We start from the raw sequence: 225271 nt of genomic DNA on the forward strand, positions 1-225271 counted from the left end.
GGGCTCGTCCTGCAGCGCGGGTTCGACGACGGCTGCTGGCCGTCGTCGAACCCGCGCTGCAGGACGAGCCCTCTCCGCCGCGCGCCGCCCGCGTCTCCGCGCTCGGCCTCACCGACACGCGCGCGGAGGGGCGGCTGTGCGAGACGCTCGAGGACGAGGGCGTGCCGCTCGCGACGGCCGAGGAGCGGGGGTCGACGGCGGTCGCCGTCGTCCTCGTCCCCGGCGCGGCGGCCGCCGTGCAGTTCGCCCCGATGCTGCGCGCCGACCACCCGCACCTGCCCGTCGCGGTCGAGCCCGCGCGCATCACCGTGGGGCCGCTCGTGATCCCCGGGGTCACGCCGTGTCTGAGCTGCCGGGACGCCGAGGACACCGCTCGCGATCCGGCCTGGCCGCTCCTGCACGGTCAGCTCGTCGGCCGCGACCCCGGACGCCTCACGCTCGCCAGGGTGGCCGCCGCCGGGGCCGTCGCCGCGCATCTCCTGCGCGCGGCCGATCCGGCGCGCATCGCCAGGGTCAGCGCGGACGGCGGGATCGCGTGGCGTTCGGTGCGGTTTCGCGCAGAATGCCTGTGCCGCGCGCCGTCGTGCCCATCTCCGCCAGGAACCGCGACGGCGCCCGCTCGCCGCGCCCCGCCGTCCGTGCCCACGACAGCTCCAGCGTGCGCGCAGCCCGCGTGACCCCGACGTAGGCCAGACGCCGTTCCTCATCGACGGCCTCGAACGTCGTGGCGTAGGAGATGGGCAGAGACCCCTCCGCCCATCCGGCCAGGTACACGTGCGGCCACTCCAGGCCCTTCGCGGCATGCAGCGTCGACAGCGTCACCGTCCGCATCGTCGGCTCGTGCTGATCCTTCGCGCGGGCCATGAGCTCGTCGCTGAAGGACCGCAGAGTCGTCTCCGGCCCCGCCTCCTCCGCGAGACGGAGGATGGCACGCCGCGCCTCCCACCCGTCGCGCTGGGCTCCCCCGGCCGCCGGAGGCTCCTCGGTGAGTCCCAGCTCGCGCAGCACCCGTCGCACCCCGGGCAGGAATCCGTGCTCTGTCGGCGCCACCGCCGCCGCACGGAGCGCGAGGATCGCCTGGCGCACCTCCGGCATGGCGAAGAACCGCGTGCCGCCGAGCACCGAGGTGGCGATGCCCTCGGCGGCGAGCGCCTGCTGGAGCACCGCGGACTGCGCATGGGCGCGATACAGCACGGCGATCTCCGCCGGGGACGCGCCCCCGGCGATCCGTGCCGCGACGCCGGCGGCGATGCCCGCGGCCTCCTCGGCCTCCGTGTCGTACGCGGTGACCGTCGGTGGCTCCGCCGTGAACTGCTCCCGGGCCGGGACCAGCTCCAGCGCGCCGGGCCTGCCGTGCATCAAGGCGTTCGCCGCCGTCAGGATGGGGGCCTGGGACCGGTAGTTCGTCTCGAGACGGATGACGGTCGCGTCGGGGTGCCGCCGCTCGAACTCGAGCAGGAAGCGCTGCTCCGCCCCGGCGAACGAGTAGATCGTCTGGCTGGCGTCGCCGACCACGCAGATGTCGTGCCGATCGCCCAGCCAGAGCTCCAGGAGCCGGTTCTGGAGCGGCGACACGTCCTGGAACTCGTCGACGGTGAAGTGCCGGTACTGCTCGTGGACGGCGGCCGCGACCCGGGGCTCGGTCTCCAGCATCCCCGCGCAGGCGAGCAGCACGTCCTCGAAGTCGAGTTGATGACGCTCGTCCTTGAGCGCCTCATAGCCGCGCATCAGCTCCACGAGCTGCGTGGGGTCGATCCCGCTGATCGGGCGACCGAGCTCCGCGTACCGGTCGATCGAGATCATCGAGACCTTCCGCCACTCGATCTCCGCGGCGATGTCGCGCAGGGTCGCCGTACTCGGACGCAGGCGGATGGCATCGGCGGCCTGGCCCAGCAGGCGCACCTTGTTGTCGATGATCGACGGCGCGGGCGCACCGGCCAGGGTGGGCCAGAAGAAGTTGAGCTGTGCGAGGGCCGCCGCGTGGAAGGTGCGGGCGGCCACGCCCTCGACGCCGAGCGCACGGAGGCGTCCGCGGAGCTCGCCGGCGGCCTTCGCGGTGAACGTGACCGCCATCACGCGCGACGGCGAGTAGGCACCCGTGTCCACCCCGTGCGCGATGCGATGCGTGATGACCCTGGTCTTGCCCGTCCCGGCCCCCGCGAGCACCGCCACCGGGCCCCGCAGGACCGAGGCCGCCGCTCGCTGCCGCTCGTCGAGGGCATCGAGTGCGCTCACGGGCGCTCCTCGAACCAGTCGACGATGAGGGCCCGCGCGATCGAGGCCGGCCCCGGGAGTCCGACCGGACCGTTCCCCGCGAGCGCGGAGCCGATCTCCGTCCGCGTGAACCACCGGACGTCGATGATCTCCTCGCCGTCCGGGCGCGCCGCCGCGTCGTCCTCGACGACCGCCCGGAAGCCGACCATGAGCGACCGCGGGAACGGCCACGGCTGCGAGGAGACGTAGCGGAGGGCCGACAGCCGCACGCCGGACTCCTCCTCGATCTCCCGGTGCACGGTGGCTTCGAGGGACTCGCCCGCCTCGGTGAATCCCGCGAAGCAGGAGTACATGCGTCCGCCCCAGTTGGCGTTGGCGCCGAGCAGCAGCCGCTCGCCGTCCGCGCTCTCGACGGCGACGATCACGGCGGGATCGGTCCGCGGGAAGTGCTCGCGCCCGCACACCAGGCACCGTCGAGACCAGCCCGCGTTGCGCAGCTCCGTCCCTCCGCCGCAGGTGGGGCAGAACGGGGCGTCGCGGAGCCAGCCGGCCAGGGCGACGGCGGCGACCAGGACCTCGGACTCCCCCGCGTCCAGGCGCCCGCCGAGGTCGCGGAGCCCGAGCCAGATCTCGTCGGGCGCGGTGTCGAGGGCATCGGTCTCCGGCGGCAGCGCGGCGAGCAGGAGCGCCGCGCCGTCGGCATCCCGGCCGAGCAGCGCCCATGTCCCGTCCGCGACCTCGTCCGGCGAGACGCGCAGCAGCGCGGAGGCCGCCACGCGCACACGTCCCTCCCGGACGACGACGACGCGCGAGCCCGCGTCGTCGCGCAGACGCTCGAGCACGCCCTCCTCCTCGCGGAGTTCGGCGGCGCGGTCGAAGAACGGGCGCGGAATGCTCATCGACTCCCCCTTTCACGGGCGTGGCGGAGGCGGGACCGCCCCTGAGCCGACCTACCCTGGGGGCATGGGACGCTCTCCATTCACTCTAGCCGCGGCGGTGACGGCCGCACTTCCCGGCGCGGAGGTCACGGGCACCCGGGCGCTCACCGCGGACGGCGACGGGCGCTTCGACTCCGCCGTCGCCTCGCTCGCCGACGGCCGGGAACTCGCGATCCGCGTGGCTGACGACGATGACGCGGCGCGGGAGCTGGCGGCGGAGGCCCTGGCGCTGCGCGCCCTCACCGACGGTGCGCGTGCCATGCTGCCGTTCCGCGCCCCCGGCTACATCGGCGAGACCAGGGTGGGCGAAGGGCGTGCGCTCGTGACCGAGCTGCTCCCCGGCTTCCAGATCGAGGCGTCGATGGTGCCCGCCGGACGCGGCGCGGCGGAATCCATGGGAGCCGCGATCGCCGCCGTGCACGGGCTGCCGACGTCGGTCGTCCGCGGCGCCGGGCTCGTGATGCGCAGCGCCGAGGAGAGCCGCGCCGAGCTGGAGCGGCTCGTCGACACCGCGGCCGCCACCGGACGCGTCCCTGCCCGCCTCACCGTGCGATGGCGGGACGCCGTCGCCGACGACGACCTCTGGCGCTTCGAGTCGACCGTCGTGCTCGGCGGCGTGCAGGCGACGTCCTTCCTCTTCGACGACCACCCCGAGCGCGGCCCCGAGGTCACCGGCGTGATCGGCTGGCACGGTCTCGCGGTCGGCGATCCGGCACTCGATCTCTCCTGGCTGTCCGCGGCTCCCGACGCGGCGGCCGACGTGCACGGCGCCTACGCCCGTGCCATGGACCGCACTCCCGATGCCGGGCTCGAGGTCCGCGCGCGTCTGCTCGCCGAGCTGGAGTTCGCGCGCTGGCTCGTCCACGGCGACGCGCTGCGGCGCGAGGACATCGTGGAGGACGCTGCGGCGCTGCTCGAGGCTCTCGCCGACGGCCTCCGCCATGACGACCTCGGCGTGCCCGGCGACCGACGTTCGGACGTGGACTCCGCCATGGACGCGCTCGACCGCGTGCCGGTGGCGGCCGCCCCCGAGGTGGACACCTCGATGCAGACCGACGCCTACAACCCCGAAGAACTCTGGGCGGCGGAGGCGGACGACGCCGACCGCGACGCCCCGGCGGCGGCGTCGACGGACGCGGAGAAGCCCGCGGATGCACCGTCGCAGCCGGACGCGGAACGCCGCGCCGCGGTGGCGAGCATCGAGACCGAAGACATCTCCGGCGTCGCCCAGGCGTTCGCCGAGACGCGCGGGAGCGGACGAGCTGAGCACTCCGCCCCCTCGTCCTCCCCCGCAGCCGACGACGACTCCGAGGAGGCTCAGCGCGCGGCGCGGGCAGCGCTCCAGCGCTGGAAGAGCTCCTCCTCCGAGTAGACGCGATCCCCGCGGATGACGAGGTCGTCGGCCACGTAGTACAGCGCCACGTCGATCTCCTCCAGCGGGACACCGAACCGTCGGTGGTACGCGAGCCGATAGAGGGCGAGCTGCAGCATGCGCTCCTCGCGCTCCTGCGGCGTCCGCGGCGCGCGCCCGGTCTTCCAGTCCACGATCTCGATCCGTCCGCCGCGGTCGGCGCGTCGGTACACCGCATCGAGCTTGCAGATCACGATGTGCGCGTCCGCGGCGCCGGCACCCGTCCCCGGAAGGCCGGCGCCCAGCGCGAAGTCGATCTCGATCTCCACGGCGAGGGGCTGCAGCGGCCCCCACTCGCTCCGCTCGAAGGTCTCCTGCAGCGCCGCGAGGTCGGCGGCATCCGCCGCTGCCCCTGACCCCGGAGCGCCCGGCACGCTTTCGCCCTCCGGCTCGTCCTCGTCGATCTCCCAGAGCGCCTCATCGACCCGGGTCCCGACGCCGACGAGCTCGGAGCGCTGCTCCACCCACGCGTGGAACAGGGTCCCCAGACGGGTCTGGCGGTACGGACGCTCCGGCATCGGACGCACGAGCGAGGACAGGGTGCCGGTGTAATCCGTGACGTAGTCCTTGAACCGGGAGGCGGGAACGCGGGTGGGAGCCTCGGCGTCCGTTCCGCGCTGGCGGGCCGCCCGCTCATCGAGGAGCCGGCGCAGCTCCTCCGTCGGAACGGCGGCGTCGTCGTGCAGGGCCTCCTCGACGAGCGCGGCCGCGGCGGTCACCACGGCACGCCTCCCGCCGAGGGGATCGAGCGGCCAGTGGAGCGTGGCCCCGGGACCGTCGTACGGGTTCTCGTCGGGATCGACCGGCGGGACCTCGTCGAGGCCGAGGACGTCGATGGCCTCGAGGAGGTACGGGCTCGGTGTGCGCGGCGCCTTCTGGCCCGCCCAGTGGGCTCCGCTGAGCAGAAGATCGCTCTTGGCGCGGGTGATCGCCACGTAGGCGAGGCGACGCTCCTCCTGGCGCTGATACTCCCGGTAGGCGTCCTTGAAGCGCTTGAGCGCGCCACCGTGCGGATTCGCCTTCGTCACACCGCCCGACAGCGACGCCTGGGCGCGCTTCTGCCGCATGCCGGGGTCGGTCTCCCCCGCCATCGCCTCCTCCGGATCCCAGACGAAGCGCGGGAGCGCATCGCGGTCTCCGCGCAGCGCGAAGGGAACGACGCCGAAGCCGAACCAGCCGGAGGTGTCGGACACGCGTCCCGGCAGCTCGTCGACCACGAGGCGCACGACGGCGACCGCGTCCCACTCCAAGCCCTTCGACCCGTGGATCGTGAGGAGCTGCACGACGCCGGGCTCCGGCGGCTCCGGGCGCGGCATCAGCTCGTCGGTGCTCTCGGCCTTGTCGAGCCAGGCCAGCAGACTGCCGATCGTGCCGCGCTCGTCGGCGGCGAGGAACGCGCGCACCTCGTCGGCGAACGCCCGCAGCTGGGTCGCTGCGACGCGCGCGGGACCTCGGGTCTCGTTGGCGGCGAGCTCGATGTCCAGCCGCAGCTCCAGCTCGATGAGCCGGATGAGCTCCGGGATGGGCTGGGACGACGCGCGACGCAGACGCTCCAGCATCTCCCCTGCCGCGCGGATCCGGGCGCGTCCCTCCGGCGTGATCCCCTCCAGCAGGCGGTAGTCGTCCCGGACCGCGCGCACGATGTCGACCGCGTCCACGATGGAGACGGCCTCGTCGGCACCGCGGGAGGAGCGGAGCCGCACCCTGACCTCCTCGGGCAGCGGCATGAGGGCGGTGTCGCGCTCCGCGAGTGCGCGCCCCAGCTCGTAGAGCGCCGCCATGTCCGCCACCCCGACGCCGAAGCGCGGGCCGGTGAGGAGCCGGATCAGCGCCGAGCCCGCCGTCGGATCGTGCACCACCCGCAGCGTCGAGACCACATCGACGACCTCGGGCGTGGCGAGCAGGCCGCCCAGGCCGAGGATGCGGTGCGGGATGCCCCGCGCGGCGAGCGCGCCGGCGAAGGTCTGCATGTGGCGCTTGGACCGGAACAGGATGGCGCCGGTGTGCGGGGAGGCCGAGGTCGCCTCGTGGGCGGCGCGGCGTTCGGCGAACCAGGCCGCGACCTCGGCGGCCTCGTCGTCGACGGTGAAGGGATAGCGCACGGCGACCGTGCCCTCCCCCGCGCCCGGCCGCGGCTCCAGCGGCGGCACATCGAGTCCGCGGCGCTGCAGAGGCTCGAGCACCCGGTTGGCGACGTCGAGGATCCTCCGGTCGTTGCGCCAGCTCGTCATGAGGCTGTAGGTGCGCACGCCGCCTGCACTCGAGAACGACCGGGGGAACGCATACAGGTTGTCGGCGCTGGCCCCGCGCCAGCCGTAGATCGACTGGTGCGGATCGCCGACGGCCATGACGGCCGTGTCGCGGAACAGCTCCGCGAGGAAGCGCGTCTGGATCACGGAGGTGTCCTGATACTCGTCGAGCAGCACCACGCGGTGCTGCTCGCGCAGCTCGGCGCGGACGTCCGGCGCGGACTCGACGATGTCGTACGCGCCGGAGACCTGGTCGGCGAAGTCGAGCACGCCGCGGCGATCCTTCTCGGCGATGTAGTCCCGCACGAGGCGGGTCAGGGTCGGGAGGGTACGCAGGTTGACCGCCGCCTTCTCGACGTCGGCGTGGGAGCGGTAGGGCTCGAACGCCGCGGCCTGCGCCGCGGCGAGGCGCTCCGCCTCCGCGAGGTCGACGCGGTGGTCGAGGGCCTCGCCGGCGAGCCGCTGCACGGCGTCGATGACCGTCCCCAGGGCGTAGTCGACCTCCTCCAGTTCCGGCAGGTCGCTGCGGAGCACGACCTCCCGCGCCAGCATCCAGGAGGCCGCTTGGCTCAGCATCGCCACATCCGGATCCCGGCCGATGCGGGCGGCGTGCTCGCGGACGATGCCGTCCGCGAAGGCGTTGTAGGTGGACACGCGCGGGCGGATGAGGAGGTCGTCGGCGGTGCGGACCGCCGGCTCTCCGCCCGTGCCGTGCTGCCGGGCGAGGTCGTCGAGGACCTGCGCGCGGACGAGCTCCCGCTGGCGCCCCGGCGCGGCGTCCGCCACCCGGCGCAGCGCTCCTCCGGCGACGATCTCCGGGAGGTGCGGGAGCAGACCCCGCCGCCCGTACTCGTCGACGACGGCGAGGCGGGCGCCGATGCGCTCCGCCAGCTCCCCCGCCGCCTTGCGCGTGAACGTGAGTCCGAGGACCTCGTCCCGGCGGACGAGCCCGTTCGCGACGAGCCAGACGACCCGGGCCGACATGGTCTCCGTCTTGCCGCTGCCGGCTCCGGCGACGACGAGGGCGGGCTCGAGCGGGGCCTCGATCACCTGCTGCTGGGCGGGCGTCGGGGTCGGGAGTCCGAGCGCGGCGGCGATATCGGTCGCCGAGAGCACGGCGTCCGCGGGTCCTGCGGTCATGCGCTCACCGCCGGGACGGTGTGGATGCGGCACGGATGCACCCGGCGCTGGGTGTCGGCGCAGTGCGCCTCGACCTGAGCCGTGAAGCGCGCCGCCGACATTCCGCGGGCGACCTCCGCGACCCGGCGCAGGAACTGCGATCGGGCCTCGGCGTCCAAAGCATGCTGATGCGCGACGCGGTAGTCGCTCTTGGCCAGCGTCTTCGAGACGATGACGAGCCGCGCGCCCCCGAGCGAGCCCGGCGCGGCACCGGGCACGAGGCCCTCCTGCACCGCGATCTGATACGCCGCGAGCTGGGCGTGCTGGACGACGCCGCCGTCCGACTCCGGATCGGTCTTCCCGGTCTTGAGGTCGACGACCACCGTGGTCACCTCCGGCCCGCCGGCCATCGTCTGCCAGCCGCGGCCGCGCGCCGGGCCGTGTTCGCCGGCACCGGGCGGGTACGCCTCGACCCGGTCGATGTAGCCGTGCACGATGGCACGGTGCCCGCGGTCCTCTCCCACCGGGTGCACCGTGGGCTCGGCGGTCGCACCGGACACGTCGACGGCGAACCGGAACTCCACCTCGCTGCCGAGGACGCGCCCGCCGTCTCTCCTCACCTCGCCGAGGTAGCTGTGCAGCCGGTCGACGAACAGGTCGGCGCGGCGGCGCTCCTTGCGTCCGATCCACGCCGTCTCGAAGTCGAGTTCCGGCCAGTGCTCCTCGACGATCTCCCGCATGCGCGCGAGATCGCCGTCCGGTACGCGCTCCATCGCCTCGTGGACGATCGTGCCGATACCGGCCGTCGGCGGCATGACCGTATCGCCCCCGAGGGCCGAGACGACCCAGTTGAGCCCGCACTCCTCATACGACTCCACGGCCGAGGGCGACACCCGTGCGCCGTTCGCGGCGAGATCGCGGAGCGGTGCCGCGGTCGACGGCGCCGTCACTCCGTACCAGTCGTGCGGATGCGCACCGGGCACCCCCTCCCTGGCCAGGACGGCGAGCTGGGCGGCGGCCTCGCGCCGCGCCTGCTCGGCGGGGGCCGTGGTGAGCACGCGACGGTGCCGCGCGACGAGCCCGCGCAGCGTGAGGGGGTGTTCCGCCGAGGCATGGCGCTCCGGCGGCTCCGGCGGCGGCAGGAATCCGAAGAACGCGCTGGGCGACAGGTCGTCGTCGTCCACGGCGGTGATGAGCAGTCGATGGCGCGCCCGAGAGAGCGCCCGCACGAACAGGCGCAGCTCGTCGTGCAGAGCGGCGCGACGCCGGTCGAGCACGCCGGGCACCTCCGCCGGCAGGCCAGAGCGCGCCGCGATCAGCGCGTCGGCGAGCCGCCAGGTCTGGAGCAGCCCGCCCCGCAGCCGCACGTTGGGCCACACGCCGTCCTGCACCCCGGCGACGACCACGGCGTCGAACTCCGTGCCGAGCGCTGTGGCCGGCGTGAGCAGCGTCACCGTGCCCGGCCGCTCGGGCGACGACAGCGTGTCCTCGGGCACCTCGCTGTCGAGGATGTCGCGCACGAAGACCTCGGGACGCTCGTTCGGGGTGCGCTCGACGAAGCGCTTGGCCGCGTCGAAGAGGGCCACGAGGGCGTCGAGCGACCGCGCCGTCTCGGCGCCGGTGGGCAGCAGCGAGATCTCCCGCCATGCGACGTGCAGCCGCCGCCCGTCGACGGCCCTGGCCTGCTCCCAGATGCGCCACAGGAGGTCGTGGATCGTCTCGCCCTCCGCCGCCGCACGGGCGACGCCGGCGACCGTCTCGGCGAAGCGCTCGGCGGTCCGCGACTCCGGCGCATCGATGAGCGTGAGGGTGGCCGGCGCCGACATCGCCGCGCGCAGCAGCTCGCGCGCCGGGGTCGACCCGCCCTGCCCGAGCTCGAGGTGGCGGAGCCGCGCGCGCAGCCGCCGCAGCGCGATCGCATCCATGCCGCCGAACGGTGTGCGCAGCGCCTCCTCCCAGGCCTGCACCGTGCGCTCGTCGTCCGGGGTCAGCGCGAGCCGGACGATGCCGACGATGTCGCGCACGATCCCCTCGCTGCCGAGCGGGCGCTGCACACCGGCGGCCCTCGTCGGGATCTCGCGCGCGGCGAGCTCGGTCTCGAGGGCTGTGACCTGACGGGTGTCATGGGCGATGACCGCCATCCGCTCCCACGGGATCCCGGCGCGGAGATGCCAGTCGCGCATGACCCCGGCGATGCGGTCGAACTCCTCGTAGGGCGACGGGGCGAGGAAGGTCGACACCTCGGCTTCGTCGTCCTCCGCCGCGGGCGCCGGCGCCCGCCGGTGCTCGACCCGTCCTGACGCCCCGATCGCCTGCGTCACCGTGCGCGTCAGCGCGGTCAGCAGGGGGCGCTGCCGGTGCGCGCCGTCGAGCACGTGCACGGTGCCGAGCGCGCCGGTGAGCTGCGCGAACAGCTCGGGACTGGCACCGCGGAAGGCACCGGAGGAGATGTCGGGATCGCCGAACGCCTGCACCGCGACGCCCCGCTCCCGGAGCGCGCGCACCACGCCGATCCCGCCGCGCGTGAGCTCCTGGGCGTCGTCGATGAGCACCACCCGCAGGGGTGCGAGCGGCCCGAGGGTGGCGCCGTCGGCGGTGCGGAGGATCCCCGCCGCCTCGCTGAGGAGGTCGGCGGTGTCACGGTGCGCGGCCCGCAGGGCGTCGAGCACCGCGCGGTACTCCTCCACGAAGTCGGCGGCCGCTGTCCACACCGCGTCGCCCGTGGCGCGCAGCTCCGCCGGGCTCGCCCCCAGCTCCGTGCATTCCGCGAGGAAGGCGCGCAGCTCGGAGCGGAAGCCCTTCGAGGCGCGGACCGGCTCGCTGAGCGCCGGAGGCCAGGAGATGCGGGCGTCCTCGGCATCTCCGGCCAGCAGTTCGGCGATGATGCGATCCTGGTCGGCGCCGGTGAGCAGCGCCGGCGGCTCGGCGCCTTCGCGGACCATCGCCCCGCGGACCAGCTGGAACGCGAACGACCCGAGCGAGCGTGCCAGTGGCCCTGGCGTCGCCTGGCCGATGCGCACGCCGATCCGGTCGCGCAGCGCGGTGGCCGCCTGCCGGCTCGGGGTGAGCGCCAGCACCTCCTCCGGACGCAGCCCCTCGACCTCGAGGAGCTGCACGACCCGGTCGACGAGCGTACGCGTCTTACCCGTGCCGGGGGCGCCGATCACGACGCCGGACGCGGTCGGCCGCGCCGTGATCACAGCTCGCTGCGCGGCATCCGACATCATCCCTCCACGCTATCGGGAGGCGCGGACATCGGCGTCGAGGGCGGGTCTCCTCACGGGTTGTGCGCTCAGGGCGAAACGGCCCGCGTCACCGGTCTCCGCCGCCGGCTGCGCGATAGAGTTGGGCGAGTCCGACGACCTGCAAGGAGCACCCGTGGAAATCCGCATCGGCATCATCAACACCGGCCGCGAGCTGAGCTTCGACACCGCTGCCACGGCGGACGAGGTCCGCACCCAGGTCTCCGCGGCACTCGAGCAGAGCGCCTCGCACCTGAGCTTCGCCGATGTGAAGGGCAACTCCTACATCGTGCCGACCGCGAACCTCGCCTACATCGAGCTGGGCACCGAGGAGTCGCGTCGCGTGGGCTTCGTCGCCTGACCCGCGCATGTACATCCTCCTCGCCCTCGTCGGTGCCTGCGTGCTGGGGATCGCCGCGCACTTCCTAATCGGCGGTCGCGAGCTGCGCGGCGTCGCCCTCGCCCCGGCGATCGCGACGGCCGTCTCGGCGATCGTCTACACGAGCCTGCAATGGGCCGGCGTGGGCGAGGACAGCGTCTGGCTGTGGCTCGCGAGCATCCTCGGCGCGGTGGTGGTCGCGGCCCTGGCGACCGGGGCACTCACCGCGGCACGTCGACGCGGTGACGCGCAGACGAAGGCCGCGCTCGGGATCTGAGCTACGACGCGAGTCCCATCGCATCCATGCGGCGGGCGTGCGCTCCCATGAGCTCGGTGTACACCGGCTCGATCCGGGCCTCCTCCACGGCGAGGAGCTCCGGCCGCAGGGCCGCACGGCAGACGAGGATCGTGTCCCCCACGAGGCGCCGTGCCCACATGGACAGCAGCGAGCGCCACTCCTCGTCGCTCTCGATCGTCTCCTGGATGATCGCGACGATCTCGTGGCGCGCATCATCCTCGCGCAGGATCTCGGCGACCCGCCGCCCCGTCTCGCCGTAGCTCGAGGCGAGCGCGAGGTAGAAGTCGTCGAGCATGCCCGCCGTGATGTAGACCGCGAGCAGGGTCTCGCGCGGGCGCGCCCCGATGGTCTTGCGCCGGAACGCATCCAGGTGCTCGCGGAACGGGAGCATGAGCTGCGTCGGGTCCTGGCCGCGCGCCGCGATGATGTCGACGATGCCACGGTGCTTGGTGAGCGCGGCACCGGCGGCCCGGGACAGCGACTCCTTCTCGGCCAGCTCGGGAGTCGCGCGGATGAGCCGCGTCAGCGTCTCGAAGTACCCGAGCTGGAGGTAGGCCGCCTGGCCGAGGAACCGGTCGAGCTCGGGCGCCAGCTCCGCGAAGTCGACACGCGTCGCATCGCTCTGCTCGCCGCGGCTGCGCAGCGCCAGGGTGCGTCGCGGCGCGGCATCGCGCTGCCAGAACCACTTAACCACGAGGTGTTCCTCCCGAGTCGGCCACGTCGTTCACAATACTCGGGCGACGGCGTCCTCCCTGTCCGGAGCCACCCCTCCGGTAGGCTGGGCGTGTCCCCGCCGTCGGAGCGGGGCCCCGCGCCTGTGGCACACGAGACGGCGTGGCTCCGTTTACGAGGCGATCGCGAGGTCGCCGGACAGGCATCTGAACACAGTGACAAGTTTCGCCGAACTCGGCATCGACCAGGACATCGTCGACGCACTGGCAGCGAAGGGCATCGTCGATGCCTTCCCGATCCAGGAGCAGACCATCCCCCTCGGCCTCCCCGGCCAGGACATCATCGGGCAGGCCAAGACCGGTACCGGCAAGACCTTCGGCTTCGGCATCCCGGTCGTGCAGCGACTCGGGACGGACCCGGAGCCGGGCGTCAAGGCCCTCATCGTCGTCCCCACCCGCGAGCTGGCGGTGCAGGTCTACGAGGACATCGACCTCCTCACGAGCAACCGCTCCACGAGCGTCGTCGCCATCTACGGCGGCAAGGCCTACGAGGGGCAGATCGACCAGCTCAAGGCCGGCGCGCAGATCGTCGTCGGCACGCCGGGTCGTCTCATCGACCTCGCCGGCCAGCGCCTGCTCGATCTCTCGAACGCGACCGAGGTCGTGCTCGACGAGGCCGACAAGATGCTCGACCTCGGCTTCCTCGCCGACATCGAGAAGATCTTCCAGAAGGTGCCGGCGGTGCGGCACACCCAGCTGTTCTCCGCGACCATGCCCGGCCCGATCGTCGCGCTCGCGCGGCGGTTCATGACCAACCCCATCCACATCCGCGCGAACGATCCGGACGAGGGTCTGACGCAGGCGAACATCAAGCACCTCGTCTACCGCGCGCACTCGCTCGACAAGGACGAGGTCATCGCGCGCATCCTGCAGGCCGAGGGGCGCGGCAAGACCGTGATCTTCACGCGGACCAAGCGCGCGGCCCAGCGCCTCGTCGACGAGCTCACCGACCGCGGCTTCAACGTGGGCGGCGTGCACGGCGACATGGGCCAGGACCAGCGCGAGCGCTCCATGGCCGCGTTCAAGGCCGGCAAGAAGGACGTGCTCGTGGCGACGGATGTGGCCGCGCGCGGTATCGACGTGGATGACGTCACGCACGTCATCAACCACACGATCCCCGACGAGGAGAAGACCTACCTGCACCGCGCGGGACGCACCGGCCGCGCGGGGAAGACCGGCATCGCCGTCACGTTCGTCGACTGGGAGGACCTGCACAAGTGGGCCCTCATCAACCGCGCCCTCGAGTTCGGCCAGCCCGAGCCCATCGAGACCTACTCCTCGAGCCCGCACCTCTACACCGACCTCGACATCCCCGAGGGGACGAAGGGCCGGCTCGTGAGCGCGCCGAAGAAGGAGGCGGTCAAGACCGAGCGCTCCCGTCGCCCGGAGCGCGCTGCCGACGCCGCCGCCGAAGGGACCGGGGAGGGCGGCACGCGCCGCCGTCGCCGCCGCCGGACGGGTTCCACGCCCGTCGGCTCGACCTTCGCCGAAGGGGCGACCGAGGGCGGGTCCGCCGAGGGCTCGACCGCGCAGACCGCCGACCGGGGCGCCGAGGGCGCCGGCACGCACGACGGCGCCGGCAAGGAGCACCACGACGGCAAGCCCGCTCCCGCGCGTCGCCGCCGCCGTCGTCGCGGCGGCTCCGGCAGCGGAGCGGCACCCGTCACGGGCGCCTGATCCGCATCATCGTCGTCCGAGGGGCGCCGCACGGTCTTCCGTGCGGCGCCCCTCGTTCTGCAGGAGCGCAGCCGGGACCTGCGGCGGGTAGACCCAGGCGACGAGCACGACCGAGATGATCATCAGCAGGAACCAGGAACTGAGCTTGCTCAGCGACACCGGCTGCCATCCCTCCGCCTGGTCCGGGTAGGCCCAGGCGCCCGCCCACGTGCCGATGTTCTCGGCGAGGTAGATGAACACCGCGACGCCGGCGAACACGACCAGGAGCGGAAGGCGGATGGTGCGGCGCCACACGCGCGCGTGCAGGATCGTGGGCAGCCAGAGCACGACCACGGCGGCGAGGAGCACCCACCGCGCGTCCCACCACCAGTGGTGGGTGAAGAAGTTGATGTAGATCGCCGCCGCCAGCACGGCCGTCATCCACCGCCGCGGATAGCGGGTGAACCCGAGGTCGAACAGCCGGTACACCCGCACCATGTACGAGCCGACCGCCGCATACATGAAGCCGCTGAACAGCGGGACGCCGCCGATGCGCAGGATGCCGTCCGCGGCGTACGCCCAGGAGCCGACGTCGGTCTTGAACAGCTCCATCGCGGTCCCCGTGATGTGGAAGAGCACGATCACCCAGAGCTCCCGTCCGCTCTCCAGCCGGAACACGAGCATCGCCACCTGGATCAGGACGGCCGCGATCGTCAGGGCGTCGTTGCGGGCGAGCGCCGCGTCGTCGGGATACCAGAGGCGGGCCGCGATGATCACCACCAGGAGCGCCGCGCCGAACACGCACGCCCACGCCTGCTTGAGCACGAACACGACGAACTCGGCGAGTCCGGCGCGGAAGCCCGTCGTCGGCACCGCGCGGAGGAGACGGCGGGCGGCCGCATCGACGCGGCGCTCCAGGGAGGTGGCACGTTGCATGCCTCGGACCGTAGCGGTCGGGGTCGACAGAACGCCGGGAGACCGCCGACAGTCCGCCGGGCTCAGGGACGCCGCGGTGGGGTACCCGTGGCCCGGTCGATGATGCGGGCCACCATGTCCTCCGTGGTGGTGTTCTCCCCCGGCACGTTGGGCTTGCCCGTGCCGTGGTAGTCGCTGGACCCGGTGACGATGAGGTCGTGCCGTTCCGCCAGCTCGCGAAGGAGCCGCTTGCCGGCGGCCGTGTTCTCTCGATGGTCCACCTCGAACCCGGCCAGCCCGGCGTCGAGCAGCCGCTCGATGTACGGCATCGGCATCATCCGATCGCGGCCCGCCGTCACGGGATGCGCGATGATCGCCACGCCTCCCGCCTCGGTGAGCAGTCTCACGGCGGTCAGCGGGTCCGGCGCGTAGTGGGGCTCGTAGTAGCCCTCCCGCGGGTGCAGGATGCCGTCGAAGGCCTCCCCCCGATCGCGCACGATGCCGCGGGCCACCAGGGCATCGGCGATGTGGGGACGGCCGACCGTCGCGTCGAGCGTCGTCTGGGCGAGGACGTCGTCCCAGTGCAGGTCGTAGTCGCGGCCGATGTTGCGGACGATGCGCTCCGCGCGCCCGATCCGGTCGTTCCGGATCCGGTCGGTCTCGGCCCGCAGCGCCGCATCCTCCGGATCGAAGAGGTAGCCGAGCACGTGCACGCTGCGCCATTCGTGCTTGGCGGAGAGCTCCATGCCCGGGAGGAAGGTCATGCCCAGGGCGGCGGCGGCGTCGCCGGCCTCCGCCCAGCCGGTGGTGCGGTCGTGATCCGTGAGCGCCGCGGTCCGCACCCCGTGCCGATGCGCCTGTCTCATGACCTCGGCGGGCGCCTCGGTGCCGTCGGAGTGGTTGGAATGCAGGTGCAGGTCGGCGGGACCGGCGGGCGGAACGGGCATCCTCCGAGCGTACCGAGTGCCGACGCGCGTGGCGCGGAATCCCGGACACCGATCGCGGCGACGAGCCGGTCCTGAGGCAGGGACTTCACAGGCGGCGCTTCTAGGCTGGACGGGATGTTTCGACTCCTGGGGATCCTGCTGACCGTCCTGTTCGCGATCGCGACGGCGGTCGTCGTGTGGCCGCAGTTCTTCCGCCTCGAGCAGACCTACCCGTTCGCTCAGCTCGTCGCCGCCCGCGGCCTCGTGCTCGGCGGCTTCCTGGTCATCGCGGTGCTGGCGCTGCTGCTCCTGCTCGCCCGGCCGTTGCGGGGCTTCGCGGCGTCCATCCTGATCGTCGCGCTGCTCGGTGCCGCCGCGACCGGCGTGATCGGGGCGACGCGGGGGTTCGGCGTGGCTGCCCTCCCCGAGCGGACCGACACGAGCCTGCGAGTGCTCACCTGGAACACGGCGGGTGAGGCCGTCTCCGCCGAGCAGATCGCCCGGGAGATCCTGGAGCAGGAAGCCGACGTGGTGGCGCTGCCCGAGACCACCGAGGAGGTCGGCGAGCGGATCGCGCTCATGCTGCGCGAGCAGGGGCATCCCATGTGGGTGCACCACGTGCAGTTCCGCCCGGACGTGGAGGACGGCCCGCAGTCGTGGCAGACCACCGTGCTCGTGGCTCCGGAGCTCGGCGAGTACTCCGTCATCGAGTCGTCGAAGGACGGGAGCAACAACACCGGATCCGTGCCCAGCGCCGTGCTCATGCCCATCGACGGCGATGGCCCCACGATCGTCGCCGTGCATGCCGTCGCGCCGCGCATGGAGGAGATGCAGCAGTGGCAGAGCGACCTGCAGTGGATCGCCGACCAGTGCCCCGCAGGTGACTTCATCCTCGCCGGCGACTTCAATGCGACCGTGGATCATATGGCCTCCCTCGGCATCGACGGCGGCGACATCGGGTACTGCCGCGACGTCGCCTCCCGGACCGGCAACGGGATGTCCGGCACCTGGCCGAGCTCGTTCCCCGCTCTCGCCGGCGCCCCCATCGACCACGTGATGGCGTCGGCCAACTGGCGCCCCACGGGCTCCGCCGTGCTCGACGACGCCGGGGGCAGCGATCATCGCGCCCTCATCGTGCAGCTCGAGCCGGCCGGCTGATCACGCCGGGGGCCTCCAGGTGAGAGACTGGACGGATGAGCACCGGAGAAAACGACACGATCGCTGACGAGACCGTCGAAGCCCCCGTCGAGAACAGCTCGACCAACCGCAAGCAGCCCTTCCCGCAGGGCTTCCTCGACACCATCTCCACCGGCTGGGCCGAGCGTCCGGAGACGCTGCCCGCGCCGCGCGCCCAGGCTCCGTACGCCGAGCGCCGCCGCGCCGCCGTCTCGGCCGCGTTCCCCGGCAAGCGCCTCGTGATCCCCGCCGGCTCGCTCAAGCAGCGCAGCAACGACACCGACTACGTCTTCCGCGCGCACTCCGCCTTCGCGCACCTCACCGGCTGGGCCTCCGACGCGGAGCCGGACTCGGTGCTCGTCTTCGAGCCGACGTCCGACGGACACGACATCACCCTGTACTTCCGCGAGCGCGCCGACCGCACCACGACCGAGTTCTACGCCGACGCTACCGTCGGCGAGTTCTGGATCGGCCCGCGCCCGTCGCTGGCCGGCGTCGCCGCCGACCTGCAGGTGGCCACGGCGCACCTGCACGAGTTCACCCCGGTCGACGGCGAGCTCGTCCTCGACGAGGACGAGGCCCTCACGCGTTTCGTCTCCGAGCTGCGCCTCATCAAGGACGACTTCGAGATCGCCGAGATGCGCCGGGCCGTGGCGATCACGGCGCAGGGCTTCGACGACATCATCCGTGAGCTCCCGGCCGCGGTCGCGCACGCCCGGGGCGAGCGCGTCGTCGAGGGCGTCTTCCACCGCCGCGCCCGCGAGGACGGCAACGGCGAGGGCTACGACACGATCGCCGCGTCCGGGCCGCACGCGTGCTACCTGCACTGGACGCGCAACGACGGCACGGTCGTGCCGGGAGACCTCATCCTCGTCGACGCGGGCGTGGAGGCGGACAGCCTCTACACCGCTGACATCACCCGCACGCTGCCGGTGTCCGGGACGTTCACGGACGTGCAGCGCCGCGTCTACGAGACCGTGCGCGAGGCCGCCGACGCGGCTTTCGCGGCGGCGAAGGTCGGTGTCCGCTTCCGTGACGTGCACGCCGCGGCGATGGCCGTGATCGCCGAGCGCACCGCGGAGTGGGGCCTGCTCCCGGTCACCGCCGAGGAGGCCCTGGACGCGGACAAGGGCGGCCAGCACCGGCGCTACATGGTGCACGGCACGTCGCACCACCTCGGCATCGACGTGCACGACTGCGCGCAGGCGCGCCGCGAGATGTACTACGACGGCATCCTCACGCCGGGCATGGTCTTCACGATCGAGCCGGGGCTGTACTTCCAGATCGACGACCTCACGGTACCCGCCGAGCTGCGCGGCATCGGCGTCCGGATCGAGGACGACATCCTGATGACCGAGGACGGCCCGGTCAACCTCTCCGCGGACATCCCGCGCACGGCCGACGAGGTCGAAGCCTGGATGGCGCGACTGCAGGGCTGACGACGGGAGGGAGTGGGGCCGCGGCCGCGCTCCTCACCCCCGCAGCGTGCTGACGAAGGCGTCGACCACGGGCGCCAGGTCCGCGGCGACGTCCGCCGGCGGCCGCCGCCGGCCCTTCACCTCGAAGGAGTGGCCGCCACCCTCGACCCAGTGCACCCGCGCGTCGTGACAGGACGCGACGGCCTCCTCGAGCTGGGCGATCGGCTGGATGAACGGGTCCGCGGTGCCCTCCACGAAGAGCTGCGGGACGGTGATCGAGGGGAGATGGGCGATCCGCGGCTTGTCCGGACGCCCCGGCGGGTGGAGCGGGTAGCCGAGGTAGACGAGGCCGTCCACGACGAGCCCCTCTGCGACGGCCAGGGACGCCATGCGCCCGCCGTAGGACTTCCCGGTCGCCCACACGGCCGCATGCGGCGCCCGTGCACGGGCTTCGGCGACCGCGGCCTCCCACGTCGCGACCGCGTGGGCGGCGGGACCGGGCATGCGGCGCCCCTGCTCGGCGTACGGGAAGGAGAAACGCAGCGTCGAGTAGCCGAGTGCGGCGAGGGCCAGGTCGAAGCCGACGAGGAAGGGGTGATCCTTCCCCGCCCCGGCCCCGTGGGCGATCAGCACGACGTCATCGCGGGTGCCCGGCGTCCAGTCGGCGGATACCGGGGTCGCGCCGGCGGGCAGGGCGACCTCGATCCGGACGGCGGAGGGCACCGGGGTCACCGCACGGATCCGGGGGTGCCGGTCTCCGGGTCGGCGGGCCGCGGCGGAAGACCGGGCTCAGGAGCGGGAGCGGGCTCAGGAGCCGGGCCGGGCTCAGGAGCCGGTTCAGGGGCCGGAGCAGGCTCAGGGGCCGGGCCGGGCTCAGGAGCGGGTTCAGGAGCCGGAGCAGGAGCGCCCTGCGGGATCCGCTCGCCGTACTTCGGCGGCTCGTCCAGGTTCACCGGAGGACGCACGGGGGCGACCCGCTGCGCGCCGAGGACCTGCCGCGCCTTCGCCAGCGACCCGGGCTGCACGGTCACCTCGTAGTGATCCGCGGCGAACTGCGTCACACTCGCGAAGTCACGGCGGCGACGCACGATGGCGTAGGTGATGAGGCTCAGCAGCATGCCCACCGCGACGCCGATGAGGACGAAGCCGACGAACAGCTGGATCGGCACCTCGGGGTTGCCCAGGACGAGGATCGCCGACAGGAAGAGGCCGATGAGCACCCCGTTGATCGCGCCCGAGCGCGCGGCCGCGGCGTAGCCGAGCCGTCCGGTCACCCGCTCGACCGTCCGCACGCTCTGCCCGACGATCGCGATGTCGCGCGCAGGGACCTCTCCGGCGATCAGCTTCGACACCGCCTTCTGCGCGCTCTCGTAGTCGCGCATGGAGGCGACGATCTCACCGGTGTCCGTGCCGCTCGCGGGGCGATTCAGCATGCTCATCCGGCTATTCTTCCACGTCGTGCCTCGCGGCCGGCCGAGCGACCGCCCCGACAGCCGCCCCGGCACGCCGCGGGCTACGCTGGTCGGGTGAGCACACAACGGGTTTTCGCCGCGCGCCTGGCAGGGTGCGCCGTCTTCGATCCCGTCGGCGACCGGCTCGGCAAGGTCCGGGACGTCGTCGTCGTGTATCGAAGTACCGCGGCCCCGCGCGTGATCGGACTGGTCGTGGAGATCCCCGGCCGGCGCCATGTGTTCCTCTCGATCGGCCGGGTCACGTCGATCCGGTCCGGGCAGGTCATCACCACCGGCCTCATCAACGTGCGGCGCTTCTCTCCCCGCGCCGGCGAGGTGCGCGTCCTCGCCGAAATGCTGGGCCGGCGGGTGAGTCTGACCGACGGCAGCGGCACCGCGGTGATCGAGGACGTGGCGATCGAGCCGAACCGTCTCGGCGAGTGGGCGATCAGTCAGCTCTTCCTGCGCCGCCCGAAGACCGGCGCGTCGCCGTTCGCCAAGGGCCCGACGACGTTCGCGGCCTGGAGCGAGGTCACCGAGGAGCACGCACCGGGCGAGTCGCAGTCCGCCGAGCAGCTCGTCGCCTCGTACTCCGAGCTGCACGCCGCGGATCTCGCCAACACGCTCCTCGACCTCCCGCAGCAGCGGATGATCGAGGTCGCGGAGGAGCTCTCCGACGATCGCCTCGCCGACGCCCTCGAGGAGATGCCGGAGGACGAGCAGGTGCACATCCTCGACCGCCTCGGCGAGGAGCGCGCGGCCGACATCCTCGATCAGATGGAGCCGGACGACGCCGCCGACCTCCTCGCCCAGCTTCCGCCCACCCAGCTGGAGGAGCTGCTCCAGCGGATGGAGCCGGAGAAGGCGGAAGACGTGCGGATGCTGCTGCGCTACGGTCCCGACACGGCCGGCGGTCTGATGACCCCGGAGCCGATCATCCTGTCCGCCGACGCCACGGTCGCCGAGGCCCTGGCGCTCATCCGCCGCCACGAGCTGCACCCGGCCCTGGCGGCAGCGGTGTTCGTGACGCTCCCACCGTTCGAGACGCCGACCGGGCGGCTGCTCGGCCTCGTGCACTTCCAGCGGATGCTGCGCTATCCGCCGCACGAGCGGCTCGGCGCCATCCTCGACGACAGCCTCGAGCCGGTGCCCGTCACCGCCTCCGCCGCCGAGGTCGCCCGCATGCTCGCCAGCTACGACCTCGTCTCCCTGCCCGTGATCGACGCGGCCCACCGCCTCGTCGGCGCGATCAGCATCGACGACGTCCTCGACTACCTGTTGCCGGACGACTGGCGCACGCACGACAGCGACGACGTCGCCCCGCCCGTGACGGAGGCGCGCTGATGGCACGCAAGGAGCGGGCCGCCCGCCTCGACGCGCCAGGACGGACGAGCACCCGCCCCCGGTCGACCTCGCGCGACCGCTTCGGACGCTTCACGGAATGGGTCGCCCGTGCCATGGGCACGCCGGCGTTCCTCGTCATCCTCAGCCTCTTCTGCATCCTCTGGATCGGCTGGAACACGCTCATGCCCCGCGAGGTGCGCTTCGACGACGCCGCGCTGGGCTTCACCGCGCTCACCCTCATGCTGTCGCTGCAGGCCTCGTACGCCGCACCGCTGATCCTCCTCGCGCAGAACCGCCAGGACGACCGCGACCGCGTGCAGATCGAGCAGGACCGGCAGCGCGCCGAGCGCAACCTCGCCGACACCGAGTACCTCGCCCGCGAGATCGTCGCGCTGCGGATGTCGCTGGAGGAGCGCAACGCGCAGGTGGTCACCCGCGACGTGCTGCGGCAGGAGCTCCGTGCCCTGCTGGCCGAGCTGGGCGACGCCGAGGAGAAGCCCGCAGGCGGCACCGCCTCATGACCGCGGCCGAGAGCGTCAGAGCCGCGGTGGCGGCGGTGACCGACCCCGAGCTGCGGCGGCCGATCGGCGACCTCGACATGGTGCGCGACATCACGGTCGAAGACGGCGTGGCGCATGTGGGCATCGTGCTGACGATCGTGGGGTGCCCCGCCGCCGACCGCATCGAGCGCGACGTGCGCGGTGCCGCCGCCACGGTCCCCGGGGTCACGGGCGTCGAGGTCGAGGTGGGCGTGATGACCCCGGCCGAGCGCAAGGCCCTCACCGAACGGCTCCGCGCGGGTCGCCCCGCCCGGCACATGCCGTTCGGGCCCGATTCCCTCACCCGCGTGATCCTCGTCTCCAGCGGCAAGGGCGGCGTCGGGAAGTCGACGGTCACCGCGAACCTCGCCGTCGCCCTCGCCGATCAGGGCCTCGCCGTCGGCCTGGTGGATGCGGACGTGCACGGCTTCTCGATCCCCGGTCTGCTCGGCATCCCGGCCGGCACGCAGCCGACGCGCATCGACGACCTCATGCTGCCGCCGGTGGCCCACGGGGTGAAGACCATCTCGATCGGGATGTTCCTGCGCGACGGGGAGTCCGTCGTGGCCTGGCGCGGACCGATGCTGCACCGCACGGTCTCGCAGTTCCTCACCGACGTCTTCTTCGGCGATCTCGACGTCCTGCTCATCGACATGCCGCCCGGCACCGGGGACATCGCCATCTCGATCGGGCAGCTCCTCCCCCACGCCGAGGTGCTCGTGGTCACCACGCCGCAGGCGGCGGCCTCCGACGTGGCCATCCGCAGCGGACTCGTCGCCCGTCAGACCGGTCAGCGGGTGATCGGCGTGATCGAGAACATGTCCGCGTACACCCTCCCCGACGGCACCGTCATCGACCTGTTCGGTGCGGGCGGCGGAGCGGCGGTCGCGGAGGCCCTGTCCGCGCCCGACGCGCCGGTCCCCCTGCTCGCCTCCATCCCGCTCAGCCCGGCGCTCCGCCAGGGCGGCGACGAGGGCGTCCCGGTCGTCACCTCGGCGCCGGACGACGCCGCCGCGCAGGCGATCCGCACGATGGCCGCCGCCCTCGCCCGACGGGGCCGGGGCCTGTCCGGCCGCTCGCTGCCCATGTCGATCGGATGAGCACGCGTGGGAGGATGGACGGATGCCGCACCGCTCCGTGACCGTGGATGAGGGACTGCTGCGGAGGATGGCGCGCGACGCGGCCGTCTACGCGCTCACCCGTCCCGTCGCGATCGTGATGTGGGTCGCGCTGGCGGCGGGACTCGTCCTCTCCGTCTTCACCCTCAACGACCTCCTCTCCACGGGAGCCGAGGTCAGCGCGATCGTCGCCTGGATGCCCGTGGTCACGGTGGGACTGGGCGCCTACGCGGTGCTCCTGACCACCTCGAGCGCCCGGCGCGCCGTGCGGGCCGCGATGCCGGTGGAGAGCGTCGTGTGGGTCGCACTCGAAGAGGATCGGCTGCAGCTGGGAAGCGATCGTCGTCGTTCCGAGATCCCCTACGCCACGTTCCAGAGTCTCCGCGTCGGACGGGACGCCGTGATCTTCAAGGTGCGCGACGCCTCCGTCGCCACCGCCATCCCGCGCTCGCTCTTCAGCGACGAGGAGCTGGCGACCCTGCGGACGCGGATCTCCTGACCGGACGGCTCAGGTCGCCTCGCTGTCGAACGGCGGGCGGTCCTCCGCGCTGAAGGTCGGCGGCGCGGTGCGCGGGGCCACCGGCTCGGCGATCGTCGCCGTCGCCTGCGCGGGGGTCGCAGGCTCCGGCTCCTCGAGGAGCGCGTCGCGGATGATGCGCCGGGGGTCGTACTGCCGCGGGTCGAGCTTGCGCCAGTCCACATCGTCGAGTTCCGGTCCCATCTCCTCGCGCACACGGGACTTCGTGTCGCGGATGTACTCGCCGGCCCTGCGCACGATGCTCGCGAAGGCCTCCGCGGCACGCGGCAGACGCTCGGGGCCGATGATCAGCACCGCGATCAGGCCGATGAGCAGCAGCTTCTCGAAGGTGAGGCCGAACGTCATGTGACCAGGCTACCGCCGCGCCTGCGGGCTCTGCGCGCGGTGAGCGAATACCCTGGACACATCAGCCATGCACGCAGGGAGAGGCAGGTCATGAGCGAGCACGACGCCAACGCGCGCTTCCTTCGCGAGTCCATCGTCGAGCCGGAGACCATCGCCCGCGCTCGCGCCCACGCCGTGGAGCTGGGAGCGGCCCCGATCAGCGCGGTCGTCGGCTCGCAGATCGCCGTGCTCGCCGCCGCCGGAACGGCGCGCTCCATCGTCGAGATCGGCACCGGCGCCGGCGTCTCCGGACTCTGGCTGCTGCGCGGGGCCCCGAACGCGGTGCTGACCTCGATCGACAACGAGCCCGAGCACCTCGCCGCCGCCCGTCAGGCGTTCGCGGACGCGAAGGTGCCCGCCACCCGCGCGCGGTTCATCGCCGGCCGCGCGATCGACGTGCTCCCCCGCATGAACGAGGCGTCGTACGACATCGTCCTCGTCGACGCCGACCCCGAGAACGTCATCGAGTACGTCTCGCACGGTCTCCGCCTCGCCCGCACCGGCGGCCTGGTGCTCGTGCCGCGCATCCTCGCCGGGGGCCGGGTGGCCGACCCTGTCCAGCGCGACGACGTCACCTCCGCCTACCGATCGCTCGTCCAGGAGACGCAGGAATCCTCGGCGGTGCTGGCCACGGTCTCGCCCGCGGGCGAGGGCCTGCTGCAGCTGATCCGCCTCGACGACCGGGCCTGACCGGGTCCGCCGACGCGAAGAGGGCGAGGGATCCGCGGATCCCTCGCCCTCTTCGCGTCGCGCTGCAGCGGACCAGGTACGATCAGGCCGGGGCCACGACGGCACCGAGCACGTCGTGAAGCTCCTTGGCCTCGGCGTCGTTCACGGAGACGACCAGGCGGCCTCCTCCTTCGAGCGGAACACGCACGATGATGAGTCGTCCCTCTTTCACGGCCTCCATGGGTCCGTCTCCGGTCCTCGGCTTCATCGCTGCCATCGTGGCTCCCTTTCCTCCGGTGGTATGGGACGAGTTTATCGGGTGCGACCGCGCCGTGGACGTCACGGGACACAATCCGCTCCCCGGCGTCGTCAGGGCACCTGCCAGAACGTGCTGCCGAGGGCATACACGTGATAGATCCACACCCACTGGCCGACCAGGCACAGCGCCAGCACGCCCAGCCGCCACGCTCGTGAGCGCGGTACCGCCACCGCTCCCCACGCCGGGCTGAGCGGCAGCAGCAGGCGGAACGTGCTCGACTGCGGGAAGAACACCGCGAGCAGGTAGAGCAGGTAGCTCGCGCTCCAGAGACGGAGGTCGGGGCCGAGAGCGCGCACCTGCGGGGACAGCAGCAGCGCGGCGGCCGCCGCGACCACGAGCACGATGAGCGCGACCGGCCCCCAGCCGGCTGGCAGGCCCCACAGCTCGAACCAGAACTGCGATGCCTGCACCCAGCCCTCGAAGGGCACGAACCCCTCGACGCCCCCGGTGATCCAGTGCCGGCGCCAGGCGAGCTCGGTGGCGAGGTAGGCGCCGGGGTCCCCGGTCACGACACCGGCGATCACCTGCCACGCGAACCCGGTCGCCGTCGCCAGTGCGCCGAGGGCGACGATGTGCACGACCTCCCTGCCCCCGAGCGGATCCGTGCGACGGTGCGTCCAGCGGAGGATCCCGTGCAGACCGAGGTACAGGGCGAAGGCGAGCACTCCGGGGCGGGTGAATCCCAGCACCGGGATGAGCACGTACAGCCAGGCGTAGTTCCGGCGGATCGTCGCGTCCAGCGCGAGGAAGAGCAGCAGCAGGAAGAGCGTCTCCGCGTAGCCGACCTGGAACAGGGCGCCCAGGGGGCCGGCGGCGAAGAAGACGACGGCCCACAGCGCCGCCGCGTTCCCGATGCGGTCGCGGAGCAGACGATGCAGGGCGAGACAGGCCAGATAGCCGGCGACGAGCGCGAGCACGAGCGCTCCGGCGCCCCAGGAGCCGAACAGGAAGCCCAGCGCCTTCGCGGCGTACGCGAACACGGGCATGAAGGCCCACGCGTTCTCGGCCACCTCCCCCTCGTCGGTCAGCGGGAGGTCGGCGGGATAGCCGTGCACCGCCACCTGCCAGTACCACTGGGCATCCCATCCGAGGACGAAGTCCACGAGCCCGGCGTCGCCGCCGAAGCGCGAGAACACCGTGGACAGGGAGGCCGCGGCGATGAGGAATCCGGTCGTCACGACCCGTGCGAGGACGTAGATGATGCCGATGCGCAGAGCCAGCGGCATCCGCGCCCAGCGCCGTGCGAGCGTCAGTGCGACGTGAGCCATGCGCGCAGACCCCGCTCGACGGCGTCGATCTGGGCGAGCGGCACACGCTCCTCGTCGTGATGGGCGAGATGCGGGTCACCGGGCCCGTAGTTCACGGCCGGGATGCCGAGGGCCGAGAAGCGCGCCACGTCGGTCCATCCGTACTTCGGCTGCGGCTCCGCGCCGACCGCCGCGACGAACCGGCGCGCGATGTCGGCGTCCAGCCCGGGGCGGGCGCCCTCGGCGGCATCCGTGATCTCGACGTCGAAGCCGGCGAGGACCGCCCGGACGTGGGCCTCGGCGTCGGCCGCGGACTTGTTCGGCGCGAAGCGGTAGTTGACCTCGACCTCGCAGGCGTCCGGGATGACGTTCCCGGCGACCCCACCCGCGATGCGGACCGCGCTGAGCCCCTCCCGATAGAGCAGGCCCTCCACCAGCACCTCCCGGGCCCGGTACTCGGACAGCCGGGTGAGGATGGGCGCCGCGCGATGGATCGCGTTCTCGCCGATCCAGGCCCTGGCGCTGTGCGCGCGGACGCCCGTGGTCCGCACGATCGCCCGCAGCGTGCCGTTGCACCCGCCTTCGACCTGGCCGTTCGACGGCTCCCCGAGGATGGCGAAATCGGCCTGGAACAGGTCAGGACGCGCTGCGGCGAGAAGCCCGAGGCCGTTCAGGGAGGCCGCGACCTCCTCGTTGTCGTACCACATCCAGGTCACGTCGATCGCGGGGTCGGTGAGCTCGGCGGCGAGCTTGAGCTGCACCGCGACCCCGGCTTTCATGTCGACGGTGCCGCGACCCCACAGATACGGCACGCCGTCGATCTCGATGTCGCGCGTGGGCAGATTGTCGTTGAGGGGCACGGTATCGATGTGCCCGGCGATCGCGACGCGCTGCGCCCGACCGAGATCCGTGCGGGCGACGACCGTGTTGCCGTGCCGGATGACCTCCAGGTGCGGCAGACCGGACACGGCCTCCTCGATCAGGTCGGCCAGTGTCTTCTCGTCGCCGGAGACACTCGGGACGTCGCAGATCGCGCGGGTGATGTCGGCGGAGGACGCGGTCAGATCGAGCACCATGCCCCCAGCCTACTGATGCCCGTCATGCGGGACGGGACACCGTCGCCGGCGCGATACCGTGGAGGCATGAGCGACGCACGATCTGTCTGGGGACTCGGCCTGACGACCACCGCGAGCGACGGCACGGTCCTCGACGCGTGGTACCCGGAGGTCCGCTCGTCCGCGCCGTCCGAGACCGAGGTCGCCGCCGCGCGCACCGCGCTCGACGCACAGACCGGTCAGGACGAGCGCCGCGACGTCACCCTCGCGGTGGTCGAGCTCACGATCGATCTGGACGCCGCCCCGGTCTCCACCGCGGACGCCTATCTGCGTCTGCACGCGCTGTCGCACCTGCTCGTGCGGCCGAACGCCCTCAACCTCGACGGCATCTTCGGTCACCTGCCGAACGTCGCCTGGACCAATGCCGGCCCGCTGCTCCCCGCCGATGCCGCGCGCCTGCGTCCGCAGCTCCAGCGCGCCGGGATCCAGATCCAGGGCCTGGACAAGTTCCCTCGTCTCACCGACTACGTGCAGCCCGCCGGGGTGCGCATCGCCGACGCCTCGCGCGTGCGGCTCGGCGCCCACCTCGCCCCCGGCACCACGGTCATGCACGAGGGCTTCGTCAACTTCAACGCCGGCACCCTCGGCGCCTCGATGGTCGAGGGGCGCATCTCGCAGGGCGTGGTGGTCGGCGACGGCAGCGACATCGGCGGCGGCGCCTCGATCATGGGCACCCTCTCCGGCGGCGGGTCGCACCGCGTGTCGATCGGCGCCCGCACGCTTCTCGGCGCGAACGCCGGCATCGGCATCTCCCTCGGCGACGACTGCGTCGTGGAGGCCGGGCTCTACGTCACCGCCGGGACGAAGATCGTGCTCGCCGACGGTCCCGCGACGGCCGACGGCGGACGGAAGACCGTCAAGGGCGCCGACCTCTCCGGCCAGGACGGCCTCCTCTTCCGTCGCAACTCCCTCACGGGTGCCGTCGAGGCGGTCCGCCGGGCCGGCGTCGGCGTCACGCTCAACGAGGCGCTCCACGCCTGACAGCCCGCCTGCAGCCTTCGACCGGTCTCCGCTGGTAGACTGGCTCCGTTGCCCGCGCCGCCGGCCGGTCAGCATCGTCGTCGTCTAGGGGTCTCCGAGGACCGAAGCGAGCGCCCGCGCTCCCCTCTCCAGCCCGAACTGGCCATTCGCACGGCGAACGGACGCGCACTCGCTGCGTCTTCGCCCACCTCACCCCACTATCCCGCGCCGTTCTCGTGCGCTGACGGAGTTCTCTGCATGCCTTCCTTCCTCGATCTCGGCGTTCCCGCCGAGCTCGCCACCGTTCTCGCCGCCTCCGGAAAGACCGAGGCGTTCGCGATCCAGCGCGACACCCTGCCCGACTCGCTCGCCGGCCGTGACCTCCTCGGTCGCGGACGCACGGGCAGCGGCAAGACCATCGCCTTCGCGCTCCCCCTCGTCGCCCGCCTGGCGGCCTCCGGCCACAAGCGCCGTTCCGGCCTTCCCCGCGGCCTCGTGCTCGCCCCCACCCGCGAGCTCGCCACCCAGATCGCCGCGACCGTCGCCCCGCTCGCGGAGGCCGTCGGCCTTCGGGTCACCACCGTGTTCGGCGGCGTCAGCCAGCGTCCGCAGGAGCAGGCGCTGCAGGGCGGCGTCGACATCGTCGTCGCCTGCCCCGGCCGTCTGGAAGACCTCATGAAGCAGCAGGTCGTGCGTCTCAGCGCGATCGAGGTCACCGTGCTCGACGAGGCGGACCACATGGCCGATCTGGGCTTCCTCCCCGGCGTCACCCGCATCCTCTCGGCGACGCCCGCCGACGGTCAGCGCCTGCTCTTCAGCGCCACGCTGGACCGCGGCATCGACACCCTCGCCCGCCGGTTCCTCACGAACGCCGTCAGCCACGAGGTCGACGAGGCAAGCGTGCCCGTCGGCGAGATGACCCACCGGGTGCTCGTCGTCGACTCCCCCGAGAACAAGACCGTGCTGGTGCGCGATCTCGCCTCGGGCACCGGCCGTCGCATCCTCTTCACGCGCACCAAGCACCAGGCGAAGAAGCTCGCCAAGCAGCTCACCGCCGCCGGGATCCCCGCCGTCGACCTGCACGGCAACCTGTCCCAGAACGCACGCGAGCGCAACCTCGGCGCCTTCTCCACCGACCCGGCCGACGGGGGCGTCCGCGTCCTCGTCGCGACCGATGTCGCGGCCCGCGGTGTGCACGTGGACAACGTCGACCTCGTCGTCCACGTCGATCCGCCCGTCGAGCACAAGGCCTACCTGCACCGCTCGGGCCGCACGGCTCGCGCCGGCGCCGCCGGCACGGTCGTCACCGTGGTCCTGCCCGAGCAGCGCCGTGATGTGAAGGATCTCCTGCGCAAGGCCGCCATCACCGCACCCCTGGAGAACCTCACCGCCGACGCCGTCACCGAGCTCGTCCCCGAGCGGGCTCCGCACGTGCGCCCCGCTCCCCCGCAGCCGCAGCAGCAGCGCTCTGCGAAGCAGCGGCCCGCGGGCGGCGAGAAGAGCACCGCGACCACCCCGCCCTCCCGCCGTCGTCGCCGTCCGCGCTCTGCCGGCCAGGGCGCGCCGGGTGCGCAGCGCCAGGGCGGCCAGGGCCGCCAGGGCGCGCTCGGCGGCCAGGGACGCTGATCCCGGCTCGCGCCTGACGATGACGAAGGCCCCCTCGCACTCCGGTGCGAGGGGGCCTTCGTCGTCTGCGGCGCCGCGCTCAGCGCGTCGGGAAGGCGCGCTCCGGCGACCCGGTGTAGAGCTGCTGCGGACGGCCGATCTTCGTCTGCGGGTCGAGCTGGAGCTCGCGCCACTGGGCGAGCCAGCCGGGCAGGCGGCCGATCGCGAAGAGGACCGTGAACATCCGCGTGGGGAAGCCCATCGCCTTGTAGATCACGCCCGTGTAGAAGTCGACGTTCGGATACAGGCGACGCTCACGGAAGTAGTCGTCCGCGAGGGCGATCTCCTCGAGCTCCTTCGCGAGGTCCAGGAGCGGGTCGGTGACGCCGAGCGAGCTCAGCACCTCGTCCGCGGCCTCCTTGACGAGCTTGGCGCGCGGGTCGTAGTTCTTGTACACCCGGTGCCCGAAGCCCATGAGCTTCACGCCCTCTTCCTTGTTCTTCACCCGCTCGACGAACCGGGAGACGCTCTGTCCCGAGTCGCGGATCTGGCCGAGCATCGTGAGGACGGCCTCGTTCGCACCACCGTGCAGCGGACCCGAGAGGGCCTGGATGCCGGCCGAGACGGAGGCGAACTGGTTGGCTCCCGTGGAGCCGACGAGGCGGACGGTGGAGGTCGAGGCGTTCTGCTCGTGGTCCTCGTGCAGGATGAGCAGCAGTTCGAGGGCCTTCACCATGGTCGGGTTGATCTCGTACGGCTCGGAGTTCACGCCGAAGTTCAGCTTGAGGAAGTTCTCCACGAAGCCGAGCGAGTTGTCCGGGTAGAGGAACGCCTGGCCGACGCTCTTCTTGTGCGCGTAGGCGGCGATGACCGGCAGCTTGGCGAGCATGCGGATGGTGTTCAGCTCGACGTGCTCGGGGTTGTGCGGGTCGGTCTGCCCCTCGTAGTACGTCGACAGGGCGGCGACGGCGGAGGAGAGCACCGACATGGGGTGCGCGGTGTGCGGCAGCGCGGAGAAGAAGCGCTTGAGGTCTTCGTGCAGCAGCGTGTGCCGACGGATCTTCTCGTCGAACTCGGCCAGCTCTCCGGCGGACGGGAGCTCTCCGTAGATGAGCAGCCACGCGACCTCGAGGTAGCTGGTGCTGCCGGCGAGCTGCTCGATCGGGTAGCCGCGGTAGCGCAGGATGCCCTTGTCGCCGTCGATGAAGGTGATGTCCGACTTCGTGGAGGCGGTGTTGACGAAGCCGTAGTCGAGCCCGGTGTAGCCGGTCTGACGGGTCAGCGTCGAGAAGTCGATGCTGTCGTGACCCGCGGTACCGCGCACCAGGGGGAATTCGGCGGTGGTGTCGCCGATCGTCAGCTTCGCCGTCTGGTCTGCCGCAGCGCTCACGCGGACCTCCTCATTCTGTCTGATCGCCCCGGCATCGCGGGCGTCAGCAAGTTCTTGATCAAGCCGGAACTGGCGATATCTCTGGCGCCGAGCGCCGGGCCGGGTGCCGACCGAATCGCCTTTACAGCCTAGTCGTCACGCAGGCCTACTGTGACAACCGCCAAAGGGATGGCTGCAACAGGGAGGGATCCTACAGATCCGCGCCGCGCAGGCGTCGCGCCGCTTCCGCGACGCGGTCGGTCGGCGCCGTCAGCGACAGCCGCACGTGCGCAGGCGACGAGGCGCCGTAGAAGTGCCCGGGGCCCGCGAGGATCCCGAGGTCCGCGAGGCGCGCCATCGACTCCCAGGCGTCGCGCCCCTCGGTCGCCCAGAGGTACAGCCCGGCCTGGGAGCCGTCGATGCGGAAGCCGGCAGCCTCGACGGCGGGCAGCAGCAGCGCCCGCCGCTCACGGTAGAGCTCCTTCTGCGCCGCGACGTGTGCGTCGTCACCGAGGGCGACGATCATCGCCTGCTGCACCGGCGCGGGCGGCATGAGGCCGAGGTGCTTGCGCGCGGCGAGGAGCTCGCCGACCACGCGGGCGCAGCCGGCGACGAAGGCCGCCCGATAACCCGCGAGGTTGGACTGCTTGCTCAGCGAGTACACGCTGAGGAGATTCGCCCGCGTGCCGCCGGTCACCCGGGGGTCGAGCACCGACGGGATCGCGTCGTCCGCCCAGGGGCCGTCCCAGCCGAGCTCGGCGTAGCACTCGTCGCTGGCCAGCACGGCGCCCAGTTCCCGCGCCCGCTGCACCGCCGCGGCGAGCTCGTCGACCGTCCAGGTGCGGCCGTCGGGATTGCCCGGGGTGTTGATCCAGATGAGCTTGGCGCCCTCCGGCCACTCCGCCGGGTCGTCGACCGCGAGGGGCGTCGCCCCTGCCACCCGCGCGCCGACCTCATACGTCGGGTAGGCGACGCGAGGATGCACCACGATATCGCCGGTGCCGAGCCCCAGCAGCGTGGGCAGGAGCGCGACGAGCTCCTTGGAGCCGATCGTCGGCAGCACGTTGTCGACCCGGAGGTCCGGGACGCCGCGGCGGCGGGCGTACCAGTCGACGATGGCCTCCCGGAGCGCGGGGGTGCCGACGGTCTGCGGGTAGGCGTGGGCGTCGGTCGCCGCGGCGAGGGCCCGACGGATGATCTCCGGGGTGGGGTCGACCGGCGAGCCGACGGAGAGGTCGACGAGACCGCCCGGGTGCCGGGCGGCGCGCTCACGATACGGGACCACGGCGTCCCACGGGTAGTCGGCGAGGTCGCGGACGCTCACGGAGCGCGCCTACTCGCCCTGCGGCGGGAGCGCGGCGATGATCGGGTGGTCGAACGGGTAGACGCCGACCTTGGCGGCGCCGCCGGGCGAGCCGATCTCGTCGAAGAACTCGACGTTGGCCTTGTAGTAGTCCTGCCACTCGTCGGGCAGGTCGTCCTCGTAGTAGATCGCCTCGACCGGGCACACCGGCTCGCACGCTCCGCAGTCCACGCACTCGTCGGGGTGGATGTAGAGCGACCGTTCGCCCTCGTAGATGCAGTCAACGGGGCACTCGTCGATGCAGGCGCGATCCTTGACATCGACGCACGGGAGGGCGATCACATACGTCACCCCCTCAGTCTACGACCCGTGGACCGCGGGTTCCTCCGAGGACGGCGTGGCGGGGCGGACCGGCTGCCGGGAGAACGACGGCCACGCGATGACCAGCAGCACGATGCCGGCGGCGAGATACGTCCAGATGCGCCCGGCGAGGGTGTCCTGCACGACGACGGAGCCGCCGGGGCCGACGCCCGAGATGAGCACGATCATGCCCAGCATCCCCAGACCGGCGGCAACGGCCGCTCCCCGGTCGTGGGTGAGCGCCCGCACGGCGATGAGGATCGCGGCGCAGGCGATGGCGGCGACGATGAGGCCGATCGGGATCGGCCCCCACATGACGCTGTGTGCGATGGTCCCGGCCACGCCGTAGACCCCACCCACCAGGGCAGCAGCTACCCAGGACAGCACCCTCGACAACCACTTCCCGCGCACCCCCCGATCCTACCCGGGCGCTGTCCGGCGGAACGACGTGTCAGGCGGCCAGACCGAACAGCCGCAGCAGCGCGGCGACGAGGGCGGCGGCGGCCACCACCACGAGGAACGACTGCCGCAGCCAGAGGAGTCCCGCGGCGACGAGCAGGGCGGGGACACGCGCGTCGACGGTGATGGCCTGCCCGTCGCCGAGCGACTGCACCGCGACGAGGGCGGCGAGCAGCGCGACGGTGAGGAGATCGGAGATACGGGCGGGGCGCGGCGCTTCGAGCACCTTCGGCGGCACGAGATAGCCCACGGCCTTCAGGGCGAGGCAGATCAGGGCCGCGAGGAGGATGGCGCTCCAGAGGGTCATGCGGTCCCCTCCCCTTCGCCGGCGCCTGCGGGTCGCGGCGTTCCGAGCCAGTTGAACCATCCGACGACGATCGCGACGAGAGCGGCGACGAGCACCGGGAGTCCGGGCAGGAGGAACGGGGTGAGGGCGGCCGCGATCACGGCGGCCGCGATCCCGACGGCGACCGCCTGCCGTTGACGCAGACGCGGCCACAGCAGGGCGAGGAACGCCGCGGCCGCCGCGGCGTCCAGCCCCCAGGCCTTCGGGTCGCCGAGCACGTCGCCGACCAGCGCACCGACGAGCGTGGTGAGGTTCCAGCCGAGGAAGATGCCGACACCCGTGACCCAGAATCCCACCCGGCGCAGGCGCGGATCGTCCTGCGCGATCGCCACGGCGGTGGACTCGTCGATCGTGAAGTGCGCGGCGAGCGCTCGTCGTACCGGTCCTCCGCCGACGACCGGCGACATGCGCATCCCGTAGGCGACGTTGCGCACCCCGAGCAGGGCGGCGGACGCGATCGCCGAGGGCAGGGCGGCCAGTCCGCCGGCGGTGAAGACTCCCACGAAGGCGAACTGCGATCCCCCGGTGAACATCAGGAGACTGAGCACGCATGTCTGCCACACGTCGAGGCCCGCGGCCACGGCGAGCGCGCCGAAGGAGATCCCGTAGGCGCTCGTCGCGAGCACGACGCCGAGCGCCTCGCGCCACACCTCGCGCTCGGCGGTCATCGGGGTCCGCTCCGCCACGACGTTCGCTTCACTGAACACACGATCATCATTCTGAACATGCCTGGATGCATAGTCAAGCGAACGATCGTTTGCCATGATGAACGCATGGACGATCTCCGCACCCGCATCGCCCGCACGCTCCGCCGCGAGCGCGAGGCGGCGAACCTGTCCGTCTCCGAGCTCGCCCGGCGGGCCGGCATCTCCAAGGCGACGGTCTCCCAGCTCGAGAGCGGTGCCGGCAACCCGAGCGTCGAGACGCTGTGGGCGCTGGGCGTCGCGCTCGGCGTGCCCTTCGCGGTGCTCGTCGACCAGCAGGCCAACGCCCCCACCCTCATCCGCGCCGACGACCTCGCGGGGGTGCCCTCCTCTGCCGCCGCCTACAGCGCCACCCTCCTCTCCGCGAGCCCTCCGGGCGCCCGGCGCGACGTGTACCTCATCCAGGCGGAGCCCGGCGACCCCCGACGCTCGGACCCCCACCATGCGGGCACGATCGAGCACGTGATCCTCATCGCCGGACAGGCGCGGGTCGGCCCGCCCGAGGATGCCGTGGTGCTGAACCCGGGCGACTACCTGACGTATGCCGGCGACGCGGCGCACGTGTTCGAGGCCATCGCGCCCGGGACGAGCGCCGTGCTCATCTCCGAGCTGCGCTGAGGATCACTCCCCCGGCCCGGCCGGCGAGGGGTCCGGGATCTCGTGCGGACGGTAGTTCGGCAGGCGCGACGCCGGCAGGATCGCGAGCGCGCTCACCGCGGCGAGGATCAGCAGGCCGAGCTTGAGGGTGCGCAGGCGCGACTCCTCGTTCACGGCGACCGCGGCGTCGACCTGTTCCGGCGTCGCGTCCGTGGTCTCCAGGACCGCACGCAGTTCGTCGTTGCTGACGAAGTTCACCTCGTTCAGGTCGACCTGCGACACCAGCGACGGCGGCAGTTCCGGATGCTCCACGACCGCGCGTCCGACGTTGAGCGCGAGCAGCGAGACCAGCAGCGCCCCGGCGAGCGCCGTCCCGACCGCGGAGGCGAGATTCTGCGTGGTGCCGCGCAACGATCCCACGTCGCCGGCGAGCTCGGGCGGCGCCGCGGTCACGAGCACGTTGAAGACCAGGGTGACGAGCGCGCCCTGGCCGATGCCGAACACGATGAGGCCGGCGATGGTCGGCACGGTCTCCCAGTTGTTCGTCACCACGACGGACAGCCAGACGAGCGCCGCCGTCGTGAGGATGAACCCGAAGACGCCGATCGTGCGCGGCGGGTAGCGCGTGTAGAACCGCACGACGAGCGTCGCCGTGACGAACACCGTGAGGTTGAACGGCATCATCGCGAGGGCGGTGTCGAAGGGCGTCCGCCCCTGGACGATCTGGATGTACAGCGGCACCGTGAAGTTCACGCAGGCTTCCAGCGCCACGACGATGAACATGGCGTACACCGCGGCGCGCTCCCGGGACGACCCCAGCACGCTCAGATCGATCAGCGGCACCTTGCCCTCCGCCATCCGCCGCCGCGTCCACAGGAAGAACCCCTGGCCCAGCATGATCCCCAGCACGATGAAGAGGGGTGCCGGGGAGAGCCCGAAGACCGAGAACGGGGCGGACGGCGCCGCCGCGAGCGCTCCCCAGCTGTTCAGGTTGTTGAATCCGAGGGTCAGCAGCACGATCGCGGCGCCGATGAGGAGGGCCGCGACGAGATCGATGCGGATCGCCGCATCGCCGCGATCGCCGCGCAGCGTGAAGCTCAGCGCGAAGACCGCGACGGCGATCGCCAGCACGATGACGAAGAGCGGACGCCACCCGACGAGCGTCCCGAGCGTCCCTCCGATGAGGAAGGCGCTGACGCCGGAGATCGCGCGTGCCGAGCCGATCGCGCCGATGGCCGTGGCCTGCTGCGGGCCCCGGTAGTTCTCGGCGATCAGAGCCACGATCGAGGGGACGATGATCGCCGCGGCCGCTCCCGCCGCGGCCTGCCCGGCGATGGCCCACCAAACGGTCGGGGCGAGGAGCATCATCACGGCCGACCCCGCGAAGAGCGCGACGACGACGCGGAAGATCAGCACCCAGCCGACGCGCTGCCCGAGCTTGGCCCCGGTCATCACGAGCGCCGCGACGGCGAGGCCGTACATCACGATCGTCGTGCTCGCGACGGTCGGCGGGACGCCGAAGTCGCTCACCATGCCGCCGAGCGAGATCGGCAGCGCTGCGACGTTGAAGGACATGAGCACCTGTGCGAGGAACAGGCTGACCATCGGCAGCCAGGACGTCTTCGCGGGGGCGGGGGCCGTGCGGGTCATGAGCGCTCTCCTTCCGAGGCTGACGAGACACGCGCCTCGCCGGCATGCGCGGGCGCGGGCGCGGAGGCGAAGAGGTTCAGCCCCAGCGACCGCGACAGGTGGCCGATCGCCATCTGCGACCGGATCGAGTTGCCCGCCTCGTCCAGCCGGGGCGAGAAGCCGGCGACGGCGCCCTTGCCGGGAGAGACGGCGACGAGGCCGCCCGAGACGCCCGACTTGGCCGGAAGGCCGATCTCGAACAGCCAGTCCCCTGACCGCTCGTACAGCCCACTCGCCGCGACGACGGCGAGCGTGTCACGGCAGACGTCCGCGGAGACCACCCGCTCTCCCGTCACGGGGTTGACCCCGCCGTCGGCGAGCGTGGCCCCCATGACGGCGAGGTCGTGCGCGGTCACGCTGAGCGCGCACTGACGGGTGTAGACGTCGACGATCTCGTCCGGATCGCCGGCCAGTCGTCCGTAGCTGCGCAGCAGCCATCCGAGCGCGCGGTTGCGCTCGTTCGACCCGGCCTCGGAGGCGTAGACCTCGCCGTCCAGGCTCAGCGGTCGTCCGGCGAACGCGGACAGCCCCTCGCGGACGCGCTCCCACTGCTCCACCGCCGTGGCGCCGGGCATCAGCGCCGTGGTCGCGATCGCCCCGGCGTTGACCATCGGGTTGCGCGGATGCCCGTCGTTGAGCTCCAGCGCCACCACCGAGTTGAAGGCGAGGCCGGTGTTGTTGACGCCCACGATCTCGCGGACCCGCTCGTGGCCGTGCTCCTGGATCGCCAGCGCGTAGACGAACATCTTCGAGATCGACTGGATGGAGAACGCGTGCAGCGCGTCTCCGGCGTCGTGGATGCCGCCGCCCACCTCGATCACCGCGAGCCCGAACAGCTCCGGATCGACCGCGGCGAGGACGGGGATGTAGTCCGCCACCTCCCCGGACACCTCGTCCGCGTACCGGGCGTGCGCCTCCCGCACGAGCTCGTCCACCCGCTCCCATCCGGGAAGCGTGCCCGTGGAGACCTCCTGCGGGACGTCGAGCCAGACGGTGGGGTCGAGCACCATTCCTCCTCGGAAATCGCGACGCCCCCAGCCGTCTCCCTGTCACGGTAGCGTCCGTGTCGGGTGACGGCTAGGGGCAATCGTCCGCGAGGGGGCCCGCTCTGCGGCTCAGTACCAGTTCATGGCCTGGGAGTGTCCCCAGGCGCTGCACGGGGTGCCGTAGGCGTCGGCGATGTACTGCAGGCCCCAGGCGATCTGGGTGGCGGCGTTCGTCTGCCAGTCGGCACCCGCCGAGGCCATCTTGCTGCCGGGCAGCGCCTGCGGGATGCCGGTCGCTCCCCCGTCGTTGTTGTACGCCTGGTAGTTCCAGCCGGACTCCTTGTTCCACAGCGAGTTCAGGCAGGAGAACTGGTCGCCGCCCCAGCCGTAGCGGTCGGCCATCATCTGCTGTGCGGTGGCCCGAGCCCCGTCCGGCGTGTTCGCGGAGGCGAGCGCCGCCGCTGCGGCCGCCGCCTTCTCCTCGGCGGCGCGGGCGGCGTCCTCTGCCGCCTTCTTCTCCTGCGCGGCCGTGAAGGCCTCCTGGAGGTCTGCGGTGGCCGTCACGACCTTCTCGGTCTCGGCTTCGGCCTGCTCGGCCGTCACGGTGATGAGGACCAGCGGGAGGGTGGATCGATCGGCGAGGGTCTCCAGGTCGTCCTCGAGAGCGGTGGTGTCCACGGACGCCGCCGCGCCCACGTCGAGGCCCGACTCGGCGACCTCCGTGGACAGGCTCTTCGCCGCGGCGACCGCATCGGTCGCGTTCGAGACCGTCATGACGGCCTGATCGGCGATACGGGTGAGGGGCTCGGTGCCGAGGTCGTGGCTCGTGACGGCGGAGGTGGCGTCGGAGCGCTCCGCTCCGGCCGCCGGGGCGGAGGCGAGGCCCACGCTGAGGGTGATGCCGACGAGCGCGGCCGTGGCGGCGCCGAGGGCGATGAGGGGTGTACGGGTGACGGTGGCGCGAGCGGCTGCCGCGTCGGAGGCGCGCCGAAGCGCACGGGTCTTCTGAAGCAAGGCTTTGACTTTCGGGTCGTCGTACGCCCATATCGGGGACTCATCGGGAGCTCGCCCCGGGCGCAAGTCAACGAGTCTGCGTCATCAACCTGAACGAAAACTAGCCCTCACCTGGGATTTTCATGAGAGAGGGCCCCACGCGGCCAGGCGGCGGCGTAGGGCCCTCTCGAAAGGAGTGCGGTGCGATCAGGCGTTCGCGTCCTGACGCTTGAGACGCGAGGCCTCGCGACCGCGGACGGTCTGGTCGAGGATCACCTTGCGGATGCGGACCTTCTCCGGAGTCACCTCGACGCATTCGTCGTCGCGCGCGAACTCCAGGCTCTCCTCCAGCGTGAGGATGCGCGGCGGCGTCATCGACTCGAAGTTGTCGGCCGTGGAGGAGCGCATGTTGGTGAGCTTCTTCTCCTTGGTGATGTTGACGTCCATGTCGTCGGCGCGCGAGTTCTCGCCGATGACCATGCCCTCGTAGACCTCTTCGGTCGGCTGCACGAAGAACGACATGCGCTCCTGGAGCGCGATCATCGCGAAGGGGGTGACGACACCCGAGCGGTCGGCCACGATCGAGCCGTTCTGGCGGGTGGTGATCTGCCCCGCCCACGGCTCGTAGCCGTGCGAGATCGCGTTGGCGATACCCGTGCCGCGGGTGGTCGTGAGGAACTCGCTGCGGAAGCCGATGAGACCACGCGAGGGCACGACGAACTCCATGCGCACCCAGCCGGTGCCGTGGTTGGTCATGTTCTCCATGCGACCCTTGCGGTTCGCGAGGAGCTGGGTGATCGCGCCGAGGTGCTCCTCCGGCGTGTCGATGGTCAGGTGCTCGAACGGCTCGTAGACCTTGCCGTCGATCTTCTTGGTGACCACCTGCGGCTTGCCGACCGTGAGCTCGAAGCCCTCACGGCGCATGTTCTCGACGAGGATCGCGAGGGCCAGCTCACCGCGGCCCTGCACCTCCCAGGCGTCGGGACGGCCGATGTCGACGACCTTGAGCGACACGTTGCCGATGAGCTCGCGGTCCAGGCGGTCCTTCACCATGCGGGCGGTGAGCTTGTGCCCCTTGACCTTGCCCATGAGCGGCGAGGTGTTCGTGCCGATCGTCATGGAGATCGCGGGGTCGTCGACCGTGATGGCCGGCAGCGGGCGGATGTCCTCGGGGTCGGCGATGGTCTCGCCGATCGTGATGTCCTCGAAGCCGGCGATGGCGACGATGTCGCCGGGGCCGGCGGATTCGGCCGGGTAGCGCTCCAGGGCGCGGGTCTTCAGCAGCTCGGTGATGCGGGCGTTGCTGGTCGAGCCGTCGGAGCGGACCCACGCGACCGTCTGGCCCTTCTTGAGTGTGCCGTTGAAGACGCGCAGCAGGGCGAGGCGACCGAGGAAGGGGCTGGAGTCCAGGTTCGTGACCCAGGCCTGCAGCGGGGCCTCGTCGTCGTAGGCCGGGGCCGGGACGTGCTCGAGGATGGCCTCGAACAGCGGCTCGAGGTCGTCGTTGTCGGGCAGCGAGCCGTCGGCGGGACGGTTCTGCGACGCGGCACCGGCGCGACCGGAGGCGTAGACCACGGGCACGTCGAGCAGCGCGTCGACGTCGAGGTCGGGCACGTCGTCGACGAGATCGGAGGCCAGGCCCAGCAGGAGGTCGTGCGCCTCCTCCTCGACCTCGGCGATCCGGGCGTCCGGACGGTCGGTCTTGTTGACGAGGAGGATGACGGGGAGCTTGGCCTCGAGTGCCTTGCGCAGCACGAAGCGGGTCTGCGGCAGCGGGCCCTCGCTCGCGTCCACGAGCAGCACGACGCCGTCGACCATCGACAGGCCGCGCTCGACCTCGCCGCCGAAGTCGGCGTGGCCGGGGGTGTCGATCACGTTGATCGTGATCTCCTTGCCGCCGGCGTGCTTGCCCTTGTAGGTGATCGCCGTGTTCTTGGCGAGGATCGTGATGCCCTTCTCGCGCTCCAGATCGTTGGAGTCCATCGCGCGCTCCTCCACGTGCGAGTGTTCGCCGAAGGAGCCCGTCTGGCGGAGCATCGCGTCGACGAGCGTGGTCTTGCCGTGGTCGACGTGGGCGACGATTGCGACGTTGCGGAGGTCAGAGCGGAGGGCGTGCGCCATACAAGGGTCCTCAAAGAGTGTGGGGTTGCGCCGGGAAGCCGACGTTCCAGGATAACGTACGCGCGGATCGGGTTCCTGAACGCACGTCGTAGCATCGTCCCGTGACCCTCCCCGACCCGACTCCCCCGGCGCCGCAGACGCCGTCGACCGCGCCCACTCGGCGGGACGAACCGCGTGAGGGGCGGGCACGCCTGTGGTGGGAGATCGCCATCGTGCTCGCCCTGGGTCTGGGCCAGTCCGCGGTCTACGCGATCGTGCAGCTCGCCTATCGACTCACCGACGACACCCCCCTCGCGGATCAGACCGCCACCCTCAACCCCTCCCGCAGCGACCGGGAGGTGTTCGACCTCATCTATCAGGTGCTGTCGATCGGATTCGCCTTGGTGCCGGTGCTCCTCGTGTGCTTCCTGCTCTGGCAGCGCCGTCGCCCGCACCTGGAGCGCCTCGGCCTCGACGGCACCCGGGTGGCCGGCGACGTCGGCCGCGGCGTGCTCCTCGTCCTCGCGATCGGCGTGCCGGGGCTGGCGCTCTACCTCGGCGGGCGGGCGCTCGGACTGTTCGTGGCCGTGAACCCCGCGGGTCTGGACGCGCACTGGTGGACCGTGCCGATCCTCCTGCTCGCCGCCGCCCGCGCATCGCTCCAGGAGGAGTTCGTCGTGCTCGGGTACCTGTTCGCCCGCCTGCGGCAGCTCGGATGGTCGCCGTGGACGATCATCGTCTCGACCTCCGTGCTCCGTGCGACGTACCACCTCTATCAGGGGCCCGGTGCCTTCATCGGCAACCTCGCGATGGGACTGCTGTTCGGGTGGCTCTACCACCGCACCGGTCGGCTGCTGCCGTTCCTGGTGGCGCACTTCCTCATCGACGCGGCGGCGTTCGTCGGCTATCCCTGGGCCGCGGCGACCTGGCCCGCCCTGTTCGGTCTTCCCGGCTGAGGCGCGCTCAGCCGAGGTTGACGACGACGAGCGCCGCGACGGCCCACAGCACGATGACGGCGAGGGCGATGAGGGCCGGGCCGTCCCAGCTGCGTCGGACCGGGGCGTCCGCCGTCGCGGGCGCCGCGCTCCACAGGTCGCGGATGCCGGTGAGCACCCGGAGCGCCGACGGCACCTTCACCTCGGCATCCTCATCACGGGAGCGACGAGGCGGACGTGCCTTGGCCGGTCCGCCCCAACAGCTCACGGTGCGGCCGTCGTCCAGCGTGAACTCGAGCTGCCAGCGCATGTCGATGTCCTGCACACGCGCCCAGCCGAAGGTCGTGCGACGCAGCAGGTTCTGCACCACGGCCCCCTCCTGATCCACGCGGACGAAGGAGACGAAGGCCGTCTCGTACACGATCCACAGCCCGAGCAGCAGCCAGGGCGCCACGAGAAGCGCCTGCACGATGCTGCCGTTGACGACGGTGTCCCCGAGCAGGAACAGCACCAGCAGGATGCTGAGGACGAAGACGACGGTGCCCGAGGGCGCACGGTGGGTCCGTGCGCCCTCGGGGTGTCCGGGAGGTGCCACCTCAGCGGCCGCCGAGCGGGATCGACGCGCCGGGGATCGCCTTGAGAAGGCGGTCCGTGTACTCCTCCTGCGGGTTCGCGAAGATCTCGTCGACCGTCCCCTGCTCGACGACCTTGCCCTTCTCCATGACGCACACCAGGTCGCTGGAGACCCGGACGACCGCGAGGTCGTGCGTGATGAAGAGGTAGGTGAGGTTCAGCTCCGATTGGAGCTCGGCGAGCAGCTTCAGGATCTGGTCCTGCACGAGCACGTCGAGCGCCGACACCGCCTCGTCCAGCACGACGATGTCGGGCTTGAGGGCGAGAGCGCGCGCGATCGCGACGCGCTGCCGCTGACCGCCTGACAGCTCGTTCGGATACCGGGTGGCCAGCGCACGGGGCAGTGCCACCTGGTCGAGGAGCTCCTCGACGCGCTCGCGCTGCGCGGTGCGGTCGCCCACACCGTGGATCTGCAGCGGCTCCGAGATCGTGTTCCCGATGTTGCGCAGCGGATCGAGCGAGCCGTAGGGGTCCTGGAACACCGGCTGCATGCGACGACGCAACCCGAACGCCTGCGCGTTCGAGAGGCGCGACACATCCTGCCCGTCGATCTCGATGGTGCCGCTCGTGGGCTCCTCGAGCTTCAGCACCATCTTCGCCACGGTCGACTTACCGGACCCCGACTCGCCCACGAGCGCGAGGGTCTTCCCCCGCAGGATCTCGAAGGAGACATCGTCGACCGCCCGGAAGGCTTCGCTGCGGAAGTTCCCCTGACGGATCTTGTAGTCCTTGGTGAGCCCGGTGACGCGCACCGTCGGCGGGATGGCGGCGAGGTCGTCGAGCGTCTCGATGCCCCGGTCCTCCACGACCGCCTGGATACGTTGCGACGCGACGCTGGGTGCGGCCCCGACCAGTCGCTGGGTGTACGGATGCTGCGGGTTCTCCAGGATCTGCCGGCTCGGCCCGGCCTCCACGATATTGCCGTTGCTCATCACGATGATCTTCTCCGCACGCTCGGCCGCGAGGCCGAGGTCATGCGTGATGAGGAGCACCGAGGTGCCCTTGTCACGCGTGAGCGTCGCCATGTGATCGAGGATGACGCGCTGCACCGTGACATCCAGCGCCGAGGTGGGCTCGTCGGCGATGAGCAGCTTGGGGTCGGCCGCGAGGCCGATCCCGATCAACGCCCGCTGACGCATACCGCCGGAGAACTGGTGAGGGTACTGGTGCAGACGCCTCTCGGCATCGGCCAGCCCCGCCTGCTTCAGCACCTCGATCGTCCGCGCCTTCACGGCCTCGCGGCCGCGGGCGATCCCGTTCGCACGGATCGCCTCCTTCACCTGGAAGCCGATGCTCCACACCGGATTGAGGTTGGACATCGGGTCCTGGGGGACGAAGCCGATCTCGCGACCGCGGACGGCCTCCATCTCCCGGCGACCGAGCTTCGTCAGCTCCCGGCCGTCGAGAGTGATCGATCCTCCGGTGACGACACCGGTTCCGGGCAGAAGGTTCACGATGGCGCTCGCCGTGGTGGACTTGCCCGAACCGGACTCGCCCACGATGGCGACGGTCTCACCCGGGAAGATGTCGAAGCTGGCTCCGTGGAGGACCTCCTTCTCCCCTTCCTGAGTGCGGAACGCGACCCTGAGGTCGCGGACGCTGAGCAGCGGGATCTGCGCGGTTGCTCGTGCGGTCATCGCCGTGCCCTCGCCTTCGGGTCGATGGCGTCTCGGATGAGTTCGCCGAGCGTGACGAAGGCGAGCACGGCCAGCGTGAGCGCGATCGACGGATAGATGAGCGCCATGGGCGCCACCCGCAGCGATGCCTGCGCGGCACCGATGTCGTTGCCCCACGACATCACGTTGCTTCCCAGCCCGACGCCGAGGAACGACAGCGTGGCCTCCGCGACGATCGAGGCGGCGAGCCCGAGCGTCGACACCACGAGCAGCGGTGCGAGCGCGTTCGGGATCACGTGTCCCACCAGCGTGCGGAACTTCGACCGCCCGAGTGCACGGGAGGCCACGACGAAGTCGGACTGCCGGACGCGCAGCACCTCTGCCCGCACGACGCGAGCGGTTGCCGCCCACGCGAAGCCACCGATGGCGAGCGCGAGCACGGGCACCGAGCGGTACTGGGAGAAGACCGTCATGACGACGACGGCGGCGAGGATGTACGGGATGGCGAAGAAGATGTCGCCGATCCGCGAGAGCACCGAATCGAGCCAGCCGCCGTAGAAACCGGCGAACGCGCCCATGATGAGTCCGAGGATCGAGGAGATCGCGGTGGCGAGGAGGCCCACGGAGAGTGACGTCTGCGCGCCCCAGACGATGCGGGAGTAGATGTCGCACCCCTGGAACGTGAAGCCCAGCGGATGTCCTTCGGTGGGGCCGGCGTTGCTGTTCCCGAGCTGGCAGTCGGAGTTCGGTGGCGCCGACGTGAAGAGGGTAGGCCAGAGCGCCATCACGATGAAGAACACCGCGAGGACGACGGAGAACCAGAACAGCGGACGCCGTCGGAGGTCCGACCAGGCATCTCGCCAGAGGTTTCGCGGCTTCTCGGCGATCCGCACGGCGTCGACAGAGATGGTCTCGGTCTCGACCGGAGCGACATAGTGGTTCTGCGTGGTGGGGTCAGGCATAGCGGATCCTTGGGTCGAGCAGACCGTACAGCAGGTCGATGATGAGGTTGACCAGGACGTACAGGATCACGAACACCGTGACGAAGGAGACCACCGTCGGCCCCTCATTGCGGATCGCGGCCTGGTACAGGGTGTTGCCGACACCAGGGACGTTGAAGATTCCCTCGGTCACGGTCGCGCCGACGAGCAGCACGCCGAAGTTCGTCGCGGAGTTCGTGATCACCGGGATCAGGGAGTTGCGGAGGACATGCACGGGGATCACGCGACCGCGCGAGAGCCCTTTGCTGTACGCCGTGCGGACCCAGTCCTGGTTGAGCGTGTCGATGACCGAGCTGCGCATCAGCCGCATGCTCACGGCGTACAGACTGAAGCCCAGAACGATGGCCGGCAGCCACAGGCCACCCCAGTCGTTGTCCGACCCGACGGTCGGCTTGAACCAGCCCAGCTTGATCGCCAGGAAGTACTGCGCCAGGAAGGCGACGACGAAGATCGGGATCGCGATCGCCACGAGCGCGACGATGAGCATCGTGTGGTCGAAGAGCTTGCCCTTGCGCAGCGCCGAAACCGTGCCGATGATGATCGCCAGCGTGAACTCGATGGCGATGGCCATCACCGCGAGGCGACCGGTGACCGGAAGCGTCTCGGCGAGTACGGTCGACACCGGCCGGCCGGAGAAGGTGGTGCCCAGATCGCCCTGGAAGACGCCGGTGATGTAGTACCAGTACTGCACCAGGAACGGGTCGTTCAGGTGGTACTGCTCGCGCAGCTGTTCCACCACGGCAGGGTTCGGGGTCCGGTCGCCGAAGAGTGCCAGGATCGGGTCGCCGGGCATGGCGAACACGAGGAAGTAGATGAGCAGGGTGGCCCCGAAGAAGACCGGGATCACCTGCAGGAGACGTCTCAGGATGTAGCCGAGCATGCGTCTGTCCCGTAGTCAGGAGGCGGAGTGAGTGTGACGAACACAGCCTGTGAGGCGGCGACGGAAGACCGTCACCGCCTCACAGGTTCGTGCTGTCAGACTTACTCGCCGTCCTTCGTGACCTGGTAGAGGATCGGCCAGGTGTCCCAGCCGAACTCGACGTTCTCCACCGAGTCGCCCCAAGCGCCCATGGCGTTGGTGTACCACAGCGGGATGGCCGGGAGGTCCTGGAAGAGGATCTCCTGCGCCTCCTGGAACTTGGCGATGCCCGCCTCGACGTCGGAAGCCGCAGAGCCCTCGTCGAGGAGCTTGTCGAACTCCGGGTTCGAGTAGTCGCCGTCGTTCGAGCCGGCACCCGTGCCGAAGAGCGGGCCGAGGCCGTTGAACATCGACGGGTAGTCGAACTGCCACCCGGTGCGGAACGCGGTCTGCGTCTTCTCCTCCGTGATCAGCGTCCGGTGCTCGGCGAAGGTCGGAATCGGGTTGCCCGAAGCCTCGATGCCGAGGTTGTTCTTGATCTGGTTCGCGACTGCGTCGACCCAACCCTGGTTGGGGCCGTCGGCGTTGTACTGGATCTGGAAGGACCCGGTCCACGGCGCGATCTCGTCGGCCTGCGCCCACAGCTCCTTGGCCTTCTCGGGGTCGAACTCGAGCACCTCAGATCCGGGGATGTCCTCGGAGTAGCCGTCGATCACCGGCGACGTGAAGTCCTTCATCGGCGTGCGCGTGCCGCTGAAGACCACGTCGGTGATCTCCTCGCGGTCGATCGCGTGGGAGATGGCGGCGCGACGCAGCTGGCCCTCTTCACCGCTCCAGTGCTCGAGGCGCTCCGGGATGGTGATGGTCGCGTTCGCCGCGGCTGGCTGGTTCACCGTGCGGTCCGGGAAGTCGGTCTCGAACGTCTGCAGAGCGGTGTCCGGGATCTCCTGGATGATGTCGAGCTCGCCACCCTGCAGGTCGGCGTATGCCGCCTCCGTGCTGGCGTACAGTCGCATGTCGATGCCACCGTTCTGCGCCTCACGCGGACCCGTGTAGTCCTCGTTCTTGACGAGCTCGATGCTCTCGTTGTGACGCCAGGCGCCCTCTTCGGCGAAGACGTACGGGCCGTTGCCGATGGGGTTCTCACCGAAGGCCTCGAGGTCGTCCCACGCCGATGCCGGCAGCGGGAAGAAGGCGGTGTAACCCAGGCGGAGCGGGAAGTCGGACTCCGGCTGCTTGAGCTTGACGGTGAAGGTGAGGTCATCCACGACCTCGAGGCCCGACAGCTCCGGCACGTTCTCCTCGTAGGAGAAGCCCTCGATGGACTCGAAGAAGTAGCTCGAGAGCTGCTTGTTGTCGAGCGCGGCACCGTAGTTCCAGGCCTTGACGAAGGACTCGGCGTCGACAGGGTCTCCGTTGGCGAAGGTCTGGTCGGGCTTGATCTTGATCGTGTAGGTCTGGGAGTCCTCGGTCTCGATCGACTCGGCGAGGTCGTTGTGCACGGCGCCCTCGGCGTCGTAGTAGACCAGACCCGCGAAGATGCTCTGCAGCACCAGGCCGCCGCCGACCTCGTTCGTGTTGGTCGGGATGAGCGGGTTCTGCGGCTCGGTGTTGTTGACCGAGATCGTCGCGGTCGGGTCACCCGAGGGCGTCTCCTCCGTGGAGTCGTTGCCGCCGCCGCTGGCGCAGCCTGCCAGGGTCAGGGCGCCGATCACGAACAGTGCGCTGCCCGCGAGGGCGATCTTGTTGCGCTTCACTTTTGTCCTCCTGTGGACGTGGGAATTCTGCGCGGCTCATCATCGAGCGCGCAGGGATACCTGAGCGTAACCCGGTGGTCGCGCGTCCAGGACGTTCAGCTAACGAACTGTTACTGAGTGGTGACCATCTGTCACATGACCGAAACATGGCGCAACGCGAACGGCGCCGCGCCGCCGGGAGGCGGGCGCGACGCCGTTCGTCGTGCGGGTCCGTGTCAGGCGAAGGCCTCGATCGGCGGGCAGGCGCAGACGAGGTTGCGGTCGCCGTACGCCTGGTCGATCCGGCGGACAGGCGGCCAGTACTTCGCCGCCACCAGCGAGCGCACCGGATAAGCGGCCTCCTCGCGGGTGTAGGCGTGCGCCCACTCCCCCGCGATGAGCGAGACCGCGGTGTGCGGGGCGTGCACGAGCGGGTTGTCGTCCGCAGGCCAGCGCCCCGCGGCGACGGCGTCCGCCTCGGCCTTGATCATGATCATGGCCTCGATGAAGCGCTCGATCTCGTCGAGGTCCTCCGACTCGGTGGGCTCCACCATGAGGGTGCCGGCGACCGGGAACGACATGGTCGGCGCGTGGAAGCCGTAGTCGATCAGGCGCTTGGCGACGTCGTCGACGGAGATGCCGGTGGCCTCCTTGAGCGGACGCAGGTCGAGGATGCACTCATGCGCGACCCGTCCGTTCTCCCCCGTGTAGAGCACCGGGAAGTGCCCGCCGAGGCGCTCGGCGATGTAGTTCGCCGAGAGGACCGCCGCGGCGGTCGCGCGCCGGAGCCCCTCGGCGCCCATCATGCGCACGTACGCCCACGAGATCGGGAGGATGCCCGCAGAGCCGTACGGGGCCGCGGAGATCACCGCGCCCTCGAACGTGTGGCCGCCGAAGTGCTCGGCGCGCTGCGCGAGCGGGTGCGACGGCAGGTACGGCGCGAGGTGGGCCTTCGCCGCGACCGGGCCGATGCCCGGGCCGCCGCCGCCGTGCGGGATGGCGAAGGTCTTGTGCAGGTTGAGGTGCGAGACGTCGCCGCCGAGGTCGCCGAATCGCGCGTACCCGAGGAGCGCGTTGAGGTTCGCTCCGTCGACGTACACCTGACCGCCGGCCGCGTGCACCGCCCCGGTGATCTCGACGACCTGCTCCTCGTAGACGCCGTGCGTGGACGGGTACGTGATCATCAGCGCCGCCAGGTCGTCGGCGTGCTGGGCGATCTTCGCCCGGAGGTCGTCCAGGTCGACATTGCCGAGCGCATCGCTCGCCACCACGACGACCTTCATCCCGGCGAGCACGGCGGAGGCCGCGTTCGTGCCGTGCGCGGAGGACGGGATGAGGCACACGACGCGGTGGTCGTCGCCGTTCGCGCGGTGGTAGCCGCGGATCGCGAGGAGGCCCGCGAGCTCGCCCTGGGAGCCGGCGTTCGGCTGCAGCGACACCGCGTCGTACCCGGTGATCTCGGCGAGCCAGCCCTCGAGCTGGTCGATGAGCTCCAGGTAGCCGCGGACGTCGGCCTCCGGGGCGAACGGGTGGATGCCCGCGAACTCCGGCCACGTGATGGCGGCCATCTCCGTGGCGGCGTTGAGCTTCATCGTGCACGAGCCGAGCGGGATCATGCCGCGGTCGAGGGCGTAGTCCCGGTCGGACAGGCTCTTCAGGTACCGCATCATGGCGGTCTCGCTGCGGTGGCTGTGGAACACCGGGTGCGTGAGGTACTCGTCCTCGCGGCGGAGGGCGTCCGGCAGCGCGTCCGCGTCGCCGAGGCCGAAGCCGAAGGCGCGCTCCTGCTTCCCGCCGAAGACCTGCGCGACCTGGTGCAGCTCGGCCACCGTGGTCGTCTCGTCCACCGCGATGCCGATCGTGTCGGCGTCGGCGACCCGCAGGAGGATGCCGTAGCCGCCCCGCGCCTGGTCGGCGTACTCCGCCGCCCGGCCCGGGACGCGCACGGTCAGCGTGTCGAAGAAGTGCTCGTGGACGACCTCGGCGCCGGCCTCGACGAGCCAGTCGCGCAGCAGGGCCGCCTTGGCGGCGACGTCGCGGGCGATCTCGCGGAGCCCGTCCGGGCCGTGGTAGACGGCGTACATCGAGGCCATCACGGCGAGGAGCACCTGGGCGGTGCAGATGTTCGACGTCGCCTTCTCGCGGCGGATGTGCTGCTCGCGGGTCTGCAGCGAGAGGCGGTAGGCCGGCTTGCCCTCGGCGTCGACGGACACGCCGACGAGGCGTCCGGGCAGCTGCCGCTCCAGGCCTGCGCGCACGGCCATGTAGCCGGCGTGCGGGCCGCCGAAGCCCATCGGCACCCCGAAGCGCTGCGTCGTGCCCACGGCCACGTCGGCCCCGAGGGTGCCGGGCGCGGTGAGGAGCGTCAGCGCGAGGAGGTCGGCAGCCGCGACGGCGAGCGCGCCGGCGACGTGCGCGGCGTCGAACACCGCGGACGGATCCCACACACGGCCCGAGGCCCCGGGGTACTGCACGAAGACGCCGAAGAGCTCGGCGGGCAGCTCCTCCCCCACCGCGAAGTCGACCGTGACGAGCTCGATGCCGAGCGCCTCGGCCCGGGACGCGAGCATCGCCTTCGTCTGCGGCAGCGCATCCGCGTCCACTGCGAAGACGTTGGAGGAGGTCTTCGAGGCCCGGCGCGCGAGCAGCATCGCCTCCACGACCGCGGTGGACTCGTCGAGCATCGACGCGTTCGCGGTGGTGAGGCCGGTGAGCTCGGCCACCATCGTCTGGAAGTTGATGAGCGCTTCCAGGCGCCCCTGCGAGATCTCGGGCTGGTACGGCGTGTAGGCCGTGTACCAGGACGGGTTCTCGAGCACGTTGCGCTGGATGACCTGCGGCGTGACGGTGCCGTAGTAGCCGAGGCCGATCATCGAGCGGTTCACCGTGTTCCGCGCGGCGAGGGCACGCAGTTCGGCCAGTGCCTCGGTCTCCGACGCGGCGACCGGGATGCGGGAGTCGGCGACCGCGTCCTCCGGTCCCGTGTAGATCGAGGCGGGGACGGCCTGACGCATGAGCTCCTCGACCGGGCTCAGCGTCCCGTTGCCGGCGGAGCCGAGACCCAGCGCGTCGAGCATCGTGCGCTGGGCGGCCTCGGTCGGTCCGATGTGACGATCGGCGAATGCAACCACGTCCGGGTCAGCCCTCCGTGAGTGCGACGTACGCGTCGCGGTCCAGCAGTCCGTCCAGCGCACCGGCGGCGACGGACACCTTGAGCAGCCAGCCGCCCTCGAACGGCTCGGCGTTGACGAGCGAAGGGTCGTCGACGACGGCGTCGTTGACCTCGACGACCGTGCCGGCGACCGGAGCGTAGAGCTCCCCGACCGACTTCGTGGACTCGATCTCGCCGACCACCGAGCCGGCGGTCAGCTCGGTGCCGACGGCGGGGAGCTCGACGAAGACGACATCCCCCAGTTTCTCGGCGGCGTAGTCGGTGATGCCGATCGTCACGGTGTCGCCGTCACCGGCGATCCATTCGTGCTCGTCGGTGTAGCGGAGTGCGCTGAGGTCGGTCATTTTGTCCTCCGGTAGAAAGGCAGGGCGGTCACGGTCGCGGGGATGCGGGTCCCCCGCACATCAAGGAATACTGCGGTTCCCTCTTCCGCGGAAGAAGGGTCGACGTACGCCATCGCGATGGGATGGCCGAGCGTCGGGCTCAGGGCACCGCTGGTGATCTCTCCGATCGGGGTGCCGTCGGCGTCGACGACCGCGTAGCCGGCGCGGCCGGCGCGTCGTCCTTCGGCCGTCAGTCCGACGAGGATGCGGGCATCGTCGGCGGGCGCCGGAGCGTCCTTGCCGACGAAACGGTCCTTCGCGACGACCACGACGCGGCCGAGGCCGGCCTGGGCGGGTGCGGTGTCGAGGCTGAGCTCGTGGCCGTAGAGCGGCATGCCCGCCTCCAGGCGGAGCGTGTCGCGCGCGGCGAGGCCGGCGGGGACGAGCCCGTGCGGCGCGCCGGCGTCGAGGACGGCGTCCCACAGCGCGGTCGCGTGGGCGGCCGGGACGAGGAGCTCGAAGCCGTCCTCCCCGGTGTAGCCGGTACGGGCGAGGAGCAGCGGCTCGCCGGCGAACGACGCGGTCGCCCACGCGTAGTACTTCTGCTCCGCCCAGGGGATGCTGACGTCGGCGATGCCCGCCGTCGCCGCGAGGATCTCCTCGGCCCGCGGGCCCTGCACGGCGATCAGCGCGTAGTCGTCCGAGACGTCGTCGACCTCCACGGCGCCCGCGTCCGCGTCCGCGATCCGCTCGGTGAGAGCCCGACGCACGGCGTCGCGGTTGCCGGCGTTCGAGATGATGAGGAAGTCGTCGTCGGCCAGCCGGTACACGATCACGTCGTCGACGATGCCGCCCTCCGCCGTCAGCAGCAGGGAGTACTTCGCCTTGCCGACCGCGAGCGCCGACAGCCGCCCGGCGAGGGCGTAGTCGAGGAAGGCCGCCGCGCCGGTGCCGCGGACCGTGAACTCGGCCATGTGCGAGATGTCGAAGACGCCCGCTGCCTGCCGCACCGCGTGGTGCTCGGCGAGGTCGGACGTGTAGCGCACCGGCATCTGCCAGCCGCCGAAATCGGTGAAGGAGGCGCCGAGCGCCTCATGGCGCTCGCGCAACGGGGTGTAGCGGGGGTCGGACATGGAGTTCTCCCGGGCTGGGTCGGGCGGGACGACGACGTCGTCCCTGGGAACTCCCCCTCTGTCATGGGCCTGAGAGCTTCGCCCGCGCGAGCGCAGGGCTTTCACCGTCGGCGGATCCCCCGGTGCTCGGGATCGCTTTTCAGAGCGGCCGGACCTCCGCGGTACGCGTACCTGAGAGATTGGCGGGGAGGCTTGCTCCTTCGGTGCCCGGCTGCATGCGCCGGGGCTCTCCCGCGTCGGTCGTTCGGCCTGTCTTCGATTGTGGGTTCAGTCTAGCGGTCTCCCCCGCCCGCTCAGGAGCCCAGCGCGAGCTCCGCCCTGACCTCGTCGCGGAGCCTGCCGAGGTTCTCCGGTTCGGGGGCCGCCGCCAGGAGCGTCCTGGTGTACTCGTGCTGCGGGTTCAGGATCACCTCGTCGGCCGATCCCCGCTCCACGACGTCGCCCCGGAAGAGGACCATGATGTCGTCGGAGAAGTGCCGCGCGGTCGCCAGGTCGTGCGTGATGTAGAGGACGCCGAGGTTCTCCTCCCGCTGCAGCTCGGCGAGCAGGTTGAGCACGCCGAGCCGGATCGACACGTCGAGCATCGACACCGGCTCGTCGGCCACGATGAACCGGGCGCCGGGGGCCAGGGCCCGCGCGATCGCCACACGCTGCCGCTGTCCGCCGGAGAGCTCGTGCGGGCGCCGTTCGGCGAAGCTCTCGCCCGGAGTGAGCCGCACGCGCTCCAGCAGCTCGATCGCCCGCGCCCGCACCTCGCGACTGTCGAGCTTGGGGTGGTGCAGCCGGATCGGACGCTCCAGGTGGTGCACGATCGTGTGGAACGGGTTCAGCGACGCGAACGGGTCCTGGAAGACCATCTGCACGTCCGACCGGTAGCGCTCGAGGGCCAACCCCCGCGTGCCGGACTCCTCGCCGTCGAGGAGGATGCTGCCCGAGGTCGGCGTCTCCAGCTTCATCAGCATCCGGGCGATGGTGGACTTGCCCGACCCGGACTCGCCGACGAGAGCCGTGGTCCGCCCGGCCTCCAAGGTGAACGACACGTCCTTCACCGCGTGCAGCACGCTCGTGCGGAACCCTGACCGCAGGTGGAAGTCCTTCACGAGGTTCCTCGCCTCGAGGGTGCCGCCGCGCCTCGTCCCGTCCACGCTCATCGGATGACCTCCTGGTTGACGCCGCCGCTGCGGACGAAGTCGCCCCGCTCGCCCGTGAGGGACGGGAAGCTCGACAGCAGGCGCTGGGTGTACTCGTGCTGCGGGTTGCGGTAGATCTCCGCCGCGGTGCCCTGCTCGACGATCCGGCCCTGCAGCATGACAGCGATGCGGTCGCTGATCTCGATGAGCATGGGCAGGTCGTGGGTGATGAAGATGACCGCGAAGCCGAGCTTCTCGCGCAGGCGCATGATCTCCCGGATGATGCCGCGCTGCACGACCACGTCGAGCGCCGTGGTGGGCTCGTCCATGATCATGACCTGCGGGTCGAGCGCCAGCGCCATCGCGATCATCATGCGCTGGCGCATACCGCCGGAGAGCTCGTGCGGGAAGCTCGTCAGCCGCGCGGGGTCCACGCCGACGAGCGTGAGCAGCTCCTCGGCGCGCTCCTGCTTGGCCTTCTTCGACATTCCGGGGCGGTGGGTGTCGAAGATGTCGAAGATCTGCGCGCGGACCGAGATGACGGGGTTGAGGGAGTTCATCGCCCCCTGGAAGACCATCGAGATCTTGTCCCAGCGGAATGCGCGTAGCCCGTCTCCGTCGAGTCCGACGACGTCGATGTCATGGCCGTCGCGGTCGTGGAACACGATCTCGCCGTCGGTCATCAGGGCCGGCGCCTTGAGCAGCCGGTTCATCCCGTACGCGAGGGTGGTCTTCCCGCAGCCCGACTCCCCCGCGAGACCGAGGATCTCGCCGCGGTGGAGGGTCAGCGAGACATCCCGGACCGCCTTGACGGGCGGATCGACCTCGTACTCGATCGAGACGTTCCTGGCGGTGAGCACGGCGTCGCTCATGCGGTGACCCCCTTCTCCTTCGCGGCCTTGCGCAGACGACGGGCCGCATCGGGCGCGTTGCGCAGCTTCGGGTTGATGACCTCGTCGATGGCGAAGTTGATCAGCGCGAGTCCCGCGCCGAGGATCGCGATCATGATGCCCGGCGGCACGAACCACCACCAGGCACCGCGGCCGAGGGCCTGACCGGACTGGGCGTCGTTGAGGATCGAGCCCCAGGTGATCGAGGAGTTCGGACCGAGGCCGAGGTACGACAGCCCCGCCTCGCCGAGGATGGCGAAGATGATCGCGAACAGGAACTGCGCCGTCAGCAGAGGGAGCAGGTTCGGCATGATCTCGACGAGGATCACCCGGAGGGACTTCTCCCCCGCCACCTTCGAGGCGTACACGTAGTCGCGGGTGCGGAGCGAGCGGGTCTGCAGCCGCAGCACATACGCCGCGCCGGCCCACGAGGTAATGCCGAGGACGAAGGCCACGAGCTGCCAGCTGCGCTGCGGCACGAAGGAGGCGATCACCATGACCAGCGGCAGTCCGGGGATGACGATCATAACGTTGGTCAGGAGAGCGAGGACGTCCTCCCGCCAGCCGCCGAGGTACCCGGCCAGGACGCCGAAGAGGAGGGACAGCACGATGGCGATGCCGCCGGCCGTCACGCCGATGAGCAGCGACCCCTGCGCGCCGACGGCGAGCTGCGCGAACACGTCGTTGCCGAGCTTGGTCGTGCCGAGCCAGTGCTCCGCCGACGGCGCGGCGAGAGCGGGGTTGTCCGTGCTGCGCGGGTTCTGCGTGAAGAACGGCGCGATGATCGCGAAGAGCACGATGGCGAGCACGAGCACGGAGCCGACGATGAACTTCGGCGACGTGCTGGGCAGGATCCGGCGGCGCCGGCGCTCCTGACGCTGCGTAGCCAGGGCGACGGTGCCCTCGGGGGCGACGGTGGGAGGCTCCTCCACGAGGAGCGGGTTCTTCGTGTCAGACATTCTGGCGAGCCCTCGGGTCGATGAAGCCATAGACGAGGTCCATGAAGAAGTTGGCGACGAGCACCGTGAGGGTGATCACGAGGAACAGCCCCTGCATCAGCGCGTAGTCGTTGTTGGTGACGGCCTGGAACATGAGCTTGCCGACGCCCGGATAGGTGAACACCTGCTCCATGACGATGGAGCCGGCGACGACGAACCCGAGCGTGATCGAGAAGCCCGCGATCGACGGGATGGCCGCGTTGCGCGCGGCGTACGTCGTCATGATGCGTCGCGGCCGCAGTCCCTTCGCCTCGGCGGTGAGGACGTAGTCCTCGGCGAGCGTGGAGACCATCATGTTGCGCATGCCGAACATCCAGCCGCCCACCGAGCTGATCACGATCGTGATCGCCGGGAGGATCGAGTGCGCGACGGCATCCGAGAAGAACGCCCAGGTCGGCTCCGGGCCGTCAGGGAAGTCGAAGACGTCGTAGCCGCCGAAGATGGGGAACCAGCCCAGGCCCACGGCGAAGACGGCGACCAGGATGAGCGCCAGCCAGAAGTACGGGATGGACTGCAGCACGGTGGTCGCGGGGATGAGATGGTCGACCCAGGTGCCGCGCTTCCAGCCGGCCCACGCACCGAGCACGACGCCGAGCACGAACGAGATCACCGTCGCGGTTCCGACGAGCACCAGCGTCCACGGGAGAGCACCCGCGATGAGCTCCGTGACCGGAGTGGGGAACTTCGTCACCGACACGCCCAGATCGCCCTGGAACATGCGCCCCCAGTAGGCGAGGTACTGCTCCCAGAGGGACGAGTCGTCTCCGCCGAGCAGGAGCTTGATGTTGCGGATGGTGGTCTCGGAGACCTCTCCGCCGGCCCGCTGCATCTTGGCGATCATGATGTCGGCGGGATCCCCCGGCATGAGCCGGGGAAGCAGGAAGTTGATGGAGATCGCGGCCCACAGCGTGAACGCGTAGAACCCGATCCTTCGTGCATAGAACTTCATGTCACCTGTCCTGACTTCCTACTTCCCCGACTCATCGACTCAGCCGGCGGGCTTGATCTGCGTCAGCACGTAGCCGGCCGCGATCGCACCCCAGGACGGCGGGAAGGCGTAGAGGTCCTCCTCCGTCGGCCAGCCCGTGTAGTCCTTCGTGTTGTAGAAGGTCTGCGTCGCGTTGATCACGAGCGGGATGTACGGCAGGTCGCGCACGATCTCGGACTGGATCGTGCCGTACAGCTCCTTCTTCTCCGCTTCGTCGTTCGTGCTGATCGCGGACTGGATGGCGGCATCCACCGTCGGGTTGCTGTAGCGGCTGAAGTTCCAGCGACCGGCCGGGATCTCCGTGCCGACGGGGCTCGTGGACTCGACCTCGGTGCCGCCGAACCAGTCACGGTAGATCTGGAACGGGTCGGCGACCGACGTGCCGACGACGCCGCCGACGATGAGCTGGAAGTCGCCACCCTGTCGGGCGTCGGAGAACTCCTGCCACTGCACGGTCGACGCGGTCACCTTGATGCCCGCGGCCTCGGCCTGCTCGGCGATGAGCTTCGCGGCGTCGTTGTAGTCGGTCCAGCCGTCGACCGAGATCAGGCTGAGCTCGACCGGAGCGCCGTCCTTCTCGTAGATCCCGGAGGATCCCTTGGTGTAGCCGGCGGCCTCGAGGATCTCCCCGGCCTCTGCGGCGTCCGCCTCCTGCGGGCTGACCTCGTTGGCCGGGTCGGCGAGCCACTTCTCGTCGCGCGGCAGCAGCGTGTACGCCGGCGAGATGTCGCCGGTCAGGCCGACGAACGCCTTGTCCTTGATGGTGGCGCGGTCGATGGCGACGTTCAGCGCCTGGCGCACCGCGACGTCGGTCTGCGGGCCCGTGCAGCCGAGCTCGGCGTTCGAGCAGGTGTAGAGGACGGTCGGGTCCTGCGGGGTGTTGATCCACTCGATCTTGCCGTTGCCCGTGACGTCGTCCGGGTTCGGGATGAACATGCCGGTCCAGTCGAGCTTGCCGGCGGCGAGCAGGTCCTGCGCGGTCTGGTTGTTGTCGACCGCGATGTACTGGACCTTCTTGACCGCGAGCTCGTCCGCACCGCGGTAGTTCTCGTTCGCGACCAGCGTGTAGGACTCGCTCGTGGTCTTGTCCACGACGTACGGACCGGAGCCGACGGGATCTTCGTTCGCGAAGTTCGCGAAGTCGGTGACGTCCTTCCAGATGTGCTCCGGGAGGATGTAGCTCGACCCCATCCGCTGGAACTCGGTCGTGTACTGGGCGGTGGCGTAGGTGAGGACGACGGTCGTGTCGTCGGTCGCCTCGGCCGAGACGAGTCCGTTGCCCTCGGGGTTGTTGGCCTCGTACGTGAAGGAGAAGAGGACGTCGTCGGCGGTGAGCGGCTCGCCGTCGCTCCACTTCAGGTCGGGCTTGATCTTCACCGTGATCTGGGTGCCGTCCTCGTTGTACTCGAACGAGTCGCCGATCAGGCCGACGGGCTCGGCGTCCTGCGTCTTGTTGTAGAAGAACAGCGGCTCGTAGATGGGACCGAGCGCACCGTGGAGCACGGTGGGCGCGAACGGGTTGTAGTTCGCGGTGATCGGCGTCTGGCTTCCTGCCCAGACGCGGAGTGCGCGGTCGCCGTCGGCGTTGCCGCCGTCGTCGCCGCCTCCACCGCTGCCGCAGGCCGTCAGGCCCAGGGCGAGGACCGAGGCCCCCGCGACCGCCGTGAGCGCGATCTTGCGCTTTCCGTTACGGATCATTCTTCATTTCCTCTCGGTGCTGCACTGCAGGAGGGATTCTCCGGTTGGAGCCGAACCCCGGGCGGGGTTCACGGGAACCCCGGGAGGTGGCCTGCGGCCGCCCTCGAAGGGGTTTGTTAGGACAGTAACCTAACAAACCCACCCCGGGGGGACAAGCCTTCCCGCGGGCAGGAGATAACGTTTCGGACTCGACGTCTTCCCTCGTCATAGGCGCGCACTAAAGGTCTCGATGACACTAAGATCGAATCCGGAGGTTAAGGTACCTATGACTCGAAGTGCGGACATCGGCGTCGCCGTCTCGACGGTCATCCTCACGCTGCGCCGCGGTGACGACGGTCCGCCCGTGCTCGCGCTCCCCCTCGTCCGCCGCACCCGCGAGCCGTTCGCCGAGCGGTGGGCGCTCCCCGGCGGGTGGCTCACCCCCGAGGAGTCGCCGGTCGACGCCGCCGCCCGCACGCTCGCCGAGACGACAGGCCTCGCGCCCACCTACCTCGAACAGCTCTACGCCTTCGGCGCCGTCGACCGCTCCCCCACGCGGGTCGTCTCGATCGTGTACTGGGCGCTGCTGCGTCAGGACGACGTCGAGGCCCAGATCACCGCGCACCGGGCCTCGGGCCGCGCGCCAGAGAACGTGGAGTGGTTCGATGTCGACGATCTGCCGGCGCTCGCCTTCGATCATCACGAGATCATCGAGTACGCGCTGTGGCGCCTGCGGAACAAGGTCGGGTACAGCCGCGTGGCCCAGGGCTTCCTGCCCGCCGAGTTCACGCTCGCCGAGCTCCGGGAGGCCTACGAATCGATCCTGGGGCGCGCACTCGACCCCGCGAACTTCCGGCGGCAGGTCGAGTCCGCCGGCAACCTGACCCGCACCGACCGCTTCCGGACGGGCAGTCACCGCCCGGCCCGCCTGTACCGCGACGACACCGATCTCGAGCTGGCCGACCGCGGTCCGCTCCGCCCGGAGGAAACGAGAACCCGATGAGCACCACCTTCGTCCCGATGCCCGCCGTCCCGTCGTCGGATCCGTCCGTCGACCACGCCATCCAGGCCATCGTCGGCGGGGTCTCCACCGACACCACCTGCACGACCGACCTCGCCGTCGGCCCCTGGGACTTCGACACACGTCCCGGCTACGGCCCCGGCTCCTCCATGGGCGATGTCATCCCCACCGGGGCTCCCCGGCAGGGAGAGCTCCCCGCGGCCTACCGCGAGGCCGGCGAGGCGGAGCTCCACCGACGCATCGAGGCGGCGAAAGCCGCGCTCGGAGATCGCGTGGTGATCCTCGGGCACTTCTATCAGCGCGAGGAGGTCGTGACGCACGCCGACGAGGTGGGCGATTCGTTCCAGCTCGCCACCGCCGCCACGATGCGGCCGGACGCGGAGGCGATCGTCTTCTGCGGCGTGCACTTCATGGCCGAGACCGCCGACCTCCTCTCGCGTCCCGACCAGGCGGTGATCCTGCCGAACCTCGCCGCAGGGTGCTCGATGGCGGATATGGCCGACATCGACCAGGTGGAGGAGTGCTGGGAGCAGCTCGCCGATGTGCTGGGAGACCTCGACACCCCGGACGCCGACGGCCGCGTGCCGGTGATCCCCGTCACCTACATGAACTCCTCGGCGGCGATCAAGGGCTTCGTCGGGCGACACGGCGGCATCGTGTGCACCTCGTCCAACGCCGCCACGGTGCTGGAGTGGGCGTTCGCCCGCGGCCGCCGCGTGCTCTTCTTCCCCGACCAGCACCTCGGCCGGAACACCGCGAAGGCCATGGGGGTGCCCCTCGACCGGATGCCGATGTGGAACCCGCGGCGAGCGCTCGGCGGCTCCACCGCGGAGGAGCTCGTCGACGCGCAGGTGATCCTCTGGCACGGCTTCTGCTCCGTGCACCGGCGCTTCACCGTGGCGCAGATCGACCAGGCCCGCGCGGAGCACCCGGGGGTCCGCGTGATCGTGCACCCGGAGTGCCCGATGGAGGTCGTCGACGCGGCCGACGAGGCCGGTTCCACGGAGTACATCCGCCGCGCCATCGCCGAGGCTACGGAGCCGACGACGTTCGCGGTGGGGACCGAGATCAACCTCGTGCGCCGCCTGGCCGCACAGTACCCGCAGCACCGGATCTTCTGCCTCGACCCGGTCGTGTGCCCGTGCTCCACCATGTACCGCATCCATCCGGGCTACCTCGCGTGGGTCCTGGAGGAGCTGGTCGCCGGACGCACACCGAACCGCATCACGGTCTCCCCCGATGTCGCCGATCCGGCTCGCCTCGCGCTCGAGCGGATGCTGGCCGCCAAGCCGCCGGTGGCCGCCGGGGCACGATGAACGTCGTCGTCGTCGGCTCCGGTATCGCCGGGCTCACCGCCGCGCTGCACGCTCACGAGGCCGGGCACACGGTGACCGTCGTGACGAAGGGCGACCTCGGGGGTGGATGCACGCCTCTCGCCCAGGGTGGCGTGGCCGGGAGCTACGGGCCCGGCGACAGCGCGGACGCCCATGCCGCCGACACGATCCGCGCCGGAGGGGGTCTGTGCGATCCGGCCGCGGTCGACGCGCTCGTGGCGGACGGCGCGGCCCGGATCGCCGAGCTCCTCGCCCGCGGCGTCACCTTCGACCGGACTCCGGGCGGAGCACTCGCCCGCGGGCGCGAGGCGGCGCACACCCATGCCCGCATCCTGCACGCCGGAGGCGACGCCACCGGAGCCGCGATCTCCGCGGCGCTGTGCGCAGCGGTGCGTCGCGGGCCCATCGCCGTCTGCGAGGGGACGATGCTCCTCGACCTCGTCGTCGAGGAGGGACGGGTCCGCGGGATCACGGTCCTCCGCGAGGGCGACACGACCGAGCTCCGCGCCGACGCCGTGATCCTCGCGACGGGCGGGGCGGGGCAGCTCTACGCGCACACGACCAATCCGCCGGAGGCGACGGGCGACGGCATCGCCGCGGCCCTGCGCGCCGGCGCCGCCGTCGCCGACCTGGAGTTCGTGCAGTTCCACCCGACCGCGCTTCCCGGCAGCCCCGTCTTCCTCCTCTCCGAAGCCGTCCGCGGCGAGGGCGCCGTGCTCCGCGACCAGGACGGGCGACGGTTCGTGTTCGACAGCCATCCCGACGGGGAGCTCGCGCCGAGGGATGTCGTCGCGCGGGCCATCGCCCGGCAGGCCGCCCGGCAGGGGGTGCCCGTGCACCTCGATGCGACGGCGCTGGGGGCGGACGCGCTCGCCCGCCGCTTCCCGACCATCGACAGGGTGACGCGCGCTCGCGGTTTCGACTGGTCCACGGAGCCCGTGCCGGTGACCCCCGCCGCGCATTACCTCATGGGCGGCATCGTCACCGATCGGCACGGACGGAGCACGATCCCGGGGCTGTACGCCGTCGGTGAGACCGCCCGCACCGGGGTGCACGGGGCGAACCGGCTCGCCTCCAACTCGCTCCTCGAAGGCGCCGTGTTCGGGGCCAGGGCCGCCGCCGCGCTGGACGGACCGTGGCCTCCCGTGGTCGACCGCCTCCCCTCCCCGCCGGCGACGACCAGGGAAGACGCCCTTGCGCCACCGGAGCCCCTTCCCCCGTTCGACCGCGCGGCGCTGCAGCGGCTGCTGTGGGACGAGGTCGGTCTGCACCGGACGGGCTCCGGACTGCAGCGCACCCTCGGGACGGTGTGCGCGTGGGCCGTCGGGATGCCACCCGCGTCCGACGTCCGCTCGCACGAGGACAGGAACCTGCTGCGGGTCGCCGAGGCCGCCATCCGCGCCGCCCTGGCCCGCCCCGTCTCGGTCGGCGCCCACCACCGCGACGACCACGCCCCCGCCGCGCCGACCGCGGCACACGCACCGATCCTGGAGACCGCCTGATGCTCACCCGCGCCACCCTGCACCGCGTCGTCGGAGCCGCGCTGGAGGAGGACGCCCCCTGGGGCGACCTCACCAGCACCACCCTGCTCCCCGCGGAGACGACGGCCACGGCCGACCTCGTCGCCCGCGAGGACGGGGTCTTCAGCGGCGGCGAGGCCTTCGCCACCGCGTTCCTCCTCACCGATCCCGACGTCACGGTCGACCTGCACGTGGGCGACGGCGACGCCTTCACCGCCTCCGACGTGCTGGCCACCGTGACCGGACCGGCGCGCGCGGTCCTCACCGCCGAGCGCGTCGCCCTGAACCTCGTGCAGCGGATGTCGGGCATCGCGACCCTCACCGCCGCCTACGTCCGCGAAGTCGAGGGAACGCGGGCGCGCATCGCCGACACCCGCAAGACCACGCCAGGACTGCGGGCGTTCGAGCGGCACGCCGTGGTGTCCGGCGGCGGCCGGAACCACCGGTACTCCCTCTCCGACGCGGTCATGGCGAAGGACAACCACCTCGCGGTGCTCCAGCGGTCCGGGCTCGACCTCGCGACGGCTCTTCGCGAGGCGCTCTCTCGGCTGCCGCACACCGCCCACGTCGTCGTCGAGGTCGACCGTCTCGACCAGATCCCGGCGGTGCTCGACGGCGGTGCCCACACGGTGCTGCTGGACAACTTCTCCCTCGACGACCTGCGCGCCGGGGTGGCCCTCATCGGCGAGCGCGCCACCGTGGAGGCCTCGGGCGGCGTCGACCTGACCACCGTCCGCGCCATCGCCGAGACCGGGGTGGATGTGATCTCGGTCGGAGCCCTCACGCACTCCGCGCGGGCGCTGGATCTCGGACTCGACCTCCGGATCGACTGAGTCCGTGCTGTACCTCGATCACGCCGCGACCTCGCCGGTACGCCCCGAGGTGCGAGCGGCCATGGAGCCCTACCTCACCGCGGTGTTCGGCAACCCCGCCAGCCACCACACCGCGGGCGAGACGGCGGCGCGGGCGCTGGAGGACGCCCGCACCAGGGTCGCCCGCGTCTTCGGGGCGCGGGTGGGCGACGTCGTCTTCACCGGCGGCGGCACGGAGGCGAACAACCTCGCCGTGAAGGGGATCACGCTGGCAGCGCTCGCCTCCGGGCGGCGGCGCGTGGTGGTGTCGCCCATCGAGCACGAGTCGATCCGGGAGTCGGCAGCGTACCTCGCCCGGTTCCACGGGGTGACGGTCGCGATGCCCGCGGTGGACGGGACCGGGCGGATCGGGCCGGACGCCCTCGACACGGTGCTCACCGACGACACGGCCGTCGTGTCCGTCGGACACGCGAACAACGAGATCGGCACCGTCCAGGACATCCCCGCGCTCCGCGAGGTCGTCCGCGCCCGCCGCGTGCCCCTCCACGTCGACGCCGTGCAGTCGGCCGGCTGGCTGCCCCTGCACGATCTGGATGCCGACGCCGTGTCGATCGCCGGGCACAAGCTCGGCGCTCCCAAGGGCACCGGGGCGCTCGTCGTCCGCGGACGCCTCCCTCTGGAGCCGCTCCTGCACGGTGGCGGCCAGGAGCGCGGACGGCGGTCCGGCACGGTGGACGTCGCCGGAGCGGTCGGCCTGGCGACGGCGCTCGAGCTCGCGGAGCACGAGCGCGCGGCCGCTGCGGCCCGAGCGGCAGAGGCCACGGCGCGATTCATCGCCGAGGTGACCCGGCGGGTGCCCGACGCGACGCTGACCGGGCATCCCGCGCATCGGCTCCCCGCGACGGCGAGCTTCACGATCGCGGGTGTGAGCGGCGAGGCGGTGCTGTTGGAGCTGGAGCGCCGCGGGGTGATCTCGTCCAGCGGCTCCGCCTGCGCGGCCGGCAGCGACGAGCCCTCCCCCGTGCTGCTCGCCTGCGGCATCACCCCGGAGGTCGCCCAGACGGCCGTGCGGTTCACCTTCGGGCGCACGGCGCTCCCGGCGGACGCTCCCGAGCGCCTCGCCGCACTGGTCGCGGAGGCGGTCGCCGCGGTCCGCGGCTGACGGACGGCTCTAGACTCGGCGGAGTGACCGCCCCCACCCCGATCGTGACGCTGATCGTGCCAGGACGCGACATCGCCGCGTTCGCCCCCGCCGCTCTCGACTCCCTCCGCGCGCAGACGGACGAGCGGTGGCGTGCCATCCTCATCGACGACGGCTCCACCGACGACACGGGAGCGATCTTCGCCGACGGCGCCGCGAGGGATGCCCGCTTCACCGTGGTGCGGCATGAGGTCTCCGTCGGGCTCGGCGCCGCGCGCAATGTCGGCCTCGCACGGGTCGACACGCCCTTCACGGGCTTCCTCGACGCGGATGACGAGCTGATGCCGGACGCGCTGGCGACCCTCGTGGGCACGCTCGAGCGCACGGAGAGCGACTTCGCCGCCGGCGCCTACGTGCGGCTGCGTCCCCAGGGGCGAGGATACGTGCCCGGCCGCGTGCAGCCGTGGGTGGCCGCGGCGACCTCTCCGGCCCGCCTCGGCACCACTCTGGCGGAGCACCCGCAGGCCGTGTCGAACATCGTCGCGTGGTCCAAGGTGAGCCGCACGGAGATGTGGTCCGACCTGCGGTTCCCCGAAGGGGTGGCCTACGAGGACCAGGTCGTCGCGCAGACGATGTACGCCCGGGCACGCGCCTTCGACGTGCTGCCGGACGTCGTGGTGCGCTGGCGCGTCCGAGCGGACGGCACCTCGATCACCCAGAGCAAGGCGCAGCTCCCCGTGCTCCGCGACTACCTCGCCGCGCTCCGCAGCGGCATCCGCGTGCTGCAGGAGGCGGGCGCACACGCCGCCGTGACCGCCCGGCTCGACCTCATCCTCGCGATGGACGTCGCTCCGCTCCGGGAGATCGCGGACACCCATCCCGATCCCGCCTACGCGGCGGAGGTCTCCGCGTTCCTGGCCGAGCTGCGTGCCCTTCCCGAGTTCGCCGACGCCCGCCCCGACCCCACCCTCGCCGCCGCCCTCGCGTGGTGAGCCCCGCCGGAAGGACCCCCGCATGACCGACTACCTCTCCTCGCTCTTCGCGCTCGACGGCCGCACCGCGGTCGTGACCGGCGGCAGCTCGGGCATAGGCCGCGGCATCGCGACGGCGCTCGCCCGGGCCGGCGCGGCCACGGTGATCGTCGCCCGCGGCGCGGAGCGCATCGCCGAGACCGTCGAGGAGCTGAACGCGCAGGGGTGCCGGGCCGCGGGCGTGGTCGGCGATCTGAGCACGCGCGAAGGCATCCATGCGGTCGCGGAGGCCGCGGCCGTCCCCTTCGGCGAGCCGGACATCCTCGTCAACTCCGCCGGCATCAACATCCGTCCGCCCTACGCCGAGATCACCGAGGCGGATTGGGACGCGACGATGACCGTCAATGCGCTCGCCCCGTTCCTCCTCGGTCAGCGCTGGGCGCAGGGCATGGCGGCGCGCGGGTTCGGGCGACTCATCCACATCAGCTCCCAGCAGGCGCACCGCGCGTTCGTGGGCAGCGGGGTGTACGGCGCCTCCAAGGGCGCGGTCGAGTCGCTCATGCGCTCGGAGGCCGAGGCCTGGGGCGGCACCGGTGTGACGAGCAACTCCCTCGTCCCCGGATTCGTCCTCACACCCCTGAACGCCCGCCTGCAGGAGGATCCCGCGACGATCGCGGCCCTCGCGGCCCGGACGATGATCGGACGCAACGGTCTTCCCGAGGACTTCGCCGCGGCAGCGGTCTTCCTCGCCGGTCCGGGTTCGGCCTACGTCACCGGCCAGTCGCTGTTCATCGACGGCGGGCTCTCCGTGCACTGACCCTCGCGGTCGTCACCCGTCGGTCGGGCGCGGCCGGGCGTCGGTGCTCGATGCCGTCGGCAGCGGGACGCCCGTCGTCAGCGCCACGACGGCATCGGCGGCGGCGGAATCCTCCGGCTCGCGATCCGCACGGCGCGCGGCGAGGCCGGCCTCGACGCCCTCCTCGACACCGCCCCGGATCGCCGCCTCCTCCTCGGCCTCCGCTTCGATCTCCGCGTCGAGCACGCGCGACGCGGCCACCTGCTGCGCCGCCAGCTCGGCGTAGAGGCCGCCCTGCGCGAGCAGCTCGGCGTGGGTGCCGGATTCCACGATGCGCCCGGCCTCCAGCACATGGATGACGTCCGCCCCCATGACCGTCGACAGGCGGTGCGCGATCGACAGGGTCGTGCGCCCCTTGGCCGCCTCGTCGAGGGCCTCCTGCACCACGCGCTCGGACACGGTGTCCAGGGCGGAGGTCGCCTCGTCGAGCAGGAGCACCGGCGGGTCCTTCAGCAGCACACGGGCGATCGCGATGCGCTGCTTCTCGCCACCGGAGAGCCGGTACCCGCGCTCCCCCACGACCGTGTCGTAGCCCTTCTCGAAGCCCGCGATGATGTGGTGGATGTTGGCCGCGGTGCAGGCGGCGACCAGCTCCTCGTCCGTCGCGTCGGGCTTCGCGTAGCGGAGGTTCTCCCGGATGGTCGCGTGGAACAGGTAGGTCTCCTGAGAGACGATGCCCACGTCGTCGATGATCGACTCCTGCGTGAGGGTGCGCACGTCGGCCCCCGCGAACAGCACCGCGCCGCCCTTGGCCTCGTACAGGCGCGGTGCGAGGTACAGGATCGTCGTCTTGCCCGCGCCGGAGGGGCCGACGAAGGCGACGTGCTGCCCGGGCTCGGCCACGAAGGAGACCCCGTGCAGGGTGGGACGCGAGTCGGCCGCGGCATCCGGATACCGGAACACGACGTCCTGGAACTCGATGCGTCCACGCGGCCCGGGGGCCTGGGCCACGGCGATCGCATCGGGGGCGTCGGTGATCTCGGGCACGAGGTCCAGGTACTCGAAGATGCGGGCGAACAGCGCCGACGAGGTCTGCAGATCGAGCGAGACCCGCATGAGACCCATGAGCGGCATGAGCAGCCGCGCCTGGACCGTCGTGAAGGCCACGATCGTCCCCGCGGTGATCGCTCCCGTGCCGCCCGCGATGAGGTATCCGGAGACGAGGTAGATGACGGCGGGGACGCTCGCCATGATGACCTGGACGACCGCGAAGAAGCCCTGACCGCTCATGGCCCGCCGCACCTGGAGGCGCACCTGGTTGCGGTTCTCCTGCTGATAGCGCTCGGACTCGGTGCGCTGGCGGTTGAACGCCTTGGACAGCAGCATGCCCGAGACGCTCAGGGTCTCCTGGGTGATGGAGGTCAGCTCGGACAGCGACTCCTGGGTCTCCCCCGCGATGCGGGCGCGCACCTGTCCCACGCGTCGCTGCACGAGCACGAGGAACGGCATGAGCACGACGGCGATGAGGGTGAGGCGCCAGTCGATGAGGATCATCGCGACGAGTGAGGCGATCACCGTGACCGCGTTGCCGAGGATGCTGGTGACCGTGTTCGTCAGCACGCCCGAGACGCCGCCGACGTCGTTCTGCAGCCGGGACTGGATCACGCCGGTCTTCGTGCGGGTGAAGAAGCCGAGCTCCATGGCCTGCAGGTGCTCGAACAGCCGCACCCGGAGATCGCCCGTGACGCTGTTGCCGACCGTGGCCGTGAGCCAGGTCTGTGCGACGCCGAGGACCGCCGAGAAGAGGAAGAGGCCGACCATCGCGCCGACGAGCACGCCGAGCAGCGAGAGGTGGGGGCCGCCGCCGTCGACGGGGAACAGCGCGTCGTCGAAGATGCGCTGCACGAGGAGCGGCGGGATGACCGCGATGCCCGCGCCGAGCACCACGAGGACACCGGTGAAGAGGATGCGCCACCGGTAGGCGCTGAACAGGGCGACGACCCGGGTGCCGAGTCCGTCGATCTTCGGAGCCTCCGCGTTGAGCCGACGCTGGGCGTCCTCGTCCACGCCGCGGAAACCGCCCCGCGGACCACCGCCCATCCCGCCCATGCTCATGGCGCCAGCGTACTCACCCCCCAGGACACCGGCTCCGCTGTCTCGGCGTTCAGCGATATCCCAGATTTCGGAATGAAATGTCCGTCCGACCCGTTACGCTGAGTGATTCTCGCGAACTCTCGCACCTTCCTCTTCTCTCCGATGCCCTGGAGGCCGCCCATGTCTGCCGTCGATACCGGCTCCATCACGACGCCCCCCGCATCGAGCGGGGGCATCCCCCGCAAGGACATGCGGGTCATCTGGCTGCTGCTCGTCGCCGCCTTCGTCGCCATCCTCAACGAGACGACGATGGGCATCGCGATCCCGCACCTGAACACCGATCTCGGCATCCCGCCCGAGCTCGGGCAGTGGCTGACGAGCGCGTTCATGCTCACGATGGCGGTGGTCATCCCGACCACCGGCTTCATCCTGCAGCGCTTCACGACGCGACAGGTCTTCATCGCCGCGATGACGGCCTTCTCGCTCGGCACGCTCGTGGCGCTCGTCGCGCCCGGGTTCTCCGTGCTGCTCGTGGGTCGCGTGATCCAGGCCGCCGGCACCGGCATCATGATGCCGCTGCTGATGACGACGATCATGAACGTCGTGCCCGCGCAGTCGCGCGGCCGCATGATGGGCCGCGTCGGCCTCGTCATCTCGCTCGCGCCCGCCATCGGCCCGACGCTCGCGGGCGCCGTGCTGGACGCGTTCAACTGGCGCGCGCTGTTCGCGATCGTGCTGCCCATCGCCCTGATCTCGCTCGGCATGGGCGCGAAGTGGATGACGAACCTCGGCGAGACCCGCAAGGCTCCGCTCGACGTGCTGTCCATCCCGCTCGCGGCGCTCGGTTTCGGCGGCATCGTCTTCGGCCTCAGCCAGTTCGGCGGCGAAGGCGGTGCGGGCGGCACGACCGGCGTCATCGCCCTGGTCGTCGGCGCCGTCTCGCTCGCCCTCTTCGTCTGGCGCCAGCTCGTGCTGCAGCGGGTGGACGACGCGCTGCTCGACCTGCGCGTGTTCCGTTCGGCGAACTTCTCGCTGGCCGTCATCATCATGACGATCCTGGCGCTGTCGATGTTCGGCACGCTCACGCTGCTGCCGCAGTACCTGCAGAACGTCGCCGGACTCAGCGCTCTGGAGTCGGGCCTCATCCTGCTCCCCGGTTCGGTGCTGATGGGTCTCCTCGGACCGATCATGGGTCGCGTGTACGACGCGAAGGGCACCCGACCGCTGCTCATCCCCGGGACGATCCTCGTCTCGGCGTCGCTCTTCTTCTACTCGACGGTCGGCGAGCACACCGTGTGGTGGCTGCTGATCATCGTGCAGGCGGCCATGTCGGTCGGCCTCGCGATGTCGTTCACGCCCCTCTTCTCCTCGTCGCTGGGGTCGCTGCACCGTTCGCTGTACTCGCACGGCTCGGCCGTGCTGAACACGCTGCAGCAGGTCGGCGGCGCGGCCGGCGTCGCGCTGCTCACGGTCACGTACTCGGCCATCCTGCACGCCGGCGAGGACGAGGGCCTGTCGCGGGCGGTGGCGGGTGCTCCCGGTGCGCGGACGGCGTTCCTCATCGCGGCGATCATCTCGCTCGCCGCGGTCGCGCTCAGCCCGCTGGTGCGCAAGCCCGCCGACGACATCGGCGACGCGGCGCACGGCGGTCACTGACCGCGCAGAGACACCGACGGCGTCTGCTGCTCACCGCTCCTTCGGGGCGGGGATGTGGCAGACGCCGTTGCTGCAGTAGCCGGCGGCACCGCCGTCGAGCAGCTCGATCGCGCCCGGCAGCGGCTGCAGCCCGAGCGGCGCGTCCTGCCCGGTGCTCTCCTGCTTCGATTCGGTCATCCCTCGATCGTACGCCTGCCAGGAGCACCGGGCGCCGCACGCTCTTCTCTGGGAGGCGACAGCGGCGTATCGTTCCCGGCGGGGGGTGCACGCCCTCGCCGCGCGCCCCGGAGCCGAGGAGGCGCCATGATCATCCACCCGCCCGAACGGGCCACCGCGACCGGGCATGTCGCGGCGATGTACGAGAGCGACCTCGCCGACGACGGGATCGTGTTCGCACACACCCGGGCCATGGCCGTGAACCCCGAAGCCCACGCCGCCTTCGAGGCGCTCGTCCGCGCGGTCGTCCCGTCGATCGGCGTGGGAGTCTACGAAGCCGCGACCCTCGGTGCGGCGCGGGCCCTCGGTTCCGCGCACTGTCTGCTCGCCCACGGCCGCCGCTCCCTCCGCGCCGGAGTCGTCGACGAGGCGGGACTCGCCGCCTTCGCCGCCGGAGACGACCGCGGTTTCACGGAGCAGGAGCAGGTCGTGATCCGCTTCGCCGCACGCCTGTCGACGGATCCGTCGGCGATGACCGATGCGGACACGCAGGAGCTGCGCGAGGCGGGGTTCAGCGACCGGCAGATAGTGGACATCACCCTGGCGGCGGCGGCGCGCAACTACTTCAGCAGGGCATTGCTCGCGCTGGCCGTCCCCGTCGAGGAGGTCTCCGGGCTGGACCCCACTCTCGCCGCGGCGCTCACGCACGCCTCCGCGGCCGAGCCGCCAGGTGATCGATAGGCCGCTCCCCTTAATCTGGACGGATGCTCCGACGATTCCTCGCCCGCGTGTACTGGGCCGTCAGCCGGTGGACCCTCGTCGCCGACGCCGCCCCCACGCGGCCGACCGTCCTGATCGGCGCCCCGCACACCTCGAACTGGGACTTCGTGCTCATGCTCGCGATCGCCTGGCGGCTGGGCATCGAGGTGCACTGGCTGGGCAAGAAGAGCCTGTTCCGCGGCTGGCGCGGCCCGATCATGCGCGGCCTCGGCGGCATCGCCGTCGACCGGGCGGATCCGGCACGCATCGTCGGCGAGGTCGTGGACCAAGTGCACGCCGGGTCCGTGTTCGGCCTCGTCGTCACCCCCGACGGCACCCGCGGCGGCAACGAGTACTGGAAGAGCGGCTTCTACCGGATCGCGCGTGCCACCGGCATGCCGGTCACCCTCGGCTTCGTCGACCGCCACACGATGACGACCGGCCTCGGGCCGACGATCGACCTCACGGGAGACGTGGCCGCCGACATGGACCGGATCCGCGCGTTCTACGCCGACAAGCACGGCGTGCGTCCGGAGCGCCGCACGGAGCCGCGGCTGCGCGAGGAGACGGCCGAGCGGCCGGAGGGCTGACGCCTCACTCCTCCGCGGGCGCGTGGTCTCGGGCGTACGCGAGGTCGTCGTCGGACAGCGACTCGATCATTCCGACCACCGCTCCGGTGATCTCCCTGATCTCCTCGCGGACGTCCTCATCGAGGTGCCGCGAGCCGCTGCCGATGACCGCTCGGCGCGCCTCGTCGGACAGCTCGGGCCACCATTCGTCGATCGGGGGCAGGGTCATCTCGGGTCCTTTCCTGAGGCGTCTCCGCCGGGCCGCGCAAGGTCCTGGACAGCGGCGGATCGTGCCCACGAGACTATCGCCATGAGAGCAGAACCCCGTGGCGCCGCGGACGAGCGCGACGACCGCGACGACGGCCGCGACGAGACCCCGAACGAGCGCGCGGACCGCAACTGGGAGGAGCTGCTGCAGGAGCTGCGGGTCATGCAGACCGGCACCCAGATCCTCACCGGATTCCTTCTGGCGGTGGCCTTCCAGCCGCGCTTCACCGACATGGACGAGTTCCAGCGCGATTTGTACGTCGTCCTCGTGGCCCTCGCCGCTCTCGCGACGATCCTCGCCCTCGCCCCCGTCGGCATCCACCGGGCCCTGTTCGGCAGCCGGCTGAAGCCCGAGCTCGTCCGGACGGCGGCGCGGCTGGTGAAGATCGACCTGTTCGTGATCGGCGCCCTCACGATCGGCGTCACGACCCTCATCATCGACTTCACGGTCAGCCGGACCGCCGGGATCATCGCGCTCGTCGCGTCCCTCGTGCTCGTGGTCGGACTGTGGATGGCGCTGCCCGGCCTGCTGCGGCGCGCCCGAGCGCGGGCGCGATCACACGACGGACCGCCGCCCCCGTCGGCGTGAGCGCGACGAGGGCGGCGGTGGGACAGCGGGTCGATCAGCGACCGGCGGGGCTGCGGTTCTCCGCGCTCACCATCCAGGCGAACTGCTCCAGCCGCTCGATGACGGCGTGCAGCAGATCGGCGGACGTCGGGTCCTCCTCGTCGACGGCGTCGTGCACGTCGCGCATGGTTCCGACCGCGGCCTCGAGGCGCGCGGTGACGAGGTCGATGGTCTCCGTCGTGGACACCTCGCCGGTCGGGAACTCCGGCAGCGTGGTCGTCTTCGCGATCGTGGCGCTGCGGCCGTCGGGGACGGCGTGCAGCGCGCGCATGCGCTCCGCGATGGTGTCGCTGAACGTCCGGGCGTCCTCGATGATCTCGTCGAGCTGACGGTGGGTGTCGCGGAAGTTCCGTCCGACGACGTTCCAATGCGCCTGCTTGCCCTGCAGCGAGAGCTCGAGCAGATCGACGAGCACGGCCTGCAGGTTCGCCGCGAGGGTCGGGGATGCCGTGAACCCCTTCTCCGCGTTCTGCTGGCGCGTGGTCTTGACGCCGGCCTTCGCCGCCCCGTCCTTGCTGCGGGAGCTGCTGGTCTTCTTGGACTTCGTGTCTGCCATGGTGTGACCTCCTGCTGTCACGGTAACTCCGCCACGCGGCCGATTCGAGGGGGTTGACACCCACCGGGCGCACCCCCGAACGTGAGGGAGGCGACACGGCCATCACGAGAGGCGGAACAGTGGGAACAGCAGCACAGGAGGATCGACCCGAGGTGGTCATCGCCCCTCTGACCGCGGCGGATGCCGGCGAGGTGCTCACGATCCAGCGGGCGGCCTTCGTGTCGGAGGCGGCGATCTACGGGAGCGTCGACATGCCGCCGTTGACCCAGACGCTCGCCGAGATGGAGGCCGAGCTCACCTCGGAGCGCGGCCTGGGTGCCCGGATCGACGGCCGCCTGGTCGGAGCCATCCGATTCGTCGAGGACGACGACCTGCTCCTGATCGGACGGATCGCGATCGCCCCCGACATGCAGGGCGAGGGCATCGGCCGGAAGCTCCTCGAGGCGGCCGAGCAGGCCTCCGACGCCCGCGAGTCCGAGCTCTTCACCGGAAGCCTCAGCGAGGCGAACATCCGGCTGTACGAGTCCTGCGGATACGAGGAGCGCGAACGGGTGCCGCAGGGCGACGGCACCGCCCAGGTCTTCCTCCGCAAGCGGCTGCGAGGTTAAGGGCAGCGCCCCCGTCGGCGCAAGGGGGTCGAGGGGATCCGGGGCGATGGGGAATCGTAGCCGGGACATGTCGCGACCGCGTCATGCCCCAACCGGAAAGGAGAGCTCGTGCTCACCCTCACCGACAACGCCACCGCCATCGTGTCGACCCTTGTGAGTCGACAGAACGACGCGCCGGCCGCCGGGCTGCGCATCCACACCGCCGAGGCGCAGGACGATTCGGGCGCGGCCCGGCTCGCCGTCGCCGTGACCGCCGACCCGGAGCCCGCCGATCAGGTCGTCGAGCTGTCGGGCACGCGCCTGTTCCTCGACGAGGCCGCCGCCTCCGCGCTCGACGACAAGGTCCTCGACGCGGGCGTGGACGACGAGGGCTCCGTGTCCTTCGCCGTGCTCCCTCAGGTCGCCTGAGACCTCAGACTCCGGACGCCGCGGCCGCCCCGGCCGCGGCGTCCGTCCGTCTCCGAGCACGGTCTGATAACGAGGTCCGCGCCTTCGGGGCACCCGGCTGCAAACGCTCTAGCATCGGAGCATGCGAAGACCTGCTTCTCTTCTTCTCGCCCTTGCCGCCACCGCGCTCGCGGTGACGGCCTGTGCTCCCGCGAACTCGGCGGAGCCGTCCGCGTCCCCTCGTCCCTCGGAGACCACCAGCGCATCGCCGACGCCGACAGAGACCACGTCCGCGCAGATCGTGGTGACGCTGGACGGTCTGACGGTCACCGGCGCGGAAGACCGGAGCGCCGATTACACGGACTCCGCCGCCCTTCTCGAGCTCCTCCAGGAGGTCACCGGCGAGCTTCCCGAGCCGGAGAGCGTGGAGATCTTCCCCGGCGAGGCCTCCACGCTGGAGGCGTACGACTGGGAGGGCCTGCGCGTCCTGGCCGACAGCACCGGCGAGGCCCCGGCGAGCGTCTCCGTCACCGCCGCCGAGGTGGCGGGCCTCCCCGTCGTCACCGAGGACGGATTCCGCGTCGGCAGCACCCGCGCCGAGCTCCGCGCCGCCGATGCCTGGGCGCTGACGGATGCGGAGGACCCGGAGACGGCGAGCGAACTCGGGCTCGGCGGCCGCGAGGTACCGGACACCGAGTCCCTGACCCGCCCGGGCTCCACCGGGATCATCTACACGATGTTCGTGCTCGACGGCGACACCGTCACGCAGATCATGGTCCCCGCGAACGACTTCAGCGACCTCTGACCCGCGGCGTCACCCTCAGTCCCAGTCCAGGTACTCCTCGAGCACGACGGCCGTCTCGATGGGGTGCGTCATCGGGAAGAGGTGATCCCCGCCCTCGACGACCTTGATGCTGGCGCGCTCCGGAGCCGTGGCGCGCAGGCTCTCGGCGTTCGCGGGCGGGGTGACCTCGTCGGCCGTCCCTTGGATCAGCAGCACCGGGATCACCGGGGCGAGGGGCGTCTCCACGTCTTCCACGCCGAGGAGTGCGAGACCGTTCACGCGCTCCGGATGAGCCAGCGCGAATGACCGTGCGATCGTGCCGCCGAAGCCGTGTCCGCCGATCCACGTGTCGCCGAGGCCGAGGTGGTCGATGACGGCGAGCGCGTCCGCGACGCGGTCGTCGATCGAGACGTCGGCGTCATCCGCGCGATGGCCGATCCGCACCACGTGGAATCCGGCCTCCTCGGCGAGGTAGTGACCGACCACTCCGAGTACGTCGGCGGCCAGGCCGCGCTCCTGGATGAGCACGAGCTTGACCGGCCCGTCACCCTCGTCGACGAAGGGGATGGCGCGGCCCTCGGGCTCGAAGATCTGGGTGTCGGTCATCGGCGTCGTTCTCCTCAAGCCGTCGGTGTCAGGTTCGCAGGCGTCGTCCGCGCCGGGCTCCTGCGACCGGGCACCGGGCGGTGGCGCCTGCGTCCAGCGTAGCCCGCCGGGGGACGAGCCTCCTCCTCGCATCCCCCGGCGGAGTCATGAGGCGGCGGCGAGCTCGCGCCACAGATGCGCGAGGGTCGCGGCGCCGCGGACGAGCATGCGCAGATCGATGCTCTCGTCGCTCGCATGCCAGTGGTCTTCGGGCAGCCCTGTACCGAGGAAGATCACCGGGGCGGCGAGTTCCCGGGACAGCAACTCCGCCGGACCTCCCCCGGCGTTCCCCATCCGCCCCTGCACCGCGTGGCCGTAGCCGCGGGCGAGGGCGCGCTCCAGGGCGTCGCGCATCGGCCCGGGCGGGGAGGCGTACGGTTCCTGCGCGATGTCCTCGTCGACCTCCAAGCGATACGTCGCCTCCGAAGGCATGACATCGGCGACGAAGGCGCGGAGCAGGTCGGCGACGTCGTGATTGCGCTGGCCGGTCACGGTCCGGATGCTCAGCGACGCCATGGCCTCCCGGGGGATGACGGAACGCTCGATGCCCTCGGGGTCTCCGGCGAGCAGCGAGATCACCTCGATGGCCGGACGCACCCAGAGGCGCTCCTTCGGCGTGAAGCCCTCCTCCCCGACGATGACCCTGGTCTCGGTGCGCCGCGCCCAGTCATCCGGGTCGAACGGCACCGCCTCCAGCTCTGCCGCACGCTCCTCGCTGAGCGGCGGTACGTCGTCGTAGAAACCGGGGATCGCGATGCTCCCGTCTTCGGCGTGCAGCTGCGCGAGCACGCGGGACAACACCAGCGCGGGGTTCACCGTCACGCCCGACGCGGCACCGCTGTGCACGTCCCGGTCAGGGCCCTGCACCGTGAGGGTCGCCGTGAGCGTCCCGCGCATGGTGGTGACCGGGGCCGGGGAATCGACCTCCCACTGGAGGGTGTCCGAGAACACCACGAGGTCGCACGCGAACCGTGCGGGGTCTCCCTCCAGCAACCCCTGGAGGTGAGGCGAGCCGATCTCCTCTTCGCCGTCGATGAGCAGCTTGAGGTGCACCCCCGCATCAGGTCCGTCCGCGGCGGCGAGCGCGCGCTGGGCCCAGACGTGCGCGAGCGCCTGGCCTTTCGCGTCCGACGCACCGCGACCGTAGAGCCGCCCGTCGCGGAGCACCGGAGTGAAAGGCGCCGTCTCGCTCCACTCTTCCGGCTTGGCGTGGCGGACGTCGTGGTGTGTGTAGACGAGGACCGTCGGCGCTCCCGGCGCGCCCGACCGCTCGGCGAACACGGTGATCGCGTCACCCGCCGACAGCAGCGTCGTCGTGAAGCCGGCATCGCGTAGCTCTCCGGCGATCCAGTGCGCAGACCGCACACCGTCCATGCGACGCTCGGGGTCCGCGGACACGGAGGGGATCCCGACCCAGGCCGACAGACGCTCGACCATCTCGTCGACGTGGGACCCGAGGAAGGCGCCGATCGCATCCTGCGCTGCCGCCGTCTCCTCCGTCATGGAGGACAGCCTGCCCGGAGGACCGGTTCTCCGGACGGGGCTTGACGCCGTCGCGGCGCACCCGCTAACGGTCGTCGCGGCGCAGCGGGCCGAGAGTGATTGTCCCAGGCGCTTCCGGGTTTGGAAAGGGCCTGAGTGGATCGGCCGACCGGGCGTTGCATGGCCAGCCCATCCCCAGAAGAGAAAGGCTCGATATGTTCTTCCATCGACAGGAGCTCCAATTCTCCGCGACGCCCGAGGCCCCGGACGCCGTGTACGCCCGCAAGCTGCAGGAGGTCCTCGGCGGGCAGTACGGCGAGATCACCGTCGCCCTGCAGTACCAGTTCCAGGCGTGGAACATGCACATCCCCGGCAAGTACCGCGACCTCGTCTTCGGCATCGGGGCCGAGGAGATGGGCCACGTCGAGATGCTCGCGGTCATGATCGCGCAGCTCCTCGAGAAGTCCCCGCTCGGCATCACGGAGGACGCCGTGCAGGACGACCCGACGGTCGCCGCGATCGTCGGCGGTACGGACGTGCAGCAGGGCATCGTCGCCGGTGCCGGCGCCCGCCCGGTGGACAGCAACGGCAACCCGTGGCAGGGCTCGTACATCACCGCGAGCGGCAACCTCCTCGCCGACTTCATGGCCAATGCGAACGCCGAGATGCAGGGCAGGGTGCAGGTCGCCCGGCTCTACCACATGACCGACGACCACGGCGTGCGCGATCTGCTGAGCTTCCTGCTGGCGCGCGACACCATGCACCAGAACCAGTGGCTCGCCGCCGCGGAGGAGCTGAAGGCCGAGGGCGCCGAGAAGCTGCCCGTGCCCAGCAACTTCCCGCTGTCGAAGGAGCACCGCGACGTGTCGTACCAGTACCTCAACTTCAGCGACGGTCCTGCCGCCGCGGAAGGCACGTGGGCCTCCGGACCGACGCCGGACGGACATGGCGAGTTCAGCTACCACGAGGGCCCGACGACCACGGCCGAGATGCCTCCGCCCACGCACCCCGACGCGCGCTTCTACGGCACGACCGAGCTGCCGAACGTCGTGGAGAAGGTGGCCGGCGCCGCGCAGGACGCGCTCCACAAGGAGTGAGATGCCGCCATCGGTCTCGCGGAAGGGGCGGTCGCCGCGCACACGCGCACGGCGGCCGCCCCTCGACGCCCAGGTGGTCGTCGTCACCGGCGGCTCCCGCGGCATCGGCCGGGAGGCGGCCCTCGGCTTCGCGCGAGCGGGGGCATCCGTCGTCCTGCTCGCCCGCGGTGAGCAGGCGCTGACCGAGACGGTCGAGGAGATCGCCGCGGGAGGCGGGGACGTCCGCGGGATCGTGTGCGACGTCTCCGACCGCCGGGCCGTGCAGGACGCGGTCGACCAGATCACGCACGCGTTCGGGCGGATCGACACCTGGGTCGGCAACGCGGGCGTGCTCCTCTATGCCCCGGTCGCCGACACCTCGCCGGAGGAGTTCCGTCGCGTCCTCGACATCAACGTCATCGGACAGCTCAACGGCGTCCAGGCGGCACTGCCGGCGCTCCGGCGTTCGGGAGGGACGATCATCGTCGTGAGCTCGGCCGAGGCCGTGGTGGCGCTGCCGTGGCACGGCGCGTATGCCGCCTCCAAGCACGCACTGGAAGGAGCGATCGACGCGCTGCGCCGTGAACTGCGTGCCGAGCGCGCGCCGGTCACGATCACGGTGGTCCGACCCGCCGTCATCGACACACCGATCTACCGTCATGCCCGCAGCCGGATGGCGTTTCGGCCGAGCGGGCCGCATCCGCATTACCGTCCGCGGTCCGTGGCACGAGCGATCCTCCATGCCGCCGTGCACCCCGCACGCACCACCCACGTCGGTGGCGGCGCTCTCCTGCTCACCGGGCTCCAGCGCGTCACGCCGGGCGTGCTCGATGCCGCCCTCGGCCGGTTCGGTCCTCGGATGATGCACACGGCCGACGCCGCTCCGGCGCAGTTCGGGAACCTCGTCGGTCCGCTCCGCGACACCGACCAGCGCGGCGGGCTGCCGCACCGCGGACGCGGCAGCGTCAGCACCTGGCTGCGGGTGCATCCGGGGTGGCGGACCGCAGCGGTCGTCGCCCTCCTCGGCGCGGTGCTCTCGCCCTGGCGCCGCTCGCGTCGCCGACCGCCTACCTGACCGGGTCGACGCGGCGCAACTCCCTCGTGCCGGTGCATCGGCGCGGATACCGTCGAGGCACACGGTCTCCGGCAGAAGGGAACTCCATGCTCCTCGGCATCCTCAGCTCCTCCGCGGACAGAAGCCTCGGGGCCGGGGCGCGCCGATGACGGCGCGCTTCACGGTCGAGCCGTGGGCCGTCGGCATCGAGAGCGTCGACACGGCCCATCTCGCGCAGGAGGAGTCCGTCTTCGGTCTCTCCAACGGCCACATCGGCTGGCGGGGCAATCTCGACGAAGGCGATCCGCGGGGTGTGGCGGGCAGTTACCTGAACGGCGTGTTCGAAGAGCATCCGATGCCGTATGCGGAGGACGGATACGGCTACCCCGAGACGGGGCAGACGGTGATCAACGTGCCGAACGGGCAGCTCATCCGCCTGCTGGTCGGCGACGAGCCGTTCGACGTCGAGCACGGGACCGTCCATGCGCACACCCGCCGCCTCGACCTGCGCGAAGGCACCCTCCACCGGGAGGTCGACTGGGAGTCAGCGGAGGGACGTCGGGTGCACATCAGTTCGACCCGTCTGGTCTCCCTGGAACACCGGTCGCTGGCCGCCGTGCGCTACCGCGTGCAGGCGCTCGACGCTCCGCTCGCGGTCACCGTGCTGTCCGAGGTGCTCGCGAACGAGCCGCTCCCCGTGACCCATGACGATCCGCGGGTGCAGGAGCTCCTCGCCCGTCCGCTGGAGGCCGTCGCGGCATCGGAGCGCGGCGCGCGGAGCACGCTGTTGCACCGCACCCGCCGCAGCGGTCTGCGTGTGGCGGTGAGCGCGGACCATCTCGTGCAGATCTCCGGAGAGGGGACGCCGGAGGTGACGACCGAGGTGGACGACGATCTGGCGCGCACGCGCATCCGCGTCGACCTCGCCCCCGGCGAGGAGCTCAAGGTCGTCAAGCTCGTCGGACACGAGTGGTCGGCGTCCCTCGCACCGCAGTCGCTGCGTGACCGCGCGGAGGAGGCCGTGGAGGAAGCGGCTCGCCTGGGGTGGGACGCGCTCGTGGCGGGACAGCGTGCCGTCCTCGATCGGTACTGGGAGTGCGGCGACGTCCGTATCGAGGGCGATGCCCGGCTGCAGCAGGCCGTGCGCTTCGCGCTGTTCCAGGTGTTCCAGGCATCGGCGAGAGCCGAAGCCCGCTCGGTCCCCGGCAAAGGCCTCACCGGCTCGGGCTACGAGGGCCACACGTTCTGGGACTTCGAGGCGTTCGTGCTCCCCGTGCTCACCTCGACCGCTCCGGATGCCGCGCTCCAGGCACTGCGCTGGCGTCATGCGACGCTCGATCACGCCAGGGAGCGGGCGCGCACGCTCGGCCTGCGCGGGGCGTCCTTCGCCTGGCGCACGATCGACGGACGCGAGAGCTCCGGGTACTGGCCCGCGAGCACGGCGGCCTTCCACATCAACGCCGCCGTCGCGGGCGCCGTGATGCACTACGTCCGTACGACGGGCGACCAGGACTTCGAGCAGGACGCGGGCACGGAGATCCTCGTCGAGACCGCGCGCCTCTGGCTGTCCCTCGGGCGCCGGGACGACGACGGCGGCTTCCACATCGACGGGGTCACCGGGCCCGACGAGTACACCGCCGTGGTCGACGACAACGTCTACACCAACCTCTCCGCCCGCCGGAACCTCCGCGGAGCCGCGGCAGCCGTCCGGCGGCATCCGGACGTCGCCGCCCGGCTCGGCGTGGATGACGACGAGATCTCCGCGTGGGAGGCCGCCGCCGACGGCATGACCGTGCTCTACGACGAAGAGCGGAAGGTGCACCCGCAGTCGGCGGGGTTCACCGCGCACGCCCGGTGGGATTTCGACGCCACCGGCCCCGACGACTATCCGCTGCACAGTCACTTCCCCTACTTCGACCTCTATCGCAAGCAGGTGCTGAAACAGGCCGACCTCGTGCTGGCGCTCTACACCGCGCACGAGGAGTTCACGTGGGAGGAGAAGGCCAGGGCCTTCGCCTACTACGACGCCCTCACCGTGCGTGACTCCTCGCTCTCCGCGGCCGCGCAGGCCGTGATCGCCGCCGAGGTGGGTCATCTCGAGCTCGCATCGGCGTACCTCGCGGAGCTCGCGGCCCTCGACCTGGACGATCTCCACGGCAACACGGACGAGGGACTCCACATCGCGGCCCTCGCCGGCATCTGGACGGGAGTCACGGCCGGCTACGGGGGCATGCGGGAGGGAGACGACGGCCTGTCCTTCCGGCCGCAGCTCCCGGACGGGGTGACCCGTCTCGCGTTCGGCGTGCGGCTGCACGGCTGCATCCTGCACGTCGACATCACGCCGGCGGAGACGACCTACCGGCTGAGCGCTGGCGATCCGGTGACGATCCGGCACGCGGGCGAGGAGCTCGTCCTGCACGCCGGCGTTCCGTCGAGCCTGCCGACGCCGGACCGCGTCGAGCCGATCACCCCGACCCCGGTGCCGCCACGCTGGCGGGAACCGGGACGACCGCGCGCCGGCGACTGAGGCGGCGTTCGGTGCGTGTGCCATATCGAGGCGGGTCAGCGCAAGGCCCGCGGCGATGTCGGCCGCCCGCCGTAGTGTGGAGCCGTGCCTGATTCCCCCCACCCCGCATCGGATGTCCTCTGGGCGTGCGTCGAGGACGGCTTCCATGTCGGAAGCCGCGGCGGAGACTTCCTCGGCTACGTCGACCGTCAGCCCGACGGCCGCTTCGCCGCGTTCTCCGCGTCCGCGCAGCCGCTCGGTCTGCACGCCACGTTGAGCGACGCGACCACGGAGGTCGTCGCCCACGCCGGCCCCTCGGAGGGCGACGCCGCCCTCGGCGCTCCGGAGCTGGTGCAGGGGTGACGGCGGCCAGGGCCGACGGGCTGCTCCGCCTCGTCTACACCAGCACGGCGGCGCAGCCGTTCCGGGAGACCGCTCTGGAGCAGCTGCTCGAGCAGTGCCGCCGGTCGAACGCGGCCCGCGACATCACGGGCCTCCTCCTCTTCCGCCAGGGGCGCTTCCTCCAGGTCCTCGAAGGACCGGTCGAGGCCGTGCGCCGACTCGTCGACGCGATCGCCGACGATCCGCGTCACCGCGCGATGCGCATCCTGCTGGAGACGCCGATCACCGCCCGGCTCTTCTCCGATTGGTCGATGGGCTATCGGTCGTTCCGCACGGGGAACACCGCCGCCCCCACGGGCTTCCGCGACTCCTTCGACGACCTCGTCGACGGCGCGGACGACTCCACGATGGAGCGCGCCCTGGTCGAGCTCACCCTGTGGTTCCGCACCCGCTCCGGCGCTGCGGTTCCGATTCCGACCGCGAGCGACGAGGGTTCCTCCCTCCGGGTATGAGCGGGCCCGCGGGCGGATTGGAGCCGTCGCTCATCCAGCAGCGCATGGCGCTGGAACGGCGGCGGAACTGGGGCGTCTACGCGATCGTGTTCTCCTCGGTGATGACGGTCGGCTGGACGGTCGCGTTCCTCCTCGATGCGCCCGCCGGGTTATGGCGCGTTCTCAGCATCATCGTGTTCGCCGCCGGGATCATCGTCGGTATCGTCGAGACCCGCCGCGCGAGGCGCGCGCTCCGTGCGTTCGAGGATCGCCATGGGCCGGACGCGGGTGTACGGCGCTGAGCCGTCGCACGTCAGCGACCGAGACCGATGCTGAAGCCGCCCGAGAACAGCACCGCGCCGAGGCCCACGACGGCCATGCCGACCAGGAGCACCCACGCGACGGCGCGGACCCCGCTCCGCCCGTGGCGCCATCCGGACGTGAGAAGCAGGACGGCCGTCGGCACGAGCAGCAGCCCGCCGAAGAGCAGGGCCGGGGCGACACGGACGTCCGGCGTGGGGCAGGGGAACGCGAGGGCGCACACGGTCGGCACTCCCTGAGCCAGCCAGAGGAGCAGCCATGTCACGAGCACGACGACGACCGCCGGCAGGGCTCTCCTCAGGAGCCGCGGTCGACTCGTCTCTGCCTGCTGCATCCCACCACTCTCCCAGGCGAACCGAGTGGGATCCAGACCTCGCTCCGGCCGCGGGTTCGGCGGACTTAGGAGAAGAGCTGGCGCAGCGCGTCGGGGTCCCCGGCGTCGACCACCTTCTGGATGGCCTCGATGGTGGCGGGGTCGGTGAACATGCCCGCCAGGGTGTCGTTCCAGATCGCACGCACGCCGTCGATGTCGCCCGCGTCGACCGCGAGACCCGCCGCGGTCATGGCGTTCTGGTAGGGGATCCGTGCGATTCCGGCCTCGGCATCCAGTGGGCTGAAGTACGGCACCCAGGGCGAGTCGGGATCCGGGGTGAGCCAGAGCACCTGCCCCGGGGAGAGATCGCGCACGTGATTCAGCAAGGCGAGGGACGGGTAGGCGCAGAGCCGTTCGGCGATCACCGCCTCGACGTCGCCGGGCGCGACCGTGTACGTCACGACATGACCGTCGTCATCGAGGGTCACCTCCCCCTGCGCGAACTCCCTGGCGCCGAGGTCGACGAGCGGCTGCCGACGCTCCCACCGCCAGTCGTCGGTGTAGCTGACGACCTCGGACATCCGGACGCAGCGGTCCGTCGTGGTCGGCTCCGGTGCCCCCGCCGTCACGGGCTCGGGCTCGGGCTCGCGGGTCGCGGGCGGGGATGGAGCACTCGACGTGTCCCCGGCTCCTTCTGCGCCGCACCCGACCAAGAGCAGGGCCACCACCCCCACGGACGCGAGCGCTGCCGTTCGTGCTGTCGATCGAGACATAGCCCGCCTTCCGATAAGCCGGAACCTATCAGTCGTCGACGCGGAACTCCACTCCGTCACGTCCTGCATCATGATCATCGAGGAAGACGGTCCCACGAACCTCACATCCAATGGCGGCGAGGTCCGTGATCAGGCTCGCATTGACACCTTCGTCGTCGCCCGTTGAACGTGCGGTCACGTCAAGAAGCCACGTCGTCCGCTGATAGGTCAGATACTCGGGCTTGTACGCTCGTCCTGCTCGGCCGGACCGGGTCTGTTCGCCGATGTTCGCAGCTTCGGTGGGTTCGAGCTGGAGCGAGGCGGTGATCTCCGCGACAGTGCGCGACTCGCTGTAAATCGCCAGCGTTGCTCTGTCGTGATCGATCATCGCTCTCCGAATACCTAGTTGTTGAAGCGGAACTCCACGACGTCGCCGTCCTGCATGACGTAGTCCTTGCCCTCCAGGCGCGCCTTGCCCTTCGCACGGGCTTCCTGCACGGAACCGGTCTCCACGAGGTCGTCGAACGACACGATCTCGGCCTTGATGAAGCCCTTCTCGAAGTCGGTGTGGATGACGCCGGCGGCCTGCGGGGCCTTCGATCCCTTGGGGATGGTCCAGGCGCGAGCCTCCTTGGGGCCGGCGGTGAGGTAGGTCTGCAGACCGAGCGTGTCGAAGCCGATGCGGGCGAGCTGGTCGAGGCCCGACTCGTCCTGTCCCGTCGAGGCGAGGAGCTCGGCGGCGTCCTCGGGGTCGAGGTCCTTGAGCTCGGACTCGATCTTCGCGTCGAGGAAGATCGCCTGCGCCGGCGCGACGAGGGCGGCGAGCTCCGCCTTGCGGGCGTCGTCGGTCAGCACGGACTCGTCGACGTTGAAGACGAAGATGACGGGCTTGACGGTCAGGAGCCCGAGTTCGCGGATCGGCTCGAGGTCGAGGCCGCTCGTGGAGAGCAGGATCCCGCGCTCCAGGGCGTCCTTGGCGGCCTTCGCGGCTTCGAGGACCGACGGGTCGATCTTCTTGCCGCGGACCTCCTTCTCGTACCGCGTGATCGCCTTCTCGACGGTCTGCAGGTCGGCGAGCATGAGCTCGGCGTTGATGGTCTCCATGTCCGACGCCGGGTTCACGGCACCGTCCACGTGCACCACGTCGTCGTCGGAGAACCCGCGCACCACCTGGGCGATCGCGTCGGCCTCGCGGATGTTCGCGAGGAACTGGTTGCCCAGCCCCTCCCCCTCGCTCGCCCCTCGGACGATGCCGGCGATGTCGACGAACGACACGGCGGCGGGCAGGATGCGCTCGCTCCCGAAGATCTCCGCGAGCTTCTGCAGCCGCGGGTCGGGCAGGTTCACCACGCCGACGTTCGGCTCGATCGTCGCGAACGGGTAGTTCGCCGCGAGCACGTCGTTCTTGGTGAGAGCGTTGAAGAGGGTGGACTTGCCGACGTTGGGCAGGCCGACGATTCCGATAGTGAGAGCCACGGGGTATGAGTCTACCTGCGCCGCTCTCCCCCGCCTCGCCCTCGCGAGGGCAGGCGCCCACGCGGAGTCAGGCGGCAGGGTGGGAAAAGTGCCTGATGCGGCGCGGACGCCTGTTCAGTCGCGGACCGCGCGGAACGCCCTGGTGACGTACGGCACCTCGATCGCGTCGTCCCCGTGCAGGCCGAGCCCGTCGAACAGGGCGTCCATCTCACGGCGGATCCGCGCCTTCTCGGCCTCGTCGGCGGTGATCACGGCGCTTCGGGACGCGGCCATGCGGTGCAGGAGCTCCCGCGTCATGGGGCGCGACCACTCCCAGCGCTCCTGCGCCAGAGCGCCGAAGGGCTCCGCCACCACGGGGTCGCCCGCGGCGAGCATGATCTCGGCGTTGCTGCCGTGCATGATGTCGGTGAGCCGGCGCACCCAGTCGACGCGCTCGTCGCGGAGGTTCCAGACGAGCCCGAGCACACCGCCCGGGCGCATCGCGCGACCGATCTCCGCCGAGGCGGCGACCGGCTCGACCCAGTGCCACGCCTGGCCCAACACGACGGCATCCACGCTCGCGTCCGGAAGCGGCAGCTCCTCAGCGGTCCCGACGAACGTGGGCACCCCGGGAACGGCGTCGCGAAGGGCCGCGAGCATCGCGGGGTCCGGGTCGATCGCCACCACCTCGGCGTCGGCAGCCGCGACGAGCGCCCGCGTGAGCTTGCCGGTACCGGCGCCGACATCGGCGACCCGACGCGCACCGTCCGCCATCGGCTCCAGCATCCAGGCGACGGCCTCGAAGGGGTACTCGGGTCGTCCGGCCTCGTAGCTCCCGGCCGCCGCACCGAAGGATCTCGCGAGTTCGTCCGCCATGTGGCCAGCATACGGCGAGCCTGCACAGCGACGTCGGAGGCCCGGGAGAGAGTGAGGACGTGCCACTGGACTTCACTGCGATCGACTTCGAGACCGCGAACTCCAGCCCGGCCTCCGCGTGTTCCGTGGGACTCGTGCGGGTGCGGGACGGGGAGGTCGTCGCCACCGCGAACTGGCTGATCCAGCCCCCGCCCGGCCATGACGAGTTCCAGGAGTGGAACGTCCGCATCCACGGCATCCGCCCCGAGCACGTGCTGTCGGCGACGACGTGGGTCGATCAGTTCGACCGTCTGTGCGGCTTCGCGGGTGCCGACGTGCTCGTGGCCCACAACGCCGGCTTCGACCTGAACGTCCTGCGACGGGCGACCGAGGTCACGGGTCAGATCTGTCCGCCGTACCGGTCGCTGTGCAGCCTCCAGGTGGCGCGGAAGACCTACCAGCTCGACTCGTACCGTCTGCCGCTCGCCGCCGCGGCGGCCGGGTACGCGGAGTTCTCGCATCACGACGCGCTGGCGGATGCCCTCGCCTGCGCCCAGATCATCGTGGACGCGGCCGCGCGGGCCGGAGCCGCGGATGTCTTCGCGCTCGCCGATGTCCTCGGCCTCCGCGTGACCGAGCCCGCCGTGCCGGCACTGGAGCGCGCCGTCGCCTGACGCACCTCGCGTCCTCCCCGCGATGTCGGACGCCCCCGGCATCATGGAGCCATGGATGCCCTGTCGATCGTTCTCCTGCTCGTGGCCCTCGCCGCGGGCGTCGCTCTCGGGTGGTTCCTGCGAGCCGGTCGCAGCGCCGCCGACATCGCACGCACGCAGGCGGAGCTCGCGGCCGCGCGAGACGACCGCGATCGCCAGTACGACCTCTATCGGGACGCAGTCGAGCACGCCCGCTCCGAGCAGCGGGCGGAGGCTCAGCGCGTCCAGCAGCAGAACGCCGTGCTGCAGGCTCTGGCGCCGGTCCGCGAGAGTCTCCAGCAGATGCAGTCCAAGGTCGCCGCGATCGAGAGCGAGCGGCAGGCACAGTTCGGCACGCTCGCCGAGCAGCTCCGGCGTGCCCAGGAGTCGGATGAGGCGCTCCGCGCGACGACCGAGTCACTGGCGGGTGCGCTGCGCTCCACGTCCACGCGCGGCGTCTGGGGCGAGACCCAGCTGCGGCGCGTCGTCGAGGCGGCGGGGCTGACCAGACACGTCGACTTCGACCTCCAGGCGACGATCACCTCCGACCGCGGCCAGGGGCGCCCCGACATGGTCGTCCGCCTCCCGGGGGGCACGTCGATCGCCGTCGACGCGAAGGTTCCCCTCGACGCCTACCTCGAGGCCTCGGCGCTCCCCCTCGGCGACGCCCACGAACCCCAGCGTCGCGCCCACATGCAGAAGCACGTCCGCGCCGTCCGCGCCCACGTCGACGCCCTCGCCAAGAAGGCCTACTGGTCGGGCCTCGACGCGAGCCCCGAGTTCGTCATCTGCTTCCTGCCGAGCGAGTCGCTGCTGGCGGCGGCCATCGACGAGGATCCGACGCTGCTCGACTACGCGTTCAGCCGCCGCGTGGCCCTCGCCTCCCCCGTCAACCTCTGGGCGGTCCTCAAGACGGTCGCCCACACCTGGACCCAGCAGGAGGTGTCCACCGAGGCCCGGAGTCTGCTCGCGCTCGGCACGCAGCTGTACGAGCGCCTCGGCACGCTCGCGGGTCACGCCGACGACCTGCGCCGGGCGATCGAGCGCACGGTCGACAGCTACAACCGCTTCGCAGGATCCCTGGAGTCCAGGGTGCTCGTGACCGCCCGGCAGTTCCCCGGCGTCGATGCGGAGGCCCTGGCACCGGCGTCGCCGATCACCGCGGACGGGCGGCGCTTCACCGCTCCGGAGCTCCTGGCCCCGACCGAGGCCGAAGAGGCCGCCGATGCGATGCAGGCCGACGTCGGCGAGGTGCGCGCGCGTCTCGACCACGCCGCCGCGCTCCACGACCGGGAGCAGTGACGACGGGAGCGACCGGATCCTCCGACCGCGGGAGCGTCAGGCGACGCCGGGCACGCCGCTGAGCAGCAGGATGACGAGGCCGCTCGTCGCGAGGAAGGCACCGATCATCCACCAGGCGCTGACCTCGTGCCCCTCGGCGCGACGGACGCGGAACAGCACGTCTGCGCGGCGAGCCGGATCGACGGCTGGCTGAGCGACGGGTGCCGGCGGGGCCACGGAGGCCGCTTCGGCATCGGCACTCACCCGGAGGATGCGTCCGGTGTTCGTGGTGATGATCTTCGTCGGCGCGGCGCTCTTCGAGCCGGTCGTGTGCTGCGTTGTCATGCGTTCGCCCTCCTGTGCCTGCGGTGCCTGGCGGCTCCGTCGACGGCGACAAACCCAGTGACAATTGTGACACGGCGGCTCGCCGAACCGGGCCCGACCCGTGCAGGAGGCGATACCGGGTCGGTAACGATGGCTGGAGACCTCACTAAAGGTCAGGCTCGCGGGAGAGCCGTCACAGCCACTTCGAGACGAGGTGCTCCGACGCGATGCGGCGCAGGGTGCCGGAGGCTCCGCGCAGGACCACGCTCTCGGTGTACACGTAACCGCGCTCCCGCCGGACCCCGGCCACGAGCTGGCCGTCCGTGACACCGGTCGCGACGAAGATCGTGTTGTTCCCCTGCACGAGGTCGTCCGCCTCGTAGACCTTGTCCATGTCGAGCCCCGCGTCGATACCGCGCTGGCGCTCGTCGTCATCGCGCGGCCAGAGCCGTCCCTGGATGTGGCCGCCGAGGGCCTTGATCGCACACGCGGTGACGATGCCCTCGGGGCTGCCGCCGATGCCGACGCACATGTCGGTACGGGCGTCGTGGCGGGCGGCGTTGATGCCACCGGCGACGTCGCCGTCGCTCATGAGACGTGTACCGGCACCGGCGTCGCGGATCTCCTGGATGAGCTGCTCGTGCCGCGGGCGGTTGAGCACCGAGACGACGATCTCGTCGACCGGCTTGTCCAGCGCGCCGGCGAGCTTGCGGATGTTCTCGCCGATGGGCAGGCGGATGTCGACGACGCCGACACCGGCGGGCCCGGTCACGAGCTTGTCCATGTAGAAGACACTGGAGGCGTCGAGCATCGTGTCGCGGTCGGACACGGCGATCACCGAGAGCGCGTTCTGCCGGCCGGCCGCGGTCAGCGACGTGCCGTCGATCGGGTCGACCGCGATGTCGCACAGCGGGCCGCGTCCTGTGCCGACGACCTCGCCGTTGAACAGCATCGGGGCGTTGTCCTTCTCGCCCTCGCCGATCACCACGCGGCCCTGGAAGTCGACCGTCCCGAGGAACGCCCGCATGGCGTCGACGGCGGCGCCGTCGGCAGCCTCCTTCGCACCGCGACCGATGAACGGAACGGCACGGATCGCCGCCGCCTCGGTCGCGCGCACCAACTCCATCGCGAGGTTACGGTCGGGACGCAGCGGGCTCAGGTCGGCAGTCAGACTCACCATGAGCCCCAGCCTATCCGCGAGCAGGGGATCGATCGGCTCGTTTTCCGCCGGTGCGCGAGGAAGAAATCGCGGTTCTTAACACCACCGAAGGACGGCGCCCACCGACGCGCGACTCCTCCTGCCGGAGCCGGACACCCGCCCCGATAGAGTGGCAGCTGTCCCGGCTTCACCTACCGCAGGAGTTCTCATGCCCGTCGCCACCCCGGATCAGTACGCCGACATGCTCGACCGCGCGAAGGCAGGCGGCTTCGCGTACCCCGCGTTCAACGTCTCCAGCTCGCAGACGATCAACGCCGTCCTCCAGGGCCTGACCGAGGCCGGCTCCGACGGCATCATCCAGGTCACCACCGGTGGCGCCGACTACTTCGCCGGCCACACGGTCAAGGCCCGCGCGACCGGCGCCCTCGCCTTCGCCCGCTACGCCACCGAGGTCGCCAAGAACTACCCGGTCACCGTCGCCCTGCACACCGACCACTGCCCGAAGGACGCTCTCGCGGGCTTCGTCGAGCCGCTCATCGCCGCCTCGGAGGAAGAGGTCAAGGCCGGCCGCAACCCGATCTTCCAGTCCCACATGTGGGACGGCTCGGCCGTGCCGCTCGCGGAGAACATCGAGATCGCCAAGGAGCTGCTCCCCCGCATGAAGGCCATCAACGCCATCCTCGAGGTCGAGATCGGCGTCGTCGGCGGCGAGGAGGACGGCGTGCAGCACGAGGGCTCGAACGAGGCGCTCTACACGACGTTCGCCGACGTGGACCAGGCCGTCCAGGCGCTGGGCCTCGGCGAGCAGGGCCGCTACATCGCCGCGCTCACCTTCGGCAACGTCCACGGCGTGTACAAGCCGGGCGGCGTGAAGCTGCGCCCGGAGCTGCTCGGCGAGATCCAGGCCGAGGTCGCCGCGAAGTACAACACCGGCGAGAAGCCGCTCGACCTCGTCTTCCACGGCGGCTCCGGCTCGACCGATGAGGAGATCGCCCTCGCGGTCGCCAACGGCGTCATCAAGATGAACATCGACACGGACACGCAGTACGCGTACACCCGTGCGATCGCCGACTACATGTTCAAGAACTACGACGGCGTGCTGAAGGTCGACGGCGAGGTCGGCAACAAGAAGCAGTACGACCCGCGCGCCTGGGGCAAGATCGCCGAGTCGGCCATGGCCGCCCGCGTGGTCGAGTCCACCCGCCAGCTGGGCTCGTACGGCCAGTCGAAGAGCTGACACCCGCAGACACAGGAAAGGGGCCCGGCATCATGCCGGGCCCCTTTCGTCTGTCTGCACGGGGTCAACGCACCCCGGTCGCCTGGTCGAGGTAGGCGATGAAGGCCGGGTCGCCCATCATCGGCACGACGAGGCAGAACGAGGCGATGCCCAGCGTGATGACGGCTCCGACGAGCGGGACCCACCAGGTGAGGCGGCCACGACGCAGGCGACGGATCGACAGGGCCGCCGTGACGCACCAGCCGACCGCCAGCACGACGGCCGCGATCGTGCCCCACGTGCGGCCCGCGGCGTAGTTGGTGAACTCCCCCTCGATGCCCAGCATCCCCATGGTCTGATTCATCACCGGGACGATGTCGAGGTAGGACAGGCCGGTGACGACGACGTTCACGAGGCCGTAGGCGAGCAGCGCGATCGTCGCGAAGCGGTCCACCGAGGAGGGGCGCGCCGGAGCAGGAGCCGCGGGCGCGGGGTCCGAGACGGGAGCCGACGGGGCGACCACCTCTGCCACGGGCGGCAGCCCCGCGGCCCTCCGCTGCTCCTCGGGCGTGGCGAGTTCCCCGTAGCGGGGGCGCTGGTCGGTCATCCCGCCATGGTATCGGCCGGCGCTCAGCCGCCCGTTCAGGAAAAGGGGGCCAACCGATAGCGGCCCCGGAGAAGTGGGGACTTCTCGGGGCCGCGGACGGAGAGCGCTGGGGACGCTCCTCATCCCGTTCGGTCGCCGGCGCTGGGGACGCCATGGGCGATCAGTAGCGCGTTGTCAGCCACTACGCCTTCGATCATAGATAAGCGACGTGGCGGGCACCAGGGTCACGAATTCAGATGGTGAACTCGGCGTCCGGCCCGTCGGTGTCGAGCGCATCGGCCCCGAGCTGCACCGACAGCCGACGGGCGGCACGTTGCAGGTTCGAGACGAGCCGCCGGTTGACCACGGCCTGATCGGCCGGGAGGGAGACGGCCAGCGATGCCGTCACACCTGGGGCGATGACCGGGACCGCGACACAGGTCGCGCCGATCGCGTACTCCTCGCGATCGATCGCCCACCCCGGGGTCTGCTCGAGCTGGGTGAGGAGCGCTGTCCGGTCGCTGATCGTCCGCGGCGTGAGCTCCTCGAGCTGATGGCGGGCGAGGTAGTCCAGCCGATCCTCTTCCGAGAGGGCGGCGAGGATCTGCTTCCCGAGGGCGGTCGCGTGCGCGCTGGCGTGCAGCCCGACCCACAGCTCGATCCGAGGGTTCCGCACGGCGTCCACGATGTCGACGAGGTGGATCTCCCCATCCGCGTACCGCGACAGGTAGGCCGTGGCGCCGACGTCCTCGGTCACCGCGCGCAAGGCGGCGCGCACGCGGGCGAGGAACACGCCTCGGGAGCCGATCTGCTGCTGGAAGGACGGGAACCGGTTCCCCAGCACGAGGCCGTCGGGCTCCGCGCTCAGGTACCCCTCGTGCACGAGCGTGCGCACGAGGTTGTAGGTGGTACCCGGCGTCAAGCCCGTGATCGACGAGAGCATCTTCGCCGGCAGGGGGCGCGGGGAGTTCGCGACGATGTCGACCAGGCGGAGCGCGCGTTGCACGGACCCGATGAGGGTCGGCTCCGCCTCCGCGGCGTTCACCGCTACGCACCCCCTCCTGCGGAGGCGCGGCCGCCGAGGGCGCGCGCGTCGCGCTGGCCCGTGGCGTCCTGACGGAGCTCCTTCGGCAGGGAGAACATGAGGTCCTCCTCCGCCGTCTTGACCTCTTCCACGTCGCGATACCCGGCATCGCCGATCGCGTCGAGCACCTCGCGCACGAGCACCTCGGGGACCGACGCGCCACTGGTGACGCCCACCGTCTCCACGCCGTCGAGCCACTCCTGGCGGATCTCCTCGGCGTAGTCCACGCGGTAGGCGGCCTTGGCTCCGTACTCCAGCGCGACCTCGACGAGTCGCACGCTGTTGGAGGAGTTGGCGGACCCCACGACGATCACCAGATCAGCACCCTGGGCGACCTTCTTGATGGCGACCTGCCGGTTCTGCGTGGCGTAGCAGATGTCGTCGGACGGCGGGTTGTGCAGCTCGGGGAACCGGGTGCGGAGCCGGTTCACCGTCTCCATGGTCTCGTCCACGGAGAGCGTCGTCTGCGACAGCCACACCACCTTCGAGGGGTCCTTCACCTGCACGGTGTCGGCCTCCTCCGGGGAGTTCACGACGGTGACGTGATCCGGTGCCTCTCCGGCCGTGCCCTCGACCTCCTCGTGCCCGTCGTGGCCGATGAGCAGGATCTCGAAGTCGTCCCGCGCGAAGCGCACGGCCTCGCGGTGGACCTTGGTGACGAGCGGGCAGGTGGCGTCGATCGCGTGCAGGCCACGGTCGGACGCAGCGTTGACGACAGCCGGGGAGACGCCGTGCGCGCTGAAGACGACGTGCGCGCCCTCGGGCACCTCGTCGACCTCCTCGACGAAGATGGCCCCCTTGGCCTCGAGCTCCGTCACGACGTGGATGTTGTGCACGATCTGCTTGCGGACGTAGACCGGGGCGCCGTAGCGCTCGAGCGCCTTCTCCACAGCGACCACGGCGCGGTCCACGCCTGCACAGTAGCCGCGCGGGGCGGCGAGCAGGACGCGCTTGTGTCCGGGCACCGGGTTATCCTGAAGCCGCCCGGCCGCGGCGCGCACTCGTGGGATGCGAGGAGCGGGAAGATGAACGGCAGTCGAAGTCACCCCTCGATTCTACCGTCGTGCGGCTGGGCGGGGCCGGTGAGTGCGCGGGCAGGAACGGGAGCAGATGACAGTCTTCGAAGCGACGACGGGACCGGGCGAGACCCCGCCGGCGGATGCCGTCGCCCCGCGCGACTCCACGGCCCAGGCACCGACGTCGGTCGCCCGACTGAACGCCACCATCCGCGACTTCGTGGCGCGATGGAACACGGTGTGGGTCGAGGGCGAGATCACGTCCTGGAACGTGCGCGCCGGAAACGTCTTCGCCCGCCTCAAGGACACCCGGTCCGACGCGCAGATCTCCATCCGCGTCTGGTCGAGCGTGCGCGGCCGCATCCCCGCCGACCTGGGCGTGGGCGATCACGTGGTCGCCGCCGTGAAGGCCGACTACTTCGTCCGCTCCGGGGACTTCAGCTTCGCGGTCTCGGCCATGAAGCACGTCGGGCTCGGCGACCAGCTCGAGCGCCTGGAGCGGCTGCGGGTGCAGCTCCGCCAGGAGGGCCTCTTCGATCCCGCACGCAAGAAGCGCCTGCCGTTCCTCCCCCATGTCATCGGACTCATCACCGGCGAGCGCTCCGACGCCGAGAAGGACGTGCACCGCAACGCCGAGCTGCGCTGGCCGCAGGTGCGGTTCAAGACCGCGTACGCCGCGGTGCAGGGCGATCGCTGCGTGCCGGACACGCTGGCGGCTCTCGCCCGTCTGGACGCCGACCCCGAGGTCGACGTCATCATCATCGCGCGCGGCGGCGGCGACCCGCAGACCCTCCTCGGCTTCAGCGACGAACGCCTCGTCCGAGCCGTGGCCGCCGCCTCCACACCGGTGGTCAGCGCCATCGGCCATGAGAACGACCACCCCCTCCTCGACGACGTCGCCGATCTCCGCGCCTCGACGCCGACCGATGCCGCCAAGCGCGTCGTCCCCGACGTCGGGGAGCAACGCGCACTCATCGCGCAGCTGCGGTCCCGGGCCACCACCCGCCTCACGCAGCGCCTCACGCACGACATCGCCCAGCTCGAGCAGCTGCGGTCCCGGCCGGTGCTGCGCTCGCCCGATCCGATCATCGACAGCCGTGCGCAGGAGACCTTCCTGCTTCTCGCTCGCGGTCGCGACGCGGTCACCCGGCAGCTCGACGACGCCGGTCGGCGGACCGGTGAACTGCGCGCCTCGCTGCGCGCCCTCTCCCCCGCCGCCACTCTGGCCCGCGGTTACGCGATCGCGCATCTGGAGGGCGGCGTCATCCTCCGCGATGCGGCCGATGCGCCTGCGGGCAGCGCGCTCACCCTCACGGTGGACCGAGGGTCGCTCGCGGTGCGCTCGGAGGGCGAGATCGCGGAAGGCGCCTGAGCGGGCGGTGTCCGGGGCACGACGTAGGATGGAGGAGTGAGCGCCGTGAACGACACCCCTGTGGACACGCTGTCGTTCGAGGCGGCCCGTGACGAGCTCGTCCGGGTCGTCGCCGAGCTCGAACAGGGGGCGCCCACCCTCGAGCACTCACTCGCGCTCTGGGAGCGCGGCGAGGCCCTGGCCGCCCGCTGCGAGGAGTGGCTGCTCGGCGCGAAGCGTCGCCTCGAAGCCGCGCGCACCGCCACCACCGACGAGAGCGACGCGTCATGAGCAAGGGTCCCGCGATCAACGCCGACCTCGGTCGACCGGAGACGCCCGACGAGACCGCCGCACGCAAGGCCGCGTCGAGCAAGGCCTACCGGTCGAGCCAGACCGTCCGCAACCTCGTCGCCGCGCTCGTGGTGACCCTCACGGTCGTCGTCGTCATCATCGCGCTCGTCCCCCGGGGCGAGCCGGTCGCGGCGAAGCCGATCGACGTCGCCGCCATCGCCGCGGACGTCGAGTCGTCCATGGGCAGCCCGGCGATCGTCCCCGAGACGGACGACTTCTGGCGGGTGAACGCCGCTGAGCTCCAGAGCGGAGCCCCCGTCGTCTGGGAGGTCACCCTCGCCCCCGCGGCCCAGGACGAGCGCGGGTTCATCAAGCTCGCCCAGGCCTTCGACGCCGACGCCTCGTGGGCCCCGCAGCGCCTGAGCGGTGTCGCCCCGACCGACACCGTCCGCATCGGCGACCGGGAGTGGGACGTCTATCGGCCCGGGTCCGCCGGCGCGGAGGCGAACGTCACCTATGCCCTCGGCACCCAGGCCGGCGACGACTACGTGCTTCTCTACGGCTCCCGCTCGGCCGACTCCACCGCCGAGCTCGCGGAGTCGCTCATCCCCCAGATCCGCACCGTCTCGGAGGCCCGATGACCCACCCGCTGACCCCCGCCGCCGCCTGGAAGCAGATGCAGGACGGCAACCGTCGCTTCGTCCGCGACGAGCCCCAGCACCCGAACCAGAACGTCGACCGCCGCAAGGACCTCACCGCGGCCCAGCACCCCGTCGCGACGCTGTTCGGCTGCTCGGACTCCCGCCTGGCCGCCGAGATCATCTTCGACCTCGGCCTCGGCGACCTCTTCGTCGTGCGCAACGCCGGGCAGGTGATCGGGGAGTCGATCGTGGCGAGCCTGGAGTATGCGGTCGCCGTCCTCGAGGTGCCGCTCATCGTGGTCCTCGCACACGACTCCTGCGGTGCGGTGCGCGCCGCCATCGACGGCACGGCCATCGACGCGGACCCGCTCCCCCCGCACATCTGGAAGCTCATCGCGCCGATCGTCCCTGCCGCCCGCAAGGTCCTCGCGGAAAGCGGCGGCGGCACGGTGGCCGACATCGATGCGGAACTCGTCGGACGCGAGCACCTGCGCAACACCGTCAACGACCTGCTGCAGTCGTCCGAGATCATCAGCAACGCCGTCGCCGAAGGCCGTCTCGGCATCGTCGGCGCCAACTATCGTCTGGCCGAGGGTGAGGCAGCGCCCGTCATCACGGTCGGCATCGAAGCCGAGGGGATCGACCCCGCAACCAAGGAGGGTTCGGAATGACCGACACCGAGTACCGCATCGAACACGACACCATGGGTGAGGTGCGAGTGCCCGTGAACGCGCTCTACGGGGCGCAGACGCAGCGCGCCGTGGAGAACTTCCCGATCTCCGGCAAGGGCCTGGAGTCGACGCAGATCGCCGCACTCGCGCGCATCAAGAAGGCGGCCGCGCTGGCGAACAAGGAGCTCGGCACGCTCGACGGCGCCATCGCCGACGCGATCGCCCAGGCCGCCGACCAGGTCGCCGCGGGCAGCCACGACGGCGAGTTCCCGGTCGACACGTACCAGACCGGCTCCGGCACCTCGTCGAACATGAACATGAACGAGGTCCTGGCGACGCTCGCGAGCCGCATCCTCGGCTCGACCGTGCACCCCAACGACCACGTGAACGCCTCGCAGTCGTCGAACGACGTGTTCCCCACCTCGGTGCACATCGCGGTCACCCAGGCACTCATCGACACCCTGATCCCGGCGCTCGACCACCTCGCCGTCGCGCTCGAGGCCAAGGCGGAGCTCTGGAAGGACGCGGTCAAGTCCGGCCGCACGCACCTCATGGACGCGACGCCCGTCACGCTCGGCCAGGAGTTCGGCGGCTACGCCCGCCAGATCCGCCTGGGCATCGAGCGCGTGCAGTCGGCGCTCCCCCGCGTGGCCGAGGTGCCTCTGGGCGGCACGGCCGTCGGCACCGGCATCAACACGCCGCTCGGCTTCCCGCAGAAGGTCATCGAGCTGCTCGCGGCCGAGACCGAGCTGCCGATCACCGAGGCGAAGGACCACTTCGAGGCGCAGGCGAACCGCGACGGTCTCGTCGAGGCCTCCGGTGCGCTCCGCACCATCGCCGTGTCGCTCACGAAGATCAACAACGACCTGCGCTGGATGGGCTCCGGCCCGAACACCGGTCTCGGCGAGCTGCACATCCCCGACCTGCAGCCGGGATCCTCGATCATGCCGGGCAAGGTGAACCCCGTCGTTCCCGAGGCCGTGCTCATGGTGTGCGCGCGCGTCATCGGCAACGACGCCACGGTCGCCTGGGCCGGCGCCTCCGGTTCGTTCGAGCTGAACGTCGCCATCCCGGTCATGGGCACCGCGCTGCTCGAGTCGACCCGTCTGCTGTCGAACGCCTCCCGGGTGCTCGCCGACAAGACCATCGACGGCCTGCAGGCGAACCTCGACCGCGCCGCCGCCTTCGCGGGCATGAGCCCGTCGATCGTGACGCCGCTGAACAAGCTGATCGGCTACGAGGCCGCCGCGAAGATCGCCAAGCACTCCGTCGCCAAGGGCATCACGGTGCGCGACGCCGTGATCGACCTCGGCTACGTCGAGCGCGGTGAGCTCACGCTGGAGCAGCTGGACGAGAAGCTCGACCTCCTGTCGATGACCCACCCGGGCTGATCCACACCGGACACGGATGCCGCGAGGACCTCGGTCCTCGCGGCATCCGTCGTCTCCGGCCCCATCCCGTCTCCGATCCCGTTCTCCGTCCGTCTCCGTCCGTCTCCGTCCGTCTCGGTTCCCGTCTCCGTCCGTCTCAGTTCCTGCCCCGGATGCACGACCACGTTCCGTATGCACGACGGCATCCCCGGATCAGGACTACCCGCGGCTCCGGATCGTGCAGGTGACTTTTCCTCCACGGATCCCCGGACACCCCGACTCGTCCCCATGACGCCCTTCGGGCCCCGCCGAGACACCGGAGGACGCAGAATCGGCGAATGCTCGATCCCGTCTCGACCCTTCACCGTCTCGGAGGCATCGCCCGCGGCCGCGACCTCGGGGCCTTCGGAATCTCCCGCTCCGCCTTGTCCCGCGCGGTGCGCGCCGGCCGGATCCATCGGGTCCGGCCGGGAATCTTCGCCAGTCACGACCTCGACGCGACGGTGCTGACGGCGGCTGCCCACGGAGGGGCCATCAGCTGCGGCACCGCGCTCCGTGCCCACGGAGTCTGGGTGCTGTCGGAGAGCGATGCGCCGCACGTCTGGCTCGGTCGCAACGGCCGCGCGCACCCGCACATCGAGTGCCGGTGCATCCCGCATCATTTCGAGGGACGCACCCGGTTCGGCATCGTGTCTGTCGAGGATGCGCTTCGGCATCTGCACGTGTGCGAGGGTGACGAGGCCTTCTTCGTGTCCTTCGAGTCAGCCTGGCGGCAGGGACTGATCGGGCGGGCCGCACGGGCCCGGATCCGCGCCGCGCTGCCTCGGTCCGCGCGTTGGCTCGTGGACTTCGCCCGTTCCGACGCGGACAGCGGCCTGGAATCTCTCCTGCGCCTCCGTCTCCACATCCTCGGCGTACAGCTCACGACGCAGGTCACGATCTCCGGTGTCGGCCGCGTCGACTTCGTTGTCGACGGTCGACTCATCATCGAGGTCGACGGCCGCGAGCACCACGGTGCCCCGGCGATGCGCCACCGCGACCTCGCCCGCGACGCCGCCGCCTCGCGACTCGGGTACGAGACGCTGCGCTTCGACTACGCCCAGGTCGTGCACGACTGGCCGACGGTCCAGGCCGCGATCGAGGGTGCCCTGCGTCGAGCGCACGACCGCCTCTGACCACGGCTCCGCCCGCACGACCCCGTTCCATCCGCACGACCCCTCGGGCCGCAGCGGCCGGCCGACGGTGCAGGATCGTGCAGGTGTCGCTACCGACGTCCGAGGGGCCGCGGCACGGATGCACGAGCTGGATACGCCTGCACGGCGGAACACCCCTGATCGGCCCACCACTGTCGTCGGATCGTGCATCCGGGAGATCGTGTATCCGACGGGACCGTGTACCCACCCGCTCGTGGGACGCGACGTCTGGATCTCCGGATGCACGAGCCCGACACGGATGCACGATCGGAGAGGCCAGTGGGGCCCACAGCTGGGACGAGGCCGTGCGGGCGGGACGGGATCGGCCCGGGCCGTGCAGAGCCCGCCCGACGGCTCGGGTCAGCTGAGTTCGCCGCCCTCCAGGAGGTCGGTGACGAGGGCGGCGATGGCGGAGCGCTCCGAGCGGGTCAGGGTGACGTGGCCGAAGAGACCGTGTCCCTTGAGGGTCTCGATGACGCTCGCGATACCGTCGTGCCGGCCGACGCGGAGGTTGTCGCGCTGCCCGACGTCGTGGGTGAGGATCACGCGCGAGTTCTGGCCCATGCGGCTGAGCACCGTGAGCAGCACGTTCCGCTCCAGGGACTGCGCCTCGTCCACGATCACGAACGCGTCGTGCAGGGACCGTCCCCGGATGTGGGTGAGGGGCATCACCTCCAGGAGCCCGCGCTCGACCACCTCGTCGATGACGTTCCCCGAGACCACGGAGCCGAGGGTGTCGTACACCGCCTGACCCCAGGGGTTCATCTTCTCGCCCTGGTCGCCCGGCAGGTACCCGAGCTCCTGGCCGCCCACGGCGAACAGCGGGCGGAAGACGATGATCTTCTTCTGCTGCTGGCGCTCCAGCACGGCCTCCAGCCCCGCGCACAGTGCGAGCGCCGACTTGCCGGTACCCGCGCGCCCGCCCAGGGACACGATGCCCACCTCGGGGTCGAGGAGCAGGTCGATCGCGATGCGCTGCTCCGCGGAGCGCCCGTGCATGCCGAAGATGTCCCGGTCACCGCGGACGAGCCGGAACTCGCCGTCACCGGTGACCCGACCCAGGGCGGACCCGCGCTCGGAGTGGATGATGAGGCCCGTGTTGACGGGAAGCCCGTGCACGTCCTCGCTGAGCCCGACCTCGCTCTCGTAGAGGTCGCTGATGTCGTCGCCGGAGAGATCGAGGGCGGCGATGCCGGTCCAGCCCGAGTCCACGGCCTGCTCCGCGAGGTACTCCTCGGCACGCAGCCCGAGGGACGCGGCCTTCACCCGCATCGGCAGGTCCTTCGAGACGATGGTCACGTCCTGGCCGTCCTGCGCGAGGTGCATCGCGACGGAGAGGATGCGGCTGTCGTTGTCGCTGAGGCGGATGCCGGCCGGGAGGACCGAGAGGTCGGCGTTGCCCAGCTCGACGCGGAGCGTGCCCCCCTCGCCGACCTCCACCGGGAAGTCGAGGCGGCCGTGCTCGACGCGGAGATCGTCGAGGTGCCGCAGCGCCTGGCGGGCGAAGTACCCGATCTCCGGGTCGTGCCGCTTGCCCTCGAGCTCGGTGATGACGACGACCGGGAGCACCACGGAATGCTCCGCGAACCGGAAGAGCGCCTGCGGATCGCTCAGCAGGACCGAGGTGTCGAGGACGTAGGTGCGCAGATCCTGAGCGGGTTCTGCGGCCGCGGCCTGACTCGGCGTCTGACGGGTGGACTGCTGCGCGGTGCTGGTGGACTGCTGCGCTGTACGTGTGGTCACGACCCACTCCCGACCCGGGGATTCCCGGCTATTCGAACGAGTCGACCAGGGGGTCACGAGTCGCGAACCTGAGGCCGACCCGACCGGGCGCCTTGCCCGATGCCTTGAAGGTACGGCCGCCCGAGGGTCTTTCCCGGCCTCGACACGCCAGCGATTCGTTACGGGACGATGAACGATTCCCTGCCGAAGGCCCCGAGCGCTTCGTCGAGCAGGCCGAGGGTCTCGGCGTCGGTTCCGGCGTGCGGCGCGATGCGGATGGATCCGCCCCGAGCGGTGACGACGAGACCGGCGTTGGCGAGAGCCGCGGCGAGCCGCGCCGGTTCCTCCGGTGCGAGTGCGACGATCCCGGCGCGTTCGGTGCGCTCGCGTGGGGAGACGACGGCGATCCCGTGGTGGTCGGCCGTGGCGATGACCGCGTCCACCTGCGCGGACAGCCGCTCCTCGATCGCCGCGACCCCGGCGTCCCTGACGTCCCGAGCGCCGATCGCGAGCCGGCCGGCGGCGAGCGTGTCCGGCATGCTGATCGTGTAGGCCCGCGCGTCCGGTGCCGGGGCCGGGCGCTCGTCGACGACCAGCCCGGTCGCCGCCGTCCCCGTGATGCCGGAGAGCACGGGCACGATCCGTTCACGCGCCCGCGGCGAGAACCAGGCGAACCCGGTGCCCCGGCCCGCGCGCAGCCACTTGTAGCCGTGCCCGACGACGACGTCCGCGACGCTGTAGTCGGCGTCGATCACGCCGAAGGACTGCACGGCGTCGACGATGAGGAGGCGGTCCGGGCCGAGGACGTCCCGCAGCGCGGCGAGGTCGACCCGGTACCCGGTGCGGAAGTCGACGTGGCTGACGGCCAGGGCCACGACATCGTCGTCGAGGACGGCGGCGATGTCGTCGGGGGTGACGCGTCCGTCGTCGGGCGAGATCCAGCGGGGCGTGACCGCGTGCTGTGACGCGGCCGCCGCGCGCTCCAGGGTGAGGCTCACGCTCGGGAACTCCGCCGTGCTCGCGACGACCGCGCCGGAGACCCCGTAGAGCGCGTGCATGAGGCCGTGCGTCGACGACGGCTGCAGCGTGACCTCCGCGGCCTCGGCCCCGAGGAGCTCGGCGACGACCTCCTGCGCCTGTCCGATCCGCTCCCCCACGAGCGCCAGCGACGACGGCCGGCCGTTCCCGAGGAGGTCCGCGTCGGCGAAGACCTCGGCACGGACGGAGGGCGACACGGGGCCGAATGCTGCCCAGTTCAGATAGCCGGGCTCCGCGTCGAACGTGCTCAGGTAGTCGTCGAAAGCGCTCACTGCGTCATTGTGCCACGCCCCGCGGCTCCCGGATCAGCGACCGAAGCGGCGGTCGCGGTCGGCGTAGTCGCGGATCGCGCGGAGGAAGTCGACCTGTCGCAGATCGGGCCCGAGCGCCTCGACGAAGTAGAACTCGCTGTGCGCGCTCTGCCACAGCAGGAAGTCGCTCAGCCGCTGCTCGCCGCTCGTGCGGATCACGAGGTCCGGATCGGGCTGGCCGCCCGTGTAGAGGTGCTCCCCGATCATCTCCGGAGTGAGCTGCGCCGCGAGGTCCTCCAGCGTCCCGCCCGACGCCTCGTGTGTGGTGATGATGCTGCGCACCGCGTCGACGATCTCGTTCCGGCCGCCGTACCCGACCGCGAGGTTCACGTGCAGGCCGGTGTGGTCCTTCGTGCGCTCCTCCGCATCGGCGAGCACGCGCGCCAGCTCCGCGGGGAGGATGTCGGAGCGGCCGACGTGCTTGACCCGCCAGTTGCCCTTCTGGGACAGCGCCTCGGCTAGCTCCGCGATGATCTCGATGAGGTCGGCGAGCTCGGCCGAGTCCCGTTTGCGGAGGTTGTCGCTGGAGAGGAGGTAGAGCGAGACCACACGCACACCGAGTTCGTCGCACCAGCCGAGGAACTCCTGCATCTTGGCGGCGCCTGCACGGTGCCCTTCGGCCGGGGTATCGAATCCGAGCTGGCGCGCCCACCGGCGGTTGCCGTCGATCATCATGGCGACGTGGTGCGGAACCGAGGCCGGATCGAGGTGGCGACGCAGCCGGCTGGTGTACAGCCGGTACAGCGGTCCCCGTCCCGGGCTCTCGCGTGACATCACCCACCTACGCTACCCTGCCCCGCCCGTCCGCGCCGGTGCAGAACCTGGGGACATGTACGGAGACGGGCATGCGCTCCCGCCTAGAGTGAGCACGTGAGCACTTCCGACCAGACCGGCGCCGACCTCCCGAAGCTGCCGCTGCTCGAAGCGGCCGCCGCCGACGCGGCGACCGAGATCAAACCGACCTGGCGCGGGTGGATCCACGCCGGCACGTTCCCCGTCGCGATCGCCGCAGGCATCGTCCTCGTCACCCTGTCCCAAGGAGCGGCGGCCAAGTGGGCGGCGGTGGTCTTCATGGCCACCTCGCTGCTGCTGTTCGGGAACTCCGCCCTGTACCACCGTTTCCACTGGCGGCCCCGGGTGAAGGGCATCCTCAAGCGGATCGACCACGCCAACATCCTGCTGCTCATCGCCGGCACGTACACCCCGCTCGCGACCCTGGCGCTGCCGCCGGCCAAGGGCGTCCTGCTGCTGACCCTGGTCTGGGGCGGGGCCCTGCTCGGCATCCTCTTCCGCGTGTTCTGGATCCATGCGCCGCGCTGGCTCTACGTCGCGCTGTATCTGCTGCTCGGCTGGGCCGCGGTGATGTACATCGTCGACCTGCTCCAGGCCAACGTCGCCATGATGGTGCTCGTGATCGTCGGCGGTCTGCTCTACACGGGCGGCGCCATCGTCTACGCGCTGAAGAAGCCGAACCCGTGGCCTGGCCACTTCGGCTTCCACGAGATCTTCCACGTGTGCACGGTCCTGGCCTTCCTGTGCCACTGGACCGCGTGCCTGCTGATCGCCCTGCACCCGCTCTCGCCGTCGCTCGGCGCGCCCTGAGCGGGGGTCAGCGCTCGCGCGGCTCCTCGTCGGGCGCGGCCGGTGCGTCCGGTGCGGTGCGGCCGTCGTCCGCGGCGTTCTCGGCGGCGCGGGCGGCCTCTTCCGCGTCGAGCTCCTCGCGGACCTCTTCCCGGTACCGCACGCGGCGGATCCGGCGGTTCATGTCCCAGATCAGCAGGATCACGGCGACGAGCACGATGACGATCACCGCGAAGCCCGCGAAGCCCGGCGTGACCGACTCCGGGGCCACCGTCATCGACGGTGTCGGCATCGGGGTCTCGGAGAGGAAGCGCATGAATCGGCCTTTCGTACGCAGGTCGCATAACCTGGTATCACCAGCCTAACGACCGGAAGACCCCACCTGTGACGACCGCCCTCCAGCTCGACGAACGCTATGGCCGCACCCGCCGCCGCCCGTGGCCGTGGTTCCTCGCCGGGGCCGTCGCGCTCCTCCTCCTCGCGGCCCTCGCGTGGTCCATCGTCGGCCAGTCGCTGAGCTCGGTCGACGCCGATGATCTGGGCTTCGAGCTCGTGGACGAGCACGCCGTCGACGTGCGCTTCCAGGTGACCGGCGTCCAGGGCAAGGACGTCGTGTGCGTGCTCGAGGCCCTCGACGAGGAGTTCGGCGTCGTGGGCTGGAAGATCGTGGAGATCCCGGCGGGAGACGCCCATGCGCTCACCCGTGCGGAGCGCATCCCGACCGTCGCGGAGGCCACGACAGGTTTGGTGAACACCTGCTGGGTCGCCTAGACTGATGCCAGACAGACGACGCCCCGGCACCGTGCCGGGGCGTCTTGGCATATCCCCCGCGGCATCTCGGCGGGATCCCGATAGAAGGAGCTTCGTCATGTCCACCGATGCTCAGGTCCCCTTCCTCACGCAGGAAGCCTACGACCGGCTCGTCGCCGAGCTGGAACACCTCTCCACCGTCGGTCGCGACGAGATCGCCAAGCGCATCGAGGCGGCCCGCGAGGAGGGCGACCTCAAGGAGAACGGCGGCTACCACGCGGCGAAGGACGAGCAGGGCAAGCAGGAGGCGCGCATCCGCACCCTGGAGGCGCTGCTGAAGACCGCCAAGGTCGGCGAGGCCCCTGCCAGCCGGGGCATCGTCGAGCCGGGCACCGTCGTGACCGCGATCGTCGCGGGCGGCGAGGAGGTCTTCCTCCTCGGCAGCCGCGAGATCGCCGCCGCCGGCAGCGACCTCGACGTCTACAGCGAGGCCAGCCCGCTGGGCCAGGCGATCCTCGGCCTCAAGGTCGGCGAGTCCTCGTCGTACGAGGCGCCGAACGGCCGCTCGATCAGCGTCGAGATCGTGAAGGTGGAGACCTACACGGGCTGACGCCCCCTCACGAGACGCCCCCTCGACCGCCACGGTCGAGGGGGTGTCTCGCGTCCGGGGGTCAGTCCTGGACGACGATGGGTGCGAAGCCCGCGCGACGGAGGGTGTCGAGCGTGTGGGCCGAGTGGTCCGCGCCGCGGGTCTCGACGCTGAGCTCGAGGATGACCTCGCTGATCTGCAGTCCGTGGCCGTGACGCGTGTGCATCGCCTCGATGACGTTCGCTCCCGCCTCCGCGATGAGCTCGGACACGCGGGCCAGCTGGCCGGGACGGTCCGGCAGCGGGATGCGGATCGTCAGGTACCGCCCCGAGGCGGCGAGGCCGTGGGACACCACGCGCTGCAGCAGGAGCGGGTCGATGTTGCCGCCCGACAGCACGGCCATCGTCGTGCCGGTCGCCGACACACGTCCGGAGAGGATCGCGGCGACGCCCGCGGCTCCGGCGGGCTCCACGACGACCTTGGCCTGCTCCAGGAGGACGAGCATGGCGCGCGCGAGGTCGTCGTCCGAGACGGTCACCACCTCGTCGACGAGGTCCTTGATGATCTCGAACGGCACAGCTCCCGGGCGCGCGACGAGGATGCCGTCGGCGATGGTCGGGCGCGTGACGATGTCGACCGGCTCCCCGGCCGCGAGCGACGGCGGCACCGCGGCCGCGTTCTCCGCCTGCACGCCGATCACGCGGATCGTCCGTCCGAGCTCGGCGGCCTTGGCCTTGACCGCGGCGGCGACGCCGGCGATCAGCCCTCCTCCGCCGATGCCGAGGACGACGGTGTCGATCTCGGGCGCATCCTCCAGCAGCTCCAGACCGAGGGTGCCCTGCCCGATCACGATGTCCCGGTGGTCGAACGGGTGGATGAGGACGGCGCCGGTGCGTTCCGCGAACTCGGCGGCCAGGCGCAGCGACGTGGCGACGGTCTCCCCCTCGAGCACCACCTCGGCCCCGTAGCCGCGGGTGGCGAGGAGCTTCGGCACGGGGACCCCGAGCGGCATGAAGATCGTCGCGGGGATGCCGAGCGCCTGGGCGGCCAGAGCGACGCCCTGCGCGTGGTTCCCGGCCGAGGCCGCCACGACGCCACGGGAGCGCTCCTCCGCGCTGAGGCGGGAGAGCCGGTACGCCGCGCCGCGGATCTTGAAGGACCCCGTGCGCTGCAGGTTCTCCATCTTCAGCAGCACGGGGGCACCGAGCGCGTCGGACAGCGCCCGGGAGGGCAGCGTCGGGGTGTGCGAGATCACCTCAGCCAGACTTCGAGCCGCGTCCTGGAACTCGGTCAGGCTGGGGACTGCGCTCATCGATTCCTCCGTCTCCGCTCACGCGGAACTGTGCTCCAGATCAGATCTCCACTCGGCCCGACGCCGGTGCGCCAGGATCCCGAGCTGATGGTCACCGCCGCCACGTTCACGAACGCGGCCAGCGGGACGGCGAACAGGGCACCCGGGATGCCCGCGATCATCGCGCCGCCCGCGACCACGAGGACGACGGCGAGGGGGTGCACCTTGACGGCGGAGCCCATCATGATCGGCTGCAGGATGTGGCCCTCGATCTGCTGGACGGCGAGGACGACGACGAGCATCCAGAGGGCGATCCACGGCCCGTTGTAGACGAGCGCGAGGAAGACGGCCACGGCACCGGTCACCACCGCACCGACGATGGGGATGAACGAGCCGAGGAACACGAGAACGGCGACGGGCAGCGCGAGCGGGACCTGGAGCAGGAAGGCGCCGAGGCCGATGCCGATCGCGTCGATCGTCGCCACGAAGAGCTGCGTCCTGGCGTAGTTGACGATCGTCGTCCAGCCGTTGCGCGCGGCGCCGTCGACGGCGGGGCGGGCCTTCCGGGGGAAGATGCGCAGCGTCCAGCGCCAGATGCCGGCGCCGTCGGCGAGGAGGCAGATGAGGATGAACAGCGACAGCAGCGCGCCGGTGGCGACGTGCCCGACGGTCGTGCCGATCGCGAGGGCACCCGTCCAGAGGACCTGCGCCTGCTCGCTGATGAAGTCGAGGCCCTGCTGCAGGTAGTTCGCGATCTGCGTGTCCGACAGGTTCAGCGGACCGTCGTGCAGCCACACCTGGAACTGGTCGAAGGCCTCGGTCGTGCGCTGCTGCACGTCCGGGAGCTGGGCGCGCACCTGCCAGACCACGAGCCACATCAGCCCGGTGACGATGGCGATCGTGCCGATGAGGGAGACAGCGATCGCGAGCCAGCGCGGGAATCCGTGACGCAGCATCCAGGAGAACGCCGGCCACAGCAGGGCGGTGATGAGGATGCCCACCATCAGCGGGATGACGAGGAGCTTGAGCAGCATCACCAGCCAGATGAAGACGCCGGCCGCCGCTGCGATGAGCAGCAGGCGCCAGGCGTAGCTCGCCGTGATGCGCAGGGGCAGCGGCACCGCCTCGTCGGCTTCGGTGGTCACGGTCCGATCGGTCACCACGGGGCGCGGACGGAACAGATCGCGCAGCCGGGGTCGCTGGTCCTCGCTCATCGCCTCAGTCTACGGTCATGCCGTATGCCGTTCGACGCATCCTGCACGCCAGGACGATGTCGGAGAGCGGGGATACGCTGGCGGCGTGACCGACACCCTCAGTCCTGCCCAGGCACGACGGATCGCCCTCGCCGCTCAGGGCTTCACCCGCGCACGCCCGGCCACCGTCTCCGGTCGCCATCTGCACCGGGTGATGGACCGGCTCGGCGTGCTGCAGATCGACTCGGTCAACGTGTTCGCCCGGTCACACTACGTCCCGCTGTTCTCCCGGCTCGGCGCCTACGATCCCGCACTCCTCGACCGCCTCTTCCTGTCGCGCACGACGCACTATGTGGAGTACCTCGCCCACGAGGCGACCTTCATCCCCGTCGAGGACTGGCCCCTGTGGCGGTTCCGCATGGACGACTTCCGGCGGCGCTGGTCCGCGGAGGACTCCTGGCTCCGTACGAACGCCCGGACGGTGCAGTGGGTGCAGGACGAGCTCCGTGCGCGCGGACCGCTCCGCCCGGTCGCCCTCCGTGCCGACGCCCCGCGCGAGCGCGGCACCTGGTGGGACTGGGACGAGGTCAAGCTCGCCCTCGAGCATCTGTGGCGCACGGGCGACGTCGCTGTGAGCGGGCGCCGGGGTTTCGAGCGCACCTACGCCCTCGCCGAGCAGGTCATCCCCGAGCGCATCCGGTCCCGCGAGATCCCGCGCGAGGACGCCGTCCGCGAGCTCGTCCGACGCGCCGCTCGGTCCAGCGGCGTCGGGACGGCGGCCGACCTGGCCGACTATTACCGCCTCCGCGACCGTGCCGCGGTGACCGGGGCGATCGCCGACCTCGTCGACGCCGGGGAAGTGCAGCCCGTGACCGTCCGCGGCTGGGAGCGGGGTGGCCGGCCCCTCCCCGCCTGGCGGCATCGCGACGCAGTTCTTCCGCGCCGGGTCGAGACCGCCGCCCTGCTGACTCCGTTCGATCCGGTGGTGTGGTTCCGGGAACGCGCGCTGCGGGCTTTCGAGCTCGACTACCGCATCGAGATCTACGTGCCGGCGGCGAAGCGCCGCTACGGCTACTACTCGCTGCCCGTGCTCGTCGGCGACCGGATCGTGGCGCGGGTCGACCTCAAGGCCGACCGCGGCACGTCCACGCTGCAGGTGCAGTCGGCGTGGTGGGAGCCGCAGGCGCGTCCCGGCGACGCCGAGGCGATCGCGGCGGAGCTCCTCCGCGCCGCGCGGTGGCAGGGTCTCGAACAGGTGTCGGTCTCCGGATGGGGCGATGCGACCGCTGCCGTCCACACCGCGCTCGCCTCCACCGCCCCGGACACGGTGCGTCGTCACGTCCACGTCCGGGAGGCCGTCGCGTGAGCCGTCGTCGCTGGTGGCTCCTGGGCGGTGTCGTCGTGGCCGTGGCCCTGACCGGCGCGGTGTGGTGGGGGCTGTCCGCGCTCCGCTCGCCGACCGCGGAGGACGCAGCGCTGGCCTATCTCCGGGCGCTGGAGTCGGGCGATCCCGAGGCGGTCGCGGCGACGGGGACCGCGGTGTCCGACGCCGCCCTCACCGCGTTCGCCGGAGCCTCGTCGACCATCGCGGACGCCGAGGTCACCGATGTGCGTGAGGGAGACGGTGACGCGTCCGCGACGGTGCGCTTCCGACTCGACGGGGACGAGCACCAGGCGCGCGTCCGGCTGACGCCGGAGAGCGGCCGCTGGACCGTCGACGCCTCCGGACTCGGTGCCCTCCGCGCCACGACGACGATCGGGACAACGGTCCAGGTCGGCGATGCGGTCCTCCCGGTGACCGAAGACACCGCTCTGCTCCCTGGCGTGTACCCGGTCGCGGCCGCGCCGCGGGCGCTGCTGGCCGGCACGACCGAGGCCGTCGTCCTCCCCGGCGACGACGCCACCGCACGCGTGACCGCGGAACTCCGCCCGGAGGCGACGGAGGCCGCGCAGACGCAGCTCGACGGCTACCTGGAGACCTGCACCGCCGACGGCCACGCGATTCCCGACAACTGCGGCATCCGGATCCCGTGGGGCACGGAGTTCCGGGACGTCTCCCACGTGGCGTTCCGCGTCGAGCGGTTCCCCGCGGTGACGCTCTCCGCCGGCGGGTTCACCGCGGACGACGGCATCCTCGAGGCGACCGTGACCGGCACCGGCCAGGACGGCGCTGCGCGCACCGTCACCTACCGCAGCACCGCGTGGAGCGTTCGCGGTGCTGTGGATATCACCGCAGACGAACTCGCCCTCACCGTGTGGTGAGGGCGAGAATCAGAACTGCACGCGCGGCGGCTCGGAGATGGCGCCGCTGTCGGCGACCTCGAAGAACTCGCGCTCGGTGAAGCCGAGTCCCTTGGCGAAGAGGTTGTTGGGGAACACCTTGATCTTGGTGTTGAGCTCGCGGACGCCGCCGTTGTAGAAGCGCCGCGCGGCCTGGATCTTGTCCTCGGTGTCGACGAGGGCCTGCTGCAGCTGAAGGAAGTTCTGGCTGGCCTGCAGCTGCGGGTAGGCCTCGGCCACCGCGAAGAGGCTGCGCAGGGCCTGCTGCAGGTGCCCCTCGGCGATCCCCGCCTCGCCGGGGCTGCCGGCGGAGAGGGTCTCGGCGCGGGCGCGGGTGACGTTCTCGAACACCGCCTTCTCGTGCGAGGCGTAGCCCTTGACCGTCTCGATGAGATTCGGGATGAGGTCGGCTCGGCGCTTGAGCTGGACGGTGATGCCGCTCCAGGCTTCGTCTACGCGGACGTTCAGCTGCACCAGCGAGTTGTACGTCGCCCAGAGATAGACGCCGACGAGCAGGATCACCCCGACGACGATCAGTACCGGCACGAGCCATTCCATCAGTGCCCCACCCTTTCCCGTATTTCTCTCATCCTAGACGCGGTGCCTGCACGTGGACTGGGGATGCGACGGACCAGCGCCGCCGATCAGCGTCCCAGCACCCGCTCCAGATAGCGGTTCGTGAAGCGGCGATCCGGATCGAGGCGGTCGCGCAGCGCCACGAAGTCATCGAAGCGGGGGTAGCTCCCCCGCAGCGTCTCCCGGGTCATGGTGTGCAGCTTGCCCCAGTGCGGGCGGCCGCCATGGGCCCGCATGATCTCCTCGACCGCACCGAAGTACGCCGTCGGGTCCGCGCGCCAGTACCGGTGCACCGCGATGTAGGCGCTGGGGCGGCCGTACGCGGTGGAGAGCCAGCGATCGTCGGCGGCAGCGAAGCGGACCTCCACGGGGAACTCGATCCGCCAGCCGCGCTCGGCGATGAGCTCCTGGAGGGCGCGGAATGCCGGCACCACCTCGGCCGCCGGCAGCGCGTACTCCATCTCGCGGAAGCGCACGGTCCGGCTCTGGGTGAGCACGCGATTCGAGAGGTCGGTGTACTCACGGTCACCGGTGAGCCGCACCGCGAGCCGGTTGAACGGCGGCGTGATCGCCGGCACCGCCTGTCCCGCCGCGCAGACGACGCGATAGACGCCGTTCGCGAGCAGGGTCTCATCCACCCACCGGCCCACGACCGGGAGCGGCCTCCGTCGCGTCGATTCCGGCAGACGCGACTGCCGCTTGGTGAGTGCGACGTCGGTATGCGGGAACCAGTAGAACTCGAAATGGTCGGCGGCGGCGACGCGTTCGTCGATCGTGCCGAGCACCTCGTCCAGCGGCAGCGGCTCGTCGACCGCATGCATCACGAACGTGGGCACGCACTGCAGGGTGACCTCGACGATGATGCCGAGCGCGCCCAGCCCCAGAGCGACCGCGGGTAGGAGCTCCGGACTGTGCGCCTCGTCGATGCGGAGGAACTCCCCGTCGGCGGTGATGAGGGTCACCCCGACGACCTGGGTGGCGAGTCCGCCGAAACCGGCGCCGGTGCCGTGCGTGCCCGTGGAGATCGCGCCGGCGATGGACTGGCGGTCGATGTCGCCGAGGTTCTCCATCGCGAGGCCGTAGCGGGCGAGCAGCCCGGGGATGCGGTGCAGCCGGGTACCGGCGAGGAGCGTGACCCGTCCGCTCGCGACGTCCGCGGACACGAGTCCCTGCAGGTCGTCCAGTTCCAGGAGCACACCGGGGGCGATGGCGATCCCGGTGAAGCTGTGACCGGCGCCGACGGCTTTGACCGTGAGCCCCTGTCGCACCGCTGCCCGCACGGCACGCTGCACGCCCTCGGGGCTGCGCGGGCGCTCGACCCGCACGGGGCGCACGGACGCCGACCGGCCCCAGTTCTGCCAGGTGCCGCCGATTCTCGTCACAGGAACGCCTTCCCCTCGCCGCGGTACGTCGGCAGCTCGTCCACGACCTCGTCGCCGGACACGAGCTGGTACGCGGCGATGCGCTCGGCCGGCTCGCCGCTCTTGGCGTGACGGAACCAGACACGATCGCCGACGCCGAGCGTCGCCGCTGTCGGCCCCTGCAGCGGCGTCTGCACCTCGCCGGCAGCCTCTCGCGGAAGCGTGCGCAGGTTCGCCGGCCACACCGGGCGCGGCTGTCGCGAGGCCAGCGCCGGACCCGAGGCGATCCAGCCGCCGCCCAGCACCGTGGCGATGTCGGCAGCGGGACGGCGCACGACGTCGAAGGCGAAGGCCGCGGCCGGCGCCGGATGGAAGGACCGGTACCCGTCGAACAGGTGTCCGCCGAGCAGGCCGCTGCCCGCGCTGGCCTCGGTGAGCGACTCGTCGCTGCCGCTGAACTCCAGGGATCCGGTGCCCCCGCCGTTGAGGAACTCGAGCGGCGTCACGGCGCCGACCGCGGCGACGATCGCCGCCCTTCGCTCCCGCAGCTCCTCGCGCGAGCGGGCCTGGACGCGACGGATCAGCGGTCCATCGGGACCGGCATCGCCCTGTCCTGCGATCTGGGCGTCGTACATCTGCAGCCCCACGAGGCGGAAGCCGGGGCGTGCGACGACCGTCCGCGCGAACGCGGCGACCTCCCCGGCGGAGAAGAGGGCCGATCGGCGGACGCCGATGTGACCGAGCAGCGCGGATCGCCAGGACGCGTCGACGTCGATGGCCACGCGAAGCTCGGGGCGCGCGGAAGGGGCCACCACGCTGTCGACGAGGTCCAGGTGCACGGGGTCGTCGATCATGAGGGTGATGCGCTGCACCGCCTGCTCGTCGGCGCACAGCCGTTCTATGCCCGCCCGGTCCACGGTCGGGTAGCCGAGGACGATGTCGTCGTGCGTCGCCGCGAGCCAGAGCGCCTCCTCCAGCGTGAACGCGAGGATCCCGCGGAAACCCGGGAGCCGCAGCACGGCATCCAGGACCGCACGCACCCGCACCGACTTCGACGCCACGCGGATCGGCAGTCCGCCGGCACGGACGAGCAGGTCCATGGCGTTGTAGCGCAGCGCTTCGCGATCGATGACCGCCACGGGCGCCGGAAGGTGCCCGGTCGCGGCCGACAGGCGCGGCCAGTAGCGGCCCGGGTCCTCCCATTCGGGGGCGACCGCGGGGCCACCCGGGACGGGGCTCAGTTCGTCGGTGAGGTCGAGCACTCCCCCACCCTACGGCCTGAGCCCCGCCGGGTCACGACCCCGCCGACGATAGGCTGGCGGCGCAGCCCCCGTAGCCCAATGGCAGAGGCAGGCGACTTAAAATCGCCTCAGTCTGGGTTCGAGTCCCAGCGGGGGCACCGTCAGCGGCCGAGGATGTCGCCGATCCCGGGGATACCGAGATCGCCGAGCCGCTCCCCCCAGCCGGTCGCCGTCTCGCCGAGACCCGAGACGGCCTCGCCGGCCGAGCCGAGCATCTCGTCGGCGCCGCCGGCCAGCGCGTCGATGTCGACGCCGGAGGCGAGCGCATCCAGGTCGATGCCCTGCGCCAGCGCGTCGAAGTCCACCCCGAGCCCCGCCGCCTGTTCCAGGAGCGGTGCGGCCACGGTGCTCACGACGGCTCCGCCGGCCACCACGCCGAGGAGACCGACCGCCGCGCCGCCCGCGGCGACCGCGGCCCCGCCGCCGCGGGCGCGGGAGAGGAGTCCGCGCAGGCGGCCGGGCTGCATCGCCTCGGCCCGTCCGGCCGCGCGGGCCAGGTCGTCCGCAGACGACGAGCGCGGTCGCTCCTCCGCCGGGAGCTCCGCCCGCATGCGGGCGTCGACGTGCGCGCGCTGCGACGGCGTGAGGCGCGCGAAGGCCTCGCGATGGATCTGCTCGATCCGATGTGGATCCGCTGTCTGCAGGAGGTAGTCGTACCGGGCGATGGCCGCGCGGTCCGCCGCGGAGACGTCCGACGCACCACCGGACGCGGGAGCGGGCGGCGGGGCGTACGCCCCTGCGGCGGATGCTCGTCCGGCGGGAGGGGTGGGCGCCGGGGACGCGGGAGGAGGCGCGGTCGGGCGCTGCGCCTGAGGATCGGTGCCCCGCACGGCGTCGACCGCGCCGCGGATCATCCCGCTCCAGTCGGTGGAGGCACGCGCGCCCTCGCCGCCGCGCACCCCGGGGCTTCCCCCCTTCGCGTCGATGGCGTCGGTGGCGAGGCGGATCAGGCGGGAGAGCTTCGACATGGGGGTCCCTTCGTGGGACGGACCGCCGTTCTCCGCGACCTCTGTCGACGCAAGGTTCCGGGCAGCCCGCGATTCGGGTGCCAAGGTCTCCTCCACCCTCGCGGGCCAGCGGGCCGGGGCACGATGACATGCCCGTCATGACGACGTCGCTGCGGACGGGAGTACTCCCCTTGCGGTCGACACGCTAGCGAGGCGGCCTATGGATCGGCTCCACGCGCGGCCCGGGGAGGCGCCGTGCCCAGGATCGCGGTCATCTCGTCGTACAGCACCCGGAAGGCGTCGCGGAGCTCTGCGGCACCATCCGGTCGACTCGCAGCCGGGACCGCCTCCGCCAGTGTCCCGAGGGCGAGGGTCGCCGCGGCCTCCCGCGCCACCGCCGTGCCGAACTCATCGGACGGCCGGCCCCACCCCGCGGCGAGGAGGAGCTGGTCGCGCAGCACTCCCGCCACCCCGAGGAGCACGGCCGCTGCGCGGAGATGGCTGCGGGCCACCTCCGTGCCGAGAAGGCGTTCCTGCATCACTCGTGCGAGCCGTCGGGCGTGCGGCGTCGGCACCTCCCGGCGTGTGCGGAGACGCCAACCATCCGGCGTGCCCGGCACGGACTCGTACGACAGCGGCTCGCCGTCCCGGAGATGGACCACCGGGATCGACGACGGCGACACGAGCGACGGCCGCCGCCACCAGTCCGCCGGCGCCATCGCCGCAGACAGGAAGGCAGTGGCCGGAGCGTGCGCCCCCGCCCCTTCGAGCTGCACGAGATCGGCCGTGCTCGCGAGCAGGCTGAGGCCCTGTTCCGCCGCGAACCGCTGCAGCAGCAGCCCGACGGGGTCGAGATCGCCACCCGGGACGGAACGCGCGAACTCCGCCGCCTCGGGAACCGGCAGCACGACGGCGACGGACGACGGATCGGGGCCCGGCGGCACGAACCACGAGCACCCGGAGAACGCCGCCACCCGGGACGCATGCGAGGCGTAGCCGTCACTGCGGGTGAAGAGCCTCAGGACCGCCCGGGGCTGCGCGGCGACGGCTTCCTGCACCTGGGCGAGAAGGTGAGGGTGCGGGCGCACCGCAGCGTCGAGGACGAGATGATGCGTGGCTCGTCGCGTCCAGGGCCGCCATGCCGCGGCGCCCGTCGGGCAGATGCGGACGGGAGCGCCGTCGAGCCGTGCCGCGAGCTGTGCCGCATGCGCGTCCTCGCCCGGACCCGTCCGGATCGACACACTGACGGTCGGTGATTCTCCCCCGTGCGCGCTCACCGGACCTCCTCCCCGCATCGGGGGTGCCTCGCACACACCCCTCCTGAGCACCCCTGCGAGCGTACAATGTGAGATGTTACGCGACCAACTCCCGTCCCCGGTCAATAGGAGAAGGCCCTGGCGCTCACGCGCTCAGGGCCTTCTCCTCAGAACCGGACGGTCACTTCGCCGCAGCGGTCTCCGCGGAGTCCTTCGCAACGGAGGCCGGAGCCTTCTTCGCTGCGGGCCGCTTGGCGGCCGGCTTCTTGATCTCAGACGGCGTCTCCGCCGCGGGCGCAGCGGCCGGCTTCTCAGCGGCCGGCGCCTTGGCGGCCGGGGTGGCGTCGGCGGGTGCCGCGGGACGCGGGCGGGCGGCGAACTCCTCGAAGACGTAGCGAGGGTTCTGCACCGTCTGCAGGTTCACGAGGTCGCGGCCCAGCCACAGGTTGTTCCACCAGCCCCAGAGCACGCGCCACTTGCGCTCCCACGTCGGCATGGCCAAGCCGTGGTAGCCGCGGTGCGCGAGCCAGGCGATGAAGCCCTTCAGCGCGATCTTGCCGGACTGGAAGACGCCGTTGTACAGGCCGAGGCCGGCGACGGCACCGAGGTTCTTGTGGAAGTACTCCTTGGGGGTCTCCCCGCGGAGCACCGCGACGAGGTTCTTCGCCAGGAGCTTCGCCTGCCGGACGGCGTGCTGCGCGTTCGGGACGCAGAATCCGCCGACGCCGCCGCCCGAGAGGTCGGGAACGGCCGAGACGTCGCCCGCGGCCCAGGCACCCTCGACGAACGCCTCGGGGGTACCGACGCGCAGGTCGGCACGGGTCTGGATGCGACCGCGCTCCTCGACGGGCAGGTCGCCGCCGCGCACGACGGTCGGGTTGGCCATGACGCCCGCGGTCCAGACGATGACGTCCGTCGGGATGACCTCGCCGGTCGACAGCTCGACGTTGCCGTCGATGGCACCGGTGACCTGGGTGTCGAGGTGAACGTTCGCGCCGCGCGTGGCGAGGTCCTTCAGGACCCACTCGCTCGTCTTCAGCGAGACCTCGGGCATGATGCGGCCCATGGCCTCGATGAGGTGGAAGTGCGTGTCGTCGAAGGTCAGCTGCGGGTACTTGCTCACCAGCGACGAGGCGAGCGAGCGGAGCTCGGCGAAGACCTCGATGCCCGCGAAGCCACCGCCGACGACGACGACGGTCAGCAGGCGGTCGCGCTCGGGGCCAGCCGGGAGGGAGGCGGCCTTGTCGAAGTTCGACATGACCTTGTCACGGATGGCGACGGCCTCTTCGATCGTCTTGAGCCCGATGGCGTTGTCGGCGATGCCGGGGATCGGGAACGTGCGCGAGACGGCGCCCGCGGTGACGACGATCTGGTCGTACGCGAACTCGTACGGCTCGCCGACGGGCGGCGTGATGGTGGCGACCTTCTGCGCGTGGTTGATGTTCGTCACCTTGGCGGTGAGCACGTGCGTGCGCTTCAGGTGACGGCGGTGCGCGACGACGGAGTGCCGGGCCTCGATCGATCCGGCGGCGACCTCCGGGAGGAACGGCTGGTACGTCATGTACGGCAGCGGGTCGACCATGGTCACGTCGGCCTCGCCCTTGCGCAGATGCTTCTCGAGCTTCCACGCGGTGTAGAAACCTGCGTACCCTCCGCCGACGATCAGGATCTTGGGCACAGTGCTGTTCTGAGGCACAGAAGAACTACTCCTCGGAGTCGGGATTGTGGCGTACGGGAACGCGCGCCGATCGGATGCGCCGGGCAGCTGCGGTGACGCCAAGCGCTACCAGGATACCAGGGACCGTGAGGGCGATGAGCGGCAGGGTACCGTAGCGCAGGGAGTCGGCGCTGGGAAGCAGCGGTGAACCGGGGTCGGTGGGGGCATCCGCGTCGGGCAGCGGCGGCACCTCCACGGGGGCGAGCGACGGCTCGGGCGTGGGCTCGCTGTCGGCGCGGCGGTACAGCCGCACCCACTCCGCGAGATCGCCCATGGGGTTCTCGCTCACGGACGGCAGGTTCGCCGAGATCGCCGCCTCCGCGTCCACCAGGCCGAAGCCGTACAGCGGATCGCGCGGCTTCTTCGCATCCGCCACCGGCATCGCCGTCTTGATGATGCGGTTGATGACGTCGTTCGCGGAGATGTCGGGGTGCGCCGAGCGGATGAGCGCCGCGACGCCGGCGACGATCGGAGCCGCGCCGCTGGTCCCGCTCCAGGAGACGACCTCGCCGTCCGCCGACACCCCCAGCAGGCCCTCGCTCGGCGCCGAGATGCCGATGGTGATGCCCTGCGTCGAGGCCTCGATGCTCGCGGTGCCGGTCTGGTCGACGCCGCCGACCGTGAGCACGCCGGGGATCGTGGCGGGCGCGCCGATGATGTTCGTGCCGCTCCCCCGGTTGCCGGCCGCGACGACGACCACGACGTCGTGCTCGAACGCGTAGAGGAAGGCGTCGTCCCAGCTCTGATCCCAGTCGAGCGTGTTCGTCGTGAACGACAGGTTGATGATGTCGGCGCCGTGGTCGACAGCCCAGCGGATGCCGGTGGCCACCTGCTCGGTGAACGGCACCGCCGCGGCGGCGCCGAACCCCACGGAGATCGAGAGAAGCTCCGCCTCGGGCGCGACCCCGATCATGCCGGTGCCGTCGGCTTTGCCGCGTCCTGCCGCGAGGGACGCCACCCACGAGCCGTGATTGCCGTCGACGGCGCCGAGCGGCGTGCGTCCGTCCGGCGTCCCGGCTCCGGACACGTCCGTCCCCCCGACGACCGCCTCGTCGAAGACCTGCGGCACCTTGCCGATGCCCGTGTCGATGACGGCGATCGTGACGCCCTCCCCGCGGGTCGTCTGCCAGGCGTCGCGGATGCGGGCACCGTCCAGCCAGTACTCCGCCGCCCGCACCGGATCGGCCGGGTCGTCGGCGACCGGAGGTGGCGTCGGCGTCGGCGTCGCCGTGGAACCGAGGAGCAGGACGGATGCCGCCACCGCCACGAGGGCGACGGCGCCGCGCAGCATCCGCCGCCGCGTCATGCCGAACGTGCCGGATCGTCGCGGAGCGCGGCGCCGGGCTCTTCGCAGCGGCAGACCTCGGGAGACCACGAGCTGCGGGCCAGCGCGGCATCGCCGATCGGGTTCACACCGGCTCCCGCCGCCAGGGCGTGGCCGGCGAGGGCGTGCAGGCACTTCACCCGGGTGGGCATGCCTCCGGCGGAGATCCCGTCGATCTCGGGCACCTCGCCGAACTGCGCACGGTCGGCGAGGTACGCCTCGTGGGCGGACCGATACGCGGCGGCCACGGTCTCGTCCTCCGCGAGCATCGCCGCGAGCTCGGGCATGACCTGGTTCGCCTCGAGCGTCGACATCGCGGCGGTCGCCGCCGGATGCGTGAGGTAGTAGAACGTGGGGAACGGCGTGCCGTCGGGCAGGCGCGGGGTGGTGGCCACCACCGTGGGGTTCCCGCACCGACAGCGGGCCGCGATGCCGACGACACCGCGGGCGGGGCGTCCGAGCTGGGTCGAGACGACGGCGAGCTCGGCGGAGGTGGGCGCGGGGAACGGCGGGGTGGTCACCCCACCAGCGTAGGGGAGCCGTCCGGGAGGATGCTCGGAGCCCGGGTTCAGCCTGCGGGGACGGCGGTGTCGCTCAGTCCCGCGGAGACGAGGGTGCGCAGCAGCTGCGGCATCCAGTCGGCGGGCTTCTCCTCGAGGGTGTCGCTCACCGGCTCCTGCTCGCGCGGGAGGGTGGAGGGATCGAGGTCGTTGTCGATGAGGTACACGACCTCGCCCGGCTTGACGTAGTACAGGCGCTCACGGGCCTGGGTCGTGATGTACGCGGGGTCGTCCCAGCGCTCGCGCTCCGCGGTCAGCGCGGCGATCTCGTCCTCGCTCACCTGCACGGACTGCTCCAGCGCCGCGATCTTCTGGCGCTGGTCGATGAAGGTGCCCAGCGTGGGCACGAGCACCCAGGCTCCCAGCACCACGAGGGAGAGCATGATCACGGAGAAGGCCGAGAGCCGCATGCCCGAGGCCCACTCGCGCACGTCCACGCGGGGTGCGGCGGGGGCGCCGCTCCGCGGCTGTCGCGACGAGGACGTCGAGCGAGGCGTCGCCGCCCCGATCGACGGCGAAGGAGGAGCCGGTCGTCGTGCCACGGCTCCTCCTTCGTGTCAGCCGCCATCCGGGCGGCGCGGTCGTGCCGCGGATGCGGCGTGGTCGCTGTCGCGGGCGCTCAGCCCTGGTAGCGCGGGAAGGCGGAACGGCCGGCGAAGACCGCCGCGTCGCCCAGCTCCTCCTCGATGCGCAGCAGCTGGTTGTACTTCGCGACGCGCTCGCTGCGCGCCGGGGCACCCGCCTTGATCTGGCCGGCGTTCGTGGCGACCACGAGGTCGGCGATCGTCGTGTCCTCGGTCTCACCCGAACGGTGCGAGAGCATCGCCGTGTAGCCCGAGCGCTGCGCGAGGCTTACGGCGTCGAACGTCTCGGTGAGCGTGCCGATCTGGTTGACCTTCACGAGCAGCGAGTTGGCGACGCCGCGCGTGATGCCGTCGGCGAGACGCTGCGGGTTGGTGACGAACAGGTCGTCGCCGACCAGCTGCACCTTCGAGCCCAGGGCCTCGGTGAGGTGCTTCCAGTTGTCCCAGTCGTCCTCGGCGAGCGCGTCCTCGATCGTGACGATCGGGAAGTCGTTGACGAGCCCGACGTAGTACTCGGTGAGTGCGGCGGCGTCCCAGTCCTTGTTGTCGAGACGGTAGACGCCGTCCTTGAAGAACTCGGTCGCGGCGACGTCGAGGCCGAGGGCGATGTCGGTGCCGGGCGTGAAGCCGGCCTTCTCGATCGCCTTGACGAGGAAGTCGAGGCCCTCGCGGTTGCTGGGCAGGTCGGGGGCGAAGCCGCCCTCGTCGCCGAGACCCGTCGCGTAGCCGGCGGCCTTCAGCTCCGCGCGCAGCACGTGGTAGGTCTCCACGCCCCAGCGCAGCGCCTCGGAGTAGGTCTCCGCGCCGATCGGGGCGAGGAAGAACTCCTGCATGTCGATGCCGTTGTCAGCGTGCTCTCCGCCGTTGATGACGTTGAACAGCGGCACGGGCAGCACGTGCGCGTTCGGACCGCCGAGGTAGCGGAACAGCGGCAGGTCGGCGGAGTCCGCGGCGGCCTTCGCGACCGCGAGGCTCACGCCGAGGATGGCGTTGGCGCCGACGCGCTTCTTGTTGTCCGTGCCGTCGACCTCGATGAGGATCTCGTCGACGATGCGCTGCTCGCTCGCCTCCACGCCCTCGATGGCCGGCCCGAGCTCGTCGATGACCGCCTCGACGGCCTTGAGCACGCCCTTGCCGCCGTAGCGGCTCTTGTCGCCGTCCCGCAGCTCGTACGCCTCGAAGGCGCCGGTCGAGGCACCGGAGGGGACGGCGGCGCGCTGCACGATGCCGTCGTCGAGGAGCACCTCCACCTCGACGGTCGGGTTTCCGCGCGAGTCGAGAATCTCGCGTGCGCCTACAGCCTCGATCAGTGCCACTGATGTGCTCCTTGCTCAGGATGGAAGGGTGTGTGGAGCGTCGTCGATCCGCGCCCAGTCTATCCCCGGCGTCGGACCGCACCCGGAGACGAGCCGGGGGGATCCGCCCGCGTCAGACGACGAGGGCGAGCGCGATGCCGTCCCATCCCTTGATCCCGACCGTCTGCAGCGCCGTGGCGTCGAAGCGCGGGTCCTCCCCGAGCATCCGCAGCCCCGCGCGGGTGCCGTTCACCTTGGGGTCCGTCGAGTCGTCGCGGACGATCTCGCCGTCGCGGCCGATGTTGTCGAGCACGACAACGGTGCCCGGGCGACCGAGCTTCGCGGCCCAGTCCAGGTACACGGTGTTGGACTCCTTGTCGGCGTCGATGAAGACGAGGTCGAAGGCGCCGGCGAGGGTCGGCAGCACGTCGGCTCCGCGACCGATCCGGATGTCGACGCGGTCCCCCACTCCGGCCGCGTCGATGCTCGCCCGGGCGACGGCGGCGTTGTCCGCCTCCGCCTCGATCGTCACGACCTGTCCCGCCGGTCCGACGGCGCGGGCCATCCAGATCGTCGAGTAGCCTCCGAGGGTGCCGATCTCCAGCACGCGGCGGGCGCCGCTCATCCGCACGAGGAGATTCAGCAGCTTCCCCGCGACCGGCGCGACCTCGATCTCGGGCAGCCCCGCCGCGCGCTGCGCCTCCAAGGCCGACGCCAGGGCCGGGTCCGGACCCACGAGCATGTCGGCGAGGAAGGTGTCGGCGCGTGCCCAGGCGGCGGGAGTGGATTCCATGTGCTCAGCCAACCCCCGGCGCCGGCCGGCCGTCAAGCGTCGGCGGGGTCGGCGGGGTGCGCGGCGCGGCGAGCTCCGGCTGGCGGCGGAACTGCCCCGTGAGCACGAGGACGAGGGCCACGACGGCGGCGACGATCCAGCCCGCGACACCGAGCGGTCCGGCGAGGGCGAGGTCGGGCTGCTCGGCGGCGACGATCAGGACCAGGCCCGCGGCGGCGTTCAGGGCCCCGTGCGCGACGACCGCCGGCCACAGCGAGCCGGAGCGCAGCCGCAGCCAGCCGAACAGGACCCCCCACGCCACGCAGCCGCCGATCATGAACAGCACGCCGGTGACGTCCGTCCGGCCGAAGTTGTAGCCGAGGAGGATGACGGGGCTGTGCCACAGCCCCCAGATCGCCCCGCTGAGCAGGAGCGCCGGCCAGGTGCCGAGCGGACGCAGCGCCGGGAGCAGCCAGCCGCGCCAGCCGAGCTCCTCACCGAAGGCGAGCACGCTGTTCACCAGCGCCCCGACCGGGATCGCGGCGAGCTGCGCGAACACGACCACTCCGACCGGCGGCACCGGTGTCCCCGGGGGAAGAGCCTGGGCGAGCTGATCCGCGAAGGCCGAGAAGGTGAGGTCGAGCCGCACCCACCCGAATGCGGCTGCGAGGAGGACGCCGAGGGCGACGAGCAGCGGCGGCACGAGCCAGGCCGCGACCAGCAGCCCGACGACGCGCTTCGCGGGCCGCAGCGGCCACATCCCGAGGAAGCGCGCCCGACCGCCCTTCTCCGGTACGCCCGTGGTGAGCATGACGACGAGCACCGCGGCCGCGGGCGTGAACATCATCACGGGGAGGAGCGCTCCCGCGAAGGGTTCGGCGAGGCCGTCGCCGAGCCAGAGGGGCAGGCAGACGAGAGCCGCGAGCCCGCAGGCCGTGAGGGTGAAGATGAGGACCGCGCGCCAGGGCACGCGGGTCGGCGTCAGAGCGCTCATCATGCCGTCCTCTCCGTTCCTCCGGAGGGCGCAGGCCCCGCGGATCGGTCCACGTACGCCTGCAGGAGCGCCGCCGCCTCCTCCGCCCCGTCGATCGTGATGACGAACGGTCCGTGGTCGCGGCGATGCACCTCGATCGCCGGCCCCTGGCGCATCACGATCCCGCTGCGGCCGTCGGGAGCGAGACGCCACCCCCAGCCGCCGAACTCGCCGAAGGGCGAGATGCGCACGGCCCTGGCCGACGCGATCTCCGCCACCGGGATGGTCTTCCGAGGCCACCCGATCACGGCACGGGCGTCGATGCCGTCCGGCGTGACGCGCACCCGGAACGAGGCGGTCGCCGCCAGCGCGAACCCGACGACGAGGGCGACCAGACCCGAGACCCAGGCCAGCGGGGTGCCCGTGATGAGCATCGCCACGGCGAGCGCCACGAGCCCGAGCAGCACGAGCAGGAGGAAGACGAGGGCACCGGTGGGCATGGTCGTGGTGCCCACCCAGACGACCCGCTCGCCGTCGCCGACCCGCACGTCGTGGCGGGGCTCGAGAGCGGCGCCGGGCACCGACTGCACGCGCGGCTGCACGAACCACGCCATCGCGCCCACGCCGAGGAGAGCCGCCCAGGCCAGTGCCATCACTCCCGCGATGCCCGGGACCTCACCGGAGGGCGGGAGGTCGCGCTGGATCGCGAGGGAGCCCAGGCAGATCACGCCCGCGAACGCCGACATGCCGGCCGCGGTCGCTCCGAGCAGACGGGCGGTCGCGCCCCAGTGCGCCCCGACGGCGACCAGTGTCGTGACGGTCAGGAGCACCGGGAGGCCGAGACCGACGCCGAGGAGCACCCAGAGGTAGGTGGCGGCCGGGCCGAAACCGTCCGCCCCGTCGACGCCCCAGTGGATCGCGACGTCGGTGGGGAACGACGGCAGCCAGGCCGTGAGCACGAGAGCGGAGATCGCGACGATGAGCACCGGGAGGACGAGCGCCACGAGGATGAAGGCCCGTCGTGCGCGGCGCAGGGTGGCCGGAGGGGTGCGGGTGGGGTCAGGCGTCGTCATGGGAGGCCTCCTGGGGGGTCGCGGCGGAGGTGGGAGGTTCGGCTTCTGCGCGGTGCGTGCGGACGATGCCGGCGAGGGTCTCGGCGGAGACACCCAGGGCCGCCGCCCGCCGGATCAGCCCATCGATCTCGTGAGAGAGTGCGGCGAGCGGCGCGGCGGAGGCGGCGATCACGGCGCCCCTCCCCCGCCGGAGGTCGACCAGGCCCTCGTCGCGGAGGCGCTGGTAGGCGTGCAGGACGGTGTGCTGATTGATGTCGAGGGCGGCGGCCACGTCGCGGGCGGCCGGCAGACGATCGCCCGGCGCGAGAGCACCGGAGAGGATGTCGGCACGCACCGAGGCGGCCACCTGGTCGTAGAGCGCGAGCGGGCTGTCGACATCGACGCGGATGAGCATGGCACCTCCCTTCGCTAGTTATTCTATGTGAACTAGAAAAACTGTGCCAACCCTCCAGACGTCTTCGCGGGGACTCGGCGCATCCTCCACACTGACCTCATGCGCATCACGCCCCGCCGCCTCGCCCTCGGCATGAGCCTCTGGATCCCCAATCTCTGTAGCGGCATCCGCGTCCGCCGGTTCAGCGACGACTGGACCCAGGCGACCGTGGAGCTGCACGTGAACCTCCTCACCCGCAACTACGTCAAGACCGCGTTCGGCGGCTCGATGTCGGCGATGACCGACCCGTACTTCTTCATGCTCGTCATGCATCAGCTCGGACGGGACTACGTCGTGTGGGACACCCGAGGTGAGATCGAGTTCCTCAAGCCGGGGCGCGGGGTGCTGACCGCGGAGTTCGAGGTGACGCGGGAGAAGGCGGAGGAGCTCCGGCAGCGCGCCCGCGGCGGCGCGAAGGTGCTCGAGTGGTTCGAGACGGTCATCACCGATCGCGACGGAGACGTCGTGGCGACCGTGCGCCGCGAGGTCTACATCCGCGAGAAGAAGCGCGTCACCGCGTCCCGCGGCTGACGCGTCACCGGCCGTTCACCCCGGCGTGGGACGATGACCGGGTGCCCCTCGCCCGCCGCCTGACGCTGCCGGACGCCGTCGCCATCGGCCTCGGATCGATGATCGGTGCCGGCGTGTTCGCGGTCTGGGGACCGGCCATCGAGGTCGCCGGGAGCGGGATCCTCCTCGCCCTCGCGATCGCCGTCGCGGTCGCCTACGCCAACGCCACCGCGTCCGCGCAGCTCGCGGCCGTGCACCCCGTGGCAGGAGGCACGTACGCCTATGCGCGCGCGGAGATCGGACCGTGGTGGGGCTTCGTCGCCGGCTGGAGCTTCGTGATCGGCAAGATCGCGAGCTGCGCCGCCATGGCCATGACCTTCGCCGCCTACGCTGCTCCGGCGGGGTGGCAGACGCCGGTCGCCGTGATCGCCGTCGCCGCCCTCGCGGTCGTGAACTGCCTGGGCGTGACGCGGACCGCGCTGGCGACCCGCATCCTCGTGGCCTGCTCGCTGCTCGGGCTCTCGGTCGTGGTGGCGGTCGGCCTCGGCGCCGCGCCGACCGCCACCCCCGCGCCGCTCCCCGACACGACCGTGTACGGCGTGCTCCAGGGCGCCGGACTGCTGTTCTTCGCCTTCGCCGGTTACGCCCGGATCGCCACCATGGGCGAGGAGGTCGTCGACCCCGCGCGCACGATCCCCCGCGCGATCGTGCTCGCTCTCGGCGGCGCCGTCGTCGTCTACGCGCTCGTGGGCGTCGTGGTGCTCCTCGTCCTCGGTGGCGACGCGCGGGGAGCCGCCGCGCCCCTGGCCGACATCCTCACCGCGGCCGGCTGGTCGGCGTTCGCCCCCGTGGTGCGGATCGCCGCGGCCGCCGCCTCCCTCGGCGCTCTGCTGGCCCTGCTCACCGGCATCGGTCGCACGACGCTCGCCATGGCGCGAGAGGGGGATCTCCCCCGGTTCCTCGCCCGCATCGACGAGCGCCATCAGGTGCCGCGCCGCGCCGAGATCGCCCTCGCCGTCATCGTGATCGCGCTCGTGCTCGTCGGGGATCTCCGCGAGGTGATCGGGTTCTCCTCCTTCGGCGTGCTGCTGTACTACCTCATCGCGAACGCCGCCGCGTTCCGCCAGCACGGCGCGGCCCGACGATACCCCCAGGCACTGCAGGTGGGCGGAGCCCTCGGCTGCCTCGTTCTCGTGAGTACGCTTCCCGCCCTCGCCTCGCTCGTCGGCATGGGCGTCGTGCTGCTCGGGGTCGCCGGACGGGCGCTGCGGGTACGGCGGCAGCAGCAGCGACGCGGCTGATCGCCTCAGCCGGACACCCTGGCGCGATAGTCCCGCGGCGGCAGGCCGAGGACGGCCGCGAAGTCGCGCGTGAGATGGGCGTGGTCGGCGTATCCCAGCGCGGCGGCGAGCGCCGTCAGGTCGGTCTCCGGCTGCTCGCGGAGGCGCTGCGCCGCCTCCTGCAGCCGGCGGCGGCGGATGATCGCGCCCGGCGAGAGCCCGACGGTGCGGTGCGTGAGCCGCTGCAGCGTGCGCACCGAGAGCGCGAGTCGGGTCGCCGCTTCCTCCGGCGTCAGCGCCGCCCCCTCCCCCAGCAGCACGTCGAGCATCGCGTTGGCCTGCCGCCCCGCCGCGCCGACCGGGCCCACGCGCTGCGACAGCCACGCGGAGAAGACCGCGACGGCGCGCTCCCGGCGTTCGGGCGCGGTCCGCATCGCCGTCGTCACCGCCGCGTGCAGCTCGGGGGCGTCGAAGGAGTGCTCCGCGTCGATCAGGGCCGGAGGGTCGTCGGTGAGGGCAGGGACCGCGGCGGGGCGGAGCAGAGCGCCGACAGCCCACCCCGACCCCCGCAGCTCCCTGGTCGACGCGCGGGTCGTGGCGCCCGAGATCGACACGCCCTCCGGGGCGACGACGAGGTTGACGGCCGGATACGAGACGATCTCCTGCCGCGACACCTCGCCGTCCGGGAGGCTCCACTCCGGGATCCAGAACCAGGAGACGAGCGCGGCGGCCTCAGCGGGCGGGGGTACCCGATGGAACGAGGGCAGCCGTGCGGGATAGAGCACTCCGCGCGTCCGGTCCACCATGGGCCCAGCGTAGAACGCGCCACCGACGCGGCGTCGGCGACGTGTCGCGGATCTTCAAGCGGCGGGTACCCTCGCCCGCCTACCGTTGCCGCATGACCGAACAGACACCTCCGGCCGGTGTGACCGGCGCACACACCACCGACGGCCGCCCGCACAGCGCGACCTCGCTCACCCCCTTCCTCGCGATCCCCGACGCCGCCCGCGCCGTGGAGTTCTACCGGGACGTCTTCGGCGCCCGCGTGGTCGACGTGACGGAGTTCGGCGGTGTCGTCGCGCACGCCGACCTCGACTTCGGGCTCGGACGGCTCCAGCTCGGCGAGCCCAGCCCCGAGTACCACCTCGTGCCCGCGCCTTCCGGCGACGACGACTGCTATTCGATGGGCCTCTACGTCCCGGATGTGGACGCCGTGGTCGCGCGCGCCGTCGCGGCGGGGGCGACCGTCCGCGAGGCGCCGTCCCTGTTCGTCTCCGGCGACCGCTACGCCAGCATCCGCGACCCGTTCGGCGTCCGCTGGTCGATCATGACCCGCGTGGAGGACCTCTCCGACGAGGAGAGCGCACGACGGGTCGCGGAGTGGGCGGCCTCGTTCAGCGCGGCGCCGGAGAGCGCCGAGAGCTGAGCGCGACCAGGGCGGCCCGCTCGACGGCCGGCAGCAGCGCCTCCGCGGTGCGGCGGTAGCCGAGGGCGCTCGGGTGGAAGCGGTCGAGGCTGAACATCTCCTCCGGCTCGTCGAAGAACATCCCCCCGACAGCCCGCCGCAGGTCCACCGTCTCCGCTCCTTCGCGGTCCGCGGCCTCCGCCTGCACCTCGGCCAGCCGTCGCGACAGACCGGAGGCGATGCGGCGCAGGGGCTGCGGCACCGCGCGCAGGGCGCCGAGGTCGGGGCAGGTGCCGACGACGACGCGGGCACCGCGAGCCTGCAGGCGGACGATGGCCGCGCGCAGGTGGCGGGCCGACTCCGCTGCCGGGAGGCGGTGGGTGACGTCGTTGCCACCGACCACGATCACGGCGACGTCGGGGCGATAGTCCGCGGGGAGGCGGGAGAGCTGCCCGGCGAGATCCCGCGACTCCGCGCCCACGACCGCGGCGGTGCGCAGCCGTACCGGACGCCCGAGCCGGCGTGCCGTCGCCTTCGCGAGCCGCGCCCCGAGGGTCTCCTTCCGCCGTGCCGCTCCCAGGCCGGCAGCGAGGGAGTCGCCCAGCAGCAGGAGGTCGAGCGGCTCGCCCTCGAGCCCCGGGCGCCAGACACGGTCGGCGTCGAGCGACTGCTCCCCCAGCGGCTTCCCGATGCGCCGGCGCGCGAGGGCGGCCTGCCGGTCGAGGACCGCGCGGGCGCCCACGACGAGCGCGGCGGCGAGCGCGACCAGGGTCAGCAGAGGCAGACGACGCACGGCGCGATTCCAGCCGACCGCCGTGAACGTCCGGTGAACGCCTCGTCCCGACGGGGGCGACTCAGGCCAGCGTCTTGACCTCGAGCTCGTCGTCGCCGGGGCGCACGCTCGCGAAGTGGGTGTAGCCGTCCGCGGCGGAGCGCTCCAGCAGCGCCTTGAGGTTCTTCGTGCGCTGTTCGAGGCGGACCCGCGCGCCCTTCGCGACGAGGGCCGTCTTGTGCGCCACGAGCTCCGCGACGGGCACGGCCGCGTCGTGGACGAGCACGATCGCCTGCGCCGCGGTGGCCGGGTCCGTCGAGACGAGGTCGACCAGGCGCTCGAACCCGAGGGAGAAGCCCACCGCCGGCACGTCCTGCTGGAGGAACCGGCCGATCATGCCGTCGTACCGTCCTCCACCGCCGAGCGAGTACGTGACGGACGGGTGCGCGAGCTCGAAGATCGTCCCCGTGTAGTACCCCATGCCGCGCACGAGGAACGGGTCGAACACGAGCGGGATGTCGTCCTGCCCTCGACCCGCCGCGACGGCCTCGCCGATGCCGACGAGGTGGGCGACGAGCTCGTCGGGCGCGCCGTCCGGGAGCGCCTTGCGGATCTGGCGGTCGCCGAACGGGTGGTACTCGAGCGTCTGCGGGCGACCGAGGAAGGCCTGGAACGCGTCGACCGCGGTCGTCGTAGCCCCGCGCTCGCGGAGCTCGGCAGCCACACCCTCCGGCCCGATCTTGTCGAGCTTGTCGATCGTGATCAGCACCTGCGGGCGCTCTTCCTCGGTGAAGCCGAAGTGCTCCAGCATCCACTCCAGCACGCGGCGGTCGTTGATCCGCACGCTCGCGCCCTCCAGCCCCAGGGCGTCGACGGCGTCGAGCGAGGCGGCCAGCAGCTCGGCCTCGGCGCGCGCGGACGCGTCGCCGATGATGTCGATGTCGCACTGGACGAACTGGCGGTAGCGCCCCTTCTGCGGACGCTCGGCCCGCCAGACGGGACCGATCTGGATGGATCGAAAGACGCCGGGGAGCTGTCCCCGGTTGCTCGCGTAGAAGCGGGCGAGCGGCACCGTCAGGTCGTAGCGCAGGCCGAGGTCGGAGAGCTCCGCCGGATCGTCGGCGCCGGCGCGGACGGCCTCCGCATCCAGGCCGCGACGCAGAATGTTGAACGACAGCTTCTCGTTGTCGCCGCCGATGCCGGCGTGCAGCCGGTCGTACTCCTCGACCACGGGGGTCTCGATCTCGTCGAATCCGTGCGCGCGATAGCGGTCGCGGATGACGGAGAGCACCCGCTCACGGCGGGCCTTGTCGGCGGGGAGGAAGTCGCGCATGCCGCGCGGCGCGTTCACGGTAGCCACCCGTCTATCTTCCCAGGTCGGCGGCGGTGTCCGTGTCGGGTCAACCGGCCTCGGCGGCGCGGACCTCGTCCTCCAGGCGCGTCAACCGTTCCCGGAGTGCGCGCTCCGCGTCCCAGCCCTCGACCCGAGCGGCGTCCACGAGGGCGAGGAGGGCATCGCCGAGCTCCTCCTCTGACGACGGGCGCAGGGCGGACGGCGGCGCGGGCACCACGCCGGCACCGGCGGCACGACCCGGCATCTTCTGCGCACGCGCGAGGGCGGGCATCGCGCGCGGGATCCCGTCGAGCACGCTGCGGCGGGTGCGCTTCTCCGCCGCCTTCGCCGCGTTCCAGTGCACGAGCACCTCCTCCGGCGTCTCCGCGACCTCGTCGCCGAACACGTGCGGATGCCGCCGCACCATCTTCTCGGTGAGCGTGCGGGCGACGTCGTCGATGTCGAACGGGTCGTCCGGATCCTGTGCCGCGATCGCGGCATGGAACAGCACCTGCCACAGCAGATCGCCCAGCTCCTCGCGGAGGTCGGCGCGCGAGCCGTCCTCGACCGCGTCGATCACCTCGTGCGACTCCTCGATGAGGTACGGCACGAGGTCGCGGTGCGTGATGCGCTGCGACCACACACACCGCTCCCGCACCGCACGCATGGTCTCTGCGGCCGCGCGCAGCGGATCGTCGATGTCCTCGGGGCCTCGCTGCTCGCTGGTCATGCTTCCTCCGGACTCCGGCTCAGGCGGGGATGGGCGCAGCGCGACGGTACCACCGGGCGCGCAGGGTGACGACGATGCCGGAGAGGATCAGCGCGAAGAGCGACCCCACGAGGACGCCGAGGATCGCCTGGTCGCGGATGACCGCGTCGCCCTCGAACGCGAGGTTCGCGAGCAGGAGCGAGACGGTGAATCCGATGCCGCCCAGGGCGCCAGCGGCGAGGATGTCCGCGAAGGGCAGCGCCGGGTCGGCCCCCTTCGGACGGATGCGCATGGCGAGCCAGCCGAACAGGGAGATGCCAATGATCTTCCCCACCGGAAGGGCCACCACGATCGCCCAGAAGGCCGGGGAGAGGGCCGTCGGCGAGACGGCGGGGATGACGACGAAGGCCGCCACGAAGGCGAAGAGCGGCAGGATCGCGCCGTTTACGGTCGGCTCCAGCGCATGCCGGGTGCGTCCGGCGGGTACCGGCGCCATGACGAGGCCGAGCATCACGCCGGCGATGGTCGCGTGGATGCCGGACGAGGCGACGAGGCCCCACGTGACGACGCCGACGACGGCCATCCCGACCGCGACGAGCGTGTGTCCGGTGGCGTGCAGCAGGCGGCTCAGCAGCCAGAACACCGCCACCCCGACGATCGCGAGCCCGAACAGGAGCCACTGCACGTCGTGCGCGAAGAGCACCGCGATGAAGATGATGCCGATGATGTCGTCGAGGATCGCGAGGGCCAGCAGGAACACCCGCACCCGGGACGGGAGTCCGCGTCCGAACATCGCCAGCACGCCGAGCGCGAAGGCGATGTCGGTGGCGGTCGGGATCGGCCACCCGGACGCCGTCTCCGGCCCTCCCGCGATCAGCAGGTACACGAGGATCGGCACGAGCACGCCGCCGGTCGCCGCGATGGCCGGCTGCACGGCCTTCCGCGGGGAGTCGAGCTCGCCGTGGGTGAGCTCGTGCCGCAGCTCGATCGCCACGACGAGGAAGAAGATCGCGAGCAGGCCGTCCGACACCCAGTGCGCGATCGACAGGTCCAGCGCCGTCCCCGGGACGGCGAGGTGCGTCTCCAGCAGTCCGGCGATCGCGTCGTGCGTGGGCAGGTTCGCGAAGAGGAGGCCGAGGCCGGCGGCCACGAGCAGGAGGACGGCCGGGAACTGCTGCCCGCGGAGGGGGTTCGCTGTGATGCGCATCCCGTCCATCGTAGGCCGCGGCGTCACACGGTCGTCATGCGTGCAGGACACCCCGATCCACCCGGCTACTCTCGGAGGGTGACCCCCGATTCCCCCGCTTTCTCCGAGCCGACGCCCACCGAGGCCATCCGCGTGATCGGTCGTTTCGAAGCCGGTCGCGGCATCCCCGATGCCATGCGCTCCGACGTGCGAATGCTGGGCCAGCTCCTCGGCCAGGTGCTCCGCGAGGCCGGCGGCGACGACCTGTTCGAGGACGTCGAGCGCCTGCGCCTCGCGACGATCCAGGCCTACGAGGACCACAGCTCCGACGCGTTCGACCGCGCCGCGGCGATCGCCGACTCCTTCACGATCGCCCGCGCCGACGAGGTCGCCCGCGCGTTCACCTGCTACTTCCACCTCGTGAACCTCGCCGAGGAGCACCAGCGCGTGCGCGTGCTCCGGGAGCGGGCGGGGCAGGCCCCTTCGACAGGCTCAGGGGCCCAGGCGACGGACACGGTCGCGGGGGCGTACGCCCGGCTGCGCGAGGAGGTCGGCGACGACGAGGCCCGTCGTCGTCTGGACGGCCTGCGCTTCCACCCCGTCTTCACGGCCCACCCGACCGAGGCCCGGCGCCGCGCGGTCTCGTCGAGCATCCGCCGGCTCTCCGAGCTGCTCACCCAGCACGACGCAGCCAGCGCAGGCGGCTCCGAGGAGCACCGCGCCCGCCGCCGGATGCTCGAGGAGATCGACACCCTGTGGCGCACGGCGCCGCTGCGCGCGCAGAAGCCTTCCCCGACCGACGAGGTCCGCACCGTCATGGGCGTCTTCGACGAGACGCTGTTCACCACGGTCCCCCACGTCTACCGCCGGATCGACGACGCCCTGCGCGGCGAGGAGTCCGGCGCCAGCGCCCCGGTCGTCCCGGCGTTCGCGCGGATCGGCTCCTGGGTCGGCGGCGACCGCGACGGCAACCCGTTCGTCACCGCCGCGGTCACCCGCGAGGCGTCGCAGATCGCCTCCGACCACGTGCTCCGCGGCCTCGAGCGGGCGCTCGACCGGATCGGCCGCACCCTCACGCTCGCCGCGGACGACACCCCGCCCAGCGCCGAGGCCACGGCCCTCTGGGAGCGTTTCGCGGCCGCGGAGCCGACGGTCGCCGACGAGCTCGCGGCCCGTTCCCCTGACGAGCCGCACCGCCGGGTCGTCCTCGTCATGGCCCGCCGCGTGGCGGCCACGCGCCACGGAGACGAGGAGGGGTACACGGGCCCGGAGGAGCTGCTCGCGGAGCTGCGCGCCGTGCAGTCCTCCCTCGTCGCCGCCGGGGCCCGCCGCCACGCGTTCGGCGGCGTGCAGCATCTCATCTGGCAGGTCGAGACCTACGGCTTCCACCTCACGGAGCTGGAGGTGCGCCAGCACTCCCAGGTGCACGCGAAGGCCCTGGCCGAGCTCGAGGCCGGCGGGGCGATCAGCACGCAGACCGAGGAGGTGCTGGAGGTGTTCCGCGCGATCGCGGACATCCAGCGCGACCGCGGGCTGCGCGCCGCGGGTCGCTACGTCGTCTCCTTCACGCAGGCGGCCTCCGACCTCGCGAACGTGTACGAGCTGGCCCGTCATGCGCTCGGCGACGACGCCCCTGTGCTCGACGTCGTGCCGCTGTTCGAGACCTTCGCCGACCTCCAGGCCGCCCCGGGGATCCTCGCCGAGGCCGTCACCTTCCCGGAGTTCCGCGAGCGGATGGCCGCGACCGGCAACCGGCTGGAGGTCATGCTCGGCTACTCCGACTCCTCCAAGGACGTCGGGCCCGTGGCCGCGAACCTCGCGCTGTACACGGCGCAGGAGAAGATCGCCCGCTGGGCACAGGAATCGGGCATCGAGCTCACCCTCTTCCACGGCCGCGGCGGTGCGCTCGGCCGTGGCGGCGGCCCCGCCAACTCCGCGATCCTCGCGCAGCCCCCGCACTCCGTCGACGGTCGGTTCAAGCTCACCGAGCAGGGCGAGGTCATCTTCGCCCGCTACGGCGAGCCCGCGATCGCGATGCGGCACATCGACCAGGTCGCCGCCGCGACGCTGCTCGCGTCCTCCCCCACGGTCGAGGAGCGCACGAGCCGCGCGGCCGCCCGCTACGCCGAGGTCGCCGCGACGATGGACGCCGCCTCCCGCGAGCGGTTCTTCGCGCTCGTCAAGGCCGAGGGCTTCGCCCCGTGGTTCGCGACCGTGACCCCGATGGAGGAGATCGGCCTGCTCGCGCTCGGCTCGCGGCCCGCCCGTCGTGGCCTCTCGGTGGAGTCGCTGGAAGACCTCCGGGCCATCCCCTGGGTGTTCGCGTGGACGCAGGCCCGGATCAACCTCGCCGGCTGGTTCGGACTCGGCACCGCGCTCGAGGCCGTCGGCGATGAGGAACTGCTCACGGAGGCCTATCGCGAGTGGCCGCTGCTGCGCACGATGGTCGACAACGTCGCGATGAGCCTCGCCAAGACCGACGAGCGCATCGCCCGGCAGTACCTCGCCCTCGGCGACCGCGACGACCTCGCCGCCCTGGTGCTCGACGAGCTCGCGCTCACCCGTCGCTGGGTCATCCGTCTCACCGGAGGCGAGGGCCTGCTGGAGAACAAGCCCGTGCTGCAGCGGGCCGTGCAGCTGCGCAGCCCGTACGTCGACGCCCTCTCCCTCCTGCAGCTGCGGGCGCTCCGCGCGCTCCGGTCGGCGCCAGAGCAGCCGGAGGGCTCCGGCGCGGACGCCGAACAGCAGCGCCTGCTCCTCCTGTCTGTCAGCGGGGTCGCCGCCGGCCTGCAGAACACCGGGTGACCGGAGCCCTCCCGCCGAGTGCGCGGAAGCCCTCGTCGCCGACGCTAGAGTGAAACCTCCGCCTCACCCGGCTCTGCTTTCGCGTGCGACACGATCGCCCGCACCCCATCCCCCATCAGAAAGCCCTCCCGCGTGACCGTCACCACCCCCACCGACTTCCACCCGCTCGCCGCCTCCGTGCAGCCCGTCTTCGACACGGTGCTGGCGCGCAGCCCGCACGAGCCGGAGTTCCACCAGGCCGTCCACGAGGTGCTGCACTCCATCGCCCCGGTGCTGGAGCAGCGTCCGGAGTACGTCGACGGCGGGATCCTGGAGCGCCTGGTCGAGCCGGAGCGGCAGATCATGTTCCGGGTGCCGTGGGTCGACGATGCCGGGAAGCTGCAGGTCAACCGCGGCTACCGCATCCAGTTCTCCTCCGTGCTCGGTCCGTACAAGGGCGGCCTGCGGTTCCACCCGTCGGTCAACCTCTCGATCATCAAGTTCCTCGGCTTCGAGCAGATCTTCAAGAACGCGCTCACCGGTCAGGGCATCGGCGGCGGCAAGGGCGGCTCCGACTTCGACCCGCACGGCAAGTCCGACGCCGAGGTCATGCGGTTCTGCCAGTCGTTCATGAACGAGCTCTACCGGCACCTCGGCGAGCACACCGACGTCCCCGCGGGAGACATCGGCGTCGGCGGCCGCGAGATCGGCTACCTCTTCGGCCAGTACCGCAAGGTCACCAACCGCCACGAGTCCGGCATGTTCACGGGCAAGGGCACCGGCTGGGGCGGCGCCGAGGTACGGACGGAGGCCACGGGCTACGGCGCCGTGTTCTTCGCGCAGGAGATGCTCGGCGTGCACGGCGACTCCCTCGACGGCAAGCGCGTCGGCATCTCGGGCTCCGGCAACGTGGCGATCTACGCGATCCAGAAGGCCGCCCAGCTCGGCGCGACCGCGGTGACGGCGTCCGACTCCTCCGGCTATGTCGTCGACGACGCGGGCATCGACCTCGACCTGCTGCGTCAGCTCAAGGAGGTCGAGCGCGCCCGCATCGTCGAGTACGCGAACCGCCGCCCGAGCGCCCGGTTCGTGGAGAGCGGCAGTGTGTGGGAGGTGCCCGTCGACATCGCGGTGCCCTCCGCCACCCAGAACGAGGTCAGCCTCGCCGATGCGGAGGCCCTGATCGCGAACGGGGTGCGCGCCGTGTCCGAGGGCGCCAACATGCCGTGCGTGCCCGAGGCCGTCGAGGCGTTCCAGAAGGCCGGCGTGCTGTTCGCCCCGGGCAAGGCCGCGAACGCCGGCGGTGTCGCGACCTCGGCCCTGGAGATGAGCCAGAACGCCTCGCGACAGCGCTGGAGCTTCGGCGACAGCGAGAACAAGCTCCGCGAGATCATGGGCGACATCCACCGCGCCGCCTTCGAGGCCGCGGAGCGCCACGGCGTCCCCGGCGACTACGTGGCGGGTGCCAACATCGCCGGCTTCGAGCGCGTCGCCGCGGCGATGCTCGCCCAGGGCGTCATCTGACCCGTTCGAATCGCCTGAATGGTCGCAAATCCGGCCGAGATGCGACCATTCGGGCGATTCGAAGGGTGTGGGGTCAGACCTGACGGTCGTCGGCGTGCCGCGCGAGGGAGCTGCCGTAGCGCTCCGTGAGCTGCACCATGAGGTCGGGAGTGTCCCGGTCGACGCCGAAGACGTGTCCGGGGAAGTCGAGCTCGGGCTGGGCCGCCGCGATCTCCGCGTCCCGGTCGGGTGAGAGCAGCTGCACCGGATCGCCGACCGCGACCCACCCGATCGGCACCACCGTCCCCGACGGCAGCACGGCCCGGCGATGCACGATGGCGTTGACCCGCACCTCGCAGCGATCCCCGACGAGCGCGCCGTTGAAGACCCGGGCTCCGGACGCGAAGAACACCTCCTCGCCCACGGTCGCCCCGGCGATGCTGGCCAGTGTCCCGACGAGGGTGTGCGCCCCGATGTGGACGGCGTTGGCGGCGGTCGCCCGGATCAGCGCGTTCTCCATCACGATGACGTGTGCCCCGAGGGTGATCGGGCCGCCCTCCGCGGTGATGACGGCGCCGTGCAGCACCTGGCAGCCCGGTCCGAGCTCCACGTCACCGGAGATGACGGCGGTCGGAGCGACGACGGCGGTGTCGTGGATGCGGGGGCGAGCCCCGAGGTGCTCGTACAACATGCGGCCAGACTAGCCCTCGGCGTCTGCGGCGTGCACGACTTCGGAGATCATCACCGACACGCCGGCCCCGAGCCGCTCCCGACGGCGTGTCGTACACCGACTCCGAAGTTGTGCACGGCGGCCACCGCGGAGGGCCGGGTCACTCGGGCTTGGCGGGCTCGGGGAAGATGGCGGTGAACAGCTGGTCGACCCAGGCGAGCAGCTCGGCGTCGGGCAGCGGCTCCACGCCCACGCCGACCGCCGCGGGCACCGTGGGCATCGGCACGACCAGGGCCTCCCCGCCGGAGACGAGCTTCGCCTTCGGATACAGCCGCTGCAGCCGGACCTTGATGGAATCCTCGAGGCGGGCGGGCGCGAGGCGCAGGTTCGAGCCCATGGCCACGACGTCGGTGAGCCCGACCCTGGCCGCCCGGCGCCGCAGTCGCGCGATCGACACGAGTCCGGTGACCTCCTCCGGCGGCGTGCCGTACCGGTCGACGAGCTCCTCCACCACGAGGTCGATGGCGTCGTCCTTCGCAGTCGCGGCCGAGGCGGCGGAGAGCTTCTGGTACGCCTCGAGCCGGAGGCGTTCGCTGTCGATGTAGTCCTCCGGGATGCGGGCGTCGAGCGGCAGCTCGAGTCGGAGCTCCTGCCCGGTCTCGACCTCCTCGCCGCGGAAGGTCGCGACGGCCTCGCCGATCATGCGCAGATACAGGTCGAAGCCGACCCCCGCGATGTGTCCGGCCTGCTCCGCGCCGAGGAGGTTTCCGGCACCGCGCAGCTCAAGGTCCTTGAGGGCGACCTGCATACCGGAGCCGAGGTCGTTGTTGACCGCGATGGTCTGCAGCCGGTCGGCCGCGGTCTCGCTCAGCGGCTTCATGTCGTCGTAGAGGAAGTACGCGTAGGCGCGCTCCCGTCCGCGGCCCACGCGTCCGCGGAGCTGGTGGAGCTGGCTCAGCCCGTACTTGTCGGCGCGGTCGATGATGATCGTGTTCGCGTTGGAGATGTCGAGGCCGGTCTCGATGATCGTGGTCGAGACGAGGACGTCGAACTTGCGCTCCCAGAAGTCGTCGACGACCTGCTCCAGCGCGTGCTCCCCCATCTGCCCGTGCGCGACGGCGATCCGCGCCTCGGGGACCAGCTCGGCGAGCTCGGCCGCGACCCGCTGGATCGACTGCACGCGGTTGTGCACGAAGAAGACCTGCCCCTCGCGGAGGATCTCGCGGCGGATGGCGGCGGCGATCTGCTTGTCGCTGCGGGGTCCGACGAACGAGAGGATCGGGTGCCGGTCCTCCGGGGGTGTGGCGAGCGTCGACATCTCGCGGATGCCGGTGACCGCCATCTCCAGCGTGCGCGGGATCGGGGTGGCGCTCATGGCGAGGATGTCGACGTTGGTCTTCATCTTCTTCAGCGCGTCCTTGTGCTCGACGCCGAAGCGCTGCTCCTCGTCGATGATCATGAGGCCGAGATCCTTGAACAGCACCTGCTCGGTGAGGATGCGGTGCGTGCCGATCACCATGTCCACCGAGCCGTCGAGGAGGCCCTGCAGCGTGAGCCGCGCCTCCTTGTCGGTCTGGAACCGCGACAGCGGCCGCACCTTGACCGGGAACCCGGCGAAGCGCTCCGTGAACGTCTCGAGGTGCTGCTTGACGAGCAGGGTCGTCGGGACGAGCATCGCCACCTGCTTGCCGTCCTGGATGGCCTTGAACGCCGCACGGACGGCGACCTCGGTCTTGCCGAAGCCGACGTCGCCCGAGAGCAGCCGGTCCATCGGGATGGGCCGCTCCATGTCGGCCTTGATCTCGTCGATGGTCTGCAGCTGGTCCTGGGTCTCCGCGAACGGGAACGCCTCCTCCAGCTCGCGCTGCCAGGGGGTGTCCGGACCGAAGGCGTACCCCTTGGCGCTCATCCGGGCGGAGTAGAGCTTGACGAGCTCGACGGCGATGTCGCGGACCGCCTTGCGCGCCTTGCCCTTGGCCTGCGCCCAATCGCTGCCGCCCATCTTCGACAGCGTCGGGGCCTCGCCGCCGACGTACTTCGACAGGAGGTCGAGCTGATCGGTGGGGACGAACAGCTTGTCGCCGGGGTAGCCGCGCTTCGACGGCGCATACTCCAGCACGAGGTAGTCGCGGACGGACTTCGCGGCGTTGCGGCCCCCGGTGGAGACCTCGCGCTGGGTCATCTCGACGAACCGGCCGATACCGTGCGTCGCATGCACGACGAAGTCGCCCTGCTTGAGCTGCAGCGGATCGACGACGTTCTTCCGACGGGAGGCGAGCTTCTTGACGACGCGCTGGTCGCCGCCGATGGTGCGGCCGTAGAACTCGTTGTCGGTGAGGACGGCGAGCTTCGCCTCCGGCACCTGGAAGCCGGCCTCGACGCCGCCGACGGTGAGGGTCGCGACCCCCGGGTCCGGCGCATCCGCGATGGTCTCGACGACCCGCGCCGCGATGCCGCGGTCGGACAGCACGTCCCGGGCGCGGTCGACGAGACCGTGTCCGGTCGCGAGCACGACCACGCGCCAGCCGTCGGCGACCTTCGCGTCGACGAAGGCGATGGCGCCGTCGACGTTGCCGTGGAAGGAGGGGATGACGGTGGCCGCCTCGACGCTCTCCGCGGTCGCATCGCCGATCCCGAACGGGCTCAGCCGCCACCACACGCCGCCCCGGTCGCGGACGACCTCGCGCAGGTCGGCGATGGTGAGGAAGTCGCCGGCGCCGAGATCGATGGGGGCGGAGGCACCGGAAGTCGCCGCGCTCCAGGCGGCGTCGAGGAACTCGCGGTTCGTCTCGCCGAGGGTGAGGGCGCGGGCGGTCGAGCGCTCCGGGTCGATCACGGCGGTCGCCGTGCCCTCGGGCAGGTACTCGACGAGCGACTTGAGGGGGCCGGCGACCGCGGGCAGCAGCGACTCCATGCCCTCGACCGGGATGCCCTCGGCCATCTTCTCGAGCATGCCGCTGATGGCCGGGAAGCCGCCGATGAGCGCCCTGGCGCGCTCCCGCACCTCGGCCGTGAGCAGGAGCTCGCGGCTGGGCGGGAGGTCGACGCGCGGCACGTCGCCGGGGAGCGAGCGCTGGTCCGCCACGGAGAACGCCCGGATCTGATCGATCTCGTCGCCGAAGAACTCCACGCGGTAGGGGTGCTCCGATGTGGGAGGGAAGACGTCGAGGATGCCGCCGCGGACGGCGAACTCGCCCCGTCGCGACACCATGTCGACGCGGGAGTACGCCCGTTCCACGAGCTGCTCGGCGACGTGGTCGAGCTCGTTGCCGCGGCTGCCCACGGTCAGCTCGAGCGGCACGATGTCGCCCAGGTTCCCGGCGATGGGCTGGAGCGCCGCGCGCACGGAGGCCACGACCACGAGGGGGCGCTCCCCGGACCACTCGGCGACGCGCCGCAGGGTCTGCAGTCGCAGGCCGACCGTGTCCGGGCTGGGGCTGAGGCGCTCGTGCGGCAGCGTCTCCCAGGCGGGGAAGGTGAGCACCTCGGCGTCCGGGACGTACGTCTCCAGGGCCTGCGCGACCGATTCCGCGCGGCGCCCCGTGGGCACCACGGCCAGCAGCGCCGCCGGGTGGCCGGCCGCCGCGCGCTTGGCGAGCAGACCGGCGAGCACGGGCGCGTCGAGCCCGTCGACCAGGCCGAGGTCGGCGTCGGTGTGCGCCCAGGCGAGAGCGTCACGATACAGAGACGCCTCTTCCAAGGCGCGCAGAATCCCCGGAACAGTCACCGGACAAGCCTAATCGCGCCCACCGACACTGCGGTCGGCTTCCCTGCATCCCACCCCTTTCCGTGCCTCTCACCCCGTTACGGACGCGCGGAAGGGGCCGGGGCGAACCGAAGGGGCCGGGTCGAGCGTTTTAGGCTGGACGGATGCTTCCGGTCACCCTCACCACCGCACGACTCGTCCTCCACGCCCCGACGGAGGCGGATGTCGACGCGATCACCGAGGCGTGCCAGGACCCGGAGATCGCGCGGTGGACGACGGTGCCCTCCCCTTACTTCCGGCAGGACGCGGAGGACTTCGTCGCCCTCGTCGAGCAGTGGTGGGAGGACGGCTCGCAGACCGTCTGGGGTGTCTATGCCGACGACGTCCTCGTGGGCATGGTCGGACTCCACCACATCGGGGAGCATCCGGCTGGGGGCCATGCCGAGCTCGGCTACTGGGTCGTCGCGGACGCCCGCGGCCGCGGCTACCTCGTCGAGGCCGCGCGGGCCGTGCTCGATTGGGGCTTCGCGGAGCTCGGCCTCGCCCGCATCCGCTGGCAGGCCGTGGTCGGCAACGTCCCCTCCGCTCGCGCCGCCCGCGCCCTCGGCTTCCGCTTCGAGGGCACCATGCGCCAGGGACTCACCAGCCAGCGGGGACGGGACGACGGCTGGCTCGCCGGACTGCTGCGCGAGGACGACCGGACGCCGGTCGAGTGGTCGGTGCTCTGACCGCACGTCTACGCGTGACAGCGTCGGACCCCGGTGACAGGATGGCTGCATGCCTGAGATGCCGGAGGTCGAAGGACTCGTCGCGTTCCTCGGCGAGCGCACCACCGGACGCACGATCACCCGTGCCTCCGTGGCCGCGATCGCCGCGCTGAAGACCTACGACCCGCCGATCTCGGCGCTGGAAGGCGCGGCGATCACCGGGGCGGAGCGCCGCGGCAAGTTCGTGGTGCTGTCCTGCGGGTCCGAGCTGCACCTCGTCTTCCACCTGGCGAAGGCCGGATGGCTGCGCTGGTACGACACCCTGCCGACGACGCTCCTCAAGCCGGGCAAGTCGCCCATCGCGCTGCGGATCGCCCTCGACGACGGCAGCGGCTTCGACCTGACCGAGGCCGGGACGAAGAAGTCGCTCGCCGTGTACGTGGTCCGCGACCCCGCCGAGGTGCCCGGCATCGCTCGGCTCGGCCCCGACCCGCTCGATCCGTCCTTCACGCGCGACGCCTTCGCCGCGCTGCTGGACGACCGTCGGATGCAGATCAAGGGGCTGCTCCGCGACCAGGGCGTGATCGCGGGCATCGGCAACGCCTACTCGGACGAGATCCTGCACGCGGCCCGCATGTCGCCGTATGCGATCGCCGGCACGCTGGACGACGCCGAGATCGACCGCCTGTTCGCGGCGATGCAGGAGACCCTCGCCGAGGCCGTCGCGGCCGCCGCGGGCAAACCTCCGGCTGATCTCAAGGACGCCAAGCGCCGCGGCATGCGGGTGCACGCCCGCCGGGGCGAGGCGTGTCCGGTCTGCGGCGATGAGGTGCGCAGCGTGTTCTTCGCCGACCGCTCCCTGGAGTACTGCCCCACCTGTCAGACCGGCGGCAAGGTGCTCGCCGATCGGCGGCTCTCCCGCCTGCTCAAGTGAGGGGCGGGGAAGGGCCCCTGCCACGGAATGAAACGGGCGCGGACGCGTTGAGTACACTCAGAGCAGCAACGTGCTCCGGGGTCGGTGGGAATCCGAACCGGCGGTGACAGTCCGCGAGCGTTCCGAGTGATCGGGATGCCGATCCGGTGGAATTCCGGAACCGACGGTGATGCGAGGGACACCTCGCTAGTCCGGAAGGGAGGCAGCACGAGGCGCACGCGCGTGCGTCCGTTCCGCCACCCTGCAGCGACCCCGAGGCCGCAGAGAGGATGACGGATGGCAGTGACCGCGACAGAGCGCCGCGCGATGGATCGCGCGCTCGCCCTCGCGACCCGTGGCCCCCGCGGAGTCAATCCGCAGGTGGGCGCCGTGCTCCTCTCCCCCGACGGCGAGGTGCTGGCCGAGGGCTGGCACCGGGGCTCCGGCACTCCGCACGCCGAGGTCGACGCGCTGTCGAAGCTCACCCCCGGCGCCGCACGCGGCGCGACCGCGGTCGTCACCCTCGAACCGTGCAACCACACCGGTCGCACCGGTCCGTGCGCGCTCGCGCTCATCGAGGCCGGGGTGGCCCGGGTCGTCTACGCCCTCGACGACCCGGGTGACGTCTCCGGCGGCGGCGCAGAGCGGCTGCGCGCCGCGGGCGTCGGCGTCGAGTCCGGCGAACGGGCCGCGGAGGCACGCGCGCTGATCGGCGACTGGCTCTTCGCGGCGCGACGCGGCCGTCCGCACGTCACCGTCAAGTGGGCGCAGAGCCTCGACGGCAGGGCCGCGGCGGACGACGGCACCAGCCAGTGGATCACCGGGCCCGAGGCGCGTGCCGACGTGCACCGGCGACGCGCCGCGGCCGACGCCATCGCGGTCGGCACCGGCACCGTGCTCGCCGACGACCCCGCGCTCACCGCCCGCGCCGGCGACGAGCTCCTGCCGCATCAGCCCGTCCCGGTCGTGATCGGCGCGCGACCCACCCCTGCGGATGCGGCGGTGCACCGTCATCCGCACACGCCGTTGTTCTTCGACACGCACGACCTGTCGGCGGTCCTCGCTGCGCTGCACGAGCGCGGCATCCAGACGCTGTTCGTGGAGGGCGGCCCGACGCTCGCCAGCGCGTTCCTCGCCGCCGGGCTCGCGGACCGTGTGCTCGCCTATGTCGCCCCGGTCCTCCTGGGCGGGAGCCGCCTGGCCGTGACCGACATCGGCGTCCGCTCGATCGACCAGGCGCGCCGCCTCGTCGTGGACGAATGGCTGCCGTTGGGCGCAGACCTGCTCGCGATCGCGCATCCTGCGGACGCGGACGACCCGGACCACGCGGGCCCGGAGAAGGAGGGAAGCCTCTGATGTTCACCGGAATCATCGAGGAGATCGGCGTGATCACCGCCATCGCCGAGTCGGGCGACGGCTGGCGGCTCACCGTCCGCGCCCCGAAGGCGGCCGCCGACGCCGTGCACGGGGAGTCGATCGCGGTCTCCGGCGTCTGTCTGACCGTCGTCGGCTCCACCGCCGAGACCTTCGACGCCGACGTCATGAAGCAGACGCTCGACGTCGCGGCCCTCGGTACGGCGAGCGTCGGGACCAGGGTCAACATCGAGAAGGCGATGCCCGTCGGCGCACGGCTCGGCGGGCACATCGTGCAGGGCCACGTCGACGGGACCGGTGTCGTGCTCGAGGTGCGCCCGGGCGCGCAGTGGAGCGTGCTCCGCATCAGCCTTCCGGACGACCTCGCGCCGCTCGTCGTCGACAAGGGCTCCATCTCGGTCGACGGCACCTCGCTGACGGTGAGTGCGGTGAGCCCGCCGGACCCTTCGACAGGCTCAGGGACCCAGGACGGCTCGGGGGCCCGGGGCGGGCACTGGTTCGAAGTTTCGCTCATCCCGGAGACCCTGGCGGCGACCACCCTCGGCACCCGCGCGGTCGGCGACCGCGTGAACCTCGAGACCGACATCCTCGCGCGGCACGTCGAGCGCCTGCTCGCGTTCCGCGCCGCACCGGAAGGGGGCTCGCGATGAGCCTGGCAACCATCCCCGAGGCCCTGGAGGCGCTGCGCGCCGGCCGGCCCGTGCTCGTGGCCGACGACGAGAACCGCGAGAACGAGGGGGACGTCGTCCTCTCCGCCGAGCTCGCCACCCCCGAATGGGTGGCGTGGACGGTGCGCTGGTCGTCCGGCTTCATCTGCGCGCCGATGCCCACCGACCTCGCGGACAGCCTCAACCTCCCGCCGATGGTCGCGGCCAGTGAAGACGCCCGCTCCACCGCCTACACCGTGAGCGTCGACGCCGCGGAAGGAGTGACGACGGGGATCAGCGCGAGCGACCGCGCGCACACCCTCAACGTCCTGGCCGATCCGTCCTCGACGGCGACGAGCATCATCCGCCCCGGCCACGTGCTGCCGCTCCGGGCCGTCGACGGCGGTGTGCGCGAGCGCGGCGGTCACACGGAGGCCGCGGTCGAGCTCATGAAGCTCGCCGGCCTCCGGCCGGTCGGCGCGATCGCGGAGGTCGTCGCCGAGGACGGCAGCATGATGCGGCTTCCCGGGCTTCTCGAGCTGGGCGCCCGCGACGGTGTGCCGGTCATCACGATCGAGCAGCTCATCGCGCACCTCAACGAGATCGACCCGGACGGAGCGACACCGGCCGCCCAGCACGGACGCCGCGTGAGCCTCCGTGCCGACGCCACCGTGCCCACCGACCACGGCACGTTCCGCTTCCTCGCCTACAAGGACCGCGTCACCGGCACCGACCACATCGCGGTCGTGTCGGGCGAGCCGACCGAGACCGCCCTCGTGCGCGTGCACTCCGAGTGCCTGACCGGCGAGGCGTTCGGCTCCCAGAAATGCGAGTGCGGGCCGCAGCTGGACGCCGCGCTGGACGCGATCGACCGCGAGGGCGGGATCGTCATCTACATGCGGGGGCACGAGGGACGCGGCATCGGGCTCATCAACAAGCTGCGGGCCTACAGCCTGCAGGAGGACGGCCTGGACACCGTCGACGCGAACCTGGCGCTGGGGCTCCCCGCGGACGCCCGCGACTACGCCGCGGCGGCCGGGATCCTCACCGACCTGGGCGTCTCGAAGGTCCGGCTGCTGACCAACAACACCGACAAGGTGAACAAGCTGCGCGAGCTCGGCCTCGACGTCGTCGAGCAGGTGCCGCTGATCGTGGGCGTGGGCCCGAACAACCACCAGTACCTGGAGACCAAGCGCGACCGCATGGGCCACATCATCGGCGAAGCAGAGCTCGCCGAGGCCCTCGCGGCAGGAAAGGACGAGGAATGAGCGGCGCCGGAGCACCGAAGACGGGGAACATCGACGGGCGGGGGCTGGAGGTCGTTGTGATCGCCGGCACCTGGCACGAGGTGATCTCGAACGGCCTGATCGCCGGCGCCCAGCGGGTGCTCGACGAGGCGGGGGCGACGCATCGGCTCGTGCGAGTGCCCGGTTCGTTCGAGCTCGCCGTGGCCGCACAGGCCGCCTTCGCCGGCGGTGCGGACGCGGTGGTCGCCCTCGGGGTCATCATCCGTGGCGGCACGCCGCACTTCGAGTACGTATCGGCGGCGGCGACCGACGGCCTCACCCGCGTCTCCCTCGATGCCGGCAAGCCCGTCGGGTTCGGGCTCCTCACGCTCGACGACGAGAAGCAGGGGCTGGACCGCGCGGGCCTGGAGGGCTCGAAGGAGGACAAGGGCGCGGAGGCCGCGGATGCCGCGCTGCGCACCGCCCTCGTGATCCGCGAGCTGCGCGGCTGACCCCCTCCGCCTCGCGCCCGATCGCGGGCGCGAGGTCAGGCGTGCCTTGCTGGCGCGGAACGCCGCGCTCTCGTACGGTGAGGGCATGGAGACCCTGCGCCACATCGTGCTCTTCGTCCACCTCATCGGCTTCGCCGTGCTCTTCGGGGCCTGGGCGGCGCAGGCGTTCGGTGGCAAGCGGGTGTTCACGCGTCTGATGACCATCGGCATGACGATCGCCGCGGTCGCCGGCCTCGCCCTCGCCGCCCCGTGGGGCCTTCCCGAGGGCGTCGAGATGAACTACGCCAAGATCGGCACGAAGCTCGTCATCCTCCTCGCGATCGGCGCCCTGCTCGGGATCGGGACGGCGCGCCAGAAGCGCGACCAGGTGGTGCCGCCCGCGGTCTTCTGGCTCGTGGGCATCCTCACCGCGGTCAACGCGGCCATCGCCGCGATCTGGCGCTGAGGCGCGGATCAGCGGAGGCCGCGCTCCCAGAGTGCGGCTGACTGCTCCCCGACCTCGGCTGTGCGGATGCGCTGGCCGTTGCGTCCCCCGCGGGCGAACGTGGCCGTGACGCCCGGCGGGACATCGGAAGGCGCCATCGGGCGCCACGACCAGGTGCAGTCGCGCACATGCACGAGGTCTGCCGCCACGGCCGCCCGGTCGTCGTCGTAGCGCCACGGCCCCGTCAGCTTCCCGAGCCAGAAGTACCCGTCGACATCCCGTGTCCAGACGAGGGTTCCCGTCGGAAGCGCCGCGAACCGCTCCAGCCGCCGCGCCGCCCGCTCGCCATGACGGGCGTCGACGGCCGCGAGCGCCGCGGTCAGGGAACGGGGCGCGCGGTCGAGCCGCCCGCCCATGCCGCACACCCCTCCGGCGAGCGCCCGCTCGACCGCGACCCCCGGGGCGACGGCGTCGTCGCGGGAGCGCATCGGCGCCCGGTAGGCGATCGGGACATCGGCTCCGTCGTCGGTCATCGGAGCGGCACCAGGGTCGCCTCGACATCGCGCCCGTCGACCACGACGTGCATCATCGTGTGCACGGGCTGCCGGCGCCGGTCGGTGGGAGAGCCCGGGTTGAGCAGCCGCAATCCGTTCGGTGTCACGGTGTCCCACGGGATGTGCGAGTGTCCGAAGACCAGCAGGTCGGAGTCCGGGAAGGCGAGATCCATCCGCTTCTCCCGCCCCGTCGCGGCGCCCGTCTCGTGGATGACGGCGACGGCGGTGTCCTCCACGGTGAACCGCGCGATCTCGGGCAGCACCCGACGGATCTCAGGGCCGTCGTTGTTGCCGCGCACGCCGTGGAGCACACGCGCGCGGGACTGGAGCAGCTCGACGGTGGCGAGATCGACCCAGTCCCCCGCGTGCACGACGACATCGGCCTCGTCGATCGCCTGGAGCACCGCGTCCGGCAGCCGCTTCGCCCGCTTCGGAACGTGCGTGTCGGCGAGGAGCAGCATCCGCGTGGTCATGATCCTCCTCCGGCCGGCCTCCCCCGACTCTACGCGGGGGCACCGACGCGCTCGACCCCCTCCCGTCATCAACGTCCAGCGAACTCCCAGGAAGGCGTAGACTCGCCCGAGTCCGCTGGTATACCGGCGGAAGATCGGAGACCCCTTGAGCACCGCCACCACCCCCGCGAACCCCCGCTCGCGCGTCATCACCGCGAGCCTCGTCGGCACCACCATCGAGTTCTACGACTTCTACGTCTATGCGACGGCAGCCGTGCTCGTCTTCCCCACACTCTTCTTCCCGAGCACGAACGACACCGCGTCGCTGCTGTCGTCGTTCGCCGTCTTCGGCGCGGCGATGGTCGCCCGCCCGATCGGCGCCGTCGTCTTCGGGCACTTCGGCGACAAGTTCGGGCGCAAGGCGACCCTCGTCGCATCGCTCCTCACCATGGGCATCGCGACCTTCGTGATCGGCCTCCTGCCCACCTTCCAGCAGATCGGCTGGGTCGCCCCGCTGCTCCTGCTGATCCTCCGTCTCGCCCAGGGCTTCGCGCTGGGCGGCGAGTGGTCGGGCGCGGCGCTGGTGGCCACCGAGAACGCCCCGAAGGGCAAGCGCGCCTGGTACGGCTCGTTCCCGCAGCTCGGCGCGCCGCTCGGCTTCATCATCGCGAACGGCATCTTCCTCGCCATCAACTTCGCACTCCCGCACCCGGAGGACCCGGCGCTGAAGTCCGAGGCCTTCCTCTCCTGGGGCTGGCGCGTGCCGTTCCTCTTCTCGGCCGTCATGGTCATCATCGGCCTGTGGGTGCGGCTCCGTCTCGTCGAGTCGGACACGTTCAAGAAGGCGGAGAAGACCGGGGCCATCCGCAAGCTCCCGCTCGCGACCGTGTTCCGGCACCACTGGAAGCAGCTCATCCTCGGCACGTTCATCATGCTGGCGACGTACGTGCTGTTCTACCTGATGACGAACTTCACGCTCACCTACGGCACGAAGGCCGCCGACCTGGAGACCGCCTCGGCCGCCGCCCGTGCTGCCGCGGAGGCCACCGGAAAGGACTTCGACCCGGGCGCGTTCGCGGCGCAGTTCTACCCGGGCCTCGGCTTCGGCTACACGGACTTCGTGCTCATGCAGATCATCGGCGTCGTGTTCTTCGGCATCTTCACGCTGCTGTCCGGGCCGATCGCCGACGCCATCGGGCGCCGCAAGCTGCTGCTGTGGGTCACTGGACTCATCGTCGTCTTCGGCCTGTCGTTCAACATCTTCCTGCTCCCGCAGGCGGACCCGAAGTTCACCGGCGCTCTCACTCAGGCCTTCCTCGTGTTCGGCTTCATGCTCATGGGCACGACGTTCGGCCCGATGGGCGCTCTCCTGCCGGAGCTCTTCCCGACGAACGTGCGCTACTCCGGCTCGGCGATCGCGTACAACGTGTCGTCGATCCTCGGTGCGGCCGTGGCGCCGTTCATCGCGGTGGCCCTGTGGGCGGCCGTCGGCGGCGAGCCCTGGCTCGTGGGACTGTACCTCTCGTCGATGGCGGTGCTGACCTTCATCGCGCTCATCTTCACCCCGGAGACGAAGGACCACGACTACGAAGACGACCTCGGTCTCGCCTCCGCCGTCGAGCTCTAGAGGCCGAGAAGACGAAAGGAACGGCTGCACTCCCTCGGGGGTGCAGCCGTTCCTGTCTTCCTCGCCAGACGCTCACAGCACCACGACGTCGCAGTACCGGGCCGCCGTCTTCGCCAGCCGGCGATCGGCCGTGAGCAGAGGGACGTCGAGGGCCTCCGCGAGCGCGACATAACCGGCGTCGTACGCGGAGACGTCATCGCGCAGCGACCAGATCCGCGGGATGAGCCGACGCAGCGGATGGCGGGTGATCTGCAGCGCTCCGAACGCGTCGAGAGCCTCACGAGCAGCATGCGCCGGCATCGAGGACCGCATCGTGAGGCGTCGGAGCACGGAGAGGACCTCGATATCGAGACCCGCGTGCGCATGGAACTTCTCGCCGTGCGTCCAGACCTCCTCGCCCAGCAGTGCCTCGATCGCCGCCGAGGCATCGAGCACGGCCGCCTCGGATGTCCCGCTCACTCGCGCTCGTCCCGTTCGCGATCACGGGCGGCGAGGATGCCCTCGCGCGTCAGGGAGACGCCGGCCGCGCGCGCCCGTGCCCGCGACGCCTCGAGGACCTCGGCATTGCTGCGGTACCGGACGAGGTCCTCCAGCTCGCGCGCGACGTAGTCCGACAGGCTCATGCGTTCCGCCGCGGCACGCTCTTTGAGCCGGGCGTGAACCTCATCGGGCAGGTTCCTCACTTGCAGCATGCGAGCCATCCTGTCAGCATCGCATGCGTTCCGCATGCGGGCAAGGCCGTGCTGTGGACAACGTACTCGTCAACACTTCTTGACACCAGCCCGCCGCGTCAACGAATATTGACGCGAAGGAGGTCCCCATGTCTCAACCGACCACCATCGCCGCGGCCGAGGGCGGCGAACCCCTCGCCGAGCTCCACCGCCTGGCCGCGCTGCGCAAGGAGCTCGCACGCGCCGAAGAGGCGCAGGTCCGCCGCGCCCGCACGAGCGGCTACTCGTGGCAGGCGATCGCGAGCGCCCTCGGCGTCACCAAGCAGGCGGCACATCGGCGCTTCGGTCGCACCTGAGCCCATACAGCCGCCCCATAGGAAACGACCGTCCCCCGAGTACGGTCGAAGTACCATCTCCAGATCGAGGTCCCCCATGTCCCGCACGGCGACAGCACGCCGACGCGGACGGGGCGCACCGGCCGACGGGCCCCGCGCCACCTTCCGCCAGCTCCTCCCCTTCCTCTTCGAGCACAAGCGCACCCTCGTCGTCGTCGCCGTCCTCAGCGTGTTCGGCGCCGCGACCTCGCTCGTGCAGCCCCTCCTCGTCGGCCAGGTCATCGAAGCCGTGCAATCCGACGGCACGATCGGCGTGCTCGTGTGGCTGCTCGTCGGCTTCGTGATCGTGTCGTCGATCATCTCCGGCTTCCAGCACTATCTGCTGCAGCGCACCGGCACCGCGGTCGTGTACTCCAGCCGCCGCAAGCTCATCGCCCGCATCCTGCACCTGCCGACGTCCGAGTTCGACGCCCGGCGCACCGGCGACCTCGTCTCGCGCGTCGGGACCGACACGACGCTCCTCTACGCCGTCCTCACGCAGGGGCTCGCCGACGCGGTCGGCAACGTCGTGCTCTTCGCGGGGGCGCTCATCGCGATGCTGCTCATCGACCCGGTGCTGCTGCTGCTCATCGTCGTGGTGATCGGCGTCTCCGTCGTGGTCGTCGTCGCCCTCAGCGGCCGGATCCGCACGGCGTCCACCGCTCAGCAGGAGAAGGTCGGCGAGCTGGCCTCGGGCGTCGAGCGGGCCGTCGGCTCCATCCGCACCATCCGGGCCTCCGGCGCGACCGAGCGGGAGACCGCGGCGGTGACGGAGCGGGCCTCCGAGGCCTATGGCATCGGCGTGCGGATCGCGAAGATCTCCTCGCTCGTGGTGCCGGTCGCCGGCATCGCCCTCCAGCTCTCCCTGCTCGTCGTGCTCGGCGTGGGCGGCTTCCGCGTCGCCGCGGGAGCCATCTCGATCGCGGCCCTCATCTCGTTCGTGATGTTCCTCTTCCTGCTGGTGATGCCCCTCGCCTCGACATTCGGCGCGATCACCTCCGTCAACCAGGCCCTCGGCGCGCTCGGCCGCATCCAGGAGGTGCTCGACCTGCCCACCGAGACCCAGGACGACGCGGCCACCGCCGCCGCCCTCCCCCGCGACGAGGAGCCCGGTGCGGACGCCCCGGTCCTGGAGTTCCGCGACGTGCGCTTCCGCTACCCGGAGAACGTCGTCGCGGCCCGCCGCGCCGCCGCGCGAGAGGCGCAGACCCTGCTCGCCGACGCGCACCTGGAGCAGGCCGATGCCGCCCCCGACCCCCAGGACCACGAGGTGCTCCGCGGGGTGTCCTTCGCGGTCCCCCGGGGGGCACGGGTGGCATTGGTCGGCCCCAGCGGGGCGGGGAAGAGCACCATCCTCTCCCTCATCGAGCGCTTCTACGACCCCACGGGCGGCTCCATCCGTCTGAAGGGACACGACACCCGCACCTACGCGCGCGACGAGCTCCGCGCCCACTTCGGCTACGTCGAGCAGGACGCCCCGACCCTCGCCGGCACCCTCGCCGAGAACCTGCGGCTCGCCTCCCCCGACGCCACCGATGCGGACTGCGAGCGCGTGCTCCGCGCCGTGAACCTCGGCGACGTGCTGGAGCGGAACCCCCTCGGGGTCGATGCTCCGGTCGGCGAGGACGGCGTGATGCTCTCCGGCGGCGAACGGCAGCGGCTCGCGATCGCCCGGGCGCTCCTCACGGACGCCCCGATCCTCCTGCTGGACGAGTCGACCTCGTCGCTCGACGGCGTGAACGAGCAGCGCATGCGCGAGGCCATCGACGCGGTCGCCACCGACCGCACGCTCGTCGTGATCGCGCACCGTCTGTCCACCGTCGTCGACAGCGACCTCATCGTGGTGCTGCAGGACGGCGTGGTCGTCGGACAGGGCACGCACGCCGAGCTCGTGGATTCGACCCCGCTCTACCGCGACCTCGCCCGCCACCAGCTCCTCGCCTGACTCCCCCCTCCCCCCCTCTGTCCACCGCCGAGACCCCGCGTTTCCGCCGAGACCCCGCCTTCCGCACGTGTGCGGGGCGGGGTCTCGACGCGAAACCGGGGTCTCGGCGGAAGTGGGTGCCACGAAGGCGGGGCGTCGGAGACCACTCAGCCATGGGTTCGTCTCTGATGCCCCGCCTTCGCGGGTCTGTCTCGACCCGGAGGCCGAGGGTGCCGGCTCCCCCGAACCGGCACCGGTCTGGGGGCTAGGCCTTCGCGAGGCGGTAGCGCAGCGACGCGAGCTCGGTGCGCAGCGCCGCCGGGACGCGGTCGCCGAAGGTGTCGTAGAACTCCTCCGTGAGGTCGGCCTCGGCCTTCCACGCCTCGGGGTCGACCGAGAAGAGCTCGTCGAGGTCTTCCGCGGGGATGTCGAGGCCGTCGAGGTTGAGGTCCTCCACGCGCGGCAGGCGTCCGATGGGGCTGTCCACCGCCGGCACGTCACCGGCTACGCGGCGGATGATCCAGTCGACGACGCGGGAGTTGTCGCCGAATCCGGGCCAGAGGAACCGGCCGTCCGCTCCGCGACGGAACCAGTTCACCTGGAAGATGCGCGGTGCACGGTCGAAGCGCAGGCCGCGGCCGACCTTCAGCCAGTGACCGAAGTAGTCGGCCATGTTGTAGCCGCAGAACGGCAGCATCGCGAAGGGGTCGCGGCGCAGCTCGCCGACTGTGCCCTCGGCGGCCGCCGTGCGCTCGGAGGAGATGTTCGAGCCGAGGAACACCCCGTGGGTCCAGTCGGTGGCCTCGACCACGAGCGGCACGTTGCTCGCGCGGCGTCCGCCGAACAGGATGACGTCGAGCGGCACGGCCTCCTCCCAGTCCTCGGAGATCTGCGGGCACTGGGCCGCCGACACCGTGAAACGCGAGTTGGGGTGCGCCGCAGGACGGCCGGAGTCGGGCGTCCAGTCGTTGCCCTCCCAGTCGATGAGGTTCGCGGGCGCCTCGTCGGTCAGCCCCTCCCACCACACGTCGCCGTCGGGGCGGAGCGCGACGTTGGTGAAGATCGTGTTGCCCCACAGCGTCTCGACCGCAGTGACGTTGGTCGACTCACCCGTGCCGGGCGCGACGCCGAAGAAGCCGGCCTCCGGGTTGATCGCCCAGAGTCGTCCGTCCTCGCCGGGACGGATCCAGGCGATGTCGTCGCCGAGGGTCTCGACCTTCCAGCCCGGGATCGTCGGACGCAGCATCGCGAGGTTGGTCTTGCCACACGCCGACGGGAACGCGGCGGCCACGTGGTACGCCTTGCCCTGCGGGTCGATCACGCGGATGAGGAGCATGTGCTCGGCGAGCCAGCCCTCGTCCCGGGCGATCACCGACGCGATGCGCAGCGCGAAGCACTTCTTCGCGAGGATCGCATTGCCGCCGTAGCCCGAGCCGTACGAGTAGACCTCGAGCGTCTCCGGGAAGTGCACGATGTACTTGTCGTCATTGCAGGGCCACTCGACGTCCGGCTCGCCCGCCTCCAGCGGAGCGCCGACGGAGTGCACGGTCTTGACCCAGGGCGCGCCCTCGGCGATCTGGCGGGTGACCTCGTCGCCCACGCGGGTCATGATGCCGATCGACGCGACGGCGTAGGCGCTGTCGGTGATCTGCACGCCGATGTGCGACAGGGGGCCGCCGACGCGACCCATCGAGAACGGCACGACGTACATCGTGCGGCCGCGCATCGAGCCCTCGAAGATCTCGTCCATCTTCGCGTGCATCTCGGCGGGGTCGGCCCAGTTGTTGGTGGGGCCGGCGTCCGCCTCGCGCTCCGAGGCGATGAAGGTGCGCGCCTCGGTGCGGGCGACGTCGCTGGGGTGCGAGCGCGCCAGGTACGAGCCGGGACGCCACTCGGGGTTCAGCTTGATGAGCTTGCCCTCGTCGACGAGTCCGCGCAGCAGCCAGTCGTTCTCGGCACGCGAGCCGTCCACCCAGTGCACGGCGTCCGGCTGCGTGAGCGCGCGGATCTCCTCGACCCAGGCGGCGAGCTCCGCCATCGCAGGGGTGTCGTAGGAGGGGGCGGTGCCGAACGTGCGCGTCGGGGCGACAGGGGACGTGCGAGGGGTGAGAACTTCGGCCATGGCCATGACTGCTCCTTCGAAGTGTGGGGCGTTGCTTCCATCTTCTTCGCCCTCGGCGCGGACTTTCGGCCGAATCGAGCGATAAGAATCACAGTTCTTTCGCTAAACTCAAACTATGGCGTCCTCCGGCATCCACCTCACGACCCTCGGCCACCGCATCCGGCACCGCCGCCTGGAGAAGGGCTACACGCTCGACGAGCTGGGAGCCCTCGTCGGGGTCGCCGGCTCCCAGCTCAGCCTCATCGAGAACGGCAAGCGCGAGCCCAAGCTGTCGCTCCTCCAGGCGATCGCGCAGGCCACCGGCACGGAGGTGACCGATCTCATCTCCGGCGAGCCGCCGAACCGCCGCGCGGCCCTGGAGATCGAGCTGGAGCGGGCGCAGGAAAGTCCGGTGTTCCGTCAGCTCGGGGTTTCGCCCGTCCGCGTCACGAAGGGCATGAGCGATGAGACCATCGAGTCCATCCTCGGGCTGCACCGCGAGCTGCAGCGCCGCGAGCGCGAGGCCATCGCGACCCCGGAGGAGGCCCGTCGCGCCAACACGGAGCTGCGCCTGCGGATGCGCGCGCAGAACAACTACCTGCCGGACATCGAGAAGCTCGCGGAGAAGCAGCTCAAGGCGGCCGGCCATTCGCAGGGCGCCCTGACCCACCGCACCGTGAGCATCATGGCTGAGAAGCTCGGCTTCGAGCTCATCTACGTCAACGATCTGCCGCACTCGACGCGCTCGGTCACCGACCTCGAGAACGGCCGCATCTACCTGCCCCCGGCGTCCATCCCCGGCGGACACGGCCTGCGGTCCATGGCGCTGCAGGCCATGGCGCACCGCCTGCTCGGGCACACGCCGCCGACCGACTACGCCGACTTCCTGCAGCAGCGCCTGGAGATCAACTACTTCGCCGCGTGCTGCCTGATGCCGGAGACCGCCGCGGTGGCCTTCCTGCAGCAGGCGAAGAAGGATCGCAACCTCGCGGTGGAGGACTTCCGCGACGGTTTCGGCGTGACGCACGAGGCCGCCGGCATGCGCATGACGAACCTGCTCACGCAGCACCTCGGCATGTCGCTGCACTTCCTGCGCGTCGACTCGACCGGGGCCATCACGCGCGTCTACGAGAACGACGACCTGCCGCTGCCGATGGACGTGACGGGAGCAGTGGAGGGGCAGCGGGTGTGCCGGAAGTTCCAGGCCCGTTCCGCCTTCACGGAGCAGAACCGCACCGTCGAGCACCACCAGTACACGGACACCCCGTCCGGCACGTTCTGGTGCTCCACGCAGACCGGCTCGTCGAGCGAGGGCGAGTTCTCCGTCACGGTCGGCGTGCCGTTCGACGACGCCCGCTGGTGGCGGGGACGCGAGACGAACGACAGGGCCGTGTCGACCTGCCCCGACGAGGCGTGCTGCCGTCGCCCGTCGCCCGAGCTCACGGAGCGCTGGAAGGGCCGGGCGTGGCCGAGCGCCCGCGTGCACACCCACATGTTCTCGCCGCTCCCCCGCGGCATGTTCCCCGGCGTGGACGACAACGAGGTCTACAACTTCCTCGGTCGCCACGCGAGTGAGTGACCCGCCGACCCACCCCCTTGCATCCGCCCCGGCCCGTTACGCGCGGGCGTAAGGGGCCGGGAGGCGCGGAAGGGGGTGGGTCGACGAGGGGTCAAGCGAGGAACGCGGCGAAGCGGGCGAGGGCGGTGGTGACGGCGGCGGGGTCCTCGGGGGGCTCGAAGAGAGTCGGAGGGGTGGTGTGCGCGGCGGCGGCGTGGGTCCAGCAGCCGATCACGCGGCCGTGCTCCACCACGGTCGCCCGGACCATCCCGTTCTTCCCCGGGCCGACGGCGGCGAGGTGTTCCGGGTCGCAGACGACGGTGCGGTCGGCGTAGGAGATGTAGTACTCGTCGAAGGCTCCGAGGGCGAACACGGACGGACGGCCCGCCGCGCGCCGGGGCGGGGCGCGTCCGACGAAGACCCCGTCCTCGACCTCGCTCACCCTGGTCGCCGCGCGCTCCGCCGCCTCCCGAGACCGCCCGAGCGTCAGCCCCGACCACCACGCGAAGTCCGCGACCCCGGCGGGCCCGTGTCCCTCGACGTAACGGACGAACAGCTCGGCCAGCGGGTCCTCCGGGCGGGCGTGATCGCGGATGTGGTCCGCCGCGAGCACGAACCGCTGCTCCCGCGTGACGCCCTCCCGCGGCACGACCGACCCCTGCACGAGCACGCCGGCGACCGTCAGCGCGAACAGCAAGTGGATGCCGCGCTGCCCTGAGGGGTCGATGCCGATGTCCTCGAGCACCGGGAAGATCTCGCTCCGGGTGAGGCCGCCGTCACGGAGCCGCGGCGTGAGCTCCCGGACGACCGTGTCGATCATGGCGTCGTCGATGCCGAGCTGCCGCTGTCGGGAGGCCGCCTGCTGCTGCTGTCGTGCGGCCGTGACCTCCAGCACCCAGCCGAGGTCGCGTGCGGGGATCGTGTGCAGCGTCCCCCGCATGGTCCAGGCCCGGACGAGGTCCCCACGGTCGAACGCGGCGTCGACGTCACGAAGCCGTACGCCGCCTTTCGTCCGCACGGCCAGCGCCCACCGTCCGGCCGTGAAGTCCTGGCTCTGCACCGCGAGCAGCCGCGCCGCCGCCCCGGTCACGTCCGCCGCCGGCGCGGTCAGCCCCTGCCACCGCAGCCGCTCCTCCCGCCATCGTGAGGTCTTCATGCCCCTCATCATGCCGCGACCCACCCCCTTTCGCGTGCCCCGGCCCGTTGCGTGCGCGCGCAGGGGGCCGGGTCGGGCGGAAGGGGGTGGGTGACGGTCAGAGGGTGACTTCGCGGCGGGCGGGGAGGACGACGGGGTGCGACCCCGCCATGGTCTCCAGCACCCGGATCACCTGGCAGGAGTAGCCGAACTCGTTGTCGTACCAGACGTAGAGGATGAGGGTGTCCTCGTCGGCGATGGTGGCCAGGCCGTCGACGATGCCCGCGCGGTGCGAGCCGACGAAGTCCGTGGAGACGACCTCGGGGCTCTCCACGTAGTCGATCTGCTGCCGGAGCTTCGAGTGCAGCGACACGCGGCGCAGGTAGTCGTTGACCTGGTCCTTGGTGGCGGGGCTCTCCAGCGTGAGGTGCAGCACCGCGAGCGAGACGTCCGGCGTGGGGACGCGGATCGCGCTGCCCGTGAGCTTGCCCTCCAATTGCGGGAGGGCCTTGGCCACGGCCTTCGCCGCCCCGGTCTCGGTGATGACCATGTTCAGCACGGCGGAGCGGCCGCGGCGGTCGCCCTTGTGGAAGTTGTCGATGAGGTTCTGGTCGTTCGTGAACGAGTGCACGGTCTCGACGTGGCCCTTCACGACGCCGTAGGCCTCGTCGATCGCGGCGAGCACCGGGGTGATGGCGTTGGTCGTGCACGACGCCGCCGAGACGATGCGGTCCTCGTCGGTGATCGTGTCGTCGTTGATGCCCTGCACGATGTTCTTCAGCGGGCCCTTGCCGGGGGCGGTCAGCAGCACGCGGGCGACGCCCTTCGCGCGGAGGTGCTGGGAGAGTCCCGCCTCGTCACGCCAGCGGCCGGTGTTGTCGACGACGATCGCGTCGTCGATGCCGTAGGCGGTGTAGTCGACGGCGGCCGGGTCGTCGGAGTAGATGACCTGGATGCGCGTGCCGTTGGCGATGATCTGCTCGGCATCCTCGTCCACCGTGACCGAGCCCGCGAAGCGGCCGTGCACCGAGTCGCGCAGCAGCAGCGACGCGCGCTTGACGAGATCGTTCTCGGAGCCGCGGCGCACGACGATGGCGCGGAGCCGGAGTCCGCTCCCGCCGCCGGTGTGCGCGATGAGGATGCGGGCCAGCAGGCGGCCGATGCGCCCGAAGCCGTAGAGCACGACGTCGGTCGGCGATGCCGGGACCTCGCCGACGGCCGGCGCCAGGGTCTCGGCGAGATACTCCTCGAGCGGGCGGCCGCTCTCCGCGTACCCTTCCACGAGGCGGGCCACGTCGATCGACGAGGCGCCGGGGGCCAGGGCGTGGATGCCCTCGAGCACGGCCAGGCTGTCCTCGACCTCGAGGCGCTCGTGCCCGAGCTGGGCCACGCGCTCGTGCACCTCGACGAGGCCGGTCGCCGAGAGGCCGAGCAGGCGGTGGCCGTGCAACGAGGTGACCACGTCGCGCTCGCGCTTGAGAGCCCCGATGAGCGGGATCATCCGCTCCGCCAGCTCTTCGCTCGCCGTCCATTCGTCGCGGTGTGCCGCGGAATCGTTCATCTGCGTCCTTGCATGTGTGAGCGCGCGCCGAGGTCGCCGGCGCGCGCGAGGTTGCCGGGGTGTTCGGGGGATGAGTCCAGGGTACAAGCCGCGGAACCGCGCGCCGAATCGGCCGGCGCGGGACCTCCCGTACGCGAGAGTTTTACGTCTACACTGGTGGAATAATGAGCAGCGCACTCCTCGGCGACGACGCCGACCTCCTCGTCCGCGGCGGCCGCATCCACACCGTCGACGCCACCGATTCCGTCGCCACCGCGATCGCCGTCCGGGACGGGGTGATCGTCGCCACCGACGCCGCTGCCGAAGCCCTCCCGGCCCGCGAAGTGGTGCAGCTCGACGGTCGCACCGCGATCCCCGGCCTCAACGACGCCCACCTCCACGCCGCCTGGCTGGGCGCGCGCTGGCCGCACCTGTTCTTCTCCGACACCCCGCCCGAGGAGCAGCCCACCGGCCGCCTCGTGGCCACGGCCGATGAGCGACGTGCGGCCCTGCGCCGGGCCTGGGCACTGCTCGCGGAGCTCGGCGTCACGAGCTACACGGAGCCGGGCATCGGCCCCGGAGAGGACCTCGGTGAGACCGGCTGCTTCGGCACCGACATGCTCGACGCGTACGTGGAGCTGCACCAAGAGGCCGCGCAGACCTCGCGCGTGACACTGCTCCGCCTGTTCGGGACGATCGACGGCGAGAGCTCCCTGGACGACTTCGCCGCCGGACTCCCGGTGCCGCCCCCGTCGACCGATTCCCGCTGGCTCGCGATCCCCGGCGTGAAGATCTTCGCCGACGGCATCCCGCCGATGGCCACCGCGTGGACGTCGGACCCCTACCCCGACGGGACGACCGGGCACCTGCTCACGCGCGGCGACGCCGATCCGCTCAGCGCCTTCCAGCAGATGATCGCGCTGGCTGCGAGTCGCGGCCTCCAGATCGCGGTGCACGCCACCGGCGACCGCTCGATCGAGGAGTTCCTCACCGCACTGGAACGGCACGGCCAGACTCCCCCGCCGCCGGCGCCCCACCACATCGTGCACGGCGACCTCGCGACCCCCGCGCAGATCCGGCGCGCGGAACGCCTCGGCGTCGGCTTCGCCGTGCAGCCCCTCATCGCCGCGCACACGCACTCCTGGGCGGCGGTGCAGCTCGGTGAGGCCCGCGTCGCCGCCGCGTGGCCGCTGGCCGAGATGCTCTCCTCCGGGGCGCTGACCACCGTGACCAGCGACGCCCCGATCGCCACGCCGGACTGGCGCCCGAGCCTCGATGCGTCCCTCGCCCTCCTCGCCGCCGACGGCCGCGCGGACGACGCCGCGACGCGGCGCCGGCTGCTGCGCACCATGACGGCCGACGCCGCGACCCAGGACGGCGCCGCGAGCTGGAAGGGCACCCTCGAGCCCGGCAAGGTCGCCGACATCACGGTGCTCGACGAGGATCCGTGCAGCCCGGGGCGCCCGTTCGCCGCCCTCCAGGTCGAGCGCACGATCGTCGACGGCCGCACGGTGTTCGCGCGCGGCTGACCACCCGCCCCACGAAAACGGCGGGCGGCATGTTCACGCATGCCGCCCGCCTCTGATCCCCCTCGGACCAGTCTCGAACCGCGGTCGTCAGACCGCGGTGGCCAGGAGCACGCGCGGGCTCCCCGGCAGGGCGACGGTGTCGCGCACCGCCCATCCCGCGTCCGTCAGCCAGCCGCGGACCTGCAACTCGGGGTACACGACGGTGCCGTCGATCACGAGGTACTCCCCCGCGTGCAGGGCGTCCAGCGCGCGCTGCTCGTCATCGTCGTCGAGGAAGAAGTCGAGCACGGTGAGCGTCGCCCCGTCGACCGCCGCAGCACGGAGCCGCCGGAAGATCTGCGCGTTCTCCTCCGCGGAGAAGCGGTGGATCACGTGGTTGGCGAACACCGCGTCGTAGGCGCCCTCGGGGGCCGCGGTCGCCGTGTCCCCCACCTCGACGGCAGCCCGGTCGGCGACACCCGCGGCCGCGACCGCCTCGGCCACGCCGTCCTCGAATCCCGGGGCGTACACGAACGTCGTGTGCAGCTCGGGGTTGCGCGCCATGACGGCGAGGGCGAACTCGGCGGACAGGCCACCGAAGTCGAGGGCCTTCGTCGCGCCGGCGAGGTCGACGAGCCGGCCGAACTCCTGCGCGTGCAGGCGGTTGTACGTCATGACGCCGGCCATGAACGTGCCCCACCGGGCGTCGTCCATCTGCAGGTCGCCGGGCTCGGTCGTGTCGACCGTGTGCGCGAACTGCAGCCAGTGCGGGTAGCTGATCTCGTCGAGGAACGTGAGGAACGGAGCGAGGTCGATGACCGCGTCGTCCCCCGTGAGGTAGGCGGACGCGTCGGGAGCCAGGGCGTAGCGCCCCTCCGTCCGGACGAGGAGACCCTTCGCGGCGAGGGCGTCGGCGAGCAGCCGGGCGATCCGCTCGCTCACCCCGCAGCGCTCGGCGATCGCCGCGGCCGTGTCGGCGCCGGCGGCGACGGCGGCGAACAGGCCGATGCGGCTGGCCTGGAAGAGCTGCTTCGCGGCCATGTAGCCGGTGGCGATGTCGAGGATGCGGGCGGCGTCGGGAGTGGGGGTGTCGGTCATGGCGGATGCCTTTCGGTATGTCTACGAACGTGGGAAATAAAGGACAGGAAGAGGCCGGGCGCCGGTCGCGGAGGTCAGTCCGCGAGGAACCCGCGCACGGCGTCGCGGAACGCGGCGGTGTGCAGCGCCACGAGGTGATCGCCGGGGACGCGCCGCACCCGGACGTCCGGCAGCCGCGCGGCGAGCTCGTCGATGCCCGCGGCCATCGGATCGTCCTCGCCGCCCAGGAGCAGCACCGGCACCGCCGGCGCTCCGGCTTCGGGCGCGAACGGCTCGGTCGCGAGCCCCTCGATGAGGTCGAGCAGATCGTCCGGGCGGTTGCCGGGCAGGCTCACCATGTGAACGATCATCCCGGTCAGCGGGTCGACGGGAGCCGGTCCGCCGGCGAGCGCGGCCCGCGCGGCGGAAAGGTCGACGAGCGCGAAGGGCTCCCCCGCGCTGAGGCCGCCGAGCACGAGGCGCCGCACCGTGACACCCGGGTGCCGCGCGAGGTCCCACGCGAGCCGGGCACCGAGCGAGTAGCCGACGAGGTCGACCTCGTCCGGGCCGATCGCGTCGGCGAGCGCGTCGAGCACCGCGGAGGTCGGCACGACGCCGAGCCCGGGGGCGTCGCCGTGCGCCGGCAGATCGAGGACCCGGCGCGGCCGGTCGCCGAGCACCGCCGTCCACTCGCTGTCCGGCCAGTCCTGCGTGCCGCGCGAGGCGAGGCCGTGCAGGAACACCACGGGTCGTTCGGGGGGAAGGGTCATGACGGGCCGTCCTCTCGGGACCGGCCCCTCGCCCTCAGCGCAGCCGCGCGAGGAACCGGTCGATGTAGTTCTCGTAGTCGGCGATGCGGTCGCCGTCCGGGTACATGAGGTTGATGACCGTCGCCCCGACCGCCGCGGAGATGTACTCGTCCGCCAGCGGGCCGTAGTCCTGATCGCGGATCGACCCCTCGTCGCGGGCCGCCTCCATGCGCGCGATGAGCGAGGCTCGCCAGGAGCCCAGGTGTCCGCGGTAGAGCTCGGCCAGCGACTCGTTCGCCATCGCGTACTCCCAGAGCGCCAGGAGCACCCGGCCCGCGGCGATCTGCTCCGGGTCGCGCGGCACGGTGGCCTGCAAGAAGCCCCGCAGCGCGTCGTCCGCCGCCACCGGCTCCTGCCCCGCGGCCTCCACGCCCTCGGACATCTGCTGCAGGATCGTCTCGAACGTCGCCGCGACGATGCTCTCCTTCCCGGGGAAGTAGTGCTTCAGCGCACCGTTCGCGAAGCCCGCCTCCGCGGCGATGCTGCGCATGGTCGCCGCCTCGAACCCACCCTTCAGGATGATGCTCTTGGCCACCTCGACGATGTCCCGTCGCCGCTGGTCGTGGTCGATGATCTTCGGCATGGCGTCCTTCCGGCCGAGTCCGGGGTGTGGCGTGTTCCGGCCTGGAGCTACCGTACCGCCGCATCGGGCACCTCCCGCAGAGCGAGCCATTGCGCCCGGCGTTCCCGCTGAGCCACCGGGTCCGCGACGGGCGAGGCCAGCCGCAGGCGCTCGGCGTACGGGTGACGCGGCGCGCGCGTGACCTGCTCCCCGTCTCCGATCTCGACGATCTCGCCCCGGTACATCACGGCGACCCGGTGACAGACCCGCCGGACGACGCCGAGGTCGTGCGAGACGAACAGGTAGGCCACGCCGGTGTCGCGCTGCAGTTCGATGAAGAGGTCGAGGATGGTGGCCTGCGTGGTGAGATCGAGCGCACTGACCGGCTCGTCGCACACGATCAGCCGCGGACCGCGGACGAGGGCGCGGGCGATCGCGATGCGCTGCCGCTGCCCGCCGGAGAACTCGCTCGGGTACCGATCCATGCTCGCGGAGGGCAGCCGCACGCGGTCGAGCATGTCGCGCACGCGCTTCTCGGCGGCCTTCGCCCCGATCCCCGTCGTCAGCAGCGGCTCGGCGAGGATATCGCCGATGGTCAGTGCCGGGTTGAGGGAGCCGTACGGGTCCTGGAACACGACCTGCACGTCGTCGGCGAGCGCCCGTCGGGCCCGGCCGCCGAGCCGGCCGATGTCCCGGCCGTCGAAGCGGATGCGGCCCGCCGTCACCGGGGCGAGGCCGAGGATGGCCTTGCCGAGCGTCGACTTCCCGGATCCGGACTCGCCGACCAGGCCCAGGCACTCACCGGGGGCGATGTCGAGGGAGACGCCGTGCAGCGCGCGGAAGGCATGCCGACCCCGGCCGTACTCGACCACGAGGTCGTCCACCTGCAGCAAGGGGTTTACCGGAGCGGTGTTCATGCGGGGACCTCCGTCCGCCGGCCGTCGAGCGCGGCGCGACCGTCGGCTTCGTCGAGCGACGCGGCGATGAGCTCGCGCGTGTACTCCTGGGTGGGCGCGGCGAAGAGGTCGTCCACAGGCCCCGTCTCCACGATGTCGCCGCCGCGCATGACGATCACACGGTCGCAGATGTCGGCGACGACGCCGAAGTTGTGCGTCACGATGAGCAGCGCCATGCCGTACTCAGCCTGCAGCTCCCGCAGCAGTTCGAGGACCTCGGCCTGCACGGTGACGTCGAGGGCGGTGGTGGGCTCGTCCGCCACGAGAAGCGACGGCCGACCGGCGATCGCGCCGGCGATGAGCACGCGCTGGGCCATGCCGCCGGACACGTGATGCGGGTAGCTGCGCATCACGCGGTCGGGGTCGGACAGCCCGACCCGGAGGAGCACCTCCCGCGCGCGCTGCCGGGCGGCGGCCTTCGCGAGCCCGTGCGTGCGGCGCAGCGGCTCGATGAGCTGATGTCCGATCGTGTACGAGGGGTCGAGATTGCTCATCGGCTCCTGCGGCACGTAGCCGATCGTGCGTCCGAGCAGGGCCTGGCGCTCCTTCGGCGTCGCGTGGGTGACCTCCGCTCCACCGACCCAGATCGCGTCGGCGGTCGCCCGGCCGGTCGCGGGGAGCAGGTCGAGCACCGAGAACACGGTCTGCGACTTGCCCGACCCGGACTCGCCGACGATCCCGACGACCTCCCCTGGCGCGACGTCGAGCGTCACGCCGTGCACGACCTCGGTCTCCCCCGTCGGCGTCGCGTGGACGACGTGCAGGTTCTCGACGCGGAGGGCCGATGCCGGAGCCTCGTGGCGGACACTGCCCGTGGCGGGAGCCGCGGCGACCTCGTCCGCGGTCTCGAGCACTCCGCGCCGCCGCCGGCGGGCCGCGCGCGGCGTGCGCACCTGCACGAGCTCGGCGAGCGTGGAGCCCATGATCGCGAGGACGGCGATCGTGAGACCGAGCGCGGCGGAGGGCCACAGCAGCATGAGCGGGTAGGTGAGCATGAGCCGGAAGCCCTCGAGCATCATCGCGCCCCAGCTCGGCACGTTCGAGTCGCCGATGCCGAGGAACTGAAGCCCCGCCTGCATGCCCATGGCGATACCCGCCGTGAGCGCGGTCTGGATGATGACGGGCGGGTAGACGGCCGTGATGACGTGGCGGAAGATGATGCGCGCGTCCGACAGGCCCGACACCCGGGCGGCGTCGATGTACGCCTCGCCGCGGACGGCGAGCGTCTGCGACCGCGCGATGCGGAAGTACCCCGGGACCATGAAGACGCCGACGGTGACCATCAGCAGCTCGAAGTTGTTGCGGCTGCCGGCGGCGACCACGAGGAGGATGATCATCCCGGGGATCGATTGGAGGGCGTCGCTGATCCAGGTCGCGACCCGGTCGAAGACGCCGCCGAAGTACCCGGCCGCGACACCCGACGGAACCCCGATGACGAGCGCCGTGACGATCGTGATGAGCGCACCCCACAGCGTCGTCCTCGTCCCGTAGATGAGGCGGCTGAGGATGTCGCGGCCGGTGGAGTCGCCGCCGAGGAGGTGCTCCGGGGAGGGCGGGGCCTTCGCGGCTGCGAGGTCGACGAGGTTCGGGTCCATCGGCGCCAGCAGTGGCGCGAACACCCCGACGAGCACGATGAGTACGAAGATGGCGAGCGGGATGGAGCCGCCGGGGTGACGGAGGAAGCGTCGGAACAGGCTCGACCGGCGCTTCTGGGCGGCCCGGTCGAAGGCGACGCGGATGTCTGTCGTGGTCATGCGACGCGCACCTTCGGGTTGATCCAGCCGAGCACGAGGTCGAGCAGGAGGTTGATGAGGACGACGAAGACGATGGAGACCACCGTGATCCCGAGCAGCATGGGGATGTCGCCGTTCTGCGACGACTGGTTCGTGAGCTGCCCCAGACCGGGGAGGCTGAAGATCTGCTCCACCACGATGGCGCCGGAGAGCAGGCCCACGAACATCAGGGCGATCACCGTGAGCGCGGCGGGCGAGGCGTTGCGGAGGATGTGCAGGTTCACCCGCGCGGCGGACAGGCCGCGGCTGCGCAGGGTGCGCACCCAGTCCTGGCGGCTCTGGGCGATCACGGCGTTCCGCAGCTGCTCGGACACGGCGACGATGCCGCCCAGGGCGAGGGAGATCGCCGGGAGCGTGATCGAGCGCAGCCACCCTTCGACGGACTGGGTCGGCGGGACGTAGCCGACGGCGGGGAACCACTGGAGCTGCACGGCCAGCCACATCACCAGGACCAGGCTCACCCAGAACCCGGGGAGCGCGAAGAGGACGACGGAGATCCCCTTGATGATCCGGTCGAACCAGGTGCCGGGGCGGAGTCCGGTGATCATGCCGAAGGCGACGCCGATGACTGCGGTGATGAGGGTCGCGAGGGTCACGACGGAGAGCGTGACGGGGACTTTGACCGCGAGCTGCGCGCCGACCGGCTGGAAGTTGCGCCACGAGACGCCGAAGTCGAGCAGCACGGCGTGGGAGAACCAGTCCCAGAACTGCACGATCAGGGGGCGGTCGAGACCGATCTTCGCTGCCAGCGCCTCCTGCTGCGCAGGACTCGCCGTGGTCCCGAGGAGCGAGGCGGTCGGATCGCTGATCGCGAGGTGGGCGAGGAAGAACGTGCCGATCGAGACCGCGACGAGCAGGAGGATGCCGGACAGCACCCGCTTCGCCGTGAAGAGGAGCATGGGGGCCTCTCGAGGGTGAGGAGGAGGGGAAGGGGTGCCGGGGCGGCCGCGTGGCGACCGCCCCGGCGGGCGTTCAGCCCTGCGTGATGTACCGCAGCGTCGGGAACATCATCCCCACGACGGGCTGCAGCTGGATGCCGGGCGCCGTGTAGTAGATGTTGTTCGCCTGGTACCAGACCGACCACCAGGCCTGGTCGACGAGGGCCTCGTTGAGCTCCTTGATGGCGGCGGTCTGCGCGTCGCCGCGCTCCGTCTGCACCTTCTCGACGAGCGGGGCGATGACCTCGTTCTTCGCGTAGTCGGGCTCCGGGTTGAACCACTGCACGCTCGTCAGCTGCCGGGAGACGGTGGCCACGTCGTTGCCGTCCATCGCGAGGAAGGAGATGAACATCGGGTAGTTCGGTGCGTTGAGCTGGTAGTCCGGCATCTGCATGTTGTCCCAGGTGACGGTGATGCCGAGCTCGTTGAGGGCCTGCTCGGCCGACGGCTTCCACATCTCGAAGATCGGGGACATCGGCATCGAGATGTCGAAGCCGTCCGGGTAGCCGGCGTCGGCCAGAAGCTCCTTCGCCTTGTCCATGTTGAACGCGTAGGCGTCGTTGAGCTCGGGATCGTTGATGTCGCCGCCGTCCGGGAACACCTGGTTGGTGGCCACGCCCGCACCGCTGCCGACCGCCGCGAGGACGGCCGCACCGTCGAACGCGTAGTTCAGCGCCTGGCGCACCTCGAGCTTGCCGAGGGGCTCGCTCTTCGCGCCGGTGTGGTCGGTGATGACGAGGCCCGCCCACCCGGAGACCCGCTGGGCGGTGTTCCAGCCCTGCTGCTCGGCCTGGTCGAGGTTGGCCACGTCGCCGTACTGCACGTTGATCTGGCCGCTGAGCATCGCGTTGTGACGGGCGGTCGCATCGGTGATCGGGTAGATCGCGAGCTCGGCGAACGGGTACGTCTTCGCGTCCCAGTGGTCCTCGGTCTTGGTGAAGTGGTACTCGGCGCCCGCGACGCTGGTGTCGCTGTCGAGCACATAGGGGCCGGAGCCGACCGGGTCACTGCCCAGCGTGCCCGCCTCGATGGAGGCCGGGGGCATGACGTAGCTGCGGCCGAGGCCCATCAGGTAGAGGATCGTGTCGTCGCGCTGCGTGAGGGCGATGCGGACGGTGTCGTCGTCGACCTTCTCGAAGCCCTTCGCGTTGACGTAGGCCTCGCCGGACCGGGCGCCGGCCTTGAGGTACTCGAGGCTCGCGACGACGGCGTCGGCGTCGACCGGGGTGCCGTCGCTGAACACAGCGTCGGTGCGGATGTCGAGGTCGATGCTGAGGTCGTCGTCGGCCACGGTCCACTTCGTCGCGAGCGACGGGATCGGGGTGCCGTCGGCGTCGAGGGCGATCAGGGCGTCGTACACCGCGGACAGGTAGGGGCCGTCGAAGCCGATGTCGGCGAGGGACGGATCCCACGACGTGACATCGAGGAAGTTGCCGATGTTGAGGGCGTCGGGGCCGTCGGCGCCACCGCCGTCGGACGGCGAGGGCGTTCCGCCGCCGCTGCAGCCGGCGAGCGCGAGGGTCGCGGCGACGGCGGCGGCGACCGCGAGGGGCATTCGTTTCATGGTTCCTTCTCTCGGGTGCAGGGGGTGGTGAAGAAGGTTCGAAGAGCCGCTGACCGGAGACCGGGACCGACGCCACTTCGATGTGTCGTGCTGGTTAGTCTACATGCGTGGAAAAAGAGCGCAAGCGTGTTTCCGCCCCCGGCCGCACGGACCGATGCCTCAGCGCGCACGCACCTTGCTCCCCCGCGCACACCCCCGTCCCCCGCGGGTGCCGGTGCGGGTGCCTGTGCCGGTGCCGGTGCCGGTGCCGGTGCCGGTGCCGGTGCCGGTGGCGGTGCCGATGCCGGTGCCGGGATCAATACCGCCCCCGCCCCCTCCCCGAGGGGCCCGTTCTTGATCCCGCCACTGCGCGCACCCCTCCGGCCGGATCAGAAGCACCCCTCCGCGGCGCCTTCAAGGCACCCTTTTCACCCCGCACCGGAGCAAGTGACGGCGGGAATGGTCTCCGCTGCCGCTTCCGAGAGAGACCACACCCACCCTCCCGGGATCAAGAACGCACCTCCCACCGCGGTCCGAGGAGCACTTCTGATCCGGCACGGAGGCGAGGAGCACTTCTGATCCAGCACGGAGGCGAGGAGCGTTTCTGATCCGGGGTGCCGGAGAGCGGTTCGGTCGTGCAGGAACAGCAGACTCGGCGACGGACCCACAGCCGCCACCAGAAGCGGGATCAGAATCGACCACACATCCTCCCCACGCGGCACGTTCTCGAATCGGCGCGCGGAGCGTCGCGCCGTGCGGGATCACAAACGTGCCAGCGGGCCGCCGACGAGGCGCGGAATGGATCCCGCAGCGGGGTGGGGGTGGAGGCGGAGCAAGACGGGATCACAAACGTGCCCGCAGAGCGCGCGCGAGGGGCGGAACTGATCCCGCGGGCGAAGCGGTCCTCAGGGGCACAGGGCGGGGCACCAGGGTCGCCTCCCGGCGCACTCTCTCTTCTCGAAGCACGTTTTCCCACGAGGACGCAGTAGGTCACACCGTGCGGGATCAGAAGCGTGCCCGCGAGGCGCCCGAGAGGTGCCGAACTGATCCCGCACGCGGAGTGGAGCGCGGGCGCGGAGCAAGGCGGGATCAGGAAAGGGCCTGCGGGGCGCGCGGGAGGTGCGGAAGTGATCCCGGACACCGGCGGCGGAGGCGGGGCGGACGCCGGCGCGGGACGCCGGAGGGGGATCCCGTGGGAGGTACGGGGGTCACCAGGTGCCGTCGGGGCGGACGGCATGGTCGACGCGGCAGTCGGCGAGGGCGGCGCGGACCTCGGCTCCGTGGTCGCGGGCGAGGGCGAGGGCGGCGTGGTTCTCCTCGAGCTGTGCGACGCGGGAGGCACCGAAGAGCACGGTAGCCGTCGCGGGGTTCGCCAGACAGAAGGCGATGCCGAGGGCGGCCGGGGTCACCCCGAACTCCCCCGCGACCCGTGCGACCTCGGGGTACACGGCGAGGATCCGCTCGCGGATACCCCCGACATCGGCACCGATCTTGCGCTGAGGCATCCGTCCCGTCGCGAGGATTCCGCCCTCGAACACGTCCGAGGCCTGCAGCGCGAGGGTTCCGTCGGCGAACAGCGGGCCGTACGCGTCACCCTCCGCCATGGCCCGTCGGGCGATGCCGTACTTGAGCTGCGCGAACGAGGGGCCGGTCGCCCCCTGCACCTCCGCCTCGGCCAGCGCCGCCCTGGTGTCCGTGATCCGCCAGTTGTTGATCCCCCACGAGTCGACCAGGCCGTCCGCGAGGAGGGCGTTCACGTCGGCGACGAGTCGCGGCATGTCCGGGGCGTCGAGGTAGTCCCCCACCACGAGGGTGTCGAAGCGGTCGAGGCCGGCCCGCTCCAGTGACTCCTCGATCTGCCCACGGAAGCCCTGGTTCGGCCAGTCCCAGAGCCAGAGCTTGCCGCACAGCACGACGTCGGCACGGTCCACCCCGCTGGCGCGAAAGGCCTCCCCGAAGAGGATGTCGGTCCGGGAGTTCTCGGCGTGCGGCCCCATGTTGTAGTACGCGATGTCGAAGAATCCGGCGTCGAGCTCGACCGCCCGGTGGATGAGCTGCACGGCGTCGTCGAACTCCATGCGATCCCAGGTGTTCCACGATCCGAGGGCGAGCGGCGGCACCGTCGCGCCTCCCGGAGACAGCGGCTTGCGGGGGTATGTCGCATCGGGCATGAGGGCTCCTTCGCCGTCTCGGGGCACGGGGTTGTGTTTTTCTATGTTTGTAGAATATAACGGACTCATCCCGTCAGAACACCCGTCAGTGAGGACGAACATGACCGCTTCCCCGCGCCGTATCCTCGTCACCGGAGGAGCCTCCGGGCTCGGCCGCGGCATCGCCACCGCCTTCCGCGCCGCCGGGGATGAGGTGTTCATCGGCGACGTGGACGAGGGCGCCGCGGCAGCCGTCGCCGCCGAGATCGGCGCCACCGCCCTCCCCCTCGACATCGGCGACGAAGCATCGGTGCAGGCGGCGGCCGAACGGATCCGCGAGGCCGGCGGACTCGACGTCCTCGTCAACAACGCCGGCGTCGTCGCCGGCGGCGGAACGCTCCAGGAGGTCGCGGTCGACGCGGTCGATGCGGCCCTGCGCGTCAACGTCCGCGGCACGTTCCTCATGCTGCGGGTCTTCGGCGGGCTGCTCGCCGCGGCCGGTCACGGGGCCATCGTCAACATCTCCTCGATCGGCGCCCGGCAGCCCACTCCCGGCCTCGGGCACTACGAGGCCACGAAGGCCGCGGTCGACGCACTCACCCGGACGGCGGCCATCGAGCTCGCCGGCTCCGGGGTGCGGGTCAACGCCGTCGCCCCCGGCCCCGTGCTCACGCCCCTGACCGCCGGATTCGCCTCGGACCCCGATGCCCGCGCCGCGTGGGAGTCGCGCATCCCGCTCGGCACCATCGCCGAGGTCGACCAGGTCACCCCGCTCGTGCTGTTCCTCGCGAGCGAGGCCGCCAGCCACATCACCGGGGTCTCGGTCCCCGTCGACGGCGGCCAGCTCCTCGTCTGATCCCGCCCCCTCCGTGCGGGATCGATTCCGCCCCTTCCGAGCACCGCGGAGGACCGTCTTCGATCCCGCCACCCGCCCCGCGACTGGAGAACCATGACCCTCCCCACCACCACCCGCGCCGCGGTGCTCACCGCGCACGGCGAGCCGCTCACGCTGCAGGACCTCCCGCTGCCCGCCGAGATCGAACCCGGCGCCGCCCTCGTCCGCATCGCCTGCACCACGCTGTGCGGCACGGACATCGAGATCTGGGAGGGGAAGATGTCGTTCCCCGGCATGCTGCCCATGGTCCTCGGCCACGAGATGGTCGGTGAGATCGTGGCCACCGGACCCGACACCCGCGACGCGCTCGGCCGCCCGCTCTCCCCTGGCGACCGGATCGGCTGGTCGGAGTCCACCTGCGGCGAGTGCCACGGGTGCGTCGTGCTGCGGGAACCGGTCGCCTGCTCCCGCCGCGGCTACGGCTTCCTCCAGCGCGCCGACGTGCCGCCGTTCGCGACGGCCGGGCTCTCCGAGTACGCGTACGTGACCCCGGGTGCCGCCAAGCTCCTGCTCCCGGCGGCGGTGAAGGACACCTGGGCCTCCATGGCCGGCTGCGCCGCGAAGACCGTCCTCCGCGCGTTCGAGCGGGCCGGTCGCATCCGCCCCGGCTCCCGCGTGGTGGTGCAGGGCTCCGGCGCCCTCGGCATCTTCGCCACGGCAGTCGCGAAGATCGCGGGTGCCGGGCAGGTCATCACCGTCGGCGCTCCCGCGGCCCGTCTGGAGCTCGCCGCCCGCTTCGGCGCCGACGCCGTCGTGGACTTCCGCGACGGGCCCGTCGTCGACCAGGTCCTGGCGCTGACCGGAGGCCAGGGGGCGGACCACGTGTTCGACTTCGCGGGCGCCCCGAGCGTCGGGCCGGATGCCGTCGGCATGGCCGCCCAGCGCGGCACCGTCGCGATCGTCGGCTCGACCGGCCCCGCCGGAGACGGCTTCGCCCTGAGCACGATCATGGGCAAGGAGCTCACGGTGGTCGGCTCGCTCAACGGCGACATCTCCGACTACGCCCGCGCGATCGACTTCTTCACGGCCTTCGCCGACCGCTTCCCGTGGGACGACCTGTTCAGCGCCCCGGTCGGACTCGCCGACGCCTCCGCGAAGATCGCCCACATGCACCACCTCGATGAGGTCAAGGCCGTCATCGACCCGAGCCTCTGAGGAGCATCATGACCACTCCCCTCCCCCTTCGCGAGATCGGCCGCAGCGGCCTGCATGCCTCCCTGTTCTCCCTGGGCTCGTGGCACACCTACGACCGCATGGACTTCGCCGACGCGGTCGCACTCCTGCGCGAGGCCACCGACCGTGGCGTGAACCTCTTCGATGTGGGCGTGTACTCCGCACCCGGCGCCCCGCCCGTCTTCACCGACGTGATCTTCTCGGCGATGGTGCGCGCGGCGGGGCTGCGCCGAGAGGAGTGGCTGCTGTCGTCGAAGCTCTGGCTGGAGGCCTTCGGCGCCGACGGCTTCCGCCCGCAGCTCGAGAACGCCCTGATGCGGGTGGGCACGGAGCACGCCGACCTCGTGATCCTCGGCGACCTGCGCCGCGACGACCTCGAGCTGCGCGATCTCGTGCTCGACCTCGCCGCCCTCACCGACGCCGGCCTCATCCGCGCGTGGGGCGTGAACAACTGGTCGGCGGGGAGCATCCAGACCCTGATCGACCTCGCCGGCGCGGAAGGCGTGCCCGGTCCGCAGATCGCGCAGCTCAAGTACAGCGTCTCGCGCCGGTCGATCCCGGACGGCGAGCCGTTCGCGCGCCTCTGGGAGCAGGGCCTCACGCTGCAGGCCTCGGACTGCCTGGAGGGCGGGATCCTCGCCGGGACGGTGAACGGCGGCCGGCAGATCGGGCGCGACCCCGGCGGCATCCGCGAGCGGATCATCGCCGACGTCCCTGCGTTCACCGCGGTCGCGGAGGACCTCGGCGTGACCCCGGCCCAGCTCGGCATCGCCTTCACCCTCACCCACCCCGCCCTGACGACGACCCTGTTCGGGGCCTCCCGCGTCACGCAGCTGCGGTCGAACCTCGATGCGGCCGCCCTCGTCGACCGCATCGGCGCCGCCGAGCTGCGCCGTCTCGTCGAGGCCTTCTGGGCCGACCGCGGGGTCGTCGACCCCGAAGGCCCCTAACGCCGTCCCACCCGAGGAGAACCATGACCATCCCCGTCCCCTTCGATCCCGACGTGCAGGCCGTGCTCGACGAGATCGCGAAGAACCCGCAGCCCGCGCTCACCCGCGAGACCCTGCCGCGCGACGGCGTCGACCGGATGTTCCCGGACAACGACGCCGTGATCGCCGGCCGGGACATCACGTGGGAGGACCGCGTCATCCCCGGCCCGCCCGGAGCACCGGACATCGAGGTCACGATCTTCCGCCCCGCGGGGTCCGAGACCTCGACGCTCCCGGGCTTCGTGAACATCCACGGCGGCGGCATGATCGTCGGCCACCGCTCGTGGGAGACGGCTCGGGTCGTCGACATCGTCGCGGAGCACGGCGTCGTGGCCGTGAACGTCGAGTACCGCCTCGCACCGGAGGACCCGTACCCCGCGGGCGTGGAGGACTGCTACGCGGCCTTCGTGTGGACGCACGCCCACGCCGCGGAGCTCGGCATCGACCCCGCGCGCATCGTCGTGGGCGGAGGCAGCGCGGGCGGCGGTCTCACTGCGGCCGTCGCCCTGCTGGCGCGCGATCGGCGGGGCCCTGTCATGGCCGGGCAGCTGCTGCTGTGCCCCATGATCGACAACACCAACACCACGGTCGCCAGTCGGCAGTATGACGGCATCGGCACCTGGCAGCGCGACATGAACCTCCTCGCCTGGTCATGCGTCCTCGGCGAGGAGCTCGCGTTCAGCACCGAGGCCCCGGCCTACGCCGCGCCGACCCGCGCGACGGATGTCTCCGGCCTCCCGCCCGCGTACATCGAGGTCGGCGAGGCGGAGATGTTCCGCGACGAGGACACCGCGTACGCCCTCCGGATCTGGGAGACCGGCGGACAGGCCGAACTGCACGTCTGGGGCGGCGGCGCCCACGGCTTCGACATGTACATGCCGAAGGCCGAGATCACCCGCGCCGCCCTCGCCGCCCGTGCCTCCTGGCTGCGACGGATCTGGCGGGCCGCCGCATGAGCACGCCGGAGCCGGTGCCCTACGACCCGGAGCTCGTCGCCGGGCTCGACGCCTTCGTCGACCTCGTGGAGGTCATCCCGCTGCGCGCCGACACGATCCACGCCAACCGCGACCACTTCGCCACGATCATCGCGCCGATGGTCGTGCAGGCGGAGGGTCGCGCCGTGACCTGGGAGGACCGGGTCATCCCCGGCCCCGTCGGGTCTCCGGACCTCGAGATCACCGTCGTGCGCCCGGCGCCGGCGCCCACGGACCCGGCACCGGCGGTGCTGTCGATCCACGGCGGCGGCATGGTGCTCGGCACACGCTTCTTCGGCACCGCCGAGCTCATCGACCTCGCCGAGCGGCACGGCGTCGTCGGCGTCGCGGTCGAGTACCGCCTCGCCCCCGAGCACCCCGGACCGGCACAGGCGGAGGACTGCTACGCGGCGCTGGAGTGGATGGTCGCCCACGCCGACGAGCTCGGCATCGACACGTCCCGCATCATCGCCTCCGGGCAGAGCGCCGGGGGCGGGCTCTCGGCAGCGGTCGCGCTGCTCTCCCGTGACCGCGGCGGGCCCCGGCTGGCCGGGCAACTCCTCGGCTGCCCGATGCTCGACGACCGCAACGAGACCCCGTCGAGCCGCCAGTACGACGGCTTCGGCGCCTGGGACCGGAACAACAACGACACCGCGTGGGACGCGATCGCCGGAGCCGACCGGTTCACCGACCGCGTGTCGCCGTACACGGCACCGGCCCGGGCCACGGATCTATCGGGACTCGCCCCGGCGTTCATCGAGGTGGGCGCCGCGGAGACCTTCCGCGACGAGGCCGTCGACTACGCGTCGCGGATCTGGGCCACGGGCGGGCAGGCCGAACTGCACGTCTGGGCGGGCGGCTACCACGGCTTCTCCGGGTTCTCCCCCGATGCCGAGGTCTCCCGGGCCGCAGTGGCCGCGCGGGAGAGCTGGCTGCGCCGCGTGCTGCGCCTCGAGGGATGAGTCTTCCGTTCGCCGCTGACGCCCCGCGGCCCCGCATGGGCACTCTGCGGGCGATGCTGGTGCTGGGCATGCTGGAAGCCTTCGGTCCGCTGTCGATGGACCTCTACCTGCCGCAGCTCCCCCAGCTCGCGGCCTCGCTCGGCACGACCGAGGCCCTGGCGCAGGCGACGATGTCGGCGTGCATGATCGGCCTCGGCCTGGGACAGCTCGTCGCCGGTCCTCTCAGCGACCGGCTGGGCAGACGCCTGCCACTGCTGGTCGGCGTCGCGGCGTTCGCGGTGCTCTCCGCGGTGTGCGCCGTCGCTCCGAACATCGAGCTGCTGCTCGTCGCGCGCTTCCTGCAGGGGCTGGCGGGATCGGCGGGCATCGTGATCTGCCTGGCGATCGCCCGCGACCAGTTCGAGGGGGTCGAGCTCTCCCGCATGCTCTCGCTGCTGTTCCTCGTCTCGGGCACCGCCCCGATCATCGCGCCGGTGGTGGGCGGTCAGCTCGCCCGCATCATGGACTGGCGCGGGATCTTCGGGGTGCTGTCCGCGGTCGGCGTGCTGTTGCTGCTCGTGGTGGTGTTCGCCCTGCCGGAGACCCTGTCGCCATGCGCCCGTCACCGCGGGGGCCTCCGGGTCTGGAGCGCGCACGCCGGAGCGGTCGTCCGCGACCGGCTCTTCGTCGCCGTGCTGTGCGCCGCGGCCGGAGGCGGTGTCGCGTTCTTCACCTACCTGTCGATGTCGTCGTTCGTGCTGCAGGACGAGTTCGGTCTCAGCCCGCAGGAGTTCAGCGTCGCCTTCGCGGCCGGCGCCCTGGCGAGTATCGCGGGCAGCCAGTTGAGCCGACTCGTGGTGCGGCGTTGGGGGCCCCTGCGCGTCTACCTGGGCGGGATCACCGCGACGCTCCTGGTGACGACGGCTTTCCTCGTGCTGGCGCTTCTGGGCGTCGGCATGAGGGGTGTCGTCATCGCGTTGGTCGCGTTCATGCTGTGCTCCGGCATCGGCGGGCCCAATGGTCAGACGCTGGCGCTCGCCCATCACGGAGTCCGTGCCGGCACCGCTTCGGCCCTTCTCGGGATGGCGACATTCCTGTTCGGCCCCGTGCTCGCCCCCGTGGCCGCCGGTCTCGGCGGGACCACGGCCATCACGATGGCCGTGACGATGACGGTCGCGGCTGCGGCAGCGGCGTTCGCCGCCTGGGCCTTCGTCCGGCCCGCGGCCCGCGATCAGTAGCGGGCCGAGAAGGCGCCGTCCGCCTGCAGGAGCTGACCCGAGATCCATCGCCCCTCTTCTGAGACGAGGAACTCGACGACGGCGGCGATGTCGGCGGGTCGCCCGAGCCTGCCCAGCGGCGTCATCTCCCCCAGGGAGGTGCGGGTCTCGTCATCCATCCAGCCGGTGTCGATCGGGCCGGGGTTCAGCACGTTCGCGGAGATGCCGCGCGGACCGAGTTCGCGGGCGGCGGAGATGACGAGCCGATCGAGCGCGCCCTTGGAAGCGCCGTACGGAAGGTTGCCGGTGACGTGATCGCTCGTGAGCGCCACGATCGCGCCGCCGTCCTCGCCGACCTGGCGTGCGAACGCTGCGATCAGGAGCAGGCTCGCCCGCGCGTTCACAGCGACGTGCAGGTCGAAGCTCTCCGCCGTGGTGTCGAGGATTCCGGACTCGACATCGTGCGCGTGGCTGAGGATCAGCGCCGAGATCGGGCCGTGCTCTGCATTCACCTCCGCCACGAGGGATGCGGGGCCGTCCGGCGTCGACAGGTCCGCCGGGTGGTCGGCGTCGCGCAGATCGCTGGTGACGACCGTCCACCCCGCGGCGCGCAGGCGCGGGACGATGCCGGCGGCGATGCTGTTCGCGCGGGCGGCACCGGTGATCAGGGCGAGGGGCATGCGTTCACGGTAGCGGACCTCCCTCACGCTCCACGATCACATCCCGGCGCACATCACGACGACACCGCCGGCCATCGCCCAGGACTCGACCGTCAGCGACCGCGCCGCTCCCCCGCGGTGCAGCTCGGAACGGCGCCACGAGGCCGCGAACGCCCACCCGACGACCCCGAGAGCACCCACCAGCACGAACGCCGAGAGCACACCGCCGAGACCATGCCCGCCGTGACCAAGAGCGGCCTCGACGCCGGCGACCGACCCCGGGGTCGAGGCGGATTCGAACATGCACGCCGCCATCACGAGCGAGCCCAGCGCCCGGTGGCAGCACGCGGGCGCGGACGGCATTCCGCGCACCCCCATCGTCCCGAGCATGGCCGAGAGCAGCAGCAACGCACCCCAGATGATGTCGCCCAGCGCGTCGAGGACCCCCGCGGCCATCAGCAGCATCCCCGACGCCATCACCACTGCCGCCTGGCGTCCCTGCCACGGCACGGCACGGCGCGCAGCGAGGCAGGCGCCGGCCGACACGAGCGCCGCCGCCGCCATCAGCCACGATGCTGCCGGGAGCAGGAAATCCACAGCCGAAGTATATTGATCGGTCGCTCAAAAAAGCGAGACCCGGTCGCAATGCGACACAATGAGCACGTGCCCCGCATCGTCGACCATGATGAGCGTCGCCGCCAGATCGCCGACGCGCTGCTCGTCGTCGCCGCCAGGGACGGTCATGAGAGCGTGTCCTCGCGGGCGGTCGCGAAGGAGCTCGGCGTCGCAACCGGCTCCCTGTGGCACTACTTCGACGGCTTCGACGACGTCGTGCGCGCCGCGGCGGCCGAGGTCACCCGCCGCACCGACGAGCGCATCGCCGCAGCCACGACCGGGCTCCGCGGACTCGCCCGCCTGCGGGCCCTGATGGGCGAGGTGCTCCCCGTCGACGAGCGCACCCGCACCGAGGCGCACGTGGTCGTCGGCTTCTGGGGGCGCCTGGCCACTCTCGCCCCGGCCCCCAATGCCGGAGCGCCGACTCTCGCGACGTGGCAGGACAGCATCCGGGAGGCCCTGGACGAGGCGGCGACCGACGGCGAGCTGCGCCCCGACACCCCCACCGGCGACCTCCTCGCCCTCCTGCGCTCGATCACCTACGGCCAGCAGGTCGTCGAGATCACGGAGCCGCAGACGCCGGAGGCGCACTTCGCGGTCCTCGACAGCATCCTCGCTCCCTGGCGACGCTGACCTCGACATCGCCCACACGCCACGGTTGTGCACCCGTGCACGCCGTCGTATCATCGTGCCAACCCGTTTCTTGAGCGTTCGCTCGAAAATAGTGAGGTCAACGATGTCCCCGCACTCCCCGCAGCCCGTCTCCCTCGAGCCCATCGCCGCTCCGCATCCGCTCGATCCGCTCACCGGCGCCGAAATCGCCGCGGCGCGCCGCATCCTCGACGCGGCAGGTCTTCTCACCGAGACCACCCGCGTGCCGATGCTGCTCCCCGACGAAGCCACGAAGGAGGAGCTCGCGGCCTGGCGCCCCGGCTCCCCCATCGACCGCCGGGTGGACGTGACGCTGCTCGACACCGCCACCGGCGTCGCGACCGAGGTGATCGTCTCGATCACCCGCGGCGAGGTCGTGCGCCAGGACCGGGTGCCCAACGACGCCCCGCCCTACGGCCAGCCGCAGTACCTGTTCGAGGAGTACGAGCGGGCCGAGGCCATCGCCAAGGCCTCGCCGGAATGGCAGGCGGCCATGCGCCGTCGCGGCCTGACGGACCACATGGCCCTCGCCTTCTGCTCCCCCCTGGCCCCGGGCCACACGGGCCGGGCCGACGAGGTGGGCCGCCGCGTGATCCGGTCCCTCACCTTCCTCCGATACGACGAGCAGGATTCCCCGTGGGCGCACCCCGTCGAGGGGCTGATCGTGCACATCGACCTCACCACGGACAGCGTGATCCGCGTCGAGGACGAGGGCGACGTGCCGGTCCCGGCCGGACACGGCAACTACTACCCGGAGGTGCAGGGCGCGGCGCGGACGACGCTGAAGCCTATCGAGATCACCCAGCCGGAGGGGCCGAGCTTCGGCGTGTCCGGCTCGCTCGTCGAGTGGGAGGGCTGGTCGATGCGCGTGGGCTTCAACGCCCGCGAGGGTCTCGTCCTGCATGACGTGTCGTTCCAGGGGCGCTCCGTGCTGCACCGGGCGAGCGTGCCGGAAATGGTCGTCCCCTACGGCGACACCGCCCCCGGGCGCTTCTGGATCAGCTACTTCGACGCGGGCGAGTACCTCCTCGGCAAGAACGCCAACCATCTGGAGCTCGGCTGCGACTGCCTCGGCGTGATCCGGTACCTCGACGGCTACGTCGCCGACGACCACGGCCACCCGGTGCGCATCCCGAACGTGATCTGCATGCACGAGGAGGACTACGGCATCCTCTGGAAGCACACCGACCTCTCCGGACGCTCCGACGTGCGGCGCTCACGGCGCTTCGTCGTCTCGTACTTCTCCACCATCGGCAACTACGACTACGGCTTCTACTGGAACTTCGGCCTGGACGGCTCGATCGAGGTCGTCGCCAAGGCCACGGGCATCGTGTTCGCCGGTGCCGGAGAGCCGGGGGTCCGCCAGAAGCACGCCACCGAACTCGCCCCGGGCGTCTTCGCCCCGGTCCACCAGCACCTGTTCTGCGCGCGCCTCGACGTGGCGATCGACGGCCAGGACAACCGCCTCGTCGAGGTGGACGCGCAGCGAGTGCCGATGGGGCCGGACAACCCGTTCGGCAACGCGTTCACCTGGTCGGAGACGGTGCTGGAGACCGAGCACGCCGCCCAGCGCGAGGCCGACTCCTCCGTCGCCCGGGTGTGGGAGGTGCAGAGCGCCTCGCGGACGAACCACGTCGGCCGCCCGACCGCCTATCACCTCGTGCCGGAGCCGACCGCTCTCCTGATGGCCGACCCCGGGTCGTCCGTCGCGGCGCGCGCGGCCTTCGCCACGAAGCACCTCTGGGCGACCCGGTACGAGCACGGCCAGATCTGGCCGGCCGGGCGCTATCCCAACGCGCACCAGGGCGGCGCCGGCCTCCCGGAGTACACCGCCGGCGACCGCCGGATCGACGGCGAGGACATGGTGCTGTGGCACACCTTCGGGCTCACGCACTTCCCCCGGCCGGAGGACTGGCCGATCATGCCCGTGGACTACGCGGGATTCTGGTTCAAGCCCTACGGCTTCCTCGACCAGAACCCGGCCATGGACGTGCCGGAGTCCTCCCAGGCGCACGGCGGTGCGACGGCGACCTCCTGCTGCGGCGGCGGCGACTCCTGCGCCTGCAGCCACTAGCGACCGTCCGGCGGTGCCGCGCCGTCGCGGGTGCGAAAAGGTGCCCCGATCGTTCCGGGCAGGAGCTTTTCGCATCCCCCCACCGCGGGGAGGGCGACGACCGACTCAGGTGAGGGCGGCGATCGCGTCGCGAAGGATGCCGTCGGCGTCCGCCAGTGCCGCCGCGGCGGTCTCGGCGGACGCTCCGGTCGCGAGCAGGAGCAGCGCGAGCTTGACGGAGCCGTCCGCGGCCTCCAGCGCGGAGGACGCGGCGTCGACGTCGACGCCCGCGAGCTGCGACACCGTGCGGATCGAGCGGGCGTGCAGCTTCTCGTTCGTCGCCAGCAGGTCGACCATGACCCCGCGGTACGTCTTGCCGAGCTTGATCATCGAGAGCGTCGTCAGCATGTTCACGACGAGCTTCTGCGCGGTGCCGGACTTCAGCCGCGTGGAGCCCGAGATGAACTCCGGCCCCGTGACGACCTCGATCGCGATCTCGGCCTCCGCGCCGATCGCCGACCCGGCGTTCGAGGCGATCGCCACCGTGAGCGCGCCGACGCCCCGGGCGTACCGCAGCCCGCCGATGACGTAGGGCGTGCGGCCGGATGCCGAGATCCCCACCACCGTGTCCAGGTCGGTGAGGTCGAGGTCGCGCAGAGCGACGGCCGCGGCCTCGTCGTCGTCCTCCGCGTTCTCCACCGCCGAGCGGATGGCCGTCTCCCCGCCCGCGATGAGCCCCACGACCATCGACGGGTCGGTGCCGAAGGTGGGCGGGCACTCGCTCGCGTCCAGCACGCCGATGCGTCCGGCCGTGCCCGCTCCGATGTAGATGAGGCGACCGCCGCGTCGGAACCGCTCCGTGATGCCGTCCACCGCCGCCGCGATCTCCGCCGCGCGACCGGCCACGGCCTCGGGCACGCGCCGGTCCTCGGCGTTCATGCGCTCGACGAGCTCGGTCGTGCTCAGCAGGTCGAGGTCGCCGCGCTCGGTGGTGGAGGCCTCGGTGTCGAGGCCCGCGAGCTCGGCGAGGAGGGTGGTCAGACGGGGGTCATTCGGCACGGTGCACGAACCTTTCATGGGGGAGGTCGAGGCGACGGGTCAGCAGCAGGGCCCCGTCCATGGCGCCGCCTCGCGCGGGGACGACGCGGTGGCCGCTCGTCTCCAGGGCGCGGGTCAGGGCGGCGCGGAAGCCGTCGTGGTCGGTGAGGCCGCCGTGCAGCACGACGTCCGCTGTCGCGCCTGCGGCCGCAGCGGTCGTCGCCGCGAGGAGCCGGACGGCCTCGTCCACGATCCCGATGGCGACGGCGTCGTCGTCTGCGGCCGCGGCGAGCACGAGGGGCGCGAGGGTCGCGAGGCGGCGGGCGAGGGCTCCGTCGGCGGCGAGCCAAGCCTGGATGGCCGAGGGCGGGCCGACGGGGGCGGCGAGCGCCGCGGTGAGAGCGGTGGGCGCGGCCAGCCCGTCGTGGGCACGGAGCACGGCGCGCAACGCCTCCCGGCCGAGCCAGGATCCGCTGCCGAAGTCACCCAGCTCGGGGCCCCAGCCGTCGACCAGACGCGCTCCGGAGGGGTCGACGCCCAGCGCCACGGCTCCGGTGCCGGCGATAAGCAGCACGCCGGCCGCGCCGTCGAGAGCGCCTGCATGGGCGGTGACCACGTCCGACGCCACGGCCACGCGTGCGCCGGTCCGTGCGGCGAGCGCGGCGGCGAGTTCCGCGGCCGCCTCCGGGGCGAACCAGGCGCCGGCCGCCCCCACGCCGAGCGTGTCGATGCGCCCGACGTCGTCGAGCAGCGGGAGAATCGCGGTGAGCGCCGCTTCCACTCCGCCCGCCGCGGCGAGGCCCGGGGCTCCGAGCCCGGAGCGCTCCCCGGCCGTCGCGCCGTGCACGACGAGGCGGCAGCGGGACTTGCCGAGATCGACGGTGGCGGTCGTCTCGCTCATCGGCACTCCTCGGATCCGGCGGAAAGAAAGAAAAGCGACTACACAACACGTAGACTCGCTGAAAAGAATTTACCATCCCGTTCCGCCGTTCCGGAGGATACCGTGAGCATCCAGTCGACGATCGAAGCCGCCGCTGCGACCCTGCCCCCGTCCCTGGCCCGCGTCGCGGCCGCCGTGCGGGAGAACCCCAGCCTCGTGATCGACAAGACGATCAGCGAGCTCGCGACGGAGTGCCGCACCTCGGTCGCGTCCGTCGTCCGATTCTGCCGGGCGATCGGCTTCACCGGATACGCCCCGCTGCGCATGGCCCTGGCCACCGAGCTCGGCAAGGAGGCCGCCCAGTTCTCCGCCCGCGGCGCCTACGGCTCCGAGATCTCCGACGAGGACTCGCTGGAGGAGGCCGTCTCCAAGCTCGCCGCCCTGGAACTCCTCGCGATCGAGGAGACCGTCGGACAGCTCGACTTCGCCGTGCTGACGGCGGCGGTCGCGGCCATCGACGGCGCCGACCGCATCCTCCTGTACGGCATCGGCGCCAGCCAGTTCGTCGCGGAGGACCTCGCGCACAAGCTGCTCCGCGTCGGCCGCAACGCCCACGTCCTCTCCGACCCCCACGAGGCGATCGCCGCCGCCGTGCTCCCCGTCGGGACGACCGTCGCTATCGGGTTCTCGCATGCGGGGTCGACCATCGAGACGGTGCGGTTCCTCGAAGCCGCCGTCGCCAACGGCGCGACGACGGTGGCCGTCACCTCCGTGAAGGACTCCCCGCTCGCCCAGGTCGCCGACCACGCCCTATTCACCGAGGTGCGCGAGTCGACCTTCCGCGCCGGGGCGATGGTGAGCCGGATCGCACAGCTCGCCCTCGTGGACTGCCTGTTCATCGGCGTCGCCAAGCGCCGGTACGCCGAGACCGTCGACGCCCTGCAGCGCACGCGTCAGGCGACGCGCCTCCTCCGCGACTGACGACGCCTCGCCCCGTCAGTCGAGCGCCGACTCCGGGGTGGCACGGGCATCCGAGCGCGTCGCGGAGGGTCCCATCGTGCCGGCCGTGCGCAGGAACACGATGATCCAGCTGAAGATCAGCACGGCCGCGATGAGCTCGACCGCCGTGAGGTTGTAGTAGCCGACAGCGAAGAACGCCCCCAGCAGCACGATGACCAGCACGTGGGCCCAGCCGAGTCCCACGAACACCCGCGGGATGCTGCGCACGAACCACGGCAGGCCGACGACGATCACCGCGAACACCACCGCCATGCCCGTCGCGACCGTGTTGTGCAGGCCGAAGAACTCGTCCACCGGGAAGATGCCCACGCACGCGAGGAAGATCCCCATGAGGATGAGGCCCCCGCGCACGATCGTCCGGCCGCGACGGTCGACCGGGTCGTCGACGGGCAGCCCCGCGGTCGCATAGCGGGAGATGGTCGTCACCATGATCCCCGCGATGATGAGGGTCACGTTGAAGGCCACCGAGGCGCTGTTGCTGCTCATGCCCAGCGCGGACAGGTTGTCGCGCCACCAGTGCACGTCGCTCGACGCCAGCATCGCCGCGAACGCCCCTACGACGAGGAACACCGCCAGCACCAGCGACAGCACGGTCGGCGTCAGTGCGACGGCGCTGAGGAAGGCGACGTAGCCGGTGAGTGCGAAGGCCACCGCGACGAGGATCGCCCCGGGGAACGGGAAGACCGGGGCGTCGACGAAGCTCTGCTCCAGGAGCTGCGCGATGCCGAGCCAGCCGAGGTAGGCGATCGCGGCGTGCGCGAACGCGATGGCGGCGAGGTCGTACCAGCGGAGCCGGTCACCGGGAACCGCGAATCCGTCCCTCGCGACCGACGGGTCGGGCTCCGGAGCCCGCACGGCGAGGCGCCCCAGAGCGAAGGCGAGCGCGGCCGCGATCGCACCGCCGTACGCCGCGAACATGCCGATCGATCCGGTGCCGCTGATCGAGAGCTGGTGCCCCCAGAACACCGGCAGGGCCACGAGGAATCCCACCAGCAGGAACGCCGCGCCGACGATCAGCGCCGTTGCCTCGAACACCGCGTCCGCGGTGGCGGGTCCACGCACCTGACGGAGCACGTGCCGGATCCGCTGCCCCACCGTCGACATCATCCCGCCGTTCACGGACCACATCCTAGACGGCACCCCGCGCGGCCGTCGCCGGTGGTAGCATCGCGGAACGGATCGTATACAACGTCGTCGTTCCCACCAGCCCGAGGTGATCAGTCATGAACGGTGCCCTCACCACCCCCGCCGAATCGGTGTCGACCCTCGTCGCGCGCAACATCAGCGAGTTCCGCGCCGCCGTCTCCGAGTCGTTCGTCCCCCTGCAGGTGTCCTCCGCGGGCGCCGACCAGTTCCGCGGCGTGATCCGCGGCGCCGCCGTCGACGAAGTCCACGTCAACGACATCCGCGCGACCTCGCACGTCGTCGAGCGCACCACCGAGCTCATCGCCCGCGGCGACCGCTCGTACTTCAAGGTGAGCCTGATGCTCGCCGGGACCGGGCTGCTCATCCAGGACGACCGCGAGGCCGTGCTGCAGCCGGGCGACCTCGCCGTCTACGACACCGATCGCCCGTACTCCCTCGTCTTCGATCAGGACTTCCGCACCATGGTGGTCATGTTCCCGAAGCACCTCATCAGCCTGCCCGCGGACATGATCGGGCAGCTCACGGCCGTCCGCATCTCCGGGCAGGAGGGGCTGGGCGGCATGGTCGTGCCGTACCTGACGCAGCTCGCCGGCAACCTCGACGAGCTCGCCGGCACGACGGGGGCTCGGCTCGCGCACAGCGCCCTCGACCTCGTGACCACCGTGTTCACGCGGGAGCTCGGTCTCGACCAGGCTTCCGCCGACCCGCACCGCGCCCTCATGCAGCGGATCCGTGCGCACATCGACCGCAACCTCGCCTCCACCGACCTCGGTCCGGCCTCCATCGCCGCGGCGCACTTCATCTCCACCCGCCACCTGCACGGTCTGTTCCAGGAGCAGGGGGTGACCGTGTCGACGTGGATCCGCACCCGCCGCCTGGAGCAGTGCCGCCGCGACCTCCTCGACCCGATGCTCGCCGACCGCCCCGTCGCCGCGATCGCCGCCCGCTGGGGCTTCGTCGACGCCGCGCACTTCAGCCGTGCGTTCAAGACCGCCTTCGGCGTCTCCCCCAGCGAGTACCGCGCCACCCACTGACCCCGTCGTTCCTGTCCTCCCCGTCGCGCGCGGGATCAAAACCGCCCCGCCAGCGCCCACCCCGCGCAGGTTCCTGATCCCGCACCGTCCCCCGTCGCGCGCGCGGGACAAGAACGCACCCCACACGCCCTTGGCAGGTGCAGTTTCGACCCCGAACCGACGCGCGGCACGCCCTGCACGGAAGAACACGACTCCCGTGCCCCGGAGGGCACCGCGTTCGGGTGCGGGATCAGGAACGGGCCTCATACGCGTCCGGTAGGGGCGTTTCCCGTCCCGCACCGGGGCGGCCGCACGCGCGACGCCGGTGCGGGATCAGGAACGCACTCCACCCGCGTCCGGCAGGGGCGTTTTCGATCCCGCACCGACGAGAGGCACGCCGTACGCGGGAGGGCACGGCTCCCGCGCGCCAGAGGACACGACTGACTCCCGCGTGCGGGATCAGAAACGCGCCCCATCCGCGTCCGGGAGGGGCGTTTCCCGTCCCGCACCGGGGTGGCCGCAGGCGGGACGCCCGTGCGGGATCAGGAACGCACCCCAAACGCGTCCGGCAGGGGCGGTTTCCGTCCCGCACCGGGGCGGCGGCCGGTGGGACACACCGGTGCGGGATCAGGAACGGGCCGCCGTTGGGCGCGGCAGGGGCGCTTTTGACCCCGCACGGGGGCCAGGGGCGGATTCGGGGGGCGGGGCATCCGCGGGGGCGGGACTTGCCCGGGAGGGCACGCCGGTTGACTGTCGGTGCGGGATGGACTCCGCGCGCTTGAGGGCTCCCCCGGGCCGGCCGGAGCATGAGGCAAGCGCATCGCGACGACGCGGTGCCCGGGGCGACGAGGCCCCGCCGTGTGCGACGTCAGGACCCTCATGACCGACATCTCCACCGACCCCGCTCTGGACGAATGGCGCACGTACGACGAGTTCGCCGCGGGCATCGACACCTTCCGCCTGCCGAGCACGACGCTCGCCGGAACCGCGCTCTCGCTCACCCTCGATGACGACACCACGCTCGCGCTCCGCTTCGACGAGGACTCCGTGACCTGGGAGGGACTGGGCTCCTCGGGACGCGACCCGTACGACGCGGTCCGCGTGCGCGACGACGTCGTCTTCGTGAACATCCCCTTCGAGACCCGCGAGCGCGAAGCCCTCACCGTCGTCTTCTCCACCACGACCCACCGCGCCACCGTCATCCGCTCCCGCATCGCGGCGGAGGCCGTCGAGGGCACGCCGCAGGTCGGGCAGGACTTCTGGGCCGCGACCACCGACGCCGGCCCCGCGACCGGAGAGGTCCCCGGTCCGAGCCGCGACCTCATCGGCAAGCGGAACGTCTACCGCTACAGCCCCCACCACCTGTACGAGCACGTCTACGTCTCCAGCCAGCGCTACGCGTGGCAGTGCCTCGAGGGCGTCCAGCGCGGTCACGGCGACATGGACCTCTCCACGGTGTGGAAGTTCGCGGACGGTCTCTACCTGTTCTGCTTCCGCGAGTTCCGGATCGCGGTGGCGAGCGTCTGGCTCCACGACCTCGGCTACCAGCTCATGACGACGGGGATCTTCCTCGGACTCAACGGCGACGGCGAGTCCGAGCACTCCCGCGCCGGCGGGCACATCTACCCCCTGGGCGCCGTCGCCTACCCCGACGCGCAGCCCGTCTGACCCTTCGACCCTTCGACCCTTCGACCCTTCGACAGGCTCAGGGACCCAACCTTCGACGGGCTCAGGGACCCACCCTTCGACAGGCGCAGGGACCCACCCTTCGACAGGCGCAGGGACCCACCCTCGACGGGCACAGGGCCCCGGAACGGAAGAGAGCACATGAGCAACGCAGACCTCATCCGCGACCACTACGCCGCGAACGACCGGGGCGACCTGGACGGCATGCTCGCGCCCTTCGCGGCCGACATCGAGTGGACGGAGGCCGCCGGGTTCCCCTACGCCGGGACCTACATCGGCCCGGACGCGGTCGCCGAGAACGTCTTCGGCCGCATCCAGGAGGAGTGGGACGACTACACCGTCGCGATCGACGAGGTCGTCGACGGCGGCGATGTCGTGGTCGGCATCGGCACATACTCCGGCACCTACAAGCGCACCGGGCGGTTCTTCGCCGCCCGGGTGGCCCACGTCTGGCGCGTGGCGGGCGGCGAGATCGTCGCCTTCGAGCAGTTCACCGACACGGAGCTCGTGAACCGCGCCCTGCGCGCACCGTCGACGAGCACCGACACCCAGCCTTCGAGCTGACAGCACGACCCGAACAGGAGAGGCAGGAAGCACATGAACAGACGAGCATCCGGCACCGCGGCGGTCATCGCCGTGGCCGCCCTCGCTCTCGCCGGCTGCGCCGGTGGCGACGGAGCCGGGGGCGAGGGCGCCCCCATCGTCGTCGGCTCCGTGAACACGATCAGCGGTCCGGCGACGTTCCCGGAGGCCTCGCAGGCGGCCGCCGCCGTCTTCGACGCGTTCAACAAGGAAGGCGGCCTGGACGGCCGAAAGATCGAGTACAAGATGCTCGACGACAAGGGCGACCCCGCCACGGCCACCGCCTCGGCGCGGGAGATCGTGGGCAGCGACGAAGCCGTCGCACTCGTGGGCTCCGCGAGCCTCATCGAGTGCGAGATCAACGCGAAGTACTACGAGCAGGAGGGCATCCTCTCGGTGCCCGGCATCGGCGTCGACACGGGCTGCTTCGACAGCGAGAACATCTCGCCGGCCAACGTCGGCCCGTTCAACGACATGACCCTCACGCTGCAGTACGGCTCCGAGGTGCTCGGACTCGACGACATCTGCATCCTGCTGGAGATCGCCGGCTCCACCCGTCCGACCTACCAGGCGGCGATCGACACCTGGACCGAGATCACGGGCAAGGAGCCGAAGTACGTCGACGACACCGTGCCGTACGGCGCCTCCGACTACACGCCCTACATCGTCAAGGCGCGCGATCAGGGCTGCAAGGCCCTCGCGATCAACCCGGTCGAGCCCGACGCGATCGGACAGGTCAAGGCCGCGAACGCGCAGGGCTGGGACGACGTGACCTGGCTCTACCTCACGAGCGTCTACAGCGAGAACTTCGCCGACGCGATCGACGACGCGGGTGCCGGCATCTACGTCCCCGCCGAGTTCTACCCGTTCACGGACGACAGCGACATCAACGCGGACTGGCGGGCGCTGATGGAGGAGAACGACATCCCACTCACCTCGTTCAGCCAGGGCGGCTACCTCGCGGCGACGTACTTCATCGAGGTGCTGAAGAGCATCGACGGTGACATCACCCGGGAGAGCGTCTCCGAGGCGCTGAAGGGCATGGACCCGATCGAGAACCCGATGGTGGGCACGCCCTACGCCTTCGGCACGCAGAACACCGCGGGCTGGCCGATCATCCTGAAGTCGGGCACGAACGCCTGGGAGAAGGTCGCCGACGACTGGCTCCGGATCGGCGAATAGTCCCGCGCTTCGACAGGCTCAGCGACCCACCCGGGGTCCCGCGCTTCGACAGGCTCAGCGACCCACATCTGGGTCCCTGAGCCTGTCGAAGGGCCCCTCACCAGAAAGGACGCCTCATGCTCCAAGGCGCCATCGCCGGTCTCGCCGCCGGCGGCCTCTACGCCGTCCTCGGCGTCTGCCTCACCCTCATGTCGCGCCTCGTGCGCGTGGTGAACTTCGCCCAGGCCGCGACCGGCATGTTCGGGGCCTTCACCGCCGTGTGGTTCGTCCGCGAGATCGGGCTGCCCATCTGGCTGGGCTCGATCCTCGGCGTCCTCGTCGCGGGCGTGCTCGCCGCAGCGATCGGGTTCATCGCCGCGACCTGGCTGTCGGAGGCCTCGACGACGACCCGCTCGGCCATGACGGTCGGACCGCTCCTGCTGCTCATCTCCCTGTCGTTCATCCTGTTCGGCAACAAGCCGCAGCCCTTCACCCCGATCATCGCCGGCCCCGCGTTCTCCTTCGGCGGCGTGGTGATCAGCCAGGTCACCGTCGCGACGGTGGCGATGGCGGTCGTCACCGCCGTCGCCGTCCGCATCGTGCTGCGCCGCACCCGGGTCGGCACCCAGCTGCGCGCGCTCTCGGAGCGGCCGACCACGGCGGAGCTGCTCGGCATCCGCTCCCGGCCGCTGTCGATCGCCGTCTGGTTCGTCACTGGGATCATCAGCGCCATCGCGATCATCATCGTCGCGCCCTCGCAGTCGAACGACGCCACGAGCCTGTCCATGCTCATCGTCCCGGCTGCGGCGGCCGCGCTCCTCGGCGGCTTCCGCCGGCTCGACCTCGCCGTCGTCGGCGGGCTGCTCCTCGGCGTCCTCGGCGGACTCGTCGCGCAGATCGACGAAGTGGCGCTCGTGCGCAACTTCCTGCCGTTCCTGTTCATCGTCGTCCTGCTGCTGTGGACGCAACGCAAGGAGGTGTGGGATGCCGCTCGCTGACCGCCCCTGGTTCCGGATCACCTGGCCGTTCGCCGTCGCCGTCGTCGGCATCGGCGTCGGCGCGCTCCTCAGCGCCGCCCTTCCCGGCTACTTCGTCTTCCTCGCGATCAGCGCCGTCACGGCCGCGATCGCGATCCTCGGCCTCGGCATCGTCACCGGCTCGGCCGGCATGATCGCCCTCTGCCAGCTCACGTTCGCCGCGGTCGGGGCGTGGATCGTCTCGCTGCTGAACGTGATGCAGGCGCCGGGCGGCTTCCTCGTCTGGCTCGTGCTCGGCGGTGTCGCGGCCGGTCTCGTCGGCATCCTCGTCGGGCTCCCCGCCCTGCGGCTGCGCGGGGTGAACCTCGCGGTGGTGACGCTCGGCTTCGCCGCGGCGGCCGACGTCACGCTCGTGCAGATCCAGTTCCCCGGCTCCGCGGACGGCATCGCGATCGAGCGCCCGGCGCTGTTCGGGAGCGACCGGGAGTTCTTCTTCCTCTCCATCGTCGTGCTCGCCGTCTGCGGCCTGGCGGTGTTCTTCCTGCAGCGCGGCCGGTGGGGCGCGAGCTGGAAGGCCGTCGCGTTCTCCGAGCGGGGCACGGCCGCGGCCGGGCAGAGCGTGCGCACCGCGAAGCTCACGGCGTTCGCGGTGTCGGCGGCCCTCGGCGGCATCTCCGGCGGGCTGCTCGCCGGTCAGGTGCAGCTCCCCTTCGCCTCGAGCTTCACACCGCTGCAGTCCCTCGCCCTGTACGTGCTGGCGATCATGTCCGGCGCGCACCTCATCGACATGGCCATCTTCGGCGGACTGCTCTGGGTGCTCGTGCCGGAGCTGCTCAAGCGCTGGGGCGTGCCGCAGGACTGGGGCTTCGTCGTGTTCGGCGTGCTGGGGGTGCAGGCGCTCACGAGCGGCACGAACCTCGGCCAGGGCATCCGCAACCTCCTGTACCGACGGGCCGACCGGCGCACGGCCACCGCAGAGCTCACGGCGCTCCCGCCCGACGCGGGGACCGAGGCGACGGCGATCACCACGACCACGACGGCCACCGTCGACGAGGCGGTCCTCGACGGCGCCCCGGTGCTCACGGTCGACGGCCTGACCGTGCAGTTCGGGGCGCTCAAGGCCCTCGACGACGTCTCGTTCACGGTGCCCGCCGCCTCGATCATGGGGCTCATCGGTCCGAACGGTGCCGGGAAGTCGACCTTCGTCGACGCCATCAGCGGCTTCCTCCCCCAGCACGAGGGCCGCGTGCTCCTCGGCGACCGCGACCTCGCCGGGCTCTCCCCCACCCGGCGTGCGCGACTCGGACTGCGACGGACCTTCCAGCAGGACCGCGTGCCTCCGGCGCTGACCGTGGGTGGCTACGTGCGCTTCGTGGCCAGACGGCGGCTCGCCGCGGCGGACATCGACGAGGTCCTCGCGTTCTTCGGGTGCCCGCCGGCCCGGGCGCGCCTCTCGAGCGTCGACGTCGGCACCCGGCGGCTCGTGGAGGTCGCGGCGAACGTCGCCGCCCGCCCGCGCCTGCTCATCCTCGACGAGCCCGCCGCCGGCCTCTCGCACGAGGAGCATCTGGCGCTCGCTGCTCGCCTGCGCGAACTCCCGGGGCGCTACGGCGTGGCCCTCATCATCATCGAGCACGACCTGGACCTCGTCCGCTCGGTGTGCCCGACCCTCACGGTCCTCGACTTCGGCCGCGTCCTGGCGAGCGGCCCGCAGGCGGAGGTCCTCGCGAACCCCGACGTCGTCAAGGCGTACATGGGAGAGACGGAGCTGCTGAAATGAGCGCACTGGTGCTCGACGGCGTCACGGTGAGCCGCGGTGCCGGGCCGGTCATCTCGGACGTCTCACTGCGGGTCGCCGGGGGCGAGGTCCTGGCCCTGGTCGGCCCCAACGGGGCGGGCAAGACGAGCCTGATCGAGGCCGTGTCCGGCGTGACGCCGCACTCGGCGGGGTCGATCCTGCTGGACGGGGAGCCGATCGACCGGCTCTCCCGCGTGGCGCGGGCCCGGCGCGGCATCGTGCACATCGAGCAGGGGCGGGCCGTGTTCCCGTCGCTCACCGTGCGCGAGAACCTCTCCCTCACGGCGCGCACCGCCGGGGAGATCGAGGCCGTGCTCGCGCAGTTCCCGGAGCTGGAGAAGCGCATCGACTCCCCCACGGCACTGCTGTCGGGTGGGGAGCAGCAGATGGTGGTGCTGGCACGGGCGTTCGCGGCGAAGCCCCGGGTGCTGCTCATCGACGAGATGTCCCTGGGCCTCGCGCCGGTGGTGTTCCTGCGCCTGATGCCGATCGTGTCGTCGATCGCGGAGTCCGGGGTGGCGGTGCTGCTGGTGGAGCAGTTCACGCAGCTCGCGCTCGGTCTCGCGCAGGAGGCGGTGGTCGTCGCCGGCGGCCGTGTGTCGTTCCAGGGCGCGCCGCAGGCCCTCCAAGACGACCCCGCCCTCCTCCACCGCGCCTACCTCGGGGGCTGACTCCCCGTCGATCCACCCCGTTGCGTTCCTCCCGGCCCCTTGCGCGCGTGCGCAGGGGGCCGGGGCGTGCGAAAGGGGGTGGGTCGACGGCGTGGGGGTTAGCCTGAGGGAGTGACCGAGATCCTCCACGCCCGCGCCGCCCTCCTCGACATGGACGGGACCCTCGTCGACTCGACCGCCGTCGTGGAGCGCCTCTGGCTCGCCTGGGCGGAGCCGCACGGGATCGACCCGGAGACCGTGCTCCGCACCGTCCACGGGCGCCAGGGGCACCAGAGCATGGCGATCCTGCTCCCCGAGCGCGACCACGCGATCAACCTCCGCGAGAACGAGGTCATGCTCGCCACCGAGGCCTCCGACGTGGACGGTGTGATCGGCATCCCGGGCGCCGAAGAGCTGCTCGCCGCGCTGCAGCCGTTCCCGCACGCGGTGGTCACCTCCGCCAACGTCGCCCTCATGACCGCGCGGATGGGCCAGGCCGGGCTCACGGTCCCCGAACTCGCGGTCACCGCGGAGAACGTCTCGGCCTCGAAGCCCGATCCGGAGGGCTTCCTCCTCGCCGCCCGCACCCTCGGCATCGACCCTGCGGACTGCGTCGTGTTCGAGGACTCCGGCGCCGGCATCCAGGCCGCCCACGCGGCGGGCATGCGCGTGATCGGCATCGGTCCGCACGCGGGAGCCCACGCCCCGACCGCGCACGTCGACGACCTCACGCACGTCGCCGTGGTCCCGACCGACGAGGGCTTCGAGCTCCGCATCGACTGACGCGCGGGGCCGGAACCACCCCGCCGACTAGGCGGCGGAGCGGTCGGCGGCCGGACGCCGGCGGAGCACCGGCTCGAGCACCGCCGGCGGGTTGTACTGCTGGTCGAGACGACCGACATCGGAGCCCGGCGGGACGATCTCGTCGATGCGGTCGAGCAGCTCGTCGCTCAGCGCCACGTCGACGCCCTCCAGCAGGTCGTCGAGCTGCTCCATCGACCGCGGCCCTATCAGCGCGCTGGTCACGCCGGGATGCGCGATCGCGAAGGCCATCGCGAGGTGCGTCATCCGGATGCCGCTCTCCTCGGACAGGGCGACGATCTGCTCCACCGCGTCGATCCGACGCTCGTCCTGGTTGTGTCGGAACATGGTCGCCCGCGCGAGATCGGTCTGCTGTCCCTTCCGGAACCGCCCGGTCAGCATGCCGCCGGCGAGCGGGCTCCAGACCAGCGTTCCCAGGCCGTACCGCTGCGCGACCGGGAGGACCTCGCGTTCGATGCCGCGGTTGAGGATCGAGTACGTCGGCTGCTCCGTCCGGAAGCGCTCGAGCCCGCGGCGCTCGGACGTCCACTGCGCCTCGACCTGCATCGAGGCCGGGAAGTCGGAGCTGCCGATCGCGCGGACCTTGCCGCTGCGGACGAGGTCGGTCAGGGCGGAGAGCGTCTCCTCGAGGTCGACGCCGTCGTCGGGACGGTGCGCCTGGTAGAGATCGATGTGGTCGGTGCGGAGCCGACGGAGCGAGTCCTCGACGGCGCGCATGATCCAGCGGCGGGAGTTGCCCCGGCGGTTGGGGTCGTCTCCCATCGGCCCGTTGAACTTCGTGGCGAGCACGACGTCGTCACGGCGCCCGACGAGCGCTTTGCCGAGGAGCTCCTCGGACCCGCCCTGCGAGTACCGATCGGCGGTGTCGATGATGTTGATGCCGGCGTCGAGGGCTCGGTGGACGATCCGGATCGAGTCCTTTTCGTCGCCGTTGCCGATACGGCCGTCGGTGCCGAGCATCATCGCGCCGAGCGCGAACGGGCTGACCCGGATGCCGGTGCGGCCGAGGGTGCGGTAGTGCATGAGCGGTTCCTTTCGTGGCTGGCATCCCGTCGTCCGGTGTCCTATCGTTGACCGAAGCGGAACGCTCTTCCGGAAGCATACGGAACGCTGTTCCGTTTATGCAACCCTCGGAGGATCCATGCGCGCCGACGCCCGCCGCAACACCGACGCCCTCATCGACGCCGCGCGCGAGGTCTTCGCCACCGACGGGGTCGATGCACCCGCGAGAGCGATCGCGGACCGCGCCGGCGTCGGGGTGGGCACGTTGTACCGACGATTTCCGCAGCGCTCGGATCTGGTGGTGGCCGTCTTCCGCACCGCCGTGGATGCCACGGAGCAGGCGGCCGCCGAGCTCGCCGCCGCGCACGCGCCCGACGAGGCGCTCGCCCTCTGGCTGCAGCGGTTCACGCAGTTCATCGCGACCAAGCGGGGGCTCGCCGCCGCCCTGCACTCCGGCGACCCCGCCTTCGAGGCACTGCCGGCGTACTTCACGGCTCATCTCGGGGGCGCCCTCGACGGCCTGCTGCGCGCCGCCGAAGCGGCCGGGACCATCCGCGCCGACGTCGACGCCACGCAGCTGCTCTACGCCGCGGCGAACCTCTGCCAGTCCGCAGGGTCGGAGGAGCAGAGTCTGACCCTGGTCGGACTGCTCGTGGACGGCCTCCGCTACCGCGCGACGCCCGCCGCCCGCCCCTGACCCGCCTGACCCGGCGCTACATCCCGGCGTGGTCGAAGGCGATGGTCGGCACGTCGACCACGTGCGACCCGCCGTCCGCCACGATCACGGCGCCGGTGATGTACGACGACTCCCCCGACCCGAGGAACCGCACGACGGAGGCGATCTCGGCGGGCCGCGCCGGGCGGCGCAGCGGCACGTCGGCGGTGACCGTCGCGTACCCCTCCTCGCGGGAGCCGAGACCGGCGTGCGCGGCGAACTCGTCCATCTCCTCGTCGGCCATCGGCGTCTGCACCCACCCGGGGCAGATCGCGTTGACGCGCACGCCGTGGCGCCCGTAGTCGCGGGCGAGCGTCCGGGTGAGGCCGATGAGGGCGTGCTTGCCGACCGTGTATCCGGCCACCGACGGCCCCGCGAAGAGACCGGCCAGCGAGGAGACGACCACGATCTGGCCCTTGGCCTCGATCAGCGCCGGCAGCGCCTCCCGCGCCATCACGAACGCGGTGGTGAGGTTGGCGCGGATCGCAGCGTCCCAGCTCGCGTCGTCGGTCTCGGCGACCGGGGAGAACCCGTGTCCCCCGGCGTTCGCGACGAGGACATCGATGCGGCCGAACCGCGCGAGGATCTCGGCGATCGCGGCCTGCGCCGACGCGGTATCCGCCGCGTCCGCGACGACGGGGAAGGCCCCGACGGCCCGCTCGACCTCGTGCAGCGGCTCGGGGCGGCGGCCCACCACGACGACGTGCGCCCCTTCGGCCGCGAACCGCTCCGCGACCGCCGCGCCGATGCCCGTGCCGCCTCCGGTGATGACGACGACGCGTCCGGAGACGCTCGATCCGACCACGGTTGCCATGTGTGCTCCTGTGTGTTCTGCGCGCGTGCGCGGTGGGGCCGGACGCGGGTGCGTCAGGCGGGGAATCCCGACCGGGCGGTGTACCCGAAGTCGCTGAGGAGGGTGGTGCCGTTGACCGCCCGGCTCCGCGGGGAGAGGAGGTAGGCGACGTGCGCGGCGACCTCGTCGGCGCTCTGCACGGGGAAGGCGGGCTCGTCGAACGCCGCGGCGCCGAGGTCGCCCCGGCTCATCGGGGTGTCGACGATGGACGGTGACACCGCGTTCACCCGCACCCCGGTGCCGGCGAGGTCGACCGAGAGCGCCCTTCCGAACTGGACGAGCGCCGCCTTCGACGCGGCGTAGGGGGCCATGCCCGGGGAGGCCACGACAGCCGAGTCGCTCGCGAGCAGCACGACGGATCCGGCGGCGGACTCCCGGAGCGCCGCGATCGCGTGCTTGAGCACGAGGAACGCGCCGGTGACATTGACGGCGAGGACGCGGTTCCACGCCTCCAGGGGAGTCTCCTCGATCGGCGTCCCGACCGGGCCGGAGATCCCGGCGCAGCAGACCACCGCGTCGAGACCGCCCAGCGCCCGGACACCCGCGCCGACGGCGGCGGCCACCTGCTGTTCGTCCGTGACGTCGGCGGCGAGCAGCACCGGATCGATGCCGGCCTCCCCGGCCGCGTCCCGGAGCGCGGCAGCATCCCGGTCGAGCAGCGCGACCCGCACCCCCTCGGCCGCGAGCGCCCGGGCGACGGCACGACCGATGCCGGAGGCAGCCCCCGTGACGAGGGCCGTCGTGCCGTCGAGCTGCAGGTCCATCGCATCCTCCGACCGCGGCCCGGCGCCGCGCGGCGCCGACGAGACAGCGGTGTCGTCCCGGTCATCCTGCTCCGCGGTGCGGAGGGCCCGCACGCTCGACGCCGGGGTGTGCGCGGTGGCACCATCGTCCTTCGCTCACGGTCAAGCGTCGGAACGGGGCGGCGAGCAGACTCGCTCTATCGACGATTCCCCTCGTCGTCGATGCCGTGTCCACACGGCCGTCACCCGAGCAAAGGAGCCGACGTGGCAGAGCAGACCTCCGCACCCACGACGCCGCACCACACCTCCCTCCGCCCCGGCGCCCTCGGTGTCGCGGGCATCGTCTTCCTCGTCCTCGCAGCCGTCGCGCCGTTGACCGGGATCGTCGTCGTCGCCTCCCTCGCCATCGCGCTGGGCAACGGCGGCGGCACCCCGATGTCGTTCTTCCTCGTCGCGGCCATCCTGCTGCTGTTCGCGATCGGCTACGCCCAGATGTCGAAGCAGCTCGTGAACGCCGGAGGCTTCTACGCCTTCGTCGTGAAGGGCCTCGGCCGCACCGGCGGACTCGTCGCGGGCCTCATCGCGACGCTCGGCTACAACTTCTTCGTGGTCGGCACGATCGGCACCAGCGGCTTCTTCATGCAGACGATCATCCGCGACCTCACCGGGCTCGACGTGCACTGGCTCGTCTGGGGCCTGCTGTCGATCGTCGTCTGCTTCGTGCTCGCCCGGATCGGCGTCGACTTCAGCTCGAAGGTGCTCGGGGTGTGCCTCGTGCTCGAGGTGCTCATGCTCGTCGTGTTCGACATCTCGGTGCTCGTGCAGACCGGCTACGACGTCGCCGCGTTCAGCCCGGAGGCCGTGTTCTCCGGCTCGCTGCCCATCGGCCTGCTGCTCGCGGCGACCGGCTTCCTCGGGTTCGAGGCCACCGCGCTCTTCAGCGAGGAGGCCAAGCAGCCGCTGCGCACGATCCCGCGGGCGACCTACACCTCGATCATCGCGATCGGCGTGATCCTCGGCGTCACGACCTGGGCCGTGGTGAGCGCGACCGGCGTCGCGCAGGCGCAGGCCACGGCGCTGGAGCACCTGCCCACGGGCGACCTCATCTTCTCGCTCTCGCAGCAGTACCTGGGCGGACCGCTCACGACCGTGATGATGGTGCTGCTCCTGGTGAGCCTGTTCGCGGCGATGCTCGCCTTCCACAACTCCGCAACCCGCTACCTGTACTCGCTGGGCCGCGCGAAGATCCTCCCGCAGGCCCTCGCACGCACCCGCCCGAACGGCGCCCCGCAGCTCGCGGGCATCGTGCAGGCCGGCTTCGCGGCGATCGTGGCGATCCTGTTCGCCCTCGCCGGTGCCGATCCCATCGTCACGCTCGTGCCCGCGATGCTCGGCTTCGGCACCCTCAGCGTGCTGATCCTGCAGGGGCTCGCGGCGGTCTCGATCGTCGTGTACTTCCGGCGCCGGAGCGACCCGCGGTGGTGGAGCACGTTCATCGCTCCGGGCATCGGCTTCCTCGGCATCGCGGCCATCTCGATCCTGGCGATCGTGAACTTCAACATCGTGGCCGGCTCCGAGGAGCTCGCGATCCGCATGATGCCGCTGCTGCTCGTGCTCGCGCTGATCGGCGGCATCGTCTACGCCGCCTACCTCCGCCGTGCCAAGCCCGCCGTCTATGACGGTCTCGCGACCGACCTGGAGCGGTTCAGAGACCGCTGACGCCCGCGCCGACCCCGTTCTCCGAAGGAAGGAATCCCCATGACGACCCTCAACCCCGCCGACACCTCCACCTGGCTGCCGCTCGAAGGGCTCGCCCCCGGCTTCGACGCCAACAAGGCCCCGCACACCACCGCCCTGAGCGGCCGCGAGATCGCCGTCGTCGACGCCCGCGGCACCCGCATCGTCCACCGCTTCGACGACTCGACGGTCGCCTGGGAGTACCAGCCCGGCGCCGAGGACCCCACGGAGGCCGCGTCCGACACCGACGACTACGAGGCGTTCGAGGTCGACGACGAGCTCTACTTCGTGCAGTTCCACCACCGCTACCTCCCGAACGAGGCCGTCTCGCTCGTGCTCGACCTGCGGCACGGACGCTCCCTCGCGGTGATCTCCGAGATCCTCCCTTCGCCCGAGCAGGGCCGCACCCGCGTGCAGCACCACTTCGCCCCCGGCACCATCGAGGGCGCCGAGGTCACCGGAGCCGAGGCCGCGCCCACGACCACGCTCATCGGCCGCCGTGTGGAGTGGGTCTACAGCGAGGAGCACGCCTACGAGCACGTGTACCTCTCCCCGCGCTGGTACTCGTGGCAGTGCCTGGCCGGTCCGGAGCGCGGGCTCGCCGACACCGACGAGAACAGCGTGTGGGAGGTGCGCCCCGGGATCTACGTCTTCGCGTGGCGCGAGAAGGTGATCCCGTGCGCCTCGGTCACGATCGCCGACCACCGCGACGTGAACGCGATCCGCTCCCACGGCGTGCTGTTCGGTCTGGACGAGACCGGTGAGGTGCCGACGCACTTCACGTTCGGCGCGCACGGCCGCCTGCTGTCGACCACCCACCACACGCCCGCGCTCGAGCCCGCGACCTTCGGAGACGCCTGACATGACCGACGTCGCCGACCTCCTCGTCACCGGCTCCGTGATCCGCACGTCCGACCGCGCCCGTCCGCGCGCCGAGGCCTTCGCCGTGCGCGACGGACGGATCTTCGCCGTCGGCGACCGCGCCGACGTGGAGGCGTTCCGGGGCCGCCGCACGCGGGTCGTCGAGGTCGGCGACGCGGCCGTCTACCCCGGCTTCGTGGACGTGCACAACCACCACGCGCTCGCCGGACGGACCGAGCTCTTCGAACTGTCGCTCGCCCCCTCCCTCACGCTCGACGAGATCCTCGACCGGGTGCGGGAGAAGGCGAAGACCCTGCCCGAGGACGCCTGGATCGTCGGCGGCGCCGTGGCCACGACCCTGCTCCCGACGCTGGCGAACACCGCCACGCGGCGCCGGCTGGACGTGGCGGCGGGCGGACGGCCGGTGGCGCTCATGGAGGACTCCCGGCACAACCGCTGGGCCAGCACCCGGGCCCTGGAGCTCGCCGGCATCACGGCCGACAGCATCCCGACCTCCGGGGTGACGGTGCTCGACCCCGACGACGGCACCCCCACCGGGGTGCTCCTGGAGGCCGCGGGCATCCCGGTGCAGGAGGCGTACGACCGCAGCGGCGGACTCACCCCGGAGCAGCACGCCGCCGCGTCGCGCCGCGGCATCGAGCTGCTGAACTCGTTCGGGATCACGGCGTTCCAGGACGCGGGGGTCTCCGTCGACATCCTCACCGCGCTCGCCGGGCTCGACCGCGCCGACGAGCTGCACGCCTGGGTCGTCTCCTCGCTCCTCATCAACGACGAGATCTTCGGGTTCGACCCCATCGGCGCTCCCCTCCTCGACCGGGGCGAGGAGTTCCGCACGCCGCACCATCGCCCGGACTTCGTGAAGATCTTCCTCGACGGCGTGCCGCCCGCCCGCACCGCCTCCTTCCTCGACCCGTATCCGGCGGACCCGGTGCACGGGGCGCACTTCCATGGCGAGACGACCATGACCCTCGACGAGCTCACCGACTGGCTCCGGGCCGTCGCCGCCCGCGGTCTCGGGGCCAAGGTGCACTGCACCGGCGACGGGTCGGCACGGCTCGTGCTCGATGCCGCCGAGCGCCTGCGCGGGGAGGGCTTCACGACGCCGGCGCAGATCGCGCACGGGCAGTTCCTCGCGGAGAGCGACATCCCCCGGCTCGCGGCGCTCGACGTCTCCGCCGACATCTCCCCGTTCATCTGGTACCCGGGCGTCATCCCCCAGGCGCTGGCGGACGTGCTGGGAGAGCGTGCCGAGCACTCCCAGCCCAACCGTGCCCTCCTCGACGCCGGGGCCCTCGTGGCCGGCGGCTCGGACTGGCCGGTGAGCGAGTCGCCGAACACGCTCGAGGGCCTGCAGGGGCTGGTGACACGCGCCGATCCGCTCGGTCGGGCCGCGGGCACACTGTGGCCGGAACAAGCGATCTCCGCCGAGGAGGCGCTGGAGGTCTTCACGATCAACGCCGCGACGGCGATGGGGCTCGGCGCGGAGACCGGTTCCCTGACCCCCGGCAAGTCCGCCGACTTCGTGATCCTGGAACGGGATGCGATCGGCGGACCGGCGGAGGAGATCGTGCACACCGAGGTCGTCTCGACGTGGTTCGCCGGGCGCACGGTGCACGAGCGCTGAACACGACGCGCCGTACGATGGGCGCATGCGCCGCTTCCCCGCCTCCGTCTACCGGGTCGGGGACGAGCCCGATCCCCGGTTCTCCCTCGCCAACGAGCGCACGTTCCTGGCCTGGACCCGCACCGGCCTGGCGCTGATCGCGGGCGGCGTCGCGCTCGAGGTCCTCGGGCTCGATCTGCACCCGGGCTTCCGCCTGGCCGCATCGCTGCTGCTGATCATCGCCGGCACGGCCGTGGCGCCGCTCGCCTGGTTCGAGTGGATGCGGGCCGAGCGCGCCCTGCGGCAGGGACGGCCCCTGCCGGGCGCGCTGTCGGCGGTGGTGCTCGCCGTGGTCGTCGTGACGACGGGGCTGCTCGTCCTCGCCGGGGTGCTGTGGCGCTGACGGAGCCCTGCCGATGACCGCCCCCGATACTCCCGCGCCCGACACCTCGGCGCCCGATCTGTACGACCCCGGGCTGCAGCCGGAGCGCACGGAGCTGGCCTGGCGGCGCACGGCCCTCGCGATCGCGGTCGGCTCGCTGCTGTCGCTGCGGGTCTTCCCCCTCGTGCTGCCGAGCGGCGCCGAGGGGTGGGGCCTCGTCCCGGGCGTGCTGGGCGTCGGCACGGCGGCGCTGCTCTGGATCGCCGCTCGCCATCGGCAGCGCCGGACGACCGCGGTGCTCACCGCTCGGGCGCGCGGGCCGCTGCCGGGCGGCGCACTCCCGCTCGCGCTGACGGTGTTCGCGACCGGCTTCGGTCTCGTCGCCCTCGCGCTCGTGGCGCTGACGCTGCTCACGCGCTGACACGCCGGAGCGCGGGGCGAACGCGACAGATGCCGTGATCGCCCCGCGTCCCCTCGCCGCCCTCCCTCAGTCCGCGAGGAGGAACCGCGCGCCGCGTTCGCCGATCATGGCCGCGGGCGCGTTGGTGTTGCCGGTGGGCACGGTCGGCATGACCGAGGCGTCGATCACCCGGAGCCCCTCGATCCCGCGCACCCGGAGCTGCGGATCGACCACCGACTCCGGGTCGGAGCCCATGCGACAGGTGCCGACCTGGTGGTGGTAGGTGATGGCGGTGCGGCGCACCCACTCCTCCACGTCGTCGTCCGCCACGTCCGGCCCGGGGTAGACCTCGACCGCACCCCACTCCTCGGCGAGCGCGGGCTGCGTGCCGATGCGACGGCACTGGCGCACCGAGGCGGCCAGGGCATCGACGTCCCGGTGATCCTCCAGCGCTGCCAGGTCGATGTGCGGCAGGTCGTCGAGGCCGGGACCGGTGAGGCGCAGCTCGCCGCGGCTGTACGGCGTCACCAGGCCCGCCATGAGCGTGAACCCGTCGATACCCTTCGGCTCGAGCTCTCCCCACATCGGGACGGAAAAGTGGATGGGCTGCGTGTCCGGCTGCGCGAGGCCGTCGCGGCTGCGCCAGAACAGGTGGCTCTGCGTGACGGAGACCCCCGGCTGCGGCGGGCCGACGGGCTTCTTCTCCGTCGCGAAGATCACCGGCGACAGGAGGTGGTCGTGCAGGTTCTTGCCCACGGCGGGGGCGTCGTGCACGACGGGGATGCCGAGGGCACTCAGCTCAGCGGCGGGACCGATGCCCGAGCGCAGCAGGATGACAGGAGTGCCGAGTGCTCCCGCCGAGAGGATGACCTGGTCGGCGAGCACCTCCTCGGCGTCGTCGCCCTCCCCCAGCCGGATGCCGACCGCACGACCGTCGCGCACGATCACGGAGTGGACGGCGCGACCGGTGAGGATCGTCATCCGGTCGGCGACGGGCTGCGCATAGGCGGTCCAGGTGTTGACGCGGCGGCCGTCCGTGATCGTGACCTGCTCCTGCGAGACCCCGTCGAGCGTGCCCCCGTTGTAGTTCGGGTTGCGCGGCAGCCCCTCCTCGACGGCGGCGTCGATGATCGAGGCCTGGATGGGTGCGAGCGCGTAGTCGTCGGTCACGGGCAGCAGGTCGTTCTCGATCGCATCGTAGATCGGCTCGACCTCGGCCCAGCCCCATCCGGTCGCGCCGGCCGCCTCCCACGCGTCGTAGTCGGAGGCCGCGCCGCGCACCCAGATCATGGCGTTCAGCGCGTGCGACCCACCGGTGACCTTGCCGCGAGGAAGATGCAGCCGACGACCTGCCGCGTGCGGCTGCGGCACGGTGAAGAAGTCCCAGTCCTCGGCGGAGTGCCAGAGTTCACCCGCCCGCGCGGGGTCGTGGATGGCCGGGTTCGTGTCGTAGCCGCCCGCCTCGACGAGCGTCACCGCGACACCGGCGTCGGTGAGACGCCGCGCGACGATGGCTCCCGACGTGCCGGCACCGACGACGATCGCGGAGCGCACACCCGCGCCACTGTTCGCCACGGCCACGTTCACGCCTTCCGGCCGGGTCCGGAGACGACCTGGGTGACGGCGACGGACTTGAGCCCCTCGACGCCGAACTCCAGCCCGTAGCCCGAGCTCTTCACGCCGCCGAACGGCACCATCGGGTGCAGCCCGCCGTGCGAGTTGATCCACACCGTGCCGGACTGCATGCGCGCAGCGACGGCGCGGGCCTCCTCCGGGTCGCTCGCCCACACCGACGCGCCGAGACCCACGTCGAGGGCGTTCGCGAGCGCGAAGGCCTCGTCGACGTCGCTGTACCGGATGACGGGGAGCGCGGGACCGAACTGCTCCTCCTGCACGAGCGCCGCGTCGTTGTCGATGTCGGCGACGATGGTGGGCCGGTAGAACAGCTCGCCGAGCTCGGCGGCCGGCTCGCCACCGGTGACGATCCGGGCGCCGCGGCTCCGCGCATCGTCGACGAGGCGACTGACGATGTCGAACTGCGGCCGGTTCTGCAGCGGCCCGAGCACGTTGGCCTCGTCGAGCCCGTTGCCCATCGGCACCTGCGCGGCGATCGCGGCGAGCGCGTCCACGACCTCGTCGTACACGGAGTCGTGCACGTAGAGGCGCTTCATGGCGGCGCAGGTCTGTCCGGTGTTGATGAACGCACCCCAGAAGAGGTCTTCCGCGATCGCGGAGGGATCGGTGCCGGGGAGCACGATGCCCGCGTCGTTGCCGCCCAGCTCCAGCGTGAGGCGGGCGAGGTTGCCCGCGGAGCTCTCGATGATGCGGCGCCCGGTCGCGGTGGAGCCGGTGAACATGATCTTGGCGATGTCGGGGTGCGAGGCGAGGCGGGCGCCCACCTCGCGGTCGCCGGAGACCCCGATGAGGACGTCGGCGGGCAGCACGTCGTTCATCACGGCGAGCATCGCCAGCACGCTCAGCGGCGTGTACTCGCTGGGCTTCGCGACGACCGTGTTGCCCATGCGCAGCGACGGGCCGATCTGCCAGATGGTGATCATGAGCGGCCAGTTCCACGGCCCGATGGCCCCGACCACACCGGCCGCCTTGTAGACGAGCTCGGCGTGCAGCGTCTCGTCGTCGACGAGCACCTGCGGCTCCAGGACGGTGGTGGCGTTGGTGCGCAGCCAGGCCGAGCAGGCGCCGAGCTCGAACCGCGCGTTGGGACCGTTCAGCGGCTTGCCCTGCTCCCGCGACAGGAGGTAGGCGAGCCCTTCCGCGTTCGCGTCGATGGCGTCGGCCGCGGCCAGGAGGAGCGCGCTCCGCTTCTCGTGTCCGAGCGCCTCCCACGCGGGCTGCGCGGCCTTCGCACGGGCGATGGCGTCGTCGAGGTCGGCGACCGTGGCCACGGGAGCGCGTCCGATGACCTCCCGCGTCGCGGCATCGGGGATCTCGCGCCCCTCGCCCTGCGGGGCCTGGATGCGGTCGAGCAGCGCAGCGGCGGCGGAGGCCGCGGAATCGGCTGGTCCGTGGTCGACGGCTACGGGAACGGCGGAATCGGACATCGGTGTCTCTCCTTCGAGCGGGTCACGGCGCGGACGCCGGTCTTCTTCTCATTCTCGGTCGGCCCTTCCCGCCGCACTTGTCGCGGAGCGCGCCGGAGATGTCCCCGCGCGAAGGATGCGCTCCCGAGCCGTCCGCGTGAGCGAATCGGCCCCCGTCCGGTCCGTGAAGCCGGGAAGCGCCGGGCGCGGCGTGCGCCATCGTCGCCTCGGATCCCACCACGCCGGCCCTCGCACCTGCGGCACTCCCTCTCGCATGCGGATCTGCCACCCCGAGGTGTCCAGGGTGCGGTGGTGGTGCCAGCACAGCGCGACCCCGTTGTCGGTGTGCGTCGGACCCCCGTGCGCGTGCTCCGTGACGTGGTGGATCTCGCACCAAGCGGCGGGGACGTGACACCCGGGGATCAGGCACTCACCGTCCCGCACGCCGATCGCCCGGCGCTGCGCGGGGGTGAAGATCCGGTCGCTCGACCCGAGCCCGACGATCCTCCCGCCGGCCCCGAGCACGACCCGCTGGACCGTCCCTCCGCACGCCGTATGTGCGGCCACCCGCGTCGACACCGGCGTCTCGGCGCCCTCGACCCGAGCCCAGCCGCGCCCCGTGGCATAGTCCTCGGCGCCGACCGTCACCACGAGTGTCGGGGCGGCACCGCCCAGCCGTGGCATGTCGTCGTGCCGGGCTGCGATCCCCAGGGCCGCCGCGAGCGCGTCGTGCTGCTTCTGTGCCCGCGTGCGCCCGTCGACCATCCCGCCGGGGTCGCCGGCCGGGAGCCCATCGTCGTCCGGGGACACCGCCGCGTCCCGCCGCTCGGCATCCGCGAGTTCCGCGGACGGCACGAAGTGGACGCCGGGAAGCGGCGGACCGTCGACCTTCGGGTTCAGATACGCGTCCCAGATCCGCTGCAGCTGCCCCGCGACCTCGGGCAGCAGTGCGCCCCGGACCGGGATCACGCCGTCCTTGGCGCGCCCCAGCACCACACCCCGCGCTCGAAGCGCGATGTCTTCCGCAGGCTCCGCGCCGTCGGGGTCGAGGTACTGCACGATGAGCTGCGCCCGCACCCGCAGATCTTCGGGCGTCGGCGCCGGACCGGACTTGTTCTCGTCATCATCAGTGTTCTGGACGTCATAACTGCTCTCGTCGTCGCAACTCTCCTCGCCACGAGCGACGTCCGCGAGATACGCGTCCGCCTCCCAGCGGTCGGCGAGGCGCACGCGAGGGCCGGCCTGCTCGATCGGCCCGGTCGCGGCCAGCAACCCGGTCACGCCGAGCGCCCCGTCGAGGAGGGCCTCGCGCAGCGCCGGCCACCGCGCCGGCAGCCACTCCCCGGAGGACAGGTCGACCTCGCGTCGCACCAACCGCGCGCTCTTCACGAGGCGCGCGGCGGACGCGCCGTCGGTGCGGAGCACACGCTGCAGCAGCTCGTTCATCGAGCGACAGCCGAACCCTCCGCAGAAGGCCGGCTCCCCCGACCCCGCCGGACGCGGATCGACGCTCGCGACCGCCTCCACGATCACGGCCTCCACGCGTCGCTGGATCTCGCCCGCGACCCGCAGCAGGTCCATCATCGCCCCGGCATCGAGAGCGCCCACGGTGCCGGATTGCAGCACAACGTCGAGTGCGACGACCGTGTCGTCGAGAACCGCTGCCGGGGTGCTTTCCATACGACGATTCAACAGAGGGCCACCGACATTGCGAGGCCCGATTACCCCTGTTCAGAGTGATATTCCAGTACGCGCGAAGGACTCCTCCTGCACACGAACAGACCCGTGATCAACCCTCCACATCACAACACCATCCGCACAACATGCCGCCGCCGAAATCCGCCGCTTCCCGGCACGACCCCCGCACCCCACCCACGACCCGCGGCACCGACGCCCGTCGCACCCAACGACCCCCGTCGCAGGACACAACCGTCACGCCCGGTCGAAGTCCTCGAAGATCAGGATCGTCCGAGTCGAGCGGATCGACGGGATCGCCTGGATGTCCTCCAGCACGATGCGGCGCAGGTCGCGGGCGTCGTTGGCGCGCACGAGCAGCAGCACGTCGAAGTCGCCGCCGACGAGCGCCATGTGCTCGATCTCCGGGATCGCCCGGAGCCGCGCGCTCACCTCCTGCCACGTGGCCTGCTCGATCGCGAGGGTCACGTACGCGCTCGCGTGATGCCCCAGCAGCACGGGGTCGGTGCGCACGGTGTACCCCGTGATCACCCCGGCGTCGGTGAGGCGCTTGATGCGGGCATGCGCCCCCGCGCGGGAGATGTGCACCGCCTCGGCGATCGCGGTCATGGACGCCCGCGCATCCCGCCGCAGCTCCGCGAGGATCGCGCGATCCGTCTCGTCCAGCGCCGCCATGGCACCCCTCTCCCATCCGGGAAATCCTGACATTTCGGAAGCCATTGTGGCACGTCGCGAGCAATCGTCCACGATCCCGCGACGGATCTTGGATGACTGTCACACGCGCGGCATGCTGTCCTCATCGAGTTCGGCAAGGAAGGCGGACGGATGCACCCCCACGACATGCTCCCGCGGGACACCGCGGTACGACTGATCGCCGAGGACGGGACCACCCTCCCCGACGAGACCTACGCGCTCCCCGCCGCGGACGTCCTGCTGGCGGCCTACCGCGGCCTCGTCGAAGGCCGCCGCATCAACGATCAGGCCGGCGCGCTCGTGCGCCAGGGACGCCTCGCGGTCTACCCCTCGTCGCACGGGCAGGAGGCCTGCCAGGTGGCCGCGGCGATGGTGCTCGGCGACACCGACTGGCTCTTCCCCACGTACCGCGACTCGGTCGCCGTGATCGCCCGCGGCGTCGCTCCCGCGGAGGCGATGGTGCTCCTCAAGGGCGACTGGCACTCCGGCTACGACGTGCGTGCGCACCGCGTCGCCCCGCAGGCCACCCCGCTCGCGACCCAACTGCTGCACGCGGTCGGCTTCGCGCAGGCGGCGAAGCACCGCGCCGAGGACACCGTGGTGCTCGCGCTCTGCGGCGACGGCGCGACGAGCGAGGGCGACTTCCACGAGGCGATGAACTTCGCGGCGGTGTTCCACGTCCCCGTCGTGTTCTTCGTGCAGAACAACGAGTTCGCGATCTCGGTCCCCCTCTCCCGGCAGACCGCCGCGCCCTCCTTGGCCCACAAGGCGGTCGGCTACGGCATGCCGGGACAGCGCGTCGACGGCAACGACGTGGCCGCGGTCCTCGCGGTGCTCACCGAAGCCGTCGACCGCGCCCGCGCCGGCGGCGGCCCCTCTCTCGTCGAGGCCCACACCTACCGCATGCAGGCGCACACCAACGCCGACGACGACACCCGCTATCGCGAACGCGAGGAGGTGCAGGCCTGGCTCGCCCGCGATCCGCTGCTCCGCCTGCGCGCGCACCTCACCGCGACGGGGACGCTGGACGACGAGGCCGAGTCGCGCTTCGCCGCGGGCGCGGAGGAGATCGCCGCCGCCATGCGCGCCGCCTTGAACACCGATGCGGAGCTCGACCCGGAAGACCTCTTCCGCTTCGTGACCGCGACCCGCTCGCCGCAGCGTAAGGAGCAGTGGCAGCTCCTCCGGGACGAGATCGCCCGCTCCCACCCCGCCGAGACGATGACGACCGGAGGCCCCCGATGACCATCGCCGAGCACGAGACGTCCGTCGCCCCGTCGGACGCCGGCACCACCACGACCATGACCATGGCCGCCGCTCTCAACCGCGCCCTCGCCGACGCCCTCGCCGCCGACCCTGACGTGGTCGTGTTCGGAGAGGATGTGGGAGCCCTCGGCGGCGTCTTCCGCATCACGGACGGACTCACCGCCCGCTTCGGCGAGGACCGCTGCTTCGACACCCCGCTCGCGGAGTCCGGCATCATCGGCACCGCCGTCGGCATGGCGATGAACGGGATGCGCCCCGTGGTCGAGATGCAGTTCGACGCCTTCGCCCTCCCCGCGTTCGAGCAGATCGTCAGCCACGTCGCGAAGCTCGGCAATCGCACCCGCGGCGGGATGCGCATGCCGCTCGTGATCCGCATCCCGTTCGGCGGCGGCATCGGGGGCGTGGAGCACCACTGCGACTCGTCCGAGGCGTACTACGCGCACACGCCCGGCCTCACCGTCGTGAGTCCGTCCACCCCGCAGGACGCCTACTCGCTGCTCCGCGCGGCCATCGCCTCGCCGGACCCGGTGGTCTTCCTCGAGCCCAAGAAGCTCTACTGGTCGAAGGGCGAGGTCGACACCGCGGTGACGGCGGAGATCGGCGCGGCGCGCATCGCCAGGGAGGGCACCGACGTGACCCTCCTCGCGTACGGAGCCTCCGTGCCGCTCGCGCTGGAGGCGGCGGAGGTCGCCGCGGGCGAAGGGCGCAGCGTGCAGGTGGTCGACGTGCGCTCCATCTCCCCCTTCGACGACGAGACGGTCACCGCGGCGGTGCGGTCCACGGGACGCGCGGTCGTGATCGCCGAGGCCCCGGGATTCGTCAGCGTCGCCTCCGAGATCCAGGCCCGGGTGTTCGAGCGCTGCTTCGAGTACCTGGAGGCCCCCGTGCGGCGGGTGACCGGTTTCGACACCCCCTACGCGCCGCCGAAGTTCGAGCACTGGTACCTGCCGGACGTCGATCGGGTGCTCGACGCGATCGACACGCTGCACTGGGAGGACGAGGCATGAGCACCCCGGTGAAGACCGCGACCCGTGTGTTCCGCCTCCCCGACCTCGGCGAGGGACTCACCGAGGCCGGCCTCGTGCAGTGGCTCGTGGCTGTCGGCGACACGATCGCGACCGACCAGGCCATCGCCGAGGTCGAGACCGCGAAGAGCGTCGTCGAACTGCCCTCGCCGTTCGCGGGTGTCGTGACGGCGCTGCACGGCACGCCCGGCGACACCATCGACGTCGGCGCCCCGGTGCTGGAGGTCGCCGACCCCGGCAGCGAGGAGACCGCGTCCGCGCGGCAGGCCCCCGCCGCGCAGCCCGAGCACGAGGCGTACCGGCAGGAGGAGCGGGCGGGGTCGGGCAACGTCCTCATCGGGTACGGCACCTCCGCGTCCGCCTCGACGGGTCGGCGACGGCGCCCCGCGGCGCCACGCCCCACACGGGCGCCCGCCTCGACAGCACCCGCACCCGCCGCGACCGCTCCGGAGTCGCCCGCACCGGCCCCCCGCGACGCCGCGCGACCCGCGCCGGTCGCCGTGCGGTCGCCACTCGTGCGGCGCCTCGCCCGGGATCTGGGCCTCGACGTGCACGCGATCTCCCCCACCGGAGCGGACGGGGCGATCACGCGCGCCGACGTGCTGCGCGCCGCCGTGGACCATGCGGTGGACGGCGTCGCCGCGGCCCCGGCGCCGACCTCCGCGACCGCTCCCACCGGCGAGATCGACGGCCTCCCGGTCCGCAGCCGCGAGCGCCTGTCCCCGCTGCGCCGTACCGTGAGCGCCCGGCTCGCCCAGAGCCGCTCGGAGATCCCCGAGGCCACCGTGTGGGTCGACGTCGACGCCACCGAGCTCTGGGACCTCCGCGGGCGGATGGCTCCCGAGGGCGCGAAGGCCCCGTCGATCACGGCGCTCCTCGCGCGGTTCGTGCTGCTCGCACTGGAGGACTACCCGGTCCTCGCCTCGCGGCTCAGCGACGACGGCTCCGAGTTGATCTCGTTCGACGGCGTGAACCTCGGCGTCGCGGCCGACACCGAACGCGGCCTCCTCGTCCCGGTCGTCCCGCACGCGCACCGGCTCACGGTCGCCGACCTCGACGCCGCCCTGCGCGAGCTCGCGGCCACCGCGCGCGCCGGCACGCTCCCGCCCGAGCGGCTCCGCGGATCGACCTTCACGCTCAACAACTACGGCGGGCTCGGCGTCGACGGCTCCGCGGCGATCATCAATCACCCCGACGTCGCGATCCTCGGCATCGGCCGGATCATCGAGCGACCCTGGGTCGTGGACGGGGCGATCGTGCCGCGTCGCATCGTCCAGCTCTCGCTCGTGTTCGACCACCGCGTCTGCGACGGCGGGTATGCGGCCGGATTCCTCCGCCGCGTGGTGGAGCTCATCGAGCATCCGCTCCGCGCCTTCGGGCGGGTCTGAGCTCGACCCGGCCCGCGAACCCTCGTGGGCGGAGCGCCGATACGCTACGCTCGGCGATTACTGACCGATCATTCGGTAAGTCATCGCCGACGTACCCGCGTCGGCGCTCCCCCTCGCAGAACAACGGAGTTCGCATGACCTCAGCCACCGCAGCCGCCTCGTCGACCGGAAGGATGCCCGCCGAGGAGCGGCGCGTCCTCGCCGGCACCCTCGTGGGGACGTCGATCGAATGGTACGACTTCTTCATCTACGCCCAGGCGGCGGGCCTCGTGCTCGCCCCGCTCTTCCTCGCCCCCATCGCGGAGTCGAGCCCCGGGCTCGCCCAGGTGCTCTCCTTCGCGACCATCGGCATCTCGTTCCTGTTCCGCCCACTCGGCGCGATCGTCGCCGGACACCTCGGCGACAAGCTCGGCCGGAAGAAGATGCTCGTCTTCACCCTCGTGATGATGGGGCTGTCCACCTCCCTCATCGGTCTGCTGCCCACGTACGCCGCCATCGGCGTCGCCGCCCCGATCCTCCTGATCCTCCTGCGCATCCTGCAGGGCTTCTCGGCCGGCGGCGAATGGGGCGGCGCAGCCCTCATGGCCGTCGAGCACGCACCGACGGCGCGACGCGGCCTGTTCGGCGCGTTCCCGCAGATCGGCGTGCCGGTCGGCATGATCCTCGCCACCTTCACCCTCTGGGCCCTCACGAGCTCGATGTCCCCCGAGGCCTTCCTCGAATGGGGCTGGCGCATCCCGTTCCTGCTCTCGATCGTGCTCATCGCGGTCGGCTACGTCATCCGTCGCGCGGTCGACGAGAGCCCCGTGTTCGAAGACCTCCGTCGCCGCCGCAAGGAGGCCTCGGCGCCGCTCGGGCAGCTCTTCCGCGCACACACGAAGCAGGTCGTGCTCACGGCCGTCATCTTCATCGCCAACAACGCCGCCGGATACCTGCTGATCGCGTTCTTCGCGACGTACGCCGTCACGGCTCTCGGCATGGAGCGCCCGCCGGTGCTGCTGGCGACCACGCTCGCCTCGTTCGGCTGGCTGATCTTCACACTGTGGGGCGGCGCGCTGTCCGACCGCCTCGGCCGCATCCGCACGTTCCAGATCGGGTACGTCGCCCTCGCGGTGTGGGCCATCCCGATGTGGTTCCTCATCGACACCGCGAACATCGTCTGGTACTTCGTCGCCCTGTTCGTCATGACGTTCGCGCTCGGACTCTCGTACGGCCCGCAGGCGGCACTGTACGCCGAGATGTTCCCCGCGAACGTGCGCTACTCGGGCGTCTCGATCGGCTACGCCCTCGGGGCCATCCTCGGCGGCGCGTTCGCACCGATGATCGCGGAGGCGCTGCTGAACCAGTTCCACGCCGCGTGGACGATCGGCGTCTACATCGCGGTCGCGTCGATCATCTCGCTCATCGGCGTCTCGCTGGTGAAGGAGACGAAGGGCGTGGATCTCAGCGTCTGACTCCTGGTCCGGGATCGCGGCCGGCCGTGCGCCTGTGCCATAATTACCTTACGATCGGTCAGTAATTCACGACCGGCCGCTCCCGGACCACACCAGGACGACGAAGTCAGGAGATCCGCATGCCAGAGGCCTACCTCGTCGGAGGGGTCCGCACCCCGGTCGGCCGCTACGGCGGCACCCTCTCCGCCGTCCGTCCCGACGACCTCGCGGCGCTCGTCGTCGGCGAGGCCGTGCGCCGCGCCGGGCTCGACCCGGCGCGTACGGAGCTGGACGAGGTCATCCTCGGCGCCGCCAACCAGGCCGGAGAGGACAACCGGAACGTCGCCCGGATGGCCGTGCTCCTCGCCGGCCTCCCCGACACCGTGCCGGGCATCACGGTCAACCGCCTGTGCGCCTCCGGGATGTCCGCCGTCACCATGGCCGCGCAGGCGATCCGCGCGGGCGACGCCGATCTCCTCGTCGCCGGGGGCGTCGAGTCCATGACCCGCGCCCCCTGGGTGCAGGCCAAGCCGGAGAAGGCGTGGGCGAAGCCCGGCGCCGCCTTCGACACCTCGATCGGCTGGCGCTTCCCGAACCCGCGCCTCGCCGCACGCGACAAGGCCACCTTCACGATGCCGGAGACCGCGGAGGAGGTCGCCCGGGTCGACGGCATCACCCGCGCCGAGGCCGACGCCTTCGCCGTCCGCTCGCAGCAGCGCGCCGCCGCCGCGATCGCCGCCGGCCGCTTCGCCCCGGAGATCGTCGGCGTGCCGGTCCGCGACGGCGAGGTGCTCGTCGACGAGGGGCCGCGCCCGGATACCACGCTCGAGGTACTCGCGCGCCTCCGTCCCGTCGTGGCCGGCGGAGAGGTCGTCACGGCCGGCAACTCGAGCGCCCTCAACGACGGCGCCTCGGCCGTGCTCGTGGCGAGCGCCGAAGCCGTCGAGCGCCACGGGCTGACGCCCCGCGCCCGGATCGTCGTCGGCACCTCCGCCGCCCTGGCTCCGGAGATCATGGGACTCGGACCGGTCCCCGCGACGGAGAAGGCGCTGCGCCGTTCGGGGCTCTCCCTCGACGACATCGGCGCCGTGGAGCTCAACGAGGCGTTCGCCTCGCAGTCGCTCGCCTGCATCCGGCGGCTGGGCCTCGATGAGGACCGCGTGAACGCCGACGGCGGCGCCATCGCTCTCGGGCACCCACTCGGCTCGTCCGGCTCGCGCCTGCTCGTGACGCTGATGGGACGCATGGAGCGCGAGGACTCCCGCTACGGCCTCGCCACGATGTGCGTCGGCGTCGGCCAGGGCGCGGCCGTGATCCTGGAGAAGGTGTGAGCGGCGCGGACGAGCCGCTGCTCGTCACCCGCACCGCGGACCGCGTCGTCGCGACCCTGAACCGTCCGCACAAGCGCAACGCGATCGACCAGGCCACGATCGACGCGCTGCACGCGCTGTGCGCCGAGCTGGAGGAGACGCCGCGCACGCTCATCCTCACGGGCGCCGACGGGGTGTTCGCGGCGGGCGCCGACATCGCCGAGCTCCGGGACCGTCGCGCCGACGACGCCCGCCGCGGCATCAACGCCCACGCGTTCGTCCGCGTCGCGGAGCTGCCGATGCCCGTGATCGCCGCGATCGACGGCTACGCGCTCGGCGGTGGCGCGGAACTCGCGTATGCCGCCGACATCCGCCTCGCGACGCCGACCCTGAAGATCGGCAACCCGGAGACCGGTCTGGGCATCCTCGCCGCCGCCGGAGCGAGCTGGCGCCTCAAGGAGATCGTGGGCGACGCCCGCGCCATCGAGCTGCTGCTGACCGGCCGCACGGTGCACGCCGAGGAAGCGCTCCGCATCGGTCTCGTCTCCTCGCTGCACGAGGTCGCCGACCTCCTCGCCGCCGCCCACGCGGTCGCCGACCGCATCGCCCGCAACGACCCCGCGGCGACCATCGCGACCAAGCGGGTGTTCCGGGCGCCGCGCGACCAGCACCCCGCTGTCGACCTCGAGGAGCAGGCCGCGCTGTTCGAGAGCCCGGAGAAGCACCGTCGCATGACCGCCTTCCTGGAACGGAGAGACCGATGAGCACGCCCGCCTCCCCCGAAGCCGCAGCCCCGGCCCGTGTCGGCGTGCTCGGCGGTGGACGCATGGGCGCCGGCATCGCCCACGCCTTCCTCCTCGCCGGAGCCCCCGTGACGGTGGTCGAGCGGGACGACGCCGCCGCCGCGGCCGCCGCCGCCCGCGTGCACGGGTCGATCGACGCCTCGCTCGCCCGCGGCACGGCGATCGAGACGGGCGAGGCCTACCGGGCCCGGTTCGCGACCGGGACCGACGCCGCCCTGTTCGCGGACTGCACCCTCGTCGTCGAGGCCGTCCCGGAGGAGCTGGCGCTCAAGATCGACGCCCTCACCCGCGTCGAGCGCCACCTCGCCGACGACGCGGCCCTCGCGTCCAACACGTCGTCCATCTCGATCGACGAGCTCGCGGCGATGCTCGACCGCCCCGAGCGCTTCCTCGGGATGCACTTCTTCAACCCGGTGCCCGCCTCGACCCTCGTGGAGGTGGTCCGTGGCGGCGCGACCGCGGAGACTTTGGTCGCGGACGCCGCCTCCTGGGTCCGCGCGCTGGGGAAGACGCCCATCGTCGTCGCCGACGCCCCGGGTTTCGCGTCGTCACGGCTGGGCGTCGCCCTCGGCCTCGAGGCGATCCGGATGCTCGAGGACGGCGTCGCCTCCGCCGCCGACATCGACGCCGCCATGACCCTGGGCTACAAGCACCCGGTGGGGCCGCTCCGACTCACCGACATCGTCGGGCTGGACGTCCGGCTCGGCATCGCCGAGTACCTCGCGGCGCAGCTCGGCTCGCGCTTCGAACCCCCGACCCTGCTGCGCCGCCTCGTGGCGGAGGGGCACCTCGGCCGCAAGAGCGGACGCGGCTTCTACGAATGGGACGACTGATGAAGGGAACCCCCATGACCGAGATCCTCCCCAGCTACGTGCAGGGCTCCTGGTGGACGCCCGCCTCCGACGCGGACGCCACCGCGGTGCGCGACGCCTCGACCGGGGAGACGGTCGCCCGCGTCTCCACCACCGGCCTCGACCTCGGCGCGGCGCTCGACTTCGCCCGCACCACCGGCCAGGCCGCGCTCGGGGAGCTCACGTTCCACCAGCGCGCCGTGCTGCTCAAGCAGCTCGCGCTCGCGCTGACCGCCCGCAAGGAGGAGCTGTACGCGCTCTCCAGCCGCACCGGCGCCACCGCGCAGGACTCCTTGGTCGACATCGACGGCGGCATCGGCGTGCTCTTCGCGTACTCCAGCAAGGGCCGCCGCGAGCTGCCGAATGCGAAGGTCTACGTCGACGGCGCCGTGGAGAACCTGTCCCGGGACGGCTCCTTCCTCGGTCGGCACATCTACACCCGGCTGCCCGGGGTGGCGGTGCAGATCAACGCCTTCAACTTCCCCGTGTGGGGCTCGCTGGAGAAGTTCGCGCCGGCCTTCCTCGCCGGTGTCCCCACGGTCGTGAAGCCCGCCACCCCCACCGGCTACCTCACCGAGGCCATGGTGCGGGTGATGGTGGAATCGGGTCTGCTGCCCGAGGGGTCGCTGCAGCTCGTGTCCGGCAGCGTGCCCGACCTCTTCGAGCACCTGCGCCTCGGCGACCTCGTCGCGTTCACCGGCTCGGCGTCGACGGCGGAGCGGCTGCGGGCTCACGACGCGGTGCAGACTGGCGGGGTCCGCTTCACCAGCGAGACCGACTCGATCAACGCCTCGGTCCTCGGCACGGATGCGGCCTCCGGCACGCCGGAGTTCGACGCCTACGTGAAGCAGCTCGTCGCGGAGATGACGTCGAAGGCCGGGCAGAAGTGCACCGCGATCCGGCGGGCGATCGTGCCGGAGGACGCGGTGGACGACGTGATCGCCGCCGTGCGCGACCGGCTCGCTGCGCGGATCGTCGTGGGCGACCCGCGCGCGGAGGGCGTGACGATGGGACCGCTCGCCTCGACGGCCCAGCGCGACGAGGTGCTCCGGCAGGTGGCGCGACTCCGCGAGGGCGGCGGCGAGCTCGTGATCGGCTCCCCCGAGACGCCGACGGTCCGCCGTGCGGACGGCAGCGAGGGCCCGGCGGAGGACGGCGCGTTCGTGGCGCCGATGCTCCTGCGCTTCACCGATGCGACCAGCCCCGCCGTGAACGAGATCGAGGCGTTCGGCCCCGTCTCCAGCATCCTCGGCTACCGCACGCTGGACGAGGCGGCGGCACTCGTGGCCCGGGGCGGCGGCTCGCTCGTGACGAGCGTCGCGACGCACGACCCGGAGGTCGCGACCACGCTCGCCGCGGGGATCGCCGCGTACAACGGCCGCGTGCTCTTCCTCGACCGCGACGACGCCCGCAGCTCGACCGGCCACGGCTCCCCGCTCCCGAACCTCGTGCACGGCGGCCCCGGTCGCGCCGGCGGCGGCGAGGAGCTCGGCGGCATCCGGGCGGTGCTGCACCACATGCAGCGCACCGCGGTGCAGGGCTCCCCGGAGATGATGACCGCGCTCACCGGCGTCTGGCACCAGGGGGCCTCGGCCCGCCCGTTCGACACCGACGACGGCGTGCACCCCTTCCGGAAGTCGCTGGCGGAGCTGCGCATCGGCGATCAGGTCGTCAGCCCCTCGCGCACCGTCACCCTCGACGACATCGAGACGTTCGCGGCGTTCACGGGCGACACGTTCTACGCGCACATGGACGAGGCGTCGGCGGCGGCGAACCCGTTCTTCCCCGGACGCGTGGCCCACGGCTACCTGCTCGTGTCGTGGGCGGCCGGGCTCTTCGTCGATCCGGCTCCCGGTCCCGTGCTCGCGAACTCCGGGCTGGAGAACCTGCGCTTCGTGACCCCGGTGTCCCCCGGCGACGAGATCCGCGTCGAGCTCACCGCCAAGCAGATCACGCCGCGGGAGACCGACGAGTACGGCGAGGTGCGCTGGGACGCGGTCCTGAAGAACCAGGACGACGAGCTCGTCGCGACCTACGACGTCCTGACCCTGGTCGCGAAGGAGCTCACCCCCGCCTGATCCCGAGACCCCGGGTTCTCGTCGAGGCCCCGCCCTTCCCACGCGGAGACGGCGGGGCCTCGGCGCGAAGACGGGGTCTCGCGAGTCAGGGGTGGCGGAGGCCGTCGAGGGCGATCGCGACGACGTCGTCAGCGAGGCGGTCGGCGCCCTCGCGACCGCCGGGGCGGTACCACTCGACGATCGAGTTGATCATGCCGAACGTCAGGCGGGCGACGACGGCCGCGTCGATGTCGGAGCGCAGGGCACCCTCGGCCTGCGCCTCCGCGACGAGGGCCGTGATGCGACGGTCGAACGCCCGCCGCCGGGTGAGGGCGCGGCGCTCGACGTCGGTGTTCCCGCGCACACGCAGCAGCAGCGTCACGGCGGGGAGCTGGTCCACGAGCACATGGACGGCCCCGCGGAGCACGTGCTCCAGGCGGGCGACCGCATCGGCGGCTCCCCCGCTGTTCGGGAGGGGCGCGTCGACCACCGCCTCCAGCCCGCCGAGGGCGCTGTCGAGGGCGCGGTCGAGCATCTCGTCCTTTGACCCGAAGTGATGGTAGATCGCCGACTTCGACAGCCCGAGGCGCTCGGCGAGCATCCCGATCGAGGTCGCGTCGTAGCCGTGCTCGTTGAAGGCGGCCACCGCGACGGCGAGGATCCCCTGCTGGTCGTACCCGGGGCGGCCGCGCCGCGTGGTCTGCATCTCGGACATCCCCCTCAGTCTCGCACCGCCCGCCGCGCGCATCGCGGAGGTCGACGCCGAGACCCCCGCGTGTCAGCGCAGGTCGTAGACGCGCTTGTACTTGCCCTCGCTGCGCGGCAGCGCCCCCGGCTCCTCCAGCCGCACGGCGACCGACGAGCCGATGAACACCTTGATGCGCTGCACCAGCACCTGCGCCGCCGCCTCGCACGTCTCCACGGACAGGTCGGGGTGCCGCTCGATACGGACGGTGAGGGCGTCCATCCGCCCTTCCTTCGTCAGCTCCAGAATGAAGTGCGGCGTGAGCTGCTCGATCCCGAGCACCAGCTCCTCGATCTGCGTCGGGAAGAGGTTGACGCCGCGCAGGATGATCATGTCGTCGTTGCGCCCGGTGACCTTCTCCATCCGCCGCATACCCGGACGCGCCGTGCCGGGGAGCAGGCGGGTGATGTCGCGCGTGCGGTAGCGGATGACGGGGAACGCCTCCTTGGTGAGTGAGGTGAAGACGAGCTCGCCCCGTTCGCCATCCGGCAGCGCCTGCAGGGAGTCGCCGTCGATCACCTCGGGCAGGAAGTGGTCCTCCCACAGATGCGGGCCGTCCTTGGTCTCGAGGCACTCGTTGCCGACGCCCGGCCCCATCACCTCGCTGAGCCCGAAGATGTCCAGGGCGTCGATGCCGAGCCGCTGCTCCAGCTCGTGCCGCATCTCGTTGGTCCAGGGCTCCGCGCCGAGCACCGCGACCTGGAGCGAGGTGGACCGCGGGTCGATGCCCTGCGCGGCCATCGCGTCGGCGATCGTGAGGAGGTAGCTCGGGGTGCACAGGATCGCGTCCGGCTCGAAGTCGCGGATGAGCTGCACCTGCCGGGCGGTCTGTCCGCCCGACATCGGGATCACGGTGGCGCCCAGGGCTTCGATGCCGGCATGCGCCCCGAGCCCACCCGTGAACAGGCCGTACCCGTAGGCGTTGTGCACCTTCATGCCGCGCCGGATGCCGCTGGCGCGGAGCGACCGGGCCACCAGCGTCCCCCAGCGGTCGAGGTCGCCGCGCGTGTAGCCGACGACGGTCGGGCGGCCCGTGGTGCCGCTGGACGCGTGGATGCGGGCGACGTCGGCCATCGGCACCGCGAACATCCCGAACGGGTACGTCTCGCGCAGGTCGTCCTTGGTGGTGAAGGGCAGCCGGTGCACGTCGTCGAGCGTGCGGATGTCGTCGGGATGCACGCCCGCCTCGTCGAACTTCCGCGTGTAGAGCGGCACGTTGCGATAGGCGTGCTGCACGGTCCACTGGAGGCGCTCGAGCTGCAGGCGCTCGATCTCGGCGCGGCTCATCCGCTCCTCGGGGTCGAGCTCGTCGGTCGTCGGCGGGCGGAGGGCGGAGGCGGGGGCGGTCATCGTCGACACGGGGACTCCTCGGAACGGCGGATCAGAAGGTCTGGGAGGTGGTGCGGGAGCGGCCGCGGAACTCGGCGACCGCGTCGCCCTGCTCGTCCACGACCGTCACGTCGTAGAGGCCGGAGCGACCGGTGCGGGTGCGGCGGACGGCCGTCGCGGTGAGCGTCTGCCCCGCGACGGTGGGCTTGAGGAACGAGATATCGGCACCGGCGGCCACCGTCACCCGATCGTCTTCGTTGCAGGCGATCGCGAAGGCGGTGTCGGCGAGCGCGAACACGAGCCCGCCGTGGGTGATCTGGAAGCCGTTGGTCATGTCCTCACGGACGCGCATCGACACGACCGCGTGCCCCGGGTCGTCGCGTTCGACCACGAGCCCGAGCATCGCCGAGGCCCGGTCGCGTTCCATCATGGCCCGGTTCGGCCGCACGGCCTCCGCCGTATCCGTCGCCTCCGTCATCGCCGACCTCCTCGTCGCGCTGGGACGGGACGACCGCGTCCCGTCCGCCCATACTAACTGAACGATCGGTCAGTAACGCAAGGGTGTCGGGGACGCGGGTGGGGTCACTCGATCCGGAACGGCGTCCGCAGCGTCGCGTCCTCCACGGTGACGCCGGTGATCACCGCCGCCGGGTCGGAGAAGTCGCGATCCGCGCGGAAGCGGATCGTGCCTCCCTCCCGCGTGGACCATTCGTAGAAGTACTCGCCGGACGAGACCACGCGGAGGAACGTGCCCTCAGGGAAGGCCGCGACCGCCTCCGTCAGCGGAGCGCCGATCCGGACTCCCCCGGCGGCGGGCAGCGCGGCGCCGTCCGGCTCGACGTCGCCCTGGATGTTCGCGATGCCGGCGGTGACCGCCGCCAGCGCATCCCCCTGCTCGGCGAAGTGCAGCACGAGGCGGGACGTCCCGTCGGCGCTCACGACGCGCACCTGCCGGTCGGACCAGTCGAACTCCTCCACGGTGGCCCCCGGGATCGCCGCCACCGCCTCCTCGCGCGAGGTGCCCAGCACGAGGGGGCCCACACCCGTCGTCGTCATCTCCCAGTCGCTCCACGGAGCGGCGGGGTCGGCGGGCGCCGGGGTCTCGGCGACCGGCGGGTCGTCCGTGAGCTCCTCGACGAGAGCGGCTTCCGCCTCGACCGCCCGATCCCGGAGGAGCAGAGCCGCGCGCTCGGCGTCGAACGCGGAGCCGTCGAGCGCCGGCTGCCGCAGGTGCACGACGACGTTGCCGACGGCGGCGAAGGCGTGGTGCACGCGCCAGGGGTTTCCGCCGGAGTTCATGGTCATCGTGCCGGCGAAAGCCCGCACGCCCTCCTCATCGGGCACGGCGACCGCGTTGAAGGTGCCTTCACCCCGAGCGTCGAACTGCGCGCAGCGGTCGACGGTCGAGGCGAGCAGATCCATGCGCTCGGCCGCCACGTCCTCCGACGCGAACTGGAGGATCTCCTGCTTGCCGCTGTTCTGCGTGTCCTCGGCGTCCGCCCAGGGCACCGTGCGCGCCCCGATGCTGAACATCGAGGTCTCCATGATCAGCATCCCGCACACGGACGGGGTGAAGTCCGGGCCGCCCCCGTCCGCGTACTGCAGCAGAATGTCGTCGACCTCACCCGCCGGCGGCGCGGACGGAAGCAGGTCGGCGACCTCGGCCGGCGTGAGCGCGAAGGCGTCGAGGTCGTCCCCCACGAACAGGAGCGGGCCGTCGTACGGCTCCGGCGTCGGCGTCTCCGTCACCGGAGAGGCGGTCGCCGTGGGCGTCGCCTCCGGGGTCGCCGCGCATCCGGGCACGGCGATCAGCGCCGCTGCCGTCGCCGCCGCGAGGAACGCCGCGCCGCGCCTCTTCCGCCTCCCGGGCGCCGCAGCCGTCATGAACCCCTCCGAGTGGTCTCGTGCGCACCGATGCGCGCCCCTGAGGGAAGGATAGCGGTCAGGATCCGGGACTCAGGACGCCGGCGGCCGCCCGCCGCGCGTCCGCCGCGGTTCTCGCGCCGCTCGCGCCCTCGGCCGCCCGCCGGCAGGCATCGGCGTCCACGGCATCGAGCGCGGCCGCCACCCGCCCGAGGGCGCGCGGCGTCATCGACAGCGAGGTCGCTCCGAGCCCGACCAGCAGGGGGGCGAGTGCCGGGTCACCGGCCGCCTCCCCGCAGATGCCGACGGCCTTGCCCGCCGCGCGTCCCGCCGCCCCGACCGTCCCGATGAGCCGCAGGACCGCCGGCTGCCAGGGATCGTTGAGATCGGCGAGCGCACTGGACAGCCGGTCCGCGGCGAGGGTGTACTGCGCGAGATCGTTGGTCCCGAGACTCACGAAGTCCACGACCTCGAACAGCTCGGCGGCCAGCAGCGCCGCCGCCGGGGTCTCGATCATGATCCCCGCTCTGTCCAGCCCCGCGGCACGGCACCGCGCCGCGAAGTCCGCGGCCTCGTCGACCGTGGCGACCATCGGGGCCATGACCTCCACCTCGGCGGATTCCGCATCGGCGGCCCTGGCCAGCGCGCGGAGCTGATCGTCGAGGAGTGCGGGCCGGCGACGGGAGAGGCGCAGGCCCCGCACACCGAGCGCGGGGTTCTCCTCGTCGTCGTCGTTCGCGAACGGCAACGGCTTGTCGCTCCCCGCATCCAGCGTGCGCACGACGACCTTCCGCCCGGGGAATGCGCGCAGCACCCCGCGGTACGCCTCGACCTGCTCCTCGATGCTCGGCGCCGCTGTCCGGTCGAGGAAGCAGAACTCGGTGCGGAAGAGTCCGACCCCCTCGGCGTGCGCCGCGGCCGCGCTCTCGGCATCCGACGCTCCTCCGACGTTGGCCAGGAGCGGCACGCGGGTCCCGTCGGCGAGACGGCCCCGTCCGTCGAACGTCACCACGACCGCTGCAGCCCGCGCCTCGGCGATCTCCGCCTCGTCCGGGTCGACATGGATCGTGCCGCTATCGCCGTCGACGAGGAGCATGGCGCCCTCGGGGATACCGGTCGCCCCTGGCACACCGACCACGGCGGGCAGTCCCAGTGCCCGCGCGATGATCGCCGTGTGCGACGTGGGCCCGCCGTCCGCGGTCACGAGAGCGACGCAGCTCCCGCCGTCCAGCGCTGCCGTGTCGGCGGGAGCGAGGTCGGTCGCGACGAGCACGAACGGCTCGTCGCGCTCGGGGACCCCGGGCATGTCCACCCGGAGGATCTCGGCGATCATGCGGTCGCGGACGTCACGGATGTCGGCGGCGCGCTCCGCCACCCTCCCGCCGAGCGCCGCGAGCGCCGCCTCGTGTGCCGCGGACGTCTCCCAGACCGCCCGCGCCGCCGTCCGCCCCTGTGCGCGCACGAGGGCGGTGGCTTCGGCGACGAGCTCCGGGTCCGAGGCGAGGAGCCGGGACGCGTCCAGAATCGCCCGCGCCTCTCCGCGGGCCCGTTCGGCGCGCGAGCGCAGCTGATCGGCGACGGCGACCGCCGCCCACTCGATCGTGGAGACCTCCGCCTCCCGACCCTCGGGCGGGACGAGGGTCTCGGCATCCGGTTCCGGGAGTGCCGGCGCGAGGGACACCGCCCTCGCGGCCACACGTCCCGGGCTGACGCCGCGGCCCTGCAGCACGGATCCGGAGACGATCTCCGGCGTCGGCGCCGACTCGTGGTCGGCCCGGGCTCCCGCCTGGTCGTCGCCGGCCGTGCCGAGCGCGGGCGCGGGTGCGGTTCCGGGGCTGCCGGCGGCGCCCTCGTCCGTCTCGACGCCCTCGCCGAACCCGCCCTGGAAGAGCGACACCAGGCGGTTGATCGCCGCCTCCGCGTCGGCTCCCCGACCCGTGAGCTCGATCTCGGTCCCCTGACGCGCCCCGAGCGCGAGCAGCCGGGTCAGGCTCCCGGCCGCGGCTTCCGGGCCGTCCGGCAGCCGCCGCAGGCGCACGTCCGCGCCCGCCGCCGATTCCGCGATCAGGGCGGCGGGCCGGGCGTGGATGCCGAGAGGGTTGCGCACCCGCACCCGACGGGACACCGTCTCCTCGGCCGGCTCCGCCCCGTCAGGAGCGCGCTCCGCGGGCGACGTCACGATGTCCTCCGCCGTCGCATCGTCCGTCGGGCCGAGCTGACCGGTCTTCGCGGCCAGCGCCGAGGCGGCTTCAGCGGCGACCGCATCGAGGTCGCCCCCGGCCGCCGCGGCCACCACCGCGGCGAGGAGACCCTCCACGAACGGCGCGGGCGCGAGCCGCACCGGCACGTCGCTGCTGCGCAGTTCGAGCGCGAGCTCGGCGCTCAGCACGGCCGACCCGAGGTCCATGAGCACGAGCACGCCGTCGACCTCGGCGGCGAGCTCGTCGATCGCCGCCGACACCGCGACGGCGTCCGTCCCGAGGATGGGCGCGCCGTCCGCGTCCACGCCGGCCCCGGCCGCCACGCGGACCCGCACGCCGCCGCCCGGCACCATCTGCAGGGCGAGTTCGAGCGCCGCCTCCCCGAGCCGGGCGCTGTGGGAGACGGCGACGATCCCGATCATCCGGCGTCCGCGAGGGCCGCCGCGAGCGCCTCGAACAGGAGCGCGGTCGAGGCGGCTCCGGGGTCGAGGTGGCCCGCGCTGCGTTCCCCGAGGTAACTCGCCCTGCCCTTCCGGGCGACGAGCGGCACCGTGGCGTCGCGGCCGGCCGACGCGGCATCCGCCGCCGCCCTGGCGGCGGACGCGGCATCGGCTCCTCCGGCGAGGGCGGCGTCGAAGGCATCCACCGCGGGCGCCATGGCGTCGAACATCGTCTTGTCGCCCGCCTCGGGCTTGCCCCGCGCGACGATGCCCTCGAGGCCCGCCCGGAGCGCGGCGGCGAGCGCCGGTCCGTCGAGCGACGTGACCGCACCGGCGGACATCCCCATGCGCAGGAAGAACGTGCCGTAGAGGGGGCCGCTCGCGCCGCCCACCGAGCTCACCAGGGTCATGCCGACGGTCTTGAGCAGCTCGTCGATCGTCGCGGGCGTCGTCGCCGCGAGCTTCTCCCCGACCGCCGAGAAGCCCCGCGCCATGTTCGCGCCGTGATCGGCGTCCCCGATGGCGGAGTCCAGTTCCGTGAGCCAGTCCCGTTGCGCCGTGACGGCTTCCCGGTACCGGGAGATCCAGTCGACGAGGGCGTCGGTGCCGACGGCCGCCATCACGCGCCCCACCGCAGGCCGGGGGTGATCACCGGGGCGTCCCACAGCCGCAGCAGCTCGTCGTCGGCCTTGAGCACCGTGACGGAGCACCCGGCCATGTCGAGGGACGTGATGTAGTTGCCGACCAGGTTGCGCGCGATCTGCACTCCGGACCTCTCCAGGATCGACGCGACCTCGCCGTACATGAGGTAGAGCTCGATCAGGGGCGTGGCCCCCATGCCGTTGAGCATCACGATCGCAGGCCCGGTGGCGTCGAGGTCGCCCAGGATCGGCTCGACGAGCTGCCGCGCGATCTCCGACGCGGGGGCGAGCGGCTCACGGTGGCGTCCCGGCTCGCCGTGGATGCCGATGCCGATCTCCATCTGGTCGTCGGGGAGGTCGAAGGTGGGCTTGCCCGCGGCGGGGACCGTGCAGCTGGTGAGGGCCATGCCCATGGAGCGTCCCTGACCGTTGATGCGCTTCGCGAGGTCGACCACGGCCGCGAGGTCGCGGCCCTCCTCCGCCGCCGCCCCCACGAGCTTCTCCAGCAGGACCGTGAGGCCGACGCCTCGGCGCCCCGCGGTGTAGAGCGAGTCCTGTACGGCCACGTCGTCGTCCACGACGACCGTGCCCACCTCGATCCCTTCCATGGCGGCGAGTTCGGCGGCCATCTCGAAGTTCAGCACGTCGCCCGTGTAGTTCTTGACGATGTGCAGCACGCCGGCGCCGCGGTCGACCGCCTGGGTGGCGACCTGCACGCGGTCGGGGGTGGGCGAGGTGAAGACCTCGCCGGCGACGGCCGCGTCGAGCATGCCGGTGCCGACGTAGCCGCCGTGCAGGGGCTCATGGCCGGATCCGCCGCCGGAGACGACGGCCACCTTGCCCTGCGCCTTCGGTGTCGCCCGGGTGATGACGTGGTTCTCCAGGTCGACCGAGAGTTCGGGGTGTGCGGCGGCGACGCCCTTCAGGGACTCGACGAGGACGTCCTCCGGGGCGTTGATGAGCTTCTTCATCCTGCGATCTCCTTTGATGCGGCGTGAGTCTCGAGCGAAAATCCGAAAAGGATTCGTCAATGTCGAATATGCTCGGAGCCTGCCGGGTTGTCAAGATCGATCCGGCGACCGGAGACCCGGCTCGACGACGACCGGAAGGAGGACGCGCATGATCCAGGCGATCGATCGCGCGGCGAAGATCCTCGACCTGCTCCAGGGCGCCCGCCACCTCGGCATCACGGACCTCTCCGCAGCCCTGAGCCTGCCGCCGTCGACCGTGCACGGCCTCGTGAAGTCGCTGCGCGCGCACGGCCTCGTCGCGAAGGAGCGCGGCGGACAGCGGTACATGCTCGGCCCCACCCTGCTGCGACTGAGCAACGTGTACCTCGACACCCTGGACGTGCGGGCGCGGGCGATGCGCTGGACGCAGGAGCTGGCGCGACGCACCGGGATGTCCGTGCGCCTCGGCGCCCCGCACCTCACGGACGTCCTCGTGATCCACCACAACCTCCGCCCCGACGACAGCCCGCAGATGCTGGAGACGGGGATGGCGGTCCCCGCGCACGCCTCCGCGATGGGGAAGGTGCTCCTCGCGTACGACCAGGGCTTTCAGCAGAGCGTGTTCGCCGAGCCCCTGCGCAGCCTCACCGGCGACACGGTCACCGACGTGGCGCGACTGACCCTCGAGCTGCCGGGGATCGCGGAGCGCGGGACGGCGGCGGAGAGCGACGAGGCCGTCCTCGGCGAGTCGTCTCTCGCGGCGCCGATCGCCGACGCCTCGAACACGATCGTCGCCGCGGTGGCCGTCGTGCTCCCGACCGCGGAGGCACCGGCATCCGACACCGTCGTGCACGCGCTCCGCGAGACGGCACGGAACATCTCCCGCGAACTCGGCGCGACGTCCTGGCCACCGCCCGTGGCCCCCGCCGAGGACTGACGGCGGGCGCGTCCTCCTCGATCCCGGCGGTCAGCCGCGCAGGGCGAGCGCGAACGGCAGCACGGCCGTGGCCCCGGCCTGCCGCACCGCGCGCGCCGCGACCGTCAGGGTCCAGCGACTGTCGATGAGGTCGTCGACGAGCAGCACCGGGCCGGCGGGGACCTCGAGATGCGCCGCGTCGAAGCGGTCCCATACCCCCGCGAGCCGGAACACGCTGTTCCCGCCCGCCTGCCCCGAAGGCCCTCCGCCGCGCCACTCCAGCGCGCCGAGGTACGGCAGCCGCCCGATCTCGGACAGCCCGCGGGCGAGGGAGTCGACGAGCTGCGGATGCGACCGCGACGGCATCGCGATCACGGCCACCGGCCGCTCCGCCCAGCCCCACCCCGCGAGCACGCGCACGCAGGCCTGCAGCAGCGCCGGGCTGATCGGCGCGTCCGGGGCGCCTGCCGCGAAGATCTCGCGCAGCGTGCCGCCCCAGCCGAGGTCGGTGAGCCGGGCGAGGGCACGCCCTTCGTCGGCCTGCTCTCCCGCGGGGATGCGGCCGCGCACCGGCACGTCGAGGCGGTCGGCCCCTGTCGGCCACGCGCGACGCGGCTCGACCGGCACGCCCACCCGGTCGAGGGAGGCGGCCGCCTGTGCGCTCGCCGTCTGCGCGACCTCCGCCGGGAACCACACGCCCGCGCAGTTGTCGCACCGGCCGCACGGGGCCGCGGTGTCGTCGTCGAGAGCCCGCTGCAGGAAGGCCATCCGGCAGCCGTCCGTGCGCTCGTACTCGAGCATGTGCTCCTGTTCCGCCACCCGCTCGGCGGCGATGCGCTCGTAGCGCTCGGCGTCGTACGTCCACGGCTGTCCCGTCGCGACCCACCCACCCTGCACCCGGCGCACGGCACCATCCACGTCGATTACCTTCAGCAGCAGCTCGAGGGGCGTGCGGCGGATGTCGACGAGGGCCTCCAGCGCCGGCGTCGAGATCGGGCTGTCGCCGAGCGCCGCGATCACCCGTTCCGCACGCTCCCGGTCCGGCATCGACGCGGTCGCGAAGTAGTGCCAGATCTCGCGGTCTTCGACACCGGGGAGCAGGAGCACGTCGGCGCTCTCGCTGGCACGCCCCGCTCGTCCCACCTGCTGGTAGTACGCCACGGGTGAGGACGGCGCGCCGATGTGGACGACAAACCCGAGGTCCGGCTTGTCGAACCCCATGCCGAGGGCACTGGTCGCGACGAGGGCCTTCACCTCGTTGCGCTTGAGCATGCCCTCCGACTCGGCACGCTCCTCGGGGTCGGTCTGCCCCGTGTAGGCGCG

212 protein-coding genes, 1 tRNA gene and 3 riboswitches (1 of these 216 cut by a window edge) are annotated in these 225271 nt (G+C 71.7%); of the genes, 99 read left to right on the top strand and 114 right to left on the bottom strand.

What is annotated here, in order from left to right; genetic code table 11:
• Nucleotides 1-513: 513 nt before the first annotated feature.
• Nucleotides 514-2235, bottom strand: coding sequence for an ATP-dependent helicase (locus B7W94_RS11275; RefSeq protein WP_062633693.1), 1722 nt, complete (start codon nt 2233-2235; stop codon nt 514-516).
• Nucleotides 2232-3113, bottom strand: coding sequence for an NAD(+) diphosphatase (gene nudC, locus B7W94_RS11280; protein WP_085606560.1), 882 nt, complete (start codon nt 3111-3113; stop codon nt 2232-2234). The genes B7W94_RS11275 and nudC overlap by 4 nt, the downstream gene beginning before the upstream one ends.
• 64 nt (nt 3114-3177) lie before the next feature.
• Between nudC and B7W94_RS11285 the strand changes: the two genes are divergently transcribed.
• A complete protein-coding gene (locus B7W94_RS11285; protein WP_253247432.1) occupies nt 3178-4524 on the top strand; it encodes a hypothetical protein in 1347 nt (448 codons plus the stop codon).
• On the opposite strand, the gene B7W94_RS11290 is transcribed toward B7W94_RS11285, so the two are convergent.
• Nucleotides 4470-7952, bottom strand: coding sequence for an ATP-dependent DNA helicase (locus B7W94_RS11290; RefSeq protein WP_085606882.1), 3483 nt, complete (start codon nt 7950-7952; stop codon nt 4470-4472). The two genes, B7W94_RS11285 and B7W94_RS11290, sit on opposite strands and share 55 nt — an antisense overlap.
• Nucleotides 7949-11158 (bottom strand): ATP-dependent helicase, encoded by a 3210-nt coding sequence (locus tag B7W94_RS11295; protein WP_085606564.1) that lies wholly within the window; start codon nt 11156-11158, stop codon nt 7949-7951. The genes B7W94_RS11290 and B7W94_RS11295 overlap by 4 nt, the downstream gene beginning before the upstream one ends.
• A gap of 151 nt (nt 11159-11309) precedes the next feature.
• On the opposite strand from B7W94_RS11295, the gene B7W94_RS11300 reads away from it, so the two are divergent.
• The gene (locus B7W94_RS11300) at nt 11310-11534 is read left to right on the top strand and encodes a DUF3107 domain-containing protein (RefSeq protein WP_025102974.1); all 225 of its coding nucleotides are present in this window, start codon (nt 11310-11312) and stop codon (nt 11532-11534) included.
• A 7-nt stretch (nt 11535-11541) separates the two neighbouring features.
• Nucleotides 11542-11829 carry a hypothetical protein gene (locus B7W94_RS11305; protein WP_085606565.1) on the top strand — a complete coding sequence of 96 codons (288 nt, stop codon included), beginning with the start codon at nt 11542-11544 and terminating at the stop codon, nt 11827-11829.
• Between the two features lies 1 nt (nt 11830).
• Here the strand turns inward: B7W94_RS11305 and B7W94_RS11310 are convergent, their stop codons facing one another.
• Nucleotides 11831-12544: a ferritin-like fold-containing protein gene (locus B7W94_RS11310; protein WP_060923156.1), complete on the bottom strand. Its 714-nt coding sequence runs from the start codon at nt 12542-12544 to the stop codon at nt 11831-11833.
• 193 nt (nt 12545-12737) lie between these two features.
• Between B7W94_RS11310 and B7W94_RS11315 the strand changes: the two genes are divergently transcribed.
• Nucleotides 12738-14258, top strand: a complete 1521-nt coding sequence (locus B7W94_RS11315) for a DEAD/DEAH box helicase (RefSeq protein ID WP_085606567.1) — start codon at nt 12738-12740, stop codon at nt 14256-14258.
• Nucleotides 14259-14264: 6 nt separating this feature from the next.
• Here the strand turns inward: B7W94_RS11315 and B7W94_RS11320 are convergent, their stop codons facing one another.
• Entirely contained in the window at nt 14265-15173 is a 909-nt protein-coding gene (locus B7W94_RS11320; RefSeq protein ID WP_025102970.1) for a DUF817 domain-containing protein, read from the bottom strand.
• Nucleotides 15174-15235: 62 nt separating this feature from the next.
• Nucleotides 15236-16099: a PHP domain-containing protein gene (locus B7W94_RS11325; protein WP_085606569.1), complete on the bottom strand. Its 864-nt coding sequence runs from the start codon at nt 16097-16099 to the stop codon at nt 15236-15238.
• Nucleotides 16100-16213: 114 nt separating this feature from the next.
• On the opposite strand from B7W94_RS11325, the gene B7W94_RS11330 reads away from it, so the two are divergent.
• Both B7W94_RS11330 and B7W94_RS11335 read left to right on the top strand, forming a co-directional pair.
• Nucleotides 16214-17236 carry an endonuclease/exonuclease/phosphatase family protein gene (locus tag B7W94_RS11330; RefSeq protein WP_025102968.1) on the top strand — a complete coding sequence of 341 codons (1023 nt, stop codon included), beginning with the start codon at nt 16214-16216 and terminating at the stop codon, nt 17234-17236.
• Nucleotides 17237-17271: 35 nt separating this feature from the next.
• Nucleotides 17272-18693, top strand: coding sequence for an aminopeptidase P family protein (locus B7W94_RS11335; RefSeq protein ID WP_025102967.1), 1422 nt, complete (start codon nt 17272-17274; stop codon nt 18691-18693).
• 33 nt (nt 18694-18726) lie between these two features.
• On the opposite strand, the gene B7W94_RS11340 is transcribed toward B7W94_RS11335, so the two are convergent.
• Nucleotides 18727-19404: an alpha/beta hydrolase family protein gene (locus tag B7W94_RS11340; protein ID WP_240183552.1), complete on the bottom strand. Its 678-nt coding sequence runs from the start codon at nt 19402-19404 to the stop codon at nt 18727-18729.
• A complete protein-coding gene (locus B7W94_RS11345) occupies nt 19401-20111 on the bottom strand; it encodes a general stress protein (RefSeq protein WP_025102965.1) in 711 nt (236 codons plus the stop codon). The genes B7W94_RS11340 and B7W94_RS11345 overlap by 4 nt, the downstream gene beginning before the upstream one ends.
• An 87-nt stretch (nt 20112-20198) precedes the next feature.
• Here B7W94_RS11345 and B7W94_RS11350 point away from each other — a divergent pair, with 87 nt between their 5' ends.
• The 4 genes from B7W94_RS11350 to B7W94_RS11365 are packed head-to-tail and all read left to right on the top strand — an operon-like array spanning nt 20199 to nt 23623.
• Nucleotides 20199-21467 carry a magnesium transporter MgtE N-terminal domain-containing protein gene (locus B7W94_RS11350; RefSeq protein ID WP_025102964.1) on the top strand — a complete coding sequence of 423 codons (1269 nt, stop codon included), beginning with the start codon at nt 20199-20201 and terminating at the stop codon, nt 21465-21467.
• Nucleotides 21467-21988: a DUF1003 domain-containing protein gene (locus B7W94_RS11355; protein WP_025102963.1), complete on the top strand. Its 522-nt coding sequence runs from the start codon at nt 21467-21469 to the stop codon at nt 21986-21988. Before B7W94_RS11350 ends, B7W94_RS11355 begins: the two co-directional genes overlap by 1 nt.
• Nucleotides 21985-23106 carry an Mrp/NBP35 family ATP-binding protein gene (locus tag B7W94_RS11360; RefSeq protein WP_062766417.1) on the top strand — a complete coding sequence of 374 codons (1122 nt, stop codon included), beginning with the start codon at nt 21985-21987 and terminating at the stop codon, nt 23104-23106. The genes B7W94_RS11355 and B7W94_RS11360 overlap by 4 nt, the downstream gene beginning before the upstream one ends.
• A 22-nt stretch (nt 23107-23128) precedes the next feature.
• Complete coding sequence (locus B7W94_RS11365) at nt 23129-23623, top strand: YcxB family protein (protein ID WP_025102961.1); 495 nt, start codon at nt 23129-23131, stop codon at nt 23621-23623.
• Nucleotides 23624-23632: 9 nt separating this feature from the next.
• On the opposite strand, the gene B7W94_RS11370 is transcribed toward B7W94_RS11365, so the two are convergent.
• Nucleotides 23633-24007, bottom strand: coding sequence for a twin-arginine translocase TatA/TatE family subunit (locus B7W94_RS11370; RefSeq protein ID WP_025102960.1), 375 nt, complete (start codon nt 24005-24007; stop codon nt 23633-23635).
• Nucleotides 24008-24097: 90 nt separating this feature from the next.
• Between B7W94_RS11370 and B7W94_RS11375 the strand changes: the two genes are divergently transcribed.
• The gene (locus tag B7W94_RS11375) at nt 24098-24736 is read left to right on the top strand and encodes an O-methyltransferase (RefSeq protein ID WP_025102959.1); all 639 of its coding nucleotides are present in this window, start codon (nt 24098-24100) and stop codon (nt 24734-24736) included.
• An 82-nt stretch (nt 24737-24818) separates the two neighbouring features.
• Here the strand turns inward: B7W94_RS11375 and B7W94_RS11380 are convergent, their stop codons facing one another.
• The 3 genes from B7W94_RS11380 to dapE all read right to left on the bottom strand — a co-directional run bounded on the left by B7W94_RS11380 (nt 24819) and on the right by dapE (nt 27357).
• The gene (locus B7W94_RS11380; RefSeq protein ID WP_071328210.1) at nt 24819-24992 is read right to left on the bottom strand and encodes a DUF3117 domain-containing protein; all 174 of its coding nucleotides are present in this window, start codon (nt 24990-24992) and stop codon (nt 24819-24821) included.
• Between the two features lie 92 nt (nt 24993-25084).
• Nucleotides 25085-26302 (bottom strand): hypothetical protein, encoded by a 1218-nt coding sequence (locus tag B7W94_RS11385; protein WP_025102958.1) that lies wholly within the window; start codon nt 26300-26302, stop codon nt 25085-25087.
• On the bottom strand, nt 26284-27357 hold the full coding sequence (gene dapE / locus B7W94_RS11390; RefSeq protein WP_025102957.1) for a succinyl-diaminopimelate desuccinylase: 1074 nt from the start codon (nt 27355-27357) through the stop codon (nt 26284-26286). The genes B7W94_RS11385 and dapE overlap by 19 nt, the downstream gene beginning before the upstream one ends.
• A 66-nt stretch (nt 27358-27423) precedes the next feature.
• On the opposite strand from dapE, the gene dapD reads away from it, so the two are divergent.
• Both dapD and B7W94_RS11400 read left to right on the top strand, forming a co-directional pair.
• Entirely contained in the window at nt 27424-28377 is a 954-nt protein-coding gene (gene dapD, locus B7W94_RS11395) for a 2,3,4,5-tetrahydropyridine-2,6-dicarboxylate N-succinyltransferase (RefSeq protein WP_025102956.1), read from the top strand.
• Nucleotides 28378-28614: 237 nt separating this feature from the next.
• Nucleotides 28615-29982, top strand: coding sequence for a DEAD/DEAH box helicase (locus B7W94_RS11400; protein ID WP_085606571.1), 1368 nt, complete (start codon nt 28615-28617; stop codon nt 29980-29982).
• Nucleotides 29983-30061: 79 nt separating this feature from the next.
• Here B7W94_RS11400 and B7W94_RS11405 read toward each other — a convergent pair whose 3' ends face one another.
• The 6 genes from B7W94_RS11405 to B7W94_RS11430 all read right to left on the bottom strand — a co-directional run bounded on the left by B7W94_RS11405 (nt 30062) and on the right by B7W94_RS11430 (nt 34466).
• Entirely contained in the window at nt 30062-31351 is a 1290-nt protein-coding gene (locus B7W94_RS11405) for a citrate synthase (RefSeq protein WP_025102954.1), read from the bottom strand.
• A gap of 190 nt (nt 31352-31541) precedes the next feature.
• Nucleotides 31542-32654 (bottom strand): succinyldiaminopimelate transaminase, encoded by a 1113-nt coding sequence (dapC, locus tag B7W94_RS11410; protein ID WP_085606572.1) that lies wholly within the window; start codon nt 32652-32654, stop codon nt 31542-31544.
• 9 nt (nt 32655-32663) lie between these two features.
• Nucleotides 32664-32984, bottom strand: a complete 321-nt coding sequence (fdxA, locus tag B7W94_RS11415; protein ID WP_017203330.1) for a ferredoxin — start codon at nt 32982-32984, stop codon at nt 32664-32666.
• Nucleotides 32985-32993: 9 nt separating this feature from the next.
• Complete coding sequence (locus B7W94_RS11420) at nt 32994-33404, bottom strand: histidinol dehydrogenase (RefSeq protein ID WP_253247433.1); 411 nt, start codon at nt 33402-33404, stop codon at nt 32994-32996.
• A 40-nt stretch (nt 33405-33444) separates the two neighbouring features.
• Nucleotides 33445-33759 carry an AzlD domain-containing protein gene (locus B7W94_RS11425; RefSeq protein ID WP_025102951.1) on the bottom strand — a complete coding sequence of 105 codons (315 nt, stop codon included), beginning with the start codon at nt 33757-33759 and terminating at the stop codon, nt 33445-33447.
• Nucleotides 33756-34466, bottom strand: a complete 711-nt coding sequence (locus B7W94_RS11430) for an AzlC family ABC transporter permease (RefSeq protein ID WP_085606884.1) — start codon at nt 34464-34466, stop codon at nt 33756-33758. Before B7W94_RS11430 ends, B7W94_RS11425 begins: the two co-directional genes overlap by 4 nt.
• Before the next feature lie 105 nt (nt 34467-34571).
• Between B7W94_RS11430 and B7W94_RS11435 the strand changes: the two genes are divergently transcribed.
• Nucleotides 34572-35120, top strand: a complete 549-nt coding sequence (locus B7W94_RS11435) for a helix-turn-helix domain-containing protein (protein ID WP_025102949.1) — start codon at nt 34572-34574, stop codon at nt 35118-35120.
• Between the two features lie 3 nt (nt 35121-35123).
• On the opposite strand, the gene B7W94_RS11440 is transcribed toward B7W94_RS11435, so the two are convergent.
• The 4 genes from B7W94_RS11440 to typA form a co-directional block, all read right to left on the bottom strand.
• Nucleotides 35124-36749 carry an MFS transporter gene (locus tag B7W94_RS11440; RefSeq protein WP_085606576.1) on the bottom strand — a complete coding sequence of 542 codons (1626 nt, stop codon included), beginning with the start codon at nt 36747-36749 and terminating at the stop codon, nt 35124-35126.
• Entirely contained in the window at nt 36746-37798 is a 1053-nt protein-coding gene (gene glsA / locus B7W94_RS11445; protein WP_126894002.1) for a glutaminase A, read from the bottom strand. The genes B7W94_RS11440 and glsA overlap by 4 nt, the downstream gene beginning before the upstream one ends.
• Nucleotides 37799-37903: 105 nt before the next feature.
• On the bottom strand, nt 37904-38788 hold the full coding sequence (locus tag B7W94_RS11450) for a phospholipase (RefSeq protein WP_172400114.1): 885 nt from the start codon (nt 38786-38788) through the stop codon (nt 37904-37906).
• A gap of 186 nt (nt 38789-38974) precedes the next feature.
• Nucleotides 38975-40888, bottom strand: a complete 1914-nt coding sequence (gene typA, locus B7W94_RS11455; protein ID WP_025102945.1) for a translational GTPase TypA — start codon at nt 40886-40888, stop codon at nt 38975-38977.
• 191 nt (nt 40889-41079) lie between these two features.
• Between typA and B7W94_RS11460 the strand changes: the two genes are divergently transcribed.
• Nucleotides 41080-41823, top strand: a complete 744-nt coding sequence (locus B7W94_RS11460) for a CPBP family intramembrane glutamic endopeptidase (RefSeq protein ID WP_036292450.1) — start codon at nt 41080-41082, stop codon at nt 41821-41823.
• 7 nt (nt 41824-41830) lie between these two features.
• Here the strand turns inward: B7W94_RS11460 and B7W94_RS11465 are convergent, their stop codons facing one another.
• The 13 genes from B7W94_RS11465 to B7W94_RS11525 form a co-directional block, all read right to left on the bottom strand.
• A complete protein-coding gene (locus tag B7W94_RS11465) occupies nt 41831-42397 on the bottom strand; it encodes a PH domain-containing protein (RefSeq protein ID WP_085606578.1) in 567 nt (188 codons plus the stop codon).
• Nucleotide 42398: 1 nt separating this feature from the next.
• The gene (locus B7W94_RS11470) at nt 42399-44072 is read right to left on the bottom strand and encodes a dipeptide ABC transporter ATP-binding protein (protein WP_085606580.1); all 1674 of its coding nucleotides are present in this window, start codon (nt 44070-44072) and stop codon (nt 42399-42401) included.
• Nucleotides 44069-45013: an ABC transporter permease gene (locus B7W94_RS11475; RefSeq protein WP_085606581.1), complete on the bottom strand. Its 945-nt coding sequence runs from the start codon at nt 45011-45013 to the stop codon at nt 44069-44071. The genes B7W94_RS11470 and B7W94_RS11475 overlap by 4 nt, the downstream gene beginning before the upstream one ends.
• Nucleotides 45006-45932, bottom strand: coding sequence for an ABC transporter permease (locus B7W94_RS11480; RefSeq protein ID WP_085606583.1), 927 nt, complete (start codon nt 45930-45932; stop codon nt 45006-45008). The genes B7W94_RS11475 and B7W94_RS11480 overlap by 8 nt, the downstream gene beginning before the upstream one ends.
• A 101-nt stretch (nt 45933-46033) precedes the next feature.
• A complete protein-coding gene (locus tag B7W94_RS11485; protein WP_085606585.1) occupies nt 46034-47668 on the bottom strand; it encodes a peptide ABC transporter substrate-binding protein in 1635 nt (544 codons plus the stop codon).
• Between the two features lie 215 nt (nt 47669-47883).
• Nucleotides 47884-50724, bottom strand: a complete 2841-nt coding sequence (gcvP, locus tag B7W94_RS11490; RefSeq protein ID WP_253247440.1) for an aminomethyl-transferring glycine dehydrogenase — start codon at nt 50722-50724, stop codon at nt 47884-47886.
• 61 nt (nt 50725-50785) lie between these two features.
• A complete protein-coding gene (gene gcvH, locus B7W94_RS11495; protein ID WP_025102937.1) occupies nt 50786-51163 on the bottom strand; it encodes a glycine cleavage system protein GcvH in 378 nt (125 codons plus the stop codon).
• Nucleotides 51160-52275 (bottom strand): glycine cleavage system aminomethyltransferase GcvT, encoded by a 1116-nt coding sequence (gene gcvT / locus B7W94_RS11500; protein WP_085606589.1) that lies wholly within the window; start codon nt 52273-52275, stop codon nt 51160-51162. Before gcvT ends, gcvH begins: the two co-directional genes overlap by 4 nt.
• Nucleotides 52276-52326: 51 nt before the next feature.
• Nucleotides 52327-52423, bottom strand: a riboswitch (glycine riboswitch).
• A 1-nt stretch (nt 52424) separates the two neighbouring features.
• Nucleotides 52425-52519, bottom strand: a riboswitch (glycine riboswitch).
• A 49-nt stretch (nt 52520-52568) separates the two neighbouring features.
• Complete coding sequence (locus tag B7W94_RS11505; RefSeq protein ID WP_085606592.1) at nt 52569-53426, bottom strand: ABC transporter ATP-binding protein; 858 nt, start codon at nt 53424-53426, stop codon at nt 52569-52571.
• A complete protein-coding gene (locus B7W94_RS11510) occupies nt 53423-54277 on the bottom strand; it encodes an ABC transporter ATP-binding protein (RefSeq protein ID WP_085606594.1) in 855 nt (284 codons plus the stop codon). The genes B7W94_RS11505 and B7W94_RS11510 overlap by 4 nt, the downstream gene beginning before the upstream one ends.
• Nucleotides 54274-55254: an ABC transporter permease gene (locus B7W94_RS11515; protein WP_025102933.1), complete on the bottom strand. Its 981-nt coding sequence runs from the start codon at nt 55252-55254 to the stop codon at nt 54274-54276. Before B7W94_RS11515 ends, B7W94_RS11510 begins: the two co-directional genes overlap by 4 nt.
• The gene (locus B7W94_RS11520) at nt 55247-56242 is read right to left on the bottom strand and encodes an ABC transporter permease (RefSeq protein WP_025102932.1); all 996 of its coding nucleotides are present in this window, start codon (nt 56240-56242) and stop codon (nt 55247-55249) included. Before B7W94_RS11520 ends, B7W94_RS11515 begins: the two co-directional genes overlap by 8 nt.
• Nucleotides 56243-56281: 39 nt before the next feature.
• Nucleotides 56282-57979, bottom strand: a complete 1698-nt coding sequence (locus B7W94_RS11525) for an ABC transporter substrate-binding protein (RefSeq protein WP_085606596.1) — start codon at nt 57977-57979, stop codon at nt 56282-56284.
• Between the two features lie 265 nt (nt 57980-58244).
• Here B7W94_RS11525 and B7W94_RS11530 point away from each other — a divergent pair, with 265 nt between their 5' ends.
• Genes B7W94_RS11530 through B7W94_RS11560 form a run of 7 tightly spaced genes read left to right on the top strand, consistent with a single transcriptional unit; the run spans nt 58245 to nt 65574 of the window.
• Entirely contained in the window at nt 58245-58961 is a 717-nt protein-coding gene (locus B7W94_RS11530) for an NUDIX hydrolase (RefSeq protein ID WP_085606599.1), read from the top strand.
• Entirely contained in the window at nt 58958-60295 is a 1338-nt protein-coding gene (nadA, locus tag B7W94_RS11535; protein ID WP_085606601.1) for a quinolinate synthase NadA, read from the top strand. Before B7W94_RS11530 ends, nadA begins: the two co-directional genes overlap by 4 nt.
• Entirely contained in the window at nt 60292-61815 is a 1524-nt protein-coding gene (nadB, locus tag B7W94_RS11540) for an L-aspartate oxidase (protein ID WP_085606602.1), read from the top strand. Before nadA ends, nadB begins: the two co-directional genes overlap by 4 nt.
• Nucleotides 61815-62666 carry a carboxylating nicotinate-nucleotide diphosphorylase gene (gene nadC / locus B7W94_RS11545; RefSeq protein ID WP_085606604.1) on the top strand — a complete coding sequence of 284 codons (852 nt, stop codon included), beginning with the start codon at nt 61815-61817 and terminating at the stop codon, nt 62664-62666. The genes nadB and nadC overlap by 1 nt, the downstream gene beginning before the upstream one ends.
• A 4-nt stretch (nt 62667-62670) precedes the next feature.
• Nucleotides 62671-63807 carry a cysteine desulfurase family protein gene (locus B7W94_RS11550; protein WP_085606606.1) on the top strand — a complete coding sequence of 379 codons (1137 nt, stop codon included), beginning with the start codon at nt 62671-62673 and terminating at the stop codon, nt 63805-63807.
• Between the two features lie 23 nt (nt 63808-63830).
• Nucleotides 63831-64778, top strand: coding sequence for a glycosyltransferase family 2 protein (locus B7W94_RS11555; protein ID WP_085606608.1), 948 nt, complete (start codon nt 63831-63833; stop codon nt 64776-64778).
• Nucleotides 64779-64800: 22 nt separating this feature from the next.
• Entirely contained in the window at nt 64801-65574 is a 774-nt protein-coding gene (locus tag B7W94_RS11560) for an SDR family NAD(P)-dependent oxidoreductase (RefSeq protein ID WP_085606609.1), read from the top strand.
• A gap of 12 nt (nt 65575-65586) precedes the next feature.
• Here the strand turns inward: B7W94_RS11560 and B7W94_RS11565 are convergent, their stop codons facing one another.
• On the bottom strand, nt 65587-67662 hold the full coding sequence (locus B7W94_RS11565) for an ABC transporter ATP-binding protein (RefSeq protein ID WP_085606890.1): 2076 nt from the start codon (nt 67660-67662) through the stop codon (nt 65587-65589).
• A gap of 165 nt (nt 67663-67827) precedes the next feature.
• Between B7W94_RS11565 and B7W94_RS11570 the strand changes: the two genes are divergently transcribed.
• A complete protein-coding gene (locus B7W94_RS11570; RefSeq protein WP_025102922.1) occupies nt 67828-69303 on the top strand; it encodes an MDR family MFS transporter in 1476 nt (491 codons plus the stop codon).
• A gap of 30 nt (nt 69304-69333) precedes the next feature.
• Here the strand turns inward: B7W94_RS11570 and B7W94_RS18130 are convergent, their stop codons facing one another.
• The gene (locus tag B7W94_RS18130) at nt 69334-69480 is read right to left on the bottom strand and encodes a hypothetical protein (protein WP_164498172.1); all 147 of its coding nucleotides are present in this window, start codon (nt 69478-69480) and stop codon (nt 69334-69336) included.
• A gap of 126 nt (nt 69481-69606) precedes the next feature.
• On the opposite strand from B7W94_RS18130, the gene B7W94_RS11575 reads away from it, so the two are divergent.
• Both B7W94_RS11575 and B7W94_RS11580 read left to right on the top strand, forming a co-directional pair.
• A complete protein-coding gene (locus B7W94_RS11575; protein ID WP_085606611.1) occupies nt 69607-70200 on the top strand; it encodes a carboxymuconolactone decarboxylase family protein in 594 nt (197 codons plus the stop codon).
• Nucleotides 70201-70223: 23 nt separating this feature from the next.
• On the top strand, nt 70224-70808 hold the full coding sequence (locus B7W94_RS11580) for a 1-acyl-sn-glycerol-3-phosphate acyltransferase (protein WP_085606613.1): 585 nt from the start codon (nt 70224-70226) through the stop codon (nt 70806-70808).
• Between the two features lie 4 nt (nt 70809-70812).
• Here B7W94_RS11580 and B7W94_RS11585 read toward each other — a convergent pair whose 3' ends face one another.
• Nucleotides 70813-71016, bottom strand: a complete 204-nt coding sequence (locus B7W94_RS11585) for a hypothetical protein (protein ID WP_025102919.1) — start codon at nt 71014-71016, stop codon at nt 70813-70815.
• Nucleotides 71017-71097: 81 nt separating this feature from the next.
• Here B7W94_RS11585 and B7W94_RS11590 point away from each other — a divergent pair, with 81 nt between their 5' ends.
• A complete protein-coding gene (locus B7W94_RS11590; RefSeq protein ID WP_085606615.1) occupies nt 71098-71643 on the top strand; it encodes a DUF6328 family protein in 546 nt (181 codons plus the stop codon).
• Nucleotides 71644-71677: 34 nt separating this feature from the next.
• Here B7W94_RS11590 and B7W94_RS11595 read toward each other — a convergent pair whose 3' ends face one another.
• Nucleotides 71678-72238 carry a Dps family protein gene (locus B7W94_RS11595; RefSeq protein ID WP_085606617.1) on the bottom strand — a complete coding sequence of 187 codons (561 nt, stop codon included), beginning with the start codon at nt 72236-72238 and terminating at the stop codon, nt 71678-71680.
• A gap of 152 nt (nt 72239-72390) precedes the next feature.
• On the opposite strand from B7W94_RS11595, the gene B7W94_RS11600 reads away from it, so the two are divergent.
• The 3 genes from B7W94_RS11600 to B7W94_RS11610 all read left to right on the top strand — a co-directional run bounded on the left by B7W94_RS11600 (nt 72391) and on the right by B7W94_RS11610 (nt 74038).
• Complete coding sequence (locus B7W94_RS11600; protein WP_025102916.1) at nt 72391-72846, top strand: GNAT family N-acetyltransferase; 456 nt, start codon at nt 72391-72393, stop codon at nt 72844-72846.
• Nucleotides 72847-72954: 108 nt separating this feature from the next.
• Nucleotides 72955-73254: a Fe-S cluster assembly protein HesB gene (locus B7W94_RS11605; RefSeq protein ID WP_085606619.1), complete on the top strand. Its 300-nt coding sequence runs from the start codon at nt 72955-72957 to the stop codon at nt 73252-73254.
• A gap of 121 nt (nt 73255-73375) precedes the next feature.
• Nucleotides 73376-74038, top strand: a complete 663-nt coding sequence (locus tag B7W94_RS11610) for a hypothetical protein (protein WP_139833316.1) — start codon at nt 73376-73378, stop codon at nt 74036-74038.
• A 15-nt stretch (nt 74039-74053) separates the two neighbouring features.
• Here B7W94_RS11610 and B7W94_RS11615 read toward each other — a convergent pair whose 3' ends face one another.
• Nucleotides 74054-74623 (bottom strand): alpha/beta fold hydrolase, encoded by a 570-nt coding sequence (locus B7W94_RS11615; protein ID WP_085606623.1) that lies wholly within the window; start codon nt 74621-74623, stop codon nt 74054-74056.
• Nucleotides 74624-74767: 144 nt separating this feature from the next.
• Nucleotides 74768-76165 carry a M20/M25/M40 family metallo-hydrolase gene (locus tag B7W94_RS11620; protein ID WP_085606625.1) on the bottom strand — a complete coding sequence of 466 codons (1398 nt, stop codon included), beginning with the start codon at nt 76163-76165 and terminating at the stop codon, nt 74768-74770.
• A 194-nt stretch (nt 76166-76359) separates the two neighbouring features.
• Here B7W94_RS11620 and B7W94_RS11625 point away from each other — a divergent pair, with 194 nt between their 5' ends.
• The 6 genes from B7W94_RS11625 to B7W94_RS11650 all read left to right on the top strand — a co-directional run bounded on the left by B7W94_RS11625 (nt 76360) and on the right by B7W94_RS11650 (nt 81915).
• Nucleotides 76360-77241 carry a manganese catalase family protein gene (locus B7W94_RS11625; RefSeq protein WP_085606628.1) on the top strand — a complete coding sequence of 294 codons (882 nt, stop codon included), beginning with the start codon at nt 76360-76362 and terminating at the stop codon, nt 77239-77241.
• A 1-nt stretch (nt 77242) separates the two neighbouring features.
• The gene (locus B7W94_RS11630; RefSeq protein WP_085606630.1) at nt 77243-78295 is read left to right on the top strand and encodes an SDR family oxidoreductase; all 1053 of its coding nucleotides are present in this window, start codon (nt 77243-77245) and stop codon (nt 78293-78295) included.
• A 145-nt stretch (nt 78296-78440) separates the two neighbouring features.
• Nucleotides 78441-80801: a glycoside hydrolase family 65 protein gene (locus B7W94_RS11635; RefSeq protein ID WP_085606631.1), complete on the top strand. Its 2361-nt coding sequence runs from the start codon at nt 78441-78443 to the stop codon at nt 80799-80801.
• Between the two features lie 84 nt (nt 80802-80885).
• Nucleotides 80886-81143 (top strand): hypothetical protein, encoded by a 258-nt coding sequence (locus tag B7W94_RS11640; protein ID WP_025102908.1) that lies wholly within the window; start codon nt 80886-80888, stop codon nt 81141-81143.
• Complete coding sequence (locus B7W94_RS11645; protein WP_085606633.1) at nt 81140-81634, top strand: BLUF domain-containing protein; 495 nt, start codon at nt 81140-81142, stop codon at nt 81632-81634. Before B7W94_RS11640 ends, B7W94_RS11645 begins: the two co-directional genes overlap by 4 nt.
• Nucleotides 81631-81915, top strand: coding sequence for a hypothetical protein (locus tag B7W94_RS11650; RefSeq protein WP_085606635.1), 285 nt, complete (start codon nt 81631-81633; stop codon nt 81913-81915). Before B7W94_RS11645 ends, B7W94_RS11650 begins: the two co-directional genes overlap by 4 nt.
• Before the next feature lie 11 nt (nt 81916-81926).
• Here B7W94_RS11650 and B7W94_RS11655 read toward each other — a convergent pair whose 3' ends face one another.
• From B7W94_RS11655 to B7W94_RS11675, 5 genes are all read right to left on the bottom strand, one after another.
• Nucleotides 81927-82268 carry a hypothetical protein gene (locus tag B7W94_RS11655; RefSeq protein WP_085606637.1) on the bottom strand — a complete coding sequence of 114 codons (342 nt, stop codon included), beginning with the start codon at nt 82266-82268 and terminating at the stop codon, nt 81927-81929.
• Nucleotides 82269-82333: 65 nt separating this feature from the next.
• Nucleotides 82334-82876 carry a hypothetical protein gene (locus B7W94_RS11660; RefSeq protein ID WP_139833317.1) on the bottom strand — a complete coding sequence of 181 codons (543 nt, stop codon included), beginning with the start codon at nt 82874-82876 and terminating at the stop codon, nt 82334-82336.
• Between the two features lie 172 nt (nt 82877-83048).
• Complete coding sequence (locus B7W94_RS11665) at nt 83049-83387, bottom strand: hypothetical protein (protein ID WP_085606641.1); 339 nt, start codon at nt 83385-83387, stop codon at nt 83049-83051.
• A gap of 14 nt (nt 83388-83401) precedes the next feature.
• Nucleotides 83402-84475, bottom strand: a complete 1074-nt coding sequence (gene ychF / locus B7W94_RS11670) for a redox-regulated ATPase YchF (protein ID WP_062766410.1) — start codon at nt 84473-84475, stop codon at nt 83402-83404.
• Nucleotides 84476-84589: 114 nt separating this feature from the next.
• Nucleotides 84590-85330: a class I SAM-dependent methyltransferase gene (locus B7W94_RS11675; RefSeq protein WP_085606643.1), complete on the bottom strand. Its 741-nt coding sequence runs from the start codon at nt 85328-85330 to the stop codon at nt 84590-84592.
• Between the two features lie 59 nt (nt 85331-85389).
• On the opposite strand from B7W94_RS11675, the gene B7W94_RS11680 reads away from it, so the two are divergent.
• Complete coding sequence (locus B7W94_RS11680) at nt 85390-85983, top strand: exonuclease domain-containing protein (RefSeq protein ID WP_085606645.1); 594 nt, start codon at nt 85390-85392, stop codon at nt 85981-85983.
• A 51-nt stretch (nt 85984-86034) separates the two neighbouring features.
• Entirely contained in the window at nt 86035-87303 is a 1269-nt protein-coding gene (gene rmuC, locus B7W94_RS11685; protein ID WP_085606647.1) for a DNA recombination protein RmuC, read from the top strand.
• 36 nt (nt 87304-87339) lie between these two features.
• Here the strand turns inward: rmuC and B7W94_RS11690 are convergent, their stop codons facing one another.
• Entirely contained in the window at nt 87340-87627 is a 288-nt protein-coding gene (locus tag B7W94_RS11690) for a hypothetical protein (protein ID WP_085606650.1), read from the bottom strand.
• A gap of 172 nt (nt 87628-87799) precedes the next feature.
• Nucleotides 87800-88786 (bottom strand): class II fructose-bisphosphatase, encoded by a 987-nt coding sequence (glpX, locus tag B7W94_RS11695; protein ID WP_025103955.1) that lies wholly within the window; start codon nt 88784-88786, stop codon nt 87800-87802.
• Nucleotides 88787-88973: 187 nt separating this feature from the next.
• Between glpX and fbaA the strand changes: the two genes are divergently transcribed.
• The gene (gene fbaA, locus B7W94_RS11700) at nt 88974-90002 is read left to right on the top strand and encodes a class II fructose-bisphosphate aldolase (protein ID WP_025103954.1); all 1029 of its coding nucleotides are present in this window, start codon (nt 88974-88976) and stop codon (nt 90000-90002) included.
• Between the two features lie 64 nt (nt 90003-90066).
• Here fbaA and B7W94_RS11705 read toward each other — a convergent pair whose 3' ends face one another.
• From B7W94_RS11705 to B7W94_RS11715, 3 genes are all read right to left on the bottom strand, one after another.
• Nucleotides 90067-90588: a DUF6264 family protein gene (locus B7W94_RS11705; protein WP_025103953.1), complete on the bottom strand. Its 522-nt coding sequence runs from the start codon at nt 90586-90588 to the stop codon at nt 90067-90069.
• 232 nt (nt 90589-90820) lie between these two features.
• Nucleotides 90821-91612: an IclR family transcriptional regulator gene (locus B7W94_RS11710; protein WP_085606652.1), complete on the bottom strand. Its 792-nt coding sequence runs from the start codon at nt 91610-91612 to the stop codon at nt 90821-90823.
• 2 nt (nt 91613-91614) lie between these two features.
• Nucleotides 91615-92661: a 4-hydroxy-3-methylbut-2-enyl diphosphate reductase gene (locus B7W94_RS11715; RefSeq protein WP_164498174.1), complete on the bottom strand. Its 1047-nt coding sequence runs from the start codon at nt 92659-92661 to the stop codon at nt 91615-91617.
• A 100-nt stretch (nt 92662-92761) separates the two neighbouring features.
• On the opposite strand from B7W94_RS11715, the gene xseA reads away from it, so the two are divergent.
• From xseA to B7W94_RS11745, 6 genes are all read left to right on the top strand, one after another.
• A complete protein-coding gene (gene xseA / locus B7W94_RS11720) occupies nt 92762-94039 on the top strand; it encodes an exodeoxyribonuclease VII large subunit (protein WP_062766407.1) in 1278 nt (425 codons plus the stop codon).
• Nucleotides 94040-94075: 36 nt separating this feature from the next.
• The gene (locus B7W94_RS11725; protein ID WP_060922691.1) at nt 94076-94309 is read left to right on the top strand and encodes an exodeoxyribonuclease VII small subunit; all 234 of its coding nucleotides are present in this window, start codon (nt 94076-94078) and stop codon (nt 94307-94309) included.
• Nucleotides 94306-94950, top strand: coding sequence for a DUF4245 family protein (locus tag B7W94_RS11730; RefSeq protein ID WP_085606654.1), 645 nt, complete (start codon nt 94306-94308; stop codon nt 94948-94950). The genes B7W94_RS11725 and B7W94_RS11730 overlap by 4 nt, the downstream gene beginning before the upstream one ends.
• Nucleotides 94947-95621, top strand: a complete 675-nt coding sequence (locus B7W94_RS11735) for a carbonic anhydrase (RefSeq protein WP_025103947.1) — start codon at nt 94947-94949, stop codon at nt 95619-95621. Before B7W94_RS11730 ends, B7W94_RS11735 begins: the two co-directional genes overlap by 4 nt.
• Nucleotides 95618-97012 carry a class II fumarate hydratase gene (locus B7W94_RS11740; protein ID WP_085606656.1) on the top strand — a complete coding sequence of 465 codons (1395 nt, stop codon included), beginning with the start codon at nt 95618-95620 and terminating at the stop codon, nt 97010-97012. Before B7W94_RS11735 ends, B7W94_RS11740 begins: the two co-directional genes overlap by 4 nt.
• A 317-nt stretch (nt 97013-97329) precedes the next feature.
• A complete protein-coding gene (locus tag B7W94_RS11745) occupies nt 97330-98166 on the top strand; it encodes a type IV toxin-antitoxin system AbiEi family antitoxin domain-containing protein (RefSeq protein ID WP_025103945.1) in 837 nt (278 codons plus the stop codon).
• A 378-nt stretch (nt 98167-98544) separates the two neighbouring features.
• Here the strand turns inward: B7W94_RS11745 and B7W94_RS11750 are convergent, their stop codons facing one another.
• The 3 genes from B7W94_RS11750 to B7W94_RS11760 all read right to left on the bottom strand — a co-directional run bounded on the left by B7W94_RS11750 (nt 98545) and on the right by B7W94_RS11760 (nt 102029).
• On the bottom strand, nt 98545-99927 hold the full coding sequence (locus B7W94_RS11750; RefSeq protein ID WP_025103944.1) for a PhoH family protein: 1383 nt from the start codon (nt 99925-99927) through the stop codon (nt 98545-98547).
• Nucleotides 99928-100085: 158 nt separating this feature from the next.
• Nucleotides 100086-101216 (bottom strand): aminotransferase class V-fold PLP-dependent enzyme, encoded by a 1131-nt coding sequence (locus B7W94_RS11755; protein ID WP_025103943.1) that lies wholly within the window; start codon nt 101214-101216, stop codon nt 100086-100088.
• A 33-nt stretch (nt 101217-101249) separates the two neighbouring features.
• Complete coding sequence (locus tag B7W94_RS11760) at nt 101250-102029, bottom strand: isoprenyl transferase (RefSeq protein ID WP_025103942.1); 780 nt, start codon at nt 102027-102029, stop codon at nt 101250-101252.
• 96 nt (nt 102030-102125) lie between these two features.
• Between B7W94_RS11760 and trhA the strand changes: the two genes are divergently transcribed.
• Nucleotides 102126-102857, top strand: a complete 732-nt coding sequence (gene trhA, locus B7W94_RS11765) for a PAQR family membrane homeostasis protein TrhA (RefSeq protein WP_085606658.1) — start codon at nt 102126-102128, stop codon at nt 102855-102857.
• A gap of 7 nt (nt 102858-102864) precedes the next feature.
• On the opposite strand, the gene B7W94_RS11770 is transcribed toward trhA, so the two are convergent.
• Nucleotides 102865-103152 (bottom strand): hypothetical protein, encoded by a 288-nt coding sequence (locus B7W94_RS11770; RefSeq protein WP_085606660.1) that lies wholly within the window; start codon nt 103150-103152, stop codon nt 102865-102867.
• Nucleotides 103153-103220: 68 nt separating this feature from the next.
• On the opposite strand from B7W94_RS11770, the gene B7W94_RS11775 reads away from it, so the two are divergent.
• Both B7W94_RS11775 and greA read left to right on the top strand, forming a co-directional pair.
• Nucleotides 103221-103607 (top strand): DUF4307 domain-containing protein, encoded by a 387-nt coding sequence (locus B7W94_RS11775; protein ID WP_085606662.1) that lies wholly within the window; start codon nt 103221-103223, stop codon nt 103605-103607.
• A 97-nt stretch (nt 103608-103704) separates the two neighbouring features.
• A complete protein-coding gene (gene greA / locus B7W94_RS11780) occupies nt 103705-104196 on the top strand; it encodes a transcription elongation factor GreA (protein WP_025103938.1) in 492 nt (163 codons plus the stop codon).
• Between the two features lie 61 nt (nt 104197-104257).
• On the opposite strand, the gene ilvA is transcribed toward greA, so the two are convergent.
• Nucleotides 104258-105487 carry a threonine ammonia-lyase gene (gene ilvA, locus B7W94_RS11785; RefSeq protein ID WP_025103937.1) on the bottom strand — a complete coding sequence of 410 codons (1230 nt, stop codon included), beginning with the start codon at nt 105485-105487 and terminating at the stop codon, nt 104258-104260.
• Nucleotides 105484-106680 carry an AI-2E family transporter gene (locus B7W94_RS11790; protein WP_025103936.1) on the bottom strand — a complete coding sequence of 399 codons (1197 nt, stop codon included), beginning with the start codon at nt 106678-106680 and terminating at the stop codon, nt 105484-105486. The genes ilvA and B7W94_RS11790 overlap by 4 nt, the downstream gene beginning before the upstream one ends.
• A gap of 85 nt (nt 106681-106765) precedes the next feature.
• On the opposite strand from B7W94_RS11790, the gene B7W94_RS11795 reads away from it, so the two are divergent.
• The gene (locus tag B7W94_RS11795; protein WP_025103935.1) at nt 106766-108025 is read left to right on the top strand and encodes a winged helix-turn-helix domain-containing protein; all 1260 of its coding nucleotides are present in this window, start codon (nt 106766-106768) and stop codon (nt 108023-108025) included.
• Complete coding sequence (locus tag B7W94_RS11800; RefSeq protein WP_025103934.1) at nt 108022-108921, top strand: hypothetical protein; 900 nt, start codon at nt 108022-108024, stop codon at nt 108919-108921. The genes B7W94_RS11795 and B7W94_RS11800 overlap by 4 nt, the downstream gene beginning before the upstream one ends.
• A gap of 9 nt (nt 108922-108930) precedes the next feature.
• On the opposite strand, the gene B7W94_RS11805 is transcribed toward B7W94_RS11800, so the two are convergent.
• The 3 genes from B7W94_RS11805 to B7W94_RS11815 all read right to left on the bottom strand — a co-directional run bounded on the left by B7W94_RS11805 (nt 108931) and on the right by B7W94_RS11815 (nt 112138).
• Nucleotides 108931-109497 (bottom strand): LemA family protein, encoded by a 567-nt coding sequence (locus tag B7W94_RS11805; protein WP_025103933.1) that lies wholly within the window; start codon nt 109495-109497, stop codon nt 108931-108933.
• Nucleotides 109498-109583: 86 nt separating this feature from the next.
• Nucleotides 109584-110897, bottom strand: a complete 1314-nt coding sequence (locus B7W94_RS11810) for a D-arabinono-1,4-lactone oxidase (protein ID WP_025103932.1) — start codon at nt 110895-110897, stop codon at nt 109584-109586.
• A complete protein-coding gene (locus B7W94_RS11815; protein WP_025103931.1) occupies nt 110894-112138 on the bottom strand; it encodes an alanine racemase in 1245 nt (414 codons plus the stop codon). The genes B7W94_RS11810 and B7W94_RS11815 overlap by 4 nt, the downstream gene beginning before the upstream one ends.
• Nucleotides 112139-112202: 64 nt before the next feature.
• Here B7W94_RS11815 and B7W94_RS11820 point away from each other — a divergent pair.
• Nucleotides 112203-112275 (top strand) — tRNA-Leu (locus B7W94_RS11820).
• A 3-nt stretch (nt 112276-112278) separates the two neighbouring features.
• Here the strand turns inward: B7W94_RS11820 and B7W94_RS11825 are convergent.
• The 11 genes from B7W94_RS11825 to B7W94_RS11875 all read right to left on the bottom strand — a co-directional run bounded on the left by B7W94_RS11825 (nt 112279) and on the right by B7W94_RS11875 (nt 123072).
• Nucleotides 112279-113145 carry a hypothetical protein gene (locus B7W94_RS11825; RefSeq protein ID WP_025103930.1) on the bottom strand — a complete coding sequence of 289 codons (867 nt, stop codon included), beginning with the start codon at nt 113143-113145 and terminating at the stop codon, nt 112279-112281.
• A 197-nt stretch (nt 113146-113342) separates the two neighbouring features.
• Nucleotides 113343-114365, bottom strand: a complete 1023-nt coding sequence (locus B7W94_RS11830; RefSeq protein WP_085606664.1) for a hypothetical protein — start codon at nt 114363-114365, stop codon at nt 113343-113345.
• Nucleotides 114366-114561: 196 nt separating this feature from the next.
• The gene (locus B7W94_RS11835; protein ID WP_025103928.1) at nt 114562-116058 is read right to left on the bottom strand and encodes an NAD(P)/FAD-dependent oxidoreductase; all 1497 of its coding nucleotides are present in this window, start codon (nt 116056-116058) and stop codon (nt 114562-114564) included.
• 25 nt (nt 116059-116083) lie between these two features.
• Complete coding sequence (locus B7W94_RS11840; RefSeq protein WP_036292654.1) at nt 116084-117403, bottom strand: S8 family serine peptidase; 1320 nt, start codon at nt 117401-117403, stop codon at nt 116084-116086.
• The gene (locus B7W94_RS11845) at nt 117400-117942 is read right to left on the bottom strand and encodes a DUF501 domain-containing protein (protein ID WP_025103926.1); all 543 of its coding nucleotides are present in this window, start codon (nt 117940-117942) and stop codon (nt 117400-117402) included. The genes B7W94_RS11840 and B7W94_RS11845 overlap by 4 nt, the downstream gene beginning before the upstream one ends.
• Nucleotides 117943-117989: 47 nt before the next feature.
• A complete protein-coding gene (locus B7W94_RS11850; RefSeq protein WP_172400116.1) occupies nt 117990-118523 on the bottom strand; it encodes an FtsB family cell division protein in 534 nt (177 codons plus the stop codon).
• A gap of 77 nt (nt 118524-118600) precedes the next feature.
• A complete protein-coding gene (gene eno / locus B7W94_RS11855) occupies nt 118601-119881 on the bottom strand; it encodes a phosphopyruvate hydratase (RefSeq protein ID WP_025103924.1) in 1281 nt (426 codons plus the stop codon).
• A 112-nt stretch (nt 119882-119993) separates the two neighbouring features.
• Entirely contained in the window at nt 119994-120653 is a 660-nt protein-coding gene (locus B7W94_RS11860; protein ID WP_085606666.1) for an O-methyltransferase, read from the bottom strand.
• Between the two features lie 4 nt (nt 120654-120657).
• Nucleotides 120658-121626, bottom strand: coding sequence for a CPBP family intramembrane glutamic endopeptidase (locus B7W94_RS11865; RefSeq protein WP_253247434.1), 969 nt, complete (start codon nt 121624-121626; stop codon nt 120658-120660).
• The gene (locus B7W94_RS11870) at nt 121626-122678 is read right to left on the bottom strand and encodes a DUF1648 domain-containing protein (protein WP_085606670.1); all 1053 of its coding nucleotides are present in this window, start codon (nt 122676-122678) and stop codon (nt 121626-121628) included. The genes B7W94_RS11865 and B7W94_RS11870 overlap by 1 nt, the downstream gene beginning before the upstream one ends.
• The gene (locus tag B7W94_RS11875) at nt 122665-123072 is read right to left on the bottom strand and encodes a GntR family transcriptional regulator (RefSeq protein ID WP_085606672.1); all 408 of its coding nucleotides are present in this window, start codon (nt 123070-123072) and stop codon (nt 122665-122667) included. The genes B7W94_RS11870 and B7W94_RS11875 overlap by 14 nt, the downstream gene beginning before the upstream one ends.
• A gap of 99 nt (nt 123073-123171) precedes the next feature.
• Between B7W94_RS11875 and B7W94_RS11880 the strand changes: the two genes are divergently transcribed.
• Together B7W94_RS11880 and B7W94_RS11885 are read left to right on the top strand one after the other, a co-directional pair.
• On the top strand, nt 123172-123642 hold the full coding sequence (locus B7W94_RS11880) for a PaaI family thioesterase (protein ID WP_025103919.1): 471 nt from the start codon (nt 123172-123174) through the stop codon (nt 123640-123642).
• A gap of 41 nt (nt 123643-123683) precedes the next feature.
• Entirely contained in the window at nt 123684-124922 is a 1239-nt protein-coding gene (locus B7W94_RS11885; protein ID WP_085606674.1) for an APC family permease, read from the top strand.
• 5 nt (nt 124923-124927) lie between these two features.
• On the opposite strand, the gene B7W94_RS11890 is transcribed toward B7W94_RS11885, so the two are convergent.
• Nucleotides 124928-125707, bottom strand: coding sequence for a helix-turn-helix domain-containing protein (locus B7W94_RS11890; RefSeq protein ID WP_085606677.1), 780 nt, complete (start codon nt 125705-125707; stop codon nt 124928-124930).
• A gap of 92 nt (nt 125708-125799) precedes the next feature.
• Between B7W94_RS11890 and B7W94_RS11895 the strand changes: the two genes are divergently transcribed.
• A complete protein-coding gene (locus B7W94_RS11895; RefSeq protein ID WP_085606679.1) occupies nt 125800-126327 on the top strand; it encodes a VOC family protein in 528 nt (175 codons plus the stop codon).
• Here B7W94_RS11895 and B7W94_RS11900 read toward each other — a convergent pair.
• The 4 genes from B7W94_RS11900 to nhaA all read right to left on the bottom strand — a co-directional run bounded on the left by B7W94_RS11900 (nt 126296) and on the right by nhaA (nt 130327).
• Nucleotides 126296-127090: an SGNH/GDSL hydrolase family protein gene (locus B7W94_RS11900; RefSeq protein WP_441338629.1), complete on the bottom strand. Its 795-nt coding sequence runs from the start codon at nt 127088-127090 to the stop codon at nt 126296-126298. The two genes, B7W94_RS11895 and B7W94_RS11900, sit on opposite strands and share 32 nt — an antisense overlap.
• Before the next feature lie 70 nt (nt 127091-127160).
• On the bottom strand, nt 127161-128411 hold the full coding sequence (gene hisS, locus B7W94_RS11905) for a histidine--tRNA ligase (RefSeq protein WP_029989396.1): 1251 nt from the start codon (nt 128409-128411) through the stop codon (nt 127161-127163).
• A gap of 67 nt (nt 128412-128478) precedes the next feature.
• Complete coding sequence (locus B7W94_RS11910; RefSeq protein ID WP_085606681.1) at nt 128479-129141, bottom strand: MazG family protein; 663 nt, start codon at nt 129139-129141, stop codon at nt 128479-128481.
• Nucleotides 129142-129160: 19 nt separating this feature from the next.
• Nucleotides 129161-130327, bottom strand: a complete 1167-nt coding sequence (gene nhaA, locus B7W94_RS11915; protein ID WP_025103912.1) for a Na+/H+ antiporter NhaA — start codon at nt 130325-130327, stop codon at nt 129161-129163.
• Between the two features lie 174 nt (nt 130328-130501).
• Here nhaA and B7W94_RS11920 point away from each other — a divergent pair, with 174 nt between their 5' ends.
• Together B7W94_RS11920 and gdhA are read left to right on the top strand one after the other, a co-directional pair.
• Nucleotides 130502-133111: a phosphoenolpyruvate carboxylase gene (locus B7W94_RS11920; RefSeq protein WP_441338630.1), complete on the top strand. Its 2610-nt coding sequence runs from the start codon at nt 130502-130504 to the stop codon at nt 133109-133111.
• A 132-nt stretch (nt 133112-133243) separates the two neighbouring features.
• The gene (gene gdhA, locus B7W94_RS11925) at nt 133244-134614 is read left to right on the top strand and encodes an NADP-specific glutamate dehydrogenase (RefSeq protein ID WP_062633506.1); all 1371 of its coding nucleotides are present in this window, start codon (nt 133244-133246) and stop codon (nt 134612-134614) included.
• A gap of 73 nt (nt 134615-134687) precedes the next feature.
• Here gdhA and B7W94_RS11930 read toward each other — a convergent pair whose 3' ends face one another.
• Both B7W94_RS11930 and mfd read right to left on the bottom strand, forming a co-directional pair.
• The gene (locus B7W94_RS11930; protein ID WP_025103909.1) at nt 134688-135284 is read right to left on the bottom strand and encodes a gamma carbonic anhydrase family protein; all 597 of its coding nucleotides are present in this window, start codon (nt 135282-135284) and stop codon (nt 134688-134690) included.
• 139 nt (nt 135285-135423) lie between these two features.
• On the bottom strand, nt 135424-138990 hold the full coding sequence (gene mfd / locus B7W94_RS11935; RefSeq protein ID WP_172400117.1) for a transcription-repair coupling factor: 3567 nt from the start codon (nt 138988-138990) through the stop codon (nt 135424-135426).
• Between the two features lie 143 nt (nt 138991-139133).
• Between mfd and B7W94_RS11940 the strand changes: the two genes are divergently transcribed.
• From B7W94_RS11940 to B7W94_RS11970, 7 genes are all read left to right on the top strand, one after another.
• Nucleotides 139134-139697, top strand: coding sequence for a GNAT family N-acetyltransferase (locus tag B7W94_RS11940; protein WP_085606685.1), 564 nt, complete (start codon nt 139134-139136; stop codon nt 139695-139697).
• Between the two features lie 49 nt (nt 139698-139746).
• Nucleotides 139747-140610: an Fpg/Nei family DNA glycosylase gene (locus tag B7W94_RS11945; RefSeq protein ID WP_071328127.1), complete on the top strand. Its 864-nt coding sequence runs from the start codon at nt 139747-139749 to the stop codon at nt 140608-140610.
• Between the two features lie 67 nt (nt 140611-140677).
• Nucleotides 140678-140822: riboswitch (FMN riboswitch) on the top strand.
• Nucleotides 140823-140886: 64 nt separating this feature from the next.
• Nucleotides 140887-141945 carry a bifunctional diaminohydroxyphosphoribosylaminopyrimidine deaminase/5-amino-6-(5-phosphoribosylamino)uracil reductase RibD gene (gene ribD, locus B7W94_RS11950; RefSeq protein WP_085606687.1) on the top strand — a complete coding sequence of 353 codons (1059 nt, stop codon included), beginning with the start codon at nt 140887-140889 and terminating at the stop codon, nt 141943-141945.
• The gene (locus tag B7W94_RS11955; RefSeq protein ID WP_085606689.1) at nt 141945-142613 is read left to right on the top strand and encodes a riboflavin synthase; all 669 of its coding nucleotides are present in this window, start codon (nt 141945-141947) and stop codon (nt 142611-142613) included. The genes ribD and B7W94_RS11955 overlap by 1 nt, the downstream gene beginning before the upstream one ends.
• Complete coding sequence (gene ribA / locus B7W94_RS11960) at nt 142610-143878, top strand: GTP cyclohydrolase II (RefSeq protein WP_085606691.1); 1269 nt, start codon at nt 142610-142612, stop codon at nt 143876-143878. Before B7W94_RS11955 ends, ribA begins: the two co-directional genes overlap by 4 nt.
• On the top strand, nt 143875-144348 hold the full coding sequence (gene ribH / locus B7W94_RS11965; protein ID WP_025103903.1) for a 6,7-dimethyl-8-ribityllumazine synthase: 474 nt from the start codon (nt 143875-143877) through the stop codon (nt 144346-144348). The genes ribA and ribH overlap by 4 nt, the downstream gene beginning before the upstream one ends.
• A gap of 85 nt (nt 144349-144433) precedes the next feature.
• Nucleotides 144434-144793, top strand: a complete 360-nt coding sequence (locus B7W94_RS11970; protein WP_025103902.1) for a hypothetical protein — start codon at nt 144434-144436, stop codon at nt 144791-144793.
• Between the two features lie 8 nt (nt 144794-144801).
• Here B7W94_RS11970 and B7W94_RS11975 read toward each other — a convergent pair whose 3' ends face one another.
• On the bottom strand, nt 144802-145305 hold the full coding sequence (locus B7W94_RS11975) for a GAF domain-containing protein (protein WP_085606693.1): 504 nt from the start codon (nt 145303-145305) through the stop codon (nt 144802-144804).
• Nucleotides 145302-145799 carry a metallophosphoesterase family protein gene (locus B7W94_RS11980; RefSeq protein WP_085606695.1) on the bottom strand — a complete coding sequence of 166 codons (498 nt, stop codon included), beginning with the start codon at nt 145797-145799 and terminating at the stop codon, nt 145302-145304. Before B7W94_RS11980 ends, B7W94_RS11975 begins: the two co-directional genes overlap by 4 nt.
• Before the next feature lie 145 nt (nt 145800-145944).
• Here B7W94_RS11980 and B7W94_RS11985 point away from each other — a divergent pair, with 145 nt between their 5' ends.
• Complete coding sequence (locus tag B7W94_RS11985; RefSeq protein WP_085606697.1) at nt 145945-147405, top strand: MFS transporter; 1461 nt, start codon at nt 145945-145947, stop codon at nt 147403-147405.
• Between the two features lie 72 nt (nt 147406-147477).
• Here B7W94_RS11985 and B7W94_RS11990 read toward each other — a convergent pair whose 3' ends face one another.
• The gene (locus B7W94_RS11990) at nt 147478-147864 is read right to left on the bottom strand and encodes a type II toxin-antitoxin system VapC family toxin (RefSeq protein ID WP_139833318.1); all 387 of its coding nucleotides are present in this window, start codon (nt 147862-147864) and stop codon (nt 147478-147480) included.
• Nucleotides 147861-148106: a FitA-like ribbon-helix-helix domain-containing protein gene (locus B7W94_RS11995; protein WP_126894495.1), complete on the bottom strand. Its 246-nt coding sequence runs from the start codon at nt 148104-148106 to the stop codon at nt 147861-147863. The genes B7W94_RS11990 and B7W94_RS11995 overlap by 4 nt, the downstream gene beginning before the upstream one ends.
• Nucleotides 148107-148225: 119 nt before the next feature.
• Here B7W94_RS11995 and B7W94_RS12000 point away from each other — a divergent pair, with 119 nt between their 5' ends.
• Nucleotides 148226-148432: a hypothetical protein gene (locus tag B7W94_RS12000; protein WP_060923460.1), complete on the top strand. Its 207-nt coding sequence runs from the start codon at nt 148226-148228 to the stop codon at nt 148430-148432.
• A 76-nt stretch (nt 148433-148508) separates the two neighbouring features.
• Nucleotides 148509-150395 (top strand): ABC transporter ATP-binding protein, encoded by a 1887-nt coding sequence (locus B7W94_RS12005; RefSeq protein ID WP_085606699.1) that lies wholly within the window; start codon nt 148509-148511, stop codon nt 150393-150395.
• A gap of 244 nt (nt 150396-150639) precedes the next feature.
• Here the strand turns inward: B7W94_RS12005 and B7W94_RS12010 are convergent, their stop codons facing one another.
• Nucleotides 150640-152502: a phosphoenolpyruvate carboxykinase (GTP) gene (locus B7W94_RS12010; RefSeq protein WP_085606701.1), complete on the bottom strand. Its 1863-nt coding sequence runs from the start codon at nt 152500-152502 to the stop codon at nt 150640-150642.
• A gap of 109 nt (nt 152503-152611) precedes the next feature.
• On the opposite strand from B7W94_RS12010, the gene B7W94_RS12015 reads away from it, so the two are divergent.
• Nucleotides 152612-154054 carry an XRE family transcriptional regulator gene (locus tag B7W94_RS12015; RefSeq protein ID WP_025103893.1) on the top strand — a complete coding sequence of 481 codons (1443 nt, stop codon included), beginning with the start codon at nt 152612-152614 and terminating at the stop codon, nt 154052-154054.
• A 91-nt stretch (nt 154055-154145) separates the two neighbouring features.
• Here B7W94_RS12015 and B7W94_RS12020 read toward each other — a convergent pair whose 3' ends face one another.
• Together B7W94_RS12020 and B7W94_RS12025 are read right to left on the bottom strand one after the other, a co-directional pair.
• Entirely contained in the window at nt 154146-155189 is a 1044-nt protein-coding gene (locus B7W94_RS12020; RefSeq protein ID WP_085606703.1) for a winged helix DNA-binding domain-containing protein, read from the bottom strand.
• A gap of 97 nt (nt 155190-155286) precedes the next feature.
• On the bottom strand, nt 155287-156729 hold the full coding sequence (locus B7W94_RS12025; RefSeq protein WP_085606705.1) for a glyceraldehyde-3-phosphate dehydrogenase: 1443 nt from the start codon (nt 156727-156729) through the stop codon (nt 155287-155289).
• Between the two features lie 164 nt (nt 156730-156893).
• On the opposite strand from B7W94_RS12025, the gene B7W94_RS12030 reads away from it, so the two are divergent.
• Nucleotides 156894-158237, top strand: a complete 1344-nt coding sequence (locus B7W94_RS12030) for an amidohydrolase (RefSeq protein WP_085606707.1) — start codon at nt 156894-156896, stop codon at nt 158235-158237.
• 87 nt (nt 158238-158324) lie between these two features.
• Here B7W94_RS12030 and B7W94_RS12035 read toward each other — a convergent pair whose 3' ends face one another.
• From B7W94_RS12035 to B7W94_RS12075, 8 genes are all read right to left on the bottom strand, one after another.
• Nucleotides 158325-159314 carry a methyltransferase family protein gene (locus tag B7W94_RS12035; protein ID WP_085606709.1) on the bottom strand — a complete coding sequence of 330 codons (990 nt, stop codon included), beginning with the start codon at nt 159312-159314 and terminating at the stop codon, nt 158325-158327.
• Nucleotides 159315-159388: 74 nt separating this feature from the next.
• Nucleotides 159389-160063: an alpha/beta fold hydrolase gene (locus B7W94_RS12040; RefSeq protein WP_029989394.1), complete on the bottom strand. Its 675-nt coding sequence runs from the start codon at nt 160061-160063 to the stop codon at nt 159389-159391.
• A gap of 34 nt (nt 160064-160097) precedes the next feature.
• On the bottom strand, nt 160098-160685 hold the full coding sequence (locus B7W94_RS12045) for a TetR/AcrR family transcriptional regulator (RefSeq protein WP_025103887.1): 588 nt from the start codon (nt 160683-160685) through the stop codon (nt 160098-160100).
• 47 nt (nt 160686-160732) lie between these two features.
• Nucleotides 160733-161581, bottom strand: a complete 849-nt coding sequence (locus tag B7W94_RS12050; RefSeq protein WP_029989391.1) for an ATP-binding cassette domain-containing protein — start codon at nt 161579-161581, stop codon at nt 160733-160735.
• Nucleotides 161578-163374 carry a dipeptide/oligopeptide/nickel ABC transporter permease/ATP-binding protein gene (locus B7W94_RS12055; RefSeq protein ID WP_085606711.1) on the bottom strand — a complete coding sequence of 599 codons (1797 nt, stop codon included), beginning with the start codon at nt 163372-163374 and terminating at the stop codon, nt 161578-161580. Before B7W94_RS12055 ends, B7W94_RS12050 begins: the two co-directional genes overlap by 4 nt.
• Nucleotides 163371-164312: an ABC transporter permease gene (locus tag B7W94_RS12060; protein ID WP_025103884.1), complete on the bottom strand. Its 942-nt coding sequence runs from the start codon at nt 164310-164312 to the stop codon at nt 163371-163373. The genes B7W94_RS12055 and B7W94_RS12060 overlap by 4 nt, the downstream gene beginning before the upstream one ends.
• Nucleotides 164313-164385: 73 nt before the next feature.
• Nucleotides 164386-165915 (bottom strand): ABC transporter substrate-binding protein, encoded by a 1530-nt coding sequence (locus B7W94_RS12065; protein WP_253247436.1) that lies wholly within the window; start codon nt 165913-165915, stop codon nt 164386-164388.
• Nucleotides 165916-167102: 1187 nt separating this feature from the next.
• On the bottom strand, nt 167103-168065 hold the full coding sequence (locus tag B7W94_RS12075; protein WP_085606717.1) for an aldo/keto reductase: 963 nt from the start codon (nt 168063-168065) through the stop codon (nt 167103-167105).
• A gap of 100 nt (nt 168066-168165) precedes the next feature.
• Between B7W94_RS12075 and B7W94_RS12080 the strand changes: the two genes are divergently transcribed.
• The 6 genes from B7W94_RS12080 to B7W94_RS12105 all read left to right on the top strand — a co-directional run bounded on the left by B7W94_RS12080 (nt 168166) and on the right by B7W94_RS12105 (nt 174254).
• Complete coding sequence (locus B7W94_RS12080) at nt 168166-168900, top strand: SDR family NAD(P)-dependent oxidoreductase (protein ID WP_085606719.1); 735 nt, start codon at nt 168166-168168, stop codon at nt 168898-168900.
• Between the two features lie 93 nt (nt 168901-168993).
• Nucleotides 168994-170094: a zinc-binding dehydrogenase gene (locus B7W94_RS12085; RefSeq protein ID WP_085606721.1), complete on the top strand. Its 1101-nt coding sequence runs from the start codon at nt 168994-168996 to the stop codon at nt 170092-170094.
• An 8-nt stretch (nt 170095-170102) separates the two neighbouring features.
• Entirely contained in the window at nt 170103-171062 is a 960-nt protein-coding gene (locus tag B7W94_RS12090; RefSeq protein ID WP_085606723.1) for an aldo/keto reductase, read from the top strand.
• Nucleotides 171063-171085: 23 nt separating this feature from the next.
• Nucleotides 171086-172057 carry an alpha/beta hydrolase gene (locus B7W94_RS12095; protein WP_085606725.1) on the top strand — a complete coding sequence of 324 codons (972 nt, stop codon included), beginning with the start codon at nt 171086-171088 and terminating at the stop codon, nt 172055-172057.
• Nucleotides 172054-173037: an alpha/beta hydrolase gene (locus B7W94_RS12100; RefSeq protein ID WP_085606727.1), complete on the top strand. Its 984-nt coding sequence runs from the start codon at nt 172054-172056 to the stop codon at nt 173035-173037. The genes B7W94_RS12095 and B7W94_RS12100 overlap by 4 nt, the downstream gene beginning before the upstream one ends.
• On the top strand, nt 173034-174254 hold the full coding sequence (locus tag B7W94_RS12105; RefSeq protein WP_231729416.1) for a multidrug effflux MFS transporter: 1221 nt from the start codon (nt 173034-173036) through the stop codon (nt 174252-174254). The genes B7W94_RS12100 and B7W94_RS12105 overlap by 4 nt, the downstream gene beginning before the upstream one ends.
• Here the strand turns inward: B7W94_RS12105 and B7W94_RS12110 are convergent.
• Both B7W94_RS12110 and B7W94_RS12115 read right to left on the bottom strand, forming a co-directional pair.
• Complete coding sequence (locus B7W94_RS12110; RefSeq protein ID WP_085606729.1) at nt 174248-174913, bottom strand: SDR family oxidoreductase; 666 nt, start codon at nt 174911-174913, stop codon at nt 174248-174250. The two genes, B7W94_RS12105 and B7W94_RS12110, sit on opposite strands and share 7 nt — an antisense overlap.
• Before the next feature lie 36 nt (nt 174914-174949).
• The gene (locus B7W94_RS12115; RefSeq protein ID WP_139833319.1) at nt 174950-175489 is read right to left on the bottom strand and encodes a hypothetical protein; all 540 of its coding nucleotides are present in this window, start codon (nt 175487-175489) and stop codon (nt 174950-174952) included.
• A 66-nt stretch (nt 175490-175555) separates the two neighbouring features.
• Here B7W94_RS12115 and B7W94_RS12120 point away from each other — a divergent pair, with 66 nt between their 5' ends.
• Nucleotides 175556-176140, top strand: coding sequence for a TetR/AcrR family transcriptional regulator (locus B7W94_RS12120; protein WP_085606898.1), 585 nt, complete (start codon nt 175556-175558; stop codon nt 176138-176140).
• A 103-nt stretch (nt 176141-176243) separates the two neighbouring features.
• Nucleotides 176244-178232 carry a primary-amine oxidase gene (locus B7W94_RS12125; RefSeq protein ID WP_085606733.1) on the top strand — a complete coding sequence of 663 codons (1989 nt, stop codon included), beginning with the start codon at nt 176244-176246 and terminating at the stop codon, nt 178230-178232.
• Nucleotides 178233-178337: 105 nt separating this feature from the next.
• Here B7W94_RS12125 and murQ read toward each other — a convergent pair whose 3' ends face one another.
• The gene (gene murQ / locus B7W94_RS12130) at nt 178338-179270 is read right to left on the bottom strand and encodes an N-acetylmuramic acid 6-phosphate etherase (RefSeq protein WP_085606735.1); all 933 of its coding nucleotides are present in this window, start codon (nt 179268-179270) and stop codon (nt 178338-178340) included.
• On the bottom strand, nt 179260-180150 hold the full coding sequence (locus B7W94_RS12135) for a BadF/BadG/BcrA/BcrD ATPase family protein (protein WP_085606737.1): 891 nt from the start codon (nt 180148-180150) through the stop codon (nt 179260-179262). Before B7W94_RS12135 ends, murQ begins: the two co-directional genes overlap by 11 nt.
• Nucleotides 180151-180252: 102 nt before the next feature.
• On the opposite strand from B7W94_RS12135, the gene B7W94_RS12140 reads away from it, so the two are divergent.
• On the top strand, nt 180253-181110 hold the full coding sequence (locus tag B7W94_RS12140) for a MurR/RpiR family transcriptional regulator (protein ID WP_085606739.1): 858 nt from the start codon (nt 180253-180255) through the stop codon (nt 181108-181110).
• A gap of 15 nt (nt 181111-181125) precedes the next feature.
• Here the strand turns inward: B7W94_RS12140 and B7W94_RS12145 are convergent, their stop codons facing one another.
• Nucleotides 181126-182268, bottom strand: a complete 1143-nt coding sequence (locus tag B7W94_RS12145) for a DUF998 domain-containing protein (RefSeq protein ID WP_253247437.1) — start codon at nt 182266-182268, stop codon at nt 181126-181128.
• A 104-nt stretch (nt 182269-182372) separates the two neighbouring features.
• Here B7W94_RS12145 and B7W94_RS12150 point away from each other — a divergent pair, with 104 nt between their 5' ends.
• The 8 genes from B7W94_RS12150 to B7W94_RS12185 all read left to right on the top strand — a co-directional run bounded on the left by B7W94_RS12150 (nt 182373) and on the right by B7W94_RS12185 (nt 190945).
• Nucleotides 182373-183329, top strand: coding sequence for a helix-turn-helix domain-containing protein (locus B7W94_RS12150; protein ID WP_025103869.1), 957 nt, complete (start codon nt 182373-182375; stop codon nt 183327-183329).
• Between the two features lie 858 nt (nt 183330-184187).
• Nucleotides 184188-184976 carry a MoaF C-terminal domain-containing protein gene (locus B7W94_RS12155; RefSeq protein WP_062766334.1) on the top strand — a complete coding sequence of 263 codons (789 nt, stop codon included), beginning with the start codon at nt 184188-184190 and terminating at the stop codon, nt 184974-184976.
• A gap of 159 nt (nt 184977-185135) precedes the next feature.
• Nucleotides 185136-185558 (top strand): nuclear transport factor 2 family protein, encoded by a 423-nt coding sequence (locus tag B7W94_RS12160; protein WP_085606741.1) that lies wholly within the window; start codon nt 185136-185138, stop codon nt 185556-185558.
• A gap of 33 nt (nt 185559-185591) precedes the next feature.
• Nucleotides 185592-186758, top strand: a complete 1167-nt coding sequence (locus B7W94_RS12165; RefSeq protein WP_085606743.1) for an ABC transporter substrate-binding protein — start codon at nt 185592-185594, stop codon at nt 186756-186758.
• A 116-nt stretch (nt 186759-186874) separates the two neighbouring features.
• Nucleotides 186875-187735 carry an ABC transporter permease subunit gene (locus tag B7W94_RS12170; RefSeq protein WP_025103865.1) on the top strand — a complete coding sequence of 287 codons (861 nt, stop codon included), beginning with the start codon at nt 186875-186877 and terminating at the stop codon, nt 187733-187735.
• Nucleotides 187722-189494 carry a branched-chain amino acid ABC transporter ATP-binding protein/permease gene (locus tag B7W94_RS12175; RefSeq protein ID WP_085606745.1) on the top strand — a complete coding sequence of 591 codons (1773 nt, stop codon included), beginning with the start codon at nt 187722-187724 and terminating at the stop codon, nt 189492-189494. The genes B7W94_RS12170 and B7W94_RS12175 overlap by 14 nt, the downstream gene beginning before the upstream one ends.
• Entirely contained in the window at nt 189491-190183 is a 693-nt protein-coding gene (locus B7W94_RS12180) for an ABC transporter ATP-binding protein (RefSeq protein ID WP_025103863.1), read from the top strand. Before B7W94_RS12175 ends, B7W94_RS12180 begins: the two co-directional genes overlap by 4 nt.
• A 111-nt stretch (nt 190184-190294) precedes the next feature.
• Nucleotides 190295-190945 (top strand): HAD-IA family hydrolase, encoded by a 651-nt coding sequence (locus B7W94_RS12185; RefSeq protein WP_085606747.1) that lies wholly within the window; start codon nt 190295-190297, stop codon nt 190943-190945.
• Between the two features lie 27 nt (nt 190946-190972).
• Here the strand turns inward: B7W94_RS12185 and B7W94_RS12190 are convergent, their stop codons facing one another.
• Nucleotides 190973-192007, bottom strand: coding sequence for an aldo/keto reductase (locus B7W94_RS12190; protein WP_085606749.1), 1035 nt, complete (start codon nt 192005-192007; stop codon nt 190973-190975).
• Between the two features lie 118 nt (nt 192008-192125).
• Between B7W94_RS12190 and B7W94_RS12195 the strand changes: the two genes are divergently transcribed.
• On the top strand, nt 192126-192683 hold the full coding sequence (locus tag B7W94_RS12195) for a TetR/AcrR family transcriptional regulator (protein WP_085606751.1): 558 nt from the start codon (nt 192126-192128) through the stop codon (nt 192681-192683).
• A 16-nt stretch (nt 192684-192699) separates the two neighbouring features.
• On the opposite strand, the gene B7W94_RS12200 is transcribed toward B7W94_RS12195, so the two are convergent.
• Both B7W94_RS12200 and B7W94_RS12205 read right to left on the bottom strand, forming a co-directional pair.
• The gene (locus B7W94_RS12200) at nt 192700-193515 is read right to left on the bottom strand and encodes an SDR family NAD(P)-dependent oxidoreductase (protein ID WP_071327385.1); all 816 of its coding nucleotides are present in this window, start codon (nt 193513-193515) and stop codon (nt 192700-192702) included.
• Nucleotides 193516-193568: 53 nt separating this feature from the next.
• Complete coding sequence (locus B7W94_RS12205) at nt 193569-194318, bottom strand: SDR family NAD(P)-dependent oxidoreductase (RefSeq protein ID WP_085606902.1); 750 nt, start codon at nt 194316-194318, stop codon at nt 193569-193571.
• 243 nt (nt 194319-194561) lie between these two features.
• Here B7W94_RS12205 and B7W94_RS12210 point away from each other — a divergent pair, with 243 nt between their 5' ends.
• The 5 genes from B7W94_RS12210 to B7W94_RS12230 are packed head-to-tail and all read left to right on the top strand — an operon-like array spanning nt 194562 to nt 199322.
• Nucleotides 194562-196016, top strand: a complete 1455-nt coding sequence (locus B7W94_RS12210) for an APC family permease (RefSeq protein WP_085606753.1) — start codon at nt 194562-194564, stop codon at nt 196014-196016.
• A 39-nt stretch (nt 196017-196055) separates the two neighbouring features.
• The gene (locus B7W94_RS12215) at nt 196056-196895 is read left to right on the top strand and encodes a molybdenum cofactor biosynthesis F family protein (protein ID WP_085606755.1); all 840 of its coding nucleotides are present in this window, start codon (nt 196056-196058) and stop codon (nt 196893-196895) included.
• 1 nt (nt 196896) lies between these two features.
• Nucleotides 196897-198540 (top strand): amidohydrolase, encoded by a 1644-nt coding sequence (locus tag B7W94_RS12220; RefSeq protein ID WP_085606757.1) that lies wholly within the window; start codon nt 196897-196899, stop codon nt 198538-198540.
• Between the two features lie 25 nt (nt 198541-198565).
• Nucleotides 198566-198922 carry a YidH family protein gene (locus tag B7W94_RS12225; RefSeq protein ID WP_085606759.1) on the top strand — a complete coding sequence of 119 codons (357 nt, stop codon included), beginning with the start codon at nt 198566-198568 and terminating at the stop codon, nt 198920-198922.
• A 13-nt stretch (nt 198923-198935) separates the two neighbouring features.
• On the top strand, nt 198936-199322 hold the full coding sequence (locus B7W94_RS12230; protein ID WP_139833320.1) for a DUF202 domain-containing protein: 387 nt from the start codon (nt 198936-198938) through the stop codon (nt 199320-199322).
• A gap of 66 nt (nt 199323-199388) precedes the next feature.
• Here the strand turns inward: B7W94_RS12230 and B7W94_RS12235 are convergent, their stop codons facing one another.
• The 4 genes from B7W94_RS12235 to B7W94_RS12250 form a co-directional block, all read right to left on the bottom strand.
• The gene (locus B7W94_RS12235) at nt 199389-200882 is read right to left on the bottom strand and encodes a GMC family oxidoreductase (protein ID WP_085606906.1); all 1494 of its coding nucleotides are present in this window, start codon (nt 200880-200882) and stop codon (nt 199389-199391) included.
• A 2-nt stretch (nt 200883-200884) separates the two neighbouring features.
• Complete coding sequence (locus B7W94_RS12240; RefSeq protein ID WP_253247438.1) at nt 200885-202363, bottom strand: aldehyde dehydrogenase family protein; 1479 nt, start codon at nt 202361-202363, stop codon at nt 200885-200887.
• Nucleotides 202364-202411: 48 nt separating this feature from the next.
• Nucleotides 202412-204022 (bottom strand): HNH endonuclease signature motif containing protein, encoded by a 1611-nt coding sequence (locus B7W94_RS12245; RefSeq protein WP_085606761.1) that lies wholly within the window; start codon nt 204020-204022, stop codon nt 202412-202414.
• Nucleotides 204023-204274: 252 nt separating this feature from the next.
• Nucleotides 204275-204712 carry an Lrp/AsnC family transcriptional regulator gene (locus B7W94_RS12250; protein ID WP_071327392.1) on the bottom strand — a complete coding sequence of 146 codons (438 nt, stop codon included), beginning with the start codon at nt 204710-204712 and terminating at the stop codon, nt 204275-204277.
• 150 nt (nt 204713-204862) lie between these two features.
• On the opposite strand from B7W94_RS12250, the gene B7W94_RS12255 reads away from it, so the two are divergent.
• The 8 genes from B7W94_RS12255 to paaZ all read left to right on the top strand — a co-directional run bounded on the left by B7W94_RS12255 (nt 204863) and on the right by paaZ (nt 214884).
• A complete protein-coding gene (locus B7W94_RS12255; protein ID WP_085606763.1) occupies nt 204863-205975 on the top strand; it encodes a thiamine pyrophosphate-dependent enzyme in 1113 nt (370 codons plus the stop codon).
• A complete protein-coding gene (locus tag B7W94_RS12260; protein WP_085606765.1) occupies nt 205972-207003 on the top strand; it encodes an alpha-ketoacid dehydrogenase subunit beta in 1032 nt (343 codons plus the stop codon). Before B7W94_RS12255 ends, B7W94_RS12260 begins: the two co-directional genes overlap by 4 nt.
• On the top strand, nt 207000-208409 hold the full coding sequence (locus tag B7W94_RS12265) for a dihydrolipoamide acetyltransferase family protein (protein ID WP_085606767.1): 1410 nt from the start codon (nt 207000-207002) through the stop codon (nt 208407-208409). Before B7W94_RS12260 ends, B7W94_RS12265 begins: the two co-directional genes overlap by 4 nt.
• 134 nt (nt 208410-208543) lie before the next feature.
• Nucleotides 208544-209863 (top strand): MFS transporter, encoded by a 1320-nt coding sequence (locus B7W94_RS12270; protein ID WP_025103845.1) that lies wholly within the window; start codon nt 208544-208546, stop codon nt 209861-209863.
• A 119-nt stretch (nt 209864-209982) separates the two neighbouring features.
• Nucleotides 209983-211173 carry a thiolase family protein gene (locus B7W94_RS12275; RefSeq protein ID WP_062636001.1) on the top strand — a complete coding sequence of 397 codons (1191 nt, stop codon included), beginning with the start codon at nt 209983-209985 and terminating at the stop codon, nt 211171-211173.
• Complete coding sequence (locus B7W94_RS12280; RefSeq protein ID WP_085606769.1) at nt 211170-211916, top strand: enoyl-CoA hydratase/isomerase family protein; 747 nt, start codon at nt 211170-211172, stop codon at nt 211914-211916. The genes B7W94_RS12275 and B7W94_RS12280 overlap by 4 nt, the downstream gene beginning before the upstream one ends.
• Nucleotides 211913-212788 carry a 3-hydroxyacyl-CoA dehydrogenase family protein gene (locus B7W94_RS12285; RefSeq protein ID WP_085606771.1) on the top strand — a complete coding sequence of 292 codons (876 nt, stop codon included), beginning with the start codon at nt 211913-211915 and terminating at the stop codon, nt 212786-212788. Before B7W94_RS12280 ends, B7W94_RS12285 begins: the two co-directional genes overlap by 4 nt.
• A gap of 14 nt (nt 212789-212802) precedes the next feature.
• Complete coding sequence (gene paaZ / locus B7W94_RS12290) at nt 212803-214884, top strand: phenylacetic acid degradation bifunctional protein PaaZ (protein WP_085606773.1); 2082 nt, start codon at nt 212803-212805, stop codon at nt 214882-214884.
• A gap of 85 nt (nt 214885-214969) precedes the next feature.
• Here paaZ and B7W94_RS12295 read toward each other — a convergent pair whose 3' ends face one another.
• From B7W94_RS12295 to dhaK, 7 genes are all read right to left on the bottom strand, one after another.
• A complete protein-coding gene (locus tag B7W94_RS12295; protein WP_085606775.1) occupies nt 214970-215578 on the bottom strand; it encodes a TetR/AcrR family transcriptional regulator in 609 nt (202 codons plus the stop codon).
• A 63-nt stretch (nt 215579-215641) separates the two neighbouring features.
• Entirely contained in the window at nt 215642-216958 is a 1317-nt protein-coding gene (paaK, locus tag B7W94_RS12300) for a phenylacetate--CoA ligase PaaK (RefSeq protein WP_085606910.1), read from the bottom strand.
• A 31-nt stretch (nt 216959-216989) separates the two neighbouring features.
• Nucleotides 216990-217415, bottom strand: a complete 426-nt coding sequence (gene paaI, locus B7W94_RS12305) for a hydroxyphenylacetyl-CoA thioesterase PaaI (RefSeq protein WP_025103838.1) — start codon at nt 217413-217415, stop codon at nt 216990-216992.
• A gap of 104 nt (nt 217416-217519) precedes the next feature.
• Nucleotides 217520-218821: a sensor domain-containing protein gene (locus B7W94_RS12310; protein WP_085606777.1), complete on the bottom strand. Its 1302-nt coding sequence runs from the start codon at nt 218819-218821 to the stop codon at nt 217520-217522.
• Nucleotides 218822-218879: 58 nt separating this feature from the next.
• On the bottom strand, nt 218880-221423 hold the full coding sequence (ptsP, locus tag B7W94_RS12315; RefSeq protein ID WP_085606779.1) for a phosphoenolpyruvate--protein phosphotransferase: 2544 nt from the start codon (nt 221421-221423) through the stop codon (nt 218880-218882).
• Nucleotides 221420-222061: a dihydroxyacetone kinase subunit DhaL gene (gene dhaL / locus B7W94_RS12320; RefSeq protein ID WP_085606912.1), complete on the bottom strand. Its 642-nt coding sequence runs from the start codon at nt 222059-222061 to the stop codon at nt 221420-221422. Before dhaL ends, ptsP begins: the two co-directional genes overlap by 4 nt.
• Nucleotides 222061-223053: a dihydroxyacetone kinase subunit DhaK gene (gene dhaK / locus B7W94_RS12325; protein ID WP_025103834.1), complete on the bottom strand. Its 993-nt coding sequence runs from the start codon at nt 223051-223053 to the stop codon at nt 222061-222063. Before dhaK ends, dhaL begins: the two co-directional genes overlap by 1 nt.
• Before the next feature lie 148 nt (nt 223054-223201).
• Between dhaK and B7W94_RS12330 the strand changes: the two genes are divergently transcribed.
• On the top strand, nt 223202-223969 hold the full coding sequence (locus B7W94_RS12330) for an IclR family transcriptional regulator (RefSeq protein ID WP_085606781.1): 768 nt from the start codon (nt 223202-223204) through the stop codon (nt 223967-223969).
• Nucleotides 223970-223999: 30 nt separating this feature from the next.
• On the opposite strand, the gene B7W94_RS12335 is transcribed toward B7W94_RS12330, so the two are convergent.
• Nucleotides 224000-225271, bottom strand: partial view of a RecQ family ATP-dependent DNA helicase gene (locus B7W94_RS12335; RefSeq protein WP_085606783.1) — the 3' portion only. The gene runs 855 nt beyond the window's last position; the window shows 1272 of its 2127 coding nt (coding positions 856-2127); the start codon falls outside the window, past its right edge — the gene reads right to left on this strand; the stop codon is at nt 224000-224002.

The organism is Microbacterium sp. LEMMJ01, assembly GCF_002114135.1.
Lineage (GTDB): Bacteria > Actinomycetota > Actinomycetes > Actinomycetales > Microbacteriaceae > Microbacterium.

What these genes read in the sequence shown, in the direction of transcription:
- B7W94_RS12015 (WP_025103893.1), top strand. Translation starts at nt 152,612, where the DNA reads ATGGCGTCCTCCGGCATCCACCTCACGACCCTCGGCCACCGCATCCGG.
- B7W94_RS11865 (WP_253247434.1), bottom strand. Translation starts at nt 121,626, where the DNA reads ATGAGCGCTCTGACGCCGACCCGCGTGCCCTGGCGCGCGGTCCTCATC.
- B7W94_RS11335 (WP_025102967.1), top strand. Translation starts at nt 17,272, where the DNA reads ATGAGCACCGGAGAAAACGACACGATCGCTGACGAGACCGTCGAAGCC.
- B7W94_RS11325 (WP_085606569.1), bottom strand. Translation starts at nt 16,099, where the DNA reads ATGCCCGTTCCGCCCGCCGGTCCCGCCGACCTGCACCTGCATTCCAAC.
- B7W94_RS12065 (WP_253247436.1), bottom strand. Translation starts at nt 165,915, where the DNA reads ATGAAACGAATGCCCCTCGCGGTCGCCGCCGCCGTCGCCGCGACCCTC.
- B7W94_RS12045 (WP_025103887.1), bottom strand. Translation starts at nt 160,685, where the DNA reads ATGCCGAAGATCATCGACCACGACCAGCGGCGACGGGACATCGTCGAG.
- B7W94_RS11565 (WP_085606890.1), bottom strand. Translation starts at nt 67,662, where the DNA reads ATGGGCGGGATGGGCGGTGGTCCGCGGGGCGGTTTCCGCGGCGTGGAC.
- B7W94_RS12135 (WP_085606737.1), bottom strand. Translation starts at nt 180,150, where the DNA reads ATGAGCGAGACGACCGCCACCGTCGATCTCGGCAAGTCCCGCTGCCGC.
- B7W94_RS11730 (WP_085606654.1), top strand. Translation starts at nt 94,306, where the DNA reads ATGAGCAAGGGTCCCGCGATCAACGCCGACCTCGGTCGACCGGAGACG.
- B7W94_RS11345 (WP_025102965.1), bottom strand. Translation starts at nt 20,111, where the DNA reads ATGAGCATGCTGAATCGCCCCGCGAGCGGCACGGACACCGGTGAGATC.
- B7W94_RS12050 (WP_029989391.1), bottom strand. Translation starts at nt 161,581, where the DNA reads ATGAACACCGCTCCGGTAAACCCCTTGCTGCAGGTGGACGACCTCGTG.
- B7W94_RS11380 (WP_071328210.1), bottom strand. Translation starts at nt 24,992, where the DNA reads ATGGCAGCGATGAAGCCGAGGACCGGAGACGGACCCATGGAGGCCGTG.
- B7W94_RS11675 (WP_085606643.1), bottom strand. Translation starts at nt 85,330, where the DNA reads ATGGCGGACGAACTCGCGAGATCCTTCGGTGCGGCGGCCGGGAGCTAC.
- B7W94_RS11635 (WP_085606631.1), top strand. Translation starts at nt 78,441, where the DNA reads ATGACGGCGCGCTTCACGGTCGAGCCGTGGGCCGTCGGCATCGAGAGC.
- B7W94_RS11570 (WP_025102922.1), top strand. Translation starts at nt 67,828, where the DNA reads ATGTCTGCCGTCGATACCGGCTCCATCACGACGCCCCCCGCATCGAGC.
- B7W94_RS11980 (WP_085606695.1), bottom strand. Translation starts at nt 145,799, where the DNA reads ATGACCACGCGGATGCTGCTCCTCGCCGACACGCACGTTCCGAAGCGG.
- B7W94_RS12275 (WP_062636001.1), top strand. Translation starts at nt 209,983, where the DNA reads ATGCCAGAGGCCTACCTCGTCGGAGGGGTCCGCACCCCGGTCGGCCGC.
- B7W94_RS11510 (WP_085606594.1), bottom strand. Translation starts at nt 54,277, where the DNA reads ATGAGCGACGCCGTGCTCACCGCCAGGAACGTCTCGATCGAGTACGAG.
- dapE (WP_025102957.1), bottom strand. Translation starts at nt 27,357, where the DNA reads ATGGTGCTCGATCTGACCGCGTCCTCCGCCGACATCACCCGCGCGATC.
- B7W94_RS11940 (WP_085606685.1), top strand. Translation starts at nt 139,134, where the DNA reads ATGCTTCCGGTCACCCTCACCACCGCACGACTCGTCCTCCACGCCCCG.
- B7W94_RS12090 (WP_085606723.1), top strand. Translation starts at nt 170,103, where the DNA reads ATGACCACTCCCCTCCCCCTTCGCGAGATCGGCCGCAGCGGCCTGCAT.
- B7W94_RS12200 (WP_071327385.1), bottom strand. Translation starts at nt 193,515, where the DNA reads ATGGCAACCGTGGTCGGATCGAGCGTCTCCGGACGCGTCGTCGTCATC.
- B7W94_RS11620 (WP_085606625.1), bottom strand. Translation starts at nt 76,165, where the DNA reads ATGACGGAGGAGACGGCGGCAGCGCAGGATGCGATCGGCGCCTTCCTC.
- B7W94_RS11970 (WP_025103902.1), top strand. Translation starts at nt 144,434, where the DNA reads ATGGAGACCCTGCGCCACATCGTGCTCTTCGTCCACCTCATCGGCTTC.
- B7W94_RS11995 (WP_126894495.1), bottom strand. Translation starts at nt 148,106, where the DNA reads ATGGCTCGCATGCTGCAAGTGAGGAACCTGCCCGATGAGGTTCACGCC.
- B7W94_RS12000 (WP_060923460.1), top strand. Translation starts at nt 148,226, where the DNA reads ATGTCTCAACCGACCACCATCGCCGCGGCCGAGGGCGGCGAACCCCTC.
- B7W94_RS11655 (WP_085606637.1), bottom strand. Translation starts at nt 82,268, where the DNA reads ATGCAGCAGGCAGAGACGAGTCGACCGCGGCTCCTGAGGAGAGCCCTG.
- B7W94_RS12225 (WP_085606759.1), top strand. Translation starts at nt 198,566, where the DNA reads ATGCGCCGCTTCCCCGCCTCCGTCTACCGGGTCGGGGACGAGCCCGAT.
- B7W94_RS11870 (WP_085606670.1), bottom strand. Translation starts at nt 122,678, where the DNA reads ATGACGACGCCTGACCCCACCCGCACCCCTCCGGCCACCCTGCGCCGC.
- B7W94_RS12035 (WP_085606709.1), bottom strand. Translation starts at nt 159,314, where the DNA reads ATGACCGACACCCCCACTCCCGACGCCGCCCGCATCCTCGACATCGCC.
- B7W94_RS11595 (WP_085606617.1), bottom strand. Translation starts at nt 72,238, where the DNA reads ATGGCAGACACGAAGTCCAAGAAGACCAGCAGCTCCCGCAGCAAGGAC.
- B7W94_RS11425 (WP_025102951.1), bottom strand. Translation starts at nt 33,759, where the DNA reads ATGACCCTCTGGAGCGCCATCCTCCTCGCGGCCCTGATCTGCCTCGCC.
- B7W94_RS11975 (WP_085606693.1), bottom strand. Translation starts at nt 145,305, where the DNA reads ATGACCGACGACGGAGCCGATGTCCCGATCGCCTACCGGGCGCCGATG.
- B7W94_RS11945 (WP_071328127.1), top strand. Translation starts at nt 139,747, where the DNA reads ATGCCTGAGATGCCGGAGGTCGAAGGACTCGTCGCGTTCCTCGGCGAG.
- typA (WP_025102945.1), bottom strand. Translation starts at nt 40,888, where the DNA reads ATGGCGCACGCCCTCCGCTCTGACCTCCGCAACGTCGCAATCGTCGCC.
- B7W94_RS11330 (WP_025102968.1), top strand. Translation starts at nt 16,214, where the DNA reads ATGTTTCGACTCCTGGGGATCCTGCTGACCGTCCTGTTCGCGATCGCG.
- B7W94_RS12190 (WP_085606749.1), bottom strand. Translation starts at nt 192,007, where the DNA reads ATGCACTACCGCACCCTCGGCCGCACCGGCATCCGGGTCAGCCCGTTC.
- B7W94_RS11690 (WP_085606650.1), bottom strand. Translation starts at nt 87,627, where the DNA reads ATGACAACGCAGCACACGACCGGCTCGAAGAGCGCCGCGCCGACGAAG.
- B7W94_RS11840 (WP_036292654.1), bottom strand. Translation starts at nt 117,403, where the DNA reads ATGACGCGGCGGCGGATGCTGCGCGGCGCCGTCGCCCTCGTGGCGGTG.
- paaK (WP_085606910.1), bottom strand. Translation starts at nt 216,958, where the DNA reads ATGACCGCCCCCGCCTCCGCCCTCCGCCCGCCGACGACCGACGAGCTC.
- dapD (WP_025102956.1), top strand. Translation starts at nt 27,424, where the DNA reads ATGAGCGACGCACGATCTGTCTGGGGACTCGGCCTGACGACCACCGCG.
- B7W94_RS11705 (WP_025103953.1), bottom strand. Translation starts at nt 90,588, where the DNA reads ATGACCGACCAGCGCCCCCGCTACGGGGAACTCGCCACGCCCGAGGAG.
- B7W94_RS12125 (WP_085606733.1), top strand. Translation starts at nt 176,244, where the DNA reads ATGTCCCCGCACTCCCCGCAGCCCGTCTCCCTCGAGCCCATCGCCGCT.
- B7W94_RS12160 (WP_085606741.1), top strand. Translation starts at nt 185,136, where the DNA reads ATGAGCAACGCAGACCTCATCCGCGACCACTACGCCGCGAACGACCGG.
- B7W94_RS11575 (WP_085606611.1), top strand. Translation starts at nt 69,607, where the DNA reads ATGATCATCCACCCGCCCGAACGGGCCACCGCGACCGGGCATGTCGCG.
- B7W94_RS11375 (WP_025102959.1), top strand. Translation starts at nt 24,098, where the DNA reads ATGAGCGAGCACGACGCCAACGCGCGCTTCCTTCGCGAGTCCATCGTC.
- B7W94_RS12170 (WP_025103865.1), top strand. Translation starts at nt 186,875, where the DNA reads ATGCTCCAAGGCGCCATCGCCGGTCTCGCCGCCGGCGGCCTCTACGCC.
- B7W94_RS12060 (WP_025103884.1), bottom strand. Translation starts at nt 164,312, where the DNA reads ATGCTCCTCTTCACGGCGAAGCGGGTGCTGTCCGGCATCCTCCTGCTC.
- hisS (WP_029989396.1), bottom strand. Translation starts at nt 128,411, where the DNA reads ATGCGCGACTTCCTCCCCGCCGACAAGGCCCGCCGTGAGCGGGTGCTC.
- gcvP (WP_253247440.1), bottom strand. Translation starts at nt 50,724, where the DNA reads ATGCTCGACGCGCTGGGTCTCGGCTCCGCCGGCAACGGGACGCTGAGC.
- B7W94_RS12245 (WP_085606761.1), bottom strand. Translation starts at nt 204,022, where the DNA reads ATGGAAAGCACCCCGGCAGCGGTTCTCGACGACACGGTCGTCGCACTC.
- ilvA (WP_025103937.1), bottom strand. Translation starts at nt 105,487, where the DNA reads ATGAGCGCAGTCCCCAGCCTGACCGAGTTCCAGGACGCGGCTCGAAGT.
- rmuC (WP_085606647.1), top strand. Translation starts at nt 86,035, where the DNA reads ATGGATGCCCTGTCGATCGTTCTCCTGCTCGTGGCCCTCGCCGCGGGC.
- paaI (WP_025103838.1), bottom strand. Translation starts at nt 217,415, where the DNA reads ATGACGGAGGCGACGGATACGGCGGAGGCCGTGCGGCCGAACCGGGCC.
- nhaA (WP_025103912.1), bottom strand. Translation starts at nt 130,327, where the DNA reads ATGCGCATCACAGCGAACCCCCTCCGCGGGCAGCAGTTCCCGGCCGTC.
- glsA (WP_126894002.1), bottom strand. Translation starts at nt 37,798, where the DNA reads ATGGTGCTCGACCCCACCGTCTGGCTCGACGTCCCGCAGGAGGTCTCC.
- B7W94_RS11355 (WP_025102963.1), top strand. Translation starts at nt 21,467, where the DNA reads ATGGCACGCAAGGAGCGGGCCGCCCGCCTCGACGCGCCAGGACGGACG.
- B7W94_RS11580 (WP_085606613.1), top strand. Translation starts at nt 70,224, where the DNA reads ATGCTCCGACGATTCCTCGCCCGCGTGTACTGGGCCGTCAGCCGGTGG.
- B7W94_RS11505 (WP_085606592.1), bottom strand. Translation starts at nt 53,426, where the DNA reads ATGAGCGTGGACGGGACGAGGCGCGGCGGCACCCTCGAGGCGAGGAAC.
- B7W94_RS11610 (WP_139833316.1), top strand. Translation starts at nt 73,376, where the DNA reads ATGCGAAGACCTGCTTCTCTTCTTCTCGCCCTTGCCGCCACCGCGCTC.
- B7W94_RS11790 (WP_025103936.1), bottom strand. Translation starts at nt 106,680, where the DNA reads ATGAGCGAGGACCAGCGACCCCGGCTGCGCGATCTGTTCCGTCCGCGC.
- greA (WP_025103938.1), top strand. Translation starts at nt 103,705, where the DNA reads ATGTCCACCGATGCTCAGGTCCCCTTCCTCACGCAGGAAGCCTACGAC.
- B7W94_RS11740 (WP_085606656.1), top strand. Translation starts at nt 95,618, where the DNA reads ATGACCGACACCGAGTACCGCATCGAACACGACACCATGGGTGAGGTG.
- B7W94_RS12175 (WP_085606745.1), top strand. Translation starts at nt 187,722, where the DNA reads ATGCCGCTCGCTGACCGCCCCTGGTTCCGGATCACCTGGCCGTTCGCC.
- B7W94_RS11475 (WP_085606581.1), bottom strand. Translation starts at nt 45,013, where the DNA reads ATGCCTGACCCCACCACGCAGAACCACTATGTCGCTCCGGTCGAGACC.
- B7W94_RS11320 (WP_025102970.1), bottom strand. Translation starts at nt 15,173, where the DNA reads ATGCAACGTGCCACCTCCCTGGAGCGCCGCGTCGATGCGGCCGCCCGC.
- B7W94_RS11760 (WP_025103942.1), bottom strand. Translation starts at nt 102,029, where the DNA reads ATGTCACGCGAGAGCCCGGGACGGGGACCGCTGTACCGGCTGTACACC.
- B7W94_RS11735 (WP_025103947.1), top strand. Translation starts at nt 94,947, where the DNA reads ATGACCCACCCGCTGACCCCCGCCGCCGCCTGGAAGCAGATGCAGGAC.
- B7W94_RS12080 (WP_085606719.1), top strand. Translation starts at nt 168,166, where the DNA reads ATGACCGCTTCCCCGCGCCGTATCCTCGTCACCGGAGGAGCCTCCGGG.
- B7W94_RS11480 (WP_085606583.1), bottom strand. Translation starts at nt 45,932, where the DNA reads ATGCTCGGCTACATCCTGAGACGTCTCCTGCAGGTGATCCCGGTCTTC.
- B7W94_RS11385 (WP_025102958.1), bottom strand. Translation starts at nt 26,302, where the DNA reads ATGGCTCACGTCGCACTGACGCTCGCACGGCGCTGGGCGCGGATGCCG.
- nadB (WP_085606602.1), top strand. Translation starts at nt 60,292, where the DNA reads ATGAACGTCGTCGTCGTCGGCTCCGGTATCGCCGGGCTCACCGCCGCG.
- B7W94_RS12330 (WP_085606781.1), top strand. Translation starts at nt 223,202, where the DNA reads ATGATCCAGGCGATCGATCGCGCGGCGAAGATCCTCGACCTGCTCCAG.
- B7W94_RS11370 (WP_025102960.1), bottom strand. Translation starts at nt 24,007, where the DNA reads ATGACGTTCGGCCTCACCTTCGAGAAGCTGCTGCTCATCGGCCTGATC.
- B7W94_RS11560 (WP_085606609.1), top strand. Translation starts at nt 64,801, where the DNA reads ATGACCGACTACCTCTCCTCGCTCTTCGCGCTCGACGGCCGCACCGCG.
- B7W94_RS12055 (WP_085606711.1), bottom strand. Translation starts at nt 163,374, where the DNA reads ATGACCACGACAGACATCCGCGTCGCCTTCGACCGGGCCGCCCAGAAG.
- B7W94_RS11745 (WP_025103945.1), top strand. Translation starts at nt 97,330, where the DNA reads ATGCTCGATCCCGTCTCGACCCTTCACCGTCTCGGAGGCATCGCCCGC.
- B7W94_RS12100 (WP_085606727.1), top strand. Translation starts at nt 172,054, where the DNA reads ATGAGCACGCCGGAGCCGGTGCCCTACGACCCGGAGCTCGTCGCCGGG.
- B7W94_RS12205 (WP_085606902.1), bottom strand. Translation starts at nt 194,318, where the DNA reads ATGGACCTGCAGCTCGACGGCACGACGGCCCTCGTCACGGGGGCTGCC.
- B7W94_RS11920 (WP_441338630.1), top strand. Translation starts at nt 130,502, where the DNA reads ATGCGCTCCGACGTGCGAATGCTGGGCCAGCTCCTCGGCCAGGTGCTC.
- B7W94_RS11430 (WP_085606884.1), bottom strand. Translation starts at nt 34,466, where the DNA reads ATGACCGCCGAGCGCGAGGTGTGGCGCGAGGCGCTCGGCGTCGTGCTC.
- ribD (WP_085606687.1), top strand. Translation starts at nt 140,887, where the DNA reads ATGGCAGTGACCGCGACAGAGCGCCGCGCGATGGATCGCGCGCTCGCC.
- B7W94_RS11630 (WP_085606630.1), top strand. Translation starts at nt 77,243, where the DNA reads ATGCCGCCATCGGTCTCGCGGAAGGGGCGGTCGCCGCGCACACGCGCA.
- B7W94_RS11290 (WP_085606882.1), bottom strand. Translation starts at nt 7,952, where the DNA reads ATGACCGCAGGACCCGCGGACGCCGTGCTCTCGGCGACCGATATCGCC.
- nudC (WP_085606560.1), bottom strand. Translation starts at nt 3,113, where the DNA reads ATGAGCATTCCGCGCCCGTTCTTCGACCGCGCCGCCGAACTCCGCGAG.
- B7W94_RS11515 (WP_025102933.1), bottom strand. Translation starts at nt 55,254, where the DNA reads ATGTCTGACACGAAGAACCCGCTCCTCGTGGAGGAGCCTCCCACCGTC.
- B7W94_RS12255 (WP_085606763.1), top strand. Translation starts at nt 204,863, where the DNA reads ATGCACCCCCACGACATGCTCCCGCGGGACACCGCGGTACGACTGATC.
- B7W94_RS11650 (WP_085606635.1), top strand. Translation starts at nt 81,631, where the DNA reads ATGAGCGGGCCCGCGGGCGGATTGGAGCCGTCGCTCATCCAGCAGCGC.
- B7W94_RS12150 (WP_025103869.1), top strand. Translation starts at nt 182,373, where the DNA reads ATGAACGGTGCCCTCACCACCCCCGCCGAATCGGTGTCGACCCTCGTC.
- B7W94_RS11530 (WP_085606599.1), top strand. Translation starts at nt 58,245, where the DNA reads ATGACTCGAAGTGCGGACATCGGCGTCGCCGTCTCGACGGTCATCCTC.
- B7W94_RS11590 (WP_085606615.1), top strand. Translation starts at nt 71,098, where the DNA reads ATGAGAGCAGAACCCCGTGGCGCCGCGGACGAGCGCGACGACCGCGAC.
- B7W94_RS11525 (WP_085606596.1), bottom strand. Translation starts at nt 57,979, where the DNA reads ATGATCCGTAACGGAAAGCGCAAGATCGCGCTCACGGCGGTCGCGGGG.
- B7W94_RS11860 (WP_085606666.1), bottom strand. Translation starts at nt 120,653, where the DNA reads ATGGAATCCACTCCCGCCGCCTGGGCACGCGCCGACACCTTCCTCGCC.
- B7W94_RS12075 (WP_085606717.1), bottom strand. Translation starts at nt 168,065, where the DNA reads ATGCCCGATGCGACATACCCCCGCAAGCCGCTGTCTCCGGGAGGCGCG.
- B7W94_RS11470 (WP_085606580.1), bottom strand. Translation starts at nt 44,072, where the DNA reads ATGACCGCACGAGCAACCGCGCAGATCCCGCTGCTCAGCGTCCGCGAC.
- B7W94_RS12155 (WP_062766334.1), top strand. Translation starts at nt 184,188, where the DNA reads ATGACCGACATCTCCACCGACCCCGCTCTGGACGAATGGCGCACGTAC.
- B7W94_RS11615 (WP_085606623.1), bottom strand. Translation starts at nt 74,623, where the DNA reads ATGACCGACACCCAGATCTTCGAGCCCGAGGGCCGCGCCATCCCCTTC.
- B7W94_RS12165 (WP_085606743.1), top strand. Translation starts at nt 185,592, where the DNA reads ATGAACAGACGAGCATCCGGCACCGCGGCGGTCATCGCCGTGGCCGCC.
- B7W94_RS11295 (WP_085606564.1), bottom strand. Translation starts at nt 11,158, where the DNA reads ATGATGTCGGATGCCGCGCAGCGAGCTGTGATCACGGCGCGGCCGACC.
- B7W94_RS11360 (WP_062766417.1), top strand. Translation starts at nt 21,985, where the DNA reads ATGACCGCGGCCGAGAGCGTCAGAGCCGCGGTGGCGGCGGTGACCGAC.
- B7W94_RS12010 (WP_085606701.1), bottom strand. Translation starts at nt 152,502, where the DNA reads ATGGCCATGGCCGAAGTTCTCACCCCTCGCACGTCCCCTGTCGCCCCG.
- B7W94_RS11625 (WP_085606628.1), top strand. Translation starts at nt 76,360, where the DNA reads ATGTTCTTCCATCGACAGGAGCTCCAATTCTCCGCGACGCCCGAGGCC.
- B7W94_RS12025 (WP_085606705.1), bottom strand. Translation starts at nt 156,729, where the DNA reads ATGAACGATTCCGCGGCACACCGCGACGAATGGACGGCGAGCGAAGAG.
- glpX (WP_025103955.1), bottom strand. Translation starts at nt 88,786, where the DNA reads ATGGTGAGTCTGACTGCCGACCTGAGCCCGCTGCGTCCCGACCGTAAC.
- B7W94_RS11825 (WP_025103930.1), bottom strand. Translation starts at nt 113,145, where the DNA reads ATGTCGAAGCTCTCCCGCCTGATCCGCCTCGCCACCGACGCCATCGAC.
- nadA (WP_085606601.1), top strand. Translation starts at nt 58,958, where the DNA reads ATGAGCACCACCTTCGTCCCGATGCCCGCCGTCCCGTCGTCGGATCCG.
- B7W94_RS11440 (WP_085606576.1), bottom strand. Translation starts at nt 36,749, where the DNA reads ATGACCCGCACGGCCCCCGCCCCCGCGAAGACGTCCTGGCTGCCGATG.
- B7W94_RS11895 (WP_085606679.1), top strand. Translation starts at nt 125,800, where the DNA reads ATGACCGAACAGACACCTCCGGCCGGTGTGACCGGCGCACACACCACC.
- B7W94_RS12195 (WP_085606751.1), top strand. Translation starts at nt 192,126, where the DNA reads ATGCGCGCCGACGCCCGCCGCAACACCGACGCCCTCATCGACGCCGCG.
- B7W94_RS11770 (WP_085606660.1), bottom strand. Translation starts at nt 103,152, where the DNA reads ATGCGCTTCCTCTCCGAGACCCCGATGCCGACACCGTCGATGACGGTG.
- B7W94_RS12020 (WP_085606703.1), bottom strand. Translation starts at nt 155,189, where the DNA reads ATGAAGACCTCACGATGGCGGGAGGAGCGGCTGCGGTGGCAGGGGCTG.
- B7W94_RS12260 (WP_085606765.1), top strand. Translation starts at nt 205,972, where the DNA reads ATGACCATCGCCGAGCACGAGACGTCCGTCGCCCCGTCGGACGCCGGC.
- B7W94_RS12220 (WP_085606757.1), top strand. Translation starts at nt 196,897, where the DNA reads ATGACCGACGTCGCCGACCTCCTCGTCACCGGCTCCGTGATCCGCACG.
- fbaA (WP_025103954.1), top strand. Translation starts at nt 88,974, where the DNA reads ATGCCCGTCGCCACCCCGGATCAGTACGCCGACATGCTCGACCGCGCG.
- B7W94_RS12110 (WP_085606729.1), bottom strand. Translation starts at nt 174,913, where the DNA reads ATGCCCCTCGCCCTGATCACCGGTGCCGCCCGCGCGAACAGCATCGCC.
- B7W94_RS11910 (WP_085606681.1), bottom strand. Translation starts at nt 129,141, where the DNA reads ATGACCAGCGAGCAGCGAGGCCCCGAGGACATCGACGATCCGCTGCGC.
- B7W94_RS11520 (WP_025102932.1), bottom strand. Translation starts at nt 56,242, where the DNA reads ATGAAGTTCTATGCACGAAGGATCGGGTTCTACGCGTTCACGCTGTGG.
- B7W94_RS11955 (WP_085606689.1), top strand. Translation starts at nt 141,945, where the DNA reads ATGTTCACCGGAATCATCGAGGAGATCGGCGTGATCACCGCCATCGCC.
- ribH (WP_025103903.1), top strand. Translation starts at nt 143,875, where the DNA reads ATGAGCGGCGCCGGAGCACCGAAGACGGGGAACATCGACGGGCGGGGG.
- B7W94_RS12240 (WP_253247438.1), bottom strand. Translation starts at nt 202,363, where the DNA reads ATGTCCGATTCCGCCGTTCCCGTAGCCGTCGACCACGGACCAGCCGAT.
- gcvT (WP_085606589.1), bottom strand. Translation starts at nt 52,275, where the DNA reads ATGTCCGACCCCCGCTACACCCCGTTGCGCGAGCGCCATGAGGCGCTC.
- B7W94_RS11305 (WP_085606565.1), top strand. Translation starts at nt 11,542, where the DNA reads ATGTACATCCTCCTCGCCCTCGTCGGTGCCTGCGTGCTGGGGATCGCC.
- B7W94_RS11665 (WP_085606641.1), bottom strand. Translation starts at nt 83,387, where the DNA reads ATGATCGATCACGACAGAGCAACGCTGGCGATTTACAGCGAGTCGCGC.
- gcvH (WP_025102937.1), bottom strand. Translation starts at nt 51,163, where the DNA reads ATGACCGACCTCAGCGCACTCCGCTACACCGACGAGCACGAATGGATC.
- paaZ (WP_085606773.1), top strand. Translation starts at nt 212,803, where the DNA reads ATGACCGAGATCCTCCCCAGCTACGTGCAGGGCTCCTGGTGGACGCCC.
- B7W94_RS12270 (WP_025103845.1), top strand. Translation starts at nt 208,544, where the DNA reads ATGACCTCAGCCACCGCAGCCGCCTCGTCGACCGGAAGGATGCCCGCC.
- B7W94_RS12040 (WP_029989394.1), bottom strand. Translation starts at nt 160,063, where the DNA reads ATGACCCTTCCCCCCGAACGACCCGTGGTGTTCCTGCACGGCCTCGCC.
- B7W94_RS11890 (WP_085606677.1), bottom strand. Translation starts at nt 125,707, where the DNA reads ATGGTGGACCGGACGCGCGGAGTGCTCTATCCCGCACGGCTGCCCTCG.
- B7W94_RS12095 (WP_085606725.1), top strand. Translation starts at nt 171,086, where the DNA reads ATGACCATCCCCGTCCCCTTCGATCCCGACGTGCAGGCCGTGCTCGAC.
- B7W94_RS11400 (WP_085606571.1), top strand. Translation starts at nt 28,615, where the DNA reads ATGCCTTCCTTCCTCGATCTCGGCGTTCCCGCCGAGCTCGCCACCGTT.
- ribA (WP_085606691.1), top strand. Translation starts at nt 142,610, where the DNA reads ATGAGCCTGGCAACCATCCCCGAGGCCCTGGAGGCGCTGCGCGCCGGC.
- B7W94_RS12105 (WP_231729416.1), top strand. Translation starts at nt 173,034, where the DNA reads ATGAGTCTTCCGTTCGCCGCTGACGCCCCGCGGCCCCGCATGGGCACT.
- B7W94_RS12005 (WP_085606699.1), top strand. Translation starts at nt 148,509, where the DNA reads ATGTCCCGCACGGCGACAGCACGCCGACGCGGACGGGGCGCACCGGCC.
- B7W94_RS12285 (WP_085606771.1), top strand. Translation starts at nt 211,913, where the DNA reads ATGAGCACGCCCGCCTCCCCCGAAGCCGCAGCCCCGGCCCGTGTCGGC.
- B7W94_RS11435 (WP_025102949.1), top strand. Translation starts at nt 34,572, where the DNA reads ATGGACGATCTCCGCACCCGCATCGCCCGCACGCTCCGCCGCGAGCGC.
- ptsP (WP_085606779.1), bottom strand. Translation starts at nt 221,423, where the DNA reads ATGATCGGGATCGTCGCCGTCTCCCACAGCGCCCGGCTCGGGGAGGCG.
- dhaL (WP_085606912.1), bottom strand. Translation starts at nt 222,061, where the DNA reads ATGGCGGCCGTCGGCACCGACGCCCTCGTCGACTGGATCTCCCGGTAC.
- dhaK (WP_025103834.1), bottom strand. Translation starts at nt 223,053, where the DNA reads ATGAAGAAGCTCATCAACGCCCCGGAGGACGTCCTCGTCGAGTCCCTG.
- B7W94_RS11875 (WP_085606672.1), bottom strand. Translation starts at nt 123,072, where the DNA reads ATGCTCATCCGCGTCGATGTCGACAGCCCGCTCGCGCTCTACGACCAG.
- nadC (WP_085606604.1), top strand. Translation starts at nt 61,815, where the DNA reads ATGCTCACCCGCGCCACCCTGCACCGCGTCGTCGGAGCCGCGCTGGAG.
- xseA (WP_062766407.1), top strand. Translation starts at nt 92,762, where the DNA reads ATGACAGTCTTCGAAGCGACGACGGGACCGGGCGAGACCCCGCCGGCG.
- B7W94_RS12215 (WP_085606755.1), top strand. Translation starts at nt 196,056, where the DNA reads ATGACGACCCTCAACCCCGCCGACACCTCCACCTGGCTGCCGCTCGAA.
- B7W94_RS12230 (WP_139833320.1), top strand. Translation starts at nt 198,936, where the DNA reads ATGACCGCCCCCGATACTCCCGCGCCCGACACCTCGGCGCCCGATCTG.
- B7W94_RS12295 (WP_085606775.1), bottom strand. Translation starts at nt 215,578, where the DNA reads ATGTCCGAGATGCAGACCACGCGGCGCGGCCGCCCCGGGTACGACCAG.
- B7W94_RS11880 (WP_025103919.1), top strand. Translation starts at nt 123,172, where the DNA reads ATGCGCATCACGCCCCGCCGCCTCGCCCTCGGCATGAGCCTCTGGATC.
- B7W94_RS12030 (WP_085606707.1), top strand. Translation starts at nt 156,894, where the DNA reads ATGAGCAGCGCACTCCTCGGCGACGACGCCGACCTCCTCGTCCGCGGC.
- B7W94_RS11805 (WP_025103933.1), bottom strand. Translation starts at nt 109,497, where the DNA reads ATGGAATGGCTCGTGCCGGTACTGATCGTCGTCGGGGTGATCCTGCTC.
- B7W94_RS18130 (WP_164498172.1), bottom strand. Translation starts at nt 69,480, where the DNA reads ATGACCGAATCGAAGCAGGAGAGCACCGGGCAGGACGCGCCGCTCGGG.
- B7W94_RS12250 (WP_071327392.1), bottom strand. Translation starts at nt 204,712, where the DNA reads ATGGCGGCGCTGGACGAGACGGATCGCGCGATCCTCGCGGAGCTGCGG.
- B7W94_RS11285 (WP_253247432.1), top strand. Translation starts at nt 3,178, where the DNA reads ATGGGACGCTCTCCATTCACTCTAGCCGCGGCGGTGACGGCCGCACTT.
- B7W94_RS11930 (WP_025103909.1), bottom strand. Translation starts at nt 135,284, where the DNA reads ATGTTGTACGAGCACCTCGGGGCTCGCCCCCGCATCCACGACACCGCC.
- B7W94_RS12310 (WP_085606777.1), bottom strand. Translation starts at nt 218,821, where the DNA reads ATGACGGCTGCGGCGCCCGGGAGGCGGAAGAGGCGCGGCGCGGCGTTC.
- B7W94_RS12180 (WP_025103863.1), top strand. Translation starts at nt 189,491, where the DNA reads ATGAGCGCACTGGTGCTCGACGGCGTCACGGTGAGCCGCGGTGCCGGG.
- B7W94_RS11365 (WP_025102961.1), top strand. Translation starts at nt 23,129, where the DNA reads ATGCCGCACCGCTCCGTGACCGTGGATGAGGGACTGCTGCGGAGGATG.
- B7W94_RS11585 (WP_025102919.1), bottom strand. Translation starts at nt 71,016, where the DNA reads ATGACCCTGCCCCCGATCGACGAATGGTGGCCCGAGCTGTCCGACGAG.
- B7W94_RS12085 (WP_085606721.1), top strand. Translation starts at nt 168,994, where the DNA reads ATGACCCTCCCCACCACCACCCGCGCCGCGGTGCTCACCGCGCACGGC.
- B7W94_RS12265 (WP_085606767.1), top strand. Translation starts at nt 207,000, where the DNA reads ATGAGCACCCCGGTGAAGACCGCGACCCGTGTGTTCCGCCTCCCCGAC.